Below are 169,390 nucleotides of genomic sequence, written 5' to 3' on the forward strand. Positions count from 1 at the left end.
AGGTGCCCATCAGCCCGGCCCCGTCGGTCGCCAGGGCGCGCAGCGCCTCGGGGCGGACCTTGGAGGGGCCGCACCCGAAGCGGCCGTCCCGGGGGAGCAGGTCGGTGGGGATGGTGATGCTCATGTGCGGTCTGCCTCTCGGATGGTCCTTCGTCAGGCTGGGGCGGGGGCGGGCTCGCCGATCGACTTGGTCTGGATGGTGTCCCAGCCCTCGACGTCCTCGGGCTTGCGCGGGTCGGGCCCGACGTAGCGCGCCGACGGGCGCACCAGCCGCCCGGTGTTCTTCTGCTCCAGGATGTGCGCGCACCAGCCGGCGGTGCGGGCGCAGCTGAACATCGAGGTGAACATGTGGCTGGGCACCTCGGCGAAGTCCAGCACGATCGCGGCCCAGAACTCGACGTTGGTCTCGATCGGGCGGTCCGGACGACGCTCGCGCAGCTCGGCGAGAGCGGCCTTCTCGAGGGCCAGGGCGGCCTCGAAGCGGGGCGCACCCAGCTCCTCGGCGGCCCGGCGCAGCACCCGGGCGCGGGGGTCCTCGGCGCGGTAGACGCGGTGGCCGAAGCCCATCAGCCGGTCGCCCTTGTCCAGCAGGTCCTTCACGTACCCCTCCGCGTCGCCGGAGGCCTCGACGCCGTCCAGCATGTGCAGCACGCGGGAGGGGGCGCCGCCGTGCAACGGGCCGGACATCGCCCCGATCGCGCCGGACAGCGAGGCGGCGACGTCGGCCCCGGTGGAGGCGATGACCCGGGCGGTGAAGGTCGAGGCGTTCATGCCGTGCTCGGCGGCCGAGGTCCAGTAGGCGTCGACGGCGGCGACGTGCCGCGGGTCGGGCTCGCCGCGCCAGCGGACCATGAACCGCTCGACGATGCTGGAGGCCTCGTCGATCCGCTTCTGCGGCACGGCCGGGACGCCGATGCCGCGGGCCGACTGGGCCACGTAGGACAGCGCCATGACCGCGGCTCGGGCCAGCTCGTCGCGGGCCTCCTCGGCGGAGATGTCCAGCAGCGGGCGGTAGCCCCAGATCGGGGTCAGCATCGCCAGCGCGGCCTGCACGTCGACCCGGACGTCGCCGGTGTGCACCGGGATGGGGAACGGCTCGGCCGGGGGCAGGCCGGGGCCGAACTTCCCGTCGACCAGCAGTGCCCAGACGTTGCCGAAGGTGACCTTGCCGACCAGGTCCTCGATGTCGACGCCGCGGTAGCGCAGCGCCCCACCGTCCTTGTCCGGCTCCGCGATGGTGGTCTCGAAGGCGATGACGCCCTCCAGGCCCGGTACGAAGTCGTCGGCCATCTCGCATGCTCCTCTGCGCGCGGGTGGGGACGGACGCTGGTCAGCGCACGACGAGCCCCAACTTAGGGGCTGGCCGGCCCCGTGGTGCACCCGGGAGGCCCCGGCCAGCGGGCGGTGCGCGCTGCAACGGTGGCAGCATGAGCCGGTGGCCGACCTGATCCGCATGCGCAGGGACTACGACGACAGTGGCTTCGGCGAGGAGGGCCTCGCGGCCACCTGGGTGGAGCAGTTCGACCGCTGGTTCGCCGACGCCGTCGCCGCCGAGCTGCCCGAGCCCAACGCCATGGTGGTGGCCACCGCCGACGCCGACGGCGCACCCGATGCCCGCGTCGTGCTGATGAAGGGCTACGACGCCGACGGGTTCCTCTTCGGCACCAACTACGCCTCGACCAAGGGCACCCAGCTCGCCGTCAATCCCCGGGCCACCCTGGTCTTCCCCTGGCACGCCCAGCAGCGGCAGGTCCGGGTCTCCGGTGCCGTCGAGCGGATCGGGCCGACCGCGTCGGACCTGCTCTGGGACCCGCGGCCCCGCGGCTCGCAGCTGGCCGCGGCCGCCTCGATCCAGTCGACGGTGGTCGAGTCGCGGGAGCTGCTGCGCACCCGGGTGACCGAGCTGGACGCCCAGACCCCGCCCGGGCAGCTGCCGCGCCCGGAGAACTGGGGCGGCTACCGGGTGCTGCCCGAGCGGGTGGAGTTCTGGCAGGGCGGCCATGACCGCCTGCACGACCGGCTGGTGTTCGTGCGCGATGACGAGGAAGGCGGCGGCTGGGTGGTGCAGCGCCTGGCCCCGTGAGGCCCGGCAACAAGAGGGGCCAAAATCGCGACTTTGGCCCCAACACCCCGGTGGATCCGGTCGAGGGTGGGCATCCGGTCGAGCAGCCGCAGCCGGTGACCCGCCGGCGCGGCTGGGCGCTGGACACCACGCCGCTGCGCAACCGCGCCTATCGCCGGGTGTTCGGCGGTGTCGCGGTGACGATGCTCGGCCAGCAGATGACGCTGGTCGCCGTCCCGTACCAGGTCTACGAGCTGACCGGCTCCTCGCTGATGGTCGGGCTGACCTCGGTCGTCGCGCTGGTGCCGCTGGTCGTCTTCGGCCTGCTCGGCGGGGCGATCGCCGACGCCATGGACCGCCGCCTGCTGATGCTGATCAGCTCGACGGGTGCGGCGGTCACCAGTGCGCTGCTGGCCGTGCAGGCGCTGCTGCCCGGGGACGGGCACGTCAGCGTGCTGTGGGTGCTGGCCGCCGCCGTCTCCGGGTTCGCCGCGGTCAACCAGCCCGCCCGCAGCGCGGTGATCCCGGCGCTGGTGGGGCGGGACCAGGTCGCGGCGGCCAACGCGCTGGCGATGACGGTGCGCCAGGCGGGCGTGATCGTCGGGCCGCTGCTGGCCGGCCTGCTCATCGGCCTGGGCGACCTCTCGATCGTCTACACGATCGACGCCCTCGGCTTCGTCGCCGCCGTCCTGCTGCTGCGCGGGCTGCCGCCACTGCCGCCGGAGGGCGTCTCCGGTCCGCTGCGGCTCGGCGCGGCCGTGCGTGGGGTCGGGGAGGGGTTCGCCTTCCTGCGCACCCAGCCGGTGCTGCTGATGACCTTCGTCGTCGACGTCATCGCGATGCTCTTCGCCTGGCCGCAGGCGGTCTTCCCCGAGCTGTCCCAGACCGTGTACCGGGGTGACGCCAACAGCCTGGGCTGGTTGTTCGCCGGGGTGTCGATCGGCTCGCTGCTGATGGGCCTGACGTCGGGCTGGGTCAGCCGGGTCGACCGGCAGGGCGCCGTCGTGCTGGCCGCCATCGCGGTGTGGGGCGTGGCGATCATCGGCTTCGGGCTGGCCTCGACGCTGTGGCTGGCGGTGCTCTGCCTCGCCGTCGCAGGCGCCGGCGACATGGTCAGCGCGGTGCTCCGTTCGGCGATGCTGCAGACGGCGGCGCCGGATGAGATGCGCGGCCGGATGCAGGGCGTGTTCATCGTGGTCGTCGCCGGCGGGCCACGGCTGGGCGACCTGCGCGCCGGTCTGATGGCCAGCAGCGTCGGCGTCACCGCGGCGATGGTCTCCGGTGGCGTGGTGATCGTGGTGGCGATGGCCGTGGTCGCCGTCGCGGTGCCGTCGTTCTGGCTGTTCCGGGCGTCCCGGGCCGACGAGGTGGCCCGCGACGCCCACCGCCGGCTGGCCGACGAGCACGCCGCGCCGCCCGAGGGGTGAGCCCTCCGCGCCCGGGTACGGGGGCGGCCATGGCACTCCCGCGGGTCCTCGTCCTCGTCCTCGCCGGTGGCAAGGGCAGCCGCCTCGAACTGCTCACCGAGACCCGGGCCAAGCCCGCCGTCCCGTTCGCCGGGGTCTACCGGCTCATCGACTTCCCGCTGTCCAACTGCGAGCACTCGCAGATCCCCGACGTCTGGGTGTCCGAGCAGTACCAGCCGCAGTCGGTGAACGAGCACCTGGCCAACGGCCGCCCGTGGGACCTGGACCGCACCACCGGCGGGCTGATGATGCTGCCGCCGTTCCAGGGCAGTGAGCGGGGCGGCTTCACCATGGGCACCGCCGACGGGCTCTGGCGGCAGTCCCAGCTCATCCGGGACTTCGGTGCCGACGCGCTCGTGGTGGTCAGCTCCGATGCGGTCTACAAGCTCGACTACCGCGACGTCGTCGAGGCCCACCTGGGCTCCGGGGCCGAGGTCACCATGGTCACCACCGAGGTCGAGAAGGCCGACGCCAGCCGCTACGGCATCATCCAGGCCGCGGGCGACGGCACGGTCACCGACTACGCCTACAAGCCCGACGATCCGGCGACGACGACCGCCACCAACGAGGTCTTCGTCTTCTCCCCGGACGAGACACTGGACCGGCTCGAGGCGATCAGCGACCAGATCGGCGAGGACGGCCTGGAGGACCTGGGCACCCACCTGCTGCCGGCGCAGACGAAGGACGGGCTGGCCCGGGCGTACCCGCTGAACGGCTACTGGCGGGACGTGGGCACCGTCGAGTCCTACTGGGAGGCCCACCGCGAGTTCCGCTGCGAGGAGCCGCCGATCGACCTGGACGAGCCGAGCTGGCCGATCCACACCCGCGGCGGCCGGCACAGCGCCGCACGTCTGCTGAGCGGTGCGGTGGTCGAGGACAGCCTGGTGTCCGGGGGCACCCGGGTGGCCGGGGAGGTCCGCGGCTCGGTGCTGTCGCCGGGGGTGGTCGTCGAGTCGGGGGCGAGCGTCATCGACTCGGTCCTGCTGCCCGGCTCCCGGGTGCGCGCCGGGGCCACCGTCACCCGCACCGTCCTGGACGACGGGGTGACGGTGGGGGAGCGGGCCACGGTCGGTGGGGACGGCGCGATCACCCTGGTCGGCCGGCGGGCGACGGTCGAAGCCGGGACCGAGCTCTCCGCCGGGGCCCGCCATCCCGAACCCGAGGACGACTGACCCCCCGGGGCCAGAAGCGCGATCTTGGCCCCTCGCGGGTGTCAGGCGAGGGCGTGGGCGACGACCCGGAGGTCGGCCACGAGGGCGTCGTAGGCGGCGGCCCGGGCGTCGTCCGGCGTCCGGAGCACGGCGGAGGGGTGCGCCGTGGCGAGCACCCAGGTCTGGTGCGGGGCGTCCTCGTCCTGGTCGGCGTCGGGCAGCGACGCCTCCGCCGCACGGACGCCCGGCGGCGTCCACGGCAGCAGCTGCCCCCGCTCGCGGGTGATCCGGAACGACGGCGAGATCAGCGCCTTGGCGGCCACCGCGCCCAGGCAGACCACCACCTCCGGCTGGAGGACGGCGAACTCCGCCTCCAGCCACGGGCGGCAGGCCATCAGGTGCTCCGCACCCGGGGACTGGTGGATCCGCCGCTTCGGGGTGGGCGTGAACCGGAAGTGCTTCACCGAGTTCGTCACGTAGGCGTCGCGCCGGTCGATGGCGGCGTCGGTCAGCGCGCGGTCCAGCAGCTTCCCGGCGGGGCCGACGAACGGCTCGCCCGCGCGGTCCTCCTGGTCGCCGGGCTGCTCGCCGACGAAGACGATCCGCGCGGTCTCCGGGCCCTCGCCGAAGACGGTCTGGGTGGCCGGCTCCCACAGCTCGCAGGCCCGGCAGTCGGCCGCCGCCTCGCGCAGCCCGGCCAGGCCCACGCCGCTGGGCACCTGCGCTGGGTGGTCGCCCGTGGTCATGTCCCGATCCCACCCGACCTGGGGCGCCACCGCAGCGCGAGAGAGGGACACGCCGGACTGTTCACTTGACGATTCGGAAAGTCATCAGACAGTCTCGCCGTGGAAGATCACGATCCAGCGCAGACACCGAACCCCCGGAGGGGCAGTGCTCGAGTTCGACGGCCTGGTCAAGGCCTACGGCGACAACCAGGTGCTCAAGGGGGTGAGCTTCTCCGTCGCCCCCGGGCAGATGTTCGGCTTCTGCGGCTCCAACGGTGCGGGGAAGACCACCACCATGCGGATCGCGATGGGCCTGGCGCGGGCCGATGCGGGGCAGGTGCGCTGGTCGGGCCGGCCGGTCGACGAGGCGGTCCGCCGCCGGATCGGCTACATGCCCGAGGAGCGTGGCCTCTACCCGAAGATGAAGGTCGGCGAGCAGCTGGCCTACTTCGCCCGGCTGCACGGCATGGACGCCGGACCCGCGAACCGCGCCGCCGAGACCTGGGCCGAACGGATGGGGCTGGGCGAGCGCCGCGGCGACCGGGTGGAGAAGCTGTCGCTGGGCAACCAGCAGCGCGTGCAGCTCGCCGCCGCGCTGGTCAGCGAGCCCGACGTGCTGATCCTGGACGAGCCGTTCTCCGGTCTCGACCCGGTCGGCGTCGACTCCCTGGCCGAGGCGCTGCTCGAGCAGTGCCGCCGCGGCGTCCCCGTCGTCTTCTCCAGCCACCAGCTGGACCTGGTCGAGCGGCTCTGCGATGCCGTGGGCATCCTCGCCCGCGGCTCGATCGTGGCCAGCGGCACCGTCGCCGAGCTGCGGTCCACGACCGCCGGCCGGCAGCTGCGGGTGGTCGTCCCCGACGCGTCGCCCGGCTGGGCCGCCGGGGTGCCCGGTGTGCGGGTGGTCTCCGAGCAGCGAGGTGACACCGTGCTCGAACTCGCCCCCGACGGCGACGACCAGCAGGTGCTCGCCGCAGCCCTGGCCACCGGCCGGGTCACCCACTTCGCCTGGCGGGAGCCGACCCTGGTCGAGCTGTTCCGCGACGCCGTCACGACCCCTCAGGAGGTGGCGGCATGACCGCGACCGCACACCGCGACGTGAGCGCCCCGGCACCGGCGCACTCCGACGTGAAGCCGCACAGCCCGGCACAGCTGGTCCGTCTGGTGGCCGGCCGGGAGATCTCCACCCGGATCCGGGACAAGGGCTTCCTGATCGGCTCGGCCGTCATCATCCTGCTGATCCTCGGGATGCTCGTCTTCCAGGTCGTGATCAACAGCGGGGCCGACGACACCCGGGTGGGGGTCGTCGGCGGTGACTCCGCCATCAGCGGGGCGCTGGAGAGCCAGGGCGAGGCACTGGGCACGAACGTCGACGTCGTCGCGTTCGAGGACGAGGCGGCGGCCCGGACGGCGGTCGAGGACGGCGACGTCGAGGGCGCGCTGCTCGGGCCGTCGGAGGCCCAGCCGCAGCTGCTGGTGGAGAGCGGCGGCGGGCAGATCGACACCCTCGTGCAGGGTGCGCTGCAGAACCTGTCCATCACCACCCAGCTGGACGACGCCGGGGTGCAGCTCGACCCGCCGCCCACGGTGGAGGTCGTCGCGCTGGAGGCCGACGCGGACGCCGACCTGGAGGCGGCGATCGTGGCCCTGGTCGGGGTGGTCGTCCTCTACAGCCTGCTGATCCTCTTCGGCCAGTTCGTCGCCCAGGGCGTCGTGGAGGAGAAGTCGAGCCGGGTGGTCGAGCTGCTGCTGGCGACGATGCGCCCCTGGCAGCTGCTGGCCGGCAAGATCCTCGGCCTCGGCCTGCTCGGGCTGATGCAGATGATGGTCATCGCGGTGGTCGGTGTGGTCGGGGCACTGGCCTTCGACGTCGTCGACCTGCCCGGCCGGCTGATCGGCACGGTGGTCACGGTGATCGCCTGGTTCGTGCTCGGGTACGCCTTCTACGCCTCGGTGTTCGCTGCGGCGGCGTCGCTGGTGAGCCGGCAGGAGGACCTGGGCAGCGTGATCACCCCGGCCTCGCTGCTGCTGGTGGTCGGGTTCGTCGTCTCCATCCAGGCGGCCCAGGAGCCGACCGGGACGCTGTCGACGGTCACCTCCTTCATCCCGGGGCTCTCGCCGCTGGTCATGCCGGTGCGGCAGGCCGCCGGCGGGGCCGAGTGGTGGGAGGTGGGCGTGTCCGCCCTCCTGATGGTGATCGCCATCGCCGTCATCGTCCGGATCGGCGGGCGGATCTACGCCGGCGCGCTGCTGCGCACCGGCGGCCGGATCAAGCTGCGCGAGGCCCTGGCCGCCGAGAAGGCCTGACCCCGGTCCGCCCGGGATCAGGTCACCTGGTCGTGTGGGTACCTACCTGGTGGTCTGCCACCGGGTAGGTCCCCCTGGGATCAGGTCACCTGATCCCAGGGGGACAGCGGCGGTCAGGCTTGGCGGAGGGCGGTGAGGGGGCCGCGGTAGGGGTTCGCCGGCGGGCCGCTGACCCCGGGCCGCACGGTGAACAGCCGGCCGGCGTCCGGCTGCGCGGCCCGGGCGGCGTCGTCCATGCCGTGCACCGACGTGCTGATCACCAGCAGGTCGCCGACGAACGCGCAGCTGGTGGTGTTCTGCGCGGCGACCTCGACGACCGCGAGCAGCTCGCCGTCGGGGGACCACCGTCGCACCTGGGCGCCGCCCCACAGCGCCGTCCAGAGGCAGCCCTCGCCGTCGACGGTGAGGCCGTCGGCGACGCCGTCGGGGTCGTCGCTGAAGTCCAGCAGCACCCGGCGCTCGCCGAAGGTGCCGGTGTCCAGGTCGTACTCGAACGCCCACACCGTCTTCGCGCCGGAGTCGGAGAGGTACACGGTGCGGTCGTCGGGTGACCAGCCGAGCCCGTTGGAGATCGTGAGTCCGTCGAGCACGGTGCTGACCGTGCCGTCGAGGTCGAGCCGGTAGAGGCTGCCGGCGCCGGGTCGCTCGTCGAAGGCCATCGTCCCGGCGAAGAACCGGCCGGCCCGGTCGCAGGCGCCGTCGTTCATCCGGGTGCCGCCCGCGGACTCCGAGCCGCCCTCCCCGGCGAGCTCGATCAGCACCTGCGCGTCCCCCTCGGCGGTCAGCCGGGTGATGCCGGCCCCGGCACCCAGCAGCCAGCCGCCGGCGGCCGCCGGGGCGACGAACCCCACCGTGTCCCCGCCGCGGTGCGAGGCCACCGGGACGACGTCGTCCCCGGCGATCGTGCCGCGCCGGACCAGCCCCGCGGTGATGTCCACCCAGAGCAGTTCCTGCGTGGCGGCGTCGAAGACGGGGCCCTCTCCGTGCTCGGCCGGGACGGGGCTGGTCGGTGTCGCCTGCAGTCGGATCACCCGCCCATCCTCCCCGGGACACCCGACCGTCACACCGGTTGCGGATACTGCCCCCGTGTCCGAAGCCACCGTCGACGTTGCCGACCTGCGCCCCTCCGGGGCTCCCACCGATCCGGACGACCGAACCGACGAGCCCTTGCGGGCCGACATCCGACTGCTGGGCCGAGTGCTCGGGGAGGTGATCGGCGAGCAGGCCGGCACCGACGTCCTGGAGCTGGTCGAGGCCACCCGGGTCGAGGCCTTCCGGATCCGCCGCTCCGAGGTGGGCCGCTCCGAGCTCGCCGACCGGCTGGCCCAGCTGGACCTGCACGAGGCCAACCACGTCGTCCGGGCGTTCAGCCACTTCTCGCTGCTGGCCAACATCGCCGAGGACGTGCACCACGAGCGCCGCCGCCGGCACCACCGCCGGGAGGGCTCGCCCCCGCAGAAGGGGAGCCTGGCGGCGTCGTTGGACCTGCTGGACGAGGCCGGCCTCGACGGCGACACGGTGGCCCGGGAACTGGCGGGTGCGCTCGTCGTCCCGGTGGTCACCGCCCACCCGACCGAGGTGCGCCGCCGCACGATCTCCCAGGTGCAGCAGCAGGTCACCGACCTGATCCGCCAGCGCGACGACGCCGGGCCGTACGGGATCGACGCGCGGGCCTGGGCGGCGCACCTCTCCCGCGAGGTGCTCACCCTCTGGCAGACGGCGCTGCTCCGGCTGTCCCGGCTGCGGCTGGCCGACGAGATCGACGAGGCACTGCGCTACTACGACCTGTCGCTGTTCGAGGTCGTCCCGGCGATCAACACCGAGCTCCGCCAGGCTCTGCGCGAGCGCTGGCCGGACGCCGACCTGCTGGCCACCCCGATGTTGCAGCCGGGTTCCTGGATCGGCGGCGACCGCGACGGCAACCCGTTCGTCACCGCCGACGCCGTCCGCCGGGCGACCACCCGGCAGGCCGAGACGGCGCTGCGCCACCACCTCGCCGAGCTGATCTGCCTGGCCGACGAGCTGTCGATGTCCGACCGGCTGGTGACGCCCACCGACGAGGTCTACGCGCTGGCCGAGGCCTCCGGCGACGACTCCCCGTTCCGTGGCGACGAGCCCTACCGGCGTGCGCTGCGCGGGGTCTACCGGCGGCTGGCCGCGACCGCGCGGCGGGTCCTGGGCTCGGTGCCGGGGGAGGAGCCGGACGTCGAGCTGCCGCCCTACGAGCTGCCCGAGGAGCTGATCGCCGACCTCGCGACCGTCGACGCCTCGCTGCGCAGCCACGGGGCGGGTGCGCTGGCCGACGACCGGCTGGCCCGGCTGCGCGACGCGGTGGAGGTCTTCGGCTTCCACCTGTGCGGGCTGGACATGCGGCAGAACTCCGCGGTGCACGAGGAGGTGCTGGGCGAGCTGCTGGCCTGGGCCGGGGTGTGCGACGACTACGCCGCCCTCGACGAGGCGGCCCGGGTCGAGCTGCTCACCGGCGAGCTGCAGCTGCGCCGGCCGCTGGTGCGCCCCGGTGCCGAGCTCTCCGAGCTGGCCCGCGGCGAGCTGGACCTGCTGGTGGCGGCCGCCGAGCAGGTGGCGCTGCTCGGCCCGCGGGCGATCCCGAACTACGTGATCAGCATGTGCGAGTCGGTGAGCGACGTGCTGGAGGTCGCCGTCCTGCTCAAGGAGGTCGGGCTGCTCGACCCGGGCGCCTCGACTCCGGACGGTGGGGTCGGTCCCACCTGCTCGGTGGGCATCTCCCCGCTGTTCGAGACGATCGGCGACCTCCAGGCCGCCGGCACGATCCTGGGCGCGATGCTGGACCAGCCGCTGTACCGGGCGCTGGTGGCCAACCGCGGCGACGCCCAGGAGGTGATGCTCGGCTACAGCGACAGCAACAAGGACGGCGGCTACCTGGCTGCCAACTGGGCGCTGTACCGGGCCGAGCTGGCGCTGGTCGAGGTCGCCCGGGCGAACGGCATCCGGCTGCGGCTCTTCCACGGCCGCGGCGGCACCGTCGGCCGGGGCGGCGGCCCCAGCTACGAGGCGATCCGGGCCCAGCCGCCGGGGTCGGTCGCCGGGGCGCTGCGGATCACCGAGCAGGGCGAGGTGATCGCGGCCAAGTACGCCTCACCCGACCTGGCCCGCCGGAACCTGGAGGCGCTGGTCGCGGCCACCCTGGAGTCGACGCTGCTGGACATCGAGGGCCTGGGCACCGACGCTGAGGACGCCTACACGCTGCTCGACGACCTGGCGGCCCGGGCGCAGGGCGCCTACCGGGCGCTGGTGCACGAGACCCCCGGCTTCGTCGAGTGGTTCCGCGCCGCGACGCCGATCCGGGAGCTGGCCGAGCTGAACATCGGCAGCCGGCCGCCGTCCCGCAAGGCCGGCGACAAGATCGCCGACCTGCGGGCGATCCCGTGGGTGTTCAGCTGGTCCCAGGCGCGGATCATGCTGCCCGGCTGGTACGGCACGGGGACGGCGCTGGAGTCCTGGGTCGACGGGGACCCCGGCCGGCTGGCCCAGCTGCAGGACCTGCACGAGCGGTGGCCGTTCTTCCGCACCGTGCTGTCCAACATGGGCATGGTGCTGGCCAAGACCGACCTGGAGCTGGCCGCCCGCTACGCCGAGCTGGTGCCCGACCCCGAGCTGCGCGACCGGGTGTTCAGCCAGATCACCGCCGAGCACGAGCGGACGGTGCGGATGCTGCTGGCGGTCACCGGCGACGCCGAGCTGCTGGCGGACAACCCGTCACTGGCCCGGTCGATCCGCAACCGGTTCCCCTACCTGGAGCCGCTGCACCACCTGCAGGTGGAGATGCTGCGTCGCCGCCGGGAGGGCGACGACGACGAACTGGTGCGCCGCTGCATCCAGCTGAGCGTCAACGGCGTCGCCACCGCCCTGCGCAACTCCGGCTGATGTGCGCTGACGGCGGGTTCCACCTCCGGAACCCGCCGTCAGCGCACAGTGCTCAGGGGCGGGCGGCCTCGATGGCGGCGGCCAGCCGGCGGACGCCCTCGTCGACGTCGCCGGGCTGCACGGCCGAGTAGGCCAGCCGGAAGCTGTTGTGCCCGCCCTCGAGCAGGAAGTCGGTCCCCGGCACGATCGCCACCCCACGGGAGGCGGCCTCGGTGGTGATCCGGGCGACGTCGTGGCCCTCGCCCTCGGGCAGCGACACCCACAGGAAGTACCCGCCCTCGGGACGGCGGAAGGTCGCCTGCGGCAGGTGCTCGCGCAGCGCGTCGTCCAGCAGCCCGACCCGCTCGGCCAGCGCCGACTTCACCCGCTCCAGCGCGGCCGGGAACCGCTCGCCCTGCAGGTAGGCGTACACCGTGCCCTGGGCGACCATGTTCGGCGCGATGTAGGTGTTGGTGGCGCGGACCTGGATCTTCTTGATCAGCGCCGGCGGCCCGACCAGGTAGCCGACCCGGATCCCCGGGCAGACCGTCTTGGAGAACGACGAGGCGTAGACGACGTGCTCGCTGGCCGCGCCGCCGTCCAGCTCCAGCATCCGCGGCAACGGCTCCCCGCTGAACCGGATGTCGACGTACGGGTCGTCCTCGAACAGCACGAAGTCGTGCTCGCGGGCCAGCTCCAGCAGCCGCTCGCGCTTGGCCAGCGAGAGCGTGTAGCCGGCCGGGTTCTGGAAGTTGGGGATGACGTGCGCCAGCGTCGGCCGCAGCCCACCCTCGAGCAGGGCGGCGAGCTCGTCGACGGAGATGCCGTCCTCCTCCAGCGTCACCAGGTGCACGTCGGCGCCGCGGTTGCGCAGCCCGAGCAGGGTGCGGTCGTAGGTGGGCCGCTCGGTCACCACCGCGGCGCCCGGCGTGGCCAGCTCGTCGAAGAGGAAGGCGTCGGCCTGCATCGAGCCGTTGGTCACCAGCACGTGCTCGACCGGGACGCCGTGCTTCTCGGCGATCCACGTGCGCAGCGGCACGTAGCCGACCGCCGTCCCGTAGCCGGTCATCCCGGCCGGGTCGGAGTCGAACGCGGCGACGGCGGCCTGCTTGAGGCCCTCGACGTCGACGATGTCGGTCGACGGGGCGCCGCGGGCGAAGGAGATCAGCGTGGTGGCGGGCGAGGTCTGTGCTGAGCCGGTCACGAGACCGAGTCTGCCGTACCGCGCCACCCCGGGCTCAGCCCTCCTGCGCTGCCGCGGCGGCCCGGACGGCGTCCAGCAACTGCTGTCGGTCGTGGAGCGTGGTGCGGGCCCGGCCGTGGACGGCGCCGAGGGCGATCTCGGCGGCGTCGATGGCCCGCCAGTCGGACAGCAGCACGGGGTGCCCACCGCGGGCGAGCAGGGTGTCGACCCAGTCGTCGTCCCCGCCGGGCGCCAGCACCCCGGCGGCGACGTCGGCCAGCAGCGAGGCGACGGTCTCCCGGGCGTCGTGCTTGTTGGTGCCGACGACGCCGGTCGGCCCCCGCTTGATCCACCCGGCCACGTACTCGCCGCGGCTGACCTCGCCGTCGCGGACCACCCGGCCGGCGTCGTGCGGCACGGTGCCCCCGTCCAGCGGCAGCCCGGGCAGCGCGTGCCCGCGGTAGCCGACCGAGCGCACCACCAGGTCGGCCGGGACGACCTCGAGCTCCCCGGTGCCCACCGCCCGGCCGTCGGCGTCGACCCGGGTGCGCTCCACCTCCACCCCGATGACCCGGTCCGTGCCGAGCAGGCGGACCGGGCGGGCGTGGAAGCGCAGCCGCACGCTCACCGTGCCGAGGGCGGCCTCGTGGCCGGCGTAGTCGGCGAGTGCGGCGAGGTTGCGGGCGACGTGCCGGTCCTCGGCGGCCAGCGCCGCGTCCCCGGCGTCGGTGAGGTCGGCCGGGTCGACCAACACCGTCGCGGCGGCCAGGTGGCCCAGCTCGCGCAGCTCCTGGGTGGTGAAGCTGGCCTGCGCCGGGCCGCGGCGGCCGAGCACGGTGATCCGCTCGACCGGTGCGGCGGCCAGGGTGTCGAGCACGTGGTGCGGCATGTCGGTGGGGTGCAGCTCGGCGGCGGAGCGGGCCAGCACCCGGGCCACGTCGAGGGCCACGTTGCCCACGCCGACCACCACGACGTCCCGGGCCCGGGACACCAGCTCCTCGACCCGCCCCCGGTCGGCGTCGGGGTGCCCGCAGTACCAGGCGACGACGTCGGTGGCGGCCAGGCTGCCGGGCAGCTCCTCGCCGGGGATGCCCAGCGTGCGGTCACCGGCCGCGCCGTAGGTGTAGACGACGGCGTCGACGTGCCGGCGCAGCTCGTCCAGGGTCAGGTCGGTGCCGATCTCCACGTTGCCGACGAAGCGCACCCGCTCGTGGTCCAGGGTGTGGTGCAGCGTCTCGCGCAGCGCTCGCATCTTCAGGTGGTCCGGGGCGATGCCGTGCCGCACCAGGCCGAACGGGGTGGGCAACCGGTCGATCAGGTCGACGGCGACCGGGACGTCGTCCTGCCCGGCGAGCGCGTCGGCGGCGTAGATGCCCGCCGGTCCGGCACCGACGACGGCGACGCGCAGGGGGCGTCCGGGCAGCGATCGGTCGGGCACAGTGGGTTCGGCCACGCCCGCATCGTCGTCCCGATGACGGGTAGGCGCCAGGGTGAACCCGGGCAGCCGTGCCCGACCACCGCTGAGGAGTCCTGCGTGTCCATCACGATCGTCGCCACCATCTCGCCCAAGCCCGGCCGGGCCGACGCCGTCCGGGAGGCGTTCACCGCCGCGATCCCGAAGGTGCACGAGGAGCCCGGCTGCGAGCTCTACGCGCTGCACGAGGACGGCTACGGCTTCGTGATGATCGAGCGCTGGGCCACCCAGGACGACGTCAAGGCCCACGGGGCGGGGGAGACGTTCAACCAGCTCACCGAGAGCGTCAAGGACGACCTGACCGAGCCGATCGGCGTCCGGCTGCTGCACGCCGTGCCCGCCGGCGACGACGCCAAGGGCGCCCTTCAGACCGCCTGACAGGTGGGGCACCAGAAGAGGTTGCGGCCGGCCATCAGCTCGGTGCGCACCTCGGTGCCGCAGACCCGGCAGGGCAGCCCGGCGCGCCGGTAGACGTAGTGGGCGTCCTCCCGGAGCGCCGGGCCGCGGCGGCGCTCCCGGTCGGCCCGTTCGGTGGTGACGATCCGACCGGCCTTGACCCCGGCCCTCATCAGCGTCACCAGGTCGGCCCACAGCCGGTCCCAGAGCTCGGCGTCGACGTCCCGGCCCAGCCGGAAGGGGCTCAGCCGCTGCCGGAACAGGACCTCCGCCCGGTAGACGTTCCCGACGCCGGCGAGCACGGCCTGGTCCATGAGCAGTTGGCCGATGGTGGTCCGGCTGCGGGAGATGCGGGCGAACGCCTTGGCCGGTTCCGACCGCCGGCGCAGCGGGTCCGGGCCCAGCCGGTCGAGGATCAGCTGCACCTCGCCGTCGGTGATCAGGTCGCAGGCGGTGGCGCCGCGCAGGTCGGTCCACACACCCGCGCCGTCCTCACCCGGCCCCTCCCAGCGCATCCGCAGGGCGCCGCGGGGAACCGGTGGCAGTCCGGTGCCGGAGGTGAACTTCCCGTAGAGGCCCAGGTGCACGTGCACGACGTCCGGCCCGAAGAAGGCGAACAGGTGCTTGCCGTAGGAGGTGACCTCGTCGAGCACCCGGCCGTCGAGCAGCTCGGCCTGCCCGGCGAAGCGACCCTGCGGGCTGGTCACGTGCACCTCGCGGCCGGCGAACGCGGCCTGCTGCTCGCGGGCCAACCGGAACAGGGTGTGGCCCTCAGGCACCGACGATCACGCCGTCCAGCTTCACCCGCGCGGGCCTCGTCCGCCACGACGGCCCGGGTGACCCCGCCGACACCCTGGGGCCAAAGTCGCGACTTTGGCCCCAGGGTCTAGCGGGCGCGGACGGCGGCGTAGCGGTCCAGGGACACCTGGCGTTCGTGGGCGTGGTCGACGACCGGCTCCGGGTAGCCGGCCGGGACGCCGCCGGGCGCCGTCCACGGTTCGTGCACGTGCTTCGGGTCGAGGTCGCGCAGCTCGGGCACCCAGCGCTTCACGTAGCTGCCGTCCGGGTCGAACTTCTTGCCCTGGGTGATCGGGTTGAACACCCGGTAGTACGGCGAGGCGTCGGTGCCGGTGCCGGCCACCCACTGCCAGCCGTGGTTGTTGCTGGCCAGGTCGCCGTCGACCAGGTGCTGCATGAAGTACCGCGCGCCGCGGGTCCACTCCTGGTGCAGGTCCTTGACCAGGAACGAGGCGACGATCATCCGCACCCGGTTGTGCACGTAGGCCTCACCGAGCAGCTGCCGCATCCCGGCGTCGACGATCGGGAAGCCGGTGCGGCCGGTCTCCCAGGCGCGCACCAGCTCCTCGGCGTCCGGCCCGGAGTCGTAGCCCATGCCCTGCAGTTCGGGCTTGAGGTACTCGCGGGCCGAGTCGGGCCGGTGCCACAGGACGTCTGCGTAGAAGTCGCGCCAGGCGAGCTCGTCGGTGTAGCGGCGCACCGACTCCGAGCCCTCCTCGGCGGCCAGGTCGGCGAGCAGCGTGCGCGGGTGGATGCAGCCGTACTTCAGGTAGGCCGACAACCGGCTCGTCCCGTTGGTCGCCGGGCGGTCGCGACCCTCGTCGTAGCCGAGCAGCCGTTCGTCGCGGAACCGGTGCCAGGCCTCCAGGGCCGCGGCCTCGCCGGCGGCAGGCAGCTGGACGTCGTCCAGGGCCGGGCGCGGCGGGCGGTCGTCGGAGCGGACGCCGCGCTGCCACGGGACCTGGTCCGGTCGGACGGCGGGGGAGTGCCAGCCGTGTTCCCGCCAGGCGCGGGCGAACGGGGTGAAGACCTGGAACGGCGTGCCGTCCCGCTTGACCACCCGTCCGGGGGCGACCGCGTACGGCGAGCCGGTGCGCACCAGTGGGACGTCGCCCAGCGCCCGCTCGACCGCCTGGTCCCGGCGCCGTCCGTACGGGCCGGCGTCGGCGGTGACGTGCACGCTCACCGCGCCCAGCTCTGCCGCCAGCCGGGGGAGGACGGCGGCCGGGTCGCCGGTGCGCGTGACGAGAGCGCCGTCGGTGGCGCTGTCGAGTTCGGTGAGGCAGTCGAGCAGGAACCGCCGGCGCGGCTCGCCGGAGGGGCCGTAGAGCCGGTCGTCGAAGACGAAGACGGGGACGACGGTGCCCCCGGGCCCGGCGGCGTCGACGGCGGCGAGCAGGGCCGGGTGGTCGCTGAGACGCAGGTCGCGGCGGAACCAGAGCAGCGCGGTGGGCACCCGACCGAGCCTAGGAAGCCCCGGGCGGCGCCGCTGGGTGATCAGCTGCCGGGCGGCTCAGCTGTGGGCGGGCGCCAGACCGAAGGTGGGCCGGTCGGCCTCGGCGACGAGGTCCAGCTGCTCGGGGTGGTCGACCAGGTACTTGCGGATGAACGAGCAGTAGGGGAGCACGTGCAGGCCCCGCTCGCGCGCGGCGGTGAGGACGGTGGCCACCAGCTGGGTGCCCAGACCCCGGCCGCCCATCGTCGGGTCGATCTCGGTGTGCGGCAGGGTCATCACGTCCTGGTCGACGTGGTAGCTGGCCAGGCCGACGACTCGCTCGCCGTCCCGGATCTCGAAGCGGCCCCGCTCGGGGACGTCGACGACCGTGATCTCCATCTGTGCTCTCCACCTCCCGCGCCTCCGGCGCCGTTGCCGGGGCTCGTGTGCTGAGACAAGGTAACGGTTGCGACACCGTGCCGCCCGCATCTCTCCCGACGAGTCGGGGGGCCAGGTCGTTCCCTGGTGCGGCTCCGCCTCGGTCGCCGTCCTGGTGACGGGCCGTGGCCAACCGCTTCCGAATTGGCGCAATCAGACTGCTGCATGGAGATCTCATGACGATCTCATGACATTGCTGTGCTGCGCTGGGAGGCGGACTCTGCATGCCCGGTCAGACGGCCATACCCCCAGCTCAGTGCGGCGACACGTCCATCAGGACACGGATCTCCGTCGGTTCGACGGAATTGTCTTTGTGCTCTGCGACACCCCGGGTGCGTCACGACCCCATAACGGAATTGCACGATCGACTGAACGTGCCATTTGGCCGCCCAATTCACTGTTAGCGTCCTGTTCCGAGATGGGAGCGGGTCCGCCTGCCCCACCCCGGCTCGCCACCCGGCGCACTGCAGAGTGCGCGCCGACGCCCCCTGGCGTCGTGGACGGCGAGCCGCACCCGCGCCTCGTGGCGCCCGCCCCAGGGGCGGTGCGCCCGGTGGGACGACACGGCCGGTGAGGCTGCTCCTCGGAGTGGCGTGCCCGCGCTCGTCGTCCCGCCCGGCCCGGGGCCGTGTCCGCCGACGAGAGGTTGCCCGTGCCCGCAGTACACGCCGAGGGGTTGTTCAAGGTCTTCGGCCGGCGCACCGCCGAGGCGGTCGACCGGCTCCGGGACGGCGCCTCGGTCGCAGAGGTGCGGGACCGAGGCGCCACGCCGGCCGTCATCGACGTCAGCTTCACCGTCGAGCCGGGCGAGATCTTCGTGGTCATGGGGCTGTCGGGCTCGGGCAAGTCGACGCTGCTGCGGATGCTCAACGGGCTGCTGGAGGTCACTGCCGGCACCGTGCACGTGGGTGAGGCCGAGCTGACCGCGCTGGACGACAAGGCGCTGCGCCGGCTCCGGCAGGAGCAGATGAGCATGGTGTTCCAGCACTTCGCGCTCTTCCCGCATCGCAGCGTGCTGGACAACGCCGCCTACGCCCTCGAGGTGCGCGGCGTCGACCGCGCCACCCGTCGGGCCAAGGCGCAGGAGGCCCTCGCGCTCGTCGGGCTCGACCAGTGGGCCGACCAGAAGCCCGGGCAGCTCTCCGGCGGCATGAAGCAGCGGGTCGGCCTGGCCCGCGCCCTCGCCGCCGACACCGACCTGCTGCTGATGGACGAGGCGTTCAGCGCACTGGACCCGCTGATCCGCCGCGAGATGCAGGACCAGCTGCTGGAGCTTCAGGCCTCGCTGGGCAAGACGATCGTCTTCATCACCCACGACCTGAACGAGGCCATGCGCCTCGGCGACCGGATCGCGATCATGCGCGACGGCCGGGTCGTGCAGATCGGCACGCCCGACCAGATCCTCGAGGCCCCGGCCGACGACTACGTCCGCCAGTTCCTCGCCGACGTCGACCGTGGGCGGGTGTTCACCGCCCGGCACGTCATGGTCGAGGCACCCACCCTGGTCTCCCCGACGGCTGCGCCCGCGCAGGTGCTCCAGGCGATGCAGGACCACCGCTCCGGTTCCGTGCTCGTCGGGGACGGCGACGGCCGGGTGGCCGGCGTGGCCACCGAGGACGCCGTCCGGGCCGCCGTCGCGGCGGGGGCGCCGTCGCTGGCCGGCCTCACCCTGCTGCCCTCGGTCGACGTCCGGGCGACGACCACGCTGAGCGACCTGCTCGCCCCCGCCGCCCAGGACGAGGTGCCGGTGACCGTCGTGGACGACGCCGGCCGGCTGCTCGGGGTGGTGCCCCGGGGCGCGGTCCTGGCCGCACTGGGGGGCGTGCCGCGCCCCGCACCGTCCATCTCGCGGGCACCGGCCGACCCGGTGGGCGCGACCGCCGTGACGACGAAGGAGGCCGTCAGTGGCTGAGACCGTGCTCCGGGCCGCCGAGGACGGCGCCCTGCCGCAGATCCCGGTGGGCGACTGGATCGACACCGGCTTCGACTGGGTCACCGAGAACTTCTCCCCGGTCTTCGACGTGATCAGCGCCGGCACCGAGGCCGGGGTGGAGGGGCTGCGCGACGCGCTGCTGTTCCCCCCGCCGGTCCTGTTCGCCGTGCTGCTGGCCGTGCTCGGCGGCGTGGTGCGGTCGGTGCGCTTCGCCGTCGTCTCCCTGCTGGGGCTGCTGCTGCTGATCAGCATGCGGATGTGGGAGCCGGCCATGGCCACCCTGGCCCTGGTCCTGGTGTCCGCGGTCATCGCGGTCGCGATCGGGATCCCGATCGGGATCGCGGCTGCGAAGAGCGACCGGGTCAGCGCCGCGCTGCGGCCGGTGCTCGACTTCATGCAGACGATGCCGGCCTTCGTCTACCTCGTGCCCGCGGTGACGTTCTTCGGCATCGGCCTCGTCCCGGGCGTCGTCACCACGATCATCTTCGCCATGCCGCCGGGGGTCCGGCTGACCGAGCTGGGCATCCGGCAGGTCGACCCGGAGCTGGTGGAGGCCGGGCACGCCTTCGGCAGCCCACCCGGCCGGATCCTCCGCGGCATCCAGTTGCCGCTCGCCCTGCCGACGATCATGGCCGGGGTCAACCAGGTGATCATGCTGGCGCTGTCCATGGCGGTCATCGCCGGGCTGATCGGCGCGGCCGGGCTGGGTGGCGTAGTCGTCACCAGCATCTCCCGGCTGGACGTCGGGCTGGGCTTCGAGGGCGGCCTGTCGGTCGTCATCCTCGCCATCTACCTCGACCGGTTGACCAGCGCGTTCGGCCAGCGACGGGGAAGGCTGTCCGGCTTCCCGTCCTTCCTGAGCCGCGGTGGCTCGGTCGGCAAGGGCGGCCTCGCCGCCAGCAGCCGGTCCGCCGATGCCGTCACCCCAGTCGGGACCGACCAGAACGCACCCACCGAATCTGCCCGGTAGCCGATCGGCGCGGCCCTCCCGGGCCGTCGCCGCGGAGCCGGAGCACCAACGGTGCGCGGGGCAGTCGACCGCCACCAGAAGTAGGAGAGGAACCACCGCATGAACAAGCACCTGACCACCCGAGGCGCGCGCCTCGCCGCCGGCCTCGCCGCCGTGGCCCTCACCGCCACCGCCTGTGGTGGGGACGCCGAGGAGGACACCACCGCCGCCGGTGGGACGTCGTCCGGCAGTGACTGCGAGACCGTCAACCTGGGCTTCATCCCGTCCTGGACCGACGGCCTGAGCATGGCCCACCTGTGGGACGGCGTCCTCGCCGAGCAGGGCATCGAGGTCGAGATGACCGAGATCTCCGAGGCGGCTCCGCTGTACGCCGGCCTGGCCGGGGGCGACGTCGACGTCTACCCGTCCGCCTGGTCCGAGGTCACCCACGCGGCCTACATGGAGGAGTACGGCGACCAGCTCGAGGACCTCGGTGCCTGGTACGAGGGCGCGAAGCTGACCTTCGCCGTCCCGGAGTACACCGACATCGAGTCGATCGCCGACCTGGCCGGCAACGCCGAGATGTTCGACGGCCGGATCGTCGGCATCGAGCCCGGTGCCGGCCTCACCGCCACCACCAAGGACAGCGTCATGCCGACCTACGGGCTGGAGGAGGACTACACGCTGGTCGAGTCCTCCACCACCGCGATGTTGGCCGAGCTGCAGGCGGCGACCGACGCCAACGAGGACATCGTCGTCACCCTGTGGCGCCCGTTCTGGGCCAACAGCGAGTTCCCGGTCAAGGACCTCGCCGACCCGGAAGGCGCCCTGGGCGACGCCGAGGGCCTGCACACGCTGGCCCGTGAGGGCTTCTCCGCCGACTGCGCCGACGTGGCGTCGATGATGGAGAACGCGACCCTCACCGACGAGCAGTACGGCTCGCTGGAGAACATGGTCGTCAACGAGTACGGCGAGGGCCGGTACGACGAGGCCGTCGACGCCTGGCTCGAGGAGAACCCGGACTTCATGGAGTCCCTGCAGGCCTGATCTCCTCCGCCGCTCGCTGAGTGAGCGGCGCACACCCCAGGGGCCCGACGGCGCGAGCCGTCGGGCCCCTCGGTCGTCGGATACCCTCTCGTCGGCAACCGGGCCCGCGCGCAGCGGCCCGGTGGTGGTGCAGCCGCACCGCCGCAGCCCCCGTAGCTCAGGGGATAGAGCATCGGTTTCCTAAACCGTGTGCCGCAGGTTCGAATCCTGCCGGGGGCACCAGCTGGTCACTGCAGTTCGACGAAGCGCTCCACGTCGGCCGGCCGGCCGGCGATGACGATCTCCGCGCCGTAGGTCAGCACGGTGTCGTAGTCGGCGTGGGTGTAGCTCGCCGTGTTCTCCGGCTTCACCGACACCACGGTGACGTGGTGCTTCTTCCGCAGGCCGGTCTGGCCGAGCGGGACGCCGACGATCTCCCTCGGCGGCTTGGTCTTGGCGAACACCCACTGCGGGTCCAGTTCCACCCAGTCCAGCAGCCGGCCGGCGACCAGGTGCGCGATGCGCTCGCCCATCTCCTGCTCGGGGAAGACGACGTGGTGGGCGCCGATGCGGCTCAGGATGGTCGCCTGCTGCCGGGTCACGGCCTTGGCCCAGATGGTGGGGATCTCCAGCTCGGACAGCAGCGCGGTGGTGAGGATGCTGGCCTCGAGGTGGCCGCCGATGGCCACGACGACGCGGCTGAAGTCGGCGATGCCGATCTCGCTCAGCGCCTCCGCGTCGGTGGTGTCGGCGATGACGACCTGGCCCAGCTGCCCGGACAGCCGCTGCACGATGTCGGGCCGGTTGTCCACGGCGAGCACCTCCGTGCCGCCGCGGGCCAGTTCGAGGGCGAGTGCGGTGCCGAACCGACCCAGGCCGAGCACGGCGACGGGGTCCTTGTGGCTAGCCAACGATGGTCCTCTCCTCGGGGAGCTGGTGCCGGCGGGCGCGGTCGCGGAGCGCGAGCCCCGACGCCAGGGTGAGCGGCCCGATCCGGCCGATGTACATGAGCAGCACGAGCAGCACCTGTCCGGCCGGCGGGAGGTCGGCGGTGATGCCGGTGGACAGGCCGACGGTGGAGAAGGCGGAGACGACCTCGAAGAGCACCACGTCGAAGCTGAAGTCGGTGAGGGCCTCCATGAGGAACGTGGACACGGCGACCACGCCGATGCCGAGCAGTGCGATCGCCAGCGCCTGGCGCTGGTTGGTGCTCGGCACCCGGCGACGGCCGACCTCGACGTCGGGGTCACCGCGCATCTCCGCCCACAGGACGTAGGCCAGCAGGCCGAAGGTGGTCACCTTGATCCCGCCGGCGGTCCCGGCGCTGCCGCCGCCGATGAACATCAGCGCGTCGGTGAGCAGCAGCGTCTCGGGCTGGTAGGCGGCGATGTCGAGGTTGTTGAACCCGGCAGTGCGCGGCATCACCGCCGCGGTGAAGGCGGCCAGCAACGTCGCCCCGGCGCCCAGTGGGCCGAGGGTCCCGGGGTTGCCGCCCTCGGCGATCAGGAACAGCAGGGTCCCGCCGACGAGCAGGACGACGGTGACGATGACGGTGATCCGGGTGAGCACCGACCAGCTCTTCGGCGACCGCCACTCGCGGACCAGCTCGAAGACCACCGGGAAGCCCAGGCCGCCGATGATGATCGCGACGCAGATGGTCAGGCTGATCCACGGGTCGGCCACGTACTGCACGAGGCTGTCGGCGTTGAGCCCGAAGCCGGCGTTGTTGAACGCCGAGACGGCGTGGAACACACCCGAGTAGGCCGCCGACGACAGCGGCTGGTCGTAGCCGGTGGCGAACCGGATCCCGAGCACGACGGCCACCACGGCCTCGACGCCGAGGCTGAAGAGCACCACTCTGCGGATGACCCGGCGGACGTCCGCGGCGGACAGCGCCTTGGTCTCCGCCTGGGCGATCAGCCGGGCCCGGAGCCCCAGTCGGCGGGACAGCACCACCGCGAGCAGGGTGGCAAGCGTCATGATCCCGAGGCCGCCGGCCTGGATGAGCAGCAGGATCACCGCCTGGCCGAAGCCCGACCAGTAGGTGCCGGTGTCGACGGTGACCAGTCCGGTGACGCACACCGCGGACGTGGCGTGGAACAGCGCGGTGAGGAGGTCGGCGCGACCGGGGCCGGCGACGGCGATGGGCAGCGACAGCAGAGCGGTGCCGACGGCGACGGCCACGGCGAAGGCGCCGGCGATGACCCGGCCCGGGTGGTGGAAGCCGCGCGCGGGGGTCGGGCGGCCGGCCGGGTTGCGGATGCCCTGCGTCACCGCAGGCCCGTCGGGCGGGCACAGCGGCGGGCGAGCACGGCGACACGGTGCCACACCTGCCCGGCCGATCCGGCTGTGGAAGGCCGAGCCACGCCACCTGCCGGTCGTGTCGCTCGCCGGGGCGCGGGCGACACTGGGGGACATGACCGCTGCTGATGCCGGGCCGCGGGCCGACCAGAGCCCTCGCCCCCTGACCGACGAGGCGCGCGAGCTGCTCGACGCCCTCCTCGCCCACGAGTTCCTCGGCGTCGCCGAGCTGCGGGCCCAGGTCGGCCGGGCGACCTCGACGTCGGGCTGCCGCTGCGGGTGCGGGACCCTCGACCTCCAGGTGCCCGACGACGTGCCGGCCGCGCCGGCCAGCGGTCCGGCGCCGGTCGAGGGCACCGTCGTCGGTGCCGACGGGTCGCCGGTGGGCGGGGTCCTGCTGTTCGTCGAGGACGGCCGGCTGAGCCGGCTGGACGTCACCTCCCACGGCGACCCGCTCCCGCTGCCCTCCCCGGACCAGGTCACCTGGGGCCCCACCCGGTGGGCGCGCGAGGACACGGTGCGACGGCCCGCCCGGTTCCGCCGGGGGCAGTCCGGCTGAGGGCGCCTCGAGCGGGTACCGGGGCGCCCATGGCACGCCGTGCCGCAGTCGCAGCCGCCGACCGGCCTTGACCCAGTGCTCCGTAAGCCATAGCTTACGTTCGTGCCTGCTTACCAAGCGCGTGACGGCTGGGAGGCGTTGGGTGACCCCACCCGGCGCGCGATCGTGGCCTCGCTCGCCGAGCGGCCGCAGGCCGTCGGCGAGCTCGCCGACGAACTGCCGATCAGCCGGCCGGCCGTGTCCCAGCACCTCAGGGTGCTGAAGGACGCCGGGCTCGTCACCGACCGCGCAGTCGGCACCCGCCGGGTCTACCGGCTCAGCCCCGAGGGCCTCGGTGCCCTCCGGGACCAGCTCGACACGTTCTGGCAGCGGGCCCTCGACGGCTACCAGGACATCGCCGAGCCGGACGTCACCGCACGACCGACACAGGAGCAGCCATGACCGAGACAGTCGCACTCGTGGTCCGCCGGCAGATCGTCGTCCACGCACCGATCGACCGGGCCTTCGCGACGTTCACCGAGCGGTTCGGCGACTTCAAGCCACCGGAGCACAACCTGCTCGGGGTGCCGATCGCCGAGACCGTCTTCGACCCGGAGGTCGGCGGCCACATCACCGACCGGGGCGTCGACGGCAGCGAGTGCCGCTGGGCGCGCGTGCTGGCCTTCGACCCGCCGGACCGCGTCGTCTTCAGCTGGGACATCAGCCCGCAGTGGCAGGTTGAGACGGACCCCGAGCGCACCAGTGAGGTCGAGGTCCGGTTCGTCGCCGAAGGTCCTCAGCTGACCCGGTTGGAGCTGGAGCACCGCCACCTCGACCGGCACGGCGATGGCTGGCAGGCCGTCAGGGACGGGGTGGCCGACGACGCCGGCTGGCCGCTCTACCTGTCCGGGTACGCCGACCTGGTCCGCGGGAGCAGCTGAGAGCCGGTTCCCTGTCACCGGGCGGCCGCAGGTAGCTTAGGCAAGCCTCAGCACGCCTCCGGTGTACGTGCGTCCTCCTGACAGCAGGTCAGGCCGCGCACCCGGACCATCGACAGGGACCCACGATCATGCGCACGTCCTCCAGCCGGGCGGGCCTCGCCATCGCCGCCGTTCTCGCGCTCACTGCCTGTGGCGCCTCCGAGGTGGTCCCGGAGGCCGAGGTCGCGACCGAGGGCGAGAACGCCACCGAGTACCCGCTCGTGGTCGACAACTGCGGCGAGTCGATGACCTTCGAGGCCGCCCCGCAGCGGGTCGTCTCCCTCGACCAGGGCTCGACGGAGATCCTCCTCGCGTTGGGTCTCGAGGACCGGTTGGTCGGCACCGCGTCCTGGACCGACCCGGTCCTGCCCGAGCTCGCCGAGGCCAACGCGTCGGTGTCGCGGCTCGCCGACAACGCCCCCAGCTACGAGGCCGTGCTCGGCGCCGACCCCGACTTCGTCACGGCCTCCTTCGGCCGGCACTTCCGGCAGGGCGGGGTCGTCGAGCGCCCCCGGCTGGCCGAGACCGGGATCGACTCCTACCTGTCGACGACGGACTGCGAGGGCGACGTGGTCATCAACGGCGGCGGCACCCGGACCACGCCGCTGGAGATCGACTCCCTGTACCGGGAGATCCGGGAGCTGGCCGAGATCTTCGACGTCTCCTCCCGCGGGGAGGAGCTCGTCACGGAGCTGCAGGAGCGGGCCGACGCCGCGACCGACCGGATCGAGGCCAGCGACCTCACGATGGCCTTCTGGTTCGCCGACACGAAGACCCCCTACGTGGCCGGCGGCCTCGGCTCGGCGAACCTGCTGGCCACCACCGTGGGTGCGGAGAACGTCTTCGCCGACCTGGACGACGACTGGCCCGCCGTCGGCTGGGAGACGGTGGTGGAGCGGGACCCGGACGTGCTGGTCCTCGGCGACCTGCAGCGCGACCGGTTCCCCGGTGACCGGCTGGCCGACAAGGAGGCGTTCCTGGCCTCCGATCCGCTGACCAGCACGATGACCGCCGTCCAGCAGGAGGACTACGTCGCGCTGCACGGTGCGGAGATGAACCCCTCGATCCGCTTCGTCGACGCGCTGGAGAAGCTGGCCGACGGCCTGGACGAGATCGGGCAGGCACCCTGACCACCGCGACGACACCCGTCCGGGACGGGACCGGGAGCGGGGCCGGGACGTCCTCGCGCGGCACGCTGCGGGTGGTGCTGCTCCTCACCGGCGGGATCGTCGCGGTGGCCCTGTCGGTGGGCGCCGCGATCACGCTCGGGCCGGCAGACGTCTCGCTGGTGAACGTGCGGGACGTGCTGCTCAACCACCTCGGGCTCGCCGACATCCCGGTCCGGGCGGTGAAGAACGCGATCGTCTGGGAGGAGCGGCTGCCACGCGCGCTCACCGCGGCGGCGGCCGGCGCCGGCCTGGGGATCTGCGGTGCGGTGATGCAGTCCCTGCTGCGCAACCCGCTGGCCGACCCGTTCCTGCTGGGCATCTCCTCCGGCGCCTCCACCGGCGCGGTGGTGATCGGTGTCCTGGGCGTCGGCGGGTCCGTGCTCGGCCTGTCCGGCGGGGCCTTCATCGGGGCGCTGCTGGCATTCGCCCTGGTCATGCTGCTGGCCCGGCTGGCCGGCGGGGGCACCGACCGGGTGATCCTGGCGGGCGTGGCCAGCACCCAGCTGTTCTCCGCGCTGACCTCCTTCGTCATCTTCGCCTTCGCCGACGCCGACGAGACCCGCGGCGTGATGTTCTGGCTGCTGGGCTCGCTGGAGGGCGTCCGGTGGGACGACGTGGCGCTGTGCGCCGTCGTCGTCCTGGTCGGGATCGCGCTGTGCCTGGCCTACGCGCACGCGCTGGACGCCTTCTCCTTCGGCGACGAGATCGCGGCCTCGCTGGGCATCGCGGTGGCCCGCGTGCGACTCGGCCTGCTGGTGCTCACCGCACTGATCACCGCGACGCTGGTGAGCGTCACCGGCGCCATCGGCTTCGTCGGCCTGGTGCTGCCGCACGCCGCGCGGTTCCTGTTCGGGCCCCGGCACGCCGGGTTGATCCCGGCCACCGCGCTGATCGGCGCCGTCTTCATGGTGTGGGTCGACGCCGTCTCCCGGGTGGCGTTCCAGCCCACGCCGCTGCCGGTCGGGGTCGGGACGGCGCTGGTGGGCGTGCCGGCCTTCGTGCTGATCCTGGTGCGGAAGCGGCGGGGCCAGTGACCCTCCAGGCGGACCGGGTCGTGTGGCACCGCGGCGGCAGGCTCGTCGTCGACGAGGTCACCCTGCGCCCGGCTCCCGGGACGACGATCGGGCTGCTGGGGCCGAACGGCTCGGGCAAGTCCTCCCTGCTGCGGCTGCTCAACGGCACCGCCAGGCCCGAGTCCGGGGTCGTCACCCTCGACGGCGCCGAGCTCAGCTCCCTCGCCCGGCGCGACATCGCCCGGGCCGTGGCCGTGGTGAGCCAGCACGCCGACACGGACGTCGACATCCGCGTCCGGGACGTCGTGCGGCTCGGCCGGATCCCGCACCGCGGCTCCTTCGGCACCGCCTCGGCGACCCGCGACGAGGAGGCCGTCGCCGATGCGCTGCGGCACACCGGGCTGACCGACAAGGCCGACCAGCGCTGGCACACCCTCTCCGGCGGAGAGCGTCAGCGCGCCCACATCGCCCGCGCGCTGGCCCAGGAGCCGCGGGAGCTGCTGCTGGACGAGCCGACCAACCACCTGGACATCCGCCACCAGCTGGAGCTGCTGTCGCTGGTCTCGCGGCTGCCGGTCACCAGCGTCATCGCCCTGCACGACCTCAACCTCGCGGCGACCTTCTGCGACGAGGTGATCATCCTGGAGCGCGGCCGGGCGGTGGCCGCTGGGCCGCCGCGGGAGGTGCTCACCGCGGAGCTCATCGCCCGGGTCTACGGCGTGCGGGCCCGGGTGGGCGTGGACGAGCGGGGACGGCTCACCGTGCTGTTCGAGCCCGGCCCGCTCGAGTCCTCGGACGAGCTGACCCCGGAGGACGCACCACCCGCCTGGTGACCCGGCGTCACCGGCCGGGAGATCGTCCACCCGAAAGTGCTCAAGCAGTCCGTTCACCCGGTCGATCTACTGGTTGTCAGTCGATGACCCACAGTGAGCGGAGTCCGAACGTGTCCACCCCCATGGCCAGCACCCCCCGCGGCGTCACCCGCGTCCTGATCCTCGCCGACGCCCCGGTCCTGCGCCGTGGGCTGGTCGGCATGATCAACGAGACCGCCGGCATGCAGGCGGTGGGCACCCCGGGGGAGCCGCGCCGCGCGCTGACCCTGGCCGAGTCCGCTCGGCCGGACGCGGTGGTGGTGGAGCTGGGCACCGGCCGGGCCGCGACCCTGAACGCCGTCCGGGACCTGCGTCGCCGGTTCCCGCAGCTGGCCGTCGTGGCGCTGGCGACGTCGGAGGACCCGGGTGTGGTGAACGAGGCGCTGGCCGCCGGCGTCCGCAGCTACCTGCTGATGAACACCTCCCCGACCCTGCTGGGCTGGGCCGTGCTCGCCGCGCGGGCCGGGCGCACCGTGGTCGACCCGCAGATCCGTCGCGGGGAGGGCTCGGCGGAGCCGGTGTCGCGGGAGCTGACCCCGGAGGTGCCGCTGACCCGCCGGGAGTCCGACGTGCTCGACGAGCTGCTCCAGGGCCAGTCGAACCGGGCGATCGGGAAGAACCTGTTCATCTCCGAGGACACCGTGAAGTCCCACGTCAAGGCCATCCTGCGCAAGCTCGGCGCCCGCGACCGGGCCCACGCCGTCTCCCTGGTGCTCTCGGCACGCAACCCCGGCTGCAGCTGCGGCGCCCACCGGCTCACCGAGGCCCCGGCCGACGTCTGACCGGAGCCGACGCCACGGCCGGCGGGCAGATCCGGGACTACCGTTCCGGGCATGGTCGGCATCCTGGCGGCTGCGCTGCTCATCCTCGTGCTGGCCGGACTCGTGGCCTGGGCGATGTCGGTGCCGCAGGCCTCGGTGACCGGCCCGGCGGGCTGGCGGCTGCCCCCGCGCGAGCGGGCGCGCCAGCAGTCGGCTCTCGCCGCGGCCCGTTGGACGGTCGGCCACGACGAGGTCGACGGCGTCACCCGCGTGCTCCTGCAGCGCACCTGCATCGGCCTGGACGGGCGGCCCGACGTGCTGGAGGAGCGGGTCTTCGACAGCTTCCCGGCGCACGACCCGTTGTGGGAGGCCCGCTTCACCGAGGCGATGGCCAACGCCCGGTTCCGCGCCCGCTACCTCAACACCGAGGAGGGGCACCCGGAGCAGCCGTAGCGCCCGAGGCGGAGGATGGGGGCCATGGGTCAGGTCGTCGCCACCGCAGAACAGCTCGTCCACGCACCGGCGGACGTCGTCCGTGCGGCGCTCGCCGACTACGAGGTCACCCGCCCGAAGGTGCTGCCCGAGCAGTACAGCGAGTACCGGGTCGACGCCGGTGGCCAGGGCGCGGGCACGAAGGTGCACTGGCGCCTGCAGGCCACCTCCAAGCGGGTGCGTGAGCAGGACGTCGTCGTCACCGCAGGCGCCGACGGTGCCCTGGTGGAGCGCGACGCGAATTCCAGCATGGTCACCACCTGGACCGTGCACCCGGCCGACGCCGGGTCGAGCACCGTGCGCGCCCGCACCACCTGGACCGGCGCGAGCGGCATCGGCGGCTTCTTCGAGCGCACCTTCGCGCCCAAGGGCCTCGCCCGCATCCAGGGCGCGATGCTGACGCGACTGGACCAGGAGCTCGCCACCCGCTGACACGCAGCAGCGGTCAGGTCGAGGTGCCGGGCCAGTCGTAACTGGCCGCCGTGATCCGCCGGGACAGCTCGTCGCGCAGCTCGGCGCAGTCCGCGGTCTGCTCGGCGAGCCGGGCCGGGTCCACCGCCAGGCCCAGTCGACCGGCCTCCGCGGCGTCCAGTGCCGGCGCCGGGGTTGCCTGCTCACCACCGGCCGTGGGGGCGTGGGTGACGTACTGCTGCACGGCGGACAGCACCGACCGGCGGACGCCGGGCGGCGGTCGGTCGGCCGGGTCGGTCGCAGCGGACAGCACCAGCACCGCGTCGAGCAGCACCGCGACCGCCGGTGCGGTGCCCAGCTCCGGCGACCGCGGGCGGTAGGCGTGCAGCAGGGGATAGGCCCGGTGCTGCTGCCCCACCGTCGTGAGCGTCGAGGACAGCGACGACAGGGACACCACGGCCGGGAACGACGTCCCGGACGAGGTCAGGCCGGACGCCACCTCGGGGCCGGTGCTGCCGAACCCGGTGACCTGGGAGGCGAAGCTGCGCTTGCCGACGACCGCGGAGATCACCGAGGTCAGGTACGAGACCCCCAGCGTGATCAGCAGCATGCCGCTGAGCGCGGAGGCCATGGTGGCCAGCTGGAAGCCCGCCCCGGCCGGTTGGTAGCCGCCGTTGCCGAGGGTGGCGACGTTGTAGCCGGCGAAGTAGAACCGCTCCCACACCGAGGCCGGCGCGCCGCTCGAGGAGCCGACCACCGCCTCGTCGTCGCCGAGGAAGACCAGGGACCAGCCCACCCAGAGCAGGGTGAACCAGGACCCGAGGGTCGCCCCGATCAGGACCACGCCGGGGCCGCCCACGAACCGCACCGGGGCCGAGTCCGCCACCGCGGGCCGCCGGGTCAGCCGCCACGCGACGCGGGTGAGCACCTGGGTCAGTGGCCCGGGGCCGCTGGCCACCGCCAGCGTGGTCCGCACCTCGTCGACCACGGCGAACGCCACGATGGCCAGGCCGATGACGTCCCACCACCACCCGGTCATCGGGCACCCGGCCGGTGGTCGGTGGTGCGGTCGAGCAGGGGTGCGAAGACGGCGGGCCTCCTCGGTCGGGCCCACGGAGGCCTGGCGGACGGGAACTCTGGGACAAGGGTGACCGGGCAGGCGGTCGGCTACACACGCCGATCGCGGCGCATCCCCCGTCGGGCAGGGACGATGGGGGAGTGACCGCAGCGACCCCCACCGTCGAGGGCCTCTCCGAGCTCGCCGACCTGCTCGCCGACGGTGGCGCCGTCGTCCTCTCCGGTGCCGGGCTGTCCACCGACTCCGGCATCCCCGACTACCGCGGTGCCACCGGCTCGCTGCGCCGGCACACGCCGATGACCTACCAGACCTTCACCCGTGACCCCCACGGCCGGCACCGCTACTGGGCGCGCAGCTACGTCGGCTGGCGGCAGATCGAGCGGGCCCGCCCCAACGTCGGGCACCGCGCGGTCGCGGCGCTGCAGCAGGCCGGTGCGGTCGGCGAGGTCATCACCCAGAACGTCGACGGGCTGCACCAGGCCGGGGGAGCCCGCGACGTCCTCGAGCTGCACGGCGGGCTGGACCGCACCGTCTGCCTGGCCTGCGGTGACATGGCCTCCCGTGCCGACCTCGACGTCCGGCTGCGGGCGGTCAACCCCGGGTTCCGGCCCGAGCCGACCGACGAGGTCAACCCCGACGGCGACGTCGAGCTGCCCGAGGAGGCGCTCGACGGGTTCGTGATGGTCGACTGCCTGGCCTGCGGCGGAGGGCCGCTCAAGCCCGACGTGGTCTTCTTCGGCGAGACCGTGCCCCGCGACCGCGTCGACGCCTGCTTCGCCCTGGTCGACGACGCCCGGTCACTGCTGGTCCTCGGCTCGTCGTTGACCGTGATGAGCGGCTACCGGTTCGTCATCGCCGCCGCCAAGCGTGGCATCCCGGTCGCCATCGTCAACTCCGGGTCCACCCGCGGGGACGCGAAGGCCACGCTCAAGGTCGACGCGCCGCTGGGTGCGGTGCTGCCCGAGCTGGCCCGCCGGCTGGCATGACCCGCGAGGTCGAGCACACCGAGGACGGCCGCTGGGTGCAGCTGGCCAAGACCGGGCTGGGGGAGCGCGGCACTGCCTGGTGGGAGCAGGACGACGCCGAGCGCCGGACCCGCTGGGAGACTGCACTCCGCGCGCTCGACACCTGAGGGGCCGAAGTCGCGACTTTGGCCCCTCGATCGGCCGGGAGGTTGGCCATCGGCCGGCCCGGGCAGGAAGGGCGGCGATGCAGACGTTCCTGCCGGTCGCCGACTTCACCGAGTCCGCCCGGCTCCTGGACAACCCCCGGCTGGGCAAGCAGCGGGTCGAGTGCCTGCAGGTGCTGCGCGCCCTCGAGCTCCCCGACTACGGCTGGGCCAACCACCCGGTGGTCACCATGTGGCGCGGGCACACCGCCGGCCTGGTCGTCTACTCGCTGGCGATGGTGCGGGTCTGGCGCGAGCGCGGCTTCGCCGACAGCACCGAGACGCTGATCGCCGAGTTCGCCCCGGACGCCGCGCGGATGTCCCAGGCGGAGGCGGACGCCGCGGGCCTGCTGCCCAGCTGGGTCGGCGACGAGGAGCTGCACCTGTCGCACCGGTCCAACCTGCTGGCCAAGGACCCGGGGTTCTACCGGTCCCGGTTCCCCGGCGACCCCGACGACCTGCCCTACCTGTGGCCCGGCGCCGACGACGTGCCGCCCACAGCTGCGCCCGAGGGGGTCCCGGTCTGGGTGATGCGGCCCCGGGCGCACCCCGAGCTCGGCGTGGCGCTGGCCACCGGCGTGGTCGGCCTCGGCACACAGTCGGGCATCGACGTCGACGCGACCGGTCAGTCGGCGGCCGAGCTGCGGGCGCTGTCGAAGGAGCTCTCCGGCCGTCGCCCGGCCAAGGACCTGCGTCAGCTGTCGGCGTTCCTGGACGAGGTGGCGCCCGGGGACCTGGTCGGGCTGCCGGTCGAGCACGGCGCCGGCCTGCTGCTCGGTGAGGTCGTGGGGGACTACGCCTTCGCCGGCCGGGAGCTGCTGCCGCACCGCCGTCCGGCGCGGTTCGCGGCCGTGGTGCCGCGGTCGGCGGCGCGGCCGCCGGCCACCCTGCAGGACCCGCGGGCGCTGTTCCGGGTCGTCCTCGACCCCGACGCCGTCCCGGCCGGTCTCCGCTGACCTCCCGACCGCCGGGGCGGCAGGAGGTCGCTCACCCCAGGCCGGCGCTGACCTCCTCGACCGCGTCCCGCAGCCGCTCGCGCGCCTCGGGCAGGTGGGTCGGTTCCCGGGCGGCGTGCACGAACCACCAGGCGCCGGCGTAGAGGCGCCGGAGCCAGACGAACGGCGCGAGCTCTGCGTCGCTCACCGGATCGGGCATCGCGTCCAGCGCCGCCCGGCCGTCGAGGCGGGCCGAGCAGCGCAGGCTGGCCAGGTCCCAGGCGCGCGGGCCGCGCGAGGTGTCCTCCAGGTCGGTCCAGCGCAGCCCCTCACCGGTGACCAGCAAGTTCCCCGGGTGCGTGTCGCCGTGCAGCGTCATCTCCGCGCCGACCAACCGAGGCCGAAGGGCGGTCACCAGCTCGCCGACCTCGCGGAGCACGGTCCGGTCGGCTCCCAGTTCGGTGCCGGAGCCGACGAAGACCGCCAGGTCCTCCAGCGACCGGTCCAGCGGCGAGCCGGTCCACAGCGGGGGCAGCGTGCCGAGCACCTCGTGCAGCTCGGCCAGTGACCGGCCGGCCTGCTCCGCGGTCGGTCGATCCGGCGACACGTCGACATGTCGCCAGAACGACACCGTGAGCCCGTCGTGCTCGTGCGGTCCCGGCGGCAGCAGGTCCGACGGCGGCACGACCGCCGCCCCGGCCACGGTCAGCGCTGCGGCCAGCGCCACCTCCCGGGTGAACGGCCGGCGGATCTCCGGACGGAGCAGCGGCGTGTAGACGGCCACCCGGGCCACCACCGGCGCCGGGCGCAGGTGCACCACCGCGTTGACGCCCCAGGACAGCAGCGCCGGGTCCTCGACGGGCAGGCCGTGCTGCCGGGCGACGGCGACAGCCGCGGCGACGGCCTGCTCGACCGACGCCGTCACGACCCGGGCAGCGGCACGTTCTGCAGTCGCACCTGCCCTCGGGCGGCGATCTTGCCGTCCTCGCGGGTGAGGGTGACCAGCCACAGCTGCAGCGTCTTCCCCTGCTGCACCGGCTCGGCGACGACGTCGAGCCGGCCGGCGGTCATCGGGCGCAGGAAGTCGGTGCTGTTGTTCACGCCCACCGCGAACTGGCCGCGCTCGGCGACCGCCGCGCTCGCGCCCACGCTGGCGGCGCCCTCCACGATCGTGCAGTAGACGCCGCCGTGCACGACTCCCCAGGGCGTGTGGTGCTCCGGCCCGACCTCGACGTGCCCGGTGACCCGGGTGCCGGTGACCTCGGCCAGCTCGAACCCGGTGGCCGCGACGAACGCGCTGGTGGCCGTCAGGTCCGGCGTCACGCGGCGTCCCAGACCAGGCAGAACGGGTGCCCGACCGGGTCGGCGTAGACCCGGAAGTCCCCACCGCCGCCGGGCAGCCGGCGGGCACCCAGCTCCAGGACCTGCGGCTCGGCGACGTCGACGTCGGCGACCCGGATGTCCAGGTGGAACTGCTGCGGCCGGGCCGGGTCCGGCCAGTCCGGCGGCTGGAGGTCCGGGGCCTGCTGGAAGGCGATCCGGTACCCGGCGCCGGTGACCACCACCCAGTCGTCGCCGGGCTCGCCCTGCACCTCCATGCCGAGCAGGCCGGCGTAGAAGGTCGCCAGGGCGTGCGCGTCGGGGGCGTCGATGACCACGGAGTGCAGCTGACCGATCATGGCGGCCATCCTCTCCCGGCCCTGCCCGGGCCCACCAGCAGGTGTCCGGCCGGCGACCCCGCGCGCTGGTCAGCGCGGAGCGTGTCGCACGATCAGGGCATGGCCGCACCCGACTCCGCCCCGCAGCTCGGCACGTTGACCTGGCTCCCGGCCGCCGACCACCTGGAGCTGCTCGGCCAGCCCGTCGCCGCGGCGCTGCCGTCGCTGACCGGGCCGGCCTGGGTGGCGTCCATCGACGACGAGGCCGCCGACACCGCGGCGTTCACCGACGTCTACGAGGTCCCGGCCGCCGCCTCGGCCAACTGCGTGGTGGTCGCCGCGCGCCGGTCGGGGGAGACCACGCTGGCCGCCTGCCTCGTGCTGGCCACCACCCGCGCCGACGTGAACGGGCTGGTCCGGCGGCACCTGGGGGCGCGCAAGGCCTCGTTCGCGCCGCAGGACGTCGCGGTCGCGGAGAGCGGGATGGCCTACGGCGGGATCACCCCGGTCGGGCTGCCGGCGTCCTGGCCGGTGCTGGTCGACGCCGCGGTGGTCGCCAGCGAACTCGTGGTGATCGGTTCGGGCACGCGGGGCAGCAAGCTCGCCGTCTCCGGCGCCGTGCTGGCCGGGCTGCCGGGCGCGGAGGTGCTCGAGGGGCTGGGCCAGCCGATCGGCTGACCGTGCCTACCCTCGGGGGCGTGTCAGAGCGCGATCAGGAACCCGCACCGCCGCGCCCCGAGCGGGCACCCGACGACAGCGACGTCGGCTGGGGGGAACGGCTGACCGACTCCGACGACGACGACCTCCGCTACCTGGAGGACCGCCCGCCGCACTGGGGCAGCGACTAGGCGCGGTGCCGGGCCTCCGACTCGGACGCCGGCGGCTGCCCGTGCTGGGCCTGGAGCAGATCGCGGATCTGGACCAGCAGCTCGGTCTGGGTGGGCAGCACCGGCCCGGTCTGCTCACCGCGCTCGCGGCGCTCGAACAGCGCCTTCATCGGGAGCACGACCACGAAGTAGATGACCGCCGCGGTCAGCACGAAGGTGATCAGCTGGTTGACGAAGTCGCCCCAGGGGAAGTCCTGCCCGTCGATCTCGAACGTGCCGCCCTGCACGCCGCCGCCCGCGACCAGCCCGATCAACGGGCGCAGGAACGACTCGGTGAACGAGGTGACCACGGCCGTGAACGCGGTGCCGATGACCACCGCCACCGCCAGGTCGATGACGTTCCCGCGGAGCAGGAAGTCCTTGAAGCCCTTGAGCACGCACGGCACCTCTCGGTCGCGGGGACCTCGCTGCGGAGCCCCATGATCACGGCCGGCCGAGCGTAACGGTGAGCGTCGCGGTCGCCGCGGCAGCGGCCAGCCGCGCCGCGGTGCCCGGGGAGACCGCCAGCACCAGCAGTCCGCCGTCGGCCGTGGCGCCCGCCGTCGGACCGTCGGTCACCGCAGGCGTCGGTGCGGTGAGCACGCGGGCGCCGCTGGCGACCACCTCGACGACCGGGGCCGCGGTCGCGCCGGGCGCCCCGGCGGCCAGCACGTCGACCCGGTCACCGGCGCGCAGCAGCGTCGCCACCGCGAGGTCGGCCAACCGCACCGGTGCCGCGACCTGGCCGTCGGGGACCGCGGACCACAGCCCCGGCCCGACCAGCCGGACGTCGCTCACCGGCTCCCCGGCACGCACCGGCGCAGCCAGCTGCTGACCGGTCAGCGCGGCAGGGTCGCCCTCGGTGCCCGCGGGGACCAGACCGGTGGGCAGCCCGGCTGCCGCCAGGTCGCCGGCGGTCAGCACCGTGCCGGCCGGGAGGTCGGCCGTGGCGACGACGACCGGCGTGGTCGCCACGGCGGGCCCAGCCGGGCCCGTCGGCGGGGGACGCAGCGCCAGGACCAGCGCCAGGCACACGAGCGCCGCCGCGGCCACCTGCCGCAGCAGGAGCACGGGCGAGCGCGGACGGCGGAGGCGGGGCACATGGCGACGCTAGGAGCGGCGGGGGTGTCCGTCCCGTCGCGGCGTGGAGCTGTGGACGGCGGGCCCGGCTGTGGACCGGCGGCAGCGCGCTGCCGCCGTCCGTGCGCCGGTCAGTTCGCGGCCTTGCCCCCGCTGCCACTGGACGACGAGCTGCTCGACGACGACGCCGTGCTGCTGGCCTTGCTGCTGGAGTCCTTGCTGCCGCTGGACTCCTTGGTCCCGCCGGAGTCCTTGCTGCTGCTGCTGGACTCCTTGCTCCCACCGGAGTCCTTGGCGCCGCCGGAGCCGGTGGACGCACCCTCGCTCTTGCGGCTGTCGGTCCGGTAGAAGCCCGAGCCCTTGAAGACCACGCCGACCGAGCCGTAGACCTTGCGCACCGGCGCCTCGCACTCGGTGCAGGTGGCGACCGCGGGGTCGGTGAACGACTGCACGACCTCGAACTCGTGCTTGACCTCGGGGTTGGTGCAGACGTACTGGTAGGTGGGCACGGTGCTGGAGCTCCTCGTCCGATCCGAGCCGGGCTGGCACTCCGCCCCGGCGACTGCCAATGATGCGCCGCGCGGCCCGGCCACGTCCATGTCTGCCGGGCGAGTGTGACGTTCGCGTCGGAGCGGGCCTGCGCGATGGCCCCTGGACGCCTACGTCTCCGGCTCCGGCAGCACCTCGTCCAGCCAGGCGTCGTACTCGTCCCCGGTCATGGGCCGGGCTCCGTCGAGCGCCGTGTCGAGCAGGCTCGAGGGCTCGTCCGGGGCGGCAGCGACCCACACCCAGGTGTCCTCCTCCTGACCGAGCAGGACCTGCGAGGCGTCGGTCGTGAAGGACCAGCGGTGCGCGGCCACCTGGCGGCAGGAGCGAAGCGTCTCGATGGCGAGGGCACCCGGTGTGGTCCCGGCGGCGCACGGGTCGCCCTCGACGGCGGTCGCGGCGTCGCGGAACAGCTGGAGCTCGGCGCCCCGGACCCCGTCCACGGGCAGGTAAGGGGTCACGATCAGTTCGCCGCCGGTGTGCTGCGGCAACTGCCGCTGATACCCGTCCACGGTGGTGACCCAGGGCCGCGACAGGGTGCCGACCTCCGTGAGCACCCGTTTGTCGTACCAGCCCTGCCGTGCTCCGGGGAACCACACGGCAACGGAGGCGACCACGCACGTGACGATCACGAGCGTCGTCCCTCTCCGGACGGCACCGGGCCACTGGAGCGCGGCCATGAACGGGAAGGGCAGTGCCGCGGCGGCAAGGAGCAGGGCGTCGGGCAGCACCGAGCGCAGGTCCGACTGGACCACGACGAGGCCGAACAGGGCGGCTGCTCCCGTTCCCATGAGCCCGAGGGTGAGCCCGCGCGCGAACGAGCCGGACGGTTCCGGGTCGGGCGGGCCGGTCACCCGGTCGATCCCGGTGGCAAGCGCCACCGCGGCAACGGTCAGCAGCCCCAGCACCAGCAGCACGGCGGTCTCCCCACCGAACGACGACGCGATGACCGTCGGCGTGCCGATCAGCGCAGTGGCCACTCCGAGGACAGCCGCCGAGGCGACGTGCCGGAGCGCTCGGGCAGGCACGCGCGAGGGCTTGGGGCGAGGAGCCGACGGGGCCTGCACGCGCGGAGTGTGGCAGGCCGGCGGTCGGATGCGCGGCAGTTGCCGGATACCGTTCGACCGTGGCCTCCCCGTGGCTCGACGAGCAGCAACAGCGCACCTGGCGGGCCTGGCTGGCCGTCGCCGAGCTGCTGCCGCGCACGCTCGACGCCCAGCTCCAGCGGGACGCCGGCCTCACCCACGCGGCCTACGTGGTGCTCGCGATGCTGTCCGAGGCACGGGGCGGGAACCTGCGGATGAGCGACCTGGCGCGCACCGCGAACCAGTCGCAGAGCCGGCTCTCGCACACCGTGGCCCGACTGGAGGAGCGGGGGTGGGTGCGCCGCGAGAAGGCAGCCGAGGACCGCCGCGGCAACGTGGCCGTGCTCACCGACGCCGGCCGGGACGTCGTGGAGCGGGTCGCGCCCGGGCACGTGGCCGCCGTCAAGGAAGGGGTGTTCGCCGCGCTGACCCCCGCGCAGACGCAGGCGCTGGAGGAGGCGCTCGGCGCCGTCCTCGACCGGCTGGACCCCGACGCCACGCTGCGGGCGCACGAGCCCGGCTGAGCAGCGGGAAGCCCGCCCACCGGGGCGGTGTTGGCAGCAGTGATGTCCGAGACCCCGCTGCCCCTGTCCGTGCTCGAGCTGGCCACCGTCGGGTCCGGGCAGACCACCGCCGACGCCCTGGCGCACACCGTCGCCGTCGCGCAGGCCGCCGACCGGCTCGGCTACCGGCGGCTGTGGGTGGCCGAGCACCACAACATGCCGGCGGTGGCCAGCACCAACCCGCCGGTGCTCATCGCCCACCTGGCCGCGGTGACCGACCGGATCGCCGTCGGCTCCGGCGGGGTCATGCTGCCCAACCACGCGCCCCTGGTGGTGGCCGAGCAGTTCGCCCTGCTCGAGGCGCTGCACCCGGGGCGGATCGACCTGGGCATCGGCCGGGCCCCGGGCACCGACCAGCACACCGCACTGGCGCTGCGCCGTGACCCGAAGCTGCTGTCGGCCGAGCAGTTCCCGCAGGACCTGCTCGACCTGCTCGGGCTCTTCGGTGACCAGCGGGTCGAGGGCGGGCTGGCCGAGCGGTTCGCCGCCACGCCGGCCGCCGTCTCGGCGCCCCGGGTGGTCCTGCTGGGCTCCAGCAGCTACTCCGCACAGCTGGCCGGGCAGCTCGGGCTGCCGTTCACCTTCGCCCACCACTTCGGCAGCCCGCACGCCGTCGCCGCGTTGGAGCTCTACCGGGAGTCCTTCCGGCCCTCGGACGCACTGCACCGGCCGTACGCCGTCGTCACCGCGAGCACGCTGGTCGCCGACTCCGACGAGGAGGCCCGCCGGCTGGCGCTGCCCGGTCAGCTGATGCGGCTGTCCATCCGCACCAACCGGCTGCGCCCGGTGCCCAGCCTCGCGGAGGCGGCCACCGACCCGGAGCGGGCCGCCGCGGAGGGGATGCCGAGCAACGCGATCGTCGGCGGCCCGGAGCGGGCGGTCACCGAGCTGCGGCAGCTGGCCGCCGACACCGGCGCCGACGAGCTGATGGTCACCGCCTCCACCCACGGCGTGGCCGAGCGGGTGCGGAGCCTGGAACTGTTGGCCGACGCCTGGGGGCTCGCCCCGGCCGGGCAGGCCACCGCGGCCTGAGGCGCCGGCCGGGCAGACCACCGCGGCCGTTCAGCGCAGGTGGCGGAGGAAGGCGGCCGGGTCGGTGAGGAACTGCCGCCAGTGGACGGTGAGCTCCAGCTCTTCCCACTGCGTGGGCCTCAGACCCCATTCGCCGACCTCCACCAGCTGGGCGCCCGGCAGTGCGGCGACGACGGGGGAGTGGGTCGCGACGACGACCTGCGCCCCCCGGTCCACCAGCGCGAGGAGATGCGAGACCAGGGCCAGGCTGCCGCCGAACGACAGGGCGGCGTCCGGCTCGTCGAGCAGGTAGGTGCCCTTCCCGGCCGCGCGGCTGGTGAACACCTCGAGGAACGCCTCGCCGTGGGACAGCTCGTGGAAGACGGGTTCCGGTCGGTCCGTCGGATTGGCCTCGAGGTAGCTGTAGAGGCCGTGCAGCGTCTCGTCCCGGAGGAAGTACCCCCAGCGGGACGCGCCAGGGCTGCGCTCGACCACGAGCCCGAGCGACTCCGGCTCGCTGGCGCGGGTGCGGTGCCGGGCGCCGGTCGACCCGCCCTCGGGATTCAGCCCCAGGGTGGTAGCGATCAGTTCCATCACCGTCGACTTGCCCGAGCCGTTCTCGCCGACCAGCACGAGGGCGCCGGCCGGCAGCTCCAGCCCCTCGGTGACCAGCTGCGCGACGGCAGGCACGGTCATCGGCCACTGCGCTCGCTGCTGGTCGCTCAGCGATGGCGCACCGGGATCGGGCTTGAGACGGCGGATCGGTCGCAGGTCCACCCGGCCATCCTGGCCCCGGGGTACGACCTCCGACGTCGTCCGGCGACCGGTCCACCCCCGGCTGGCGCCCCGGTCGTTCAGCGCAGGTGCCGGAGGTAGGCAGCCGGGTCGCTGAGGAACTGCCGCCAGTTGACGGTGAGCTCCAGCTCGTCCCACTGCGCGGGCCGCATCCCCCAGTCACCGACCTCCACCAGCTGGGCTCCCGGCAGGGCGGCGACGACGGGGGAGTGGGTGGCGACGACGACCTGCGCACCGGACGCCACCAGGTCCAGCAGCACCGTGACCAGCGCCAGGCTGCCGCCGAAGGACAGCGCCGCATCGGGCTCGTCCAGCAGGTAGGTGCCGCCCCCGCCGCCGGCCCGCCGGGTGAGGACCTCGAGGAACGCCTCCCCGTGGGAGAGCTCGTGGTAGCTCGGGTCGGGGCTGCCGATCCCCTCCAGGTGGCTGTACAGGGTGTGCAGCGTCTCGTCGCGGAGGAAGCAGCCCCACCGGGACGCGCCGGGGCTGCGCTCGACGACCAGCCCGAGCGACTCCGGCTCGCTGGGCCGGGTGCTGAACCGCGTGTGCACCGTGCCGCCCTCCGGGTTGAGCCCCAGCGTGACGGCGAGCAGCTCCATCACCGTCGACTTGCCCGACCCGTTCTCACCGACCAGCACCAGCGCGCCGTGCGGCAGCTCCAGGCCGGTGTCGAGCAGCTGGGCGACCGCCGGCACGGTCAGCGGCCACTGCGCGCGGTCCTCGCTGGTCGGGGCGGGCCGGCCGGGATCGGGTCGGAAGCGGCGGATCGGTCGGCTGTCCACGCCGGTCATCCTGGCCCGCGGGTACGACGACAAGGACGTCGTCCTCCGGCCCTGCTGCAGGGGCCCGCGCCGAGCGTGCGAGGCGTGGGGGGCAGCGGGGTCCTTCGACTGATCACGGGGACGAGGGCGGGGACAGCGGGCGTCAGCGGCCCAGGTGCCGCCAGCGGCGGGTGCGAGCGCGCATCCGTTCGACGTCGTCCCGGCCGAGGAGCCCGGCAAGCTCCTCGGCCAGCACCCGGCCCAGTCGCTGGCAGAACTCCACCGGCTCGTCCGCGGCGTCGGGCCGCTCGGGCACCACCCGGTCGACGATCCCGGCCCGCCACAGGTCGGTGGCCCGCACGCCCTGCGAGGCGGCGAGCTCGTCGGCCCGGTCGACGGTGCGGTGCACGATCGCCGACGCGCCCTCCGGGGGCAGCGGGCCCAGCCAGCCGTTGGCCGCGGCCAGCACCCGGTCGGCCGGCACGAGGGCCAGCGCGCCGCCGCCGGTGCCCTGGCCGAGCAGCACGGCGAGGGTCGGCGCCGGCAGCGTCACCATGTCCTGCAGGCAGCGCGCGATCTCCCCGGCCAGCCCGCCCTCCTCGGCGGCGACCGACAGCGCCGCGCCCGGGGTGTCGATCAGGGTGAGCAGCGGCAGCCGCAGCTCCGCCGCCAGCCGCATCCCGCGCCGGGCCTCGCGCAGCGCACCTGGGCCCAGCGGTGCCGACAGCGACTGGCCGCGCCGGTCCTGGCCCAGCACGACGCAGGGCGCACCGCCGAAGCGGGCCAGTGCGAGCAGCAGCCCGGGGTCGGACTCGCCGGCGCCGGTGCCGTTGAGGGTGACGACGTCGGTCGCCGCCGTCCGCAGCAGCTGACGTGCCCCCGGGCGCTCCAGCCGCCGGGACGCGGTGACCACGGCCCAGGCGCTGCGGCCGTCCTCCGGGTCGTCGGCGTCCGTGCCGTCGCCGTCGACCGGGCCCTCGACCGAGGCGGCGCGGTGCCAGGTCTCCCGGGCGGCGAGCACCCGCAGCGCCCGGTCGGCGACGTCGGCCAGCTCGTCGACCGGGACCACGCCGTCGATCAGCCCACGCGAGGCCATGTTCTCCGAGGTCTGCACCCCCGGCGGGAAGGGCTCCCCGTACAACGCCTCGTACACCCGGGGGCCGAGGAAGCCGATCGCCGCGCCCGGCTCGGCGATCGTCACGTGCCCCAGCGAGCCCCAGGAGGCCAGCACCCCGCCGAACGTCGGGCCGCGCAGGTAGACCAGGTAGGGCAGCCCCGCCTCCTTGTGCCGGGCGATCGCCGCGGTGATGCCGATCATCTGCAGGAACGCGACCGTGCCCTCCTGCATCCGGGTCCCCCCGGAGACCGGCGCGGCCAGCAGCGGCAGCCCCTCGTCGGTGGCCCGGTCCACCGCCGCCATCAGGCGCTCCGCGGTGGCGACGCCGATCGACCCGGCGAGGAAGCCGAACTCCCCGGCCACGACGGCGACCCGCCGGCCGCGCAGCGTGCCCTCGCCGGTGACGACCGCCTCGTCCTGGCCGCTCTTCTCGGCCGCGCGGGCCAGCTCTGCGGCGTAGGCGTCCTCGACCTCGCGCGGGGGCACGCTGGAGTCCCAGGACAGCCAGGACCCCGGGTCGAGCACGATGTCCCGCAGCGCCCGGGCGTCCAGCCGGGAGCTCACGTGGCGTGCCCGTCCTCGACGTCGGCGCCCTCGCCGTCGGGCTGCGGCACGCCCTCGGTCGGCCCGGTCAGCCACCTCCGGATCGCCTCGCCGTCGGCGCCCAGCACCGGCGGCGGGGTGTGGTCGCGACGGGTCGTCTCGGTCTCGCCGTCGGTGCCGGGGGCGAAGAAGCGCAGCGGCGGGCCGGGCAGGGTGAGCGGCCCGGCGGTCGGGTGGTCGACGGAGATCGCCAGCCCCTGGGAGAGGGTCTGCTCCCAGGCGTAGACCTCGTCCAGGGTGCGCACCTTGCCGGCCGGCACGCCGGCCGCGGCCAGCCGGGCCAGCAGCTCCTCGGCCGGGATCTCGGCGAAGGCGGTCTCCAGCAGCTCGATCACCCGGGCGCGGTTGCCCACCCGCTCGCCGTTGGTGGCCAGGCCCTCGGCGTCGGGGTCGAAGCCGAACTCGGTGCACAGCCGGCGCCACAGGCCCTCGCTGCCGCAGGAGAGCTGCACGCTCCCGCCCGCACAGCGGAACAGGCCGTAGGGGGCGATCGAGGGGTGGTGGTTGCCCTGCCCGCGGTTGACCTGGCCGGCGACGGTGTACGCCGTCCCCTGGAAGGCGTGGACGCCGACGACGGCGGCCAGCAGCGAGGTCCGCACCACCTGGCCGACCCCGGTGCGCTCCCGCTCGTACAGCGCCGCGAGCACGCCGTAGGCGCCGTACATGCCGGCCAGCAGGTCACCGATCGGGACGCCGACCTTCTGCGGGTCCTCCGGGCCGGAGCCGGTGAGCGACATCAGCCCGGCCTCGCCCTGGGCGATCTGGTCGTAGCCGGCGCGCTGGCCCTCGGGGCCGTCGTGGCCGAAGCCGCTGATCGACAGCTGCACCAGCCGGGGGTTGAGCTCGGCGAGCACGTCGGTGCCGAAGCCGAGGTGGGCCAGCGTGCCGGGCCGGAAGTTCTCCAGCAGCACGTCGGCGCGGCGCACCAGTTCGGTCAGCACCTCCTTGTCCGCGTCGTCCTTGAGGTCGAGGGTGATCGACTCCTTGTTGCGGTTGGCGGAGAAGAAGTACGTCGACTCCCGGCCGGCGCCCTCGGGCTGGACGAACGGCGGGCCCCAGCCGCGGCTGTCGTCACCGCTGCCCGGGCTCTCCACCTTGATCACCCGGGCGCCGAGGTCGCCGAGCATCATCCCGGCGTGCGGTCCGGCCAGGGCGCGGGTCAGGTCGACGACGAGGACGCCGTCCAGGGGGCCACTCACGAGGGTGGGGTCCTTCCAACGAGACGACGGAGACGTCGGTCACCCTCTCACCGGTCCGCCGCGCGCGTCAGTCGAGCTGCCACCAGCCGGCAGACGGGGTGACGACGGCGGTCACCCGGCGGTCGTGCGGCCCGGCCGGCAGCTCGGCCACCAGCTCCTCGTCGAACACCACCGCGACCACCGTCGCGCCGGGGCGGGCGTGCGCCAGCGCGCGGTCGTAGAAGCCGCCGCCGCGACCCAGCCGCGTGCCGTCGGCGGCCACGGCCAGCGCCGGGACGACGACCACGTCGGCTGCGGCCAGCGCACCGGGCGGCAGGCGGGGGCCGGTCGGCTCGAGCAGCCCGAAGCGGCCGGGAGCCAGCCGGCCGTCGTGCTCGGCCCAGGAGAGCTCCCGCCCGCGCGCCGGCACCACCGGGAGCAGCAGCCGGCCGGGCAGTGCGTGGGGCAGCCGGCCGGCGCCGGGCTCCTCGGGGGCGGGCACGTACGCGGCGACCACGGAGCTCCCGCCGAGCCGCTCGGCGAGCGTCGTGGCCAGCGCCTCGGCCGCCGCGGCGCGGGCTGCCGGTGACCGGGCTGCGCGTCCGGCCAGCAGGGGCGGGCGCAGTGCGGCCTTCGCACTCACCACCTCGGGGGAGTCGGCCATGGCGGCAGGCTAGTTACGCTGCCCGGCATGTCGAGTGAGTCCGTCCCGAGCCCACGCCCGGCCACGAAGTCCGTCATCCCGGTCGCCGGGATGGGAACCCGCTTCCTCCCCGCCACCAAGGCCGTCCCCAAGGAGCTGCTGCCGGTCGTCGACCGGCCGGCCCTGCAGTACATCGTCGAGGAGGCCGCCCGGGCCGGCGTCGGCGAGGTGCTCATGGTGACCGGGCGCAACAAGGGCAGCATCGAGGACCACTTCGACCGGACGCCGGAGCTGGAGACCGCCCTGGAGGCCAAGGGCGACCAGGGCCGGCTCGACGCGGTGCACGAGTCCACCGACGTCGCGCAGGTCTTCTTCGTGCGCCAGGGCGAGGCGAAGGGCCTGGGCCACGCCGTCCTGCAGGCCGAGGCATTCGTCGGCGACGAGCCGTTCGCGGTGCTCCTCGGCGACGACATCATCGACGCCCGCGACCACCTGCTCGAGCAGATGCTCGCCGTGCAGGCCGAGCACGGCGGCGCGGTGATCGCGCTGCTCGACGTGGGGGCCGACAACATCTCCAAGTACGGCGCTGTCGCCGTCGAGGAGGCCAAGGTCTCCGGGGACGCCGCCGGCGACGAGGTCTTCCGGGTCACCGGCATGGTCGAGAAGCCCCCGGCCGACGAGGCGCCCAGCACGCTGGCGATCATCGGCCGGTACGTGCTGCCCCCGGAGGTCTTCCCGGCGATCCGGGACACCCCGCCCGGCCGCGGCGGGGAGATCCAGCTGACCGACGCGCTGCTCAAGCTGGTCGAGGACGGCATGCCCGTGCACGGCGTGGTCTTCTCCGGCCGCCGGTACGACACCGGCGACAAGCTCGACTACCTCAAGGCGGTCGTCCGGCTGGCGGTCGAGCGTGAGGACCTGGGCCCCGCGTTCGGCCCGTGGCTGCGCGACTTCGTCGCCGACCTGCCCGCCGAGGGCGCGTCGCCCGCCTGAGCGGCCCCTCCAGAGGGCACCATCGGGCCCAGGTCCGTCATCGGCGCCGTGACCGGCGATCCGGGCGCGGGGCTGGCCCGATGACGGAGGGACGACGGTGGTGGGGATGAGCGACGACAGCACACGCGGGTGGATCTCCGGCGGAGGCCGGGACACGACCCAGCTGGACCTGACGAGCGGCGGGCTGGTCCCGTCACCACGGGACAACCGGCTGGTCTCCGGCCCGGCGCCGGTGGTCACCCACGACACCGTGCAGGTCGACCGGTCGGTGTTCTCCTCCGACCGGGTCCCCTCGCCGGCCATCGCCACCGGCGACCGGTCACCGGACCCGATGGCCGACACCGGCTCGGTCGACGTGTCCGGGGTCCGGCTGCGCCCCGTCGAGCACCACCTGGACGAGATCCTCGGCGCCGTCCCCCAGCCCGACCCGATCGAGCTCGCGGTGCTCGACGCCCAGGGGCTGCTCTGCGCCGAGCTGGTCACCAGCCAGCGCTCGCTGCCCGCCTTCGACCAGGCCGGCCTCGACGGGTACGCCGTCCGCGCGGCCGACATCGCCACCGCGACCGTCGAGCAGCCCGTCGACCTCGCCGTCGTCGGTGAGACCGCCGCCGGCGAGGGGGAGCCGACCTCGATCAGCGCCGGCCTCGCCCAGAAGGTCGCCGTGGGCGCGATGCTGCCGGCCGGTGCCGACGTCGTCGTCCCGGCCGCCTGGACCGACCAGGGCGCCGCCCGGGTGCGGGTCTTCGCCGCGCTCGCGCCGGGCAGCTACGTCCGCCGGGTGGGGGACGACGTCGCGACCGGTGACACCGCGGTGGAGATCGGCACCCCCATCGGGCCGGCCCAGATCAGTCTGCTGGCCGCCGTCGGGCGCGAGCGGGTCGCGGTGCGGCCGCGTCCGCGGATCACGGTGCTGTGCGCCGGGGACGAGCTCGTCGACGTCGGCGCGGTCGCCGGCCCCGGCCAGCAGGTGGACGTGAACAGCTACGCGCTGGCCGCCGCGGCGCGGGACGCCGGCGCCGCGGCCTACCGGGCGGGGATCATGCCCAACGACCGGCGGCGGATGGTCGAGCTGCTGGAGGGCCAGATGCTCCGCAGCGACATCGTCCTGGTCGCCGGCACCTTCGCCAACGGCGGCCACGACCTGCTCCAGGAGGCGCTGGACGAGCTCGGTGGGGTCACCTTCACCCAGGTGGCCATGCACCCCGGCCCGGTGCACGCCTTCGGCAAGCTCGGGCCCGACGCCGTCCCGGTGATCTGCGTGCCCGGTGAGCCGGTCGCCGCCCTGGTCGCCTTCGAGGTGTTCGTCCGCCCGGCGATCCGGCTGATGCTCGGCAAGCGCCAGCTGTTCCGGCGCACCGTGCAGGCCGTCTCCGCCCAGCAGCTGCTCTCGCCGCTGGGGTACCGGCAGTACCTGCACGGCCAGGTCATGCGCCACCCCGACGGCGGTTACGTCGTCGAGCCGATCGGGGACGGCGACCAGGCCATGCTCGCCCGGATGGCCCGCGCCAACTGCCTGATCGTGGTGGACGAGGACGTCACCGAGGTGTCCGCCGGGGGACTCGTGACCGTCATGCCGATGCTGCTCGGGGGCTGAGCTGGACCCGTCCCTGCACCCGGGCTGGCCGGCCCGGCTGGCCTGGGGGCCGGTCGAGCTGCACCCGCTGCGCCGCGAGGACGCCCGCGAGTGGGCCCGGCTGCGCACCGCGAACGAGGCGTGGTTGCTGCCCTGGGAGCCCTCCACCGGGCTGACCTGGTCCCAGCGGCACACCCCGGCGGCCTACCGGGCGATGCGCCGGGCGGCGTCCCGGCGCGCCCGGGTCGGGACGTCGCTGCCCTTCGCGGTGCGGTACGAGGGGCGGCTGGCCGGTCAGGTGACCGTCGACAACGTCGTCCGGGGGGCGCTGCGCTCCGGGAGCCTGGGCTACTGGGTCGACCAGGCCGTGGCCGGGCGGGGCGCGGCCTCGCTGGCGGTGGCGCTGGTCTGTGACCACGCCTTCGGCCCGGTGGGGCTGCACCGGCTGCAGGCCGACATCCGGCCGGAGAACGGGCCGAGCCGGCGACTGGTCGAGCGGCTGGGCTTCCGGCAGGAGGGGCTGTTCCGCGACTACCTGGACATCGACGGGGCGTGGCGGGACCACCTCGGCTACGCCTTGCTGGCCGGGGAGAACCCCGGTGGTGTGCTGGCCCGGTGGCGCGACCGCGCGCCACGCTGAGCGGCCGGGCGGGGACGCCGACGCGCCGGTTGCGCCGGCGACGCGCCGACACACCGGGAGACGTCCCGGGTATCGGCAGTCCGCGGCCTTACCTTGACTCCCGAGTGACGGATGTGACTCGTGTGGCCCCAGGGATGGGGTCGTTCCGCTGGGCCAGGGATGGATCGGGGTGTTCGAGATGGGATCGGGCGTACTGCTGGCCGCTCTCGTCGTGCTGTGGTTCGTGGTCCTGGTGCCGATGGTGGTCACCCGGGGCGACACGCACACGGTGAACGGTGCAGCCAACTCAGGACGGACCCTGCAACGACGGCGGCCCGTGGACCCGGTGGTCCACGCCGAGACCGAGCGGGTGAGCATCGACCGGGCACAGCTGCGCAGCAGCGGTGAGCTGCAGGTCGACGTGCACGCCCGGCGTCGCCGCACACTGGCCGGGCTCGTCGGCCTCGCCGTGCTGGCGCTGGTCGGTGCGCTGGCCTACCGGTCGTGGCTGTGGGCGCCGCAGGTGCTGCTGGACCTCGCCGTCGTCGGCTACCTGATGGTGACCGCGGCCGCGGCCAAGCGGGAGCGGCGGACCGCCGCCCGCCGTGCGGCCCGGGCCGCCCAGCGCCCGCCGCGCGCCCGCCCCGTGCAGCAGCGTCCGGCGGCTGTTCGCCCGGAGCCGGCGCCCGCACCGGCCCCGGTGGCGGCCGAGACCGGTCAGGTGCACCCCAGCCTGCCGCTGGCCCCGGTGCACCCGCTGCGCCCCGGACGGGTGGTCGCGGCTCGCACCCCGGCTCCGGCCGGCTGGCAGCAGAGCGCCGTGGTCGGTCTGGACGACGAGGACATCGGCTTCGCCGACATCGACGTCTACGCGCCGAAGCGCGTCGTCAACGGCTGAGGAGGACCTCCGGCGCTGCCCCCGTGCAGCGCCGGAGGAACCGGACGGTAAGCTCTCCGTCCGAGGGGCTGTGGCGCAGTCCGGTAGCGCACCTCGTTCGCATCGAGGGGGTCAGGGGTTCAATTCCCCTCAGCTCCACCCCGGTCAGGCCGGGCCCACCAGGGCCCGGCCTGACGCGTTTTCCGGTGGATGCACCCGCCATCAGGCTGTCCGTGACGCCGAGTACACGAGGAGTGAGCGCCGCACGGTGGGTGGCGCAGCCCCTGCCTCCGGCATCTCCTTCCCACAAGATCGGTCTGGTAGCTCTTCCCGGGTGAGCGGGAGGCGCAGCAGCGCGCGGTCCAGGTGGTCGGCCCGGTGGACGAGGAGGTCAGGGCGCGCGCTGCTGGTGCTGACGCTGCTCATCGGCGGGACGCTGGCGGGGGTGCCCGGACGGGCGGAGGCAGCCTCGCTGCCGGCGGGTTTCACCGTCCAGGACCTGCCGAGCGGCCAGGACGAGGCGCTGACCGACTTCGCCTTCGCGCCGGACGGCAGCTGGTTCACCACCGGCAAGAACGGCCGGGTCGCCTGGGTGTCGGCCGACGGGCGGGCGCGCACCCTGGCCGAGCTCTCGGTCATCACCGTGCAGGACCTGGGGCTGACCGGGCTGGCCGTACCCGCCGACTACGCCACCAGCCGACGGATCTACACCGCGCGCACGCTGCTGGTCGAGGGCCGGTGGATGATGCGGTTGAGCTCGTGGGCGGTGACCGGCGCTCCGGAGCCGACCGGCCTGGCGGACGAACGGGTCATCTGGGATCTGGAGAGCCACGCCGACGTGCACACCATGGCTGCGCTGGTCCCGGACCCGGACGGCTCGCTCTGGGTGGCCATCGGGGACGCCGCCGACTACCGGTACGTCGACGAGCGTGCTCTCGGTGCCCTCGACATCGACGACGGTCGCGGCAAGGTGCTGCACGTCCTCCCGGACGGTCGGGGGGTGTCGAGCAACCCGTACTACGACCCGGCCGCCCCCTCGTCCTGGCGGAGTCGCGTCTACGCGAGCGGCTTCCGCAGCCCCTTCCGGATGAGCCTGGACCCGGCCAGCGGGGCGCCGGTGCTCGGCGACGTCGGCTGGCAGACCTGGGAGGAGGTCGACCTGGTCCGCCCGGGAGCGAGCTACGGATGGCCGTGTTGGGAGGGTGAGGTCCGGACTCCCGGGTACGCCGACCTCGCTGCGTGCCAGGGGGTGACCCAGTCGTCTCCGCTGTACACGTACGTGCACGGCCCGCGCGGCACGAGCATCACCGGCGGCATCGTCTACACCGGTGCGAGCTACCCGGAGGAGTACCGCGGCGCCTACTTCTTCGGGGACTACGCATCCGGGCGCGTCTACACGATGCAGTACGACGACCAGGGGGAGGTGGTCCGCGAACCGGAGGCCGAGGGATTCGGCGTCGGGAACGGCCTGCCGGTCAAGTTCGCCGCGGCTCCCAACGGGGACGTCGTGTACGCCGACATCGGCGGCAGCGTGCTCAAGCGACTGGTCTACGTGCCCGGCAACCGGGCCCCCACCGCGCTGGGGACGCTCAGCATCGACCCGGCCACCGGGACGGTGAGCTTCGACGGCACGGCCTCCAGTGACCTGGACGGCCAGTCACTGACCCACGAATGGGACTTCGGGGACGGCACCCGGGCCACCGGAGCCACAGTGGTCCACACCTATCCGCAGGGAGGCGCGAGCTACACCGCCCAGCTGACCGTCACCGATGCGCTCGGCGCGACCGGGACGACGACGCTCCAGGTCGTCCCGTCCAACGGCGCCCCGGTCATCACGCTCACCGCGCCCCCGGTGGACCGGCTCTTCGCCGTCGGGGAGACCGTCTCGGCCAGCGGGACGGCCACCGACCGGGAGGACGGCGCCCTGCCCGTCACCTGGAGCGTGCTCCTCGTGCACTGCAGCGGCGGGTACTGCCACGACCACCCCGGGGAGTCCTTCACCGGCGCCTCGTTCTCCCGTCCGTTCGACGACCACGGGGACCAGACCCGGCTGGAGATCGTCGCCAGTGCGCAGGACTCCTCCGGAGTGCGCGTCCGGCAGGCCTTCGCGGCCAGGCCCCGGCTCCGGACCCTGACCGTGGAGGCCAGTACGCCCAGCGCGATCACCGTCAACGGAGTCGCGCGCGCCAGCGTCCCGATCACCGCCGGGGCGACGGTCTCGTTGGTCGCGCCGGAGGTCGCCACCGACGGCGTGGCCACCTTCGAGCGGTGGTCCGACGGAGCTGACCGGGCCCGCACCCTGACCATGCCCGACCAGGACCTGGTCATCGGCGCCGACTACCTGACCCCGATCGACCGCCGGTACGCCACCGATCCGGGGGTCCGGGGCGTGCTGGGGGCGCCCGTCGCCCCGGAGGCCGGGGACGCCGAACTCCGCCACCGGGTGTACGTCGGAGGCCGGATGTACTGGTCGCCACGGGCCGGCGCCCACGAGGTGCACGGTGCGATCGTGACCACCTACCTGGCTGAGGGCGGTGAGCTCCGGCACGGTGAGCCGGTGACCGACGAGGCGCCGACCTCCGACGGCGTCGGCCGGTACAACCACTTCGCCGCAGGCACCTCGGTGTACTGGACACCGGGCACCGGCGCTCACCAGGTGGGCGGGGACATCCGGGGCCGCTGGTCCGCGATGGGCTGGGAACTCAGCATCCACGGCTATCCCCGTGGCTCGGAGCGGAGCACGCCGGACGGGCGTGGACGCTACAACGACTTCCAGAACGGCGGGATCTACTGGTTGCCCGGCGTCGGGCCCCGCAGCGTGTACGGCGCGATCTACGGCACGTGGGCACGCTCCGGTTGGGAGGGCGGGCAGTTGGGCTTCCCGCTCACCAACGAGAACGGCACCCCGGATGGCGTCGGTCGGTACAGCCACTTCGAGGGCGGATCCATCTACTGGACGCCGTTCACCGGGGCGCACCGGATCGCGGGCGCGATCCGGGACCGGTGGGCCGCCCTCGGCTGGGAGCGCTCGTACCTCGGCTATCCCACGAGCGACGAGTACGGGATCCCGGGCGGACGCCGGTCTGACTTCCAGGGCGGTTCGATCACCTGGGACGCTGCCACCGGCCGGCTGACCGAGTTCCGTCGCTGAGACGGTCAGGTCCTGACGGCCGCCGGCGCCAGCCAGGAGAGCCGGAGCTGTGCCGCGGCACGGGCCCGCTGACGACTGCTGACGTACCCCTCGGCGACCGCCAGGTCCCCCAGACGTACCCAGCCGGCCTCCCGGGTGGCCTGGAGGTCCAGCAACTCGCGTAGCTGGGCCGGGGTCAGGGCACCCTGGGCCACCAGTGCCTCACCCAGCCGCCGGTTGCCCAGGACCGGTCGCAGGCGAGCGAGCTGCACCGGCCGCGCCTCCGCCAGCTTGTTGATCGACACGAGGAGCACCGGCGTGAAGCAGACGACCGCGGTCAGCCCAGCCCACACGTACAGCGCCGGGTACTCGTGCTGCAGCAGCTGGCCGGTGAGCATCGCGGACAGGGCGATCCCCAGCCACAGCAGGTGCGGGCGGAAGGTGCGCCAGGTGTCCCCGGTGGCGGCGCTGCCCTTCGCGGTGACCACGTAGGCCAACGGCCGCCCGGCCAGCTGCGCAGCGGCGGCCGCCACGTACACCGGCGCCGTGCACAGGTCCAGCAGCATCCCGGTGGCCCCCCACGAGCGGCGCTCGTGCTCCACCAGGTTGAACCGGCGCAGGCAGGTGGTGAAGACCAGCCCGGCGATCAGGTTGGCGGCGAACAGGGCGCCCCACTCGCCCAGGGGCAGATCGGTCACCGCCACCCCGCCGACCAGGTACAGGACGGAGAGGGTGATGCCACCCACCCAGGCGATCGCCGTCGTGGGGTAGTGCGTCTGCAGGGCGAGGAAGGACAGGCGTTGCTGCCGGGTGCGCATCTGCGGGAACAGTCGCCCGGAGTGCTGCCGGACGATCTCCCAGATGCCGTAGGCCCAGCGCTTCTGCTGGCTGAAGAAGTCCGTCCAGGTGGCCGGGCCCTCGCCGACGGCCACCACGTCCGGGGTGTAGACGCCCTTCCAGTCCCGTCCCGTCGCCTCGTTGACCGCGGCGTAGACGGCCATCGAGGTCAGGTGGTCCTCGATGATGCAGTCCTGGTAGCCACCGATCTGACCGAACGCAGCCGGCCGGTACAGGTGGTTCGTGCCGATCAGCAGCGGTGCGCCGTGGCCGTTGCCGCCGCGCTGGATGATCCCGTGGAACAGGTAGGCGAGCTCGGCCGAGCCGCGAGCCACGAACGACTCGGTCAGGTTGCCGTACACCTGGGGGGCGACCACGAAGGCGACGTCGGGGTCGGCGAAGTAGCCGAGCGTGCGCTCGAGGAAGTTCGGGAACGGGATGTGGTCAGGGTCCATCTGGGCCACCACGTCGTAGTCCTGCTCGTTGCCGGCCCGCCAGCTGTTGTGGTTGCCGTGCTTGGTGCGCGCCCGGAACGGCCCGCTGGCCTGGTTCCACTCGGGCACCCCCCTGCGACTGAAGTGCCTGACGCCGAGCTCCGCGCACCGTCGCCGCACCTCGGGGTCGTCGCCCTCGTCCAGCAACCAGACGTCCAGCGGCCCGTCGTGCCTGATCCGGGTCATCGCCCGCAGGGTCGCCATCACCAGCTCGAGCGGTTCCTTGCCGGGCACGATCGTCGTCAGCACGGCGACCCGCAGGCCGGGCTCCGGTCGCATCGGCACGGGGTCCTTCGCCTGGCCGGCGTGGTACATGACCGTCCAGGTGCGCAGACCGCCGATCAGCTGCAGCAGGATCATCACCAGCAGTCCCGCGATGGCCAGGGTGTCGACGAGGGGGTGTGCCCGCAGCACCGGGAGGTTGCCCGGCAGCAGCAGGTACCCGGCCATCCCCAGCGACAGGAGCACGTGCCCCCAGCCGAGCGCCAGCACACCCCGCCGCTGGCCGGGCGTCAGCACCTCCCGGTACCGCACCTGGTCCGTGCGCGGCTGCAGAGCACCGGTGACCTCGGTCGCGGTACGGCCGTACAGTCGTCCGGTCTCTCGGCGTTCGGGTCGGACGGCAGGAGCGGTTCCACTCACCTCGGTCACCGGCTCAGCGTCCGTGCCAGCGCGGCCCGGGACCAGCGACGGCCACCCGGAGGAGGTACGTCCGATCACGATGGGGCCGGGGACCTCCCCCGGACGAGGGATCGTCCCAGGCGTCGCGCACTCGGGACTCCCATCCTGAGGACGTGGACGTCCTGCCAGCCCCTCGTGCCCGCCACGTCCGATCGGCGGTGCGCGGACCGCGCGTCCTGGGGGCCGGTGCGGCCGTTGCCGTTGCGGCGCTCGTGGCGTACGTAGTGTTCATGGCCCCTGCCGCGCGACCCGCCCAGCCCGCTACGGCGCTCCCCGGCCCGACGCACTCGGCCTCCCCGAGCCCGGACCCGCCGGCCGCCGTCCCGGAGCCGGCGCAGACCCCCACGCTCGGCATCTCCGCCGCGTCGATCCAGGAGCTGGACGCCTTCATCGCGGCCACCGGGACCCGCCCGGAGGTGTTCGACGTCTTCGAACCCTGGTCGGCGGATCGCCCGCTGGACCTCGACCTCGCCGACGCCGTGGAGTCCCGGGGCGCTCGGCTGTCGGTGACCTGGGAGCCGTGGGACCCCGCCGGCCCCCGCACCGACCAGCCCGCCTACAGCCTCGCCTCGATCGTGGGAGGCGCCCACGACGACTACATCGACCGGTACGCGACGTCGGTCCGCGCGCACGGGCGGCCCCTCACGATCCGGCTCATGCACGAGATGAACGGCAACTGGTACCCGTGGGGCAGCGGCGTCAACGGCAATCGGGACGGCGACTTCGTCCGGGCCTGGCAGCACGTCCAGGGCCGCTTCGCCGCCCTGGGCGTCGACAACGTGGAGTGGCTCTGGGCACCGAACGCGGTCTACCCCGGAGGCGCACCGCTGGGCCCGCTCTTCCCCGGGGACGCTGCGGTCGATGCCGTGGGCATCAGCAACTACAACTGGGGCGCTCGGACGCACGACGGGCACAGCACCGCGTGGACCGACTTCGGGTCCCTCTTCGACGAGAGCATCGCCGAGGTACGCGCGCTCACCGCCCGGCCCCTCTGGGTGGCCGAGGTCGGCAGCTCCGGTTCGGGCGGCAGCAAGGCCGGCTGGATCACCGAGATGATGGCCGCGGTCCAGCAGCGGCCGGACATCACCGGCCTGGTGTGGTTCGACCACATCGACGTCCGTGCCGACGTCGACTGGCGGATCGAGACCGAGCCGGACGCCGCAGCTGCCTGGAGAGCAGCTGCCCGGTCCCGGCCGCAGGTCGCCGACTCGATGGGCTGACGTCCGCCCGTCAGAACCAGGAGGGGAGCCACATCCGCTGCAGCCACTCCGGGTGCGACAGCGGCTGGCCGGTGAGCACCGGGTGGAAGAAGGCGAACGTCACCACGACCACCGCCACGTACAGGCAGACGACGGCCAGCCCCACCTGGCGGCGCAGCGCGGAGGCGGCCGGTGGGCCCAGCACGTCCTGCAGCACGAACACGACCGCCAGCACGAAGAACGGCAGGGCCGGGGCCATGTAGAAGATGAACATCGTCCGGTCGAGGTTGATGAACCAGGTGCCCCAGCCGGCGGCGATCGCGGTCGCGGCGACCACGGCCGCCGGGTCGTGGCGGGCGACGATCCGCCACCCGAGCCACAGCAGCGCCGGGGTGAAGAGCCACCACAGCGTCGGCGTGCCCAGCATGAGCATGTACCGGACGACCTGGTCACCCGCGGCGTCGGTGAGCCCCTGCGGGTTCCACAGCAGGATCGGCCGGCCGTCGACCAGCCAGGACCACGGGCTGGACTCCCACGGGTGCGGGCTCGACAGCCCGCTGTGGAAGTCCAGCCACTCGCCGTGCATGTGCCACAGCGAGCGCAGCGCGTCCGGCACGAAGCCGAACGAGGTGTCCGGGTTCTCCGCGGCCCAGTGCCGGCCCTGCGCGTTCTCCCCGCGGAACCAGCCGGCGAAGGAGGCCAGGTAGGTCAGCACCGGGACGACGGCGAGCGCCCAGGTCGCCCCGGGCAGGCCGCGGCGCAGCGCCGTCCAGGTGGGCCGGGCGACCCCCGCCTCCCGCCAGGCTGCCCGGTCCCAGAAGAGCGAGAGCACCGCGAACAGGGCCAGGAACCAGACCCCGCTCCACTTCACCGCACAGGCGCAGCCGAACAACACCCCGGCGGCGATCCGCCAGCCCCGCGGGCCGAGCCGGAACCCGGCCGCGGTCACCCGGTCGGCGCCGTCCCGGACGCGTTGCCGCACCTGGTCCCGGTCGACCACCAGGCAGGCGACCGCGCTGACCACGAAGGCCTGCAGGAAGACGTCCAGCAGCCCGATCCGGCCGAGGGTGAAGGAGAAGCCGTCGACCGCCAGGAGCAGGCCGGCGAGCAGGCCCAGCAGCGTGGAGCCGGTCAGCCGGCGCGCCAGCCGGGTGAGGACGACGACCGCCACCGTCCCGGCCACCGCGCTGGGCACCCGCCAGCCCAGCGGTCCGTACCCGAACAGCTGCTCGCCCGCCGCGATCAGCCACTTGCCCAGCGGCGGGTGGACGATGAACGTGTAGCCGCGGTTGTACTCGTAGCCGAGCTCCAGCATCTCGGCGCCCTCGGGCGGGTAGTAGGCCTCGTCGAACACGAGCTCGGTCGGGTAGCCGATGTCCCAGAGCCGGGCCACCAGGGTCACCAGCCCGAGCACGGCGGTGAGCACCGCGGCCAGCACCCGGTCGGTCGGCAACGGCGGGGTGCCCTGCCGGCGGGGCCGGGGGAGCGGCGGGAAACGGCGCGAGACGGGTGCCCCGGGAGCCGACTCCGTGCGTTCCGGGACCAGCACCGCCATGCCGGCCAGGGTATGTGGCCGGGCTGGGCGAGCCGGCGTGACAGGCTCGGCCGCATGACCGGACGACTCGTGCTGGGCGGGGCACCGCTGGGACAGCCCGGCGACGTCGGCCCGCGGCTGCGGCAGGCGATGGCCGACGCCGACGTCCTGGCGGTCGAGGACACCCGGCGGCTGCACCGGCTGGCCAAGGACCTCGAGGTGACCCTCACCGGCAAGGTGGTCACCTTCCACGAGACCGTGGAGCGGTCGCGGCTGCCCGGGCTGGTGGCGGCGATGACCGAGGGCCGCACGGTGCTGCTGATCACCGACGCGGGCATGCCGTCGGTCTCCGACCCCGGCTACACGCTGGTGCGGGCGGCGATCGAGGCAGGCATCGAGGTGACGTCGGTGCCCGGGCCGTCGGCTGTCGTCACCGCGCTGGCCGTCTCCGGGCTGCCGTGCGACCGGTTCACCTTCGAGGGCTTCCTGCCGCGCAAGGGCGGGGAGCGGCGGTCGGCACTGGCCGCGCTGGCCGCCGAGCCGCGCACGATGGTGTTCTACGAGTCGCCGCACCGGCTGGCCGACGCCCTGATCGACGCGGCCGAGGCGCTCGGCGCCGACCGACCCGCCGCCGTCTGCCGGGAGCTGACCAAGACCCACGAGGAGGTCCGCCGCGGTTCCCTGGCCTCGCTGGCCGAGTGGGCCGCCGAGGGCGTGCGCGGCGAGATCACCCTGGTGGTCGCCGGCGCGGTCGCCGGCCCGGCCACCCTGACGCCGGCCGAACTGGCCGCCGAGGTCGCCGCGGAGGAGGCCGCCGGCGCCGACCGCAAGGAGGCGATCCGCACCGTCATGACCCGCACCGGCCTCCCGAGACGAGACGTCTACAACGCAGTCCTGGCCGCGAAGCGCCCCTGACCCAGCCCCCGCCGTCGCGGTTGTGCACCGGTCGTCGGTCGGGGGTCGACCGACCGGCGGTCAGCGCACAACGCCGAGCGCGGCGGCGATCCGTGCGACCAGTCGACCCGGCTGGCGCAGGTCGGCCGCGGTCACGAAGAGCACGCGCCAACCGGCCGCCGTCAGCCGGTTGAGCCGTTGCCGGTCGCGGGCGAACTGGCCGGGCTCCGCGTGCCAGAGCCCGTCGTACTCCAGCGCCACCTGCTGCTCGGCCCAGCCGAAGTCCACCCGGGCGACGACGCGGCCGCCGTCCAGCACCCGGAACTGGGCGACCGGTGCCGGGAGACCGCTGTCATAGACCAGCAGGCGCAACCGGGACTCCTGCGGGGACTCGGCGAGTCCGTCGGCCAGGGCCACGGCACGGCGGGCGCGCCGACTGCCCGGTCCGAGGGCGGTGCCGGCCAGCCAGCGCACCTCCTCGAGGTCGGCGCCGGCGAGCACCACCAGCTGATCGACGGCGGCCACGGCCTCGACCAGGGGCAGCGCCGAGGCCAGCCGCACCGCGGTCGCCTCGGGTGTCGTCAGCTGCACGCCCTGGTGCCGGACGACGGTGCGTGCCTCCATGTCCGCGCGCCGGACCCGTAGTCCGGGGACCCGCACGGGATGACCGCCCGGCCAGCGGGTGACCTCCACGTCGTCGTCCGCCGAGGCGAGGGGGACTCCCCACAGCGCGGCCGCGCTCACCCCGGTGACCACGTCGTCCGGCAGCAGCAGCCGGCCCGCAGCCATCGCCCGCAGCTCGTGCGTGACCGGGACCTCGCGGTGCACGTAGACGTCGGGGAACAGTCGTCTCCAGCAGTGCCTGCGGAGCTGGGCCGTCGTCAGCGCGCCGTCCCGGACGGCGTCGGACCCCCGGAACGGCGTGTGGCGGAGGTCGTCGGGCACGGCGAGCACGCCCGCACCCTGCCGTCCCGGCCCCACACGCCGCGTCCGTCGTCCACAGGCTCCGCCGTTGTGCACTCATCGTCGGTCGGGCGGACCTGAACCGACGACGAGCGCCACAACGGCGAGCCGGGCTAGAGCCAGCCGGTGCGCTTGAAGCCGCGGTGCAGGGCGAGGCAGGCGAAGAGCATCAGCAGCAGCGCGGCCGGGTACGCCCAGCGCTCGTCGAGCTCGGGCATGTACACGAAGTTCATGCCGTAGATGCCGGCGATGGCGGTGGGCAGCGCGATGATGCCGGCCCAGGCCGAGATCTTCCGCATGTCCTCGTTGTCGGCCAGCGAGGTGCGGGCCAGCGACGCCTGCAGGATCGACGTCAGCAGCTCGTCCAGGCCGGTCACCTGGTCACGCACCCGGAGCGCGTGGTCCTGGACGTCCCGGAAGTAGGAGCGCATCGCCTCGGGCACCAGCTCGTTCGGTCGGTCGACCAGCGTGGACAGGGGCAGCTCCAGCGGCAGCACCGCCCGGCGCAGCTGCATCAGCTCCCGCTTGAGCTGGTAGATGCGGCCGCTGTCGTCGGTGCGGCTCGGGCTGAACACCGAGGTCTCGACCTCCTCGACGTCCTGCTCCACCTCGCCGGCTACCTCCAGGAAGTCGTCGACGACGTGGTCGGCGATCGCGTAGAGGACGGCGGAGGGGCCGTTGCACAACAGGTCCGGCTGCTCCTCCAGCTGGGTGCGCAGCTGCCCCAGTTCCCCGTGCGTGCCGTGCCGGACGGTGATCACGTGGTCGCGGCCGATGAAGACCATGATCTCCCCGGTGATCAGCACCTCGCTGGTGGCGGTCAGCTGGTCGTGCTCGACGTAGCTGGCCGTCTTGAGCACCATGAACATCGCCTCGTCGTAGCGCTCCAGCTTGGGCCGCTGGTGGGCGTACACGGCGTCCTCGACGGCGAGCGGGTGCAGTCCGTAGTGCTCCCCGATCGCGGTGAGCTCGGCCTCGGAGGGCTCGTAGAGCCCCAGCCAGACGAACCCGCCCCGGTCGCGGGCCACCTGCAGCGCCTCGGACGGCGCGACGTCGAGCCGCTCGCCCTGCACGTAGACGGCGCAGTCGACGACCGGGTCGTCGGTGTCCCGCTCAGGCTGCTTCTCGCGGGGCGCGCCTGCCGGGCGTGGGCGGAGCGTCTGCGGGAGTTCGGCCGGCGTCCCGGGGGTGCGCCTGCTGGTCGTGCTGTCGGTGTCGGTCACCGGTCCTCCCTCGGGTCTGTCGGGGTCCAGCATCCCCGGCCCACCACCCGCGGGTCTCACCCCGGCGGGTGAGACGTGCGCCGGTGGCGCTGCGGTCGGCCGCCGGAACGCCCGACCTGATCCGGGACACCCGTTCCGCGATCAGGAGATCCCCGTGCCCAGCGCCGTCCTCGACGCCCCCCGCGCCACCCCCGCCGTCGCCCCGGCGACCGTGCGCCCGGTGCGGCTGCCGGCGACCGTCGCCGCCGCGGGCGGGCTCTCCGTGCTGGAGGCACTGGCGCTGCTCGCCCTCGGGCTGACCAGCCTGGAGGGCGTCTTCGGTTCCGGGGTGCGCCCCTCCGGCTGGCTCGTCGCCGGCACCCTGCTGCTGCTCGCCGGATGGGTCGTGCTGTGCGCCGGCGGTGGGGCCGGCCTCGTCGACGGAACCGGCCGGCTGCTGCTGGTCGCCGTCGCCTGCGGGGAGATCGCCCTGCTGGTCGTGCTCTGCGCGGTGGGGCTGGTCGGTGCGAACGGGGTCCTGCTGGTGGCGATCGGCCCGATCGGCGGCCTGCCGGTGCCCGCGCTGGCGCTGCTGGGCCTCGCCGTCCCCACCGGGAAGCTGCTGCTGGCCAGCGCGCCGTCCGCGCTCGCCTGGGTCGCCGCCGGAGGGCGCCCGCGGCCGGCCCGCCGGGCACCCGTGGTCGAGCACCGCGTGCTGCGGGGCGTCACCGTGGCCGGCATCGGGCTGGCGCTGGCCGCCGTCGCGCTGGTGGGCGTGCCCGCGGAGGACCTCTCCGCACCGAGCACCGTCGCGGTCACCGACGCCCCCTGAGGACGCGCCGGTCAACCCGGTGGACGCCGGTCACTACCCTCAGGCCGTGACAGATCGGCACATCCTCACCGCCGTCGCGTGGCCCTACGCCAACGGCCCGCGGCACATCGGCCACGTCTCCGGGTTCGGCGTCCCCTCCGACGTCTTCAGCCGGTTCCACCGGATGTCCGGCGACCAGGTGCTGATGGTGAGCGGCACCGACGAGCACGGGACGCCGATCACGGTCGCCGCGGACGCCGAGGGCATCACCCCGCGGCAGATCGCCGACCGCAACAACCGGGTCATCGTCGACGACCTGGTCAGCCTGGGGCTCAGCTACGACCTGTTCACCCGGACGACGACGGCCAACCACCGCGCGGTGAGCCAGGAGATCTTCCTCGGGCTGCTGAAGAACGGCTACGTCTTCCCGCAAACCACGCTGGGCGCGATCAGCCCGTCGACCGGCCGCACCCTGCCCGACCGCTACATCGAGGGCACCTGCCCGATCTGCGGCTACGACGGCGCCCGCGGCGACCAGTGCGACAACTGCGGCAACCAGCTGGACCCGATCGACCTGGTGAACCCGGTCAGCCGGATCAACGGCGAGACGCCGAAGTTCGTCGAGGAGGAGCACTACTTCCTGGACCTGCCGGCGTTCACCCGGGCGCTGGGCGACTGGCTGGGCACCCGGGGGAACTGGCGCCCCAACGTCCTGAACTTCAGCGTCAACCTGCTCTCCGACCTCAAGCCGCGCAGCTACACCCGGGACATCGACTGGGGCGTGCCGGTGCCGCTGGACGGCTGGCGGGACCGGCCGGACAAGCGCATCTACGTCTGGTTCGACGCCGTGGTGGGCTACCTGTCGGCGTCGATCGAGTGGGCCCGCCGGTCCGGTGACCCGGAGGCCTGGCGGCAGTGGTGGCAGGCGCCGGACTCCGACGCCTACTACTTCATGGGCAAGGACAACATCGTCTTCCACTCCGAGATCTGGCCGGCCCAGCTGCTCGGCTACAACGGGGCGGGCGACAAGGGCGGGACGCCGGGCTCCTACGGCCGGCTCAACCTGCCCACCGAGGTGGTCTCCAGCGAGTTCCTGACCATGGAGGGGCGGAAGTTCTCCTCCTCGCGCAACGTGGTCATCTACGTCCGCGACTTCCTCTCCCGCTACGACGCCGACGCGCTGCGCTACTTCATCGCCGTGGCCGGCCCGGAGAACCAGGACACCGACTTCACCTGGGCGGAGTTCCTGCGCCGCAACAACGACGAGCTGGTCGCCGGGTGGGGCAACCTGGTCAACCGCTCGGTGTCGATGGCCGCCAAGAACGTCGGCGCCGTCCCGACCCCGGGTGAGCTCACCGACGCCGACCGGGCGCTGCTGGCCACCACCTCCGGGGCCTTCACCGCCGTGGGTGACCTGCTGTCGCGCAACCGGCAGAAGGCGGCGGCGACCGAGGCGATGCGGGTCGTCGGTGAGGCGAACAAGTACCTGTCGGACCAGGCGCCGTGGAAGCTCAAGGAGGACCCGGCCCGCCGGGACACCGTCCTGCACACCGCGCTGCAGGCGATCAAGGACTGCAACGCCCTGCTGACGCCGTTCCTGCCGCACTCCTCGCAACAGGTGCACGAGCTGCTGGGCGGCACCGGCGTCTGGTCGGTCGCCCCGCAGGTGGTCGAGACCGAGGACCTGGACGACGGCTCGCCGTACCCGGTCATCACCGGGCCCTACGACCAGGGGCAGGCCGTCTGGGCGTCCACGCCGCTGCCGCCGCCGGGCACGCCGCTCGCCCCGCCGAAGCCGGTGTTCACCAAGCTCGATCCCTCGATCGTGGAGGAGGAGCTGCGTCGCCTGGAGGAGGGCGGCCAGAGCGGGTCGGACGGCGAGGCGTGACCTCCCGGACCACCACAATGGCCCTCCTGGTGGAGGCGTGAGCCGGTCGGCGTCCTCGCGGGCGAACCGGCGGGGTGAGCCGCCGCCGTCCCCGGAGCCGCTGCCGTCCCCGGCGGTCGACAGCCACACGCACTTCGACATCGCCGTGGGCGGTGAGGACCGGGAGCCCACCGACGCGGAGGTGGACGAGGCGATCGCGGCCGCCGTGGCCGTCGGCGTCCCGCGGCTGGTGCAGGTCGGGGTGGACGTCGGGTCCTCGCGCTGGTCGGCCGCGCTGGCGGCCCGGCACCCGAACGTGCTGGCGGCGGTGGCGCTGCACCCCAACGAGGCGGGGGCCGGGGCGGCGACCGAGGCGGCGCTGGCCGAGATCGACCAGCTCGCCGCGCTGCCCCGGGTGCGGGCGGTGGGGGAGACCGGCCTGGACCGCTACCGCACCGGCCCCGAGGGCTGGGCCGCCCAGGAGGCCTCCTTCCGGGCGCACATCGACATCGCCAAGCGGCACGGCATCGCGCTGGTCATCCACGACCGCGACGCCCACGACGAGGTGCTCCGGGTGCTGGACGACGAGGGTGCGCCCGAGCACACCGTCTTCCACTGCTTCTCCGGGGACGCCGGGTTCGCCCGGGCCTGCCTCGAGCGCGGCCACGTGCTGTCCTTCGCCGGCACGGTCACCTTCTCCAGCGCCGGCGCCCTGCGCGAGGCGGCGGCGCTGACCCCGCTGGACCAGCTGCTGGTCGAGACCGACGCCCCGTTCCTGACCCCGGCACCGCTGCGCGGGCGCCCGAACTCCGCCCGGCTGGTACCGCACACGGTCCGGGCGCTGGCCGAGGTCACCGGGGTGCCGCTGGACCAGCTGTGCGCGGCCCTGACCAGCACGGCGGAACGGGTCTTCGGCTCCTGGGACGACTGAGGCGGGTGGGCCGCCCCCCGGTCAGCTGAACCGGGGCACACTGGGGGAGTGGGCCGCCTCATCGCCGTCGTGCTCTTCATCGCCTTGATGGTCCCGGCCGCCATGCTGGCCCGGGGCTGGTCACTCGCGTCCGGTCGCCGGGCCGTGGCCTCCGCCGGTGTCGAGTTCGTGCCGGTGACGCCGGAGGCGACCGCGCAGCTGGCCCGCCAGGCCACCCATGCCCACCGGGTGCGGCTGTTCGGGTTGCTGCTCGGGCTGGCGCTGGTGGTCAGCACGGTGGTGCTGTTCGCCGAGGCGTCGGTCTTCCTCTGGGTGCCCGCCCTCGCCGTGGGCCTGCTGGCCGGCGTGCTGCTGGCGGAAGCGACCCGGCCGCGGCCGCGCTGGGCGACGACCAGCCCGCCCCGCCGGCCCCGGCGGTCGGAGCAGATATCGCTCTGGCTGCTGTGGACCATGCGCGCTGTGGTCGCGGGGGTGGTGCTCACCGCCCTGCTGCAGGTCGACGACCTGGCGTCGCCGGTCGTCGCGACGGCGACGGCGGTGCCGCTGGCCGGTTGGCTGCTGGCCGAGGCGGCCCTGCTGCGGGTGTGGCTCCGCCCGCTCCCCGCCGAGGGCGCCGACGTGCCGGTCGACGAGGCGCAGCGCACCTGGACCGCGCACCTGTCGGTCGCCGCGGCCAGCGTGCTCGCCCTGCTCCCGATGGGGGCGCTGCTGCTCCGTGCCGCGATCGACCTCGGCGACCGGGTGAGCTCCGACGGCGCCGGGCTGCTGCCGGTGGCCCTCGTCGCGGGCGGGTTCTCCGCGATCATCGCCGGGCTGGTGGTGGCCGGCTTCCTGGTGACCTGGTTGCGCCCGGTGCGGCAGACCACGCCCGCGCTGGCCTGAGGCGGTCCGGGCCCACCGGTCGGCTGTGGCCTTGCGCACGGCCGGGATGCGGGTGATCACGCTCTCTCGCGGCGCGTTTCTCACCCACCGTGTCGGCGCGCCTGCGGAGGGCTGAGTCGACATGGTGGTTTCTTGATCCCGCACCGTTCTCTTCCGTCAGGCGTTCGTTATCGTGCCGTGACCGACAAGCCGGGGTGGGGAACACCTGGGCGCTCGTTCCTGCCCGGGTGACCGCTCCCGGACCCGGAGCTCGTCGGGCCGCACGGTGAGGGGCGCCGCCCTCCGGGTGAGGTCCGTCGGCTGTCGCCCTCGTTCCCCTGCCCGGGCCCCGTGACCCGTGGATGTGTTGTGCACCGATCGCTGAAGTCGATTCTCTTCGTCCTGGTCCTCCTGGGCCTGGTGGGCGGTTCCGCTGCCTACTTCGCTGCCCAGAAGACGGTGACCCTGACCGTCGACGGCCAGTCGCGCGAGGTGCGCACCTATGCCGGCACGGCCGCTGAGGTGCTGGCCGACGAGGGGCTGGAGCCCGCGTCGCAGGACGTCGTCCTGCCCGACCCCGGCGACGCGATCGGCGACGGCGCCACGATCGTGCTCAACCGCGCCCGTCCTTTGACGCTGACCGTCGACGGGGTGCGCACCGACGTCTTCACGACGGCCCTCTCGGTCGACGGCGCACTCGCCGAGCTCGGGTACCGCACCGACGAGCTGGTGCTCTCCGCCAGCCGCAGCCAGCGCCTGCCGCTGGACGGCATGGACCTCGCCATCACCACCAACAAGGACGTCACGCTGATCGCGGACGGCCAGCAGCGCGTGGTCACCACCACCGCGGCGACCGCCGGTGACCTGCTGGCCGAGCAGGGCATCGCCCTGTCGCCCACCGACCGCACCTCGATCTACCCGCAGCAGCCTCTGCTGGACGCGATGGTCCTGCGGGTCACCCGGGTCGTCGTCACCGACGTGACCGAGGTCCAGCCGCTGGACTACGCGACCGTCGAGACGCCGGACCCGAACGCCTTCCAGGGGCAGCGCACCGTCACCCAGCGGGGGGTCGAGGGCGCGCAGACGGTCACCTGGCGGGTCACCGTCACCGACGGGGTCGAGACCGGCCGCGAGCAGCTGGGTGTCGAGGTCAGCACGCCGCCGGTCGACCAGCAGGTGGCCGTCGGCACGAAGGAGAAGCCGGCTGCACCGGCGCCCGTGGTCAGCGCCGACGGCCTGAACTGGTCCGCGCTGGCCGCCTGCGAGTCCGGTGGCCGGCCCACCGCGGTGAGCGGCACCGGCAAGTACCGCGGCATGTACCAGTTCTCCACCGGCACCTGGGCCGCCGTCGGGGGTAGCGGTGACCCGGCCGCCGCGTCGGCCGAGGAGCAGACCATGCGGGCGCAGATGCTGTACGCCCGTTCCGGCGCGGGGCAGTGGCCGCACTGCGGTCCCCGCCTGTTCGGGTGATGAAGGACCTCGCTGCCCCCCGCCACTCGCAGGCTCGCGGCGGGCCCCTGCAGCGAGGCCGGAGATGACGGCCCTGCTCGGTGCGGCCGCGATCCGCGAGCTGGCGCAGCAGTTGGACCTGCGACCGACCAAGACCCTCGGGCAGAACTTCCTGCACGACGCCAACACGATCCGCAAGATCGTCCGGACGGCCGACCTGCAGGACGACGACGTCGTCTGCGAGGTCGGGCCGGGCCTCGGGTCGCTGACCCTGGGGCTGCTGCCCGCCTGCGCACACGTGACCGCGGTGGAGATCGACCCCCGGCTGGCCGACCAGCTGCCGGTGACCGTCGCCCAGCGGGCCCCGGACGTGGCCGGGCGGCTCACCGTGGTGACCGCGGACGCCCTCCGGGTGCAGGAGCTGCCCGGGCCCCCGCCCACCGCCCTGGTGGCCAACCTGCCCTACAACATCGCCGTCCCGGTGCTGCTGCACCTGCTGGAGCTGGTGCCCACGATCCGCACCTCGCTGGTGCTGGTCCAGGCCGAGGTCGCCGACCGGCTCGCCGCCGCACCCGGCACCCCCGCCTACGGGGTGCCCAGCGTCAAGGCCGCCTGGTACGCCGACGTCCGCCGGGCCGGCAACGTCCCGCGGCCGGTCTTCTGGCCGGTCCCCAACGTCGACTCCGGGCTGGTCGCGCTGACCCGCCGCCCGGCGCCGGACGGCGATCGGGCGGCCACCTTCGCCGTCATCGACGCGGCCTTCGCCACCCGGCGCAAGGGCCTGCGCGCGGCGCTGGCCCGCTGGGCCGGCAGCCCGGCCGCCGCCGAGGTCCGGCTGCGCGCGGCCGGCATCGACCCGACCACGCGGGGGGAGCAGCTGTCGGTCACCGACTTCGCCCGGCTCGCGGCCACCGACCCGGTCACCGCGGAGGAGCGGTAGCGGGTGCCGCGGCCGGCAGGCGGGGTGCACCGGTGGACGACGGTGGACCGGCGGGCAGGATGACCGGGTGAGCAACGCGACCGCAGGCGGCCCCGGCCGGCTCGCCGGCAACGGCGCCGTCACGGCGCGGGCGCCGGCGAAGGTCAACGTGCACCTCGGCGTGGGGCCGCTGCGGGCCGACGGCTTCCACGAGCTGGAGACGGTCTTCCTCGCCGTGTCGCTGTTCGACACGGTCACCGTCCGCCGTTCCGAGGGGCTCTCGCTCACCGTCCGCGGCGAGGGCACGGGGAGCAGTGCCGGCCCGGCGAGCGTGCCCACCGACCAGCGCAACCTGGTCTGGCAGGCCGCCGAGCTGCTGGCCCGGCACGCCGGGGTGGCGGCCGATGCGCACCTGACCGTGGACAAGTCGATCCCGGCCGCGGCCGGGCTGGCCGGCGGCAGCGCGGACGCGGCGGCCACGCTGGTCGCGCTCGACGCACTGTGGGGGACCCGGGCGACCCGCGGCGACCTGGCCGCGCTCGCCGCACAGCTGGGCAGTGACGTCCCCTTCAGCCTGCTCGGCGGGGTGGCACTGGGCACCGGGCGCGGCGAGCGGCTGACGCCGGTGCTCGCCCGCCGTCGCTGGGACTGGGTGCTCGGCATCGCCGGGGAGGGGCTGTCCACCCCCACCGTCTACGGCGAGCTGGACGCCGAACGGGAAGCCGGGACCCTGCCCGACGGCGAGCTGATGGCCGCCACCGGGCCGGTGCTCGCCGCGCTGCACAGCGGTCCGGCGGCGGCGCTGGCGGCCGCGCTGCACAACGACCTCCAGGCGCCGGCGCTCCGGCTGCGTCCGGAGCTGGACCGGGCGATGCGGGTCGCGACCGAGGCCGGGGCCCGGGCGGCGCTGGTCAGCGGCTCCGGCCCGACGGTGGCGGCGCTGGCCGAGGACGAGGACGCCGCCGTCCGGCTGGCCGACGAGCTCGCCGGTGCCGGGGTGTTCCGGACCGTGCGGGCAGTGCACGGCCCGGTCCACGGCGCCCGTCTGGTGGGCTGAACCCCGGCCGACCGTCGCCCGTCCAGCCACCGTCCGACGTCCCCGGGGGCGGTCCTGGGTGCCCGCACCCGACCTCGGCCCTAGGCTCAGGGGTGGGCCGCCGCGGTTCTGCCCCGGCGGGCCGGTTGATGGGGGATGGGGTAATCGGCAGCCCGCCGGCCTTTGGAGCCGTGCAGTCTCGGTTCGAGTCCGAGTCCCCCAGCCAGTCAGCGCCGACGCGCGCCGCCAGACCGTCGCCATCGCGAGGAGTTCGTTCCGTGACCCTGCAGGACACCCCCACCACGGACGGCGCCGTCGGCGCCGTCGTCGTCCTCGCCGCCGGGCAGGGCACGCGGATGCGGTCGCGCATGCCCAAGGTGCTGCACCCGATCGGCGGCCGCTCGCTGCTGGGGCACGTGTTGGCGGCGGCCGCCCCCCTGCTGGCCGCCCAGACCGTCGTCGTCGTCGGATCCGGGCGGGAGGCGGTGGCCGAGCACCTCAGCGCGGTCGCGCCGGAGGCGCTGCCGGTGGTGCAGGAGGAGCAGCTGGGCTCCGGGCACGCCGCGGCGGTCGCGCTGGACGCGCTCACGGAGGTCGCGGGTGCGGTGCTGATCCTCAACGGGGACGCGCCGCTGCTGCGCGAGGAGACGCTGACCGCACTGGTCCGGGCGCACCAGCAGGCCGGCGACGTGCTGACCGTGCTCACCGCCGAGGTGGCCGACCCGACCGGCCTGGGGCGGATCGTCCGGGACGCCGGCGGCGCGGTGCGGGCGATCGTCGAGGAGCGGGACGCCGACGACGCCCAGCGCGCGATCCGCGAGGTCAACGCCGGGGTGTACATCGGCGACGCCGCCGCCGTCCGGGAGGCGCTGACCAGGGTCGGGGCCGCCAACGACCAGGGGGAGCAGTACCTGACCGACGTCCTCGGCCTGCTGGTGGCCGACGGTGCCCCGGTCGGCGGGCACCGTGCGGCCGACCCCGACGACACCCTGGGCTGCAACGACCAGCGTGAGCTGGCCGCCCGGCGCCGCACGATGAACGACCGGGTGCTCGACGACCTCATGCGGGCCGGGGTGGTCGTGGTGGACCCGCAGACCACCTGGGTCGACGTGACCGTCGAGGTGGCGGCGGAGGTCGTCCTGCACCCCGGCACGCAACTGCTCGGCGCGACCACCGTCGGTGCCGGCGCGGTCGTCGGCCCGGACAGCACGCTCGTCGACACCGAGGTGGGGGAGGGGGCGTCAGTGGTCCGGTCGCACGTCCAGCTGGCCGAGATCGGCCCGGCGGCGACCGTCGGCCCGTTCAGCTACCTCCGCCCGGGCACCCGGCTCGGCCGCGCGGCGAAGGTGGGGGCCTACGTCGAGACCAAGAACGTCCAGCTCGGCGAGGGCTCCAAGGTGCCGCACCTGTCCTACGTCGGCGACGCGACCATCGGGGACCACAGCAACATCGGCGCGGCGACGGTGTTCGTCAACTACGACGGCGTCGACAAGCACCGCACCACGGTCGGCGACCACGTGCGGATCGGGTCGGACACCATGCTCGTGGCGCCGGTCACCGTGGGGGACGGCGCCTACACCGCAGCCGGTTCCGTGATCACCACCGACGTCCCGCCCGGGGCCATGGGCGTCGCCCGGGCCCGCCAGCGCAATGTGGCAGGCTGGGTCGCGCGGCGCCGTCCGGGCACCCCCGGCGCAGAAGCAGCAGCAGCGGCCGACGACGCAGCGGCCGCCGCAGCCACCGACACACGGACCACCGAGTCCGCGGACCGGCCCCCGGCCGCGACGGACGACGACCAGCAGGGGCGATCATGAGCGCGATCAGGCAGACCACCAACAAGAGCCTGATGCTCTTCTCCGGCCGGGCCTACCCCGAGCTGACGATGGAGATCGCCGGGCACCTCGGCGTCACCCCCACCCCCACCTCGTCCTACGAGTTCGCCAACGGTGAGCTCTTCGTGCGGTTCGAGGAGTCGGTGCGCGGCTGCGACGCCTTCGTGGTGCAGAGCCACACCGCACCGATCAACACCTGGCTCATGGAGCAGCTGATCATGGTCGACGCGCTGAAGCGCGCCTCGGCCAAGCGGATCACCGTCGTCGCCCCGTTCTTCCCCTACGCCCGGCAGGACAAGAAGCACCGCGGCCGCGAACCGATCTCCGCCCGGCTGGTCGCCGACATGTTCAAGACCGCCGGAGCCGACCGGCTGATGACCGTCGACCTGCACACCGCCCAGATCCAGGGCTTCTTCGACGGCCCGGTCGACCACCTCTTCGCCATGGACCTCCTCATCGAGGAGGTCAAGCGCAAGTGGGGCCACTGCGACCTCACCGTCGTCTCCCCGGACTCCGGCCGCGTCCGCGTCTCCGAGCGGTGGAGCGACAAGCTCGGTGGCACCCCGCTGGCCTTCATCCACAAGACCCGCGACGTCACCCGGCCCAACGAGGTCGTCGCCAACCGGGTCGTCGGTGAGGTCGAGGGCCGCGTCTGCATCCTGGTCGACGACATGATCGACACCGGCGGCACGATCGCCAAGGCCGCCGAGACGCTGTTCGAGGCCGGCGCCGCCGACGTCATCATCGCCGCCACCCACGGGGTGCTCTCCGGGCCCGCGGTCGACCGCCTGAAGAACAGCCGGGTCAGCGAGGTGATCATCACCAACACGCTCCCCATCGAGCCCGAGCGTCGGTTCGACAAGCTGACCGTGCTCTCCATCGCCCCCCTGCTCGGCCGGGCGATCAAGGAGGTCTTCGAGGACGGTTCGGTGACGAGCTTGTTCGGTGGGGCGAGTTAAATTGCGACCCTCTGGGCCGCATCGCGGCCAGGAGGCGTTCCCGACGTGAGTTGAGCCGTTTCCCGCGGGGGCGGCAGGGACCCTCCGGGCCCCGTGCCGACCCCGCGGACGGACCCACCTGCTGATCCCGGCGGGAGCCTTCGGCCCCGCGCCGGGATCAGCAGACGCCCTGCGGGCGATGGGTCCGGGGTTCCCACCGCTGGTGGCGTTCGTTCCTCTCCGGCTGGTGGCGTTGGTGCGTCCCCACCCAGGTGCTCGTCTCTGACGCTCGGGCGCTCAGGTACGCTCGTGGAGTTGCCCGGCGAGGGAGCGGTTCTCCGACTCCGTGATCGACGTGCGTCTGCCCTCCAGGGGTGTGCCGCGCTCGTGCGCTGAGCACACAGACCCGATCCACCTGTTGAGGAGCACACCACCGTGGCTGAATTCCGCCTCGCCGCCGAGCCCCGCACCGAGTTCGGCAAGGGCAGTGCCCGCCGTACCCGTCGCGAGGGCCGCGTCCCCGCCGTCCTGTACGGGCACGGCCAGGACGTCGTCCACCTGTCGCTGCCGGCCCGCGAGTTCGCCGCGGCCCTGCGCAACGGCGGCACCAACGTGCTGCTGACCATCGAGATGGACGGCAAGGACCAGCTGGCGTTGACCAAGGCGATCCAGCGGGACCCGATCACCCGCATCCACGAGCACGTCGACCTGCTGCTGGTCCGCCGCGGTGAGAAGACCACCGTCGAGGTCCGCGTCCTGATCGTCGGCGAGCCGGCCCCGGACACGATCAGCAACCACCAGCTGAACAGCGTCCTCGTCGAGGCCGACGCCACCGACCTGCCGGAGACGATCGAGGTCGACATCACCGGCCGCACCGCGGGCAACGGCATCACCGCCGGCGACCTGCCGCTGCCGGCCGGCGCGACGCTGATCACCGACCCGGAGGCGCTGGTCATCGGCTTCCTGGGTGCGCCGACCGCCGCCGAGCTGGAGGCCGAGCTGGAAGAGGCCGAGGCCGAGGCCGGCATCGAGCGCGAGGAGTCCGACGCCGACGGCGACGTCGTCCCCGAGCCGCAGGACCAGGGCAGCGGCGAGTCGATGGACTCCGCCGAGAAGTCCAGCGACGCCTGACCGGTCCGCTGACCGAGAGCACGACCCGCAGGGGCGCCGGCACCGCCGGCGCCCCTGCGGCGTCTCCCGCGCCCGCCCCCGCACCCCCGGTGTCGGAGGGGCCGTTCCTGGTGGTCGGGCTGGGAAACCCCGGCCCCGGCTACGCCGGCAACCGGCACAACGTCGGGGCGATGGTGCTGGCCGAGCTCGCTGCCCGGGCCGGCGTCAGGTTGTCGCCCGGCAAGGGGCCCCGGGCCCGGTCGCTGTCCGGGGAGGGCCGGCTCGCCGACCGGCGGGTGGTGCTGGCGGTGCCGTCCAGCTACATGAACGAGTCCGGCGGCCCGGTCCGCGGGCTGCTCGACTACCACCACCTGCCTCCCACCGACCTGGTCGTGGTGCACGACGAGCTCGACCTCGACTTCGAGGTGGTGCGGCTCAAGCGCGGTGGCGGGGAGGGCGGGCACAACGGTCTGCGCTCCATCTCCCGCTCCACCGGCACCCGCGACTACCTGCGGGTCCGGGCGGGGATCGGCCGGCCGCCCGGTCGGCAGGACCCCGCCGACTACGTCCTCAAGGACTTCTCGGCGACCGAGCGCAAGACGCTCGAGCTGTTCATCGGCGAGGCGGCCGACGCCACCGAGCTGCTGCTCGAACGCGGTCTGGAGGCTGCGCAGAACGTCGTCCACCCCCGTAGCTGACCACCGTCGGTACGCACCGTCGCCCGGACGGGTGGTCACGGCCGTGGTCCCGGTCCCAACGGGTGACGCCACCCCGTCCGCGTTGCCCCAGCTCGTCACCGCCTGTGATGGTTGCTGAGCGTCACCAGTGCAGCGGCTCGTCCGGGTCCGCCCCGGCTACGAGCCACTCCTGTGTGTCGCCAGCGAACTGTGCGCGATCACTGCGGAGAACCTGGGGGCCCCATGCTGCTCGAACGTGCGGAACCGACCGACACCCTCGGTCACCTGCCGTCGGCGGCGGCCCCGTCGCTCACGGCCGTCGAGCGCGTCCCGGACACCACCGCTCCCGCCCGGGGCGCCGCCCGCTGGGCCCGGCGGCACCGTGCCGGCCTGGTCCTCGGTGAGGCGCTGATCGCGGCGTCGGCGGCGGCCGTGGTCCTCCTCGCCCACGACGGGCCGGTCGTGGGCAGCGTCCTGTTCTGGGCCGGGCTGAGCCTGGTCCTCGCCTGGCCGGCGCTGCTCGCGGTCACCGGCGCCTACGAGGAGCGCTGGTTCGGGGTGGGCAGCGACGAGTTCCGTCGCGTCGGCCGGGCCGGCTTGCTGCTGCTGGCCGGGATGGGCTTCGTCAGCTACGCGGCCGAGCTCGACCTCAGCCGTGCGCTGGTGGTGCTCGCCGTCCCGGCGCTCACGACGGCGACGCTGGTCGAGCGCTACGCCGCACGGCGCCTGCTGCACCGTCAGCGGATGCGCGGGCGCTGCGTCAAGCGCGTGGTGGTCGTCGGCCGCGGCGGCGCGGTGCTGGACCTCGTCGACCGGCTGCACCGCACCCGGCACGCCGGACTGGACGTCGTCGGCGTCTGCGTGACGCCGGACGACCGCAGCCGGGTCGCGCGGGTGACCGACCTGCCGGTGGCGGGCCTGGAGGACGTCCTCGAGCTCGCCGGCCGGGTCGAGGCCGACACGATCGCCGTCACCTCCGCCAGTGAGACGTCGTCCCAGTACCTGCGGGTCCTGTCCTGGCAGCTCGAGGGCACCGGGCTGGAGCTGCTCGTGGCCCCCGGGCTGGTCGAGGTGGCCGGACCGCGCCTGCACATCCGGCCCTTCGACGGGCTGCCCCTCCTCTCGGTGGAGCAGCCCCGGTTCGAGGGCTGGCGCCGGGTGCTGAAGGCGGCCCTCGACCGGTCGGTCGCCTCCGTCGCGCTGCTGCTGCTCGCGCCGGTCCTGGCTGCGCTCGCCCTGGCGGTCCGGCTGTCCGGTCCCGGGCCGGTCCTCTACCGGCAGCAGCGGGTCGGGCTCGGTGGCCAGCACTTCACGATGCTCAAGTTCCGCAGCATGGTCGTCGGTGCCGACCAGCAGGTCGCCGGGCTGGCGGCCGGCAACGAGGCCGACGGGCTGCTGTTCAAGATCCGGCAGGACCCGCGGGTGACGCCGGTCGGCCGCTGGATGCGCCGGCTCTCCCTCGACGAGCTGCCCCAGCTGGTCAACGTGCTCACCGGCGGCATGTCGCTCGTCGGGCCGCGTCCGCCGCTGCCCGACGAGGTCGCCCGCTACGACACCTCGGTCAGTCGCCGGTTGCTGGTGAAGCCGGGCCTGACCGGCCTGTGGCAGATCTCCGGGCGCAGCGACCTGCCGTGGGAGGAGGCCGTCCGGCTGGACCTCCGCTACGTGGAGAACTGGTCGCTCGCCCTGGACGTGCAGATCCTCTGGAAGACCGCACGCGCCGTCGTCTCGGCGTCCGGCGCCTACTGAGCCGCGGGCGCGCAACGGGCAGCCACGGACGAGCTCCGGCGTCCTCCGTCCGGGTGAGCGCACTGCTGCGAAGCGCGACGCCACTCCGTGATCGGGGGAGGGTCGGTGCTGGACGGCCGGCACGGCTCGTCCAGCACGTGCAGGTCGGTCGGTCGCCGCTCCCTCGCCCCGAGGCCGGCGCCGACTCCGAGGAACGGAGCCAGAGACCATGCCACCCAGGAGGTCGGGCGCCCTTCGCATCGCCCTGGTCGGGACGCGTGGCGTGCCGGCGCGGTACGGCGGCTTCGAGACCGCGGTCGAGGAGGTCGGCCGGCGCCTGGTGGAGGCCGGCCACGACGTCGTCGTCTACTGCCGCACCACCACCGGCGGACCCCGGCCGGCGACGCACCTGGGCATGCGGCTGGTGCACCTGCCGGCGCTGCGCCGCCGGTCGCTGGAGACGCTGAGCCACACGGGTCTCTCGGTCGCGCACCTGCTCACCCACCGGGTCGACGCCGCGATCGTGTTCAACGCGGCCAACGCGCCCTGGCTGCCGCTGCTGCGGGCGGCCTGCATCCCGGTGGCCACCCACGTCGACGGCCTGGAGTGGAAGCGCGCCAAGTGGGGTGGGATCGGCAAGCGCTACTACCGCGTCGTCGAGGCGCTGTCGGTCCGCTGGTCCGACGCCCTGATCGCCGACGCGCAGGGCATCGCCGACTACTACCGCGACGAGTTCGCGGCTCCGACCGAGCAGATCGCCTACGGCGCACCGAAGACCGACGGCGCCGGGTCCGACCGGCTGCCGGCCGTGGACCTGGCACCGGGCGGCTACCACCTCGTCGTCGCCCGCTTCGAGCCGGAGAACCACGTCGACGTGATCGTCGACGGCTACCGGCGCAGTGACGCCGAGCTGCCGCTCGTGGTGGTCGGGTCGGCGCCCTACGCCGACGACTACACCCGCCGCGTGCACGCGCTCGCCGACGACCGGGTCCGGTTCCTCGGTGGCGTCTGGGACCAGGAGCTCCTCGACCAGCTGTACGTGAACTGCGCGACGTACCTGCACGGGCACTCCGTGGGCGGGACCAACCCCTCCCTGCTGCGGGCGCTCGGTGCTGGTGCGGCGACGATCGCCTACGACGTCTCCTTCAACCGGGAGGTGCTGGAGTCCAGCGGTCGCTACTTCCGGACGCCGGACGACGTCACCTCCGCACTGCACGAGGCCGAGCGCGAGCCCGAGAAGCTCCGCCGCCGGGGCAAGCGGGCACGGCTGCTCGCCGCCCGCTACGACTGGGACCACGTGGCGTCCCGCTATGCGGAGCTGTGCCGGAAGTTGGTCGCTCGCGAGTTCCCGCGGTCCCGCCCGAGCGGCCGCCGCCTCCGGCTCGGCCCGGCGGCCGGCACCCGGACCGACGAGTGGCCGCAGGGCGCGCTCGCCCCCGCGACACAGAGCGGCGGCGCTCCCTCACCTCGCCGGGCGCCCGTCCGGCCGGTCGCACGACCCACGGCGGCCGGCGCCGGCTCGGCGGACGTCCTGCCGGCGCGGACGGCCCAGTCGTGACCGCGCTGACGCCCCCCGTGGCCAGTCCCGATGGGGCGATCACCGACACGATCCGCCGGTTGGCCGGGGCCCAGAAGGGCGCCCAGGGTGCTCCGGCCTACTCCCGGTTCGTGAACCGGAGGCTGGGGCGGGTGCTCGCCGCCCTGGCGTTCCACGCCCGGCTCACCCCGAACGCCGTCACCGGGATCAGCGCGGTGTGCACCTTCGGCGGCATCGCCGTGCTCGCGCTGGTGCCCCCGTCCTGGCCGATGGGCGTGGCGGTCGCGCTGCTGCTGGTCGTCGGGTACGCCTTCGACTCCGCCGACGGCCAGCTGGCGCGGCTGCGGGGCGGCGGCTCCCCGGCCGGGGAGTGGCTGGACCACATGGTGGACGCGCTCAAGATCGCCAGCCTGCACCTCGCGCTGCTGATCGGCTGGTACCGCTTCGAGTACGTCGAGCGCAGCTCGTGGTTGCTGCTGCCGCTGGCCTTCTCGGTCGTGTCGGTGGTGTTGTTCTTCGCCACCCTGCTCAACGAGTCCCTGCGCGCCCAGCACGGCGCCCGCACCCGGGCGGCGTCGACCGGAGAGCGGCCCAGCGTGCTGCGTTCGTTGCTGGTCGCCCCCACCGACTACGGGGTGCTCTGCCTGGTCTTCCTGCTGCTCGGGGCGCCCTCGGCGTTCCTCTGGGCCTATGCGTTGCTCGCGGCGGTCACGGCGGGCTTCCTGGCCCTCGCCGCCGTCCGGTGGTTCCGAGAGATGGGCAGGTTGACCTGATGAGCGATCCCTCGACCGATGCGGCCAGCACCTCCGGCCGGACCGCCCCACGCCGGCGCCGGCTGGTCCTCGCCGGGGCGGTCCTGGTGGTGGTGGCGCTCGTGCTGTGGGGCGTCCTCACCGGTGGGGACGACGGCGGCGGTGCCCAGGCGACCGGAGAGACCTCGGCCCCTCGGTCGAGCGCCGGCGCCACGTCGGGTTCGGCGGCGAGTCCCTCGTCGGCCGCTCCGGTGCCGCCGACGGTCAGCGCCGCCCCGGCTGCCACCGCCCCGACAGAGGGCGGCGACGAGCTCCCGCCCAGTCTGCCGCCGGTGGGTCTGACCGACTCGGCCGCCGTCGGCGACGGCGTGACCGCCGCTCTCACCGCCGTCCGCGCGATCCAGGGCGAGGGCACGGGCCCGGGCAACGTCGCCGGTCCGGCGGTGGCGGTGACGGTGCGGCTCACCAACGGGACCGCCGAACAGATCGTCCTGGACGGGGCGGTCGTCTCCCTCGCGTACACCGCCGACGCACTTCCTGCCTCGCCCCTGGACGACCCGTCTGCAGCGCCGCTGTCGGGCGTGCTGGAACCCGGCTCGTCGGCCGAGGGGGTCTACGTGTTCTCGGTCCCCGCCGATCGACGTGGCGTGGTGACCGTGGCGATCGGTCACGCCCCCGGGGTTCCCTACCTGGTCTTCACCGGCTCGGTCGACTGACCCGAGGACCTCGTCCAGCCGACCGCCGACCGCCGGCCGCCCTGATGCGGGCACGGCGGTCGGCGGATGCCGTGCTGCCGACCCCGGCCACGGTCGGGGCATCCGCCTGAGGGGTGACCCTGCGTCACCGCAGTCCGTCGACCGGGTGCAAAACCCCAGGTAAAGCACCCGATCAGGCGACGGGTGCAGCCTGGTGACCCACCCTTCGTCACGCTTAGTATCGGCTGGCCCGACCGGGCACTGACTCAGCGCGAGCGGGGACGACGAGCATGGACGCAACACCGAGGACGCCCAGCCGGGTGTGGATCGCCGGACTGCTGAGCAGCCTGCTCTTCGCAGGAGTGCTCGGGGGCCTGCTGCCCGGTGGGGTGGCGCGCGCGGACACCGCTCCGCTGGAGCCCACCGCAGCGGCCACCCCCACGACGGTCGCCGCCGATGCGCTGCCCACCGTCCAGATCAACGGTGTCGCCTGGTCGCAGGTCGTCGTCGGCAACACCGTCTACGTCGCCGGGGACTTCTCCACCGCGCGCCCAGCAGGTGCGCCGGCCGGCACGCAGGAGACGGTCCGGAACAACCTCCTGGCCTACGACATCCGGAGCGGGGAGCTCATCACCTCCTTCGCCCCCGACCTCAACGGCAAGGCGCTGGTGGTGACCGCCTCGCCAGACGGCTCGCGCATCTACGTCGGCGGCGACTTCGACAAGGCCAACGGCCAGACCCGCTACCGGGTGGCTGCCTACAGCACCGCCACCGGTGAGCTCATCGCGAACTTCCGCCCGAGCTTCAACGCCCGGGTGTACGCACTCGCCGCCACCGACGACACCGTCTACGTCGGTGGGTCCTTCACGGCCATCGGCTCGGCCAGCCGTGAGCGGCTGGCAGCGGTGGCCGCGTCCAACGGCGCGCTGCTCCCCTGGGCGCCGGTGCCCGGTGTCGGCTCGACGGACGGGAACGACCTGCCCCGGATCCGGGACGCGAACGGGCAGTACGTCGAGAACCCGCAGAACGCCAAGACGAGCAACATCGTCCTGGCGCTGGTGGTGACCGGCGGGGGCGACCAGGTCGTCGCGGCCGGACGTTTCGACACGCTCAACGGCACCCGGTCGACCGGCGTCGGTGCGCTGGACCCGGTGACCGGCGCGACGCGGCCCTTCGCGGTCGGCCAGCTCCTCACCAACCAGGGTGTCAACTCCGCCGTCTACAGCCTCAGCACCGACGGCACCAACGTCTACGGCACCGGGTACGACTACTACGGCCCCGGCAACCTCGAGGGCTCCTTCGGCGCAACCGCCGACGGTGGCGTGCTGACGTCGATCAACGACTGCCACGGCGACACCTACTCCAGCTTCCCGGCCAACGGCGCGCTCTACCTGGCGTCCCACGCCCACGTCTGCAGCAACATCGGTGGCTTCCCCGAGACGGAGCCGCAGACCAAGCAGTACGCGACCGCGGTGACCACGGTCGCCACCGGCACCGTGGGCTCGGGCACCATCGACGACGCGCGCACCCTCATGGGCAAGCCGGCGGGGTCCTTGCTGCCCTGGTTCCCGACGTTCACCGCCGGCACGTACACCGGTCAGTCGCAGGCAGGGTGGTCGGTCACCGGCAACGACCAGTACGTCGTCTACGGCGGCGAGTTCCCGAAGGTCAACGGGGCCGCGCAGCAGGGGCTGGTCCGGTTCGCCGTCCCCTCGATCGCGCCCAACCGTGTCGGCCCGAGCTCAACGGGGCTCACCCCGACCGTCGTCGCCCTGTCGGCCGGCACCGCTCGGGTCAGCTGGACGACGAGCCACGACCAGGACAACGAGAACCTGACCTACCGCGTCCACCGCGACGGCGACACCACCAGCCCGGTCCACGAGGTCACCCGGGCGTCGACCTTCTGGAACACCACGTCGCTCGCCTTCGTCGACACGGGCCTCAGCGGCGGTGAGCACACCTACCGCGTCAGCGTCACCGACCCGATGGGCAACCAGGTCACCTCCGGGTGGGTGTCGGTCGAGGTGACGGCGGGCAGTCCGTCGGAGCCGCGGCCGTACGCCCAGGCGGTCGTCGCCGACGGCGCCCAGGACTACTGGCCCCTCGGCGAGCGCTCCGGTTCCATCGCCTACGACTACGCCGGAGGGTCTGACCTGGCGGTGAACTCCCGGGTGTTCCTGAACCACCCGGGTGCGCTCAGCGGTGACCCGGACACGTCCTTCGGCTTCGGCGGCCAGGGCCTGGCCGCGACCACCACGGCGATCCCCGGACCCAACACCTTCGCCGTCGAGGCATGGTTCCAGACCACCTCCCGCAGCGGCGGGAAGGTCGTCGGGTTCGGCAACCGGAACACCGGTGACAGCAGCAGCTACGACCGGCACGTCTACCTGGACGGCGCAGGGCGGGTCGTCTTCGGGGTGTACCCGGGCAGCGAGCAGAAGATCAGCAGCTCGGCCGGCTACAACAACGGCGCCTGGCACCATGTCGTGGCCTCCCTCAGCCCGGCCGGCATGGCCCTCTACCTCGACGGCGAGCTGATCGGCACCAACCCGGCGGTCACAACGGGGCAGCCCTACAGCGGCTACTGGCGCATCGGCGGCGACAGCAGCTGGGGCGGCACCGGCAAGTACCTGACCGGGCGCATCGACGAGGTGGCCGTCTACCCGTCGGCCCTGTCGGCCGACGTGGTGACCAGCCACTACACGCTGGGGGCAACGGGGAAGGCGACCAACGTCGCCCCGGTGGCGTCGTTCACCTCCTCGGCGACCTTCCTGGACGCCACCCTCGACGGCTCGGCCTCGGCCGACCGGGACGGCAGCATCGCGTCCTACGCATGGGACCTCGGCGACGGCGCGACGGCGACCGGGCGCACCACGACGCACACCTACTCGGCCGCCGGCACCTACCCGGTGACACTGACGGTGACCGACGACGACGGTGCCCGGTCGGTGGAGACCGGCGCCGTCACGGTGACCGCCCCGCCGGCGAACGTGGCGCCGTCGGCGGTGTTCAGTTCGTCGGTGGTGGGGCTGGTGGCGTCGTTCGACGGTGCGGGGTCGGCTGATCCTGATGGGTCGGTGGCGTCCTACGACTGGGACTTCGGTGACGGTGCGAGTGGTGCCGGTGCGGCGGTGGAGCACACCTATGCCGAGGCGGGTGTGTACCAGGTCGTGCTGACGGTGACCGATGACGACGGTGCCACCGGCAGGGTCGAACAGTCGGTGACGGTGTCGGCCCCGGCGGAGCCGCCGGTCCCCGAGGTCCCCGAGGTCCCCGAGGTTCCCGAGGTCCCGGCGGGGGAGCCGCTGGCGGTGGACGGTTTCGAGCGGACGGTGGCCAGTGGGCTGGGTCAGGCGGAGACCGGGGGTGCGTGGTGGGTCTCCGGCGGGGTGACGTCGGTGTCGGAGGGCGCGGCGGTCCTGGAGGTGCCCAAGGCCGGTGGGTCGAGCTCGGTGTGGCTGAACTCGGTGTCGGTGCAGGACGTGGCGTTGGAGACGACGTTCTCGCTGGAGCAGGCGCCCACCGGTGGTGGGACGTACGCCTATGTCACTGCACGGCGGACGCCGGCGAACTTCTACCGGGGTGTGCTGAAGTTCCTGGCCGATGGCCGGGTGACGGTCGGGGTGTCACGGGTGGTGGCCAACAAGGAGACGACGTTGCGGTCGGTGACCGTTCCGGACCTGACGTACGTGCCGGGCACGGTGCTGCGGGTGCGGTTGGACGTCAGTGGCAGCGGCACCACCACGCTGGGCGCCAAGGTGTGGGTGGACGGCACGGCTGAGCCGGTCGACTGGCAGGTCAACGCCACCGACGACACCGCGGAGCTGCAGGCGGCCGGCGGGGTCGGGGTCTCGACCTACGTGTCGGGTTCGGCCACCGTCGTCCCGGTGCGGATGCGCGTCGACGACTTCTGGGCCGGCCCCGCCGGCACGGTGCCCGCCGCAGGGGAGGTCCCGGCGGAACCGGCGAACGTGGCGCCGTCGGCGGTGTTCAGTTCGTCGGTGGTGGGGCTGGTGGCGTCGTTCGACGGTGCGGGGTCGGCTGATCCTGATGGGTCGGTGGCGTCCTACGACTGGGACTTCGGTGACGGTGCGAGTGGTGCCGGTGCGGCGGTGGAGCACACCTATGCCGAGGCGGGTGTGTACCAGGTCGTGCTGACGGTGACCGATGACGACGGTGCCACCGGCAGGGTCGAACAGTCGGTGACGGTGTCGGCCCCGGCGGAGCCGCCGGTCCCCGAGGTCCCCGAGGTCCCCGAGGTTCCCGAGGTCCCGGCGGGGGAGCCGCTGGCGGTGGACGGTTTCGAGCGGACGGTGGCCAGTGGGCTGGGTCAGGCGGAGACCGGGGGTGCGTGGTGGGTCTCCGGCGGGGTGACGTCGGTGTCGGAGGGCGCGGCGGTCCTGGAGGTGCCCAAGGCCGGTGGGTCGAGCTCGGTGTGGCTGAACTCGGTGTCGGTGCAGGACGTGGCGTTGGAGACGACGTTCTCGCTGGAGCAGGCGCCCACCGGTGGTGGGACGTACGCCTATGTCACTGCACGGCGGACGCCGGCGAACTTCTACCGGGGTGTGCTGAAGTTCCTGGCCGATGGCCGGGTGACGGTCGGGGTGTCACGGGTGGTGGCCAACAAGGAGACGACGTTGCGGTCGGTGACCGTTCCGGACCTGACGTACGTGCCGGGCACGGTGCTGCGGGTGCGGTTGGACGTCAGTGGCAGCGGCACCACCACGCTGGGCGCCAAGGTGTGGGTGGACGGCACGGCTGAGCCGGTCGACTGGCAGGTCAACGCCACCGACGACACCGCGGAGCTGCAGGCGGCCGGCGGGGTCGGGGTCTCGACCTACGTGTCGGGTTCGGCCACCGTCGTCCCGGTGCGGATGCGCGTCGACGACTTCTGGGCCGGCCCCGCCGGCACGGTGCCCGCCGCGGCGTGAGGACGCCGGGGCAGGCCCGGGGTCGCCCCGTGCCTGCCCCGGCCGGGCAACCACCCCTCTTCGGATGAGGTCACCCACCGGAGAGGGGTCGGTGGCGCCCGGCGCTGGCAGCCTGGACGTGCGCGCCCACGGCCACCGACCCGCGGCGCAGCCGCGCGGCAGCACGTCCGGCGGCGGACGTCGACAGTGGGGGAGGGCGGGCTGCGTGAGTCGACTGCAGGCGCCCGGGCCGCGACCGGAGCTCACCGCAGCGGCTGCGCAGCCTGACGAGACCGGGGCGGACGGGCGCAGCGTCTGGGCCGGCATCGTCCGCAGCGGAGGCATGCGACTGCTGGTTCTCCCGGTCTCGGCCTTGCTCGGCATCGTGGTGACCCGGCTGGTCATCGACAACTACGGCGAGGCGGCCTTCGCCCAGTACGGGTTGTTGGTCGGCCTCGGGGCACTGCTGCCGTTCGCCGACCTGGGGATGTCGGCTGCGGTGATGAACGCCGTCGGTGCTGCCCGGTCCCCGGGGACCGACGACCACGTCCGGGCGGTCCTGCTCACCGCCGTCCGCGTGCTGATCGGATCGGCCGCTGTGCTCTCGGCGGTGGCCGTGACCGTCACGCTGCTGGGACTCTGGCCGGCCCTGCTGGGGCCGGCGCTGCTGCCGGACACCGGCCCGCTGGCGGCGATGGCCTGCCTGCTGTTCATCGCGGTGGCCATGCCGATGGGCATCGGCCAGCGGGTGCTGTCCGGACTGGGGCGCAACCACGTGTCCATCGCCCTGTTCGGCCTGCAGACGCCGCTGGTCCTCCTCGTGCTCGTCGGGTTCCTGTGGGTGGGGGTCCCGGCCGGCTCGGCCATGGCGGTCGTCCCGTACGGCACGACCTTCGTCCTCGCGATCGTCTGCACGATCGTGGCGGCCCGAGCGATCCGACCGGCAGCACGCGACGTCCTGCGCCGGGTACGGCACGTCCGCACCCAGCACGGTGCCCGGGTCTTCGGCGTCGCCTGGCCGATGCTGGTGCAGATGATCGCGCTGCCGATCGCGATGCAGAGCGACCGGATCGTGCTCAGTCACCGCGCGGGAGTCGGCGAGCTCGCCGAGTACAACCTCGCCGCCCAGATGTTCGTACCGATCTGGGCGGTGGTGAGCTCCGCCGGGGTCACGCTGTGGCCGGTGTTCGCCCGTGCCCGGGCTCGCGGCGTCCGTCACTCCCCGGTGCCGATGGCCTGGGCCTTCGCTGGGCTGGCCGCCGGGATGGCGGTGCTGGTCGCGGCGGCATCGCCGTTCCTCGCCGACCTGGCCTCTGGCGGCAGGATCGAGCTCGGTGGCCTGCTGGTCGGGAGCTTCGCGGTGCTGATGGTCCTCCAGGGGGCGAAGTACCCCCTGGGCATGTACATGACCGATGCCCGCGGGCTCCGCTTCCAGGCGCTGATGATCGTGGCGATGCTGCCACTGAACGTCGGGCTGTCGTGGTGGCTGGCCGGCCCGCTCGGAGCGGCCGGTCCGGTGCTCGGCTCGGTCATCGGGGTGGCCGCTTCCCAGGTGCTGGGCAACCTGCTGTACGTCCGCCGGGCACTGCGGGCCGCTGGGCGCGATGCGGCCCCGGCCGGGCCCGAGCCGGAGGCGGCAGTGGCTGCCGACCGGCCCGACCGCGTGTCCGTCGCCGACGAGGAGGGGCGGTCGCGGTGACGGACGGGCCTGAGGACAGGACGCCGGGCAGCATCCCGGCGGGTGCCGACGTGCGTGTCCCCGAGCAGGACCCGGACCCGGCGGGGCGGCTGGGCATCGTGGTCGTCAACTACGGGTCGCACGACCTGCTCGAGACCCACCTGGGCGCGATGGACCTCGGTGGGTTGCCCGTCCACGTCGTCGTGGTGGACAACTTCTCCACCGCCGCCGAGCGGGAGGTCGTCGCTGCACTGGCGGGTGCCCGCGGCTGGACGTTCGTCGGTCTCCCCGACAACCGGGGCTTCGGCGCCGGCGTCAACGCCGGCGTCCGGGCCGCGCGAGCCGCGGGCTGCGTCACCTTCCTGCTGCTCAACCCGGACGCATCAGTCGCTCCTGGGGTGGTCGGGGAGCTGCGACGGCACAGCCTCCGGGAGCCCATGGCGCTGATCAGTCCCCGGATCGTCGCCCCGGACGGGACGGTGTTCTTCGACGGGGCCGAGCTGTTCACCGACAGCGGCCGGTTGCGTGGCCGGCGCACCGGGACGACGCCGTCCGGGCCGGGGAGGACGCGGCCGAGCGGTCCGGCGACGGAGTGGGTGACCGGCGCGTGTCTGGTGGTCCACGACCAGCTGCTGCGCCGAGCCGGCGAACTGGACGAGTCCTTCTTCCTCTACTGGGAGGACGTGGAGTTCAGCCACCGCTGTCGCGCGGCCGGGGGCGCTCTCGTGGTGCGCTCGGACCTGGAGGCGGTGCACGACGCAGGCGGTACGCAGGGGCCGACGCCGGGCCGGGCCAAGTCCGCGGTCTACTACCGCTACAACTGCCGCAACCGGCTGCTGTTCGCTGCCCGGTGGTCCTCCCGCCGTGAGCTGCTGCGCTGGATGTGGGCGACGCCGGCCGTGAGCTGGGAGGTCCTGCTGCGTGGGGGACGACGCCAGCTGCTCCACCAGCCGGCGCTGGCGCTGGCTGCGATCCGCGGGTCCGCGAGTGGTCTGGTCCTTGCTGCGGGCGCGCTCCTGCGGGGCCGGCGGCGCACCGCCCGTACGGGCCCCTCGGTGCTCGTGGTGCACCCGGGCGCAGAGCTCTACGGCTCCGACCGCATGCTCGTGGAGTCGGTCGCGGGGCTCGTCGACCGCGGTGAGCGGGTCACGGTCGCGCTCCCGGTCGCCGGGCCACTGGTCGGCGAACTGGAGGCGACGGGTGCGACCGTCGTCCGCTGCCGGATGCCGGTCCTGCGCAAGAGCGCGACCACCCCGCGAGGCGCTGCGGCGCTGCTGGCGGACGCTGCGGCCGGGCTCCTGCCTGCCTGGCGGCTGCTGCGGCGCACCGGCCCCGGGCCGGTGTACGTCAACACCCTCACCATCCCGCTCTGGCCGATGCTGGCGCGGCTGGTCGGCCGGCACGTCACGCTGCACGTCCACGAGGCCGAGGACGGTGCGCCGGCGCCGGTGCGCCGGGCCCTGGCGCTGCCGGCGGTGTTCGCCCAGCGCGTGCTGGTGAACAGCCGGTACAGCCGCGACGTGCTCGCCGCCTCGCTGTCGCGCACCGCGAGCCGGGCCGTCGTCGTGCCCAACGGGGTCGTCGGTCCCGAGGTCACCGTCCCTCCCCGTCCCCGGCTGTCGACGCCGGTCCGGCTGCTGTTCGTCGGGCGGCTGTCGCCGCGCAAGGGGCCCCAGGTCGCCCTCGCCGTGCTCGCCGAACTGTCCCGGCGCGGCGTGGACGCCCGGCTCACGCTGGCCGGCTCGACGTTCCCCGGGTACGAGTGGTTCGAGGCTGACCTCCGGGCCCAGGTGGAGCGTGCGGAGTCCGCCCCACGGGTCGACTTCCTGGGCTTCGTCCCCGACGTCCAGGCGGTGCTGAGCGACTCCGACGTCGTCCTGGTCCCGTCCGTGCTGCCGGAGCCGTTCGGCAACACGGCGGTCGAAGCGGTCCTGGCCGCCCGGCCGGTGATCGTGAGCGCCGCCGGTGGCCTCCCCGAGGCGATCGACGGCCACACGTCCGCGCAGGGGGTGCCGCCGGGCGACGTCGCTGCCTGGGCTGATGCGGTGCAGCGGGTGATCGCTGCCTGGCCGCGCTTCGCCGCTGCCGCCCAGGTCGACGCCGGCCAGGCCCGCGCGCGTCACGCGCCGGCCCGCTACCGCGCCGAGGTCGCACGCCTGATCACGATCCCCGGAGAGGAACGCCGATGACCGCGTCGGACACCACCCCTGCGCCCACCCGTGCGGACGGCGGACGGAGCCTGCCCGACAGCCGGGTGGAGGTGCTGATCGGCGTGCTGACCTTTCGCCGACCGGACGACCTGGCCGCCCTGCTCCCCGTCCTGCTCGAGCAGGCTGCCGAGGTCGACCGCCCGGAGCGTCGCGTGGGCGTGCTGGTCGTCGACAACGACCCGCAGGGCAGCGCCAGGGGAGTCGTCGACGAGCTCGGCTCCGCCCTGGTGCGCTACGTCGTGGAGCCGACCCCGGGGATCGCGGCGGCGCGCAACCGCGTGCTGGACGAGGCCGAGGGGTGCACCTTCGTCGTCTTCATCGACGACGACGAGCGGCCCCGGCCAGGATGGCTCGCGCACCTGCTGCGCACCCAGGAGGAGACCGGGGCGGCCGCTGTGGCGGGTGCCGTGGTCTCGGCCTTCGAGGGGCCCCTGGACCCCTGGGTGCGCGACGGCGCGTTCTTCAGCCGGCGGAGGCTGGCCACGGGCACGGTGATCGACGTCGCCGCGACCAACAACCTGCTCCTGGACGTCGCCGCGGTCCGCGCGGCCGGGCTCCGCTTCGATGCGGCCTTCGGGTTGAGCGGGGGCAGCGACACCCTGTTCACCCGCCTGCTGGCTGCCTCGGGCGCCCGGCTCGTCTGGTGCGACGAGGCGGTGGTCACCGACTCCGTGCCCAGCTCACGGATGACCCGGGAGTGGGTGCTGCGCCGGGCGTTCCGGTCCGGCAACTCGGCCAGCCGGGTCGACCTGGTCCTGGCCGGGAGCGCCCCTGCACGGAGCCGGGCACGCCTGCGTGGTGCACGCCGAGGTGCTCCGCGGCTGGTCGCCGGCCTGGCGCGCTGGCTGCTCGGGTGCGTCGTCGGGTCAGCTCCGCACCGGGCCCGCGGCCTGCGGACGGCCTGCCGAGGGGCCGGGATGCTCACCGGGTCGTTCGGCGTCGTCTACCACGAGTACCGCAGGGCCGGTGCCGTCACCGTCGCCGGCTCCTGACCTCTGCGGTGGAGTCGCCGCTCATCCGGAGGACGTCGTCCGCCCCAGGGCACGCCGGTACGCGGCAGCGTGGTCCTGGCCGGCTCGGCTCCACTCCCGACGGCTCAGGTCGGGGCGTGCGCCGGCCGGGATGCGCTGCGCGTCCGACAGGGCTTGCAGCAGCACCGGGCCGCTGAGCTCGCCGCGGTAGCGGAGCACCCAGTCGGCCCCGACCTCGGTGGCCAGCTGCTCGTTCACCTGGTTGTCCGGCACGAGCACCGGCCGGTCCAGGGAGAGGGCCATGAGCGCGGCTCCGGAGTTGTGCATCTCCCGGTACGGGAGGACGACGAGGCTGGCCCGGCCGACCGTCGCCACGAGCTCCTCGTCGCTGAGGAAGTCCAGTGCCAACTCGACCCGGACGTCGTCGGCGGCTGCGGCCCGCAGCTCGTCGGCCAGCTCCTCCGTCATCGGCTGACCGGCGACGGCCAGCCGAGCCTGGGGTGCCTGCCCGGCGGTCGCGCCGAACGCCCGGATGAGCGCGGCCACGTTCTTGTACGGCCGGATGAACCCGGCGTAGCACGCGCGGTCCGGCTCGGCCGGAGGAGTCGGCCGGGCCGCGAACCAGTCCCGGTAGTGACCGTGCAGGACGGTGACCGTCGCGGCTCCCGGCGGCGCCGGGGTGTGCTCGTTGAGGTGCACCCGAACGGTCGTGCGGCGCGCCAGCAGCCCCAGCAGGAACCGTTGCGTGCGGCTGCGGCCCTCCTGGGGCCGCAGGTTGTGGACGGTGGCGACCACCGGCGTCGACCGGGCCCGGAGCCGGAGCAGCAGCAGGGCGAACGCAGCCTGGCGGGCGACCGTCCTGGTCCGGTCGCGTCCGGACACCAGGATCTCCGGCCAGTGCACGTGGAACACGTCGTAGCGGCTCCGCAGCGCGCGTCGCCAGGTGAACGTCAGCACCTGCAGGTCCGGCTGCTCGGTCAGACTGCGCCGCAGCATCACCACGTAGGGGTTGGTCGTGGGGCGCGGCTCCGGGAACGACTGGAGCACGCAGATCGGTACGCTCACGCGGACGCTCCCACCACCCCGAGGCCGGCTGCCGGCGCAGCCCCGACCGTCGGCACCGCGGCGCCGACTCTAACGCCGCGGTCCGCGGTGGACGCGTCCCCGCCACCCCGCGCGCCCGCGACACGGTCGCCCGCGTCGGCGTCGCCGGCAGTGCGCCTACGATCACTCACCGTGCGGAAGACCAGGCATCAGCGGGCCCGCGTGTACGACTCGGTGCGCAGCGCGCACCTGGAGCGTGCGCACGCCCTGGCCCCGGCCTCGATCCTGCACCGGAGGTGGCGCTACGACCTCGACCCCGCACTGACCGCCGGGCTGGACCTGGTCCGCGGCGGCACGCTGGCGATGGCGGTCACCATCGCCCGGTCCGGGCTGCTGGCCGTGGAGGTCAACGAGCCGTTGCTCCGCCCGGCCCTGTGGCGGACGGCGGTGGCCGTGACCACGGCCCGGCTGGCCGCCCGGGTCCGCGGGCGCGAGGTGCTGATCGTCTCGTACGCGATCGAGAACCGGGACAACTACGCGCCCGAGCCCACCGCGCGCCTGCGCCGGCGGGTCCGCACCCGGCTGGACTGGGGGCTGAGCCGCTACACGGCCCGGCAGCTCGACCGGATCGCGTACGGCACCAGCGCGTCCGCGGAGCTGTACGCGTCGTTGCTCGGGGCCGAGCTGGCCACCTGCTCGAGCACCGTCGTACCGGCGCTGCCGGCTCCGTGCGCCTGTGCTGCGGCGGAGGACCGGGACCCCGATCAGGTGGTCTTCGTCGGCGCCTTCTCCGCGCGCAAGGGGCTCTCGGAGCTGGTGGCCGCCTGGCCGGAGGTGGTCCGCGAGCTGCCCACGGCGCGGCTCTCGCTGGTCGGGCAGGGGGCGATGGAGGACGTGGCGCGCGAGCTCGCGGAGCGGGTGCCCGGAGTCGACGTGGTGGTCGCGCCGCCACGGGCGGAGATCCATCGCGTGCTGCGGGAGGCAACCGTGCTCGTGCTGCTCTCGCAGCGGACGCCGACGTGGCGGGAGCAGGTCGGGCTGCCGATCGTCGAGGGGATGTCCCACGGCTGCACGGTGGTGACCACGGAGGAGACCGGGCTCGCGGACTGGCTGGCCGGCCACGGGCACGAGGTCGTCGCCGCAGGTGCGCCGACGGCCGACGTCGCCAGGGCGCTCGGTCGTGCCCTGCGGCGCCGCCGCTCGGCCGGGTCGGTGCTGGCGGACCTGCCGGACGTCGACGGCCGGCTGGCCGCCGACCGGTGGCTCTTCCGTCCCGGCCGGGACTGACCTCTCCGGCGGGCGCGCTACCCCGCCAGGTGACGCCCCAGGACCGTGCTCAGCGAGCGCGCGTAGACCGACGTGATGTGGTTGGAGTCGCGGTACACGAGGACGCCGCCGATCACCGAAGGGCACCGACCGTCGAAGCAGAAGCTGTCCCGCAGGTCGACGACGGCGGCGCCGGTCCGCTCGGCCGCCATCACCAGTGCGTCGTCCGGGAGAGCCCGGGCTTCGCTGATGGTGCAGGTATCGCCGCTGGCCACGCAGCTCGGCGGGTCCGACAGGCCGGCCTTCTCCGGCTCGGGGGTGTCGGCCAACGCGTACACCTGGGTCCCGGCGGCGATCAGCGGCTCCCACGCCGCCGCGAAGCCTCGCACGGCGGCCGCGGTGTCCGCGTGCGATCCGTAGCCGAGCCCTGACCTGGCGGAGGTGATGACCACGTCGGGGGTCTCGGACCTGAGCCGTTCGGCCACCTCCCGGTTGAACGCCTGGCAGTTGGCCGAGCCCAGGCCGACGGCGTAGGCGCACCCCGACTTGACGTAGGTCACGAGACGCCAGCCCCGCTCCTGGGCGATCCGGGTGAGGGCCGGCATCCACTGGTTGGCGTGCGAGTCGCCGACGAGGGCGACCCGGGTCGACGACGGGGCGTCGGAGCCGTACTCACAGCGGATGACCTCTGCCCGGGCCGCAGCCTGCTGGCAGTTCTGCTCGGTGGCGTCCCTGGTGGCGATCATCGGGTCCGGCACCACACCGTCCGGGGTCCGGCCGGCACAGCCGGCCTCCAGGGAGGCTGCGCCCACGCAGGGCAGGTCCGCAGCGGTGAAGCGCGTCAGCTCGGCCTGGGCGCTGTCGATCCGGGCCTGGCTGACACCGAACGCCACGCCGCCCAGGCCACCGACGACCAGCATCCCGGCGACCGCGCCCACCAGCACCGGGCGCGTCCCGCGCGGGACTGCGGCGCGCGCTGCGCCGCGCCGGGGGCCACCCCCGCGGAACGGGTCCTCCACGTACTCCTTCGACAGCCAGGCGATCGGGATGGCCGCGGCCACGACCGCGACCCGGAGCGGGATGGGCAGTTCGTAGCTCGGGCCTCCGACGAGCACCGGGACGAGCACGATGAGCGGCCAGTGCCACAGATAGACGGAGTAGGAGATGTCGCCGATGAACTGGACGGGTCGGAGATTGCCGATCCGCGACGGGGAATGGCGACCGGGCACGTCCCCCGACATGATGACGGCAAGGGCGCCCAACACCGGGACGAGGGCGATGAACCCGGGGAACGGGGTCTCGCCGGACAACAGGGCGGCGGAGCCGGCGATCGCGGTCAGACCGGTCCAGCTCAGCGCCGACCTCGCCCACGCGGGGGCCCGCAGGACCGGCACGGTCAGTGCGACCAGCCCGCCCAGCCCGAACTCCCACGCGCGGGTCGGCGTGACGAAGTAGGCCCACGAAGGGCTCTGCTGGGTCTGGTGGACCGAGTAGGCCAGCGAGATCACCGTGATCGCCGCCACGGCCCCGATGACGGCCCCACGTGCGCGTCCGCGCTTTGCGCCCAGCACGCTGGCGGCCAGGAGCAGCAGAGGCCACAGCGCGTAGAACTGCTCCTCGACGGAGAGCGACCAGAAGTGCTGGACAGGACTGGCGTGCGACCCTGCCGCCAGGTAGTCCACCGAGGTGGCGGCCAGCGTCCAGTTCTCCACGTAGAAGGCGGCGCTGACCAGTTCGCGGCCGATCGTGTTCCAGAGCGTCTGCGGGAGCGCCACCAGGGTGACCACGCCGACCACCAGCAGCACGGTCAGTGAGGCCGGCAACAGTCTCCGGACGCGTCGCGCGTAGAACCCGAGGAGGGAGAACGGCGCGTCGGCGGCGAGGCCGCGGCTGATGTGCAGGGTGATGAGGAAACCGGAGACGACGAAGAAGACGTCGACGCCGACGTAGCCGCCCGGCAGCAGGCGTGGCTCGAGGTGGTAGACGACGACCAGCGTCACGGCGACCGCGCGCAGGGCCTGCAGTTCCCGTCTCACCCGGTGGCCGTCAACGGATCTGTCGACGTCTCCCACGATCGGCACGGGAGGAAGGTAATGGGGAATTCGCCATTACCGAGGTGCGTGCGGGTGGACACCACTCTCCCGAGGGAATGGTGCCCACCGCGCTCGCGGGCTCCCGTCGAGGTGCCTCACCACGGGCGCCGGAGGAACTCGGTGACTACGGGCGAGTGGGCACGGGTGTGGGCGCAGGCTCGACCTCGGCGGTCCCGTCCGCGGAGCTCGGCCGGAGGACGGCGCCGGAGCCCTCGACGGCGCGGCCCGGCGTCCTCCGCAACGGCAGCACCAGGCCGAGCGCCAGCGCGACGTCGGGCAGGTTGGCCGGGAGCGGACCGAAGGCCAGGTACCAGAGGCCCATCAGCAGCAGGAAGCACGTCAGCCCCGACGCCTCCCGCCGGCTCAGCAGCCGGGCGGAGCTGCGGATCAGCAGGGCGGCCATGACCAGCCCGAGGAGCAGGCCGACCGGACCCGCGTTCGACCAGAGGTCGGCCACGATCGAGTGCAGCTCGAACCGGCCGGCGAACATGTAGTTCTCGATGTACCCCTCGCCGGTGGGGATGCGGGTCACGGCGAAGCCCGCCTTGGCCAGGGCGATGTCGGCGGCGGTGGGCACGGTGCCGAGCCCGAAGCCCAGCGGGTGCTGGTGCATGAGCGCCCAGGTCGCCGTCCACTCCGGGCGGCCGCCGAGCAGCAGCGTCCCGGTCTGCTCGATCTGGGTGATGGTGCGTGCCTGGACCTCGGCGCCCAGTGCGCCGGAGACCAGCAGCTCGCGCATCGCGCTGTACGCGCCGACGGCCATGGCCGCGAGCAGGCCCGCGGTCGCCAGCGGCCTGGCCTGTCGTCCGGTCGTCGGCCGGGCCTGCCACAGCACGAGGGCACCGGCCATGACGCAGAAGCCGAAGGCGCTGCGCGCGTCGTGCACGATGTCGAGGAGGGCGAGGCCGGCCAGGGCGGCGATCGTCACCCCCGGGCGTCGGTGGGCACTGGCCAGGGCGAGGACGGTGATGGTCAGGGGCAGGGCGAGCTCGAACTTGTAGGGGTTGTCCGACGCAGACGCGTCCATGAGCCCGCTCGCCAGCTGGCCGACCCCGTAGGCGACGCCGACGGCCGGGAACGGGAGCACGGTGCGGGCCCAGAGGAGCAGCCCGATGGCACCGACGGCCGCGAGCACCTGGAAGCTGGTCTCGGCCGCCTCCCGCCGGGCGAAGTCGTGGTCCACGCTGGACCAGCCGGCCAACAGCAGGCCGGACAGGAGGGACAGTCCGGCCAGCGCGGCGATCAGCATCGCGCCGCGGGATCGCCGGAGGACCCCGATCCACACCGGCAGCAGGACGACTGCTGCGAGCAGTGTCGTGTTCGTCGCGGCGGGGAGGTCGTGGGCGAGGCCGGTGGCCAGCAGCGCGACCACGGCGGTGACCCGGGTGGAGCGGGTGACCCCCTCACGGGGCGCGCCGGCCACCGAGCGGAGCGGTGCCCGGAGGTCCTCTCCGCGGAGCACGGCAGCCATGCGGGCGCGCCGGCCGGCGCGCGGAGCAGGTCGGCGGTCGAGCACGATGCCCAGGAGCGGGACCGGAGCGGTCGACAACGCTGTCACCACCCGCTCCAGCTGGCGGCGGGTGGTCCGGCGGCTGTCCACAGCCACCAGCACCCCGGCGAGGTCGGTACCGGTGCGCGCGACGTCCCCGATCGTCGGGACGTGCACGACCCCGGCCGTACCACCGCGGACGGCGGCCAGGTCCAGGTCTCGAGCCAGCTCTGTCGATCCCGGCGCGGTCCCGACGAGGGCGACCCGCGCGTCGGTGGCCGGTGAGAGCTCCGGCAGCGCACGGAGCAGCCCGGCGACCCGCTCCAGGCTGGCCGCTCGCGCGTCGCGCCCCGTCCTCCGGTCGACCGGCCACCTCCGGGCCCGGCGGTGGACCTCGGCGAGGACGGGCAGCCCGGTCGCCGCGGAGACGTCGCCGGCGGTGCGCACCCGGGGGCGGAGGGACTCGGCCAGGCCGACGGCCAGCACGGCGGTACCGCCGCCCAGCACGATCCCGAGGGCGGTCAGGCGGCGGGTGTCCGGAGACGCTCGATACCGGGGTTCTCGTGCCGGGGAGATGGTGGTGACGTCGAGGACGGAACCTCCCGACCCGGCGTACAGGGTCGGGGTGAGCTCCTCCAGTTCCTCGCCCACCCGTGTCGCGATGCGCTCGGCCTGGACCGGGTCGGCCGCGTCCACCCCGATCTGCAGCACCGACGTGTCGTCGAGGACCTCGACGTCGACGGCGTCGGCGAGCTCACCGGGTCCGGCAGTCAGCTCGAGGTCGTCGATCACCGACTGCAGGACGGCGGGTGAGGTGGCCGCTGCCGCGAGCGAGGGGAGCAGTTGCTCGCCGACCAGCGAGCTGTACCCGAGCGTGCTGGGGGTCTCGGCACGGTCCACGGAGACGTAGACGGTGGTCTCGGCGTGGAAGACGGGCGGGGAGACGGACGCCAGGAGGAAGGACGCCCCGCCACCGACGGCTGCCGCCGCCAGGACGCTCGCCCAGCACCGGTGGACAGCGCTGACATAGTCCTTCGGCTGCACCGAGTGACCTCCTCTCCCTCGGTGGCGATCTTCCCTGCCCGAGCGCCGCGGACAGGTGCGTCGGCCGAAAGAGGGCGCAGCGCGTGACCCGATGGGATGAGCGCGCCCGTCCGGCCGGGCGACGCAGCCGTCCGGGGGGTCGACACTCGCTGGGTCCGGGCTGGACCCGGACCGAGGTGGCCGCCCGGATGACCGCGGTGTGCACCAGTCGATGGCTCGCGTCGACGCGGGATGGGGGAAGGCAATGGGCCCCGGGGGGCTGACCGAGATCGTGCGGACCGGGTGGCGTGTCATCGCTGCGCTGACGGTGGCCGGCCTGCTGGCCGGACTCTGCTGGTCGCTGGCCGCCGAGCGCACCTACCGGGCCACCTCGAGCGTCTTCTTCTCCCTGCAGTACGGGGACTCCGCGGCCGACCTGGTCCAGGGATCGACGTACACGCAGAACCAGGTGACGTCCTACGCCCGGCTGGCGACGACCCCGGTCGTCCTCCAGCCGGTCATCGACCGGCTGGAGCTGGGGACGACGGCACCTGAACTGGCTCGGCAGGTGGAGGCGTCCGCGCCCGTCGACACGGTCATCGTCGAGGTCACCGTCACCGGGTCGTCACCGGCACAGAGCGCCCGGATCGCCGACGCGGTCGTCGTCACGCTCTCCGAGACCGTGGAACAGCTCGCGCCCGAGGGGGCCGACGGGGAGCCGACCGTGCGGGCCACGACGGTGGCCCCCGCCGAGGTGCCGCGGTCGGCTGCCACCCCGAACACGCCGCTCGACCTGGCCACCGGTCTGGCCGTCGGGCTCCTGCTGGGCCTGGGCTGGGTGTGGGCGAGGAGCACCCTGGACAACCGGGTCCGCGATGCCGCCACCCTCGCCGAGCTGACCGCGCACCCGCTGATCGGGACCATCGCCGCGCACGTCGGCCGCGCGACGCACCCGGTCGTGATGGAGACCGAGCCGCGGGGTGGCCAGGCCGAGGGGTTCCGACAGCTGCGCACCAACCTGCAGTTCCTCGACCTGCCGGCGCTGACCGGCTGGGACACCGAGAGCGGCAGCCGGACGATGGCCGTGACCTCCTCGTTGGCGGCCGAGGGCAAGTCCACGGTGGCGGTCAACCTCGCGGCGGCGCTGGCCGAGACCGGTGCCCGGGTGCTCCTCGTCGACGCCGATCTCCGCCGGCCGTCCGTGGCGGAGATGCTCGGGCTGGAGGGCTCGGCGGGCCTCACCACGGTGCTGCTGGGGCGGGCAGCACCGGCAGAGGTCGTGCAGGACTGGGGGATGTCCGGCCTGCAGGTGCTGACGTCGGGTCCGCTGCCACCCAACCCGGCCGAGCTGCTCGGGTCGCCGGCCATGACCGGGCTGCTCCGGGCCCTGCGGACGGACTACGACCACATCGTCCTCGACACCGCGCCACTGCTGCCCGTCGCCGACGGAGCCGTCCTCTCCCGCGCGGTCGACGGCGCCGTGCTCGTCGTCAACGCGACCAAGGCACGCCGCCCGCAGGTGGTGGAGAGCCTGCAGGTCCTGGAGCAGGTCGGCGCCACGGTGCTCGGTCTGGTGCTCAACCAGGTCGACCGGGAGGAGCGGGTCTACGACTACCGCCCGGCCGAGGACGCCGACGTGCTGGCGGCCCCGGTCCTGGTGCGGGGCATCGTGACTGCGCCGACTCCCGGTCCGTCGAGGTGACGGGTGCCGCGGCCGCAGCGGCCGAGAGCCCCTCGTTCGCCGTCCTCCTCGTGTGCACGGCCAACATCTGCCGGTCCCCGGCCGCTGAAGCGCTGCTCCGCGCGGAGCTGGCCGCGGCAGACGACGTGGAGGTGGCCAGTGCCGGCCTGACCGCCCGGGTGGGCAGCGCGATCGCGCCGGAGATGGCGAACGCACTGGCGGTGCCCGTCACCGGTTTCCAGGCGCGGCAGGTGACCTCGGAGGTGGTGGGCGGCGCGGACCTGGTCCTCACCATGACACGGGAGCAACGTGCTGCGCTCGTGGCCCTGGTCCCCGCCGCGGTCCGGCGGACGTTCACCCTCAAGGAGTTCGCGGCTCTGGTCGCACTGGCCGCCGGTCGCGCACGGGTCTCCGGCGCGTCGACGCGGCAGCGACTGAGCTCCGCGACGGCCGAGGCGCCACGCTTCCGCAGCGCCCGTGTCGCTGGGGCCGAGGACGACATCGCCGATCCGTACGGCGGGCGTCCCGCGGACTACTCGCGCGCCGCAGGGGAGATCGAGCAGGCGGTCGCCGCGCTGGTCTCCGCCGTCGGCCCGTCGTAGTCCGGACCGGGTCGCTCGTCGCTGACCAGGTCCGGCCGCGCACAGGTCGGCCACCTTGCCCGGGAATGACCGTGCGTGAGCACGAACGGGTGGACCGCGGCTCGGGACCGTCGCCTCATCGGGTGGTGGCCGGCGCATTCGTCACGTTGTGTGACCTCTGGCCCTTAGCGTCATCAGTGCATCAGCGGCACGGCAGAGGAGAGCGCATGACGGTGATCGGCTACGCCCCCGGGGCCTACGACCTGTTCCACATCGGGCACCTCAACGTCCTCAAGCACGCCGCCGAGCACTGTGACCGGCTCGTGGTCGGGGTGGTGTCCGACGGGATGCTGCTGCAGTCGAAGGGCCGGCTCCCGGTCGTCCCGCTGGCCGAGCGGATGGAGATCGTGCGCAACCTGCGCTTCGTCGACGACGTGCACGCCGAGGTGGTGCCGGACAAGGTCGACACCTGGCGCGAGGTGCGGTTCGACGTCCTCTTCAAGGGCGATGACTGGCGGGGCACCGCCAAGGGCGCGAAGCTCGAGCGCGACTTCGCCGCGGTCGGCGTGCAGGTGCAGTACTTCCCGTACACGGTGCACACCTCCAGCACGATCCTGCGCAGGGCGCTGGCCGCCATCGACGCCCAGGCGCCGGTGGCCCGGGGAGCCCGCACCCTCACCTCCTGAGCGGCCCCGCAACCGTCCGCCACCGGGACTAACCTGGACGACGGCCCCCGCGCGCACCCGGCGCGCTCTGCTCTGCAGCGGACACGGTGTGGGCCCAGGAACTGGAGTGACCCCCGTGAGCTTGCGCGGCGTGCTCGACGTCGTCCTGTCCGACGCCGGCGTTGCCTCGGTGGTGGGCAGGGCGGGCACGGCCGACCTGGCCGTCACCGCCCCGCCGCCGGTCCAGCCGCTGGTGGCCGCCGCGCTGGCGGCCCGGGCGCCCGGCGCGGACGTGCCGGTGCTGGTGGTCACCGCGGGGGAGCGGGACGCCGACGCGCTGGCAGGGGTGCTGCGCTGCTTCCTCCCCGACCGGCGGGTGGAGGTCTTCCCGGCCTGGGAGACGCTGCCGCACGAGCGGCTCAGCCCCCGCGCGGACACCGTCGGCCGCCGGCTGGCCGTGCTGCGCGACCTGACCCACCCCGGCGAGAACGGCACGGTCGACGTGCTGGTCGCCCCGGTGCGCAGCGTGCTGCAGCCGCTGGCCCCCGGGCTGGGCGACCTGGTGCCGGTGGAGCTGGCGCCGGGACAGAGCGCCGAGCTCGACGCGGTGTCCCAGGCGCTGGCCGAGGCGGCCTACACCCGGGTGGAGCTGGTCGAGAAGCGCGGGGAGTTCGCCGTCCGCGGCGGCCTGCTCGACGTCTTCCCGCCCACCGAGCCGCACCCGGTGCGGGTGGAGTTCTGGGGCGACGAGGTCGACGAGCTGCGGTACTTCTCCGCCGCCGACCAGCGCTCGCTGGACGAGCGGCCCGACCGGCTGTGGGCCCCGCCGTGCCGTGAGCTGCTGCTCACCGACGACGTCCGGGCCCGCGCCGTCCAGCTGGGGGTCGACCACCCGGAGCTCGCCGAGGTGGCCGGCAAGCTGGCCGAGGGCATCGCCGTGGAGGGCATGGAGTCGCTGATCCCGGCGCTCATCGGCGGGCACCAGATGCAACTGCTCACCGACCTGGTGGCCCCGGGCACGCACGTGCTGGTCTGCGACCCCGAGCGGGTGCGCAGCCGGTCCGCGGACCTGGTGCGCACCGCCGAGGAGTTCCTCGCCGCCTCCTGGCAGACCGCGGCCGAGGCCGGCCAGGCGCCGATCGACCTGGGCGCCTCCTCCTTCCGGGACCTCGCCGACGTCCAGGACGCCGCCCGGGCCCGGGGCCTGCCCTGGTGGACGACGGGCGCCTTCACCCTCTCCCCGGACGACGACGACCAGCACGTCACCCTGGACGCCACCGGGGTCGAGCGCTTCCACGGCGACCAGGCGCGCGCCTTCGACCAGCTGCGCAGCTGGGGCCGCGACGGCTGGCGGGTCGCCCTGACCTTCGCCGGCCCCGGCCCCGCCCAGCGCGCGGCCGACCAGCTCACCGAGGCCGACCTGGGCGCCCGGCTGGTGCCCGGCATCGAGACCGCGCCGACGGCGGGGCCGACGCTGATCACCCAGGGCAACCTGGAGGCCGGCTTCACCTTCCCGGCCGTGGGCCTGGCGCTGGTCACCGAGGGCGACCTCACCGGCCAGCGCGGCACCTCGATGAAGGACGCCACCAAGATGCCGGCCCGCCGGCGCAACGCCGTGGACCTGGTGCAGCTGCAGCCGGGCGACCTGGTGGTGCACGAGCAGCACGGGGTCGGCCGCTACGTGGAGATGGTCAGCCGCACCGTGCACGGCGGGCAGCGCGACTACCTGATCGTCGAGTACGCGCCGGGCAAGCGGAACCAGCCGCCGGACCGGCTGTTCGTGCCCACCGACTCCCTGGACCAGCTGACCCGCTACGTCGGCGGCGAGGCGCCCGCGCTGTCCAAGCTCGGCGGCGCCGACTGGCAGAAGACGAAGAACCAGGCCCGCAAGGCGGTCAAGCAGATCGCCGCGGAGCTGATCCGGCTGTACTCGGCGCGGATGGCGTCCAAGGGCCACGCCTTCGGGCCGGACACCGTCTGGCAGCGCGAGCTGGAGGACGCCTTCCCCTTCACCGAGACGCCCGACCAGCTGGCCGCCATCGACGAGGTCAAGGCGGACATGGCCCAGCCGGTGCCGATGGACCGGATCATCTGCGGCGACGTCGGCTACGGGAAGACCGAGATCGCGGTGCGGGCGGCGTTCAAGGCGGTGCAGGACGGCAAGCAGGTCGGCATCCTGGTGCCGACGACGCTGCTGGCCAACCAGCACTTCAAGACCTTCTCCGAGCGGTTCGCGCAGTTCCCGGTGACCGTGGCGGTGCTGTCCCGGTTCCAGTCGAAGACCGAGTCCGACGAGGTGCTGCGCAAGCTGGCCGACGGCGAGATCGACGTCCTGGTCGGCACCCACCGACTGCTGCAGCCCACCACCCGGTTCAAGGACCTGGGGCTGGTCATCGTCGACGAGGAGCAGCGCTTCGGCGTCGAGCACAAGGAGTACCTGAAGAGCGTCCGGACGGCGGTCGACGTGCTGTCGATGTCGGCCACCCCGATCCCGCGCACCCTGGAGATGAGCCTCACCGGCATCCGCGAGATGTCGACGATCCTCACGCCGCCGGAGGAGCGGCACCCGGTGCTGACCTACGTCGGCGCGTGGGAGGACAAGCAGATGGCCGCCGCGATCCGCCGCGAGCTGCTCCGCGACGGCCAGGTGTTCGTGATCCACAACCGGGTGCAGTCGATCGACAAGGCGGCGGCGAAGATCCGCAACCTGGTGCCCGAGGCCCGGGTGGCAGTCGGCCACGGCCAGATGAAGGAGCACGAGCTCGAACGGATCATGGTCGGCTTCTGGGAGAAGGAGTACGACGTCCTGGTCGCCACCACGATCGTCGAGTCCGGGCTGGACATCCCCAACGCCAACACCCTGATCGTCGACCGGGCCGACACCTTCGGCCTCTCCCAGCTGCACCAGATCCGCGGCCGGGTCGGCCGTGGCCGGGAGCGGGCCTACGCCTACTTCACCTACGACCCGTCCCGGCCGCTCACCGAGACCTCGGTCGACCGGCTGACCACCATCGCGCACAACACCGACCTCGGGGCCGGCATGGCGGTGGCGATGAAGGACCTGGAGATCCGCGGCTCGGGCAACCTGCTCGGCGGCGAGCAGTCCGGGCACATCGCCGGCGTGGGCTTCGACCTCTACGTACGGCTGGTCGGCGAGGCGGTCAGCGACTACCGGGCCCAGGCGACCGGGGAGTCCCCGGCCGTGGAGCCGGCCGAGGTCCGGGTCGACCTGCCGGTCGACGCCCACCTGCCGCACGACTACGTGCCCGGCGAGCGGCTCCGGATGGAGGCCTACCGCAAGGTCGCGAGCGTCCAGGACGACGACCAGGCGCAGGCCGTGCTCGACGAGCTCACCGACCGCTACGGCGCGGCCCCGGCCCCGGTGCTCAACCTGCTGGCGGTGGCCCGGTTCCGCGCTGCCATGCGCCACCTCGGGGTCACCGAGGTGTCGATGCAGGGGCGCAACGTCCGGGTCGGGCCGGTGGAGCTGCGCGAGTCCCAGGTGATGAAGCTGTCCCGGCTGGCCGAGGGGGCCACCTACAAGGACGCGGTGCGCACCGTGTCGATCAAGGTGCCGGTGGGCCCGGACCGGCGCACGCCGCTGCGCGACGTCGCCCTGCTGGATAAGCTGCACGCGCTGCTGACGTCGGTCCTCGAGCAGCCCGTCGCCGTCGCCTCCTGACCCACGTCGGACCGCGCGGGGTGCGGCGTGGGTCACACCGGGTGTGGCACGCTCGCGCCGTGCCGCGCCGCAGACTCCTCGCCGTCCTGCTCGTGGGTGCCGCCGGGGTGGGTGGCCTGGCCGGGTGCCGCACCGACCCGGACGTCGCCGCCTACGTCGGTGACGAGCAGGTGACCGTCGCCGAGCTGGACGAGGCGGTCGACACCCGGCTCGCCGACCCGGCCATCGCGGCGTACGCCGCTGGTGACGAGGTGGGCTACACCCGCCAGGTGCTGAGCCTGCGGGTGGGCGAGGAGCTCCACGACGAGGTGGCCCGGCGCTGGGGTGTCGAGGTGCCCGACGCCGACGTGCGGGCGCGGATCGTCGAGCTGCTCGGCGGCGCCGACCCGGAAACGGTCTTCGCCCAGGTGGCCCAGCAGCAGGGCGCCAGCGAGGCCGACGTGGTGGAGAACGTCCGCCAGCAGCTGGTCCGCCAGCGCGCCGCGGTCGCCGCCGGGCTCGTCGAGCCCTCCGAGGCGGCGCTGCGCGAGCGCTACGAGCAGGTGGTCCCCGGCCTCGCGCAGGTCGAGCTCGGCCTGGTGACGGTGCCCGACCAGGCCACCGCCGACGCCGTGCTGGCCCAGCTGACCGCCGACCCGGCCGGCTACCCGGCCGTCGCCGCCCAGTACGCCGGGCCCAACACGCTGCCGCAGATCGAGGCCCGGGCACCGGCCGACCTGCCGGCGGTGCTGGCCGAGCCGATCGCGGCCACGCCCCCCGGGCAGGGCTTCACCCTGGCGCTGCCGGAGGCCGGCGGGGTGGTGGTCGGCTTCGTCCGCGGCGTCGCCGTCCCGACGTTCGAGCAGCTGCGCCCGCAGCTGGCCGACCAGGCCGCGGCCGAGGCGGCGGAGGCCGGCGCCGCGCTGGTGGCCCGGGTGCGGGACGACCTCGACCTGGTGGTCAACCCGCGCTTCGGCACCCTGCAGGGCGGGCAGGTGGTCGCCGCGGACGACGGCGTGGTGCAGCTCCTCGAGGACGCCGGCGAGGACGCCGCCGGGCTTGCCGGAGACTGACCGGGTGCCCGTCGCGCTCCTCGTCACCGTCAGCCCCCGCCTGCCCGGACTGCTCGCCGCCGCCGGCTGGCGGGCGGTCACCGCCGCCCCGGCCGTGCTCGCGCTGCCCGGCGCCGCCGCCACCGCCGCGGCGCTGCGGACGGAGGGGATCGCGGTGACCGACGTCGCCGACCCGGCCGCGGCTGCCGCGGCGGGCCCCGGCGCCGTCCTGCTGGCCGCTCCCGAGGAGGCCACCGGCTGGGAGGGCGTCCCGCGGGTCGAGGGGGCGCCGGAGCCGCCCGGCGCGCGGCTGCTGGACGTCGTCGGGGTCATGGACCGGCTGCGCTCGCCCGGCGGCTGCCCCTGGGACGCCGAGCAGACCCACGCCACGCTCCGCGGCTACCTGCTGGAGGAGGCGCACGAGGCCTACGACGCGATCGTCGACGACGACCCCGTGGCGATGCGGGAGGAGCTGGGTGACGTGCTGCTCCAGGTCGCCTTCCACGCCCGGGTCGCTGCCGAGGCGGAGCCCGGCCGGCGGTTCGACGTCGACGACGTGGCCGGTGACCTGGTCGACAAGCTGGTCCGCCGGCACCCGCACGTGTTCGCCGACGCGGGGCCGCGGGACGTCGCCGCCGTGGAGCGTGGCTGGGACGAGATCAAGGCGACCGAGAAGCAGCGCCGCTCGCCGACCGAGGGGGTGTCCCGTTCGCAGCCGGCCAGCTCGTGGGGCGCGGCCCTGGCCGGACGCGCCGCGCGGGCCGGGCTGCCCACCCCGCCGGCCGCCGAGCTGACCGCCGCCGACCCGGCCGCGCTGGGGGAGCAGCTGCTCGGGCTGGTCGTCGCCGCCCGGCAGCGCGGGTGGGACGCGGAGGACGCGCTGCGCACCGCCGTCCGCCGCTACGCCGCCGAGCTCGACGCGGCCGCCCACGCGCGCGGCTGACCTGCCCCGTCCGGGTCACCGGACGACGCGGGTGCCCGGCCCGGCCCCTAGCGTGGACGGCGACCGGCCGCGGAGGTGGCCGGCCGCCCGTCCCGCCGACGACGAAGGAGCCCTCGCCGCGTGCCGCTGACCGCATCCACCCCGCCCCCGCTCGCCGCGGACGGCGTCGTCTCCGGCGTGCTGCCCCGGAGCACCTGGTTGTTGCTGCTGGTGGTCGCCGGGGCCGCGCTGGTGGCCTGGCTGGTCGCCGTCGCGATCGGGGCGCTGGTGCGCCGCCTCGCCGGGTCCTCTCCGGTGGCGGCCGACCTGTCCCGGCGGGGGCGCCGACCGCTGCGGGTGCTCCTCGTGCTGCTCGCGGTCACGCTGGTGCTGGACGCCGCGCCCGGCGTGGGCGACTGGCGGGACGTCGTCGTCCGGGTCCTCGGGCTGGCGCTCATCGCCGTGGTGGCCTGGCTGATCGCGGTCGCCGCGTTCGTCGTCGAGGACCTGGCGCTGGCCCGCTACGACGTCGACGTCGACGACAACCGGCACGCCCGGCGGGTCCGCACCCAGGTCACGCTGATCCGCCGGCTGACAGTCGCGGTGATCGCGGTGCTGGCGATCGCCGGCATGCTGCTGACCTTCCCCGCGGCCCGCGCGGCCGGCACCAGCATCCTGGCCAGCGCCGGGGTGCTGTCGGTGGTGGCCGGGCTCGCCGCGCAGACCTCGCTGGCCAACGTGTTCGCCGGCATGCAGCTGGCCTTCACCGACGCCATCCGGGTCGACGACGTCGTCGTGGTCGAGGGGGAGTGGGGCCGGATCGAGGAGATCACGCTCACCTACGTCGTGGTGCACGTCTGGGACGACCGGCGGCTGGTGCTGCCCTCCACCCACTTCACCACGACGCCCTTCCAGAACTGGACCCGCAAGGAGTCCGCCGTCCTCGGGTCCGTCGAGCTGGACGTCGACTGGACGGTGCCCTTCGACGAGATGCGCGCCGAGCTCGACCGGCTCGTGGTGGGCAACGAGTTGTGGGACGAGCGGGTCGTGGTGCTGCAGGTGACCGATGCCGTCGGCGCCGTGGTGCGGGTCCGGGTGCTGGTCAGCGCGAAGGACGGCCCCACCCTGTTCGACCTGCGCTGCCACGTGCGGGAGGGCCTGGTCGGGTGGCTGCAGCGCGAGCACCCGACCGCGCTGCCCAAGGTGCGCAACGAGGGCGTCGCCGGCCCGGATGTGGCGCTGCCGCGCCGACCGGCCGCGGGCGACGGCGGTGTCCGGCCGGCCGGTGCGCAGGCCGGCCTGTTCACCGGGAGCGAGCAGGCGCGGGAACGCTCCCGGGCCTTCACCGGGCCCAGCGAGGCGGAGCTGGCCGAGCGGGCCCGGCTCGACGAGGAGTCCCGCGAGCAGCCGCTCGCCTGACGCTCAGCCCTCGCGGGTGGCCTGCGGGTCCGAGCCCAGCAGCTGGGGCACCCAGAACAGCACCGCGGCCGACAGTGCGGTCGCCACGGCGAAGCCCAGCGGGCCGCTGCTGTCCACGTAGGCCCACAGCAGACCCAGCACCGGGGCGAGGAAGGGCAGGACGCCGTCCGCCCGGGCCTGCCGGGCCAGCCCCACCTCGACGGCGTCGGGGACGACGGGCGCCTGCCGCATCTCCCCGCGCGGCTCCTGGCTGCGCAGCCGACCCGAGGGCCACACCTCCGCGCCGTCGAGCACCGGCAGCACCAGCCGGCCGCGGGCCGGGTCCCCGCGCACCTCGACCCGGGTGGCCGGGGGCAGCCGGTCCAGCTCCGGTGCCCAGTGGACGGGCAGCCAGCGCCGCCCGGCCGGCGTCTCCAGCTCCAGCCAGCTGCGCACCAGCAGACCGAGGTTCACCACCACGTGGGTGGCGGTCACCGCGGTGGCAGGTCGCGACCGCAGCCGCGGTCGGGTGAGCAGGCGGGCGAGGGTCAGCGCGGCGACGGCGAGCAGCACCGCGACCACGGCGGCCAGGCCGAAGACGACGTCCCCGAGCGCGGCGTGCGCGGCGTCCCCGTCGGTGTGGACCCGGACCGGGTCGCTCGCGGGGGCGGCCGCGGGGTACTGCACCGTCAGCTCGGCGCCGACCGGCACGTCGAGCGGTTCGTCCAGCACCAGGGTGCCGCTGCGCTCCCGGCCGGAGCCGTCGCGGAAGGCGACGTCCAGCCCACGGCCCTCGGGCGCGGTGCCGGCCGCGGTGACCGTCGCGGTCGCGGTGCGGTCGGCGGCGGCCAGCGGCGCCTGCACGTCGGACAGCCGCAGCGCCAGCGCGACCAGCACGACGAGCCCGACCACCAGCACCGGGGCCAGCCCGAGGAGGAGCTGCCGGACGGCGCGCCGGTGCCGGCGGGGCGGGGTCGGGGGAGTCATCGCCGGTCATCGTCCCAGGCGTCCGCCGGCGGTCGGCCCGGCTGCTCCCGGCGCGGGTGTGCCGCACCGCCCCGGGAGCTGGCTAGGCTGCAGCCCGTGGCCAGCATCGATGCAGTAGGCGCGCGGGAGATCCTCGACTCGCGCGGAAACCCCACCGTCGAGGTCGAGGTGGCACTCGACGACGGGACGATCACCCGGGCAGCCGTGCCCAGCGGCGCCTCGACCGGCGCCTTCGAGGCGGTGGAGCTCCGGGACGGCGGGACCCGCTACGGCGGCAAGGGCGTGACCCAGGCCGTCGACGGCGTCCTGGACGTGATCGGCCCGGAGCTCGTCGGGTACGACGCCGCCGAGCAGCGGACGGTCGACCAGCGGCTGATCGACCTCGACGGCACGCCCGACAAGTCCCGGCTCGGCGCCAACGCGATCCTCGGCGTCTCCCTCGCCGTCGCCAAGGCCGCCGCGGAGTCCGCCGGCCTGCCGCTGTTCCGCTACGTCGGCGGCCCCTCGGCGCACCTGCTCCCCGTGCCGATGATGAACATCCTCAACGGTGGCGCCCACGCCGACAGCAACGTCGACGTGCAGGAGTTCATGATCGCCCCGATCGGCGCGGCGACCTTCGCCGAGGCGCTGCAGGTCGGCACCGAGACCTACCACGCCCTCAAGTCGGTGCTGAAGAAGCGCGGCCTGGCCACCGGCCTGGGCGACGAGGGCGGGTTCGCCCCGTCGCTGCCCAGCAACCGGGACGCCCTGGACCTCATCGTCGAGGCCGTGCAGGCCGCCGGCTACACCGTCGGCACCGACATCGCCTTCGCCCTGGACGTCGCGGCGACCGAGTTCCACAGCGACGCCGGCTACGCCTTCGAGGGGAAGACCCTCAGCTCCGACGACCTGATCGAGTACTACCGCGGGCTGGTCGACGCCTACCCGATCGTCTCCATCGAGGACCCGCTCTCGGAGGAGGACTGGGACGGCTGGGTGTCGATGACCCAGGCGCTCGGCGACCGCGTGCAGATCGTCGGCGACGACCTCTTCGTCACCAACCCGACCCGGCTCGCCGACGGCATCGCCCGGGGGGCGGCGAACGCGCTGCTGGTGAAGGTGAACCAGATCGGCACGCTCACCGAGACCCTGGACGCGGTCAACATGGCCCACCGGGGCGGCTACCGGTCGATGATGAGCCACCGCTCGGGCGAGACCGAGGACACCACGATCGCCGACCTCGCCGTCGCCACCGACTGCGGGCAGATCAAGACCGGTGCCCCGGCCCGCAGCGAGCGCGTGGCCAAGTACAACCAGCTGCTCCGGATCGAGGAGGAGCTGGACGACGCCGCGCGCTACGCCGGCGCCGCCGCGTTCCCGCGCCTGGCTGCCCGCAGCTGAGCCCGGGCACCACGTGAGCACCGCCCGCACCCGCCGCGACCGGCCCGGTGGCAACCGCCGCCGGTCCTCGTCGCGGCCGGTGCGGGCCGGTGCCCGCGGCGCGGCCGACAACCGGCCGGGCCGCCGCACCACCCGGCGACCGGCCCGCAGCGCCACCCCCCGGCGCGGCCCACGGTTCACCGGCCGGGCCGTGCTGCTGGGCGGGCTGGTGCTGCTGCTGGCGCTGACCCTGGCCGGGCCGCTGCGCCAGTACGTGGCCGGGCGGCAGGAGCTCGCCGAGCTGGCCGCCGAGCAGCAGGCGCTCGACCAGCGCGCCGCCGACCTGCAGGCCCAGCTGGACCGCCAGGCCGACCCCGCCTACATCGCCCAGCAGGCCCGGGAGCGGCTCACCATGGTGCTGCCCGGCGACCGGCTGGTCGTCGTCGGGGACGCCGGCGACCCCGGGGACACCGCCCAGGACCCGACCGGCAGCACCGCACGGAACGCTCCTGTGCCCTGGTACGAGGGGCTGCTCGGCTCCCTCGCCGCAGCCGACGGCGACCCCTCGGAGACCGATCCGGGCCCTCCCGCAGACTAGGGACGTGCACAGTCCCGACCCCGCGCCGGTCTCGCTGCCGGTCACCGACGCCGAGCGTGCCGTCATCGCCCGTCAGCTGGGCCGCCCGCCACGCGCGCTGGTCGGCGTCGCGCACCGCTGTCCCTGCGGCCAGCCCGACGTCGTGGAGACCGCGCCCCGGCTGGAGGACGGCACCCCGTTCCCCACGCTCTACTACCTGACCTGCCCCCGGGCGACCGCGGCCGCCAGCCGGCTGGAGTCGGCCGGCCGGATGCGGGACTGGCAGGCCGAGCTGGCCACCGACCCCGAGCTCGCGGCGGGCTACCGGGCGGCGCACGAGTCCTTCCTGGCCACCCGCGACTCCCGGGACGTGCTGCCCACCCGGGCCAGCGCCGGGGGGATGCCCGACCGGGTCAAGTGCCTGCACGCCCTGGCCGGCCACGCCCTGGCCGCCGGCCCCGGGGTGAACCCGGTCGGCGACCGTGCGGTCGCGGAGATGGGGGAGTGGTGGGCGGCCGGGCCGTGCGCCCAGCCGTCCCCCCAGGACCCGGAGGACGTCCGATGACCCGGGTCGCCGCCATCGACTGCGGCACCAACTCCATCCGGATGCTGGTCGCCGACGTGCCCGTCGAGGGCGCGCACACCGACCTGCTCCGGCGGATGGAGGTCGTGCGGCTCGGCCAGGGCGTGGACGCGACCGGCCGGCTGGCGCCGGAGGCGATCGAGCGCACCCGCCGGGTGCTCGCCGAGTACGCCGCCCAGGCCCGTGAGCTGGGTGCCGAGCGGGTGCGGATGGTGGCCACCAGTGCCAGCCGGGACGCCGCCAACCGCGACGAGTTCGAGGCGATGGTGACCGCGACCCTGGGTCAGCTGCCCGACGTGGTGACCGGGGTGGAGGAGGCCGAGCTCTCCTTCCTCGGCGCGACCGCCTCGCTGGCCGCCGCCGCCCGGGTGCACGGTGCCGCAGCGCCGCGGCCGCCGTACCTGGTCGTCGACATCGGGGGCGGTTCGACGGAGTTCGTGCTCGGGGACGCCGGCGGGGTGCGGGCCGCGCGGTCGGTGGACGTCGGCTGTGTCCGGCTCACCGAGCGGCACCTGCGCAGCGACCCGCCGCCTCCGGACGAGGTGCAGGCCGCCGAGGCCGACGTGCGGGCGGCCCTGGAGCTGGTCGCGGCCGAGGTGCCGGTGGGTGAGACCGCGACCCTCGTCGGGCTGGCCGGTTCGGTGACCACGGTGGCCGCCCTGGCGCTCGGCCTGCCCGCCTACGACCCGGTCGCCATCCACGGGTCACGGATCCCGGTGGGCGCCGTCCGCTCGGTGTCGGCCGGTCTGCTGACCGCGACCCGGGCACGGCGGGCGGCCTCCCCGGTGATGCACCCGGGCCGGGTCGACGTGATCGGCGCCGGTGCCCTGGTGCTGCGGGTCGTGATGGACGCGTTCGACCTCGACGAGGTGGTCGTCAGCGAGCACGACATCCTCGACGGCATCGCCCTCCGCCTCGCGCGGCCCTGACGCCGCGGGACGGGGCCCCCAGGGCCCCGTCCCGTAGGCCCCCTTGCAGGGCCCCACCGCGAGCTCGCGAGCGGTGGGGGGGGCAAGGGGGTCCTTGTTCAGGCCGCGCTGTCGGCGTTGACGCCGGGGGGCAGGTTGCCGGTGATCTTCTCGTAGGCGGCGGCGGCACCGGCGGCGGCGACCAGCCGGGCGGCGGCGTACAGCGCGCCGGAGACCGCGGCCCAGGCGAGCGCGTCGGGCCAGCTGACGCCGGGGGCGGCCGGGTTCTTCGGCGGCGGGTAGCCGCGCACCTTCTCCCAGGTGGTGTCGGCGAGCTTCTTGACCACGATGCCGGACGGGATCGCCAGCGCCGGGCCGAGCATCTTGTACAACAACGGGGTCTTCGCCTTCTGCTTCTTCGCCACCCCCTGATCATGCCGTGGGGGCGGCTCCGGCGCCCTTCGCGGCCACGTGCTGTGCTGTCGGGGTGGCACGCGACGCCGACGGCTTCCCCGTCACCCGCAGTCCGGCCGGCGTCGTCCGCGCCGCCGCCGGCAGCCGCGAGCTGACGGTGCTGGACGAGCGGGTCTCCGGGTGCCGGGCCTGCCCGCGGCTGGTGACCTGGCGCGAGGAGGTGGCCCGGGTGAAGCGGGCCTCCTTCCGCGCGGAGGAGTACTGGGGACGGCCGGTGCCGGGGCTGGGGCCCGCCGACGCGCGGATCGGCGTCGTCGGCCTGGCCCCCGCTGCGCACGGCGGGAACCGCACCGGCCGGGTGTTCACCGGCGACCGCAGCGGCGACTGGATCTTCGCCGCGCTGTGGCGGGCCGGCCTGGCCAACCAGCCGACCTCGGTGGCCAAGGACGACGGGCTGGAGCTCACCGACGTCCGGGTGTGCGCCGCGGTGCGGTGCGCGCCACCGGCCAACGCGCCCACGCCGGAGGAGCGGGACACCTGCTCGCCGTGGCTGGCCCGGGAGCTGGCGCTGCTGCCGCGGCTGCGGGTGATCGTGGTGCTCGGCGGGTTCGGCTGGACGGCGCTGTGGCCGGTGCTGGCCGGCGCCGGGGTGCCGCTGCCCCGGCCGAGGCCTGCGTTCGGGCACGGTGTGGAGGTGTCGCTGGCCGGCCCGAACGGCCCGCTGACCCTGCTCGGCAGCTACCACGTCAGTCAGCAGAACACCTTCACCGGCCGGCTCACCGAACCGATGCTCGACGCGGTGCTGGACCGGGCGAAGGAGCTCACCGCCGCGGGGTGAGCCGGCGGCAGGTGTCCGCCGGGGCGCGTGCGGGCCTACGGTGAGGCCATGGCCCAGCGACCGGTGATCCTGATCGTGGGCGGCGGCTACGTCGGCCTCTACACCGCCCTGCGCTTGCAGAAGAAGCTGCGTCGCGGGCGGGCGGAGATCATCGTGGTCGACCCGCAACCGCACATGACGTACCAGCCGTTCCTGCCCGAGGCGGCGGCCGGCTCGGTGGAGCCCCGGCACGTCGTCGTCCCGCTGCGGCGCACGCTGGACCAGTGCCGCGTCATCACCGGTGCGGTGGCCGGGCTCAGCCACGCCGACCGGACGGCGACGGTGACGCCGGCCGAGGGCGACTCCTTCGAGCTGCGCTACGACGTGCTGGTGATGGCCGCCGGCTCGGTGGCCCGCACCCTGCCCATCCCCGGGCTCGCCGAGCACGGCATCGGCTTCAAGAACGTCGGCGAGGCCATCTACCTGCGCAACCACGTGCTGGCCCGGCTGGACGCCGCCAGCTCCACCGACGACCCGCAGGTGCGCCGGCGGGCGCTGACCTTCACCTTCGTCGGCGGGGGCTACGCCGGGATCGAGGCGTTCGCCGAGCTGGAGGACATGGCCCGCTACGCCCTGGAGCGCTACTACCCCCGGCTGTCCCCGGCGGACATGCGCTGGGTCCTGGTGGAGGCGACCGGCCGGATCCTGCCCGAGGTCGACGCGGACATGGGTGCCTGGACGGTGCAGCAGCTGCAGGCCCGCGGCATGGAGGTCAAGCTCAACACGACGCTGGACTCCGTCTCCGACGACGGCGTCGTGCGCACCGGCGACGGTGACGAGTTCGCCAGCGACACCCTGGTCTGGACGGCGGGCACCAAGCCGCACCCGATGCTCGCCCAGACCGACCTGCCGCTGGACGAGCGCGGCCGGGTCCGCTGCCGGGCCACGCTGCAGGTGGAGGGCGCCGAGGGGGCGGCTCTGGACGGTGCGTGGGCGGCCGGTGACCTGGCCGCCGTCCCGGACCTGACCAAGGACGACCCCGGCGCCACCACCGCCCCGAACGCCCAGCACGCGGTGCGACAGGCCAAGCGGCTGGCCGACAACATCGTGGCCGTGCTGGACGGCGAGCAGCCCACGGAGTACCGGCACGCCTACGCGGGGTCGGTGGCCAGCCTCGGGTTGCACAAGGGCGTGGCCCAGGTCTACGGGGTCAAGCTCAAGGGCCGGCCGGCCTGGTGGATGCACCGCGCCTACCACGTCAGCCGGGTGCCCACCCTGAACCGCAAGGTGCGGGTGGTCGCCGACTGGGCGCTGGCCTCGGTGTTCCGGCGCGAGGTCATCGCGCTGGGCCAGTTGCAGAACCCGCGGCGCGAGTTCGTCGCCGCGGCGACCGGCGGCCAGGCCCCGTCGATCCCGCCGCCCAGCGCGGCCGACCGGGACCAGTCGGGCCCGCGCGCCAGCTAGGGTCCGGGGCGGGCCCGCGCCCGCGCCCCCGTAGCCCAATCGGCAGAGGCAGGCCCCTTAAAAGGGTCCCGGTGTCGGTTCGAACCCGACCGGGGGCACCCGTCCGGGTGGTCCTGGCCACACGGGAACTACCGGCACTGACCTGGCGTTACACCAGACAGCGTGGGGCGGACAAGCTGAGCCCCACGGCCCGACCAGTCACCTCGAGGAGATGACGATGCCCAGCAGCAACCCGGCCTTCCGGGGCCTCCCGGCAGCCGGCAACGGCCCGTCCGCCGGCTGGGGCTCCGCCCCGCAGCAGACGTACGGCGGGGCACCCACCCAGCACGACCCGTACGCCGCTCCGTCGCCGTACGCCGCGACCGACCGCGCCTACATGACGATGGACGACGTCGTCACCAAGACCGGCCTCAGCTTCCTCGTGACGGTGCTCTCCGCGGCCGTCACCTGGGCCGTGCTGCCGGACAGTCTCGCCCTGGGCCTGACGCTCCCGGCCGTCCTGGTCGCCCTCGTCCTCGGCCTGGTGATCGCGTTCAAGCAGGTCGCCAACCCGGTCGCGACGCTGACGTACGGCGCCCTCTACGGCGTCGCGCTCGGCGCGATCAGCGAGATGTTCAACGACCAGTACAGCGGCATCGTGGCGCAGGCGCTGATCGGCACCTTCGGCGTCTTCGCCGGGATGCTGGTGGTCTACAAGACCGGTGCCATCCGGGTCACCCCGAAGCTCACCCGCTGGATCGTCGGCGCGCTGTTCGGCGTCCTGGCGCTCGTGATCGTCAACCTGGTCGCCAGCTTCTTCATCCCGGGCGGCCTGGGCCTGCGCGACGGTGGCCCGCTGGCCATCATCTTCAGCATCGTCGTCATCGGCGTCGCGGCGTTCACGCTGCTGCTGGACTTCGACATGGCCGACGAGGCGATCCGCCGCGGCGTCGAGCCGAAGTTCGCCTGGTACATCGCCTTCGGCCTGCTGGTGACGGTCATCTGGCTGTACATCGAGATCCTGCGGCTGCTCAGCTACTTCCGCGAGTGATCGAAGGCCCCCACGCGGGGCCCGACACAACGACCGTGGCCCGGTCCCCGCGAGGGGGCCGGGCCACGGTCGTTCGTGCGGTCTGCGCTCAGGAGAGGCGCTCGAGCACCATCGCCATGCCCTGGCCGCCGCCGACGCACATCGTCTCCAGGCCGAACTGGCCGTCCCGGGCGCGCAGCCCGTTGAGCAGCGTGCCGGTGATCCGGGCGCCGGTCATGCCGAAGGGGTGCCCGACGGCGATCGCGCCGCCGTGCACGTTCAGCTTGTCGATGTCGATGCCCAGATCCCGGTAGCTCGGGATGACCTGGGCCGCGAACGCCTCGTTGATCTCCACGAGGTCCATGTCCGAGATGGACATGCCCGCCCGGGCCAGCGCCTGCTGCGAGGCCGCGACCGGGCCGTAGCCCATGATCTCCGGCGACAGCCCGGTGACCCCGGTGGAGACGATCCGGGCCAGCGGGGTGATGCCCAGCTCCTGCGCCTTGCGGTCGCTCATGATCACCAGGGCGGCGGCGCCGTCGTTGAGCGGGCAGGCGTTGCCCGCGGTCACCCGGCCGTCGGGGCGGAAGACCGGCTTCAGACCGGCGAGCCCCTCGAGCGTGGTGCCGGCGCGCGGGCCGTCGTCGGTGCTGACCACGGTGCCGTCCGGCGTGGTGACCGGGGTGATCTCCCGCTCCCAGAAGCCGTTGGCGATCGCCTGCTCGGCCAGGTTCTGGCTGCGCACGGCGAACTCGTCCATCTCCTGGCGGGAGACGTCCTTGAGCAGCGCGAGGTTCTCCGCGGTCTGGCCCATGGCGATGTAGGCGTTGGGGAGGTCACCGTCCTCGCGCGGGTCCCGCCAGCTCTCCGCACCGCTCTCGGCGGTCTTGGCCACCCGGGCCTCGGCGTCGGCGAAGCGCGGGTTGTGGGTGTCCGGGATGGCGTCGGAGTTGCCCTTGGTGAACCGGGACACCAGCTCGACGCCGGCGGAGATGAACACGTCGCCCTCGCCGGCCTTGATCGCGTGCAGCGCCATCCGGGTGGTCTGCAGCGACGAGGAGCAGTACCGGGTGATCGTCGTCCCGGGCAGGTGGTCCATGCCCATCAGGACGGCGACGACCCGGCCCATGTTGAAGCCCTGCTCACCGCCGGGGAGGCCACACCCGAGCATCAGGTCGTCGATGTCGGTCGGGTCCAGCTGCGGCACCTGGTCCAGCGCGGCCCGGGTGATCGTCGCGGCCAGGTCGTCCGGCCGGAGGTCCTTCAGCGACCCCTTGAACGCGCGGCCGATGGGGGAGCGGGCGGCGGCGACGATGACGGCTTCGGGCATGGGTCCTCCACGATGAGGCGCGCCACCTCGAGGGCGGCGACGGACGTCAGATGACCCGAACCTACCCCCGGGTAGCTCCGCCGTCCGTCGGCGGCGGGGGGCTCACCGCGGTGCGGCCTCGAGCGCGGACTCGTCGGCCTGCTCGGGCGTCGGGATGTCCGGGGGCCGCCGTCGACGGAGCCGGGCCCACGGGCCCCGGGGACCGGTCTCGTTCCCGCGGACGGCGGTCGGCTGCACCTCGGTGCCGGTGCGGCCGGCGGCCCGGGCCGCGGCCTGGGCGACCGGCCGGACGGTGTCCCGGCGCAGCCGCATCCCCCGGTCGGCTGCCGCGGGCCACACGCCGATCGAGTCGGCGATCGAGGGCAGCACCGAGGCGGCCGCCGCGGCGTACCCGGCCGCCGACGGGTGGAACTCGTCGTGGCTGAACAGCCCCCGGTCGCTGGCGAACGAGGGGCCGAGCACCGAGCCCAGGGAGACGGTGCGCCCGCCCTCGGCGACCACGGCGATCGTCTGCGCGGCGGCCAGCTGGCGGCTCCAGCGCCGGGCCAGCACCCGCAGCGGCTGGGCGATCGGCCGGATGGTGCCCAGGTCGGGGCAGGTGCCGACGACGACCTGGCAGTCGGCGGCGATCAGCCGGCGCACGGCCTCGGCCAGCGCCCGCACCGAGTCCGCGGGCCGGGCCCGGCTGGTGACGTCGTTGGCGCCGATCATGATCAGCGCGACGTCGGGGCGTTCGAGCAGGGCCTGGTCCACCTGCGCGGCGAGGTCCTTGGACACGGCACCGGACCTGGCGAACTTGGCCAGCCGGACCGGCCGCTCGGCCAGCTCGGCCAGCGCAGCAGCGACCAGCACGCCAGGGGTCTCCCCGGCGTCGTCCACCCCGAGGCCCACGGCGCTGGAGTCGCCGAGCACCGCGAACACGAGCGGCTTGCCCCGACCGCGGCCGTACACGCCGTTGCCGGTGGGAGGGTCGGCCTCGGACGGGTTCGCCTTGACCCGTCGCCGGGCGGCCCGGGCCTCCTGGCGCAACAGCGCCACCAGCGCGGCGCCGGCCAGCCCCACACCGCCACCGCCGTAGGCAGCGCCGGTCGCCAGCCGCCGCGCCCTGCTCGCTCGCGTCACCCGGCCCGTCCTCTCTCCCGGCTCCTCGGCCGCGTGCTGCGGCCGGGAGCGCTGATTCCCAGGCTAGCCACCCCCTACGGTGGGGCCGTGGACGAACGCGCTGAGATCACCCCTGCTGGCGAGGACCCCGCCGACCGGCAGCAGCAGATCGTCGACGTCCTCGTCGACGCCTTCTCCGACCTCATGGCCGCCGATGCCGACGCCTTCCGCACCAAGTTCCGCAAGATGGCAGCGGACCCGTTCGCCTTCTACCGCGGGTCGGCATGTCTGTTCTACGCCGACATGGCGACGCTCACGGACCCGTGGTGTGACGAGCGGACGTCGCGGGTGTGGATCCAGGGTGACCTGCACGCGGAGAACTTCGGCACCTACATGGACGGGCAGGGGCGGATCGTCTTCGACGTCAACGACTTCGACGAGGCCTACCTCGGCCACGTCAGCTGGGACCTCCGCCGGTTCGCCGCCAGCTTCGCCCTCCTCGCCTGGCGCAAGGCGCTCGGCGACGACGTGATCGACGCCGTGCTGCGCCGCTACCTGGAGTCCTACCTGGACCAGGTGCACGCCTTCGTCGCCGCCGACGACGACCGCTCCTTCGCCCTCCGCCGGGAGAACACCGAGGGTGCGGTGCACGAGCTCGTGCTGGAGACCACCGAGCACACCCGGATCGCGCTGCTGGAGCGGATGACGGTGATCGAGGGCCACCAGCGCCGCTTCGCCGACCGCCCGCGCACCCGCCGGCTGGACGATGCCGAGCGGGACCGCGTGCTGGCCGCCGTGGAGCGGTACCGGGAGACGCTGCCGCCCGGCAAGCGCCGCCGGGAGGTCACCTACGACGTGAAGGACGTCGTCGCCGCCGGCGGCTTCGGCATCGGCAGCGCCGGGTTGCCGGCCTACAACGTGCTGATCGAGGGGTACGACCAGGCGCTGGAGAACGACGTCGTCCTGTCGATGAAGCAGGGCAACGTCCCGGCGCCCAGCCGGGTGGTGACCGACCCGGAGATCCGCCGGCACTTCGAGCACGAGGGGCACCGGACGGCGATGAGCCAGCGGGCGCTGCAGTCCTACGCCTCGGCCTTCCTCGGGCACACCGAGATCGACGGCGTGGGCTTCGTGGTCGCCGAGCTCTCGCCCTACGAGCTCGACCTGGACTGGGACGACCTGACCGAGCCGGAGGAGATCCTGCCCGTGGTCGCCCAACTGGGGCGGGCCACGGCCAAGATGCACTGCGTCGGGGACGCCGACAGCGACCACGAACTGGTCGACTTCCAGACCGAGGACGCGATCACCGAGATGATCGGCGACCGGCGCGAGGAGTTCATCGCCGACCTGATCGACTTCGCGCACTCCTACGCCGAGCGCACCCGCGCCGACCACCGGCTCTTCGTCAACGCCTTCCGGTCCGGTCAGATCCCGGGGGTCAGCTCCAGCGGAGCCCTCCCGGTCACCTGATCGGCAGCTCGATCAGCATGCCGCGGTGCGCGCCCACCGGCCGCAGGTCGTACTCGTCGGTGACGATCTGGAAGCCCAGGCGCTCGTAGAAGCCGACGGCGGAGGCCCGGGCGTCGCACCAGACCAGCTGCCCGCCGCAGGCGGCCACCCGGGTCAGGCCCGCGGCCACCAGGGCCCGGCCGGCGCCGAGCCCCCGCACCCGCGGGTCGGTGGCCATGCCCCGCAGCTGCCAGGAGCCCTCGCCCTCCCGCCAGGGGCAGTCGCGCGGGTGGAAGCGGACCACGCCGACCACCTCGTCGCCGTCGATCCGGGCGGCCAGGTGCAGCGTGTACGGAGCGTCGTCCTCGTCGATCTCGAGCGGTCGGCCCTGGCGCAGCTCCTGGGCGCGCAGCGGGTAGGTCGTCGCCGCGGCGACCTGCTCGATGGTGATCGTCCCGGACTCCGCCTCGGTGGTCACCACAACAGTGTCCCCGATCCGGGCCCGGCGCGTCTCCGATCCCCGGTTCTCGACCGGCTTCCCTGACCGGACGCGGTCATCGCGCTCCCAGACCGGCGCAGAGGACAGCGCTGCTCAGCTCATCTGATCACTGTCCGTCACCGACCGCCTCGTCCTCGGCGTGTGCGGAGGTAGTCGGCGACGACGTACTCGCCCAGCCGCTCGCTGTCGGGCTGGAACACCCGGCCGCCGGCCCGCGCGGTGATGTCGTGCACGAACTCCACCAGCCCGGGCTCCGGGTCCAGGGCGAAGACGTTGAGCGTCGCGCCCGCGCGGGCCACCCGCTCCACCTCGGCCACCGTGCGGGCGATCGTCTCGGGCATCGGCGGCCAGCAGAAGTACGGCGTCCCGTCGTCCTCCAGGTGGGCGGTCGGCTCCCCGTCGGTGACCACCAGCACCACCGGCTCGGCGTCCCGGTGCCGGGCCAGGAAGCGGCGGGCCAGCATCAGGCCGTGCTGCAGGTTGGTGCCCTGCAGGGTGTCGACGCTCAGCTCGGCGAGGGTCTCCGGGCGCAGCACCTGGGCGGTGGAGGAGAAGCCGATGATCTCGATGGCGTCCTGCGGGAACTGGGTGGTCACCAGCGAGTGCAGGGCCATCGCCGTCGACTTGGCCGCGCCCCAGGTGCCGCGCAGCGCCATCGAGTAGGAGAGGTCGACCAGCAGCGCCACCGCGGCCCCGGTGCGCCGTTCGGTCTCCACCACCTCGAAGTCCTCGACGGCGATCTGCACCCGGCGCTGGCCGTCCTCCCGGGGGGTGCCGGCGCTGCGCAGCACGGCGTTGCGCACCGTGCGGACGACGTCCAGTGGCTGCTCGTCGCCGAACCGCCACTCCCGCGAGGCGCCGGTCAGCTCCCCGGCGGCGCCGGCGTCGGCGACGTCGTGCTCCCCGCGACCGGTGGCCGACAGCTTCGCGAACACCCGGCGCAGGGCCGTGGCCCCCAGTCGGCGCACCGCCTTGGGGGAGAGCTGCAGCGCCCCCTCCGAGCGGTCGAGCCAGCCCTGCCGCTCCAGCTCCCGCTCCAGCCGGCGCAGCGCCGCGAGGTCGTCGACGGCCGAGCGGCCCAGTGCCTGCTCCAGCAGCTCCTCGTCCACGTCGGCCAGGGAGGCGCCGGCGTAGCCCTGGGACAGCTGCTGGGACAGCGCCTCCAGGTCGGCCAGTTCGGCGACGGCGGTCGTCGCGTCGCCGAGCCCGAGTGGCTGGTCCCCGTCGGGCACCGGGCCGCGCTGGCCCCACGGCAGGTCCGGCCGGGCCTGCCGCAGCGCATCGGACAGGTGCGCCATCTCGCTCTGCAGCCCGAGGTCGCCCATCGCCTGGCCCATCAGGTCCTGCAGCTCGGCCCGCTGCTCGGCCGACAGCCCGGCCATCATCCGCTCCTGGGCGGCCGCCCGGCGGGCGAGGGAGTCGATCAGCTCCTCCACCGACTGCGGGTCGTCGGGGAAGAACTGCCCGTGCCGGTCCATGAAGTCGGCGAACTGCTGGTCGGTGTCCTCGCCCCGGTTGTGCGCGTCGACCAGCGCGGACAGGTCGGCGACCATGTCCTTGACCGCCTGCATCGCCGCGCCGTCGCCGTCCTGCATCTGCTGCAGGGCCTGCTTCATCCCCTGGAACGAGCTGTCCAGCACCTCCTGCCGGAGCAGGTCCTCGATCTCCCGGTAGGCCTGGGCGGCCTCGGGCGAGCGCCAGGCGTGGTCCTTCAGGGCGCGGACGGCCCCGGCGGTGTCCTCCGGCAACGCGTCGAGCTCGGCCTCGGCCAGCCGGGCGGCGTCGTCGGGGTCGGGGAACAGCGCGGTCCGCTCGGCCTCGACCGCCCGGTCCAGCAGCTCCCGGACCTGCTCCAGCGTGCCGTCCAGCCGGCCTGCCTCGCGGGCCTGGCGCAGCCGGTCCCGGACGGTGCGGCGCAGCTGGTCCAGCCCGCGCCGGCCGTCGACGCCGCGGCGCAGCAGGTCGCGCATCGCCTCGCGCACGCCGCTGCCGGCCAGCACCTGGTCGCCGATCTCGTCGACCGCGGACCCCACGTCGTAGGGCGGCGCCAGGGGGTCGGGCCCGCCCCGCCACTTGCCGTACCGGTACCCGCCGTGCCGTCGCTGCGGCATCTCAGGCTCCGTAGACCGTGCGCGAGCCGTCGGTGTCCTTGGCCAGCCGGCGGGTCAGCCACAGCCCCTCGAGCGCGAACTCGACGGCGGCGGCGGCCTGCTCGGCGGACTGCTCGCCCTCGGGCACCCCGAGTCGGCCGAGCAGCTGGGCCAGGTGCGGGATGGTGCCCAGCTGCCCGAGCAGGACGGCGGCCGGCACCAGGTCACCGGACTCCACGGTGTCCCCGCCGGTGAAGTGCTCCTGCAGGCCGGTGAGGTCCAGCCCGCCGCAACGGGCCCGGAAGGTCTGCGCGGTGGCCTGGCGCAGCAGGTGCTCGAGCACCTCCAGGTCACGGTCGTCGTCGGCGTCGCTGCCGGAGTCGGCGAACTCCACCTTCCCGCGGCTGGCCGGGACGATGCTGGGCAGGTCGACCACCCGCGCCACCGGCCGGCTCTCCCCGGCGACGGCGGCCCGGCGCACCGCCGAGGCGGCCACCGTCTCCAGCCCGGCGATGGCGAACCGGGCGCTGACCCCGGAGCGCTGGTCGACGTGGCTGGACTCACGGACCAGCCGGGTGAACCGGGCGACGATCTCCACCAGGTGCTGCGGCACCAGCGGGGTGCCGAGCTCGTCGCTCCCGCCCAGCCAGGTCGTCTGCGCCTCCTGCTCCAGCAACCGCACCTCGTCGGCGAGCTCGATCGGGTAGTGGGTGCGGACCTCGGCGCCGAACCGGTCCTTGAGCGGGGTGATGATCCGGCCGCGGTTGGTGTAGTCCTCCGGGTTGGCGCTGGCGACCAGCAGCAGGTCCAGCGGCAGCCGCACCCGGTACCCGCGGATCTGGATGTCCCGCTCCTCCAGCACGTTGAGCAGCGCGACCTGGATCCGCTCGGCCAGGTCGGGCAGCTCGTTGACGCTGAAGATGCCGCGGTTGGTGCGCGGCACCAGCCCGTAGTGGACCGTCTCCGGGTCGCCCAGGGTGCGGCCCTCGGCCACCTTGATCGGGTCGACGTCGCCGATCAGGTCGCCGACGCTGGTGTCGGGGGTGGCCAGCTTCTCGCCGAACCGCTCGCTGCGGTGCAGCCAGCCGACCGGGGTCGCGTCGCCGTGCTCGGCGACCTGCCGGTGCCCCCAGACGCTGATCGGCTGCAGCGGGTGCTCGTTGAGCTCGCTGCCGACCAGCACCGGGGTCCACTCGTCGAGCAGGCCGACCAGGGTGCGGATCAGCCGGGTCTTGCCCTGGCCGCGCTCGCCGAGCAGGACGAGGTCGTGCCCGGCGATGAGTGCCCGCTCGACCTCGGGCACGACGGTGTCCTCGAACCCGACGATGCCGGGCAGCGTGGGCTCGCCGGCGGCCAGCCGGGCGAGGAGGTTCTGGCGGATCTCGGCCTTGACCGGCCGGGGGGCGGCCCCGCTGTCGCGGAGCTCGCCGAGAGTGGTGGGAGCGGGAGGGGTGGGGGACTGGGAGGTCCCCGTCAGTGCGGCGTCCGTCACCTCGACCACGGTACGACGGACCTGTGACACCCGGGTGTCCGTCGCACCGCGCATCCGCGGACTGCGAGGATCGGCGGCGTGTCCGTCCCCGGTGCAGTGCCCCTGGTCAGCGGTGCCGACGTCGAGTCCGCCGCGCGCCTGCTGGACGGCGTGGTGCGCCGGACGCCGCTGGAGCACTCCCGGGCGCTGGCCGAACGGGTCGGCGGGCCCGCGTGGCTCAAGTGCGAGAACCTGCAGCGCACCGGCTCGTTCAAGATCCGCGGCGCCTACACCCGGATCGCCCGGCTCAGCGACGCCGAGCGCGCCCGGGGCGTGGTCGCGGCCAGCGCCGGCAACCACGCGCAGGGCGTCGCGCTGGCCGCCCGCGAGCTCGGTGCGGCTGCGACCGTGTTCATGCCGGAGAGCGCCCCGCTGCCCAAGGTCGCCGCCACCCGCGGCTACGGCGCGGACGCACGGCTCGGCGGGGAGACCCTCACCGAGGCGATCGTCTCGGCGGTGGAGTTCGCCGACCGGACCGGCTCGGTCTTCATCCACCCCTTCGACCACCCCGACGTCATCGCCGGGCAGGGCACCGTGGGCCTGGAGGTGCTCGAGCAGTGCCCGGACGTGTCGACGGTGGTCGTCTGCACCGGCGGCGGCGGGCTGGTGTCCGGGATCGCCGCCGCGGTGAAGGCCCGCCGTCCCGACGTCCGGGTGGTCGCGGTCCAGGCAGCGACGGCGGCCGCCTTCCCCGCCTCGCTGGCCGCCGGCCGGCCGGTACCGCTGACCAGCATGGCGACGATGGCCGACGGCATCGCCGTCGCCGCCCCCGGTGACCTCACCCTGGCGCACGTCTCCGGCCTGGTCGACGACGTCGTCACGGTCAGCGAGGGCGACCTCTCCCGGGCGCTGCTGTTCTGCCTGGAGCGGGCCAAGCTGGTGGTCGAGCCGGCCGGGGTCGCCGCGGTCGCCGCGCTGCTGGCCGACCCCGCTGCCTTCGCCCCGCCGGTCGTGGCGGTCGTCTCCGGCGGCAACATCGACCCGGTGCTGATGATGAAGGTCGTCCAGCACGGCATGGCCGCCGCCGGGCGCTACCTGTCGCTGCGGGTGCAGGTGCTCGACCGGCCGGGCTCGCTCGCCGGGCTGCTCCGGGAGCTGGCCGGCCTGGCCGCCAACGTGCTCTCCGTCGAGCACGAGCGGTTGACGCCGCGCCTGGTGCTGGGCGAGGTGGAGGTCGGCGTGCACCTGGAGACCCGCGGCCCCGACCACGCCGAGCACGTGCTGGCCGCACTGTCCGCGGCCGGGTACGCCCCTCGCGTCGACTGACCGGCGCGGACCGATGACTTCTCCGGGCGGGGCGGGTCTGCACCCGGTGAGCCGTCGCACCGCGACGGCCGGACGGACCACGCGTCGTCGGAGGAGTTGTTCATGGAACGGACCCGCCGGGTGCCCGGAAAAGACAGTGAGAACTGTCGGTGGGCGGGCCTAGCGTGCGCGGCATGACCGATGCCGTCGTCGTCGAGGGGCTCGTGAAGCGCTTCGGGGAGAACACCGCGCTCGGTGGGGTCGACCTCACCGTGTCCGAGGGCACCGTCCTCGGGCTGCTGGGGCCCAACGGCGCCGGCAAGACCACCGTCGTCCGGATCCTGAGCACCCTGCTGCAGCCCGACGCGGGCCGGGCGGAGGTGGCCGGGCTCGACGTGCGCACCCAGGCCGACCAGGTGCGCGCCATGATCGGGTTGACCGGCCAGTACGCCGCGGTCGACGAGTACCTGACGGGTGCGGAGAACCTGGAGATGGTCGGGCGGCTCTACCGCCTGGGCAAGCGGGAGGCCAGGTCGCGCGCCGGCCAGCTGCTGGAGCGCTTCGACCTGTCCGACGCGGCCAACCGCCCGGCGAAGACGTACTCCGGCGGCATGCGCCGTCGGCTGGACATCGCCGCCTCCCTCATCGCCCGGCCCCAGGTCCTCTTCCTCGACGAGCCCACCACCGGCCTCGACCCGCGCAGCCGGCTGGGCATGTGGGAGTTCATCGCCGACCTGGTCAGCGACGGGACGACGATCCTGCTCACCACGCAGTACCTGGAGGAGGCCGACCGGCTCGCCGACCGGATGGTCGTCATCGACCGGGGCAAGGTGATCGCCCGCGGCACCGCCGACGACCTCAAGGCCCAGGTGGGCGGCGAGCGACTGGAGCTCACCGTGGGCACCGTCGAGCAGCTCGCGGTGGTGACCGACGCCCTGCGCCCGCTCTCCCACGGCGAGCTGCACGCCGACCGGCAGACCCGGCGACTGTCGGTGCCGGTCACCGGCGGCACCGACACGCTGGCCGAGGCGCTGCGCCGGCTCGCCGGCACCAGCGCGCAGGTGCTCGACATCGGCCTGCGCCGCCCCGACCTGGACGACGTCTTCCTGACCCTCACCGGGCGCTCCGCCGAGGACGCCGACACCACCACCGACGCCGAGGACTCGGCCACCGTCAGCGCAGGAGCGCAGTCATGACCACCCTGGCCGAGACCGTCTCCGACAGCGTCGTCATCACCAAGCGCAACCTGATCAAGGTCAAGCGGGTGCCCGACCTGATCGTCTTCGCGACCCTGTCGCCGATCATGTTCGTGGTGCTGTTCCGCTACATCTTCGGTGGGGCGATCGGAGGGCTGCCCCCGGGCATCAGCTACGCCGAGTTCCTGCTGCCGGGGATCTTCGCCCAGACGGTGGTCTTCGGCTCCACCGTCACCGGGGCGAGCATCGCGGAGGACCTGCAGAAGGGGTTGATCGACCGGTTCCGGTCGCTGCCGATGTCCCGGTCGGCGGTGCTGATCGGCCGCACGGTCGCCGACCTGGGGCTCAACGTCATCTCGATCACCGTGATGGCGCTGACCGGGTATGCGGTGGGCTGGCGGATCAACTCCTCGATCGGCGAGGCGATCGGCGGGTTCCTGGTGCTGCTGGTCTTCGCCTTCGCGATCTCCTGGTTGATGGCGCTGGTCGGCCTGCTCGTCCGCACCCCGGAGGTGGTCAACAACGCGAGCTTCATCGTGATCTTCCCGTTGACGTTCGCCTCCAACGCCTTCGTCCCGTTGGAGAGCTTCCCGGCGCCGCTGCGGGCGTTCGCCGAGTGGAACCCGGTCTCCACCGTCGTCCAGGCGGCCCGCGAGCTGTTCGGCAACGTCCCCGCCGGGGCCCCGGTCCCCGACGTCTGGTCGCTGCAGAACCCGGCGCTGTACACCGTGCTGTGGACGGTCGTGATCCTGGCGATCTTCGTGCCGCTGGCGGTGCGGGCCTACCTGCGCACCGCCAGCCGCTGAGGACGGGGCCTCTTCGGGTCCGGTCGGCCGTCGGTGACGGCCGGCCGGGCGTGGGGGTGAAGATGGGCGGGATGAGCACCACTGCACCGGCTCCCTCGCCGGACTCCGCGTCCCTGTCCGCGTCGAACCCGCTGGCCGCCCCGTCGGCGCTGCCCTACGAGCTGCCGCCGTTCGCCGACATCTCGCTGGAGCACTGCCGGGAGGCGCTGCTGGCCGGGATGGCCGAGCAGCGGGCCGAGGTCGCCGCCCTGCTGGCCGACCCGGCCGAGCCGACGTTCGACAACACCGTCGTGGCCCTCGAGCGCTCCGGCCAGCTGCTCGGCCGGGCGGAGGCGGTGTTCTGGAACCTGTCCTCGTCGATGTCCAGCGACCGGTTGCGGGAGATCGAGCGGGAGGTCGCCCCGCTGTCGGCGGCGCACTCTGACGCGCTGCGCCTGGATCCGGCGCTGTTCGCCCGGATCGACGCCGTGCACTCCACCCGGCACGAAGCGGGCCTGGACGCCGAGTCGCTGCGCCTGGTGGAGCGCTACCACCTGGACTTCGTCCTCGCCGGTGCCGGGCTGGACGACGCCGGGCGCAAGCAGCTCCGCGAGCTCAACCAGCGGCTGTCCGAGCTGTCCACGACCTTCGGGCAGAACCTGGTCGTGGCCACCGAGGCGGCGGCGGTGCTGGTCACCGACGAGACCGAGCTGGACGGGCTGAGCCCGGCCGAGGTGCAGGCCGCCGCCGGTGCCGCCGCCGAGCGCGGGCACGAGGGCGGGTACCTGCTCACCCTGGTGCTGCCCAGCGGCCAGCCGGCGATGGCCAAGCTGCGCAACCGGGAGCTGCGCCGCCGGCTGCACGAGGCGTCGCTGACCCGGGCCTCGGCCGGGGAGCACGACAACGGCCCGATCGCGATGGAGATGGCGCACCTGCGCGCGGTCCGGGCGCAGCTGCTGGGCTTCGACACCCACGCCGACCTGATCGCCGCCGACCAGACCGCCCGCACCTCCGCCGCCGTCGACGAGCTGCTCGGTGCGCTGGTGCCGCCGGCGATGGCCAACGCGAAGGCCGAGGCCGAGGTGCTCGCCGAGGTGGCCGCCGCCGACGGGGTCGAGCTGGCCGCCTGGGACTGGTCGTTCTACTCCGAGCGGGTGCGGGCCGAGCGCTACGCCGTCGACAGCGCCGCGCTACGGCCGTGGTTCGAGCTGGACCGGGTGCTGGTCGACGGGGTGTTCCGCGCCGCCGAGCTGCTCTACGGCCTCACCTTCACCCCGCGTCCGGACCTGCAGGGCTACCACCCCGACGTCCGGGTCTGGGAGGTCTTCGCCGACGAGCAGCCGGTCGGGCTGTACCTGGGTGACTTCTTCGCCCGGGAGGGCAAGCGCGGCGGGGCCTGGATGAGCTCGTTCGTCAGCCAGTCCGGCCTGCTGGACACCCGCCCGGTGGTGTTCAACTGCCTCAACGTCACCCGGGCGGCAGCCGGTCAGCCGACGCTGCTGACCCTGGACGAGGTGACGACGCTCTTCCACGAGTTCGGGCACGCGCTGCACGGGCTCTCCTCGGCGGTCACCTACCCGCGGTTCAGCGGTACCAGCGTGCCGCGCGACTTCGTGGAGTTCCCCAGCCAGGTCAACGAGATGTGGGCGCTGTGGCCGGAGGTGCTGGCGCACTACGCCAAGCACGTCGAGACCGGGGAGCCGCTGGCGCAGGAGACGGTCGACGCGCTCCAGGCCGCGGCCTTGTGGGGCGAGGGGTTCGCGACCGTCGAGTACCTGGGGGCCACGCTGCTCGACCAGGCCTGGCACCGGATCGGGCCGGACACCGAGGTCGCCGACGCGCAGGCCTTCGAGGCCCAGGCGCTGGCCGACGCCGGCGTCGCCGTCGACCTGGTGCCGCCCCGGTACCGGACGACGTACTTCCAGCACGTCTTCGCCGGCGGCTACTCGGCCGGCTACTACTCCTACATCTGGTCGGAGGTGCTGGACGCCGACACCGTGGAGTGGTTCAAGGAGAACGGTGGGCTGCGCCGGGAGAACGGCGACGTCTTCCGCGGTGAGCTGCTCTCCCGCGGTGGCTCGGTCGACCCGCTGGGCGCCTTCGCCGCCGTCCGCGGCCGGGCCGCCGACACCGGGCCGCTGCTGCGCCGCCGAGGGCTGACGCCCGTCGCCTGACCCCGACACGCAGAACGCCCCCGCGGACGACGTCCGCGGGGGCGTTCTGCGCGCCGACCGCCCCGCGCCGGGCGGGCTCGGGGCCCGCCCGGTCAGCTGGCGGGCGTCGCTCTGCACGCGTTCCGTCTACTCTGCCCGCGCTGCAGCACGTGCAGAGCGGAGGAAGAGCGTGCAGAGCGGCGGAAGGGAGGCCGGTTCAGAGCCAGGGGAGGGCGAGCACCAGGTCGAGGTCGTCGGGGGCGGCGCCGTCCCGGACCAGGCGGTTGGGCTGGCGGTGGCCGCAGGCGGTGCAGCGGTGCACCACCTGCCAGCCCTTTCCCGACTTCTCGACCAGCCCGATGGGCTCCATCAGCTGCCGGCACTCACTGGCCCGGTCACCGGGCAGGTCGTCGACGTGCAACGACCACAGGCACCACGGGCAGTGGTTGCGATAGTGCCCGTCGGTGTTCGCCGGTACCGGGGTCTGGCAGTGCCCGCAGACGAAGGTGGTGTTCTCCGCCCGCCGGGACCGCGCCCGCCCGCCGTCCACCGTGCCGGCCTCGTCCATCGCGCTCGTCACTGCCCTGACCTCACTGCCCTGGCCGTGAGGTCAGGGGATGAACGGCTCGACGGCCAGGACCTTCACGGAGATGTCCTTGCCGTTGGGGGCCTGGTAGGTGACCGTCGAGCCCGGCGCGGCACCCACGATCGCGGCACCCAGCGCGGACTCGGGGGAGTAGACGGTCAGGTCGGTGGTGCCGGCGATCTCCCGCGAGCCCAGCAGGAACTTGTCGGTGTCGTCCTCGTCGCCGTCGAAGGCGATGGTGATGACCGTGCCGACGGCGGCGTTGGTCGCCGTCGTGGGCGGCTGGCCGACCCGGGCCTTGCGCAGCAGGTCGGTGAGCTGCCGGATCCGGCCCTCGGCCTTGCCCTGCTCCTCGCGGGCCGCGTGGTAGCCGCCGTTCTCCTTGAGGTCACCCTCCTCGCGGCGGTCGTTGATCTCCTTGGCCATGGCCGGTCGGCTCGCCACCAGCTGCTCGAGCTCGGCTCGCAGCCGGTCGTGGGCCTCCTGCGTCAGCCAGACGCCCTGGTCCTGCTCGTCAGTGGGGGTGGCCAAAGTTGCTCCCGGTGCTCGTCGTCGCGACCCGCTGCGCTCGCAGGTCACCGGTGGTCAATCCGAGCAACGTAACACCGGAGCGCGGCCCCGTGCAGCCGCCTACGGAACGGATCCGGCCGGGATGGCTCTCCGACCCCGGAGCCCGCCGGAGTGGCGCGGGGCACACCAGGAGTCGCCGGGGTGCGTGCCATGACCTGTCGGCCGGGGGGACAATGGTGGCCGCGACCGGGCGTGCGTGTCGCGCACGGAGCAGGGCACCGTCGGGCACGGGTTCGACGAGCGGAGCGAGGAGCAGCACACGTGACCGAACCGGACCAGTTGCGCCTGCTCGCGGTGCACGCCCACCCCGACGACGAGTCGAGCAAGGGCGCCGCGACCATGGCCAAGTACGTCGCCGAGGGTGTCCGGGTGATGGTGGCGACCTGCACCGGCGGGGAGCGCGGGTCGGTGCTGAACCCGGCGATGGACCGCCCCGAGGTGTGGGAGCGGATGGCCGAGATCCGCAGCGAGGAGATGGCCCGGGCCCGGGAGGTCCTCGGTGTCGAGCAGGAGTTCCTCGGCTTCGTCGACTCCGGACTGCCCGAGGGGGACCCGCTGCCGCCGCTCCCGGAGGGCTGCTTCGCGCTGGTGCCGGTCGAGGAGGCCGCCGCGCCCCTGGTCGAGCTGATCCGGCGGTTCCGGCCGCAGGTCGTGCTCACCTACGACGAGCGGGGCGGCTACCCGCACCCCGACCACATCAAGACCCACGACATCTCGGTGCACGCCTTCGAGGCGGCCGGCGACCCGGACCGCTACCCCGACCTCGGGGAGCCCTGGCAGCCGAGCAAGCTCTACTACCACATGGGCTTCACGCTGCCCCGGACCAAGGCGCTGCACGAGGCGATGCTGGCCGAGGGGGCCGAGTCGCCGTACACCGAGTGGCTGGCGACGTGGGACCCGGCCAACGACATCTCCCACCGGGTGACCACCCGGGTGCCCTGTGCCGAGTACTTCCCGGTGCGGGACGCCGCACTGATCGCCCACGCCACCCAGATCGACCCCACCGGCCGCTGGTTCTCGGTCCCGCTGGACCTGCAGACCCGCACCTGGCCGACCGAGGACTACGAGCTGGCGCGGTCGCTGGTCGATGTCCCTGTCCCGGAGGACGACCTGTTCGCCGGCGTCCGCACCTCGGAGCGTGTCTCGTGACCACTGCACTCACCCTGCTCGCCGTCCAACAGCAGGAGGTGCCGGAGGACGTCGGCAAGGGCGGTCCGTTCGGGCTGTTGCTCATCGTCGTGCTGCTGATCGCGGTGCTGTGGCTGGGCCGGTCGATGGGCAAGCACCTCAAGAAGGTGCCGCGCAGCTTCGACCCGGCCGACCAGGTCCCGGACAGCCCGGCCGAGCTGATGGTCGACGTCCCGGTCCGGGAGCCGGGGGCCGAGCTGCTGGACACCCTGCGCCGGGCGCCGCTGGCCATCGAGCCGCCACGTCGTCCGCAGGACGGCGACACCCGGGGCGGTCGGCCCGCCGCCTCCTGACCGACCGGGACGTCCCCCGGACCGACGGTGGACGCCGGGTGGGAGACCCACCCGGCGTCTGCGGGGACACGAGGTCCCGCGGTCACCAGCGGTGCGCCACGTCGATCACGAGCCGGGGGGTGTGGTCGCTGTTCGGCGTGCCCGCCAGGGTGGAGACCCGGAAGGGCAGTCGGGCGCGGACGCCCAGCCCGATCGTGCTCTGACCCTCGAACGACCCGGCCCAGGCGACCTGCCGGAACGTGCTGAACGCGGACACGTCCACCACCTCGCGCCGGTCGGTCGGGGAGAAGGTGGCGTTGCCGTGCGCGTCGTGGGCGGGGGCCCCGACCGTGATCTGCAGGGCGGCCCCACCGCGGAGCGGGACCACGTCGCCGGATCCCTCGGCCGTGACGTGAGGCACGTAGCGCACGTCGTAGGAGTCGAACCAGGCGTCCTGGCCGCCGACGTCGACGACCAGCCGGTCGAAGCAGGCGTGCCGGCCGACGCGGACGTCGTTCAGGGACTCGGTGTCGGGGGCGTCGGCCGCCTTGGCCAGTGAGCCCCAGGTGATGCCGCAGTACGGCGCAGCGGCGGCCGGGCCGGCGAGTCCCAGCAGGGTGCTGAGGGCGACGACGACGAGGACGGCGGAGCGGGATCGGGCGTGGTCCACGGTGACCTCCATGTGTGATGTGAGCCACCTGCAGCGTCCTCGGACACGCCGAGCTGATACCAGGTGGAGAGCTCCACCACAACCACCGAAGTCCGGCGGGTCGCCTGGTAGATGCTGTCGAACCAGCGGTGCGCCGTGGCCGCCCGGCGTCGATGCGTCGCTGTGGGCAGGTCCGGTCGTCCGCGACCGACCTGTTCGGCGCCTGGTGCCGGGATCTGACTCGCGGGAGGGATGCTCGTCGGCGTCCGGCCCGGGAGGCGGCGCGGTCGGCGATGATCCTCCGATGGCGACCCAGCGGACCCGGCGGGACCCCGGACAGCACGAACGACCCGGGCTCGGCCGACTCGGCACCCGTGCGCTCGAGGTGGGCGAGAACGTCGTCTACGCAGGGATCGCGCTGTTCCTCGTGGTCAGCGCACTCGTGCTGCTCGTCGTGGCCGGGAAGACGACCTGGGGGATGGTCGGCGACCTCTCCCAGGCCCCGGTGCTCGAGCTGCTCGACGTGCTGCTGCTCGTCTTCATCATCGTCGAGCTGCTGTTCGCGGTGCGGATCACCGTGGAGCGCCGCGAGCTGGTGGCCGAGCCCTTCCTGCTGGTCGGGATCATCGCCTCGATCAAGGAGATCGTCGTGCTGTCGGTCGAGGCGGCGGGGGTCCTGGGCAAGGGCGCGGAGTTCGACGACCGGATCACCGAGATCGGCGTCCTCGGCGTGCTGGTCGTCCTGCTCGGTTGCACCGCCTGGCTGTTGCGGCTGAAGGAGCGCGAGCCCGACGAGGGTGACGCGCCGCCACCGGGCTGATCGACCGGGTCGGCTCAGCCGCTGCTCACCAGTGGTGGGCGACGTCCACCACCAGGCGGGCGCCGTCAGGCTGTCCGGGCGCACCGGCGAGCACGAAGACGCGGAAGGGCAGTCGGGCCCGCGTGCCGACGGCCAGCGACGTCTGCCCCTCGAAGGAGCCTGCCCAGGCGACCTGGCGCAGCGTGCGTGCGCCACGGACGTCGACGACCTCGGTGGGATCGGCCGGCTGGTAGGTCGGCTCGCGGGTGCCGTCGTACGCGGGCGCCTGCACGACCACCTGCAGCACCGCACCACCCCGGACGGGGACGGGTGTCCCGGAACCCTGGGCGCCCACCTGGTCGACGTACCGGACGAAGTGGCCGGCCGACCCGTCGGCGTCCTGCAGGTCGATCACCAGCCGGTCGAAGCACGGGTGCTGTCCGGTCCGGACGTCCGCGACCGTGCCCCAGGGGGCTGAGGGCGGCTGGCTCTCGGGCAGTGAACCCCAGCGGAGGCCGCAGTACGGGTCGCCGGTCGCCTGGGCCGGCAGTGCGCCGCCCAGCAGCGCGACGGCGGCGAGGAGCACCACGACGAGCGTGCGTGGACTCGTTCGGGTCCGGTCCATGACGACCCCCTCGGTTGTCGTCCCTGGGGGGTTCCCCGCGTACGGCCGGACGAACGTGACGGTCTCGTGACGCCGTCCGTCAGGCGGTGCCCTCCGCGGCGATCAGGTCGGCGATCTCCTGGGGGCGCTCGCTGCAGTCGTCACCGGAGTCCGGTTCGTCGGCGGCCAGCCCGGTGATGCCGAGGTCCTCGACCGGCTGGAAGCCCAGCCGGTCGAGGTGGCGCGGGAGTCGGGCCTGGGCGTTGAGCACGTGCGAGCGGGACAGCCAGCCGAGGCCGTCCTCGACCTCGAAGTCGAGCCCGCCGCCGGGGGCGCGCTGGACGTGTCCGGGGGAGGGGAGCAGGCCGGCCAGCTGGAAGGCCTGCTCGGGGTACAGGGTGTCCGGCGGGGTGTCGAAGTAGTACCAGCTGGCCGCGCAGACGCCGTAGAGCGTGGGGCCGAACTGGGCGTGGTTGACGTAGAGCTCGAGCATCCGCCGGTCGTCGACCACCAGGGCCAGCTCCGCAGCGAGCCCGGCCTCCACCGCCTTGCGCCAGGCGCTCAGCTCCTGGTTGAGGAACAGGTTCTTGGCCACCTGCTGCGGGATGGTCGAGCCGGACGGGTCGTCCTCGCCGCGCAGGTGGGCCTGCGCGCGGTCGAGCAGCGCCTCCCACTCGAAGGCGCCCGAGCGGTAGGGGAGCTGGGCGTCCTCGTGGGCGATGACCGCGGCGAGGAAGTTCCGGGAGACGTGCTCGACCGGCACGGACTGCTGGATCGAGCCGGCCGGGTTGGCGGCCATGAACGCCGTCGTGGGCGGGTCCACCCAGCGCAGCGCGACCATCACCAGGGCCTGGACGACGAACACCACGGCCAGGAGCCGACCGAGCCTCCGGAGGACGCCGCGGGAAGGTCGATCGGGTCGGTCCCGCCGCCATGGGCGCCGGGGGTGCTGCTCCGGGGCCGGCGGTCGCCCGTCGGCAGGACGGTCACGCCGCCAGGAACGCCGCGGGCGGGGCTGCTCGTGCGGGGGCGCGGGCGGGTACCAGCCTGCTGCGTCCGGTGGCGGGCCGTACCGGTCGTCGTGGGCAGGCGGGAACTGGTCGACCGGAGGACCGGGCGGGTAGGCGCGGTCCGGCGGTGGCCCGTCGGCCGGGCGGCGGAACCGCGCGGTCGGCCGGCGATCCGGCGGGACGTGGGCCATGCGTGGAGCTCCCGGGTGCTGACAGCGAGCCGTCATCGTACGTGCGGCGGTCCTGGCCTCCGGCCCACCGCACGCTCACGGGCGGGGCGCGCGAGTGAGCGCAGCGTGTCCGCTCTCAGCGCAGCGCCGAGGCGGCCGACGTGGTGATTACACGATTACGGTGGACGCGTCAGGTCGAATCGAGGAGGAACCGTGCACGCACACCACCGTTTCCCACCCGAGGGCTTCCCCGGTCGCGGGCGTGCCCGTGGCCGCGCCGCGGACGCCCCACCGCCGGTCGAACGCGCCGAGGTCGCCGGCTGGTTCGCCGGCCGGCTCCCCGACGAGTGGTTCACCGGCCCGGTCGAGCTGGTCGTCGACCGGGACGAGATCACGGTCGTGGGGGCGGTTCCCGAGCCCGAGGCGGGTGAGGGCGACCCGGCGGCCGCCCGCGCGGGGCGGATCGCCCGCTTCCGCGAGCAGACCCGCGGCCAGCGGATGGCGATCGCCGATGCCGCCCAGGAGCGCTACGGCCGGTCGGTCGCCTGGGGTGCGACCTGTGGCGACGTCCGGGAGCTGTTCACCACGCTGTCGGTCCCGGTGATGACCCGACTGCGCCAGCCCGAGCGTCTGGTGCTGGACACCCTGGTCGACGCCGGCGTGGCCCGGTCGCGGTCCGAGGCGCTGGTCTGGGCCGTGCGCCTGGTCGGCCAGCACGCCGACGACTGGCTGGCCGAGCTGCGGCAGGCCATGGCCGCCGTGGAGGAGGTGCGCGCGCGGGGTCCCCGGTAGGAGGGCCGCGGGCCCGTGCGGGGACCGGGGGACACTGGGTGCCGTGCCCGACACCGCTGAGCCCACCGACACCGACGTGCTCGTGGTGGGGGCCGGTCCCGCCGGGGCGGCTGCGGCCGCCTGGGCCGCGCGCGGCGGTGCCGACGTCGTCCTCGCCGACGCCGCCGTCTTCCCCCGCGACAAGACCTGCGGTGACGGCCTGACCCCCCGGGCCATCGCCGAGCTCGACCGGCTGGGACTCGGCGACTGGGTGCGCTCGCACGGCCGCAACCGGGGGCTCCGGGCGGCCGGCTTCGGTCAGGAGCTGCTGCTGCCCTGGCCCGGTGGCGCGCTGCCCGACCACGGCGGCGCCGTCCCCCGCACGGAGCTGGACGCCCGGATCCGCTCGGTGGCCCTGGACTCGGGCGCCACCCCGCTCGAGGGGGCCCGGGCCGTGGACGTCGAGCGGGACGGCGACCGGGTGGCCGCGGTGGTGTTCCGCCGTCCCGACGGGTCGACGACGACGGTCCGCTGCCGCCGGCTGGTGGTCGCCGACGGCGTCCGCTCGCCGCTGGGCCGGGTGCTCGGCCGGGAGTGGCACCGCGACACCGTCTACGGGGTGGCCGCGCGCGGCTACGTGCGCTCCGGGCGCAGCGACGACGAGTGGATCAGCTCGCACCTGGAGCTGCGTGGGGCCGAGGGGGAGCTGCTGTCCGGCTACGGCTGGGTGTTCCCGCTGGGTGCCGAGCGCGGTGAGGTCAACGTCGGGGTCGGCACGCTGGCGACCGAGCGCCGTCCGGCCGAGGTGCGGCTGCGCAGCCTGCTGGAGCTCTACACCGACCAGCGGCGCGCGGAGTGGCAGATCGACGGCGCCGTGCAGGCCCCCGCCAGTGCCCTGCTGCCGATGGGCGGTGCGGTCTCCGGCGTGGCCGGGCGCAACTGGGCGCTGGTCGGGGACGCAGCGGGCTGCGTCAACCCGCTCAACGGCGAGGGCATCGACTACGGGCTGGAGACCGGCCGCAGCGTGGTCGACCTGTTCGACGACGACGACTGGTCGCAGGCCTGGCCCACGACGCTGCGCCGGCACTACGGCGAGGCGTTCTCCATCGCCCGCCGGCTGGCCGGGCTGCTCACCGTGCCCCGGTTCCTGCCGGCCGCCGGCCCGGTGGGCATGCGGTCGCGGCTGCTGATGACCGTCGCCCTGCGGGTCATGGGCAACCTGGTGACCGACGCCGACCGGGACGTCGTCGCCCGTGCCTGGCGCCGGGCCGGCCGGCTCTCGGTGCGGCTGGACCACCGCCCGCCGTTCGCCTGAGCCGCTCTCTCGGCAGGCCCCGGGACGACGCGCCGGACCGCCACGTGTCGGCTACTGCGTGATGCACAGTACTGTGCGTTCCACACCGACGAGCCGGAGGGCCCCGATGGACACCACACAACTGCTCAAAGGGGTGCTGGACCTCGCCGTCCTCGCGGTGCTGGACGGTGCGGACGGCTACGGCTACGACGTCGTCCGGCGGCTGCGCGCCGGGGGGCTGGAGGAGGTCGGCGACGCCTCGGTCTACGGCACGCTGCGGCGGCTGTACGCCGCGGGCCACCTGACCAGCTACGTCGTCCCCTCGGCCGAGGGGCCGCACCGCAAGTACTACGGGCTCAACGTCTCCGGGCGGGCACAGCTGGAGATCGCGACCAAGACCTGGCAGGGCTTCGCCGACACGATGGCGGCCCTGCTGACGACCGATCCGGAGGTGGCGGCATGACCGGCGCGACGAGTGTGGGCCGGCAGGCCGAGGTGGCGGAGTACGCGGCGGCGGTGCGCGCTGCGCTGACCGACGTCCCGGCCGACCGGTGCGAGGAGCTGCTGGAGGACCTCGAGGACCACCTGGCGGAGGTGGCCGCGGACGGCGATGCGCCGCTGGAGTTCCGGCTGGGGTCGCCTCGTCACTACGCCGACGAGCTGCGGGCCGCCGCCGGGTTGCCGGCTGCGCCGGCGGCCGAGGACGAGCAGGTCGGCCTGACCGAACTGGTCGCCCGGCTCCGGTCGTGGGCGCCGGTGCGGCAGGTCGAGGCGTTCCTCCCCGAGCTGCGGCCGGCGTGGTGGGTGGTGCGGGCCTGGGCGGCGGTCACCGCCGTGGACGTGGTGTTCGTCGGGGGCACGTCCTTCCCGGTGCCCACCCTCGGGCTCGGCCCGATCGGCCTGCTGGTCACCGGTGCGGCGATCGCCTGGTCGGTGCGGCTCGGCCTGCAGGCCCGGGCGGAGGGGCGGGAGCCGGGGCACCGCGCCGTGCTGGTCAACGCCGGGCTGGGGGTGCTGACGCTCATCGCGCTCATCGGCCTGGCCGACGGCCCCGGCGTCGCCACCGCCGAGCAGGTGTACGTCGAGGACCGGCAGCCCGACCACCTGGTGCACGAGGACGGCACGCCGATCACCAACATCCTGCCGTTCTCCTCGACCGGGGAGCCGCTGACCGGCGTCCTGCTCTACGACCAGGACGGGCGCCCGATCGACGGGCTCGCCGACGCGACGGTCGACGGCGAGCAGGTCGAGACGGTGCCGGACGCGCCGCTGCAGCCGGGGAACGCCTACCCGCAGCAGCGGCAGGTGGTGAGCTGGGACCAGTACGGCGAGGAGACCGCCGTCCCGATGCCGCTGCCGAGCATCGCACCCAGCACCGGGGTCGACTCGGCGGAGCGGGCGCCGGCCGAGCCGACGCCGCCTGCACCGTCGGAGCAGAGCCCGGCGCCGACCGACCCGGTCGTGCCGCCGACGCCGTGAGCGGCCGGGCAGCTCAGGTGAACGGGGAGCGGTAGATCACGAAGTAGACGGCGATGTAGTGGCAGATGGCGGCCACGATCGTCAGCGCGTGGAACACCTCGTGGTAGCCGAAGGTGCCCGGCCAGGGGTTGGGCCGCTTGCTGGCGTAGGCGACCGCGCCGACGCTGTAGAGCAGTCCGCCGACGCACAGCAGCACCAGCGCGGTGACCCCGGCCAGTTGCAGGATGTCGACCAGCACGAACACCGCTGCCCAGCCCAGGGCCAGGTAGATCGGCACGCCCAGCCAGCGGGGTGCGTGCGGCCAGGCGACCTTCAGCGCCACGCCCAGCACGGCGCCGGCCCAGACGAGGGCCAGCAGCCACCGGCCGGTCGGTTCGGGGACGGCGAGCAGCGCGAACGGGGTGTACGTGCCGGCGATGAACACGAAGATCATCGAATGGTCGGCGCGCTTCATCAGCTTCCAGCCGCGCGGTGACCAGCGTCGGCGGTGGTAGAGCGCGCTGACCCCGAAGAGCCCGAGGATGGTGAGGCAGTAGAGCGCCACCGACCAGCCCGCGCGCGCGCCCTGCACGGCCGCGAGCGGGATGAGCACCGCCCCGGCGACGACCGACCCGAAGAACGCGAACAGGTGCAGCCACCCGCGCATCCGGGGTCGAGTGTCGGGGTGGTCGTACTCGTGGTCGCCGTACTCCGACAGGGCCCACTCGCCCTGGCGCTCGACGGACTCGACCCGTTCACCCTCCGCATGGACGGCGGCCACCGCCTCGCCGGCCGGCGCCTCGATCTCAGCGCCGTCAGCGGTGACCCGGGCGTGGTCCTCGTGGTCTGAGGAGACGCTCATGAGCCGAGGTTACGGAGCAGCGGGTACCGCGTCATCCCGGGCCGGGTGTGATCTCCCTGGGAACGCGCCGGCCCGGTCCGGCGCGCGGTCCGGCCGCACGGGGAGGCGACACCTAGGGTGAGGGCGTGGGGGTGCGCTCGAAGGTCCGGGACGCGCTCACCGTCGTCTACGAGCGCCGGCTGGCCCGCGGCCTGGTGGGCGCCGACACCCCGCGGCACGTCGGGGTGATCATCGACGGGAACCGGCGCTGGGCCCGGGCCATCGGCCTGGAGGACGTCAGCGAGGGGCACCGCCGCGGCGCGGACAAGATCGCCGACCTGCTCTCCTGGTGCGACGAGGCCGGGGTCGAGGTGGTCACCCTCTTCCTGCTCTCCACCGACAACCTGACCCGGCCGGCCCCCGAGCTCACCCCGCTGCTCCGGATCATCGAGGGCGTCGCCTGCGACCTGGCCGGCCCGGACCGGCGGTGGCACCTGCGGGCGGTGGGCGCACTCGAGCTGCTGCCGGCGGAGACCGTCGCCGTGCTGACCCGGGCCGAGCGCGACACCCGGGAGCGGCCGGGGGCGACGGTGAACCTGGCGGTCGGCTACGGCGGACGTCGGGAGATCGCCGACGCCGTCCGGTCGCTGCTGGCCGAGCACGTCCAGCGGGGGACGACGCTGCCGGAGCTGATCGAGGTGCTCGACGCCGACCACATCGCCGAGCACCTCTACACCCGCGGCCAGCCCGACCCGGACCTCGTCATCCGCACCAGCGGCGAGCAGCGGCTGTCGGGGTTCCTGACCTGGCAGACCGCCCACTCCGAGTTCTACTTCACCGACGTCTACTGGCCGGAGTTCCGCCGGGTCGACTTCCTGCGGGCGTTGCGCGCCTACGCCGCCCGGCACCGCCGCTTCGGCAGCTGACCCGGCCCTTCTCGGGACGGCGCCCGGCGGCTGACAGACTCGGGGCATGGCAGCCGGCGCGGTCGACGTCCCCCTGGAGTACGTGCGGCTGGGGCTGCGCTTCGACCGGCTGGAGCCCGGCTTCGTCGACGCCTACACCGGCCAGCAGCGGCTGCGGGCCCAGGTCGCCGACGAGCCGGCGCCGCAGCCGCACCAGCTGCGCGACCAGGCCCGGGCGCTGCTGGGTGAGCTCGACTCCGCCGCCCTGCCGGCCGACCGGACCGCCTACCTGCGCGGTCAGCTCACCGGGCTGGAGTGCAGCGCCCGCAAGATGGGCGGTGAGCCGGTCGGCTTCATCGCCGAGGTCGAGGCCTACTTCCAGGTGTCGGTCGCGCTCGGTGACCCGGCCGAGTACGCCGCCGCGCACGCCGAGCTCGAGCAGTTGCTGCCCGGCAGCGGGACGCTGGCGGAGCGGTACGCGGTGCACCGGCGGCGGGAGGAGTGCCCTCCGCAGCGGCTGGAGGAGGCGGTGCACGCCCTCTCCTCCGCACTGCGGGACCGGGTGCGCGGCCAGTACGGCCTGCCCGAGGCCGAGACGGTGCGCTACGAGGTGGTCACCGACAAGCCGTGGTCGGGGTTCAACTACTACGAGGGCGACTACCGCTCGCGGGTGGCGATCAACGCCGACCTGCCGCACCGCCTCGGTCAGCTGCCGCACCTGGTCGCGCACGAGTCCTACCCCGGCCACCACACCGAGCACTGCCGCAAGGAGCGGGGGCTGGTCGAGCGCGACCAGCACCTGGAGCACACCGTGTTCCTGGTCAACACCCCCGAGTGCCTGATGGCCGAGGGGCTGGCCGACCTCGGCGTCGAGGCGTCGATCGGCGCCGGGTGGGGGCCCTGGGCCGCCGACGTGCTCGGTGACCTGGGCCTGCGCTTCGACGGGCACCTGGCCGAGCGGGTCGCCGCCGCGGCCGCACCGCTGAACCGGGTGCGCCAGGACGCCGCCATCCTGCTGCACGACCGCGGCGCCGACCCCGACGTGGTGATCGCCCACCTCCAGCGCTGGGGGCTGGTGAGCCGCGACCGCGCCGTCCAGCAGCTGCGGTTCCTCACCGACCCGCTGTGGCGGGCCTACATCTCCACCTACGTCGAGGGCTTCGACCTGCTCTCCGCCTGGCTGGCCGCCCGGCCGGCCGGGCAGCCCGTCGCCGACCGCTTCCTGCGGCTGCTGGACGAACCGCTGACGCCGGCGGTCGTCACCGCCGAGCTGGCCGGCGCCTGACCGTCGTGGCGAGCGGGACGACGGAGGAGCGACAGGCCCTGGGGCTGTGGACGGCGGGTTGGCTGGCCCTGTTCCTGCTGGCCGGGCTGCTGTGGCTGGGCGACGTCTCGCTGCAGTGGCCGGTGCTGCTGGTGCCGGCGGTCTGGGCGCTGGTGGTGCTGCGGCCGCGCCGGCCGTCCGCCGGGAGCTGAACCCGGTCGACTCCTGTCGGTGCACCGGTGGAGGATCCCCGCCGTGATCCACGCTCGCGGGCTCGCCCGCACCTTCCGGAAGAAGAAGCAGGAGGTGCACGCCGTCGCCGGCGTGGACCTCGACGTCGAGGCCGGCGAGATCGTCGGCTTCCTGGGCCCGAACGGCGCCGGCAAGACCACCACGCTCCGGATGCTGACCACCCTGCTGGAGCCCACAGCCGGCACCGCCACGGTGGCCGGCTGCGACCTGATCGCCGACCCGGTGGGGGTGCGTCGCCGGATCGGCTACGTCTCGCAGAGCGGCTCGACCGCGCCCGAGGCCCGCGCCGGTGAGGAGGTCGTCGACCACGCCCGGCTGTACGGGATCAGCACCGAGGAGGCGACCGCCCGCGGCAAGCAGCTGTTCCACGAACTCGACCTCGACGGCCTCTGGGAGCGTCAGCCGAAGGCGATGTCCGGTGGCCAGCGCCGTCGGCTGGACATCGCGCTGGGCCTGGTGCACGTGCCGGGCCTGGTCTTCCTCGACGAGCCGACGACCGGGCTCGACCCGCAGGCCCGGGCGAACCTGTGGCAGCACATCCGCGGCCTGCGCGCCGAGCGCGGGACGACGGTCTTCCTGACCACGCACTACCTCGACGAGGCCGACGCGCTGTGCGACCGGATCCTGGTCATCGACTCCGGCCGCATCGTCGCCGCCGGCACGCCCGACCAGCTCAAGTCCGACGTCGGCGGCGACGTGCTGACCGTCACCGCCGAGCACGCCGACGCCGCCGGGCAGGTCGCCGCCCTGATGGCCGCACTGCCCGGGGCGGAGGCGCCCCAGGTCGACGGCACCCGGGTGGTCGGCCGCGCCCCGAACGGCGGTGCCGCGCTGGTCGCCCTGGTCCGTGAGCTGGACGCCACCGGCATCGCCGTGGCCGGCATCGAGAGCCGCCGGCCCAGCCTGGACGACGTGTTCCTCGGCCTCACCGGCCGGTCGCTGCGGGAGACCGGGGCGCCGCCCGCCGTCCCCACCGAGTCGCTGGAGGCAGCCCGATGAGCACGGTCGCGACCCCGCCGGAGGCCACGCCGCCCGCGACCACCTCGACCAGTGCCACCGCGACCAGCAACGTGGTCCGGGACACCTACACCGTCTTCGCCCGGGCGATGCGGATGTCGCTGCGCAACCCGGCCTGGCTGGTGATCAGCCTGATGCAGCCGATCCTCTACATCACCCTCTTCGGCCCGCTGCTGACCTCCGACGCCGTCCAGCTCGGCGCGGGCAACGCCTACCAGGTGTTCGTGCCCGGGATCCTCGTCCAGCTGGGCATCTTCGGGGCGCTGTTCGTCGGGTTCGGGCTGATCGCGGAGTACCGGGCCGGGGTCATCGAGAGCCAGCGGGTCACCCCGGCCAGCCGCACGGCGCTGTTGCTGGGGCGGGTGCTGCGCGACGTCGTCGTCCTGCTGGTGCAGGGCACGCTGCTCGTGCTGGTGGCCATCCCGCTCGGGCTGCGCGCACCGGTGGCCGGGGTGCTGCTGACCCTGGTGGTCATCGCGCTGCTGGGTGCGGCCTTCGCCTCGGTCTCCTACGCGCTCGCGCTGACGCTGAAGAGCGAGGACGCCTTCGCGCCGCTGCTCAACGCCGTCGTGCTGCCGGTGCTGCTGCTGTCGGGCATCCTGCTGCCGATGTCGCTGGCCCCCGGCTGGCTGCAGGCGATCAGCGACGTCAACCCGCTCAAGCACGTGGTCGAGGGCACCCGCGCGTTCTTCGACGGCGACTACGGCAGCAGCACCGCGTGGTGGGGTGCTGCGCTCACCATCGCGATGGGCGTGGCGGGCTGGTGGTTCGGCGTCCGACGTTTCCGGCAGGAGTCCAGCTGACGAACGGCGCACCACGGGTCACCCGATCGCGTGTCGGAGGGGTGCTTTCGTCAGTGCCGGGGCCTAGCGTCGGCGGTGGAGGACGAGCTCACCTCGCCCTCCACGGGAGGCCCGGTTGGTGCGAGGCAGTTCATCCACCAGAGGGGCCGTGTCCTGGCCCCAGCGCCGGGGCCCGGCCACCTTCGAGCCGGGGCGCGCCTTGTCATCAGGGTGTCGCTCCACGGGAGCCGACTCGTGAGCACTCGCCGTACCTACGTCCTCGACACCTCCGTGCTCCTCTCCGACCCGGGCGCCCTCTTGCGCTTCGACGAACACGACGTCGTCGTGCCGCTCGTCGTCATCGGTGAGCTCGAGGACAAGCGCGACCACCCCGATCTCGGCTGGTTCGCCCGGCAGACCCTGCGGATGCTCGACGACCTGCGGGTGCAGCACGGCCGGCTGGACGCCCCGCTGTCGGTCGGCGACCAGGGCGGTTCGCTGCACGTCGAGCTGAACCACAGCGACCCGTCGGTGCTGCCGCCCGGGTTCCGCAACGACAGCAACGACAGCCGGATCATGGTCGTCGCGCTCAACCTGCGCAGCGAGGGCCGGGACGTCTGCCTGGTGACGAAGGACGTGCCGCTCCGGGTCAAGGCCGCCGCGGTGGGGCTGGACACCGAGGAGTACCGCGGGCTGGGTGCGGTCGACACCGGCTGGACCGGGATGGCCGAGCTGGCGGTCGAGGAGTCCGACGTCCAGGCGCTGTACGACGCCGGCACGGTGTACCTGGAGGCCGCCGCCGAGCTGCCCACCCACACCGGGCTGGTGATGCTCTCCGGCCGCGGGTCCGCGCTGGGCCGGGTGACCCCGGACAAGCAGGTGCGGCTGGTCCGCGGCGACCGGGACGCCTTCGGCCTGCACGGGCGCTCCGCCGAGCAGCGGGTCGCCCTGGACCTGCTGCTCGACCCGGAGATCGGCATCGTCTCGATGGGCGGCCGGGCCGGCACCGGCAAGTCGGCGCTGGCGCTGTGCGCGGGGCTGGAGTCGGTGATGGAGCGGCGGGCGCACAAGAAGGTGGTCATCTTCCGGCCGCTGTACGCCGTCGGCGGGCAGGAACTCGGCTACCTGCCGGGCAGCGAGAACGAGAAGATGGCGCCCTGGGCCCAGGCGGTGTTCGACACCCTGGGCGCCCTGGTCTCCGGCGACGTCGTCCAGGAGATCGTGGCCCGCGGGCTGATCGAGGTGCTGCCGCTGACCCACATCCGCGGCCGCTCGCTGCACGACTCGTTCGTGATCGTCGACGAGGCGCAGTCGCTGGAGCGCGGTGTGCTGCTCACCGTGCTCTCCCGGCTCGGCACCAACTCCCGCGTCGTCCTCACCCACGACGTGGCGCAGCGGGACAACCTCCGGGTCGGCCGGCACGACGGCGTGACCGCGGTGATCGACCGCCTCAAGGGCCACCCATTGTTCGCCCACGTGACGCTCACCCGCTCGGAACGCTCCCCGATCGCCGCCCTGGTGACGGAGATGCTGGAAGACCTCCCCCTCTGACCCGGGCTGCCTGACCCGCATTGCACGCTCTTCGTGCGCTCTGCCCGTGCCGCAACACGGGCAGAGCGCACACAACGCGTGCAATGCGGGTCAGGACGGGCGCCCGAGGGCTCGGAGCCAACGGGCCACCAGGACCCTCGGCGTGGCGAGCTCGTCCCACACCCACCGCACGACGCCCCAGCGTTCGTCGCGCAGCGCGTCCTCTCGGCGCTTCTCCTCGAACACGGCGTCCCCGGGATCCTGACCCGGCCGGAGCAGCCGGCCGTACTTCACCCGCCCGTCGAACTCACCGAGCAGACGCTCCTGCTGCCACCCGAAGTCGCTGCGCCCGACCAGCCGCCCGTCGGGTCGTCGGACGTCCAGCTGCAGCTCAGGCAGCGGTACGCCGGCGTCGAGCATCAGCGCTCGCGATCGGCTCTCGCCGACGCTCTCCGACCGGGCGTCGGCAGCGAGCACGACCCGGCGCGCAGATCGGGTGCCGGGCGTGCCGGCGCAGGCCGCCAGCACGGCCATCAGCTGGGCCCTCGTGGTCGCCTGCTGCGCCAGTGCTGCGTCGGCGACCACGAGGGCCGCAGCGAAGGAGGCGGTGCGAGCGACGTCGACGACCGTGCGCGCGACGCTGGTGACCGCGATCTGGTCGCGCAGCACGACGTCGTCGGGACCCAGTCGGGCGACGTGCGACCTCAGTCTGCTCTCGTCCGCGCTGCGAGCCGGGGGCTGCCGGGTGACGTGCACCTGCCCCAGGGGGAGCCCCCACAGCGGTAGACCGTGCAGCGCGGCGGCCGATCCGTGGCTCACGACGGCCGCGACCCGCAGGCCGGCGAGGGTCGCCCGGACCGCCAGCAGGTGCCGGTCCCGTCGGGTCAGCGAGGTGGGGTCCACGAGGTAGGCGCCGCGCTGGAGCGTGGACCACTCGCCTCGACGCCTCCGCCTCCTGATCTCGTCGTCGACGAGACCAGCGGCGAGCGCCTGCGGCCGCAGGACGAGTCGGGGGAACGGGTCGGCTGGTTCCACCGCCACACCTTCAGGGGCCGCGGCGTCTGACGGTGTGGGTCAGACCGTTCTGGGGATGCGGCCCGCAACTGTGGACGGCGCGCCACTGTGCACGCCTTCTGTACGCACTACGCGGGCTGCGGCACGGGCAAGGCGTACACAGAGCGTGCAGAGAGGCCGGGGAGGCCTGGCTCAGGAGGGGGCGGGCTCGTCCGCCGGGGCCGGGCTCGGCCGGGCGCGGCGGGCCGGTGGCGGTGGGGTGGTGGCCCAGCGCAGCAGGCCGACGGCGACCCAGCCGGCGCCCAGGCACCACAGCAGGCGGGTGGTGACGTCGTCCACGGTGAAGTCACCGCGCAGTCCCAGCAGGAACACCGGGATGGCCAGCACGAAGCCGGTCACCACGACGTCCCAGCGGAACGGGCTGATCACGCCTCCATCTCCTCCAGCCGCTCACACAGCAGCGAGGCCCAGCGGTGGGCGGTGGCCCGGGTGCCGTCGACCATGGCCACGGGCACCGGGACGTGGTTCAGCGCGGCAGCCGGGTCGGCGGTCGAGTCGGTGTCCTCGACGACGACGGCGTCCAGGCGGGGCAGCCCGTCCAGCCACGGGACGAGGTCCTCGGGCTTGCGGGTGGCCTCCATGACCGCCCAGACCGCCGACGGCGACCAGACCGAGAGCATGTGCTCCATCCACGGCCCGCCGGACGTGCGCAGCGGGGCGTCCACGGCGACCACGGTGACCGCGCCGGTCGCCGCGCTGGTCCGGCGGCGTGCCAGGGCGGTCTCCAGCGAGGTGATCCGGCTGGCCTCCGGGGCCAGGCCGGCGAGCGCGCCCGAGGCGGCCCACAGCACGGCCTCGGGCTCCAGCCGCAGCGAGGAGGCCAGCGACCGGGCGGCGGCGAAGGTCTCGGCGCCGGGGCCGACCAGCATCAGCACCTCGCCCGGCTCCGTCGGCGCCGGCGGAGCTGCGGGCAGCCGCTCGGACAGGGTCCGGGTCAGCGCCGCGTACACGCCGCGGGCGGCCGCGTCGTTGGTGAAGTCCGGCCCCAGGAGCGAGTCGGGCAGCCCGAGGGTCAGCAGCCGGATGACCAGCTCCTCGGGCCCGCTCATCGGGTAGGGGGCCAGCGCCGTGGACGCCGGCGCGGGGACCAGCCGGGTCACGGTCGCGAGGCGGCCGCCGGACTCATCGGCGGACGACAGCGCGGCGGCCGGACGGGGCGCCACCGGGAGGGGGGTCGGGCGGGTCGAGGTCGGCGGACGGCCGGACAGCGCGGGGCGGGTGCTCGCCGGCACCGGCGGGCGCGACCGGCGGACCGGCGGGACACCGGGACGGGAGGCCAGCAGCGGCTGCTGTCCACCGCCGACGTGCCCCGGCGGCATCAGTGACAGCGGCGGCAGGATGGCGGTGGCGTCCAGCGGCAACGGAGCCGGGTCGCTCGCGGTCCGCGCCATGGCCGGCGCCATGACCGGCGACATGGGTACGGGGACGGCGAACCGCTCCCGCTGGTCGGTCGACGGTGACTCCATGAACCGGACCTCCTCGGCCGGGGACTCGTCGACGACGACGGCGTCCACGACGAGGTTCTGGGCGGCCGCGAACTGCGCCGCCCGCTGCGCGACCCGGGCATCGCTGGCGTAGCTGGTGTGGGCGTCGGTCCGGTAGGCGCCGGTGTCGTAGGCGTTGGGCTCGGCGCCGGTGATCTGGTAGGCCCACGGCTGCGGGACGTCGCGCACCCGGTCCTCGTCGACCGCCGGGGCCGACCAGGCGCGCGAGGCAGCTGCCTCGACGATCGCCGATGCGGCCGCGAGTGCGGCGTCGCCGTCCTGGGCGGCCTCGGCGGCGGACCGGTCGGCACCTGCCTCGGGGGAACGGTGCCGGCCGCGACCGGAGCCGTTGGCGGCCAGGACCTCCTCGAGCAGGTCAGCCAGCTCCTCGTCCGCACTCCGGACGGACTCGACCATCGACAGTGCCGGGGTCGCCGCCTCGAGGCGGGCGAGCTCTGTACGTGCGGCGTCGATCCGGGCCGCCTCGGCGGCGGCCTCGGCCTGCCGGCGGGCGGCCTCGGCGGCAGCAGCGGCCTCGGCCTCTGCCCGGATGCGGGCGGCCTCCGCAGCAGCGATGGCGTCGGCAGCAGCCTGGACCCGGGCCGCCTCGGCGGCGGCAGCAGCCTCGGCCTGGAGGCGGGCGGCCTCGGCGGCAGCCTCGGCCTCGGCCTCTGCCCGGATGCGGGCGGCCTCCGCAGCAGCGATGGCGTCGGCAGCAGCCTGGACCCGGGCCGCCTCGGCGGCGGCAGCAGCCTCGGCCTGGAGGCGGGCGGCCTCGGCGGCAGCCTCGGCCTCGGCCTGGATGCGGGCGGCCTCGGCGGCAGCCTCGGCCTCGGCCTGGATGCGGGCGGCCTCGGCGGCAGCCTCGGCCTCGGCCTGGATGCGGGCAGCCTCGGCCTCCGCCTGGATGCGCGCGGCCTCGACCCGTGCTGCCTCGACCCGCGCTGCCTCGACCCGCGCAGCCTCGACCCGCGCTGCTTCGGCCCGCGCAGCCTCGGCCTGCACCCGGGCGGCCTCGGCGGCAGCCGCCTCGATGCGAGCCGTGGCCAGTCGTGCGGCCTCTGCCGCGGCGGCCTCGACCGCTGCCGTCTGGGCTGCGGCCGCCTCGGCCGCAGCCAGCTCCGCAGCAGCGGCCACGGCGGCGTCCTCGACAGCGGCGTCGGCCGCCGCCTGCACGGGGCTCGAGGCGACCATCCGGGTGAGCGCCGCGGCGAACGGCGAGGGGCCCGAGGGCTGCTCGGCGACCGGCGCCGGGGCGGGCCCCGGCGCCAGGTCCTCGGGCGCGAGCATCAGCGTGTGCTTGGCGGGGGTGAACGGCTTGGCCGCCGCCGGGCTCGCGGCCGGCGCGGTCGCCGCACGCGCCGGCCGCGCCGTGGACCGGGCGGCCGAGGGGGAGCCCGTCGAGGAGGAGGTCGACCGCTCGGACGACGGCGTCGCAGCTGCGGCGGGCTCGGGCGCGGTCCGCACCGAGCCGGAACGGCCGTAGAGGTCCACGGCCGGGCTGCCCTGGGCCGCTGCCCCCAGCAGGTCGGCGAGCTCCTTCATCCGGTCGTCCATCGACGGTGCGGCCGGGCGTGCGGGGGCGGCAGGGTCCTTCAGCACGGCGGCCGAGCCGGTGCTCGGCCCGGTGGCCGGCCCGGCCGCGGGCACCTCGACCTCGGCGATGAACCGCTCGTTGGTGAAGAAGCCGAACATGCCGCCGGAACGGATGCGGCGCACCCCGACCACTCGGGCCGAGGTCCCGAACTCTGCACGCGCGGCCGCGATGGCCTCGTCACGCGTGGCTGCCTCAACGGATCGCGACGGCACCGCTCACCACTCCCAGTGACTCGATCTGTGCCGTGCGGGACACCTCGTTGTACGAGATGACCGACAGGCGGGGCAGGACCTGGCGGACCAGGCGGGACAGGGCGGCTCGCACCTGCGGTGAGCAGACGAGCACGGGGGAGAGGTTCAGTCGCTCTGCGTCGTCGAGGAGCTCGGTGCAGCCGCGGACGAGGACGTCGACGGTGTGCCCGTCCAGCGCGAGCACCTGGCCGCCCTCGGTGGGGCGCACGGCCTCCAGGAGCCGCTGCTCGAACGACGGCTCGAGGGTGATGACGTGCAGTCGGTCCTCCTCGGTCACGTACGGGTGGCTGATCGCCGCGCCGAGGGCGGTGCGGGCCGCCTCGACCAGGCCGTCGAGGTCGGTGGAGACCTTGGCCCGCAGGGACAGGGCCTCGAAGATGCGCACCAGGTCGCGGATCGACACCCCCTCGTCCAGCAGGGCCTGGAGCACCCGCTGCACCTCGCCGAGGCTGAGGAGTGCCGGGGTGAGCTCGTCGGCGACGGCCGGGTGCGAGCGGCGGATCATCTCGACCAGCACCTTGACGTCCTCCCGGCCCAGCAGCGCCGAGGCGTTCTGCCGGACGACCTCGGCCAGGTGGGTGGTGATGACCGAGGAGCGGTCGACGACGGTCGCGCCGGCCATCTCGGCCTGCCGCTGCAGCTCGGCGGGCACCCACTTGGCGGCCAGCCCGAAGACCGGCTCCCGGGTCGCCTTGCCCGGCAGCCCGTCGAGGTGGTCACCGATGGCGAGCACCGTGCCGGCCGGGGACGTGCCCTTGGCCGCGGGGACGCCGTTGAGCCAGATGACGTACTGGGAGGCGGGCAGGTCCAGGTTGTCCCGGGTGCGGACCAGCGGGATGACCAGCCCGGTCTCCATGGCGACCTTGCGGCGCAGCGCCTTGACGCGGTCGAGGAGGTCGCCGCCGCGGGCGGTGTCCACCAGCTCGACCAGGTCGAAGGCGACCTCCAGCTCCAGCGGGTCCACCCGCATCCGGTCGGCGATCGCCTCGGGGGAGTCCGGCTGCGGCTCGGCGGCGACGGCGTCCGCGGGCGTGCCCTCGTCGTCGTCCTCGTCGACCCGGTCGGTGAGCCGGGTGGAGATGAACAGGACCAGGCCGCCGATCAGCAGGAACGGCAGCTTGGGCAGGCCGGGGATCAGGCACAGGGCCAGGGCGGCGAGGCCGGCGATGCGCACCGGCTGCTTGGCGCGGCTGAGCTGGCTGATCAGGTCCGAGCCCATGTCGCCCTGGGAGGCCGAGCGGGTGACGATCAGGCCGGTGGCGGTGGAGATCAGCAGCGCCGGGATCTGCGAGACCAGGCCGTCGCCGACCGACAGCAGCGAGTAGGTGGTGACGGCCTCGCCCGGGGCCATGCCGCGCTGCAGCACGCCGATCGCGAAGCCGCCGATCAGGTTGATCAGCGTGACGATGATGGCGGCGATGGCGTCGCCCTTGACGAACTTGCTGGCGCCGTCCATCGAGCCGTAGAAGTCGGCCTCGGCGGTGACGTCGCTGCGTCGCTTGCGGGCCTGCTTCTCGTTGATCAGGCCGGCGTTCAGGTCGGCGTCGATGGCCATCTGCTTGCCGGGCATCGCGTCGAGGGTGAAGCGGGCGCCGACCTCGGCGACGCGGCCGGCACCGTTGGTGATGACGACGAACTGGATGATCGTGAGGATCACGAAGATGACCAGGCCGACGATCAGCGAGCCGCCGATCACGAAGTGCCCGAAGGCCTCGATGACCTTGCCGGCGTAACCGTCGGTGAGGACGAGCCGGGTCGAGGAGACGTTGAGCGCCAGGCGCATCAGCGTCGCGATCAGCACCAGCGACGGGAAGATCGCGAAGTCCAGCGGCCGCCTGATGTTCATCGACACCAGCAGGATCAGCAGCGACCCGACGATGTTCAGCGCCAGGAGCAGGTCCAGCACGGGGGCGGGCAACGGCACCACGAGCATCAGGACGATCGAGACGACCCCGATGGGGACGGCGGCCTTCGTCAGCTTTCCCACGAGACCTCGTTCCTGTGCGGTGCGCTACGGCGGCGGAGGAATGCGCCGGTGCGCCCCCCACCGCCTTCTCGGCAGTCCGGGGAACGGGCGGTACTGCTGGGCGGGGTCGCCACACCGTGCGTCACAACCGCTCCGCGGGCCTCAGGGAGACCGGTTCGGCCGTCAGCGGCGCCGGCCGGCGCGGGGGAGCCCCTCGGTGGCCGGCGCCTCGAAGCCGGGCCGGTGCATCCCGCCGGTCACGCCGCGTGCCGAGAGGTGCATGACGAAGGCCAGCACCCGGGCGACGGCGGTGAACAGCTGGGCCGGCACCTCCTGACCCAGGTCGCAGGAGGCGTGCAGGGCCCGGGCCAGGGGGATGTCCTGGACCATCGGCACCTTGCACTCCTCGGCCCGGGCCCGCAGCCGGGCGGCCATCTCGTCGGCGCCCTTGGCCACCACCCGGGGTGCGCCCTTCAGCGGGTCGTACTTGAGCGCGACGGCGACGTGGGTGGGGTTGACCAGCAGCACGTCGGCGTCGGCGACCTCGGCCATCATCCGGTTGCGGGACATCGACAGCTGGGTGGAGCGGCGCTGGGCCTTCATCTGCGGGTCGCCCTCGGCCTGTTTGTGCTCCTGCTTGATCTCGTAGACGCTCATCTTGAGCTGCTTCATCATCTTGTGCCGCACCACCACGTAGTCGGCGACCGCGATGACCAGGCCGGTGATGCCCACGACGCGGAACATCAGCACCGCGGAGTCGGTGAAGGTGTGCACGACCTCCGACAGCGGCAGCGCGCCGGAGGCGGAGACCAACTGCATGGCGTTGTCGGACGTCACGCCGATGACGGTCGCCAGCGCGACGGTCTTGATGATCGCCTTGGTCGCCTCCCAGAGGCCCTGCGTGCCGAACATCCGCTTGATCCCGGGGAACGGGTTCAGCTTCTTCAGTGTCGGCTTCATGGCCTTCGTGGCGATCGTGACCCCGCCCTGGGACGCCGAGGCGACGGTGCCGATCACCATCATCGCCAGGGCCATCGGCAGCAGCGCGGTCATGAAGACGGCCAGCGCGGTGCCGAACATCGCCTGCATCGTGGCCTGCTGCGGGTCGTTGGCGATCACCCCGACCTGCACGAACAGTTCCTGGATGGAGCCGAACGCACCGCCCACGAGCATGGGCAGCAGCACGCTCGCCGCGGCCGCGCCCAGCCAGGTGCCCAGTTCCTGGGTGCGCGGGATCTGCCCGTCCTTGCGGGCCTTCTTCAGCTTCTGCGGTGTCGGCTTCTCTGTCTTCTCACCGCCGGGACCGTCCTTGGCCATCAGTCACCTCCTCCGGGTCAGCCGCTGCGCAGCGAGGTCATCGCGTCGAGCGCGGAGTCCAGGAGCCCGTCGAGCGCCGGCGGCAGCAGCGGGAACGTCAGCCCCAGCAGGGTCAGGGTGATCATGATCTTGAGCGGGAAGCCGAAGGCGAAGATGTTCAGCGCCGGCGCGGCCTTGGAGAGCAGGGCGAGCGCGACGTCGGCCAGCAGCAACACCGCCACCAGCGGCCCGGCGATCTGCAGCGCGGCCAGGAACATCATCGAGAAGGCGGTGATCAGGACCGAGCCCAGCTGGTCGGTGGGCAGCGAGCCGCCCACCGGCAGCCCCTGGTACGAGGTGACGAAACCCCGTACCAGCAGCAGGTGGCCGTTGCTGGTGAACAGCAGGGTGATGGCGAGCAGGTAGTGCAGCCGGCCGATCACCCCCTGCGTGGTCAGCGACATCGGGTCGTAGGCCGGCTGCAGGGAGAACCCGCCGGTCACGTCGATCAGGTCACCGGCCAGCTGGACGGCGCTGAACAGCAGCTGGACGACGAAGCCCAGCGCGGCGCCGATGACCGCCTCGGTGACCGCAGTCGCGATGAGGAAGCCGGCGGTGACCTCCGGGATGGTGCCGGAGATGTGCGGGAACGTGACCAGGGCGATGCAGAGGGCGAGTGCGCCCTTGACCACCCGCGGGATGCCGTTGGAGTTGAACGGCGGGGCCAGGGCGATGAACCCGGCAGCCCGCGTGCTGGCCAGCAGCAGCGCCGCGAGGGTCGCGGAGGGGACCTCCAGGTCCACTGCGGCCTCAGGTCCTGCCGAGCAGTCGCGGCAGCGACTCGAACAGCTGATCGGTGAAGGAGACCAGCTCCGAGAGCACCCAGTTGCCGGTCACCAGCAGCGCGATCGCCACCGCGATCATCTTCGGCACGAAGGACAGCGTCGGTTCCTGGATCTGGGTGGCCGCCTGGAACAGCGAGATCATGAAGCCGACCAGCAGGGCGGTCAGCAGGATGGGGGCGGACACCTTCGCCGCCACGATCATCGTCTGGGTGGCGATCTCGGTGACGTCGGCGTCGCTCATCCGTAGGACCCCACCAACGCCGTGGTCACCAGCGCCCAGCCGTCGACGATCACGAACAGCATCAGCTTGAACGGCAGCGACACGATGGTCGGCGGCACCATCATCATGCCCATCGCCATCAGCGCAGCGCTGACCAGCATGTCCAGCACCAGGAACGGGATGAAGACGACCAGGCCGATGATGAAGGCGCTCTTCAGCTCCGAGAGCACGAACGCCGGGACCAGGGTCAGCATGCTCACCGACGCCGCGTCCGCCGGCGCCTCCTCACCGGAGAGCCCGACCATCAGCGTGAGCTCGTCGTCCCGGGTGTTGGCCAGCAGGAAGTCCTTGAGCGGCTCGACCCCGGTGTCGTAGGCGGCCGAGGCGTTCATCGTGCCGTCCAGGTAGGGCTGGACGGCGAGCTCGTTGATCTCGCTGAACACCGGGCCCATCACGAAGATGGTCAGGAACAGCGCGATCCCGGTGAGCACCTGGTTCGGCGGTGAGCTGGGCAGGCCCAGGGCGTTGCGGGTCAGCGCCAGCACCACGAGGATCTTGGTGAACGAGGTCACCAGCAGCAGGGCCGACGGCGCGATCGACAGCACGGTGATCGCCAGGATCAGCGTGACCGCGGTGCTCGGGCTGTCCCCGCCGATGGAGATGTCCAGGCCGCCGTCGTCCACGACCGGGGCGACCGGCTCGGACGGCGGGACCGGCGCGGTGGGGGCGGCCGAGGCCGGGCCGGCCAGCAGGAGCATCAGCACGACCGTGCCCAGCAGCAGCAACGGCAGCAGCCAGGCCGCGCGGCGGCGGGCGGGGCCGGACGTCGGCGGCGGCGCCGACAGCCGGACGGGGACGGCGGTCATCAGCGGCGCACCGTCCGCTCACGCAGCTCGTGCACGACCGACGTCCACGTGCCGCGGTCGAGCACCGAGCCGGCCAGGGCACCGTTGCCCGCCCGCGGCACCGGGACCCGGGCGGCAGGCAGCTCGGTGGTCTCGCCGTTGGCGCCGACCGCGGGGCGGGCCTGGGCGGCGAGGGCGGCCTGCAGTTCCTCGTCCTCCACCTCGGCCAGCAGGGTGACCTGCTCCTCGGTCGAGCCGACCACCAGCACCCGGCCGGCGACGCGCAGCACCGAGACGCTGCTGGCCCGGCCCATCCGCTGGCGGGCGACCACCTCGATGACGCCGGTGGGGCCACCGAGCCCCCGCTTCTTCGCGACCTTGCTGGCGAAGAGCAGGACCGCGGCGACGAACACCAGCGACAGGACCAGGCGGACGATCATCCAGCTCATGCGGGGGCAGTCCCGTACTCGCCGGCCTCGGTCACGATCTCGCTGATCCGCAGGCCGAAGTCCTCGTCGACGACGACGATCTCGCCGCGGGCGATCAGGGTGCCGTTGACCAGCAGGTCCGCCGGGGCGCCGGCGGCGCGGTCGAGCTCGATGACCTCGCCGGGGTGGAGGGAGAGCAGCTCGGACACCGTCATCCGGGTCCGGCCGATCTCGACGGTGACCTCCATGGCCACGTTGCGCAGCAGGTCCAGGCTGCCGCGCCGCTCCCGCGGGCGGGGCAGGGTGACCTGCAGGGCCAGCGTGGCGGCGATCTCCGTGCCGCTGATCAGCGGGACGGCGAGGAAGACGCCCTTGTCCCGCAGCCCGTCCAGCGCCGCGACGACGTCCTCGACCCGTTCGGCCGCCACCCGGACCCGGCCGAGGGCGCCGGCGGCGGCCTCGAGCGCGGGGCGCAGCGCGGTGGCGACGTCCATCGGGCCGACCGGGGAGTTGGTCAGCGCGCTGACGATCTCCTCGGAGAGGACCAGGACGATGTCGCCGCTGACCTCGCCGCCCAGTGCGGCGGTGACGGCCGCGCCGGGGGTCGGGGGGAGCGGGACCGAATCGGGGTCGGCCACCGTCTCCCCGGCCCGGAGGACGAGCTCGGCGGGCATGGCGGCTGCTGCGGCCTGGGCCGCGGCAGCGACGGCTGCAGCGATGGTGTCGGAGTCCGACGAGCGGTCGGTGCCGAAGGCGGTGGTCATGCGGGGTCCTTTCCGCCGGTCGAGGTGTCGGGGACGATCTCGGCCGCCAGGCGGCGCCGGTGGTTGCTGGGGAGGGCGTGGGCGAAGGTCACGTCGTTGGTGGTGACCTGCAGCGGGCTGTCCTGGGCGTGGCGCAGCAGCAGCACGTCACCGACGGCCAGGGACAACAGGTCACCGGAGGGCACCTCGAGCGGGTTGAACCGCACGCTCACGTCGACGGGGACGTCGTTGATCCGCTCGGTGATCGCCTCGAGAGCCCGTTGCCGCTTGTGCTTCGCGACGTCCGACAGCTGCGGGGAGGCGGCGTTGTTCAGCGGGCCGGCGAAGGAGGCGAAGGGCAGCACGAGGGTGACCTCGGGCTCCCGGGCGCCGATCCGCATGCTGTAGGTCGCGACCATGACGGTCTCGGAACCGGAGGCGGCCTGGGCGAGCTGCGGGTTGTACTCGACGCTGTCCAGCGCGGGCGTCAGCGCGGTGACCGGGGCGAACGCCTGGCCGAGCTCGTCGAGCAGCCGGGCCAGGAGGTGGCCGGTGATGGCGCTCTCCATGCCCGTCATCGGCCGGTTCGGCTGGTCGCCGGCACCGGAGCCGCCGAGCATGTGGTCGACCATCGCCATCGCGGAGTCCAGCGGCCAGGCGAGCACGCCCTTGCCGGCCAGCGGCTCGAGGGTGAACGTCGCCACGAAGTACGACGACGGCAGGGTGGCGATGTAGTCGTCGTAGGAGAACTGCTCGATGCCGGTCAGCTCGACCCGGACGCCGGTGCGGAGCAGGGAGGTCAGGGTCGTCGTCGCCTGGCGGGCGAAGGACTCCTGGGTGATCTGCAGGATCCGGACGTGTTCGCGGGACAGTTTCGTGGGACGACGGAAGTCGTAGGTGCGCGGTTCCCGGCGTCGGGCGCGCCCCTGCCCCTCAGGGAGTCGGGGGGCGGCGGCGCTCGGGGCGTCGGCCACGGTGTCGGACAGGCTCACGCATGTCCTCATCGGCGGGGGGTGCGGTGACCCTGACCGCCGGACACCAGCCGGCGCCGAGGAGCTCGGCGCCGGCTGGTGCAGGTGTGTCCCGGTGGGGACGGTGGGGGAGGAGCGTCAGTCGGGGCACACCCGTGAGGTGTTGGAACGGCCCCCTTGCAGGGTCCCGGCACGAGCTTGCGAGTGCTGGGCGGCAAGGGGGTCCTTCTACTGGGTGACGTACTCCGTGTACCAGAGCTCGTAGACGTCGCCGTGGTAGGCCTCGACGACCGCCGCCTCGAAGGCGGCCTTCATCGCCTCCCGGTTGGTCTGCACGTCGGACAGGGCCGCTCCGGAGAACTGGGAGATGGCGATGTCCATCGCCTTCGAACCGTCCGGGGTGGCGCCACCGCCGTGCCCGCCCCCGGCGTGCTCGTCGTAGGCGAGGGAGAACTGCAGCGTGAAGCCGAGCTTGAGGTAGCTCCCGCCGGCCAGGTTGATGGCCACCGACTCCACCGGGAGGACGACGCTGCCGGCCTCCGGCGCGGGCTCGGCCACCGCCTCGCCGCTGCCGCTGAAGACGAAGAAGTACGCGGCGGCGCCGATCGCCAGGACCGCGACCAGCCCCATGATCAGCAGCTTCTTCTTGCCGCCGCCCTTGGCGCCGTCGGCGTCCTCGGGCTCTTCCTGCTTCTTCTTGCTCATTCCTGGCTCCCCTCGGAGGTCGTGCCGTTGGCCTGGGTGGTCTGCGTGGTCTGGGTGGCCGCCTCGATGCCGGGCAGCAGTGCGTTGGCCTCGGGGGAGGCGGTGGACAGGAGGACGACGTCCACCCGTCGGTTCACGGTCACGTAGGACGGGTCGGTGTCGGGCACGAGCGGCCGGGTGTCGCTGTAGCCGACCGCCGACATCCGGTCCTGCCCGACGGCGTTGGCGTCCACCAGGTGCCGCAGCACGGTGGTGGCCCGGACGGCCGACAGCTCCCAGTTCGACGGCCACGGGCCGCCGCGGGTGACCGGCAGGGAGTTCGCGTGGCCCTCGACCCGGACCAGGTTGGGCAGGTCCCGGATCGCCGGGCCCATGGCGTTCAGCACGGTCACCCCCTGCGGCAGCAGGACAGCGGACTCCGGGGCGAAGAGCACGGGGTCGGAGACCACGCGCACGACCAGACCCCGCTCGTCGATGATGAACTGGGCGGCCCCCGACTGGCCGGCGGCGTCCAGCGCCGCGGCGATCGCCGCCCGCGCCGCCGCGAGCTGGTCGTAGGCCGACTCCGCCTCGGCGGCGACGGCCCGCGCCTTCGCCTGGGCGGCCGCCACCGCCGCTGCCTGCTCAGCCTCGGTCTGCGCGGTGCCGTCGATGGCGGCCTCCTGGGCCACCTGGACCGGCTTGAGCGGGCTGTCGTTCTCGATCGGCGCGGCGATGGCGGCGCCGTCGTTGAGGATGGTGACCGGGGCGCCGGCGCCGTCCCGCGCGCCGTTGGCGAAGGCGGTGAACTTGGCCAGGTCGATCGAGCTCATCGCGTAGAGCACCACGAAGAGGACGAACAGCAGCGTCATCATGTCGAAGCCGGACACCAGCCACCGTTCGTGGTTCTCGTGCTCCTCGTGCTCCTCGTGCTTCTTGGCGCGGCGGCCGCCGTGGCCGCCGTGCCCGCCGCCCTTGCTCATGCCGCCTCGCGCTGCTGCTCACTGGGCGGCACCAGCGAGGTCAGCTTGGCGCGCACGGTCCGCGGGCTGGTGCCCGCCTGGATCTCGGCGATGCCCTCGACCAGCAGCTCCATCTGCGCGGCCTGCAGCGCGCTGACCCGCAGGATCTTCGCGCCCATCGGCAGGAACCAGAAGTTGGCCGCCATGACGCCCCACAGCGTGGCGATGAAGGCCGCGGAGACCATCGGACCCAGCAGCTCGGGGTTGCTGAGGTTGCCCATGACGTTCATCAGGCCGACGATGCAGCCGAGGATGCCGATGGTCGGTGCGTAGCCACCCATGTTGTTCATGAACTTGGCGGCGACCTTGTCCTCGGTCTTCTTCGCCGAGATCTCGCCCTCGAGGATGCTGCGCAGGTCCTCCGGGTCGGTGCCGTCGATGCTCATCTGCAGACCGCGCTTGAGGAACGGGTCGTCGATGTCCTTGACCTGGGCCTCGAGGGCGAGCAGGCCCTCCTTGCGGGCCTTCTCGGCGAGGCTGACCAGGACCTGGATCTGCTCGGTGGCCGGCGGCACCTTGGCCGGCAGCACGGCCATCTTGAACCAGTTGGGCATCTTCTTCAGGTCGTCCATCGTCTGGCTGGCCATCGCCGCGCCGAACGTCGCGATCACCACGAGGATGATCGCCGGGAGGAAGATCAGCGAGGTCGGGTCGGCGCCTTCGAGGATCATGAAGACGACCAGGGCGATGATCGAGACGACGAACCCGATGAGGGTGGCGGGGTCCATGGGTCAGCGCTCTTCTCGGCTCGGGAACGGCAGGACCGAGGAGTCCTCGGAGGCCTTCGAGGTGTGTGTGGTGGGCAGCTGGTACTCGCCGCGGTCCATCTGGAAGGCGACCGCCTGGATGCTGGCCCGGTAGTCGCGGACCGCGCGGACCACCTCGTCGACGGTCTCGGTGACGACGTACTTGGTGTCGTCGCGGAGCGTGATGACGGTGTCGGGGTGGCCCTCCACGCGCTGGATGAGCTCGACGTTGAGCACGAAGTGCTCGCCGTTGAGGCGCGTCAGACGGATCACGGACTGCTCCAGGGGTCGGGTGTGGCGGTGTCGCCACGAACGGGCCTCATCGCGCCGCAGTCAGGTCATCGGCGTGTCGAGGGCGGTGCTTGAGCTGAACGGCCCGGTCCCCCCGACGGGGTGACCGGGCCATCCGTGCAGGTGAGCGCCTCACTCCCCACCGAAATGGCCATGTCGGTGGGGGGAGGGATCAGCGCTTGAGCTGGACCAGGTCCTGCAGGATCTCGTCGGAGGTGGTGATCACGCGGCTGTTGGCCTGGAAGCCGCGCTGGGCCACGATCAGGCCGGTGAACTCCTCGGCCAGGTCGACGTTGGACATCTCCAGTGCGCCGGCCGACAGGCTGCCGCGGCCACCGGTGCCGGCCTGCCCGACCAGCGGGTTGCCGGAGTTGTCGCCGGCCCGGAAGGAGCTGTTGCCGGCCTTCTCCAGGCCACCCGGGTTGGTGAAGGTGGCCAGCGCGAGCTGCCCGATGTTCTGCCGCAGCCCGTTGGAGTAGATGCCGACGATCGTGCCGTCGTTGGCCAGTGAGTAGCCCTCCAGCACGCCCATGGCCGAGCCGCTCTGCGCCGTCGTCTTGGCCGCGGCGTCGCTCTTTCCGCCGAACTGGGTGAGGGCGGACAGGTCGACGGTCACCGGCTTGGTCCAGGCCGCGAAGGTGCCGGTCGGCGCAGGCATCAGGAACTCGCCGCCCGGGGGGTCGATCAGGGTGCCCGCCGGGATGCCACCACTGCCGTCGGAGAACTCCAGGTCGGTGGTGCCCAGCGGGGTGCCTGCATAGGTGGCCGTCGCGGTCGAGGTGTCCGTGAAGGTCACCCTCCAGCTGTTGTCCGGGACGGGCGGGGTGGCCATCGGGTCCGCGGCGCGCTTCGTCATCGTGACGCTGACCGGGTGGGCGTTGCCGAGGTCGTCGTACATGTTGATCTGCGAGGTCACCGCCGTGTCCGCGCTCGTGGCCCCGGCCGAGAGGTTGCCGGCCAGCGCCGCGCCGGTGGTGGCGACCGGGGCCAGCACCTGACCGGTGGGGATCCGCAGGTCCTGGATCGGGCCGTTGGGGTCCACGACCCCGAGCGCGTTGGCCATCCAGCCCTGCAGCTTCGCCCCGTCGGGGGTGACCAGGTTGCCGACGCCGTCGGTGTCGAAGGAGCCGGCCCGGGTGTAGAGCTGTTCGTTGCCGACCTTGGTCACGAAGAAGCCGTCACCGCTGATCATGAAGTCGCTGGCCCGGCCGGTGTTCTGGGTCGAGCCCTGGCCGAAGTTCGTGGTGATGCCGGCGACCTTGACACCGAGGCCCACCTGCGCCGGGTTGGTGCCGGCGACGTCGCCGTTGGGCGCGGAGCCGTTGCGCAGCACCTGGCTGAGCGTGTCCTCGAAGACGGTCTGGCTGGCCTTGAAACCGACGGTGTTGACGTTGGCGATGTTGTTGCCGGCGACGTCGAGCTTGGTCTGGTGGGCGCGCAGGCCGGAGATGGCCGAGAACATGGAACGAAGCACGGTGGAGCTCCTCGCGATCGGGGTGGGGGAGGCGGGGACGCCGGGTCAGCTGGTGGTGGTGGCGGGGGTGTCGACCTCGGGGACGGTGATCTCGGTGATCCGGCCCAGCGGCACGGCCTTGTCGCCGACCACCGCCCGCGGCTCGACGCCGCCGGTCACGATCACCGAGGAGACGGCGCCGGTGACGGTGCTGCCGTCGTCGGCGGTGTAGGCGACGTGCTTGCCGACGAGCGCACCGGCGCTCAGCGAGCGCTGCAGGGTGAGCAGCTCGGCGTTCTGCTTGGCGATCTCCTCGAGCTTCTCCACCTGGGTGAAGGTCGCGGTCTGCGCCATGAACTCGCTGCTGCTGGTCGGGTTGCTGGGGTCCTGGAAGCGCATCTGGGCGACCAGCAGCTTGAGGAAGGTGTCCTTGCCCATCTGGTCGGAGCGCGCGGTCGAGGTGGTCGCGGTGGTGGTCGGCGTACCGACGGTCCCGGTGATCGGGGTGGTCATCGCACGGTCTCCAGATCAGACACGGACGTCCACGCCGGCTGACGTGGACTGGTCGGCGGCTCGCGCGGCACTGCCGGGGCCGAGGTGGTCGGCGGTCTGCCCGCTGCGGCGGGAGCCGTTCTGCTGGTCCGGCTGCCCGGACCGGCCCTGCTGGTCGGCCCGGGCGTCGAAGAGCTCCTGCGCGGTCCGCGCGCCGGAGCCGGCGTTGCCGCTGTCCGCACCGACCTCGACCCGGCCGGTGGTCAGGCCGGCGCCGTCGAGCTCGCGGCGCAGGTCGGGCAGGGCATCGAGCAGTGCCTGCCGGCCGGCCTCGTGCGCCCCGTGCAGGGTCACCTCCAGGACGCCGCGGGTGACGGTGACCTGGACCGACACGGGCCCCAGGTCGTCCGGCGTGAGCACCACCGTCATCGTCTGGCTGCCGTCCGGGGCGTTCTGCAGGACGGCGAGCTGGCGGCCGAGCTGGGCGGCGACGGGGGTCTCTGCGGGAGCCGGCACCGATGTGCCGGTGACGGCGACCGGCGTGGCGGTGGCCGATGTCGGGCCCGGGACCGTGAACACGGCGTCGGTCTCGGCGGCCGACGGGGCGAGCCCGGTCGTCGCCGCGGTCGCGGTGGGCTCGTCGCCGGTGGTCCCCGACCCGGTGCCGGCGGTGTCGGCTGCACCGCCGGCGGTGGGCAGCGGCACCGGTGCCCCGACGCCGTCGGTCGAGGTCGCCGGGCCGGCTCCGGGCGCGGACCCGGCGGTCGGAGCAGTTGCGGCCGGGGTGCCGAGCGGGTCGACGACGACGGTGAGCCCGGCGGCCTCGGCCAGCGCCGCGGCGGCGGCCGCGGCCGGCCCGGCCGTGGCCGTGGCGGGGGGAACGGGCGAGGTGGACACGTCGGGCGCGGTCGGCGGCGGCACGACCGCGGACACGGGGACGCCGGGGAGGGGGACCGAGCCGTCGACGGCCTGCCCGGTGCCGGTCACGACGCCGATCAGGCCGGCCGCGGCGGCCGCCGTCCCGAGGCCGGCGGTCGGCTCGGCGGTCAGGGGGGCGGCGGCGGCCAGCAACGCCCACAGCCCGGGCTGCAGCGGCACCGGCGGAGCAGCGGCGACGGCGTCGGTGCCGGCGTCGGTGGCCTCCGCCGCAGCGTCGGCCGCCGGTGCGTCGACGTCGGCGGCCGGCGCCTCGGCCGGCCGGCCGGGCCGGTCGACGGCCGGGCGGTCCGGGCGGTCGACGGCCGGCCGGTCGGGCGACCGGACGGCGGACCGGTCCGAGGCCCGCTCGGCCGCGCGGTCGGCGGCCCGCTCGGACGACCGGGACGGTGCGCGCTCGCTGCCGAGCGCGTCGTCGAGGGCGCTGGCGAACGCGGGTGCCCGGTCGCTGCCGGAGGACCGGGCGGAGCCGTGGGTGGCGGCACCGGAGCGGGCCGGGGCCGAGATCACCGGAAGGGTGGTCGTGCTGGTCATGCGTAGGCCTCCGCGGCTCTGGTGACCTTCTGGACGTAGGACTGCGTCTCGGGGTAGGGCGGGATGCCGCCGTGGCGCTGCACCGTGCCCGGGCCGGCGTTGTAGGCGGCGAGCGCCAGCTCGGTGGAGCCGAACTGCTTGGTCAGCTGGCTCAGGTAGCGGGCGGCGCCGTCGATCGAGGACGCCGGGTCGGTGGCGTCCACCCCGAGCCCCTTGGCGGTGGCGGGCATGAACTGCATCAGGCCGGTGGCGCCGGCGGACGACACGGCCGAGCCGTTGAAGCCGGACTCGGTCTTGGCAACCGCGGCCAGGAGGGCGGGGGAGACCCCGTGCCGGGCGCCGGCCTGGGTGAACAGGTCGGCGTAAGGCACCCCGGCGAGGGTGCCGCCGGCAGCTGCGGTGACCGGCGAGGTGCTCGTGCTCTCCGGCAGCACGCGGCGGATGAGGGTCGGGTTGCCGACGTCCTGCACCTTGACCACGTCGCCCTCCTGCGGGGCGGCGATCATCTTGCCGCCGCCGATGTAGAGCCCGACGTGGTCGATGCCCGGCCGGGAAGACGTGTTGTCGAAGAACACCAGGTCGCCGGGCTGGGCCTCGGCCAGGGAGGCCACCGGCCGGCCGGCGGTGGCCTGCTGGGACGACGTGCGCGGGATGCTGATGCCGAGGTCGGCGTAGACCCGCTGGGTGAAGCCGGAGCAGTCCAGGCCGGTCGCCGGGTCGGTGCCGCCCCACTTGTAGGGGACGCCGAGGTACTTGGTGGCCGCACCGACGACCTCGGCGCCGGTGCCGGTCGCTGCGACGGTCCCCGCGGTGGCGCTCGTCGAGCTGGTGCCGGTGAGGCCGGCGGCGGAGGCCGCGCTGGCCCAGGCGGCGTTCTGGGTCACCGGGGGTGCGAAGCGTGCCTGGATCTGCCCGATCCGGCTGTGCACCGCGGTCAGTCCGTCCACGTCGTCTCCTCCCTGCTCGTCCGGGTGGTGCTGTGCTGGCGGGTGACCAGGTCGTCGACCACCCGTTCCTCGGCGGCGTCGGCCGCCGCCTGCAGGGCCGCCACGTGCCGCTCGCGCAGCCGTTCGAGTCCCTTGGTGCGCTGTGCGGCGGCGGTCCACCGGGCGCGGACCAGTTCCGCCTGCTCGGCGCGTGCGACGGCCACTGACCGTGCAGCAGACACATCGGCAGCCGCGGCGGCCGATGCGACCATCGCGGCGATGAAGGCCGCGCCGGTGGGGTGCCCGGGCAGCGCGCGCTGGGTCAGTGCGGCGGCGTCGCGCTCGACGCGCTCGGCCGCCTCGGTCGCCTCGCGGGCGGCCTGGGCCGAGGCGAGCGCGGCGGCCCGCTCCTCGGTCCGGCGCAGCTTGAGCACCGGTTCCAGCCGGAAGGCCGGCTGCTTCACCGCAGGCCGCTCACGCCGTGGTGGCGATCGCGTGCAGTCGGGCGAACGCCTCGGGGGTCGAGGTCGGGTCGTCCACGGCCTGCCGCAGGAAGGCGTCGATCTGCGGCACCAGCCGGCGCGCCCGGTCGACGAGCGGGTCGGAACCGCTCTGGTAGGCGCCGATCTCGATCAGCTCCCGCACGTCGCGCAGGGCCGCCATCATCCGGCGGACCTCCCGGGCGTCGGTCATCTGCGGCGACGGGACGATCGTGGTGGCGACCCGGGAGATCGACTCCAGCACGTCGATGGCCGGGAAGTGCCCGGCGGTGGCGAGCTTGCGGGTGAGCACGACGTGGCCGTCGAGGATCGACCGGGCGGTGTCGGCGATCGGCTCGTTGTGGTCGTCGCCCTCCACCAGCACGGTGTAGAGGCCGGTGATCGATCCGGTGGTGGACGTGCCCGCCTTCTCCAGCAGCTTCGGCATCATCGCGAAGACGCTCGGCGGGTACCCGCGGGTGGCCGGCGGCTCGCCGGCGGAGAGCCCCACCTCGCGCTGGGCCATCGCCGTGCGGGTGATCGAGTCCATCATCAGCAGCACGTCGCGGCCCTGGTCGCGGAAGCCCTCGGCGATCCGGGTGGCGACGAACGCCGCCTTCAGCCGCACCAGCGGTGGCTCGTCGGAGGTGGCGACGACGACGACGGTGTTGGCCATCCCCTCCGGGCCGAGGTCCTCCTCGAGGAACTCGCGGACCTCACGGCCACGCTCACCGATCAGGCCGATCACCCGCACGTCGGCGTCGGTGCCCCGGGTGATCTGGCTCATCAGCGTCGACTTGCCGACGCCGGACCCGGCGAAGATGCCCAGCCGCTGGCCGCGGCCGACCGGGACGAGGGTGTCCAGGGCCCGGACGCCGGTGGCGAGCTGCCGGCTGACCCGCGCCCGGGTGAGCGCGTTGGGCGTCTGGCTGGTGAGGTCGACGTACCGGATCGCGTTCCCCAGCGGCGGGCCGCCGTCCATCGGCCGGCCGAGCCCGTCGAGCACCCGGCCGAGGAGCGCCTCGCCCACCGGCACCTGCAGGGGCATGCCGGTGGCCCGCACCCGGGCACCGGAGCGGACACCGGAGAGGTCGCCCAGCGGCATGCAGGTGAGGCGGTCCCGTTGCACGGCGACCACCTCGGCCAGCAGCGGCTGGGGGCCGGTGCGGACCTCGACCAGGTCGCCGACGGCCGCCGAGACGCCCTCGACGGTGAGGGTCAGGCCCATCGCGCCGGTGACGATGCCGGTGAGCTGGGGGCGGGCAGCCGCACGCGCCCGATCGATCAGGTCGTTGCTGTCCAGGGTGTCGACGGTCGCACTCATGACCGGAGCACCTCGCGGACGCGGTCCAGCGCCGCACTCAGCTGGGCGTCGACCCGCTGGGTGCCGGCCTCGGCCACGGCGCCGGCCCGCTCGACGGAGTCGTCACCGCGGACGGTGACCGACGCCGGCAGCTGGGCCAACGCCTCGGCCGGGACCTCGGCGAGGTCGTCGGGGTGCAGCCGGACGACGACCGGCACGTCGTCGGGGCACAGGGTCATGGCCCGGCGCAACGCGTCCAGGCCGGGCTCTGCGGCCACGGCCAGTTCCCGGCCGAACAGGTCGCCGACCAGGATGACGACGGCGTCCAGGATGCTGTCCCGCAGCTCGTCGACCACCGGGGCTGCGGTGCCGTCCAGCCGCTCGACGGCGGCGCCCATGGCAGCGGTGGCCGAGGCCAGCCGGCGCTCCCAGCGGGCCTGCACCTCGGCGAGTCGCTCCTCGGCGGCCTGCTCGGCTGCGCGGACGACCTGTTCGGCGGCGACCAGGCCCTCGGCGTGGCCGGCGGCCCAGCCCTCCCGGCGGGCCTCCGCCCGCAGTCGGGCCAGCTGCTCGGCGTAGACCTCGCCCAGCCGCAGCCCGACCCGGGCGGTGGCTGCCTGGTCGCTGTGCGCCGCCGTCCGGTGCGCTGCGTTCGGGTGCGCTGCGTTCGGGTGCGCTGCGTTCGGGTGCGCTGCCGTCGGGTCGACCGGCGCGGCCGGGGGGACGACGGAGGGCGCCCGGGGCGCCCGAGGTGGGGGGACCGGTGCAGCCGGGGCCGGCGCGACGGCGTCCTGCGCGGCGGGGCGCACCGCCGACGGCCGTCCCCACACCGGCGCACGCTGGGGTACGCGCTGGTAGGGGACGGCGCCGGCCGCCGGCGCCCCGCGCAGCAGCAACGTCTCCCGTCCGCTGCCGTCAGGCGACGAAGTCATCCTCACCGCCCCGCGAGATGGTCAGTGCGCCCTGCTCCTCGAGGGTGCGGATGACCGCCACGATCTTGGCCTGGGCCTCCTCGACCGTCCGGGTGCGGACCGGGCCGAGCAGCTCGATCTCCTCGAGCAGGTTCTCCCCGGCGCGCTCGGAGAGGTTGCGGACCACCTTGTCCCGGACGTCCTGCTTGACGCCCTTGAGCGCGGTGGCCAGGTCGTTGGCCTCGACGTCGCGCAGCACCAGCTGCAGCGACCGGTCGTCGATGGTGACGATGTCCTCGAAGACGAACATCTGCGAGCGGATCCGCTCGGCCAGCTCGGGGTCGCTGTTCTCCAGCCACTCCAGGATCGAGCGCTCGGTGGGCCGCGAGGAGCGGTTGATGATCTCCACCAGCGTCTCCACGCCACCGACCGTGGCCATGTCCTGGTAGGCGAGCAGCGACCCCATCCGGCGGCCGAGCTCCTCCTCGACCATCCGGACCATCTCCGGGGCGGTGCGGTCCATCAGCGCGATCCGGTAGGCGACGTCGGCCTGCTGGTCCGGCGGGAAGCCCGAGAGCACCTCGGCCGACTGCGGTGCGGGCAGGTGCGCCAGCACCAGCGCGACCACCTGCGGGTGCTCGTCCTTGAGGAAGGTGACCAGCTGCCGGACGTCGCTGTTGCGCAGCGAGGCGAAGGGCAGCTCGGTGTAGACGACGTTGAGCCGGGAGAGGATGCCGTCGGCCTTCTCCTCGCCGAGCCCGGCGGCGAGCACCTCGCGGGCGAACTCGATGCCGCCGGTGCCGACGAAGCGGCGGGCCTGCATGAGGGTGTGGAACTCGCCGAGCACGTCGTCGACGTCGCTGCCGTTGACCCGCTGCAGCCCCATGAGCTCGCCGGTCAGCTTCTCGACCTCGGAGGGGCGCATCTGGGCGAGCACGGCGCCGGCCTCCTCCTTGGTCAGCTGGGCCAGGAACACCGCGGCCTTGCGCAGCCCCGGCAGCTCCTTGCGGGGCTTGGCGAGCTGGGCGGGCGACGTCGTCGCCGGTACCCCGACGAGCTGTTCGACGCTGGCGATGCTCACTGCTCAGCTCCCTTCGCGATGCTCACGGCAGTCCTCTTGTCCCTGGACGCCACCGGCGTCCACCCCCTGCATCGGCAGTCCGGGGCCCCACCCGGCAGGGCTCCCGACGGTGTCCGGGCCCTGCCGGGGGAGGCCCCGGACCGTGTGCTCACTTGGCGTCGGCGAACCAGCCGCGCAGCATGGTGGCGACCTCGTCGGGACGGTCGCTGACCATCTCCGAGATCTCGCCCCGCACCCGCTCGCGCTGCTGGGCCTCCAGCAGCGCCGCCCGGTCGTCGAGGGCCGGGTCCCGGACGCTCTCGACCTGGATGCGCTCGTCGACCTCCTCGTCCTCGTACTCCTCGTACTCCTCGCGGTTGCGCCGCGAGCGCAGCCACACGATGAGCACCAGCAGGGCGATGCCGAGGGCGATGCCACCGGTCTTGATCATCGACCACATCTGGGCGGTCTTCTCCGCCTCCTGGGCAGCCGCCAGGTCGGCGGCAGCCTGCTCGGCGGCGGTCTGGTCGAAGGCCATCGCGGCGACCGTGATGGCGTCACCGCGGGCGACGTCGAGGCCGACCGCATTGCCGATCAGGTCCTGCACCTGCGCCTGGTTCAGCGCGCCGGCCGCGGCCTGGTCCATCACCACGGAGACGGTCAGCCGCTCGACGGCACCGGGCGCCCCGGCGACGGTCTCCACGGTCTTGTCCACGGCGTTGTTCCGGGTGGCCGTCTCCTTGTCGTAGGCGGACTCGCCGTTGCCGTTGACCCCGAGGTCCTCGGCGCCCAGCACCCCGCCGACGGCCGCACCGTTGCCGGTGTAGCTCTCGACGGTGGTGCTCTCCGACAGCGCCGGGGTGTCGGCGTTGTAGTCGTAGCTCTCGATCGTGGTGTCCCGCTTGGAGAAGTCCAGGTCGGCACGGACGGAGACGACGGCGTTGCCCGGGCCCGCGACCCGGTCGAGGATCTGCTGGGCGTTGGCCGCCAGCCGGCCCTCGAACTCCTGCTCCATCTGCGACTGGGCGTCCCCGGCGGCGGAGGAGGCGCCCTCCCCGGCGGCGGAGAGGACCGCGCCGGTGGAGTCGGCGACCGTGACGTCGGCCGGGTCCATCTTCTCGATGCTGGAGGAGACCAGGTGGGTGACCGCCTGCACCTGCTCGCCGGCGAGGCTCGTGCCGGGGGCGAGGTCGAGCAGGACCGAGGCGGTCGGCTTGCCCTCCTCGGTGGCGAAGACGTCGTCCTTGGGCAGCGCGACGTGCACCACTGCGGACCGGACGCCGTCCAGCGCCTTGAGGGTGGTGGCGAGCTCCCCCTCCAGCGCACGCTGGTAGGAGACCTGCTGCTGGAACTCGCTGGTGGTGATGCCCTGCTCGTCGAGCAGGGAGTAGCCGGTCTCGTCGCCGGCCGGCAGGCCCTGGCCGCTCATCGCCAGACGCAGGTCGTAGACGGCGTCCTTGGCCACCATGATCGTCTGGCCGCCGTCGGTCAGCTCGTAGGCGACGCCCTGGGCGTTGAGCTCCTCCACGATCGCCGAGGCGTCGGTGGAGGCCAGGTTGCTGAACAGCGGTGACAGCGTGGGCGCGGTGACCCACCGGGTGAAGAAGAAGCCGCCGAGCAGCAGCCCGGCCAGGAGCAGACCGATGACGATCTTCTGGCCGGCGCTGATCGTCGCCAGCAGCGTGCGGACCCGCTCCAGCGGGCCGTTGAGCGCGGCGGGCATCAGATCTGCATCCGCATGATCTCGGTGAACGCTGCGACCGCGGAGTTCTTCAGCGTCACCACGGTGTCAGTGGCCAGCCGGGCCTCGGTGCTGGCGATCGTGTAGTCGTGCGCGTCCTGCAGGTCGCCGGTGGCGGCCTGCAGCGCGAGGGCGTCCGCCTTGCCCTGCACGGCGTTCAGCGAGTCGATCGAGCCGCTGAGGACGGCGGCGAAGCCACCGTCGCCGGAGACCGACCGCGGTGCGGCGGCCGAGGCGGCGCCGGAGACCCCGGTGACGTCGGTGATGCCGGGCATGCCGATGGAGATGCCGGCGATGGGTGAGGTCATGGTCAGCCCTTCCCGAGCTGGAGGGCCTGCTGGTAGGCCTCGGTGGCGCTCCTGATGGTGGCCAGGTTGGCCTGGTAGCCGCGCTGGGCCATGAGCAGCTGGGTCATCTGGTCGCCGAGGTCGATGTCCGGGTAGCGGACGTAGCCCTCGTCGTCGGCCAGGGGGTTGGTGGGCTCGTAGACCATCCGGCCCTCGGCGCTGCCGAGCTCGGTGCCGGCGACGCGCACGCCGCCCTGGCCGGAGCCGTACTGGACCGCCTCGGCGACGATCATGCGCTCCTGGAAGGCGTCCTCGCCCGGGGCGTTGACCGTGTTGATGTTGGCCATGTTGTCCGCCACGGCGTCCATCCACTTGCGGTGGACGAACAGCGACGAGCCGCCGATGCGGAGCGTGTCGAAGACCGCCATCACTGCGTCCGCAGGGCGGAGCGCAGCAGGGCGTACTTGCCGTCCAGGGCGTTGATCGACAGCTGGTAGCGCAGCCCGGTCTCGGTCGCGATGACCGTCTCGGTGTCCAGGTTGACGTTGTTGCCGTCGGTCCGGGTCGGGTCCATCGAGCGGGTGACGGAACTCCGGCCGCCCGCCGGGACCTGACCGTTGACGATCTCGGCCTGCAGGGTCGACTCGAAGTCGACCCGGCCGGCGAGGAAGCCCGGCGTCTGGATGTTGGCGATGTTGTCGGCGGTCACCCGCTGGCGCTGCTGCAGCCCGGTGAGGGATGCGTGCAGCGCCGTCATGGTCGAGTCGGTGATCACCGGACGCCCAGCAGGGAGCGACGGAGCACGAGGTACCTCCGGGTACGGCGAGTTGCGCGCACAGGCGATGCCTGCGAGCGAAGGGGCCGCCGATCCGTGGCGAGGTGGTGCATTCCGTGCACTTCTGTCATCGGCAGTCAGCGCCGCGATCATGACCATGTGCACTCGATCGAGCGCACCCAGTGACAGAACGCGAACGTCCCCCGGGGGCCGAAGTCGCGACTTCAGCCCCCGGGGGACGGGGGAGTGCGGGTGGTGCTGCGGGGCTAGAGCACCCGGTCGATGAAGGAGGCGACCGGCCGGGTCGGTGTGTAGGACATCCGGGCGGCGACGTCCCGCTGCTTCTGCGACTGGGTGATCTGCTCGACCAGTGCCTCGGCGACCGCCAGCTGGTGCTGCAGCAGCCGGGCGGCGCGCTCGCGCAGGTCGTCGGGCAGCGGGCCCAGGTTGCTCGGCGGGATCCAGTCGGTCGACCGTCGTCCCCAGGCCGCGATCTCCTCGGCCCGGCCGCGGGCGAGGGTCTCCTCGGCCTGGTACACGTCGCCCTCGAGCGCGTCGAGCACCGCCGGCCAGTTCCGCGCCTCGCCTGCCAGCGCGGGGACGTCCCCGACCCGGTCGCGCCCGGCGGCCGGGCCGCCGGTCATGCGGGAGCCGCTGCCAGGGAGGCCGCGGCCTCCCGCCACGCGTCGCGCAACGGCTCGACGATCTTGCGGCAGTCGGCGACCCGGCGGAGGTCGCCCTTCACGATCGCGGAGCCGAGCTCGGTGATCAGCCAGTTGTAGAGGGCGGCCAGCCGGGGAGCGCCCTCCCAGGCGTCGACCTGCAGGCTCTCCAGCAGACCGAAGACGACGTCCTGGGCGTGCTGCAGCTGCTCGGTGGCGGCCTCGCGGTCACCCGCGGTCAGGGCGGTGTGCGCGCGCTCGAGGTCCAGCGCGAGGCGGTCGTACAGCATCACCAGCAGTCGCTGGGGTGACGCGGTGCTGACCGTGTCGCCCAGGTAGCGGGCACGGAGGGAAGCGGTGCTCATCGGTGAGGACTCCAGGGGGATCAGCGCGTCGGGAGGGGCGGGGTCCGTCGTCGGGACTACTTGGAGGACGACCAGGAGGGCAGGCCGGCGAGTTGCGAGGCGAGCCAGTTGCCCTGGTTCTGCAACGTGCCCAGCGCCGTCTCCATGGCGGTGAACTGGCGGGTGAGGGAGTCCTTGCGCATGGCCAGCCGGGTGTCCCAGGCCTCGATGCGCGACTGCAGGTCCTTCACGGCGGTGTCCGAGCTGGTGCCGAGCAGCGTGAGCGAGCCGCTGGCCGAGTCCGAGGCCGCCTTGGCCAGGGCCTTGAGCTTGCCGGCGAAGCCGAGCGCCGAGACGGCGTCGTCGGCGGTGTCCAGCACCCCGTCGGCGCCCTTCCCGGCCGCCGTCCCGGTGAAGATGCGGGAGACCAGCGCGGGGTCGCTGGTGAACTTCTCGGTGAAGGCCTTCGCGTCGAAGGTGAACGTCCCCGTCCGGTTCAGTTCCAGGCCGGCGACCGAGGCCGTGTCGCCACCGGCGGCGTAGGCGATGGTCGACACGATCTGCGATGCCAGAGCACGCAGCGTGCTGTCGCCCTGGAGCGTCGCGGTCGTGCTGTCCTTGCTGGTGTAGGCGTTGATCGACTCGAGTGCGCCGTTGGCGGCGTCGACCAGGTTCTTCACCTTGCTCGCGACCGCATCGGGGTCGCTGGCGACGCTGACCGTGACCGAGTCGGCCAGCCCGCTCACCGTGATCGTGGTGTCCGGCAGCAGGCCGCTGAAGGTGTTGGTGGTCGAGGTCGCGGTGTACTTGCCCGGGCCGGTGCCGACGGTGAGCGTGGCGTTCGACCCCTGGGTGACGACGTCGAAGGTGTCGGTGGCGCCGACGGTGAAGGTCGCTTCGCCGGTCTTCTTGCTGGTGACCTGCAGCTGGTACACGCCGGGCGCGGTCTGCACCGCGGTGGCGGAGAGGCCGAGCTCGGTCTTGGCGTTGATGGCCGCGGCGGCCTCGGCCAGGGTCGCGGTGCCGTTCCCGTCGCGGTCGAGGGCCAGCGAGGTGGTCGTGCCGCCGACGGTGATGTCGAGCGTGGTGGCGCCGTAGTCGAGGTCGGCCGGGGTCTGCGTGCCGGTGGCCGTCCACTTCTGGTCGCTGATCACCGAGTGGCTGGTGGCGAGCGAGTCGACCGTGAAGGTCAGGGACCCCGGGGTGGCTGCGGCGCCCGCGGTGGCCGTCACGGACGTCGACGAGCTGGCGGCCTTGCTGGCCGTCCACGCGGTCGGGTCCTGCAGCGCCGCGGCCGCGGTCTGCAGCGCAGCGAAGCGGGTGTTGATGGCGCGGTAGGCGGCCCCCTGGGCCTGCGTCGCGCTGAGCTGCTGCTTCAGCAGGGTCTGGGGGTTGGCCTCGACCTGCATCAACTGCGTGATCATCGTGGAGTAGTCGATGCCCGAGATCAGGCCCGTGCTCACGCTCATGCCTGCCATGTCGGTTCCTCTGGTCTCGGGTTCGTGGATCGAGCAGTGAGGGGGGAGGCCCGAGGGCCTCCCCCCTCACCGGGTGGTGCTCAGGTGGTGCGGGTGGATCAGCCCAGGAGCTTCAGGATGCCCTGCGGAGCCTGGTTGGCCTGGGCCAGCATCGCGGTGCCGGCCTGGGTCAGGATCTGCGTGCGGGTGAAGTTGGTCATCTCCTGCGCCATGTCCGTGTCACGGATCCGGCTCTCCGACGCCGACAGGTTCTCGACGGCGACGTTGAGGTTGTTGATCGTGTGCTCGAACCGGTTCTGGATGGCACCCAGGTCGGCGCGAGTGGTGGACACGGTCTTGATGGCGGCGTCGATGGCCTCGATGGCGCCGTCGGCACCGGTGGACTCCGACCACTTGATGCTGCCGGCGGCGACCTCGTCCGGGGTGGCGGTGGCCGACGGGGCAGCACCGGTGGT

General features: G+C 73.9%; 160 protein-coding genes and 4 tRNA genes (1 of these 164 cut by a window edge). 89 read left to right on the top strand and 75 right to left on the bottom strand.

Annotation, left to right across the window (positions count from 1 at the left end; genetic code table 11):
* Nucleotides 1-124: the 5' end (the start) of a phosphoserine transaminase gene (serC, locus tag O2V63_RS01595; protein WP_269165818.1), read on the bottom strand. 992 nt of this gene lie to the left of the window's left edge; 124 of the gene's 1,116 nt are visible here — the first part of the coding sequence; its start codon is at nt 122-124; its stop codon lies off the left edge, out of view.
* Nucleotides 125-153: 29 nt separating this feature from the next.
* On the bottom strand, nt 154-1,290 hold the full coding sequence (locus tag O2V63_RS01600) for a citrate synthase 2 (protein ID WP_269165819.1): 1,137 nt from the start codon (nt 1,288-1,290) through the stop codon (nt 154-156).
* Between the two features lie 145 nt (nt 1,291-1,435).
* On the opposite strand from O2V63_RS01600, the gene pdxH reads away from it, so the two are divergent.
* From pdxH to O2V63_RS01615, 3 genes are all read left to right on the top strand, one after another.
* Nucleotides 1,436-2,083, top strand: a complete 648-nt coding sequence (gene pdxH, locus O2V63_RS01605; RefSeq protein WP_269165820.1) for a pyridoxamine 5'-phosphate oxidase — start codon at nt 1,436-1,438, stop codon at nt 2,081-2,083.
* Nucleotides 2,084-2,178: 95 nt separating this feature from the next.
* Nucleotides 2,179-3,489 carry an MFS transporter gene (locus O2V63_RS01610; RefSeq protein WP_269165821.1) on the top strand — a complete coding sequence of 437 codons (1,311 nt, stop codon included), beginning with the start codon at nt 2,179-2,181 and terminating at the stop codon, nt 3,487-3,489.
* 29 nt (nt 3,490-3,518) lie between these two features.
* The gene (locus O2V63_RS01615; RefSeq protein WP_269165822.1) at nt 3,519-4,700 is read left to right on the top strand and encodes a glucose-1-phosphate adenylyltransferase family protein; all 1,182 of its coding nucleotides are present in this window, start codon (nt 3,519-3,521) and stop codon (nt 4,698-4,700) included.
* Between the two features lie 41 nt (nt 4,701-4,741).
* Here O2V63_RS01615 and O2V63_RS01620 read toward each other — a convergent pair whose 3' ends face one another.
* Complete coding sequence (locus O2V63_RS01620) at nt 4,742-5,425, bottom strand: UdgX family uracil-DNA binding protein (RefSeq protein WP_269165823.1); 684 nt, start codon at nt 5,423-5,425, stop codon at nt 4,742-4,744.
* A gap of 145 nt (nt 5,426-5,570) precedes the next feature.
* Between O2V63_RS01620 and O2V63_RS01625 the strand changes: the two genes are divergently transcribed.
* Nucleotides 5,571-6,479 carry an ABC transporter ATP-binding protein gene (locus O2V63_RS01625; RefSeq protein ID WP_269165824.1) on the top strand — a complete coding sequence of 303 codons (909 nt, stop codon included), beginning with the start codon at nt 5,571-5,573 and terminating at the stop codon, nt 6,477-6,479.
* A complete protein-coding gene (locus O2V63_RS01630; RefSeq protein WP_269165825.1) occupies nt 6,476-7,708 on the top strand; it encodes an ABC transporter permease in 1,233 nt (410 codons plus the stop codon). The genes O2V63_RS01625 and O2V63_RS01630 overlap by 4 nt, the downstream gene beginning before the upstream one ends.
* A 113-nt stretch (nt 7,709-7,821) precedes the next feature.
* Here the strand turns inward: O2V63_RS01630 and O2V63_RS01635 are convergent, their stop codons facing one another.
* Entirely contained in the window at nt 7,822-8,739 is a 918-nt protein-coding gene (locus tag O2V63_RS01635) for an SMP-30/gluconolactonase/LRE family protein (protein WP_269165826.1), read from the bottom strand.
* Between the two features lie 55 nt (nt 8,740-8,794).
* On the opposite strand from O2V63_RS01635, the gene ppc reads away from it, so the two are divergent.
* Nucleotides 8,795-11,614, top strand: a complete 2,820-nt coding sequence (gene ppc, locus O2V63_RS01640; protein WP_269165827.1) for a phosphoenolpyruvate carboxylase — start codon at nt 8,795-8,797, stop codon at nt 11,612-11,614.
* A gap of 52 nt (nt 11,615-11,666) precedes the next feature.
* Here ppc and O2V63_RS01645 read toward each other — a convergent pair whose 3' ends face one another.
* Nucleotides 11,667-12,797, bottom strand: a complete 1,131-nt coding sequence (locus O2V63_RS01645) for an aminotransferase-like domain-containing protein (protein WP_269165828.1) — start codon at nt 12,795-12,797, stop codon at nt 11,667-11,669.
* Between the two features lie 34 nt (nt 12,798-12,831).
* On the bottom strand, nt 12,832-14,229 hold the full coding sequence (locus tag O2V63_RS01650; RefSeq protein WP_269165829.1) for an FAD-dependent oxidoreductase: 1,398 nt from the start codon (nt 14,227-14,229) through the stop codon (nt 12,832-12,834).
* 81 nt (nt 14,230-14,310) lie between these two features.
* Here O2V63_RS01650 and O2V63_RS01655 point away from each other — a divergent pair, with 81 nt between their 5' ends.
* The gene (locus tag O2V63_RS01655) at nt 14,311-14,628 is read left to right on the top strand and encodes a putative quinol monooxygenase (protein ID WP_269165830.1); all 318 of its coding nucleotides are present in this window, start codon (nt 14,311-14,313) and stop codon (nt 14,626-14,628) included.
* On the opposite strand, the gene O2V63_RS01660 is transcribed toward O2V63_RS01655, so the two are convergent.
* The 3 genes from O2V63_RS01660 to O2V63_RS01670 all read right to left on the bottom strand — a co-directional run bounded on the left by O2V63_RS01660 (nt 14,616) and on the right by O2V63_RS01670 (nt 17,278).
* Nucleotides 14,616-15,425 carry an Fpg/Nei family DNA glycosylase gene (locus O2V63_RS01660; protein ID WP_269165831.1) on the bottom strand — a complete coding sequence of 270 codons (810 nt, stop codon included), beginning with the start codon at nt 15,423-15,425 and terminating at the stop codon, nt 14,616-14,618. The genes O2V63_RS01655 and O2V63_RS01660 overlap by 13 nt on opposite strands.
* A gap of 107 nt (nt 15,426-15,532) precedes the next feature.
* The gene (locus O2V63_RS01665) at nt 15,533-16,900 is read right to left on the bottom strand and encodes a cryptochrome/photolyase family protein (RefSeq protein ID WP_269165832.1); all 1,368 of its coding nucleotides are present in this window, start codon (nt 16,898-16,900) and stop codon (nt 15,533-15,535) included.
* A gap of 57 nt (nt 16,901-16,957) precedes the next feature.
* Nucleotides 16,958-17,278, bottom strand: a complete 321-nt coding sequence (locus O2V63_RS01670) for a GNAT family N-acetyltransferase (protein ID WP_269165833.1) — start codon at nt 17,276-17,278, stop codon at nt 16,958-16,960.
* A 691-nt stretch (nt 17,279-17,969) separates the two neighbouring features.
* Here O2V63_RS01670 and O2V63_RS01675 point away from each other — a divergent pair.
* From O2V63_RS01675 to O2V63_RS01690, 4 genes are all read left to right on the top strand, one after another.
* Complete coding sequence (locus O2V63_RS01675) at nt 17,970-19,229, top strand: quaternary amine ABC transporter ATP-binding protein (RefSeq protein ID WP_269165834.1); 1,260 nt, start codon at nt 17,970-17,972, stop codon at nt 19,227-19,229.
* Nucleotides 19,222-20,220 (top strand): ABC transporter permease, encoded by a 999-nt coding sequence (locus tag O2V63_RS01680; RefSeq protein ID WP_269165835.1) that lies wholly within the window; start codon nt 19,222-19,224, stop codon nt 20,218-20,220. Before O2V63_RS01675 ends, O2V63_RS01680 begins: the two co-directional genes overlap by 8 nt.
* Before the next feature lie 99 nt (nt 20,221-20,319).
* Nucleotides 20,320-21,246 carry a glycine betaine ABC transporter substrate-binding protein gene (locus O2V63_RS01685; protein WP_269165836.1) on the top strand — a complete coding sequence of 309 codons (927 nt, stop codon included), beginning with the start codon at nt 20,320-20,322 and terminating at the stop codon, nt 21,244-21,246.
* 146 nt (nt 21,247-21,392) lie between these two features.
* Nucleotides 21,393-21,468: transfer RNA gene (locus O2V63_RS01690), tRNA-Arg, on the top strand.
* 5 nt (nt 21,469-21,473) lie between these two features.
* On the opposite strand, the gene O2V63_RS01695 is transcribed toward O2V63_RS01690, so the two are convergent.
* Nucleotides 21,474-22,136, bottom strand: coding sequence for a potassium channel family protein (locus tag O2V63_RS01695; RefSeq protein ID WP_269165837.1), 663 nt, complete (start codon nt 22,134-22,136; stop codon nt 21,474-21,476).
* Nucleotides 22,129-23,499, bottom strand: coding sequence for a TrkH family potassium uptake protein (locus O2V63_RS01700; protein ID WP_269165838.1), 1,371 nt, complete (start codon nt 23,497-23,499; stop codon nt 22,129-22,131). The genes O2V63_RS01695 and O2V63_RS01700 overlap by 8 nt, the downstream gene beginning before the upstream one ends.
* Nucleotides 23,500-23,641: 142 nt before the next feature.
* On the opposite strand from O2V63_RS01700, the gene O2V63_RS01705 reads away from it, so the two are divergent.
* The 9 genes from O2V63_RS01705 (at nt 23,642) to O2V63_RS01745 (ending at nt 29,783) form a co-directional block, all read left to right on the top strand.
* Nucleotides 23,642-24,085 (top strand): hypothetical protein, encoded by a 444-nt coding sequence (locus tag O2V63_RS01705; protein ID WP_269165839.1) that lies wholly within the window; start codon nt 23,642-23,644, stop codon nt 24,083-24,085.
* A gap of 102 nt (nt 24,086-24,187) precedes the next feature.
* The gene (locus tag O2V63_RS01710; RefSeq protein WP_206330695.1) at nt 24,188-24,526 is read left to right on the top strand and encodes an ArsR/SmtB family transcription factor; all 339 of its coding nucleotides are present in this window, start codon (nt 24,188-24,190) and stop codon (nt 24,524-24,526) included.
* On the top strand, nt 24,523-25,005 hold the full coding sequence (locus tag O2V63_RS01715) for an SRPBCC family protein (RefSeq protein ID WP_269165840.1): 483 nt from the start codon (nt 24,523-24,525) through the stop codon (nt 25,003-25,005). The genes O2V63_RS01710 and O2V63_RS01715 overlap by 4 nt, the downstream gene beginning before the upstream one ends.
* Nucleotides 25,006-25,133: 128 nt before the next feature.
* Nucleotides 25,134-26,174, top strand: a complete 1,041-nt coding sequence (locus O2V63_RS01720) for an ABC transporter substrate-binding protein (protein WP_269165841.1) — start codon at nt 25,134-25,136, stop codon at nt 26,172-26,174.
* A 74-nt stretch (nt 26,175-26,248) separates the two neighbouring features.
* The gene (locus O2V63_RS01725; protein ID WP_269165842.1) at nt 26,249-27,247 is read left to right on the top strand and encodes a FecCD family ABC transporter permease; all 999 of its coding nucleotides are present in this window, start codon (nt 26,249-26,251) and stop codon (nt 27,245-27,247) included.
* Nucleotides 27,244-28,059, top strand: coding sequence for an ABC transporter ATP-binding protein (locus O2V63_RS01730; protein ID WP_269165843.1), 816 nt, complete (start codon nt 27,244-27,246; stop codon nt 28,057-28,059). Before O2V63_RS01725 ends, O2V63_RS01730 begins: the two co-directional genes overlap by 4 nt.
* Before the next feature lie 122 nt (nt 28,060-28,181).
* A complete protein-coding gene (locus O2V63_RS01735; RefSeq protein ID WP_269165844.1) occupies nt 28,182-28,880 on the top strand; it encodes a response regulator transcription factor in 699 nt (232 codons plus the stop codon).
* 51 nt (nt 28,881-28,931) lie between these two features.
* The gene (locus O2V63_RS01740) at nt 28,932-29,312 is read left to right on the top strand and encodes a hypothetical protein (protein ID WP_269165845.1); all 381 of its coding nucleotides are present in this window, start codon (nt 28,932-28,934) and stop codon (nt 29,310-29,312) included.
* A 24-nt stretch (nt 29,313-29,336) separates the two neighbouring features.
* Nucleotides 29,337-29,783: an SRPBCC family protein gene (locus O2V63_RS01745; protein WP_269165846.1), complete on the top strand. Its 447-nt coding sequence runs from the start codon at nt 29,337-29,339 to the stop codon at nt 29,781-29,783.
* Between the two features lie 13 nt (nt 29,784-29,796).
* Here the strand turns inward: O2V63_RS01745 and O2V63_RS01750 are convergent, their stop codons facing one another.
* Nucleotides 29,797-30,801 (bottom strand): ion channel, encoded by a 1,005-nt coding sequence (locus tag O2V63_RS01750; protein ID WP_269165847.1) that lies wholly within the window; start codon nt 30,799-30,801, stop codon nt 29,797-29,799.
* 179 nt (nt 30,802-30,980) lie between these two features.
* Here O2V63_RS01750 and O2V63_RS01755 point away from each other — a divergent pair, with 179 nt between their 5' ends.
* From O2V63_RS01755 to O2V63_RS01765, 3 genes are all read left to right on the top strand, one after another.
* Nucleotides 30,981-31,826 carry an NAD-dependent protein deacetylase gene (locus O2V63_RS01755; RefSeq protein ID WP_269165848.1) on the top strand — a complete coding sequence of 282 codons (846 nt, stop codon included), beginning with the start codon at nt 30,981-30,983 and terminating at the stop codon, nt 31,824-31,826.
* Nucleotides 31,823-31,972 carry a hypothetical protein gene (locus O2V63_RS01760; protein ID WP_269165849.1) on the top strand — a complete coding sequence of 50 codons (150 nt, stop codon included), beginning with the start codon at nt 31,823-31,825 and terminating at the stop codon, nt 31,970-31,972. The genes O2V63_RS01755 and O2V63_RS01760 overlap by 4 nt, the downstream gene beginning before the upstream one ends.
* 77 nt (nt 31,973-32,049) lie before the next feature.
* Nucleotides 32,050-32,964 (top strand): MSMEG_6728 family protein, encoded by a 915-nt coding sequence (locus O2V63_RS01765; protein WP_269165850.1) that lies wholly within the window; start codon nt 32,050-32,052, stop codon nt 32,962-32,964.
* Nucleotides 32,965-32,995: 31 nt separating this feature from the next.
* On the opposite strand, the gene O2V63_RS01770 is transcribed toward O2V63_RS01765, so the two are convergent.
* The 3 genes from O2V63_RS01770 to O2V63_RS01780 are packed head-to-tail and all read right to left on the bottom strand — an operon-like array spanning nt 32,996 to nt 34,622.
* Nucleotides 32,996-33,868, bottom strand: coding sequence for a phosphotransferase (locus O2V63_RS01770; protein ID WP_269165851.1), 873 nt, complete (start codon nt 33,866-33,868; stop codon nt 32,996-32,998).
* Nucleotides 33,865-34,266 (bottom strand): PaaI family thioesterase, encoded by a 402-nt coding sequence (locus tag O2V63_RS01775; protein WP_269165853.1) that lies wholly within the window; start codon nt 34,264-34,266, stop codon nt 33,865-33,867. Before O2V63_RS01775 ends, O2V63_RS01770 begins: the two co-directional genes overlap by 4 nt.
* Nucleotides 34,263-34,622 (bottom strand): VOC family protein, encoded by a 360-nt coding sequence (locus O2V63_RS01780; protein ID WP_206330696.1) that lies wholly within the window; start codon nt 34,620-34,622, stop codon nt 34,263-34,265. Before O2V63_RS01780 ends, O2V63_RS01775 begins: the two co-directional genes overlap by 4 nt.
* 99 nt (nt 34,623-34,721) lie before the next feature.
* Between O2V63_RS01780 and O2V63_RS01785 the strand changes: the two genes are divergently transcribed.
* Together O2V63_RS01785 and O2V63_RS01790 are read left to right on the top strand one after the other, a co-directional pair.
* The gene (locus O2V63_RS01785) at nt 34,722-35,279 is read left to right on the top strand and encodes a YbaK/EbsC family protein (protein ID WP_269165857.1); all 558 of its coding nucleotides are present in this window, start codon (nt 34,722-34,724) and stop codon (nt 35,277-35,279) included.
* A 20-nt stretch (nt 35,280-35,299) separates the two neighbouring features.
* Nucleotides 35,300-35,449 (top strand): hypothetical protein, encoded by a 150-nt coding sequence (locus O2V63_RS01790; RefSeq protein WP_269165858.1) that lies wholly within the window; start codon nt 35,300-35,302, stop codon nt 35,447-35,449.
* Here O2V63_RS01790 and mscL read toward each other — a convergent pair.
* From mscL to O2V63_RS01810, 4 genes are all read right to left on the bottom strand, one after another.
* Nucleotides 35,446-35,865: a large conductance mechanosensitive channel protein MscL gene (mscL, locus tag O2V63_RS01795; RefSeq protein ID WP_269165859.1), complete on the bottom strand. Its 420-nt coding sequence runs from the start codon at nt 35,863-35,865 to the stop codon at nt 35,446-35,448. The genes O2V63_RS01790 and mscL overlap by 4 nt on opposite strands.
* Nucleotides 35,866-35,911: 46 nt before the next feature.
* Complete coding sequence (gene cpaB / locus O2V63_RS01800) at nt 35,912-36,568, bottom strand: Flp pilus assembly protein CpaB (RefSeq protein ID WP_269165861.1); 657 nt, start codon at nt 36,566-36,568, stop codon at nt 35,912-35,914.
* Between the two features lie 110 nt (nt 36,569-36,678).
* A complete protein-coding gene (locus O2V63_RS01805; protein WP_269165862.1) occupies nt 36,679-37,056 on the bottom strand; it encodes an FmdB family zinc ribbon protein in 378 nt (125 codons plus the stop codon).
* Between the two features lie 150 nt (nt 37,057-37,206).
* Nucleotides 37,207-38,121 carry a hypothetical protein gene (locus O2V63_RS01810; RefSeq protein WP_269165863.1) on the bottom strand — a complete coding sequence of 305 codons (915 nt, stop codon included), beginning with the start codon at nt 38,119-38,121 and terminating at the stop codon, nt 37,207-37,209.
* Between the two features lie 98 nt (nt 38,122-38,219).
* On the opposite strand from O2V63_RS01810, the gene O2V63_RS01815 reads away from it, so the two are divergent.
* Together O2V63_RS01815 and O2V63_RS01820 are read left to right on the top strand one after the other, a co-directional pair.
* Nucleotides 38,220-38,702 carry a MarR family winged helix-turn-helix transcriptional regulator gene (locus O2V63_RS01815; RefSeq protein WP_269165864.1) on the top strand — a complete coding sequence of 161 codons (483 nt, stop codon included), beginning with the start codon at nt 38,220-38,222 and terminating at the stop codon, nt 38,700-38,702.
* A gap of 42 nt (nt 38,703-38,744) precedes the next feature.
* Nucleotides 38,745-39,773: an LLM class flavin-dependent oxidoreductase gene (locus O2V63_RS01820; protein ID WP_269165865.1), complete on the top strand. Its 1,029-nt coding sequence runs from the start codon at nt 38,745-38,747 to the stop codon at nt 39,771-39,773.
* Between the two features lie 30 nt (nt 39,774-39,803).
* On the opposite strand, the gene O2V63_RS01825 is transcribed toward O2V63_RS01820, so the two are convergent.
* The 5 genes from O2V63_RS01825 to O2V63_RS01845 form a co-directional block, all read right to left on the bottom strand.
* Nucleotides 39,804-40,529: an AAA family ATPase gene (locus O2V63_RS01825; RefSeq protein WP_269165866.1), complete on the bottom strand. Its 726-nt coding sequence runs from the start codon at nt 40,527-40,529 to the stop codon at nt 39,804-39,806.
* Between the two features lie 77 nt (nt 40,530-40,606).
* Nucleotides 40,607-41,329, bottom strand: coding sequence for an AAA family ATPase (locus O2V63_RS01830; RefSeq protein ID WP_269165867.1), 723 nt, complete (start codon nt 41,327-41,329; stop codon nt 40,607-40,609).
* Between the two features lie 142 nt (nt 41,330-41,471).
* Complete coding sequence (locus O2V63_RS01835; protein ID WP_269165868.1) at nt 41,472-42,989, bottom strand: carboxyl transferase domain-containing protein; 1,518 nt, start codon at nt 42,987-42,989, stop codon at nt 41,472-41,474.
* The gene (locus O2V63_RS01840) at nt 42,986-44,227 is read right to left on the bottom strand and encodes a CaiB/BaiF CoA transferase family protein (RefSeq protein WP_269165869.1); all 1,242 of its coding nucleotides are present in this window, start codon (nt 44,225-44,227) and stop codon (nt 42,986-42,988) included. Before O2V63_RS01840 ends, O2V63_RS01835 begins: the two co-directional genes overlap by 4 nt.
* A 67-nt stretch (nt 44,228-44,294) precedes the next feature.
* A complete protein-coding gene (locus tag O2V63_RS01845; RefSeq protein ID WP_269165870.1) occupies nt 44,295-44,870 on the bottom strand; it encodes a 5-formyltetrahydrofolate cyclo-ligase in 576 nt (191 codons plus the stop codon).
* Nucleotides 44,871-44,897: 27 nt separating this feature from the next.
* Here O2V63_RS01845 and O2V63_RS01850 point away from each other — a divergent pair, with 27 nt between their 5' ends.
* The 6 genes from O2V63_RS01850 (at nt 44,898) to O2V63_RS01875 (ending at nt 52,062) form a co-directional block, all read left to right on the top strand.
* A complete protein-coding gene (locus O2V63_RS01850) occupies nt 44,898-45,842 on the top strand; it encodes a UTP--glucose-1-phosphate uridylyltransferase (protein ID WP_269165871.1) in 945 nt (314 codons plus the stop codon).
* Nucleotides 45,843-45,948: 106 nt separating this feature from the next.
* On the top strand, nt 45,949-47,436 hold the full coding sequence (gene glp / locus O2V63_RS01855) for a molybdotransferase-like divisome protein Glp (RefSeq protein WP_269165872.1): 1,488 nt from the start codon (nt 45,949-45,951) through the stop codon (nt 47,434-47,436).
* Between the two features lie 67 nt (nt 47,437-47,503).
* A complete protein-coding gene (locus O2V63_RS01860) occupies nt 47,504-48,055 on the top strand; it encodes a GNAT family N-acetyltransferase (RefSeq protein ID WP_269166936.1) in 552 nt (183 codons plus the stop codon).
* A 178-nt stretch (nt 48,056-48,233) separates the two neighbouring features.
* The gene (sepX, locus tag O2V63_RS01865) at nt 48,234-48,932 is read left to right on the top strand and encodes a divisome protein SepX/GlpR (protein WP_269165873.1); all 699 of its coding nucleotides are present in this window, start codon (nt 48,234-48,236) and stop codon (nt 48,930-48,932) included.
* Nucleotides 48,933-48,996: 64 nt separating this feature from the next.
* Nucleotides 48,997-49,070: transfer RNA gene (locus O2V63_RS01870), tRNA-Ala, on the top strand.
* A gap of 250 nt (nt 49,071-49,320) precedes the next feature.
* On the top strand, nt 49,321-52,062 hold the full coding sequence (locus tag O2V63_RS01875) for a PQQ-dependent sugar dehydrogenase (protein ID WP_269165874.1): 2,742 nt from the start codon (nt 49,321-49,323) through the stop codon (nt 52,060-52,062).
* A 5-nt stretch (nt 52,063-52,067) separates the two neighbouring features.
* Here the strand turns inward: O2V63_RS01875 and O2V63_RS01880 are convergent, their stop codons facing one another.
* Nucleotides 52,068-53,906, bottom strand: a complete 1,839-nt coding sequence (locus tag O2V63_RS01880) for a glycosyltransferase family 2 protein (RefSeq protein WP_269165875.1) — start codon at nt 53,904-53,906, stop codon at nt 52,068-52,070.
* Nucleotides 53,907-54,283: 377 nt separating this feature from the next.
* On the opposite strand from O2V63_RS01880, the gene O2V63_RS01885 reads away from it, so the two are divergent.
* Nucleotides 54,284-55,273 carry a glycoside hydrolase family 26 protein gene (locus tag O2V63_RS01885; RefSeq protein ID WP_269165876.1) on the top strand — a complete coding sequence of 330 codons (990 nt, stop codon included), beginning with the start codon at nt 54,284-54,286 and terminating at the stop codon, nt 55,271-55,273.
* 10 nt (nt 55,274-55,283) lie between these two features.
* On the opposite strand, the gene O2V63_RS01890 is transcribed toward O2V63_RS01885, so the two are convergent.
* Nucleotides 55,284-56,807 carry a dolichyl-phosphate-mannose--protein mannosyltransferase gene (locus O2V63_RS01890; RefSeq protein WP_269165877.1) on the bottom strand — a complete coding sequence of 508 codons (1,524 nt, stop codon included), beginning with the start codon at nt 56,805-56,807 and terminating at the stop codon, nt 55,284-55,286.
* Nucleotides 56,808-56,861: 54 nt separating this feature from the next.
* Here O2V63_RS01890 and rsmI point away from each other — a divergent pair, with 54 nt between their 5' ends.
* On the top strand, nt 56,862-57,701 hold the full coding sequence (gene rsmI, locus O2V63_RS01895) for a 16S rRNA (cytidine(1402)-2'-O)-methyltransferase (RefSeq protein ID WP_269165878.1): 840 nt from the start codon (nt 56,862-56,864) through the stop codon (nt 57,699-57,701).
* A 60-nt stretch (nt 57,702-57,761) separates the two neighbouring features.
* Here rsmI and O2V63_RS01900 read toward each other — a convergent pair whose 3' ends face one another.
* On the bottom strand, nt 57,762-58,634 hold the full coding sequence (locus O2V63_RS01900) for an endonuclease domain-containing protein (RefSeq protein ID WP_269165879.1): 873 nt from the start codon (nt 58,632-58,634) through the stop codon (nt 57,762-57,764).
* 122 nt (nt 58,635-58,756) lie between these two features.
* Nucleotides 58,757-59,866 carry a magnesium and cobalt transport protein CorA gene (locus O2V63_RS01905; protein ID WP_269165880.1) on the bottom strand — a complete coding sequence of 370 codons (1,110 nt, stop codon included), beginning with the start codon at nt 59,864-59,866 and terminating at the stop codon, nt 58,757-58,759.
* Nucleotides 59,867-60,020: 154 nt separating this feature from the next.
* Between O2V63_RS01905 and O2V63_RS01910 the strand changes: the two genes are divergently transcribed.
* The 20 genes from O2V63_RS01910 (at nt 60,021) to O2V63_RS02005 (ending at nt 86,778) form a co-directional block, all read left to right on the top strand.
* Nucleotides 60,021-60,677: a hypothetical protein gene (locus O2V63_RS01910; RefSeq protein ID WP_269165881.1), complete on the top strand. Its 657-nt coding sequence runs from the start codon at nt 60,021-60,023 to the stop codon at nt 60,675-60,677.
* 46 nt (nt 60,678-60,723) lie between these two features.
* On the top strand, nt 60,724-62,544 hold the full coding sequence (metG, locus tag O2V63_RS01915; protein WP_269165882.1) for a methionine--tRNA ligase: 1,821 nt from the start codon (nt 60,724-60,726) through the stop codon (nt 62,542-62,544).
* 37 nt (nt 62,545-62,581) lie between these two features.
* The gene (locus O2V63_RS01920; protein WP_269165883.1) at nt 62,582-63,454 is read left to right on the top strand and encodes a TatD family hydrolase; all 873 of its coding nucleotides are present in this window, start codon (nt 62,582-62,584) and stop codon (nt 63,452-63,454) included.
* A 48-nt stretch (nt 63,455-63,502) separates the two neighbouring features.
* Nucleotides 63,503-64,336, top strand: a complete 834-nt coding sequence (locus O2V63_RS01925; protein ID WP_269165884.1) for a hypothetical protein — start codon at nt 63,503-63,505, stop codon at nt 64,334-64,336.
* 348 nt (nt 64,337-64,684) lie between these two features.
* Nucleotides 64,685-65,785: a resuscitation-promoting factor gene (locus O2V63_RS01930; protein ID WP_269165885.1), complete on the top strand. Its 1,101-nt coding sequence runs from the start codon at nt 64,685-64,687 to the stop codon at nt 65,783-65,785.
* Nucleotides 65,786-65,849: 64 nt separating this feature from the next.
* Nucleotides 65,850-66,704, top strand: coding sequence for a 16S rRNA (adenine(1518)-N(6)/adenine(1519)-N(6))-dimethyltransferase RsmA (gene rsmA / locus O2V63_RS01935; protein ID WP_269165886.1), 855 nt, complete (start codon nt 65,850-65,852; stop codon nt 66,702-66,704).
* Between the two features lie 67 nt (nt 66,705-66,771).
* The gene (locus O2V63_RS01940; protein WP_269165887.1) at nt 66,772-67,740 is read left to right on the top strand and encodes a 4-(cytidine 5'-diphospho)-2-C-methyl-D-erythritol kinase; all 969 of its coding nucleotides are present in this window, start codon (nt 66,772-66,774) and stop codon (nt 67,738-67,740) included.
* A 129-nt stretch (nt 67,741-67,869) separates the two neighbouring features.
* A tRNA-Gln gene (locus O2V63_RS01945) sits at nt 67,870-67,945 on the top strand.
* 52 nt (nt 67,946-67,997) lie between these two features.
* Nucleotides 67,998-69,533, top strand: coding sequence for a bifunctional UDP-N-acetylglucosamine diphosphorylase/glucosamine-1-phosphate N-acetyltransferase GlmU (glmU, locus tag O2V63_RS01950; protein WP_269165888.1), 1,536 nt, complete (start codon nt 67,998-68,000; stop codon nt 69,531-69,533).
* Entirely contained in the window at nt 69,530-70,510 is a 981-nt protein-coding gene (locus tag O2V63_RS01955; protein ID WP_269165889.1) for a ribose-phosphate diphosphokinase, read from the top strand. Before glmU ends, O2V63_RS01955 begins: the two co-directional genes overlap by 4 nt.
* A gap of 414 nt (nt 70,511-70,924) precedes the next feature.
* Nucleotides 70,925-71,620 (top strand): 50S ribosomal protein L25/general stress protein Ctc, encoded by a 696-nt coding sequence (locus tag O2V63_RS01960; RefSeq protein ID WP_269165890.1) that lies wholly within the window; start codon nt 70,925-70,927, stop codon nt 71,618-71,620.
* An 89-nt stretch (nt 71,621-71,709) separates the two neighbouring features.
* Nucleotides 71,710-72,297: an aminoacyl-tRNA hydrolase gene (pth, locus tag O2V63_RS01965; RefSeq protein ID WP_269165891.1), complete on the top strand. Its 588-nt coding sequence runs from the start codon at nt 71,710-71,712 to the stop codon at nt 72,295-72,297.
* 222 nt (nt 72,298-72,519) lie between these two features.
* Nucleotides 72,520-74,025 (top strand): sugar transferase, encoded by a 1,506-nt coding sequence (locus O2V63_RS01970; RefSeq protein ID WP_269165892.1) that lies wholly within the window; start codon nt 72,520-72,522, stop codon nt 74,023-74,025.
* Between the two features lie 262 nt (nt 74,026-74,287).
* Nucleotides 74,288-75,562, top strand: coding sequence for a glycosyltransferase (locus O2V63_RS01975; RefSeq protein ID WP_269165893.1), 1,275 nt, complete (start codon nt 74,288-74,290; stop codon nt 75,560-75,562).
* A 17-nt stretch (nt 75,563-75,579) separates the two neighbouring features.
* Nucleotides 75,580-76,314 carry a CDP-alcohol phosphatidyltransferase family protein gene (locus tag O2V63_RS01980; protein WP_269165894.1) on the top strand — a complete coding sequence of 245 codons (735 nt, stop codon included), beginning with the start codon at nt 75,580-75,582 and terminating at the stop codon, nt 76,312-76,314.
* On the top strand, nt 76,314-77,009 hold the full coding sequence (locus tag O2V63_RS01985) for a hypothetical protein (RefSeq protein WP_269165895.1): 696 nt from the start codon (nt 76,314-76,316) through the stop codon (nt 77,007-77,009). The genes O2V63_RS01980 and O2V63_RS01985 overlap by 1 nt, the downstream gene beginning before the upstream one ends.
* A gap of 269 nt (nt 77,010-77,278) precedes the next feature.
* Entirely contained in the window at nt 77,279-81,919 is a 4,641-nt protein-coding gene (locus O2V63_RS01990) for a PKD domain-containing protein (RefSeq protein WP_269165896.1), read from the top strand.
* 205 nt (nt 81,920-82,124) lie between these two features.
* Nucleotides 82,125-83,597 carry a lipopolysaccharide biosynthesis protein gene (locus O2V63_RS01995; RefSeq protein WP_269165897.1) on the top strand — a complete coding sequence of 491 codons (1,473 nt, stop codon included), beginning with the start codon at nt 82,125-82,127 and terminating at the stop codon, nt 83,595-83,597.
* A gap of 50 nt (nt 83,598-83,647) precedes the next feature.
* A complete protein-coding gene (locus O2V63_RS02000; RefSeq protein ID WP_269165898.1) occupies nt 83,648-85,765 on the top strand; it encodes a glycosyltransferase in 2,118 nt (705 codons plus the stop codon).
* Complete coding sequence (locus tag O2V63_RS02005) at nt 85,762-86,778, top strand: glycosyltransferase family 2 protein (RefSeq protein ID WP_269165899.1); 1,017 nt, start codon at nt 85,762-85,764, stop codon at nt 86,776-86,778. The genes O2V63_RS02000 and O2V63_RS02005 overlap by 4 nt, the downstream gene beginning before the upstream one ends.
* A 21-nt stretch (nt 86,779-86,799) precedes the next feature.
* On the opposite strand, the gene O2V63_RS02010 is transcribed toward O2V63_RS02005, so the two are convergent.
* The gene (locus O2V63_RS02010; protein ID WP_269165900.1) at nt 86,800-87,822 is read right to left on the bottom strand and encodes a glycosyltransferase; all 1,023 of its coding nucleotides are present in this window, start codon (nt 87,820-87,822) and stop codon (nt 86,800-86,802) included.
* Between the two features lie 171 nt (nt 87,823-87,993).
* Between O2V63_RS02010 and O2V63_RS02015 the strand changes: the two genes are divergently transcribed.
* Nucleotides 87,994-89,088: a glycosyltransferase family 4 protein gene (locus O2V63_RS02015; protein WP_269165901.1), complete on the top strand. Its 1,095-nt coding sequence runs from the start codon at nt 87,994-87,996 to the stop codon at nt 89,086-89,088.
* 17 nt (nt 89,089-89,105) lie between these two features.
* On the opposite strand, the gene O2V63_RS02020 is transcribed toward O2V63_RS02015, so the two are convergent.
* Together O2V63_RS02020 and O2V63_RS02025 are read right to left on the bottom strand one after the other, a co-directional pair.
* The gene (locus O2V63_RS02020; protein WP_269165902.1) at nt 89,106-91,103 is read right to left on the bottom strand and encodes an acyltransferase family protein; all 1,998 of its coding nucleotides are present in this window, start codon (nt 91,101-91,103) and stop codon (nt 89,106-89,108) included.
* A gap of 181 nt (nt 91,104-91,284) precedes the next feature.
* Complete coding sequence (locus O2V63_RS02025) at nt 91,285-93,693, bottom strand: hypothetical protein (RefSeq protein ID WP_269165903.1); 2,409 nt, start codon at nt 93,691-93,693, stop codon at nt 91,285-91,287.
* A gap of 244 nt (nt 93,694-93,937) precedes the next feature.
* Here O2V63_RS02025 and O2V63_RS02030 point away from each other — a divergent pair, with 244 nt between their 5' ends.
* The 7 genes from O2V63_RS02030 to O2V63_RS02060 all read left to right on the top strand — a co-directional run bounded on the left by O2V63_RS02030 (nt 93,938) and on the right by O2V63_RS02060 (nt 103,653).
* Nucleotides 93,938-95,374 carry a polysaccharide biosynthesis tyrosine autokinase gene (locus O2V63_RS02030; protein WP_269165904.1) on the top strand — a complete coding sequence of 479 codons (1,437 nt, stop codon included), beginning with the start codon at nt 93,938-93,940 and terminating at the stop codon, nt 95,372-95,374.
* The gene (locus O2V63_RS02035; protein ID WP_269165905.1) at nt 95,371-95,955 is read left to right on the top strand and encodes an arsenate reductase/protein-tyrosine-phosphatase family protein; all 585 of its coding nucleotides are present in this window, start codon (nt 95,371-95,373) and stop codon (nt 95,953-95,955) included. Before O2V63_RS02030 ends, O2V63_RS02035 begins: the two co-directional genes overlap by 4 nt.
* 206 nt (nt 95,956-96,161) lie before the next feature.
* On the top strand, nt 96,162-96,620 hold the full coding sequence (locus O2V63_RS02040) for an adenylyltransferase/cytidyltransferase family protein (RefSeq protein WP_269165906.1): 459 nt from the start codon (nt 96,162-96,164) through the stop codon (nt 96,618-96,620).
* A gap of 115 nt (nt 96,621-96,735) precedes the next feature.
* Nucleotides 96,736-100,281, top strand: coding sequence for a transcription-repair coupling factor (gene mfd / locus O2V63_RS02045; protein ID WP_269165907.1), 3,546 nt, complete (start codon nt 96,736-96,738; stop codon nt 100,279-100,281).
* Between the two features lie 59 nt (nt 100,282-100,340).
* Nucleotides 100,341-101,333, top strand: a complete 993-nt coding sequence (locus tag O2V63_RS02050) for a SurA N-terminal domain-containing protein (RefSeq protein ID WP_269165908.1) — start codon at nt 100,341-100,343, stop codon at nt 101,331-101,333.
* A gap of 4 nt (nt 101,334-101,337) precedes the next feature.
* Nucleotides 101,338-102,255 (top strand): MazG family protein, encoded by a 918-nt coding sequence (locus O2V63_RS02055; RefSeq protein ID WP_269165909.1) that lies wholly within the window; start codon nt 101,338-101,340, stop codon nt 102,253-102,255.
* Between the two features lie 120 nt (nt 102,256-102,375).
* Nucleotides 102,376-103,653 carry a mechanosensitive ion channel family protein gene (locus O2V63_RS02060; RefSeq protein ID WP_269165910.1) on the top strand — a complete coding sequence of 426 codons (1,278 nt, stop codon included), beginning with the start codon at nt 102,376-102,378 and terminating at the stop codon, nt 103,651-103,653.
* A gap of 3 nt (nt 103,654-103,656) precedes the next feature.
* On the opposite strand, the gene O2V63_RS02065 is transcribed toward O2V63_RS02060, so the two are convergent.
* Entirely contained in the window at nt 103,657-104,619 is a 963-nt protein-coding gene (locus O2V63_RS02065; protein WP_269165911.1) for a hypothetical protein, read from the bottom strand.
* 96 nt (nt 104,620-104,715) lie between these two features.
* On the opposite strand from O2V63_RS02065, the gene eno reads away from it, so the two are divergent.
* Genes eno through O2V63_RS02085 form a run of 4 tightly spaced genes read left to right on the top strand, consistent with a single transcriptional unit; the run spans nt 104,716 to nt 108,067 of the window.
* Nucleotides 104,716-105,999: a phosphopyruvate hydratase gene (gene eno / locus O2V63_RS02070; protein ID WP_269165912.1), complete on the top strand. Its 1,284-nt coding sequence runs from the start codon at nt 104,716-104,718 to the stop codon at nt 105,997-105,999.
* A gap of 13 nt (nt 106,000-106,012) precedes the next feature.
* Complete coding sequence (locus O2V63_RS02075; RefSeq protein WP_269165913.1) at nt 106,013-106,576, top strand: FtsB family cell division protein; 564 nt, start codon at nt 106,013-106,015, stop codon at nt 106,574-106,576.
* A gap of 4 nt (nt 106,577-106,580) precedes the next feature.
* On the top strand, nt 106,581-107,120 hold the full coding sequence (locus O2V63_RS02080; RefSeq protein WP_269165914.1) for a DUF501 domain-containing protein: 540 nt from the start codon (nt 106,581-106,583) through the stop codon (nt 107,118-107,120).
* On the top strand, nt 107,117-108,067 hold the full coding sequence (locus O2V63_RS02085) for a Ppx/GppA phosphatase family protein (RefSeq protein ID WP_269165915.1): 951 nt from the start codon (nt 107,117-107,119) through the stop codon (nt 108,065-108,067). Before O2V63_RS02080 ends, O2V63_RS02085 begins: the two co-directional genes overlap by 4 nt.
* 98 nt (nt 108,068-108,165) lie before the next feature.
* On the opposite strand, the gene O2V63_RS02090 is transcribed toward O2V63_RS02085, so the two are convergent.
* The gene (locus tag O2V63_RS02090; protein WP_269165916.1) at nt 108,166-108,471 is read right to left on the bottom strand and encodes a DUF4235 domain-containing protein; all 306 of its coding nucleotides are present in this window, start codon (nt 108,469-108,471) and stop codon (nt 108,166-108,168) included.
* Nucleotides 108,472-108,533: 62 nt separating this feature from the next.
* Between O2V63_RS02090 and O2V63_RS02095 the strand changes: the two genes are divergently transcribed.
* The 4 genes from O2V63_RS02095 (at nt 108,534) to O2V63_RS02110 (ending at nt 111,771) form a co-directional block, all read left to right on the top strand.
* The gene (locus O2V63_RS02095; protein WP_269165917.1) at nt 108,534-109,298 is read left to right on the top strand and encodes a uracil-DNA glycosylase; all 765 of its coding nucleotides are present in this window, start codon (nt 108,534-108,536) and stop codon (nt 109,296-109,298) included.
* Between the two features lie 48 nt (nt 109,299-109,346).
* Complete coding sequence (locus O2V63_RS02100) at nt 109,347-110,741, top strand: NAD(P)/FAD-dependent oxidoreductase (protein ID WP_269165918.1); 1,395 nt, start codon at nt 109,347-109,349, stop codon at nt 110,739-110,741.
* Between the two features lie 24 nt (nt 110,742-110,765).
* Nucleotides 110,766-110,839: transfer RNA gene (locus O2V63_RS02105), tRNA-Leu, on the top strand.
* 119 nt (nt 110,840-110,958) lie between these two features.
* Nucleotides 110,959-111,771 (top strand): Bax inhibitor-1/YccA family protein, encoded by an 813-nt coding sequence (locus tag O2V63_RS02110; protein WP_164700045.1) that lies wholly within the window; start codon nt 110,959-110,961, stop codon nt 111,769-111,771.
* Between the two features lie 88 nt (nt 111,772-111,859).
* Here the strand turns inward: O2V63_RS02110 and O2V63_RS02115 are convergent, their stop codons facing one another.
* Both O2V63_RS02115 and O2V63_RS02120 read right to left on the bottom strand, forming a co-directional pair.
* A complete protein-coding gene (locus O2V63_RS02115; protein WP_269165919.1) occupies nt 111,860-113,080 on the bottom strand; it encodes an acetyl-CoA C-acetyltransferase in 1,221 nt (406 codons plus the stop codon).
* 102 nt (nt 113,081-113,182) lie between these two features.
* Nucleotides 113,183-114,202, bottom strand: coding sequence for an SGNH/GDSL hydrolase family protein (locus tag O2V63_RS02120; RefSeq protein ID WP_269165920.1), 1,020 nt, complete (start codon nt 114,200-114,202; stop codon nt 113,183-113,185).
* Between the two features lie 87 nt (nt 114,203-114,289).
* Between O2V63_RS02120 and O2V63_RS02125 the strand changes: the two genes are divergently transcribed.
* A complete protein-coding gene (locus O2V63_RS02125) occupies nt 114,290-115,651 on the top strand; it encodes a DUF2252 domain-containing protein (RefSeq protein WP_269165921.1) in 1,362 nt (453 codons plus the stop codon).
* Here the strand turns inward: O2V63_RS02125 and O2V63_RS02130 are convergent.
* The 3 genes from O2V63_RS02130 to O2V63_RS02140 form a co-directional block, all read right to left on the bottom strand.
* Nucleotides 115,644-116,108 (bottom strand): GNAT family N-acetyltransferase, encoded by a 465-nt coding sequence (locus O2V63_RS02130; RefSeq protein ID WP_269165922.1) that lies wholly within the window; start codon nt 116,106-116,108, stop codon nt 115,644-115,646. The genes O2V63_RS02125 and O2V63_RS02130 overlap by 8 nt on opposite strands.
* 137 nt (nt 116,109-116,245) lie before the next feature.
* A complete protein-coding gene (locus O2V63_RS02135) occupies nt 116,246-118,240 on the bottom strand; it encodes a VWA domain-containing protein (protein WP_269165923.1) in 1,995 nt (664 codons plus the stop codon).
* Between the two features lies 1 nt (nt 118,241).
* Nucleotides 118,242-119,711 carry a sigma 54-interacting transcriptional regulator gene (locus tag O2V63_RS02140; protein ID WP_269165924.1) on the bottom strand — a complete coding sequence of 490 codons (1,470 nt, stop codon included), beginning with the start codon at nt 119,709-119,711 and terminating at the stop codon, nt 118,242-118,244.
* A 78-nt stretch (nt 119,712-119,789) separates the two neighbouring features.
* Here O2V63_RS02140 and ilvA point away from each other — a divergent pair, with 78 nt between their 5' ends.
* The 4 genes from ilvA to O2V63_RS02160 all read left to right on the top strand — a co-directional run bounded on the left by ilvA (nt 119,790) and on the right by O2V63_RS02160 (nt 125,150).
* Nucleotides 119,790-121,016 carry a threonine ammonia-lyase gene (ilvA, locus tag O2V63_RS02145; RefSeq protein WP_269165925.1) on the top strand — a complete coding sequence of 409 codons (1,227 nt, stop codon included), beginning with the start codon at nt 119,790-119,792 and terminating at the stop codon, nt 121,014-121,016.
* Nucleotides 121,017-121,189: 173 nt separating this feature from the next.
* A complete protein-coding gene (locus tag O2V63_RS02150) occupies nt 121,190-122,191 on the top strand; it encodes an ATP-binding cassette domain-containing protein (protein WP_269165926.1) in 1,002 nt (333 codons plus the stop codon).
* The gene (locus O2V63_RS02155; protein ID WP_269165927.1) at nt 122,188-122,997 is read left to right on the top strand and encodes an ABC transporter permease; all 810 of its coding nucleotides are present in this window, start codon (nt 122,188-122,190) and stop codon (nt 122,995-122,997) included. The genes O2V63_RS02150 and O2V63_RS02155 overlap by 4 nt, the downstream gene beginning before the upstream one ends.
* Before the next feature lie 71 nt (nt 122,998-123,068).
* A complete protein-coding gene (locus O2V63_RS02160) occupies nt 123,069-125,150 on the top strand; it encodes a M3 family metallopeptidase (protein ID WP_269165928.1) in 2,082 nt (693 codons plus the stop codon).
* Nucleotides 125,151-125,346: 196 nt separating this feature from the next.
* On the opposite strand, the gene O2V63_RS02165 is transcribed toward O2V63_RS02160, so the two are convergent.
* Nucleotides 125,347-125,709: an RNHCP domain-containing protein gene (locus O2V63_RS02165; RefSeq protein WP_269165929.1), complete on the bottom strand. Its 363-nt coding sequence runs from the start codon at nt 125,707-125,709 to the stop codon at nt 125,347-125,349.
* Nucleotides 125,710-125,739: 30 nt separating this feature from the next.
* Nucleotides 125,740-126,246 (bottom strand): transcription elongation factor GreA, encoded by a 507-nt coding sequence (gene greA, locus O2V63_RS02170; RefSeq protein ID WP_269165930.1) that lies wholly within the window; start codon nt 126,244-126,246, stop codon nt 125,740-125,742.
* Between the two features lie 300 nt (nt 126,247-126,546).
* Here greA and mca point away from each other — a divergent pair, with 300 nt between their 5' ends.
* Together mca and O2V63_RS02180 are read left to right on the top strand one after the other, a co-directional pair.
* Nucleotides 126,547-127,434 carry a mycothiol conjugate amidase Mca gene (mca, locus tag O2V63_RS02175; protein WP_269165931.1) on the top strand — a complete coding sequence of 296 codons (888 nt, stop codon included), beginning with the start codon at nt 126,547-126,549 and terminating at the stop codon, nt 127,432-127,434.
* On the top strand, nt 127,431-127,766 hold the full coding sequence (locus O2V63_RS02180; RefSeq protein ID WP_269165932.1) for a hypothetical protein: 336 nt from the start codon (nt 127,431-127,433) through the stop codon (nt 127,764-127,766). Before mca ends, O2V63_RS02180 begins: the two co-directional genes overlap by 4 nt.
* An 82-nt stretch (nt 127,767-127,848) precedes the next feature.
* On the opposite strand, the gene O2V63_RS02185 is transcribed toward O2V63_RS02180, so the two are convergent.
* Nucleotides 127,849-128,415: an AMIN-like domain-containing (lipo)protein gene (locus O2V63_RS02185; RefSeq protein ID WP_269165933.1), complete on the bottom strand. Its 567-nt coding sequence runs from the start codon at nt 128,413-128,415 to the stop codon at nt 127,849-127,851.
* 283 nt (nt 128,416-128,698) lie between these two features.
* On the opposite strand from O2V63_RS02185, the gene O2V63_RS02190 reads away from it, so the two are divergent.
* Nucleotides 128,699-129,214, top strand: coding sequence for a phosphate-starvation-inducible PsiE family protein (locus O2V63_RS02190; RefSeq protein WP_269165934.1), 516 nt, complete (start codon nt 128,699-128,701; stop codon nt 129,212-129,214).
* Nucleotides 129,215-129,239: 25 nt separating this feature from the next.
* On the opposite strand, the gene O2V63_RS02195 is transcribed toward O2V63_RS02190, so the two are convergent.
* Entirely contained in the window at nt 129,240-129,818 is a 579-nt protein-coding gene (locus O2V63_RS02195; protein ID WP_269165935.1) for an AMIN-like domain-containing (lipo)protein, read from the bottom strand.
* Nucleotides 129,819-129,897: 79 nt separating this feature from the next.
* Entirely contained in the window at nt 129,898-130,665 is a 768-nt protein-coding gene (locus O2V63_RS02200) for a transglycosylase domain-containing protein (RefSeq protein WP_269165936.1), read from the bottom strand.
* Between the two features lie 525 nt (nt 130,666-131,190).
* Between O2V63_RS02200 and O2V63_RS02205 the strand changes: the two genes are divergently transcribed.
* The 4 genes from O2V63_RS02205 (at nt 131,191) to O2V63_RS02220 (ending at nt 134,521) form a co-directional block, all read left to right on the top strand.
* Entirely contained in the window at nt 131,191-131,769 is a 579-nt protein-coding gene (locus O2V63_RS02205) for a hypothetical protein (RefSeq protein ID WP_269165937.1), read from the top strand.
* Nucleotides 131,770-131,812: 43 nt separating this feature from the next.
* Nucleotides 131,813-133,063: a geranylgeranyl reductase family protein gene (locus O2V63_RS02210; protein ID WP_269165938.1), complete on the top strand. Its 1,251-nt coding sequence runs from the start codon at nt 131,813-131,815 to the stop codon at nt 133,061-133,063.
* Between the two features lie 106 nt (nt 133,064-133,169).
* Nucleotides 133,170-133,505 carry a PadR family transcriptional regulator gene (locus O2V63_RS02215; RefSeq protein ID WP_269165939.1) on the top strand — a complete coding sequence of 112 codons (336 nt, stop codon included), beginning with the start codon at nt 133,170-133,172 and terminating at the stop codon, nt 133,503-133,505.
* Nucleotides 133,502-134,521 carry an HAAS signaling domain-containing protein gene (locus O2V63_RS02220; protein WP_269165940.1) on the top strand — a complete coding sequence of 340 codons (1,020 nt, stop codon included), beginning with the start codon at nt 133,502-133,504 and terminating at the stop codon, nt 134,519-134,521. Before O2V63_RS02215 ends, O2V63_RS02220 begins: the two co-directional genes overlap by 4 nt.
* A 13-nt stretch (nt 134,522-134,534) precedes the next feature.
* Here O2V63_RS02220 and trhA read toward each other — a convergent pair whose 3' ends face one another.
* Complete coding sequence (gene trhA, locus O2V63_RS02225; protein ID WP_269165941.1) at nt 134,535-135,362, bottom strand: PAQR family membrane homeostasis protein TrhA; 828 nt, start codon at nt 135,360-135,362, stop codon at nt 134,535-134,537.
* 125 nt (nt 135,363-135,487) lie between these two features.
* Here trhA and O2V63_RS02230 point away from each other — a divergent pair, with 125 nt between their 5' ends.
* From O2V63_RS02230 to O2V63_RS02255, 6 genes are all read left to right on the top strand, one after another.
* Nucleotides 135,488-136,267, top strand: a complete 780-nt coding sequence (locus O2V63_RS02230) for an isoprenyl transferase (RefSeq protein ID WP_269165942.1) — start codon at nt 135,488-135,490, stop codon at nt 136,265-136,267.
* A 46-nt stretch (nt 136,268-136,313) separates the two neighbouring features.
* The gene (locus O2V63_RS02235; RefSeq protein ID WP_269165943.1) at nt 136,314-137,531 is read left to right on the top strand and encodes a DUF885 domain-containing protein; all 1,218 of its coding nucleotides are present in this window, start codon (nt 136,314-136,316) and stop codon (nt 137,529-137,531) included.
* A gap of 5 nt (nt 137,532-137,536) precedes the next feature.
* The gene (locus tag O2V63_RS02240) at nt 137,537-137,722 is read left to right on the top strand and encodes a hypothetical protein (protein ID WP_269165944.1); all 186 of its coding nucleotides are present in this window, start codon (nt 137,537-137,539) and stop codon (nt 137,720-137,722) included.
* A gap of 43 nt (nt 137,723-137,765) precedes the next feature.
* Nucleotides 137,766-138,761, top strand: coding sequence for an ATP-binding cassette domain-containing protein (locus tag O2V63_RS02245; RefSeq protein WP_269165945.1), 996 nt, complete (start codon nt 137,766-137,768; stop codon nt 138,759-138,761).
* Nucleotides 138,758-139,582, top strand: a complete 825-nt coding sequence (locus tag O2V63_RS02250; protein WP_269165946.1) for an ABC transporter permease — start codon at nt 138,758-138,760, stop codon at nt 139,580-139,582. Before O2V63_RS02245 ends, O2V63_RS02250 begins: the two co-directional genes overlap by 4 nt.
* Nucleotides 139,583-139,816: 234 nt before the next feature.
* Nucleotides 139,817-141,112 (top strand): PhoH family protein, encoded by a 1,296-nt coding sequence (locus tag O2V63_RS02255; protein ID WP_269165947.1) that lies wholly within the window; start codon nt 139,817-139,819, stop codon nt 141,110-141,112.
* Between the two features lie 90 nt (nt 141,113-141,202).
* On the opposite strand, the gene O2V63_RS02260 is transcribed toward O2V63_RS02255, so the two are convergent.
* The 31 genes from O2V63_RS02260 to O2V63_RS02410 all read right to left on the bottom strand — a co-directional run.
* Entirely contained in the window at nt 141,203-142,126 is a 924-nt protein-coding gene (locus O2V63_RS02260; protein WP_269165948.1) for a hypothetical protein, read from the bottom strand.
* 171 nt (nt 142,127-142,297) lie between these two features.
* Nucleotides 142,298-142,534 carry a hypothetical protein gene (locus tag O2V63_RS02265; protein WP_269165949.1) on the bottom strand — a complete coding sequence of 79 codons (237 nt, stop codon included), beginning with the start codon at nt 142,532-142,534 and terminating at the stop codon, nt 142,298-142,300.
* On the bottom strand, nt 142,531-145,368 hold the full coding sequence (locus O2V63_RS02270) for a hypothetical protein (RefSeq protein ID WP_269165950.1): 2,838 nt from the start codon (nt 145,366-145,368) through the stop codon (nt 142,531-142,533). Before O2V63_RS02270 ends, O2V63_RS02265 begins: the two co-directional genes overlap by 4 nt.
* A 70-nt stretch (nt 145,369-145,438) precedes the next feature.
* The gene (gene flhA / locus O2V63_RS02275) at nt 145,439-147,484 is read right to left on the bottom strand and encodes a flagellar biosynthesis protein FlhA (protein ID WP_269165951.1); all 2,046 of its coding nucleotides are present in this window, start codon (nt 147,482-147,484) and stop codon (nt 145,439-145,441) included.
* 162 nt (nt 147,485-147,646) lie between these two features.
* Nucleotides 147,647-148,780, bottom strand: a complete 1,134-nt coding sequence (locus tag O2V63_RS02280) for an EscU/YscU/HrcU family type III secretion system export apparatus switch protein (RefSeq protein ID WP_269165952.1) — start codon at nt 148,778-148,780, stop codon at nt 147,647-147,649.
* Nucleotides 148,781-148,797: 17 nt separating this feature from the next.
* Nucleotides 148,798-149,562 (bottom strand): flagellar biosynthetic protein FliR, encoded by a 765-nt coding sequence (gene fliR, locus O2V63_RS02285; protein WP_269165953.1) that lies wholly within the window; start codon nt 149,560-149,562, stop codon nt 148,798-148,800.
* A 7-nt stretch (nt 149,563-149,569) separates the two neighbouring features.
* Nucleotides 149,570-149,845, bottom strand: coding sequence for a flagellar biosynthesis protein FliQ (fliQ, locus tag O2V63_RS02290; RefSeq protein WP_036336255.1), 276 nt, complete (start codon nt 149,843-149,845; stop codon nt 149,570-149,572).
* On the bottom strand, nt 149,842-150,690 hold the full coding sequence (fliP, locus tag O2V63_RS02295) for a flagellar type III secretion system pore protein FliP (RefSeq protein ID WP_269165954.1): 849 nt from the start codon (nt 150,688-150,690) through the stop codon (nt 149,842-149,844). Before fliP ends, fliQ begins: the two co-directional genes overlap by 4 nt.
* A complete protein-coding gene (locus O2V63_RS02300; protein WP_269165955.1) occupies nt 150,690-151,118 on the bottom strand; it encodes a FliO/MopB family protein in 429 nt (142 codons plus the stop codon). The genes fliP and O2V63_RS02300 overlap by 1 nt, the downstream gene beginning before the upstream one ends.
* Nucleotides 151,115-151,861 (bottom strand): flagellar motor switch protein FliN, encoded by a 747-nt coding sequence (fliN, locus tag O2V63_RS02305; protein ID WP_269165956.1) that lies wholly within the window; start codon nt 151,859-151,861, stop codon nt 151,115-151,117. Before fliN ends, O2V63_RS02300 begins: the two co-directional genes overlap by 4 nt.
* Entirely contained in the window at nt 151,858-152,832 is a 975-nt protein-coding gene (locus O2V63_RS02310; RefSeq protein ID WP_269165957.1) for a flagellar motor switch protein FliM, read from the bottom strand. The genes fliN and O2V63_RS02310 overlap by 4 nt, the downstream gene beginning before the upstream one ends.
* Before the next feature lie 207 nt (nt 152,833-153,039).
* On the bottom strand, nt 153,040-153,516 hold the full coding sequence (locus O2V63_RS02315) for a flagellar basal body-associated FliL family protein (RefSeq protein WP_036336260.1): 477 nt from the start codon (nt 153,514-153,516) through the stop codon (nt 153,040-153,042).
* A complete protein-coding gene (locus O2V63_RS02320) occupies nt 153,513-154,478 on the bottom strand; it encodes an OmpA/MotB family protein (protein WP_269165958.1) in 966 nt (321 codons plus the stop codon). The genes O2V63_RS02315 and O2V63_RS02320 overlap by 4 nt, the downstream gene beginning before the upstream one ends.
* Nucleotides 154,475-155,245 carry a motility protein A gene (locus tag O2V63_RS02325; RefSeq protein ID WP_269165959.1) on the bottom strand — a complete coding sequence of 257 codons (771 nt, stop codon included), beginning with the start codon at nt 155,243-155,245 and terminating at the stop codon, nt 154,475-154,477. Before O2V63_RS02325 ends, O2V63_RS02320 begins: the two co-directional genes overlap by 4 nt.
* 3 nt (nt 155,246-155,248) lie before the next feature.
* Complete coding sequence (locus tag O2V63_RS02330) at nt 155,249-155,536, bottom strand: flagellar FlbD family protein (protein ID WP_269165960.1); 288 nt, start codon at nt 155,534-155,536, stop codon at nt 155,249-155,251.
* Nucleotides 155,537-155,726: 190 nt separating this feature from the next.
* On the bottom strand, nt 155,727-157,028 hold the full coding sequence (locus O2V63_RS02335; RefSeq protein ID WP_269165961.1) for a flagellar hook protein FlgE: 1,302 nt from the start codon (nt 157,026-157,028) through the stop codon (nt 155,727-155,729).
* 45 nt (nt 157,029-157,073) lie between these two features.
* Entirely contained in the window at nt 157,074-157,520 is a 447-nt protein-coding gene (locus O2V63_RS02340; protein ID WP_269165962.1) for a flagellar hook assembly protein FlgD, read from the bottom strand.
* Nucleotides 157,521-157,535: 15 nt separating this feature from the next.
* Nucleotides 157,536-158,969, bottom strand: coding sequence for a flagellar hook-length control protein FliK (locus O2V63_RS02345; protein ID WP_269165963.1), 1,434 nt, complete (start codon nt 158,967-158,969; stop codon nt 157,536-157,538).
* The gene (locus O2V63_RS02350; RefSeq protein ID WP_269165964.1) at nt 158,966-159,916 is read right to left on the bottom strand and encodes a transglycosylase SLT domain-containing protein; all 951 of its coding nucleotides are present in this window, start codon (nt 159,914-159,916) and stop codon (nt 158,966-158,968) included. Before O2V63_RS02350 ends, O2V63_RS02345 begins: the two co-directional genes overlap by 4 nt.
* The gene (locus O2V63_RS02355) at nt 159,904-160,359 is read right to left on the bottom strand and encodes a flagellar export protein FliJ (RefSeq protein WP_269165965.1); all 456 of its coding nucleotides are present in this window, start codon (nt 160,357-160,359) and stop codon (nt 159,904-159,906) included. The genes O2V63_RS02350 and O2V63_RS02355 overlap by 13 nt, the downstream gene beginning before the upstream one ends.
* A gap of 10 nt (nt 160,360-160,369) precedes the next feature.
* Nucleotides 160,370-161,698, bottom strand: coding sequence for a FliI/YscN family ATPase (locus O2V63_RS02360; RefSeq protein WP_269165966.1), 1,329 nt, complete (start codon nt 161,696-161,698; stop codon nt 160,370-160,372).
* Nucleotides 161,695-162,609 carry a FliH/SctL family protein gene (locus tag O2V63_RS02365; RefSeq protein ID WP_269165967.1) on the bottom strand — a complete coding sequence of 305 codons (915 nt, stop codon included), beginning with the start codon at nt 162,607-162,609 and terminating at the stop codon, nt 161,695-161,697. The genes O2V63_RS02360 and O2V63_RS02365 overlap by 4 nt, the downstream gene beginning before the upstream one ends.
* Nucleotides 162,593-163,669, bottom strand: coding sequence for a flagellar motor switch protein FliG (fliG, locus tag O2V63_RS02370; protein ID WP_269165968.1), 1,077 nt, complete (start codon nt 163,667-163,669; stop codon nt 162,593-162,595). The genes O2V63_RS02365 and fliG overlap by 17 nt, the downstream gene beginning before the upstream one ends.
* A 148-nt stretch (nt 163,670-163,817) precedes the next feature.
* On the bottom strand, nt 163,818-165,371 hold the full coding sequence (gene fliF / locus O2V63_RS02375) for a flagellar basal-body MS-ring/collar protein FliF (protein WP_269165969.1): 1,554 nt from the start codon (nt 165,369-165,371) through the stop codon (nt 163,818-163,820).
* Nucleotides 165,371-165,697, bottom strand: coding sequence for a flagellar hook-basal body complex protein FliE (locus O2V63_RS02380; protein ID WP_269161659.1), 327 nt, complete (start codon nt 165,695-165,697; stop codon nt 165,371-165,373). Before O2V63_RS02380 ends, fliF begins: the two co-directional genes overlap by 1 nt.
* A gap of 2 nt (nt 165,698-165,699) precedes the next feature.
* Nucleotides 165,700-166,104 (bottom strand): flagellar basal body rod protein FlgC, encoded by a 405-nt coding sequence (locus O2V63_RS02385; RefSeq protein WP_164703245.1) that lies wholly within the window; start codon nt 166,102-166,104, stop codon nt 165,700-165,702.
* Complete coding sequence (locus O2V63_RS02390; RefSeq protein WP_269165970.1) at nt 166,104-166,451, bottom strand: flagellar basal body rod protein FlgB; 348 nt, start codon at nt 166,449-166,451, stop codon at nt 166,104-166,106. Before O2V63_RS02390 ends, O2V63_RS02385 begins: the two co-directional genes overlap by 1 nt.
* Before the next feature lie 266 nt (nt 166,452-166,717).
* A complete protein-coding gene (locus tag O2V63_RS02395; RefSeq protein ID WP_269165971.1) occupies nt 166,718-167,095 on the bottom strand; it encodes a hypothetical protein in 378 nt (125 codons plus the stop codon).
* Nucleotides 167,092-167,478, bottom strand: coding sequence for a flagellar export chaperone FliS (fliS, locus tag O2V63_RS02400; protein WP_269165972.1), 387 nt, complete (start codon nt 167,476-167,478; stop codon nt 167,092-167,094). The genes O2V63_RS02395 and fliS overlap by 4 nt, the downstream gene beginning before the upstream one ends.
* A 56-nt stretch (nt 167,479-167,534) precedes the next feature.
* On the bottom strand, nt 167,535-168,926 hold the full coding sequence (gene fliD, locus O2V63_RS02405; RefSeq protein ID WP_269165973.1) for a flagellar filament capping protein FliD: 1,392 nt from the start codon (nt 168,924-168,926) through the stop codon (nt 167,535-167,537).
* 107 nt (nt 168,927-169,033) lie between these two features.
* On the bottom strand, nt 169,034-169,390 hold a 357-nt coding region (locus O2V63_RS02410; protein ID WP_269165974.1), incomplete at its 5' end, for a flagellin.

Source organism: Modestobacter sp. VKM Ac-2977, from assembly GCF_026968045.1.
Taxonomy (GTDB): domain Bacteria; phylum Actinomycetota; class Actinomycetes; order Mycobacteriales; family Geodermatophilaceae; genus Modestobacter.

Excerpts from the sequence above, each read along its gene's own strand:
- O2V63_RS02215 (WP_269165939.1), top strand. The coding sequence starts at position 133,170 with ATGGACACCACACAACTGCTCAAAGGGGTGCTGGACCTCGCCGTCCTC.
- O2V63_RS02380 (WP_269161659.1), bottom strand. The coding sequence starts at position 165,697 with ATGACCTCACCCATCGCCGGCATCTCCATCGGCATGCCCGGCATCACC.
- O2V63_RS01705 (WP_269165839.1), top strand. The coding sequence starts at position 23,642 with ATGACCGCTGCTGATGCCGGGCCGCGGGCCGACCAGAGCCCTCGCCCC.
- O2V63_RS01890 (WP_269165877.1), bottom strand. The coding sequence starts at position 56,807 with ATGGCGGTGCTGGTCCCGGAACGCACGGAGTCGGCTCCCGGGGCACCC.
- O2V63_RS02195 (WP_269165935.1), bottom strand. The coding sequence starts at position 129,818 with ATGGACCGGACCCGAACGAGTCCACGCACGCTCGTCGTGGTGCTCCTC.
- fliF (WP_269165969.1), bottom strand. The coding sequence starts at position 165,371 with ATGCCCGCCGCGCTCAACGGCCCGCTGGAGCGGGTCCGCACGCTGCTG.
- O2V63_RS01615 (WP_269165822.1), top strand. The coding sequence starts at position 3,519 with ATGGCACTCCCGCGGGTCCTCGTCCTCGTCCTCGCCGGTGGCAAGGGC.
- O2V63_RS01850 (WP_269165871.1), top strand. The coding sequence starts at position 44,898 with ATGTCGAGTGAGTCCGTCCCGAGCCCACGCCCGGCCACGAAGTCCGTC.
- O2V63_RS02030 (WP_269165904.1), top strand. The coding sequence starts at position 93,938 with ATGGGCCCCGGGGGGCTGACCGAGATCGTGCGGACCGGGTGGCGTGTC.
- O2V63_RS01780 (WP_206330696.1), bottom strand. The coding sequence starts at position 34,622 with ATGATCGGTCAGCTGCACTCCGTGGTCATCGACGCCCCCGACGCGCAC.
- O2V63_RS01820 (WP_269165865.1), top strand. The coding sequence starts at position 38,745 with ATGTCCGAGACCCCGCTGCCCCTGTCCGTGCTCGAGCTGGCCACCGTC.
- O2V63_RS01990 (WP_269165896.1), top strand. The coding sequence starts at position 77,279 with ATGGACGCAACACCGAGGACGCCCAGCCGGGTGTGGATCGCCGGACTG.
- glp (WP_269165872.1), top strand. The coding sequence starts at position 45,949 with ATGAGCGACGACAGCACACGCGGGTGGATCTCCGGCGGAGGCCGGGAC.
- O2V63_RS02345 (WP_269165963.1), bottom strand. The coding sequence starts at position 158,969 with ATGACCAGCACGACCACCCTTCCGGTGATCTCGGCCCCGGCCCGCTCC.
- O2V63_RS01600 (WP_269165819.1), bottom strand. The coding sequence starts at position 1,290 with ATGGCCGACGACTTCGTACCGGGCCTGGAGGGCGTCATCGCCTTCGAG.
- O2V63_RS02235 (WP_269165943.1), top strand. The coding sequence starts at position 136,314 with ATGGCAGCCGGCGCGGTCGACGTCCCCCTGGAGTACGTGCGGCTGGGG.
- rsmI (WP_269165878.1), top strand. The coding sequence starts at position 56,862 with ATGACCGGACGACTCGTGCTGGGCGGGGCACCGCTGGGACAGCCCGGC.
- O2V63_RS02040 (WP_269165906.1), top strand. The coding sequence starts at position 96,162 with ATGACGGTGATCGGCTACGCCCCCGGGGCCTACGACCTGTTCCACATC.
- O2V63_RS02325 (WP_269165959.1), bottom strand. The coding sequence starts at position 155,245 with ATGGACCCCGCCACCCTCATCGGGTTCGTCGTCTCGATCATCGCCCTG.
- O2V63_RS01620 (WP_269165823.1), bottom strand. The coding sequence starts at position 5,425 with ATGACCACGGGCGACCACCCAGCGCAGGTGCCCAGCGGCGTGGGCCTG.
- O2V63_RS01760 (WP_269165849.1), top strand. The coding sequence starts at position 31,823 with ATGACCCGCGAGGTCGAGCACACCGAGGACGGCCGCTGGGTGCAGCTG.
- sepX (WP_269165873.1), top strand. The coding sequence starts at position 48,234 with ATGGGATCGGGCGTACTGCTGGCCGCTCTCGTCGTGCTGTGGTTCGTG.
- O2V63_RS01785 (WP_269165857.1), top strand. The coding sequence starts at position 34,722 with ATGGCCGCACCCGACTCCGCCCCGCAGCTCGGCACGTTGACCTGGCTC.
- O2V63_RS01740 (WP_269165845.1), top strand. The coding sequence starts at position 28,932 with ATGGTCGGCATCCTGGCGGCTGCGCTGCTCATCCTCGTGCTGGCCGGA.
- O2V63_RS01715 (WP_269165840.1), top strand. The coding sequence starts at position 24,523 with ATGACCGAGACAGTCGCACTCGTGGTCCGCCGGCAGATCGTCGTCCAC.
- O2V63_RS02315 (WP_036336260.1), bottom strand. The coding sequence starts at position 153,516 with ATGAGCAAGAAGAAGCAGGAAGAGCCCGAGGACGCCGACGGCGCCAAG.
- O2V63_RS02340 (WP_269165962.1), bottom strand. The coding sequence starts at position 157,520 with ATGACCACCCCGATCACCGGGACCGTCGGTACGCCGACCACCACCGCG.
- fliQ (WP_036336255.1), bottom strand. The coding sequence starts at position 149,845 with ATGAGCGACGCCGACGTCACCGAGATCGCCACCCAGACGATGATCGTG.
- fliP (WP_269165954.1), bottom strand. The coding sequence starts at position 150,690 with ATGACCGCCGTCCCCGTCCGGCTGTCGGCGCCGCCGCCGACGTCCGGC.
- O2V63_RS01630 (WP_269165825.1), top strand. The coding sequence starts at position 6,476 with ATGACCGCGACCGCACACCGCGACGTGAGCGCCCCGGCACCGGCGCAC.
- O2V63_RS01845 (WP_269165870.1), bottom strand. The coding sequence starts at position 44,870 with ATGGCCGACTCCCCCGAGGTGGTGAGTGCGAAGGCCGCACTGCGCCCG.
- O2V63_RS02100 (WP_269165918.1), top strand. The coding sequence starts at position 109,347 with ATGGCCCAGCGACCGGTGATCCTGATCGTGGGCGGCGGCTACGTCGGC.
- O2V63_RS02005 (WP_269165899.1), top strand. The coding sequence starts at position 85,762 with ATGACCGCGTCGGACACCACCCCTGCGCCCACCCGTGCGGACGGCGGA.
- O2V63_RS02365 (WP_269165967.1), bottom strand. The coding sequence starts at position 162,609 with ATGACTTCGTCGCCTGACGGCAGCGGACGGGAGACGTTGCTGCTGCGC.
- O2V63_RS02085 (WP_269165915.1), top strand. The coding sequence starts at position 107,117 with ATGACCCGGGTCGCCGCCATCGACTGCGGCACCAACTCCATCCGGATG.
- O2V63_RS02220 (WP_269165940.1), top strand. The coding sequence starts at position 133,502 with ATGACCGGCGCGACGAGTGTGGGCCGGCAGGCCGAGGTGGCGGAGTAC.
- O2V63_RS02135 (WP_269165923.1), bottom strand. The coding sequence starts at position 118,240 with ATGCCGCAGCGACGGCACGGCGGGTACCGGTACGGCAAGTGGCGGGGC.
- O2V63_RS02320 (WP_269165958.1), bottom strand. The coding sequence starts at position 154,478 with ATGAGCAAGGGCGGCGGGCACGGCGGCCACGGCGGCCGCCGCGCCAAG.
- O2V63_RS01745 (WP_269165846.1), top strand. The coding sequence starts at position 29,337 with ATGGGTCAGGTCGTCGCCACCGCAGAACAGCTCGTCCACGCACCGGCG.
- O2V63_RS02115 (WP_269165919.1), bottom strand. The coding sequence starts at position 113,080 with ATGCCCGAAGCCGTCATCGTCGCCGCCGCCCGCTCCCCCATCGGCCGC.
- O2V63_RS01955 (WP_269165889.1), top strand. The coding sequence starts at position 69,530 with ATGAGCGCGATCAGGCAGACCACCAACAAGAGCCTGATGCTCTTCTCC.
- O2V63_RS01720 (WP_269165841.1), top strand. The coding sequence starts at position 25,134 with ATGCGCACGTCCTCCAGCCGGGCGGGCCTCGCCATCGCCGCCGTTCTC.
- O2V63_RS02385 (WP_164703245.1), bottom strand. The coding sequence starts at position 166,104 with ATGGCGGTCTTCGACACGCTCCGCATCGGCGGCTCGTCGCTGTTCGTC.
- trhA (WP_269165941.1), bottom strand. The coding sequence starts at position 135,362 with ATGAGCGTCTCCTCAGACCACGAGGACCACGCCCGGGTCACCGCTGAC.
- O2V63_RS01735 (WP_269165844.1), top strand. The coding sequence starts at position 28,182 with ATGGCCAGCACCCCCCGCGGCGTCACCCGCGTCCTGATCCTCGCCGAC.
- O2V63_RS01750 (WP_269165847.1), bottom strand. The coding sequence starts at position 30,801 with ATGACCGGGTGGTGGTGGGACGTCATCGGCCTGGCCATCGTGGCGTTC.
- O2V63_RS01985 (WP_269165895.1), top strand. The coding sequence starts at position 76,314 with ATGAGCGATCCCTCGACCGATGCGGCCAGCACCTCCGGCCGGACCGCC.
- O2V63_RS02250 (WP_269165946.1), top strand. The coding sequence starts at position 138,758 with ATGAGCACGGTCGCGACCCCGCCGGAGGCCACGCCGCCCGCGACCACC.
- O2V63_RS02395 (WP_269165971.1), bottom strand. The coding sequence starts at position 167,095 with ATGACCGGCGGCCCGGCCGCCGGGCGCGACCGGGTCGGGGACGTCCCC.
- O2V63_RS02150 (WP_269165926.1), top strand. The coding sequence starts at position 121,190 with ATGACCGATGCCGTCGTCGTCGAGGGGCTCGTGAAGCGCTTCGGGGAG.
- O2V63_RS02190 (WP_269165934.1), top strand. The coding sequence starts at position 128,699 with ATGGCGACCCAGCGGACCCGGCGGGACCCCGGACAGCACGAACGACCC.
- fliS (WP_269165972.1), bottom strand. The coding sequence starts at position 167,478 with ATGAGCACCGCTTCCCTCCGTGCCCGCTACCTGGGCGACACGGTCAGC.
- O2V63_RS02065 (WP_269165911.1), bottom strand. The coding sequence starts at position 104,619 with ATGACTCCCCCGACCCCGCCCCGCCGGCACCGGCGCGCCGTCCGGCAG.
- O2V63_RS02300 (WP_269165955.1), bottom strand. The coding sequence starts at position 151,118 with ATGAGCTGGATGATCGTCCGCCTGGTCCTGTCGCTGGTGTTCGTCGCC.
- O2V63_RS02160 (WP_269165928.1), top strand. The coding sequence starts at position 123,069 with ATGAGCACCACTGCACCGGCTCCCTCGCCGGACTCCGCGTCCCTGTCC.
- O2V63_RS01765 (WP_269165850.1), top strand. The coding sequence starts at position 32,050 with ATGCAGACGTTCCTGCCGGTCGCCGACTTCACCGAGTCCGCCCGGCTC.
- O2V63_RS02155 (WP_269165927.1), top strand. The coding sequence starts at position 122,188 with ATGACCACCCTGGCCGAGACCGTCTCCGACAGCGTCGTCATCACCAAG.
- O2V63_RS01970 (WP_269165892.1), top strand. The coding sequence starts at position 72,520 with ATGCTGCTCGAACGTGCGGAACCGACCGACACCCTCGGTCACCTGCCG.
- O2V63_RS02360 (WP_269165966.1), bottom strand. The coding sequence starts at position 161,698 with ATGAGTGCGACCGTCGACACCCTGGACAGCAACGACCTGATCGATCGG.
- O2V63_RS02110 (WP_164700045.1), top strand. The coding sequence starts at position 110,959 with ATGCCCAGCAGCAACCCGGCCTTCCGGGGCCTCCCGGCAGCCGGCAAC.
- O2V63_RS01685 (WP_269165836.1), top strand. The coding sequence starts at position 20,320 with ATGAACAAGCACCTGACCACCCGAGGCGCGCGCCTCGCCGCCGGCCTC.
- fliD (WP_269165973.1), bottom strand. The coding sequence starts at position 168,926 with ATGAGCGTGAGCACGGGCCTGATCTCGGGCATCGACTACTCCACGATG.
- O2V63_RS01885 (WP_269165876.1), top strand. The coding sequence starts at position 54,284 with ATGGCCCCTGCCGCGCGACCCGCCCAGCCCGCTACGGCGCTCCCCGGC.
- O2V63_RS01670 (WP_269165833.1), bottom strand. The coding sequence starts at position 17,278 with ATGGAGATCACGGTCGTCGACGTCCCCGAGCGGGGCCGCTTCGAGATC.
- rsmA (WP_269165886.1), top strand. The coding sequence starts at position 65,850 with ATGACGGCCCTGCTCGGTGCGGCCGCGATCCGCGAGCTGGCGCAGCAG.
- fliN (WP_269165956.1), bottom strand. The coding sequence starts at position 151,861 with ATGACCACCGCCTTCGGCACCGACCGCTCGTCGGACTCCGACACCATC.
- O2V63_RS02280 (WP_269165952.1), bottom strand. The coding sequence starts at position 148,780 with ATGGCCAAGGACGGTCCCGGCGGTGAGAAGACAGAGAAGCCGACACCG.